We start from the raw sequence: 220,194 nt of genomic DNA on the forward strand, positions 1-220,194 counted from the left end.
AGCCGCTCGGCAGTCTCGATGATCGCCTCTTTTGCAGCGACATTTCCTTTGTCGGCCGTCTCTTTGATCGCCTTCACCACGAACTTTCCGCGCCTCCTTCGGCAATATCTAAGTCAATCGTTTGCATAAATGCGGGACATTTTGCTGCTGAAGGCCGTGACCATGGCTCAAACCATTGCACAAATCCAGCCCAATAAGCGATACGTGGGTGACGCCCCACGACCAGCATCGCCCGATTTATCGGGTGTTACGAAGGTAGGTTAGGACTAACAAGCGTGACCCTTACCGCATCCTACAATCGGACTGCGCCTCACATTTCCAGTTTACAACTGTTTTAAACGCTGCCACCTATTCTGCGTTAGGTAGGCATGGCGGAGTCGCCAAGCCGCCATCAAGAGCACTAACAAGGAGAGCGGCGATGGCCATGCAGACTGGTCTGATATTTCACCCCTATATGCGGCCCGGCCGCACTGCGCGTCAGACGTTCCAATGGGGCGTCCAGAACTCGATCGCCTGCGATAAAGCCGGCTTCGATACGATGATGATTTCGGAACATGCGTCGCAGATCTGGGAGAACATTCCCAATCCCGAGCTCATCATGGCGGCCGCGGCGCTCCATACGGAGAACATCTCCTTCGCGCCGATGGCGCACATCCTGCCGCACCAGCATCCCACGAAGCTCGCCGTGATGGTCGGCTGGCTCTCCCAGATCCTCGAGGGCCGCTATTTCCTGGGTATCGGCGCCGGCGCCTATCCGCAGGCATCCTACATGCACGGCATCAAGGATGCGGAGCCCCAGATGCTGGGTGACATGGTCCGCGAGTCCCTGAGCATCATGGAAAAGATCTGGGCCCGCGAGCCATTCTATTTTGAAGGCAAGTACTGGGACGCGGGCTTCCCGGAGGAGGCCGAAGCCGTTACCGAGGAGGACGAGCAGCACAAGCTCGCCGATTTCTCGCCCTGGAATGGCGCCTTTCCGGAAATCGCCGTCACGGGATTCAGCAAGAATTCTCCATCAATGCGGCTCGCCGGCGAGAAGAATTTCAAGCCGGTTTCGATCTATTCCGGACTCGATGCGCTCAAGCGACACTGGGAAATCTATGCCGAGGCGAACACTGCCGCGGGCTTCACGCCTGACCGCGCGCGCCACGCGGTGTCGCAGACTGTCTTCTGTGCCGATACCGATGCCCAGGCCAAGCGCGAGGTGATGGAAGGCCCGATCGGCTACTGCTTCAATCGCTACCTGATCCCGATATGGAAGCGGTTTGGCATGATGGACGGCTTCGCCAAGGATCATGGCATCGATCCTGAAGACGCCGATCTCGAGTTCCTGACCGACAAGGTCTTCGTCGTCGGCTCGCCCGACACGGTGGTCGACAAGCTGAATGTGCTCTTCGAGCAGTGCGGCGGCTGGGGAACGCTCCAGATCGAGTCCCACGACTATTACGACGACCCGGAGCCCTGGTTCCATTCGCTGGAACTGGTCGCCAAGGAAGTCGCGCCGCGCGTCAAGCTCCCGCAGGGTCACACCGCCGAACTGGCCCGGACAGCCTGAACTAACCCTCCCACTGCCCGGCGTCGCAGAAGCGGCACCGGGCTTTTTTTTCGCTGACTTGAATGGCGGGCGCCAGGGAAGTGTCACCCTCCGGCGAGATAGCCGGACAGAAAGAGATCGGCTGCCTGGTCAGCGATCTGGGCCGGCTTCAACTTCCCCCGACGATACCACATCGGGGCGGAATCGAGCATCGCGACCAGGAACTTGCGCGCAACGCGAGGATCGATGCGACCGCCTTTCGGTAGCGCCGCGACGACCAGGTCCCGCCAACAATTTTCGAACCCCGCGTAGGCAGCCAGCACGCGCTCTTTCATCGCCTCGGGAAGTTCGGGGAAGACCCGCGCGACGGCTGACGAGTAGTCATCGTCCGATAGCAGGAATTCTACATGGGCACGGATCCCGGTCCTGAGCCGCTGCACGGGATCAGTACCTGCGTTTTTGCCTTCCACCGCGGCCAGAATGTAGCGGGTATTGCGGTAGATGCCCTCGAACATCACCCGCTCGACAATCACGTCTTTCGACTTGAAATGGTAGTATAGGCTGGGTGCGAGCATGCCGGCCCCTTCGGCGATCTCGCTCAATTTCGTCGCCATCATGCCCTTGGCGCGCAAGACCTTGGCCGCGGAGTCCATGATGCGATCTTTGCCGGTTACATTTTCCATGGCCGGCCTAATACGCGTTTGACAAAAAATTTGAAGAGCTTGGCTTGTCCCGGCACTAGCCCTGGTACTCGGCGACCGGGAGTCCGGGTGCCGGGAGATCGAGGATCTCGAACAGACCACCAGCTAGAGGCTCCTGGGCAAACCGCTCGGACGAATAGCCTTGCGAGCCGGTGATCAGGAACAGGCGGCTATAGTCCGTTCCGCCGAAAGCCGGGCGCAGGCCGCGCCGCACCGGTAGCGCCCGCTCTTCGAGCATGGTCCCGTCGGGCGCGAAGCGCCGCAATTTCCAGCTCTCGTAGAACGCTATCCAGATGCAACCCTCGGCGTCGACAGCCATTCCATCGGGATAGCCGTCTTCGGGCGCAAAAGACGCGAAGGTGCGCCGATTGCGCAAGGCACCATCGTCGCCCAGATCGTAAGCGTAGCTGACCAGCGGCATGGAATCGTTGATATAGGCGGTACGGCCATCGGGACTGAAGGCAGGCCCGTTCGCGGTCACGAGATTGCGCTCCTGGGTCGAATAACCGCCGTCGGCTCCAATTACATAGACCTCGCCGTTGCTGCGCACGTCAAAATCCTTGAGCGAGCTTTCCTTGTCCTCGGACGTCGTGCTGTCGTCCCACTGCGCGGTGTCGCACGACCCGGTCCAGTACCGCCCTGCCCGATCCGTGACGCCGTCGTTCAGGCGTGCCTTGGCCGGGTCGGGAATCGGGTTGAACAGCGGCTCGTAAAGATCCCGCTCGGGGTCGACGACGGCGATCCCGTCGGCGCAGGAAGCGATATAGCCGCCGCTACGGCGCGGAGCGATCGCGCTGATCCATTGCGGTGCCGCCCAGGTCGTCTTGCGGCCGGTTTCGAGTGCAAAGGAGTTGATCGAAGGGTTCTCGATGTCGACCCAGCATATGCTGCCGCTGCGCGTATCCCAGATCGTGCTTTCTCCCAGGATCGCCTTCGCATCCCACACGCAGCGCCAGCCCTGCCCTTCCATCTCGCGTCCTCTCTTTTTTCTTATCCTCGATCCTCGTGCCAGCGCGAGGAAGTCTACGCCGTCTGGACCTTGGGCGCATGCCGCGGCGCCGTCACGTCGATATCCTTCAGCCTTGGCAGGACCTTGCGTGCGAACAGTTCGTAGTTTGCACGGCCAAGGTCGAAGGGCATATCGCCGAACTGGGTGTAGATGATGAACTGGCCGACGTCGAAGCGCTCCTGCATGAGCGCAAGCTTCTCGTAAACTTCCTCTGGGCGGCCCCAGATCTGCAGATCTGCCAGGAACTCGTTGAACTTTTCGATGCCGTTCTTTTCTACCGACCGCGCCAGCGCACCGTAGTATTCGTAGCCTTCGATCGAAGCGAATTCCTTGTTTCCGAACTGATAGAAGCTCGACGTCGAACGGGCATATTCCACGAGATACTTGTCGCGCATGTCCTTGGCCTTGGCCGGGTCCTCGTCTACTGCGACGAAAGCGACCAGGACAGGGCGCGGCGCTTCGCGTCCGTTCACGCTGCGGAACCGTTCGCGGTAACTCTGAAGGTCTTCGTCGACACGGTCCCAAGGCTTCTGGGCGATGATCATAAGGCCGACGTCGAGACTGGCCATGAGTTGCACCGATTCCGGTGACACAGCCGAGGCGAAAATCCGGCCACGAAAGCTGTCGTAGGGGCGCGGACGAAGCTCGACGCGGGGCTGCTTCAGATAGGCGCCGTCGTACTCCATGACGCCCGTTTCCAGGCCCTGCATCAAGGCCTCCGCATACTCACGGAAGCGCTTGCGCGCCTCCCCCATCGGCACGTCGAAGCCCACGAACTCTTCCTTGCCGAGCCCGCGGCCCATGCCGAGGATTGCGCGACCTTCGGAATAGTAGTCGAGCAGAAGGAAGCTTTCGGCGATCCGCACCGGATTTTGCCAGGGCAGGACCGTCACGGTCGTGCCCAGCTTGATCCGTGAGGTCTTCGCCGCGACCCAAGTAAGGAACTGCGGGACGTTCGGGGTCATCATGTAACCGGTGAAATGGTGCTCCGGCGTCCAGATTGAATCGAAGCCTTGATCCTCTGCCTGGGCAGCAAGCGACAACTCGTGGCGGAACACGTCCTTGTCAGTGACCCGATCATGCAGGTTTTGAAAGGTCAGACCTAACCCAACGTCCATTTTGATTCTCCAGAATCCTCGTCGAGATCACCTAATATGAATTAGGCTATCATTGCAAGGGGGGGATTTTATGGGCTGCTCGCATGGAGGGGGCCTTCTATGCCCCAAATATCTGATTTATAATACTTATTATGTCGAGTGGATGGTGGGCCGAAGTGGCCCCGACTGGAAGGGTGATCGCTACCGCTTGACCGACAATCCTTGCCTAATATATAATAGATTTGATTAGGGAGATGGTGACTTGCATCCTCAGACGGTTTTCGAACGCCGCCGTGCCATCGCTGGCCGTCACCCGGCCTGGACGTGGCCGTCGCTCCAGGCCTATCTCGACTGGAGCCTCGCCGATTTCGGCGGCCGTCCTTTGGTCATCACCGATGGCCAGACATTCAGTTACGACGAAGTGGCCGAGCTTTCGCGGCAGATGGCTGCAGGGATCTCTTCTCGCGGCATAGTCAAGGGGGACCGGGTGGGCATCGTCATGGCCAACGACCCGATGACGGTGCCTCTCCTCTTCGCCATCTGGCGTGCGGGCGCCGTGGCCGTTCCCCTCAACACCCTTTACCGGATCGATGAGCTCGAGTTTGCGCTTCGCGAAGCCGGATGCGCCTTGCTCGTTACGATGTCCGGCTTTGGCTCCCGAAATTTGGAAACCGAAATCGACGCCGCCCTGCCCGGCTGGCGCGATGGTTCTTGCGCGGCGCTCCCGGAACTGCGCGCCGGCGGACTTGTGTTCAACCGCAATGCGCCCGAGCGTTTGCTTGAATATCTTGCAGGTGAGCCCGGCGCCGCGCCGGCGATCGCCGGCGGCGACACGGCCGTCATCATGTTCACCTCTGGAACTACGGGAGCTCCCAAGGGGGTCGAGATCACGCACGACAACCTCCTGCGCGCCTCGTATGCTGGAGCCTACCACCAGGCCTTCCAGGAAGGCCGCAGGGCCGTATTCTCGCTGCCACTCTACCATGGTTTTGGCATGGTCGTCGGCCTTCTGTCGGGCATGGTCGTCGGCGGAGCGATCATCCCGCTGCTGCGCTTCGATCCGCACGCCATCCTCGAGGCGATTGGCCGCCACCGCGCCCAATATCTGATGGGCGTACCGACTATGACGATTGCGCTCATGGAACAGGCCAAACGCGGCGATTACGATTTCTCATCACTGACCGCGATCCATAGCGCGGCCGCGCCCACGCCGAGCTGGGTCTGGGAAGAGATCAGGCGCACCTTCGGCTGCGATGAGATCATCACCAGCTATGGCCAGACTGAAGTGACGGCGACCGTCGTGTGCACTGCGCCGGGAGACCCTATCGAGATCGTCTCCGATACGCAGGGCCGCATCGTCGAGGGAGGAATCGCGGGACTGCCCGAACTGGGCGGCAAGATCGCCGAGTTCAAGACGATCGATCCAGCGAGCGGCGACGATCTGCCCTGGGGCAGCCCGGGCGAACTGTGCTGCCGCAGCCTGATGAACAGCAAGGGCTATTTCCGGCGGCCCGACGCCACGGCCGATCTATTTCTGCCCGGCGGTTGGGTGCGGATGGGCGATCTTGGCCAGTTCAGGCCCGATGGAAACCTGTTCCTGACCGGCCGCACGAAGGAACTCTACAAAAGCCGCGGCGAGCTCGTCTCGCCAAAGGAACTCGAGCAATTGCTGACCCAGCACGACGAGATCGCACAGGCCTTCTTCATCGGGATGCCGGACGATCAGTTCGGCGAATGCGGTTGCGCGTGGGTCGTCAGAAGTGACGGAAGCGCGATCACCGAGACCGATATACGGGAATTCCTGCGCCAGCGCGTCGCTGCCTACAAGCTACCCCGGGATATCTGGTTCACCACCGAAGATCGCCTGCCCAAGACCGGGACCGGCAAGGTGCAGAAGGCCCTTCTGCGCGAAATGGCTTTGGCACTCCTTGCAGAGGCTGGCCCCGCCAACTGAAACATTGATCGGAATCATCCATGTCGACCAACAGCGTCTCACCAATCGAAGAGATCATCCAGGAAGCCGTCAACGGGCGTCCCTACATCCTGGTCGATGCCGACGACCGGGAGAATGAGGGTGACGTGATCATCCCAGCCCAGTTCGCAACGCCGGCGCAGATCAACTTCATGGCAAAGCATGCGCGGGGTCTGATCTGCCTCGCTATGACACGAACGCGCGCCGAGGAGCTCGAGCTCCGCCCCATGACGGATCATAACGAGTCGGGGCACGGCACGGCCTTCACGGTGTCGATCGAGGCTCGCGATGGCGTGAGCACGGGGATTTCCGTGCACGACCGGGCGCACACGATTGCGGTTGCGATCGATCCAACCAAGGGAACGGACGATCTGGTCACGCCTGGTCACGTCTTTCCGCTAACCGCGCGCGATGGCGGCGTCCTCGTGCGGGCCGGACATACCGAAGCGGCCGTCGACATTTCGCGGATCGCAGGTTTGATGCCGGCGGGCGTGATTTGCGAGGTGATGAACGCCGACGGCACGATGGCACGGCTTCCCGAGCTCCTTGAATTCGCCGCGCTCCACGGCCTGAAAGTCGGGACGATCGCGGATCTCATCGCTTATCGTCGCCGCCTCGAAAAGCTGGTGGAACGCGTGGTCAGCGCCCCTTTCGAAAGCCACTACAGCGACGTTGCGCTGACCATCCACGTGTACCGAAATGTGCTCGACGACGGTGAACACGTCGCGATCGCGAAAGGGGTGGTCAAGCCGGACGTCGACACTCTCGTTCGCGTCCATCAGGTCGATCTGACGACCGACCTCCTTGGTTGGTCAGCCGCCCAGTCGGATTATGTGGCGCGCGCACTGTCTGCCATCGGGCGCCATGACGGAGCCGCCATCGCCGTATTCGTGCGCGATCCGAGCCCCACCTCCATCTCGCGCAGGATCAAAGGCGGCCGCAGCGAATACCACCACCAGCATGCGACCCGAGACTATGGGATTGGCGCCCAGATCCTGCTCGATCTCGGCGTCGGCAAGATGACCCTGCTGACCTCGAGCCAAGCCAAGCTCACTGCGCTCGAAGGATTCGGTCTGACCGTCACCGGACGCGTGGCTCTGCGCGAATAGCCGCCGAAATCGTGCTGGACAGCGCCCGTCCGACCCGGGCTCGAAGCGGCGTCAGTACTGCGTTGATCAGATGGTCACGACCCTGGAATAGCCACCCTTGTGGAATACCAGCGGTTCTCCTGCAGCGTGGAGATCGAGGTCGCGCACGCGGCCAAGCACGAAGAAATGATCGCCCGCCTCGTGAACGGCATGAATATCGCAATCGATCCAGGCCAGGGCCCCGTCGATGATCGGCGCTCCCAGCTCCGACCGTCGGTAATCGATCCCGGCGAACTTTGTGTCACCCTTCGCCGCCAGCGCCTTGCAAACCGGTCCCTGCTGGTCACTCAGAACATTGACACAAAAGTGCCCTGCGGCCTCGATCTGCGGCCAGGTAGACGAAGACTTGTCAGGGAAGAAGCCGACGAGCATCGGCTCGAGCGAGACCGAGGTAAACGAGCCGACGATCATCCCGATCGGCTCTCCTGCGGACGTGGACGCGGTCACCGCGCAGACGCCGGTCGGATAGTGGCCGAGGATGCGGCGGAACGCCGCCGCGTCGGTGGCAATCGTCATGAGGGGTCAGACCTTCCAAACGAGCGGGACATTTTCGACGGCCGCGACGATGCCCGAATGATAGATAGGCGCGGCTCCCTCCGCCAAAGCGAAAGTCGGGATCCGCGCCAGCCATTCCTGAAGCGTCACGAGAACTTCCATGCGCGCCAGATGCAAGCCGGCGCAGCGATGCGGCCCCTGCGCGAACGTGGAATGAGCCGCGACGTTGGGGCGCGACAGATCGACTTTCATTGGATCCTCATGCTGGCTGTCGTCGAGACCGTGCAGAGCGGTGGGCAGAAGGATCAGGTCGCCCGCCTTCAACTGTACCCCGTGAAATTCCATGTCTTGGACCACGTAGCGCGCATCGGAGACTACCGCGAACCGACGGAACAGTTCCTCCACGCCGCGCAGCAGCTTTTTGGGATCGGATCGCATTTCCTCGACCGTCTCAGGATGGCGCGCAAGGTAGATCATCATGAAGCTGAGCAGGTTCACCACTGTATCCAGCCCAGCGAGCAGCAGAAGCGAGACGAGGCCCAGCAGCTTGTCCGGCGGCATCGGCGCACCGTTGATCTCGGTGTTGACCATCATGGTGATGAGGTCCGTTCCCGTCCCGCCGCGCCGCTGCTCGACGATCGGCGCCAGATAGTCGAAGAAGCCCTTGTTTGCCGCCTCAAGGGCCCGCCCCTGCTCTTCGGGCGTGCTGCCTGACGGCCGGGTCATCTCCTTGGCCAGTTGATTCAGCATGGGCACATCGTCGAAAGGCAGGTCGGCGAGCGCGAGGAACACCTTGACCGGGAAAATCCCGGCAAAATCGCGCGCGAAATCGCAGCCGCCCTTGTCGGCAAAGCCTTCGATCAATTCGATCGCGACGGATCGTACGTCGCTTTCGATCCTGCGAATCTGGGCAGGATTGAGCCCCCTGTCGATCGCCTTGCGATAAGGGGTATGTTCGGGCGGGTCCATCTTGGTCGGGACCATCTCATAGGCTTCGCCGGCCTCACGCGGCACCCAGATAACCCGGCTCGAGAAGTGTTCGGGATGCCGATAGACCTCGTCGATCACTGTGCCGCGCGTGGCGACCCAGTGGCCTCCGGTCAGCGGCGTCCACACCAGCGATGGGTTGTCTGCCGTCTGCACCCGTTTCCAGGCTTCGTGGAAACCTTCCTCTAACCCGTCCAGCGCATAGATGTCGATGTCGCGCACACGGTCCGACGGTACGTGATCGGGGATCGTCGTTCTGTGCTTTTCGATTTGGGTGGCCATAGTCGGGGAATCCTCGGATCAGGTCAGGAAGGGATCGATGACCGCCTTGGTCGCAACGCCGGTCCGTGTGACTTCCAAGGCATCGGTCGCGGAGTCGAGCGAGAAGCGATGGCTGACCAATTCGGCCAGCGGCACCTTGTCCTGAAGCCGAGCTGCGAGGTGCATCGCGTGGTAGTAGTTGCGCGGAGCCGGGAACGAGGCGCCGCCGATGCTGAGGTTCTTTATCGTAAGATCGCGCGGTGAAATTGCCTGGGTGCCGATCGCGCCCCACAGTCCGAGGATGATGTACCGCCCGTGGGGGCCCGTCAGGTCAACGCCTTCTGGGAAAGCGGCAAGCACACCCGCAGCCTCGATGACGACGTCGGGACCGGTCGGACCAGTAATCTCGTAGACGGCGCGCTTGCGCTCTTCCGGCGAAAGATCGAGCGATACGGTAGCAGTCGCGCCAAGTTTCCGCGCTGCCTCGAGCCTCGCCGGCGCCTTGTCGATCACGACAATGCAGCGCGCGCCCATTTGCGCTGCGACGAGAACTGCCGAGAGACCGACTGGGCCCGCGCCCTGGACCAGGACAGCATCGTTCAATTGCACCGGGCCGCAGCGATCGAATCCTCGCAGCACCGTCGGCAGCGCGCAGCCAAGCGCGGCGATTGCCGTCGGGTCGGCACCATCGGGAAGGCGGTAGAACGCCATGCCCCGGGGTAGCCACGAGTACTGCGCGTAGCTGCCCCAGTTCGGCCGGTTCGCGTGCTCGAAGAACGTGGTGTTCTCGCATGGAGTCTGCTGGAGGACGGTGCAGGAGTAGCACCGACCGCACAGTGCGATAGGCGCCCAGACGACATGGTCGCCCGGCTTGACGGGCACACCTGCGTAGTCGGTCTCTGTGCCCGCACCGAGCGCCTCGATTTGGCCGACGCCCTCATGCCCCAGGATGATCGGGAAAGGCATTTCTCCCGCTTCGCCCGAAACGATGTGGACGTCGCTCCCGCACACCCCGCCCAGCACAGTCCGGACCAGCGCCCCTCCCGGCTCGGGAGGAGCGATATCCACGTCCCATGTTTCGACCCTGCCGGTCTCGACCAGTACCGAGGCTTTACCCTTCATATTCGTCCTCTCCGACCAGCAGGTGATGCTAGAACTTGTACGTGATCTCGGCTCCGAAGGTCCGGGGCTCGCCCCAGATCGCCGTGTTGAAACCGCCGCTGGCACCTTCGACATAGCCCGAGTTGTAGTAGAGCTTGTCGAGCAGATTCTTGGCATAGGCCGCGATGGTGAAGTTGCTGCCTGCCACGTTATCCCAGCTCAGCCGCATGTCGACAGTCACATATCCGGGCAATTGCGTGCGCGGCGTGATCGAGCCCTCGTTGTTCGAGAAGTAGGTCTTTGTCTGTCCGAAGACATCGGTGCGAAGGTTTACCTTCCCCATGTCCTCGGAGATCGGCACGCCGACGACGGCATAGACCGAGCCCGCCCATTTGGGCGCGTCGGTATAGGTGTCAAAGGGAATCCTGAGCCCGGGAACCCCCGTTGCGGCCGAAAGATCGACAATGTTCTGCGTGAACTTGGCGTCGGTATAGGCACCGGAGAAACCGAACTCGAGCCAAGGCGCGAACTGGAAGTTTCCGTCGAATTCCACGCCCTGGATCCGCTTTTTCGGTACGTTGACGGTGAAGGCCGCCGGATTGCCGCCAACCAGAGCATAGATCGAATGCTGGGCATTCTTCACGGTCTGGCGATAGGCCGCAATGTTGAAGCGTGACGCCACGTTGCCGATGTGGCCTGCAAACTTGTAGCCAAGCTCGAAATCGTAGGTGGTCTCGTTGCCGAAGAAGTTGGCGTTATTGAAGGGAACGACTGCACCGTTGAACCCGCCGGCGCGGAAACTTCCCCGCTGCGCGAAATAGATCATGTTCTCGGGATTGATCTGGTACTGAACGTTGAAGGTCCAGCTGGGATCCGAAAGATTGGCGTTTTGCTTGAGCGGGGTCGCGCCGGTCAGGTTGAACAGACTGCCCGGATTTTGAACCAGCCCCGCGTTCTCCCAGGTGTAGCGACCACCTCCGGTCACCTTGAGCTGATCGGTTACCTCGTAAGTCAGCTGGGCGAAGACGGCTTTCGATTGCGAGATCTGATTATAGAAGTAGGCGATGTCGGCAAGCGGAGTCGCGAGTTCTGCCCCGACGATAACCGGAATGTATTCCTTCTTCTTCGTCCAGGAGTAGAAGGCACCCACGATATACTGAAGAGCGCCTGTCTTGCCCTGCAGCTGCAACTCGTTCGAGATCGCCCGGGTCGTGAATTCTTCGCCGCCTGGAGGCCCGTTGCCGAGCCCGGAGCGGTTGTAGAGGTTGAGCGAGTTGAACGGAGAGCCGGACAGGATTCCCGGCGTTCGCGCGAAGGCGTCCGAGTAGTTGAAGATGTTCTTGAGCTTGACGTCTTCGCCGACTTCAATTTCCGAGGTGTTCGTCACGAAGAAGGCGTGCGCCTTGTGCGGCAGATCGTAACTCAGCCAGACCTCATAGGGATGCTGCTGCTGCCACTGAAGATATCCGGCAACGGCGCCCGGCCATGTGCCGTCTGCCATCGGACCGTTCCCGAGCTTGGGTGCGAACGGGCTGTTGAGCCCATAGACGCAGTCGAGAGTCGCGGTCAGCGTGTAGCCATTATTCTTCTCGCCGCAGGCGTGATACGAATAGAGGCCGCCCGCGCCTTCGGATCCGCCGAAATCGCTATACTGCGCGACCGTCGTGTTCTTGAAGCCCGATGACGGCTCGACGACGAGCGTGATCCGCCCGGACTTTGCGTCCGTATCGCCCAGCGTGTTGCCGGTCTTGGCATTGCGGATGTAGCCGTCCTGCTTGTTATAGTCGCCCGCTACGCGGATTTTGAACACGTCCGACAGTGGGATATCGATGGCGCCCTGGACCTGGATGTAATTGCGCTCGCCGCCTTTGACCGTCGCGTATCCGCCAAAGGTATCTCCAGGCTTTGTGGTCTCATAAAGAACCGCGCCGCCTGTCGCGTTGCGGCCGAAAAGCGTGCCCTGCGGACCTTTCAGAACCTGGACGGAGCTGTAGTCGAAGAATGCCGTGGCCGTATTGCCGGCACTGAGCGGCGCCTCGTTGATGTAGGTCAGGACGGCCGGGCTCGACCCGGAAAACGGATCGAGAGTCTGACCGCGAAGCGTAAAGCTGATCTGATTGGAGTTCTGACCGCTCTTGACGATGAGCCCGGGAACCAGCGCGGCCAGGTCCTGCTCGCTGGAAACGTTGCGGTCCTGAAGCGCCTGCGCATTGAAGGCAGCAACCGACACCGGAACTTTCGAAAGCGATTCCGCGCGGCGCTGGGCCGTGACGATGATTTCGCCAGGGATCGGCGCACTGTCGCCCGAAGGTTCAGCGGTTTGCTCGGGGGCATTTTGCGCGAACGCCGGCATACCGGCCGCAAGTGCCATAAGACCAACGCTGACCACCAGCTGCCTGTGCAGGTTCATCGAACTCTCCCCTTCGTTAGCGTCATCACTTGACCATGATTCCTGCAATCAGACTAATCTCAATTAGGTTGCTGTCAACCCCTTGGCCAAGAGCGCTCTGGTCCGGGCACGCCAGGCCACTTCCATCAAATCCCCCGACGATACTATCTATCTGTACGATAGTAATTTTTTTGAACTTCGATCTACTCGGCTACATCAATTCCCACCGGATTATTGACAAACCCCTGCTGCCGGGAGCATCTAGGTGAAAGCCTTTTTTCGAATTTATATTAGGGTGAATCGATATGGGACGGTTGAGAGGTAAGGTCGCGATAATCACGGGTGCCGGGCGCGGGATGGGACAGTCCCATGCGCGCGTTTTCGTTGAGCAGGGATGCAAAGTCGTTCTTACGGATTTAAACGCCGAGACGGGCAACGCGATCGCGGCGGAGCTTGGCGAGAACGCTATTTTCGTCGAACAAGACGTGACCCGACTGGAAAGCTGGGCGAGCGTGGTCAGCGCTGCGCAAGATCGGTTCGGCGGCGTCGATATTCTCGTCAATAATGCCGGTATCCTGGGGCCGCTCGCGACGACGCAGGATCTCTCGGAGGCCGAATATCTGACCGTCTGCGCCGTCAACCAGCATTCCGTTTTTTTCGGCATGAAAGCGGTGTTGCCCGCCATGCTGACGAGGGGCCGCGGATCTATCGTCAACATTTCGTCGATCGCCGGCATGGCCGCGAACTACGGATTTCCAAGCCTGGCATACGTGGCGAGCAAGTTCGCCGTTCGCGGCATGACCAAGGCCACGGCAATGGAGTATGGCAAGCACAACATCCGGGTGAACTCGGTCCATCCGGGTTTCATTCAAACACCGATGATGGTCGAGGCAACCGACGAGGTCGGCGGCGAGGCACTTGCCCAGATACCGCTTGGCCGGATCGCCGATCCTCGCGAGGTGTCGAACCTGGTTCTCTTCCTCGCCTCCGATGAATCGTCCTACATTACCGGCGCCGAGCATCTCGTCGATGCCGGTATGCTTGCGCACTAGCGATCGGGCATTTTGCGGATGTCGTGCGCAGATATCGAATTCAGTCGCGAGGGGCAGATTGCCCAGGTTCGATTAAATCGACCCAGCAAGCTGAATGCGATCACCGACCAAATGGAGCAGGCACTCCAGGAGGCGTGGCTCGAGATAAACCGGGACGACTCCATAGTCTGTGTGATCCTTTCAGGGGCTGGCGACCGCGCCTTTTGCGTGGGCGCCGACATATCTGGCGCGCACGGCGAAACCGGCGTTGGCTTTGGAGGCGGTCTCACCGGCATTGGCGGCCCGCTCCTCGCACTTAACAAGCCTTTGATTGCAGCGGTCCAGGGCTATTGCTTGGGCGGTGGTTTCGAACTTGCCATGTGCGCTGACATCATTGTCGCCGCGGACAGCGCTGTGTTTGGGCTTCCGGAAACCAACATCGGCGTCATCGATCATTGCGGTGTGGTGCACCGAGCCGTCCGGCGGCTGCCTGTCTCGATCGCGATGGGCATGATTCTGGCCGGAGAGCGGCTATCGGCGACTGACGCGGTGCGCCACGGTCTCGTCAACGATCTCGTACCGTGTTCCGAAATGCTCGAGGCGGCTTCGCGCTGGGCGGAGAGGGTCGCTTCCTGCTCGCCGGGCGCAAATAGGGCAGCCAAAGCCGCCACCTATCGCGGACTGGAAATGTCGCTGCCGCTGGCTCTGGCAAGCCGATATCCCGAAATCGACGCCTTCAATAGTGAGCGGATCGCACCGTCATCGAGCGGAGGATGAGCCTCACAATCGAAATAGAGAGGATAATCCTATGCAACTACGAGATAAAAGAATCATTGTCACCGGCGCAGCACAAGGCATCGGGGCATCTACGCTACGAGCGTTCGTCACCGCTGGAGCTACGGTTTGCGCCGTCGACGTCGATGCAGAAACGGCTGAACGGGAAGTCTCGGAGGCCAATCGCACCGGCCCTGGCTCAAGTTTCTTGCTTGAATGTGATGTTCGCAGCCGCGATCAGGTAAATCAAGCTTTCGACATTGCCGCGGAGCGGATGGGCGGCCTCGACGTCCTCGCACACGTTGCCGGAGTCCATCGCCATGCACCCACGCACGAAGTCCCGGAGGAAACCTTAGCCTGGCTGTTCGACGTCAACGTGAGTGGCACGATCTACACCAATGGCGCCGCCTACCGGCACATGCTGGCTGGAGGCGCCATCATTAACTTCGGGTCGGAGTCTGGCCTGACTGCTGAGGTCAACAATGCGGTCTATGGCGCTTCCAAGGCTGCTGTTCATACGTGGACGCGCAGTGTCGCGCGCGAGTGGGGTCCACGCGGCATTCGGGTCAACGCCGTGCTCCCATACATGGTGACGCCGATGTACGAACGGTTCCGAGAGGCTCTTACTCCGGACGATCTGGCAGCACATGACCGCGCCACGGCCGAGCAAATCCCGCTCGGAGGCAAATTTGGAGATGCCGATAGAGATCTGGCGCCAGTGATGATTTTTCTCGCTGGCGACGGTTCCCGTTTCATCACGGGCCAGCTTATTCCGGTCGATGGAGGATTGATCTCGGTACGGTAACCCAGAACCAAACGTCGGCTATGTCCGGATCCGGCTCAATCGCCGCAGATGAACGGATGGCAGGTTATAGGGTTTAGAAATCTCCGCCTGAGCGTCAGCTTTGTTGGCGGTTGCGGCTGATGGCGATCAATCTATCAGGCCCGTGTGGCACTTTACGAAAAAAGCGGCCCACGGCAGGAGCCGAAGGCCGCTAAGGAAAGGAGTCACTGTGTGCAGTGAGCCCTTCGGGTCGCAGAGCCAACCTAGGTTAGCTAATTTTCGAAAACTTGTATGAAGGCGACACGCAAGTTTATTTTGACAAGCAAAATAATTAAAATCAGAGTGTTATGCTCACAAGCGTACGGACTTCGTAAGGCGCCAAGACAATATGAACTACTGGCAGCTGCTGGACCTGCCAGAAGGATGCCCGGCGTCAACATTGTCGGCGGCAGCAGGTGATCATTGAGGGCTCCGTCACTACCAACGTCGGAGGCCTCCCGCCGATGCGGATCGGCGCGAGGAACCCCAAATTCGACGGCTATGGCTACGCAACCCTGGCCCGCGACGGAAAGCGGAAATCGTCCGACACCGGATTTGGCATTCGTCTGCGAGAATGGGCGCCCGTCTGCCTCGCAGGGTTTTCAGCAAGCTCAACCGGGGCCGCAAGCGGCGGGGTCAGCATATCGGCCCAGATTTGCGCAAGCTGCCTACGTCGCGGCATATAGGCGGCGCGATTGTACGCACCCTCGACCTTTCCCTTCGGCACATGCGCAAGCATCAGATCGATTATTGCTCGATCATCCGTTTTGCCCTTGGCGTTGGCCCACTCGTTCATGATCGTCGAAAACGCCGCCCTGAAACCGTGAGGGACGTGGTGGCCATGATACCCGGCGCGATTGAGTAAATAGCCGATCGCATTCTCGCTCATGGGCTTATGGGCGTGGCGGGTACTCGGAAAGAGCAGGTCGTATGTGCCGGTTATCGGCCACAACGCACGCAGTACGTCGACGCTTTGCCGAGCCAAGGGTACCAGGTGATCGCCATCCGCTTCCGCCTTTCGTTCGCAGTCACCCTTCATCCGCAATGCCGGAATTCGCCAGAGTGGCTGGGGACCGTCCAGATCTTCAAATTCGTCCCAGCGCGCGCCCCGTAGCTCGCCGGGACGAACGGCCGTCAACGAAAGGAGACGCAGAGCCAGTCGGGTAATGGGTCTGGCATAGTCCTCGTCGGCCTCCCGAATCATTTTCTGCAGCCGAGTGATGTCGGTGATTGCCGGCTGCCTGCCTTTGCGCGGCGGCTTTAGGGCGGAGCCGAGCTTTTCGGCGGGATCGCTTGTGGCGGTGCCTTGGGCAACAGCATATTCGAATACCGCGGAGATCCTTTGCCGGATACGCTTGGCGGTCTCGATAGACCCACGAGCTTCCACCGATCGCAGCGCCTGGAGCACGAGCGGCGGGGTTAGTTCCGAAATCGGCAGCGCTCCGATAGCGGGAAAAACATCGCGCTCCAGGCTCCTGATCACATCGTCCGCATGGATCGCTGCCCACTGCGATTTGAGGGTCTGATGCCATTCGCGCGCCACGCGCTCGAAAGTCATGGCGGCGGCATCGCGGTTGGCCTGGATCCGCAGCCGCTTGACGATCGCGGGATCTTTCCCCTCGCCCAGAAGCGCCCGGGCCTCGTCGCGCTTGGCCCGCGCCTCAAGAAGGCTGACCATGGGATAGATGCCAAAGTTCATGCTCTTCTGCTTCCCGCCATAGGCGTAATTCCATCGCCACAGCTTTCCGCCGCCGGGCTTGACCAACAGGTAGAGGCGATAACTGTCAGTGAGTTTGTATTCCTTGTCGCGCGGCTTGGCGGCGCGCAATTTCGCATCGTTCAGCATGTGGATTCTCCGAGGCCACGTTTTCCAAGCACCGAGGCCACATCCGAGACCCACGCGACGAGCGGAGGCCTGCGGACGCAGACGGACGAGTCGGAGCCGTAAGCATCGGTTTCAGTGAGAGAATTTCAATCCGAGTGGACTTCTGCGGCCCCTTACGGAGGAGCCACTGGCGGAGAGGGTGGGATTCGAACCCACGTTACGGTTACCCGTAAACCGCATTTCGAGTGCGGCGCATTCGACCACTCTGCCACCTCTCCGCGAAGTGTTTGAGAGCGCCCCATCTGGGGCATCCCGGTCGGCGAAGCGCGCGGTTAGCGGAGAAGGCAGGTCTTGCCAAGCCCCCCCGGGACGAAATCCGGGGAACGTTCCCCAGCCTCGCTTGTTACACAACCGCACAAAACCTATATGGTCGTCGTATGGAACGCGCGAATTTCTTCTCCGCCCAGGCGGGACGCCGCATCGAAGCACCGCTGCAGACGAAGTCCCGCTTCGCCATCGGCGATGTCGTACGGCACAAGCTATACGACTTCCGCGGGGTGATCTTCGATATCGATCCGGTCTTCGCGAACAGCGAGGAATGGTATCAGGCGATCCCCGTGGACGCCCGTCCGGCGCGCGACCAGCCCTATTATCATCTGCTCGCCGAGAACGGCGAATCGAGCTACGTTGCCTATGTCAGCCAGCAGAACCTGCTCGCCGACGGCGCCGGCGGCCCGGTCGATCACCCTTCGCTGCAGCAGCTGTTCGAGGACTTCAACGGCGAGCGCTATCAGCTTCGCCGTGGCCTGACGCACTAAGCCGCGTTCAGCTCTTCAGCTTCCAGCCTGAGCGCAGCACCAGATAGGTGATCGTCGCCAGCACGGCGTTCAGCACGCCAAGGCCTAGCGCACCGTGCAGGACAGCCATGTTCGTATGGCCGATGTCGCTCTGGCCGAGGAAGCCGTAGCGAAAACCCGAGATGACATAGAAGAAGGGATTCGCGCGGCTGATCGCCTGGAACACCGGCGCAAGGTTGCTGATCACATAGAAAGTGCCCGAAAGCATCGTCAGCGGCGTAACGATGAAGCTGGTGAGCGCGGCGTTGTGATCGAACTTCTCCGCCCAGATCGACGACAGCAGGCCAAAGAACGACAGGAACACGGCGCCCATCAGGCCGAACCATATGACGGCCCAGGGGTGCTCGACGTGCAGGCTGATGCCCGGCCAGAAGAACATCGCCAGAGCCACGGCGCAGCCCACGAGGACCGCCCGCGTCACCGCACCCGCGATCATTGCCGCCATCAGTTCCCCTTCGGACAACGGCGGCATCAGGAAATCGATGATCGTGCCCTGCATCTTGCCCGACAAAAACGAGAAGCTCGCGTTCTGGAAGGCGTTCTGCATCATGCCCATGACAATGAGGCCCGGCGCGACGAAAGTGGCGAAGGGCACGCCCAGCACCATACGGCCGCCCTGGCCCAGGGCCAGCGTGAAAATCATCAGCTGCAGCAGTGTCGTGATCGCAGGTGCCCAGATCGTCTGGGTCTGCACCTTGAAGAAACGCCGCACCTCCTTCATATAGAGGGTCTTCAGCCCCAGCCAGTTGACCTGGTGGATGATGGCCTCCCCCTGCGGCGGAAACTTGCGGAGTCCCGACATGGCATCTGGCGTGCCGGCGGCTTCGGTGCTGTAGGGTTGATTGGCCATGGTCCGGCGACTATCGGGTGCCCTTTGCCGTGGCAAGCGGCGAACGGGCTTATACTTTGGCCCTAGACTATGAATCGAGTGGAATTGGCATGAGCTGGACCGACGAACGCATCGAGAAGCTGACCAAGATGTGGGAAGGCGGCGCGACCGCCAGCCAGATCGCCGAGGAACTGGGCGGAGTCAGTCGCAACGCCGTCATCGGCAAGGCGCATCGTCTGGGTCTCAAGGCGCGCCCTTCTCCGGTCAAACCGAACGACAAGCCCGAGGCGCCTTCCGCGCCCACCGCCAAGCCGCCGAAGCCCGCGGCCGACACCCCGCGCGCCGAGGCCGCGGCACCGCGTCCGGCACCGGCCCCCTCGGCTCCGCGTCCGGCCCCCGCCGCGTCGCCCGCACCTGCCGCTTCTGCTGCACCGGGCGCTACACCCGCTCCGGCCGCGCCGAGCCCGCGCATCGTCTCGGTCGGCCCCGGCGGCTTCCTGCGCCAAGGTCCCGGCGACCAGCAGGCGCCGATCCCGCCCGCCCCTCCGCGCCGCCTCGTGCCGGCCAAGCCCAGCCCCGAGATCGCCGACAAAACGAGCCTGCTCGATCTCAACGACCGTATCTGCCGCTGGCCGATGGGCCACCCGGGCGAGCCCGACTTCCATTTCTGCGGCGACAAGGTGAACCCCGGGTTCCCCTATTGCGTCGACCATTGCGGCCGCGCCTATCAGGCGCAGTTGCCCCGCGGCGCACGCCGGCCCCCTCCGCCGTTGCCCTTCGGCGGGCCCAGAGTCCGCTGAAGGCGTTCGCTGACGCAGCCTAGCTCATTCGCCGCGCGCCAGAGCCGCCAGCTCGCGCGCGGCGTCGAGACTGATCTCGGGGCAGGTGATGCAGAACACTTCGGTCGCATGGACCGTGCCCAGGACGATCTTGCCGCGCGCCTTCACTCCGGCACGTAGCAGCAGGCGGTAGAAGTCGACGCCGTCGTCCATCAGCGCGTCGCATTCGTTGACCGCGATGATCGTCGGCGGGAAACCGGCAACGTCCTCCTCCGTGGCATAGGCCGGCCAGGCTAGTGGATTGCGGCCGCGCAATTCCTCGATGCCATAGGCCATCGCGCCGTAGTTGGTCGGCGGTTCCATCAGGATGCCGGCGTTGCGCTGCATAGAGGAACCTTCGCCACCTTCCCATTCGCCCGCGAGATAGGGGCACATCGCATAGAGCCCGCTGATCAGATCAAGGTCGCCGTCGCGCTTCAGCTTGAGCGCAGTCGCTAGCGTCAGGTTGCCGCCGCCGCTCTCGCCATTGATGACGATCCGCGCGGGGTCGATATTCAGCTCCGCAGCGTGGGTATGGACCCAGTGCAGCCCCGAGACGCAATCGTTGAGGGCGGCTGGAAACGGCGCGATTTCCGGCACCGACGAGGGGACGAGGCAATTGCGAAAGTCGACCTGGACCACGGCCACGCCTTGCACCGCCACCAACCTTCCCCAGGCGCTGTGGAACGGGTCGAAGCACGAGCCCATCATCATCCCGCCGCCGTGGATGTAGTAGACGCAGGGCCAGGGGCCGCCCTCTCCCTCCGGAACGATGATCTGGAGATTGATCGCATTGCCCTCGGGCTGCGAGGGGATGGACTGGCGGCGGATGCTTAGCCCGGCGGACGGCACCCCCGCTGCAAACGGCGCATGAGCTTCGGGCATCTCGACCGGCGCGGGCTGCGCAGCGATCATCGCCAGCTGTTCTTCGCGGCTCGTCACTTCGGGCAGGACGGGCGGGTTACTGCTGCCGAACATCGCCTTGATGCGCGGATCGACCCTGGGATCCTCCACCAGCCGGTTGGCCATTGCCGCTCTCTCCGATCGCTTTGTTTTTCCGTTTTCCCAAGGCAGCACATCTGCCAAGTTCGCGCCAGCACCAAAGGGAGATTGCCATGAGCAGCGACAAAGTCGCGATGACCGAAGTCGAGCGGGCGACGCTGGAATTCGTTGCCCAGCACAAGAAGACCTATCTCTCCTCGGGCGGGCGCGATGGGCACATCCTCGATTACCGCCATCTCGGCGGCCACCGCTTTACCACCTGCCTGCTGCTCGAGACCGTGGGCCGCAAATCGGGCGAAAAGCGGATCACCCCGCTGATCTATGGCGACACGGGTGGCGAGGTCGTGATCGTCGCCTCGAAAGGCGGCGCCGACGTCCATCCGGCCTGGTACCTCAATCTCTCCGCCGCGACCGAGGCAACGATCCAGATCGGCGGCCAGGCCTTTCGCGCGACCTGGCGCGAGCCGGCGGGCGAGGAGCGCGCCGCGATCTGGCAGTTCATGGCTGGCGTCTATCCGCCCTATCGCGACTATCAGGCGGCGACGAACCGCGAAATCCCGATCGTCTGCTTCGCGCCGGGCGACGAAGTAGAGACACTTAAGGGTTAGTTTCAACTGCCTCTGGTGAGTTCCCGTCGCCGGCGTTTGTTTCTATCCGAATGTCAGAATTTGGCGCTTTTCCAAGGAATACGCCCTTAAAACCATGGTCAAATTGCCGTTAATTCGGGCATGAGCGAGAACGATGGGAAATCGAAGGGCATTCTTCGCTGGCTCGGCCTTGGCGCCGCGCCGAGCGAGGACGGGGAAATCGAAGGTGTCGAGGTAGCGCAGCCCGCTCCCGAACCCGTCGAGTCCGAGGACCCGCGCGAACGACGCCGCAAGCAGCTGCTGACCGATATCGGCAGCTTCCTGCTGACCCACCGCCTGGAAGTGAATTCCTTCACCCTCGCGATCGCGCACGACGTGCTCACCGGCGCCGATCCGAAACTCGCACGCCTGCTCGAGGAGCGGGTCATTTCGCGCCAGCCGGTGTCGATGCACTGGCTCGAAGACGCCTGCCGCTCGACCGGTCGCAACGACGGCGTCGCCCAGCTCGACGCGCTGATGACCAAGCTCGAGCATTCGATCCAGGATTTCGGCCAGACCACGGTCGCGGCCAAGAGCGCGGCGAGCGACTACAACTCGGCTCTCGAACAGCACGTCAACGAACTCGAGCAGGTCAGCAAGGCCGGCGTCGTCATCACCGAGCTCGCCAACATCGCGCGCCTGATGCTCGATCGTACTCGCGAGATCGAGAAGGAGATGAGCCGGTCCGAAATCCAGACCCGCTCGCTCCAGCGCAGCCTCGAGGAAGCCCGCCGCAGCGCCGAGCTCGACCACCTCACCGGCTTGCCCAACCGCCGCGCCTTCGAAGGCGTGCTCGAGCGCGAGACCGCCGCGGCGATCGAAGCCAGCGAGCCGATGTGCGTCGCCATCTGCGACATCGACCATTTCAAGCGGGTCAACGACACACACGGCCACGAAGCCGGAGACCGCGTCATCCGCGCCGTCGCGCAGACCCTGGCGAAGATCTCCAACGAGCACTGCCACGTCGCCCGTCATGGCGGCGAGGAATTCGTCGTGCTGTTCCGCGGCAAGACCATCGAGGAAGCCTGGCAGGTCCTGGACGAGGCGCGCGAGGCCATGGCCGAGCGCCGTCTGGTCAACCGCGCGACCGACATCCCCTTCGGCCGGATCACCTTTTCGGGCGGCATCGCCGACGTGCTTTCGCATACGAGCCCGCGCGATGCGATGAAGGCGGCCGACGACGCGCTCTACGCCGCCAAGGCCGCGGGCCGGAACCTGATCGTCAAGGCCGGCGAGCAGGCGCGCGCAGCCGCCTGAACGGTTTACAGCCGCCATTGGACAGGCTCTAAACTCTCTCCGAAAAATCGGGGAGAGTTCAGCATGTCCAATCCGCTTCACACTGCCACGGTCGGTGTCTTTCTCCAGATCCTGCCGCAGATGGCGCGCCTGATCGACAAGGCCGAGGCGCATTGCCGCGAGAATGGCCTGCCCGACGAAGCCTTGACCCTTGCCAGCCTCACCCCTGACATGTGGCCCTTCGCCAAGCAGATTTCCTACGTCGTACTGAGCTCCGCCGGTGCGATGGAGGCGCTGCGCACGGGGCTCACCGGGCCCGATCTCAATCCGCCGGCGACGACGTTTGCGCCGCTTCGGCAGGCGGTGGCCGATGCCATCGCCGTGCTCCAGGACGTGCAGCCGGACGAGATCGATGCGGCCGCCGGTCGCGACGTCGTCTTCACGTTCAGCACCAGCCGGATGGAATATGTCGGCGAAGACTTCCTGTTGAGTTTCTGCCTGCCCAACTTCTTCTTCCACGCGTCGACGGCCTATGCGGTGCTGCGCAGCCAAGGGCTCAACATCGGCAAGCGCGATTTCCTGGGGCGCGTGCGCACGAAGGCCTGAGATTCTCCCTTTCGAATTTGTTTAACGCCTACAGGCAAATTTTTAACCCCGCCGCGCTATTCCTATCCGCTGGGACGGAAAACGGGTAGCGCGATGGCTCTGGGAGCACGCCTCGAACAAGTGCAGCGGCAGGGGATCCACGGCTGGACTCTGCCTTTCGTCGGCATGCAGCTCGCAGGCTGCGTGGGCCTCGGTTTTGCTGCCTTCCAGTCCGACGGCTTCGTCCTCCTGGCAACCGCATTCGCTCTCCTGCTGATGCTGACCACGCTCGCGCTGTCGACCACGCTGGCGCGCAAGAGCCTCGATGAGCTCGAACAGCGCACCGCCATGGTCACCGACGCACGCGAGGCGCACGAGCAGGTCGAAGAGCTCTTCGCCATGACCGACATGCTGCAGGCGGCCGAGGATCACGTCGACGCCGGCGCGGTGCTGATGGCGACCGCGATGCGCCTGCTGCCCAATTACGGCGGCGCGCTCTACGTCTTCAACAATTCGCGCGACCGGCTCGATCTGGCCAAGAGCTGGAATTGCCCGGACGGCTTCAATCCCGGCGAGACCCTGCTGCCCGGCAATTGCTGGGCGCTGAAGCGCGGCAAGCCGCATATCAACGATCCCGCCACGGGCACGCTTTGCTGCATGCACCACATCGGCGAGGCGGCGACGATCGAGGTGCCGATGATGGCGCGCGGCCAGGTCCACGGACTGATCACGCTCGCCCTCCAGGCCGACGACGCGATGGAGCAGCTCAAGACCGTGCGCCGTCTGGCGCGCGCCATGGCCGATTCAATGTCGCTGGCACTGTCCAACATCGCGCTGCGCGAGAAGCTGCGTACCCAATCGCTGCGCGACCCGCTAACCGGGCTCTACAACCGCCGCTACATGGAAGACGCGCTCGAGCGCTACGTCAGCCTGGCCGAACGGACCGGAACTTCGACCTCGGTGATCATGATCGATCTCGACAACTTCAAGCGCCTCAACGACGAGCATGGCCATGCCAAGGGCGACGCCGTGCTGCGCGACGTCGCCGCCCAGCTCGTCGGCGGGCTGCGGCCTTCGGACGTCATCTCGCGGTACGGCGGCGAGGAGCTGATGGTCATCCTGCCCGGCTGCAGCCTCGAAGGCGCCGAGATCAAGGCCGAGGGCCTGCGCGCGCGGATCGAGGGGCTCTCGGATGCGCACGGCACGCCGATCAGCGCCTCGTTCGGCATCGCGTCGGTACCCGAGACCTCGACCAGCCCGGCCGATGTCGTGCCGATGGCCGATGCCGCGCTCTACCTGGCCAAGCAGGCCGGCAAGAACTGCATCCGCATGTCCGAGCGCCGCGCCGGACGCGACGATCAGTTGCGGCTGGCGGTCGGCGGCTGAGCCGGCAGCAGGAACACCACGTAGCCTTTGAATTCCGGATCGGCCGCAAGCGTTTTCGGCGCACGCCATTCGCCGCCTTCGACCAGCGCTACGCGATAGGGCAACGGTAGCCGCGCCAGCGAGGTCATGTAGCTCTCATAGCCGGGGATCGTATGCCGTCCCTGGTAGGTCTGGATCACGACCTCGTCGACGGTACCGGCCAGCTTGCCCAGCGCGGCCGGATCGCCCTGCGCGCTCCAGTCCATCAGGCCGGTGACCGAAAGGCGGTAGCGCGCGGGAAGGCGGCGGCGCAGGTCGGCGAGGAAGGCAGCGTAATTTGCCAGGCCGCGGGTGTTGGAATCGAAATCGATCTGCAGCCCGATCAGGCGATTGCCGGCAGCGTCCCAGCGCGCGAGATCGACGAAAATCCGGCGGTAGACGCCTTCCTGCCAGTCGAGCCGCTCGGCGCGCACCGTCAGCCAAAGCGACACCTTGCTGCCGTTTGGTGTCCCCGGACGCAGCGGGACGAGCCGCGCGTTATCGTTCGCACGCACTTCGCCGTCGAGCAGATAGACCGTCTTCGCTTTCGCGAGAGCCTTAGGCGGCTTCACCCCCGCCCAGAGGAAGAAGGCGTCGTAGTCTGTCGGGTCGACCCGTTCCGTCGCCGGCCTGCCACATCCCGCCAATAGGAGAAGCGCCGCGAGCGCCCAGACCCTCACCAATAGTAGCGCAGCTTTTGCGCCCACGGGCTTTTCGCGAACTCGCCCTTCAACCGCTGGAACCAGGCGCGGCGCTGGTTCTGGCCGACATCGGTACCGCCACACTGGTTGTTGCCGGCAGGCGCGTAGCAATTGACCGCGCGGTAAAGCGCATAGGCCTTGTCCTCACCTGCCGCCTTCGGATCGGCGATGACGCCGGCATAGAACTCACTGCGCGGAGTCGGCTTGCGGGGGGAACAGGGTAGGCGTGCTGCCCAGTTCCCCGCGCTTGAGGTCCGTCTCGTCGCCCCGGCCGAAATCGTCGAAGCCATTGAGCCGGTAGAAGTCACCGAGGCAGAGCCGCGCCTTCACGTCGCGCGGATCGCGCGCCAAGGTGGCAGCTGTGGCGGACAGCGCCGGGCAGGCGTAGCCGTCCGACCAGGTGCCCTTGCGGAACAGGCCGACGGGCACCTTCTCCTGCTGGCGCAGGTCCCAGAGCCCGCCTTCGCTGGTCGCACTCGCGCCTACCAGCGCACTGTCGCGCAGGAAGCCGGCATAGTCGCCATAGGTCAGCTGCTTCTGGAGCAGCGTGAACGCCGCCAGGTCCCGCTCGTGCTGCGGCCGCTGCGTGGCGCGGGCCTGAGCGCGCAGCAGGTCGGGGCCGGCGACGTTGAGCAGCAGGATCTCGCGGATTGCAGTCTCGCCGATCGGCGAAGCGGGCGCGAAGACGTCGGCCAGCTTGCCGCTGCGCTCCCAGTTCATCGCCAGCGCGAGTTCGACCACGGGCCGCTGGTAGAGCCCTGTCGCCCCGCCGAGCAGCTCGCGCCAGAAGCCCGCCTCGTTGCGGTCCCCGCGCGCCGCCAGCGCCATGCCGCGCAGCACCTGCCGGCTGAAGGCGAGCGAGGTATAGCTCGGTTTCTTCGCATCGTCGGGGATCAGCTGGAGGACCTTGGCGGGTTCCTTCTCGACGTAGAAGGCATGGCTGGCGAGGACGAAGCCATAAAGATCGTCGCGACCGGCGAAGCGCTTCGCCTGGCCAGCAAGCGCCTCGGCCGAGATCGGCTGCGGGCCGCCCTCGTAGGGCGTGCGCATCATCATCAGGTCGACCGTGGCGAGCAACAGCGGGCCGTCGACAACCTTGGCGGCATTGCCGATCAGCAGCTTGTTGTCGGTCTCCTCGATCAGGTCGAGCGTGGCCGGCGATGTGACCGGCGCTGCGGCAAGCAGTCGCTCGTATTCCTGCGCCAGCCCGACGGCATCGCCCGCGAGCCACAGCGTGCGCCGCACCAGCCCCTGCGCCGATCCGGCATAGCGGCCTCGGGCATAGCGCTTGAGATAGTCCTGAAACCCCGCCCTCGCTCGGCCCAGCGCCGGCTTGTCGACCTTGGCAGCATCGAACGCGCCCCATTCGTCGAAGCTCTTGGCCTGCGCGGCGTTGAGCTCGGTGCGCGCCAGCATGTAAGTGGCGGTTTCGGCCAGCCACGAGTCCTTGGATCCGCGCAGCTTGTCGAAGACGCCGCGCGCGGCGTCCCACTGCTCGGCGTAGAAGGAGTCGGCGCCTTGCAGGTAGCCGAGATACTCCCGCCCCGCCGCAGACTTGATGTCCGTGGGCAAGGCCAGCGCCGGACCGCCGGCGTCGCGGCAGATCTGCCCAATCGTGGTCCGCGCCGTGATCAGGCGCTCGCGCTCGGCAGCGGAGACGCCGCGGTTGGCCGCCATCGCCGCGTTGAAGGCGGCACTGCCCGAAACGAGGCTGATGCAGCGTGAGCCGGAGGCGCCGCTGTCATCTTCGCCGGCTTCGGGCGGCGCGAAGAAGGCCTGCCGGGCGACGTCCCAGCTGAAGAAATTATGGCCAAGCCCGGGGTCGGCATATTTAAGCTCGGGATAGGTCAGGCCCACGGCGGGCGCGGGCTGGCGGTCGCGCATCAGGAACAACAGGTTCACCCGCGTGTCGTTGCTCGGCGAGAGCATGGCGGTGTTGCCGCAGGAGGCGAAGCTGCCGCTGGGCAGCCGCCAGTCGGGCGTGCACATGAAATCGCCGCTGGCGCCCGCAATCTGCGGCCAGGCCAGAGAGGCAAGCGCGGCCCCCAGGATACCGCCAGCAACCCTGATAGTCCGCCGCATCACCCATCTCCCTCAGCCTCCGAAGCCGACGGGGAGAATTCCAGATCGGAGCCTCCGCAGGCAAGCGAATTCCCGCGTCAGTCGTCGCGATCCTCGCCGTCGTCACGCATGAACCAGCTGTGTGCCTCAGCAATGGTCGCGCGCACCGGTCGGCCGAACCGGTCGCGGGCCGGGCGGAAGCGGAAACGCTCCTCGATCAGCCGGCAAGCGAGCCGATCGAGCTGCGGGATGCCGCTCGGCTCGTCGGCACGACATTGGCTGACCGTGCCGTCGGCCTCGACGACATAGCGCACGCCGACGCGCGCCTCGCTGCCCGGCCGTAGCATACCGTCGGGCAGGTCCTTGAACGACAGCTTGCCCTTGATCTGGCGCGGGCCGGCGACCGCGCCGCCATCGCCGTCGCCTCCATCACCACCGCCGCCATTGCCGTAGCCACCCGCGCCCTGCCCCGGCCCCATCCGGTCCGAGGCGCCGGTCTGCGCCGCCTGGCCGATGCCCGCCTGTGTCGCAACGACCACGGGCGGCGGAACGATCAACGGCACGACCTTGGGCGCGACGATCGGCGTGGCCTGATTCTTGAGATTGTGCTGGCCGGGATCACCCTTGGGCGCCCTGGTCTCCGCCGGCCTCGCGCGGGGTTTGGGCTCTGGCGGTGGCGGCGGCTTGGGCTGGTCAAAGATCACCGAGACCAGCGCCCCGGGATTGCGCACGATATCCCCGACCCGAAGGCCGAAGACGAGCGCGAAGGCGAGCAGCACGACGATACAGAATGCTGCCAACGCCGACGCAGTCCTTTCGCGAGGCGATGCGTACAAGGGACCGTTCCGGCTCTGTGGACTGAAGTGGAACGCTCTAGCCGCCATCGGGTGCCCGGAACCTGAACGGAAAAGGGGGCCGCGTCGCCGCAGCCCCCTTTCCCTTTTTTCTCAGCCTTGAAGGATTAGTCGTCCTTCAAGAAAGCCGGCATGTGATCGGGGTCACCCTGCGGCTCGCGGGGCTCGCGCGGACCGCGGTCGCCGCCGCCGTCACGGCGCGGGCCGCGGTCACGATCGCGACCACCGCGATCACCGCCGCCGCCGCGGGGACCACGGCGGTCGCCGCGATCGCCACCGGGACGATCACCGCGCGGCTCGCGGGGCTCGCGGGGCGGACGGGTGTCCTCCAGCTCGGCGCCCGTCTCCTGGTCGACGACACGCATCGACAGGCGAACCTTGCCGCGCGGATCGATCTCGAGGACCTTGACCTTCACGGCCTGGCCTTCGGACACGACGTCGGTCGGCTTCTCGACGCGCTCGTTCTTCATTTCGGAGACGTGGACGAGACCGTCCTTGCCGCCCATGAAGTTCACGAAAGCGCCGAAGTCGACAATGTTGACGACCTTGCCGTCGTAGATCTTGCCGACCTCTGCTTCCTGGACGATACCCAGGATCCAGTTCTTGGCGGCTTCGATCTGCGACAGGTCCGCCGAGCTGATCTTGATCAGGCCCTCGTCGTCGATGTCGACCTTGGCGCCGGTCTCGGCGACGATCTCGCGGATGACCTTGCCGCCGGTGCCGATGACGTCGCGGATCTTCGACTTGTCGATCTGGATCGTCTCGATGCGCGGAGCGTGGGCCGAGAGCTCGGTGCGGGCTGTGCCCAGCGCCTTCTGCATCTCGCCCAGGATGTGCGCGCGGCCTTCCTTGGCCTGGTTCAGCGCGGCCTCGAAGATCTCGCGCGTGATGCCCGCGACCTTGATGTCCATCTGCATCGTGGTGATGCCTTCGGACGTGCCGGCCACCTTGAAGTCCATGTCGCCGAGGTGATCCTCGTCGCCAAGGATGTCGCTGAGCACGGTGAACTCGTCACCTTCCAGCACCAGGCCCATCGCAATGCCCGAAACCGGGCGCTTGAGCGGCACGCCGGCGTCCATCATCGAGAGCGAACCGCCGCAGACCGTCGCCATCGACGAAGAGCCGTTGGACTCGGTGATGTCGGACACCACGCGGATCGTATAGGGGAACTCTTCCTTCGTCGGCAGCACCGCCTGCAGCGCGCGCCAGGCGAGCTTGCCGTGGCCGGTGTCGCGACGCGACGGAGCGCCGAAGCGGCCGACTTCGCCGACCGAATAGGGCGGGAAGTTATAGTGCAGCATGAAGTTCGAGTAGGAGAGACCCTCCAGCCCGTCGATCATCTGCTCGGCGTCCTTGGTGCCCAGCGTGGTGGTGCAGATCGCCTGCGTCTCACCGCGGGTGAACAGCGACGAACCGTGGGTGCGCGGCAGCAGGCCGACGATCGCCTCGATCGGGCGGACCTGCGTGGTCGTGCGGCCGTCGATGCGCTTGCCGTTCTTCAGCAGATCGGTGCGGACGATGTCCGATTCGACCTTCTTGACCGACTTGATCGCGACCATCTGGGTCTGCGCGTCTTCGCTGGCGAAAGCAGCCTTGGCCTTGTCGCGCGCCGCATTGAGAGCGTTCGAGCGGGCGGACTTGTCGGTCAGCTTGTAGGCGGCGGCAATGTCCTTGCCGATCAGGTCCTTGAGCTTGGCCTTGACCGCCGAATTGTCGGTGGTCTTGACTTCCCAAGGCTCCTTGGCGGCCTTCTCGGCGAGATCGATGATCGCGTTGACGACCTTCTTGATCTCGTTGTGGGCGAACAGGACGCCGCCGAGCATGATCTCTTCGGGCAGCTCGCGAGCCTGCGATTCGACCATCATGACGGCGTTGCCGGTGGCGGCGACGACCAGGTCGAGAGCGCCGGCGGCAGCCACGTCCTGCTTCGGGTTCAGCGTGTATTCGCCGTCGACATAGCCGACGCGCGCGGCGCCGATCGGGCCCATGAAGGGCACGCCCGAGATGGTCAGGGCGGCCGAGGCCGCGATCATCGCGACGATATCGGGCTCGACCTCGCCGTCATAGCTCAGCACCTGGGCGATGACGTTGATCTCGTTGTAGAAGCCTTCGGGGAACAGCGGACGGACCGGACGGTCGATCAGGCGGGAGACCAGCGTCTCCTTTTCGGTGGCACCGCGTTCGCGCTTGAAGAAGCCACCCGGGATACGGCCGGCTGCAAAGAACTTTTCCTGGTAGTGGACGGTCAGCGGGAAGAAGTCCTGGCCTTCCTTCACCGACTTCGCGGCCGTCACCGCGCAGAGGACCACGGTTTCACCGTAGGTCGCGAGGACCGCGCCGTCAGCCTGACGGGCAATGCGGCCGGTTTCCAGAGTGAGGGTCTTTCCGCCCCACTCCAGCGATACTGTTTTCGTGTCGAACATGTAGTTTCCTTCAACCCGCGGCCCTATTGCGCGCGGGGTTTTGCTGCCGGGTGTACCGTCCCGGTCCGGTTGGGGCGCTTCATGGCCCCGTTTCGGGCTCGCCGCCGAATTGCGCGCGAAGCCCATACAAGAAGCGGCCCGCATGGGGCCGCTTCGAAACTCTTACTTACGCAGACCGAGCTTCTGGATGAGAGCGTTGTAGCGATCCACATCCTTGCGCTTCAGATAGTCCAGCAGCGAGCGCCGCTTGTTGACCATCATCAGCAGACCGCGGCGCGAGTGGTTGTCCTTGTGGTGCAGCTTGAAATGCTCGGTCAGCGTCTGGATCCGGCTGGTGAGGATCGCGACCTGGACTTCGGGCGAACCCGTGTCGTTGGCCTGACGCGCGTTGGACTCGATGATTTCCTGCTTCTTTTCGGCGGTTACCGACATATCATTCACTCCGCGACATCGGGAAGATTGAAGCCTCTGACGACCCGGGCGTCACCGCCCGAAAGCTCCATCAGCGCCAGGGGAACTCGCCCGCTTCGCGCCCAATAGAGCCCATCGTCATAAGCCAGCCCGGCCAGAACCCGGCCCTGTCGGACCGCCCTTGCCTGTTCCGGGCCGAGGTCTAGAGCCGGGATGTCGACCAGCCCTGCCTCCAGCGGCAAGAGTACGTTCTCAAGGGGCGCGCCCTTGCCGATTTCGTTCAGATTGTCCAGCGAAATCGCGTGCGAGAGATCGAACGGACCAGCGCGCAGCCGTCGCAGCATGGTCACATAGCCCACGGTGCCGAGCGCATGCGCGATATCCCGCGCGAGGCTGCGGATATAAGTGCCTTTCGAAACATGGGCACGAAGGGTGACAAATGGGACGAGGCCGTCCTGCCACCACACCACATAGTCGAGGTTGTGGATCGTCACGCTTCGCTTAGGCAGCGATACTGCCTCACCGGCCCGCGCCAGATCGTAGGCACGTCGACCATCGACCATCAATGCCGAGTAGGCAGGCGGCGCCTGCTCGATTTCGCCGATAAACTCGATCAGGACATCCTCAACCTCGGCTCCCTCGATAAACCTGTCCGATCGAGCGACAATCTTGCCTTCGAGATCCAGCGTATCGGTCTCTGTCCCGAAGCAGATCGTGAAGTCGTAAATCTTGTCGCTGTCGAGCATCCGCCCGCAGAGCTTGGTCGCCTCACCCAGCGCGATCGGCAGGACGCCGCTCGCCAGCGGATCGAGCGTGCCACCATGGCCGACCTTGACCTTGCCGAGCCCGGCCTGGCGCAGGTTGCGCTTGACCGCCGCGACGGCCTGGGTCGAGCCGAGCTCGATCGGCTTGTCGAGGATGATCCAGCCGTTGGGGGAGAGTTGCGTGGACATGGCGGCGCCATAGCGACGCCGCCGGGTCCTGTCAGGCGGTTATGCCCGATCGCTTACGACTTGTGCGCCGGATGCTTCTGAGGCGGGCCGGCGACCTGCTCGAAAGAACGGAAGCCATAGCGCTGGCCGTGGACGTAGATCGCCCCGAACTTGTCGAGCGTGCCGATCGGGCTGGCATCGATGCCGATGTGCTCGACGAAAGGCAGGTCGAAGGCCGGGCCGAGCAGTTCGGCGCGATACCAGTGGCGGTGCAGGTCCTCGAAGTAGATCGTGCTGTCGCCCACGGCACGCCAGTCGTCGACCCCGCCGTGGTTGGCAAAGGGGATCGAGGCCTCGCTGGCGTGGGAGGTCGAATTGCTCGCGGCAGCAAAGGCGGGCGAACCGGCCAGCAGCGCGGCGGCGAGCGACAGGGCAAAGAGGGAAAGCTTCATAGCAGGGCTCCTTTCCGGATGAAGCGCCATCCCGCCTGAATATTTCATGTCGCAGCCCGCGTGCCGCAAGCGGCTGCGACACTCTATTACCAATTGATCAGCCAGCCTCGGACGGCCAGGCGAGCGCCAGCGCGTGGTCGCGGATCGCTTCGGGCCACAGCTTGGCGACAGCTTCGAAAGCGGGACGATAACCGGCGTAGAGTGCACGGGTCGCCGCTTCGTAGCCGGGCCGGTCGCCGGCCATCACGGTGAGGAAACGGCAAGCCGCGTCGAGGCATTCCCGCTCGCTGCGGCCCGCGCGGAGCGCCGCCTCGACCAGCTTGCGCAGCGATACCGAAGCCCCGCCGGGCTGCTTCGCCAGCCATTCCCAATGGCGCGGCAGCAGGGTTACCTCGCGCGCCTCGACGCCGAGCGAAGGGCGGCCGCGGGGCCGCGGCGGCGGAGGAGCCCCGGTCAGGTCGAGATCGACCTGCCTGCCCGTCTCGTCGTCGAAAGCCAGCAGATCCGAACTGCGCGACAAAGGCTCGAGATCGCGCAGCGCCCCGGCGAACTCCTCGGGCGAACCGCGGGCGATCACTTCATCCTTGTAGAACACGGTCACGGACATGGTGCTTCTCCTTGCCATGACCACATATTTAACCCGGGTATTATTGTCAATATTAAACCCGGATAAAATTATATTCCCCCTGCCACCGCATCGGCCAGAGCGAAGTAGTTGCCGAGCATCCAGTTGACCGGCGGCAGCACGAAACGCTGGATGATGCTGAGGCCCGGCACCGCCCAGGGAAGCACGATCAGCAGCGCGATCATCAGCCCCAATCCATAGGGCCGGAGCCGCGCATATCGCTTCGCCGCGGCACGAGGCAGCAGCCCCTCGACGAGGTGCGAGCCGTCGAACGGCGGTATCGGCAACAGATTGAACAGGGCCAGGAACACGTTCACCTGGAGAAAATAGATCAGCGCAGTAGCGACAAAAGCGGCGAGGCTCTGGTCCTGCGGCACGCCGCCATGTTTCGCAGCGAGCAGGCCGAGCAGCACGGCGCCGATCGCAGCCAGGACGAAATTCGTCGCCGGCCCCGCGGCCGCTACCGCCATCATGCCGAAGCGCGGGTTCCGCAGCCGGTACTTGTTGACCGGCACCGGCTTGGCCCAGCCAATCACCGGGCCCTTCACCAATGCCAGGAAACCCGGCAGGATAATCGTGCCCATCGGATCGACATGACGCAGCGGATTGAGGCTCAGCCGGTTCGCCTCGTGTGCGGTCGGATCACCGAGCGCGCGCGCAACCCAGCCATGCGCGACTTCGTGGAAGACGATGGCGAAGATCAGCGGCAGGATCAGCGCCGCCGCCTGGAAAATTGTCTCGCTCATCAATTCCAATCCTCACGGAGCAGGCCGAAAATGCAGGTATTGCGCAGATGGCCCGTCCAGGTGACCCGATCCTGCCGCAGCAGCCCCTCGCGCTTCGCACCAAGCTTGAGTACGGCCGCCTGGCTGCGCGCATTGCGCTCGTCGATCCGGAACTCGATGCGGCGGAAGCCGCAAGCGAAAGCATGGTCGATCAGCAGGCGCTTCATCCGCGCGTTGTAACCAGTGCCGCGCACGCTGGGCGCGATATAGGTGCCGCCAAGCTCAAGCACGCCTTCCTGCGCATCGGGGCGCAGATAGGCCGTGGTGCCGACGACCCGCTCGTCCTGGCAGGCGGCGAAAAGCACGCCGTTGCCCGACCGGCGATTGGTGATCTCGGCGTCGAAATGCTCGCCCAGCAACGATCGCGGCATGATCTGCCAGATATCGGGATCCTCGGCGCAGGCCGCGCGCAGCGGCTCGACGTGGCGATCGGCGAAGAGCTCCATCCGCACTTCGCCATCGGTCAGTTCGGCGCTCAGCGCCTCGATATCAGCCACCATCGAGCGCCTCGGTGAAATGGCGGCGGCAGAGCGCGACGTAGCGGTCGTTGCCGCCCACCTCGATCTGCGCACCCTCGCGCACCGCGCCGCCATTCTCGTCGACACGCAGGTTCATCGTCGCCTTGCGGCCGCAATGGCATACCGCTTTCAATTCGATCAGCGAGTCGGCGATACCCAGCAGCGTCGCCGAACCGGGGAACAGCTCACCGCGGAAATCGGTGCGCAGGCCATAGCAGAGCACCGGAATATTCGCCTCGTCCGCCACACGCGCCAACTGCCAGACCTGCTCGGGCGACAGCCATTGTGCCTCGTCCACCAGCACGCAGGCCAGCGGCTGGACCGCATGGGCCGCGGTCACCCGCGCCCAGAGATCGGTCGCCGCGTCGTAGCGGTGCGCATCGTGCGCCAGGCCGATACGGCTTTCGATCGCGTTCTCCCCGCCGCGATCGTCGAGCGCCGCGGTCCACAGCATCGTCGCCATGCCGCGCTCGCGATAATTGAAGTCGGCCTGCAGCAGCGTGGTCGACTTGCCGGCATTCATACTGGCGTAGTAGAAATAGAGTTTGGCCATCGATCAACTGCGCAATGTTTCAACAGGAAGCGGTGCATCGCCTCCCGTGCGGCGGGCCAACTTACGATCGAAAGTGGCGAAGGCGTCGCTATACCCAACACCTGCTACAATATGCATGACATCGCCCCAGTCCGCGCCTTGCCGATAACGACCGATTGCCCAGATCAAGGCATCGTGGCGCTCGACCAGCACGGTGTCGAGATCGATGACCTGTTGCACCATGTCCGCTACAATCAGACGCGGCAGTCCGCGTGCTTTATGCAATACCCAGCCAAGTTCGATCAGTACGGTATGAGAAATCCAGACCGGCTCTGCCAGCAGCGTCTCCGCCACGCGCGCCTGCGCCGGGTCATCTCCCAAGACCCAGCGGGCTAGAACATTCGTATCGAGAGAACGCATGCCGGATTGTCAGGCGTCGAGTTCGGGATCGTCGATGTCCGGAGACCAGCTGAGCTGCTCGATCGGAATAGGCGGACCTTCGTGCCGATATATCTGGCGCAACCGCGCCGTAGCTTCCTCGACCGTCATTTTCTTCCGCTCGGGCCTTTTACGTAGCAATACGCCGTCGCCGGTCTCGACCAGTTCCAGCTGACTGCCCTGTGGCCAACCCAGCCGATCACGGACATCCTTAGGGATGACGACCTGCCCTTTGGCGGAAAGTTTCGTCTGCGCAGTCATATCGGTAAGATAGGTCTTACCTGCTGGCAAATCAATCGTCGCCTTCGTCATGCTCCAGATCGCGCGCGACGCGCGGATCGGAAAGCAGCTGCTCGATGTGGCCGGCAACATCGAAACTCTCGTCAGGCATGAACTTGAGCTTGGCCGCGAAGCGCAGCTTCAGCCGTTGCGCCACTTCGCGCTGGAAGAAGGCGGTGTTGGTGCGCAGCGCCTTGACCACAGCCTCCTCGTCCGAGCCGAGCAGCGGCTTCACATAGACCGTGGCGTGGCGCAGGTCGGGCGACATGCGCACTTCGGTAACGCTGACCGAATGGGCGATAAGCACTTCGTCGTGGACTTCCTGCCGGGTGAGCAGCTCGGACAGAACGTGCCGCACCTGTTCGCCGACCTTGAGAAGCCGGACGCTGCGGGTTTCGGGAGTGGTGTTGGGGCGGGCCATCGTCTGCAAATATCCGTCTTCAAACTTCGACCATCTTGGCCAGCATCCGCTTCATCGACCGCAAGCTCCGCGCGGTTCCGCGCAGGCCGAGCCGCCGCTCGATGAAAGCGCCGACCTGCTTGGCCTCGGCGGCGCCGGAAACATAGTCGATATGCAGCGCGCGGTCACCCATGGCGATTTGCTCGGCGCCCTGACGGCCCGTCTGCATAAGCGCAAAAGCCTCCGGATCGACCGGGCCGTCGAGGAAGAGCGTGTGAACGGAGCCCTCTTCGCCTTCCGCGGCGAAGGGGTTGTCCGCGATCGCAGCCGCGAGTGTCGGGGACGAGCGAACCAGCACAACGCTGGTCATGCCGAAGCGGGCCCGCATCATCCGCGAAAGCATTTCCTCGAGCCCGTCATCGGGCCGCTCGGGATGATCGAACAGGATGTTGCCGCCGGCGACCACGGTCTCGATATTCAAGCATCCCTCAGCCTCGAACGCCGCCCGCAGTTCCGCCATCGTCAACCGCTTGGCGCCGATGCGGAGACTGTCGAACAAGGCGATATAACGGCTCAAGCCGGAGCGTCGGTATAGAACGTCAGCCGGTTGCCAGCCGGATCGGTAATCGTGATTTCACGCGATCCCCAAGGCGTTTCCTCGGGCACGCCGGGCCGGGCATTGCCGAAATTCCTGCTGCGCAGGACTTCCATGTAAGCAGTCACGTCGTCCACCGGGATGCGGATCGCCGAGCCCGGCGTGGCATCGCCGTAGTGCTCGGAAATGTGCAGCTCGCAGTCACCCCGGCGAACCGCCATATACAACGGCAACCCCGGCTCGAAGCGGTGCTCGAACACCAGCTCGAAGCCGAGGAAGTCGATGTAGAACGCCTTGGCCCGCGCCTCGTCGAAGCTGCGCAGGATGGGCGTGGGCGATCCGAACAAGCCTTACAGCGTCCGTTCGCGCATCTCGACGTCGAAGGTCTCGAGGATATCGCCCGGCTTGATGTCGTTCGTATCCTGGAGGACCACGCCGCATTCGAGGCCGGCGCGGACTTCGGCCACGTCGTCCTTGAAGCGCCGCAGCGAGGCGATCGTCGTCTTGGTGATGATGACGTCGTCGCGCGTGACGCGGGCATGGAGGCCCTTGCGGATATAGCCGTCGGTGACGAGCAGGCCCGCCGCCTTGTCGCGCTTGCCCGCAGGGAAGATCTCCTTGATCTCGGCGCGGCCGACAACGGTTTCGATGCGTTCCGGACCCCAGATGCCAGCCATCTCCTGCGCGACTTCCGCCGTCAGATGATAGATCACGTCGAAGTACTTCATCGGCACCTTGTAACGCTCGATCATCTCGCGCGCCTTGGCGTTGGGACGGACGTTGAAGCCGACCACGGGGGCACCCGCCGCCTGCGCCAGGCTGACGTCGCTTTCGGTAATCGCACCGACGCCCGACTGCAGCACCTTCACCTTGATCTCGTCGTTCGAGATCTTGTTGAGCGCGTTGACGATGGCCTCGGCCGAACCCTGGACGTCGGCCTTGATGACGATCGGGTATTCGAGGACGGTCTGCTTGTCCTTGAGCGCCGAGAACATGTTCTCGAGGCTGACGGGCGCCGCGGTCGTCCGCTGCGTCGTCGCCTGCTCCTGACGATAGGCGGCGACTTCGCGGGCGCGCGACTCGTTCTCGACCACCGTCATCGTGTCGCCGGCCATCGGCACGCCGCCGAGGCCGAGGACCTCGACTGGCAGCGACGGCGGGGCTTCCTTGATCTGCCGGCCCTTGTCGTCGATCATCGCGCGAACGCGGCCCGACTGGGTGCCGACGACGAAGATGTCGCCGACCTTCAGCGTGCCGCGGTTGATCAGCACCGTCGCCAGCGGGCCCTTGCCCTTGTCGAGCTTGGCCTCGACCACGGTGGCCTCGGCTGAGCGGTCCGGATTGGCACGCAGTTCGAGCAGCTCGGCCTGGAGAAGGATCTTCTCGATCAGCTCGTCGAGCCCGGCACCGGTCTTGGCCGAGACTTCGACGTCCTGGACGTCGCCCGACATTTCCTCGACCACGATTTCGTGCTCGAGCAGGCGCTCGCGGATCTTCTGCGGGTTGGCCTCGTGCTTGTCGGCCTTGGTGATCGCGACGATCATCGGCACGCCCGCTGCCTTGGTGTGGTTGATGGCTTCCACGGTCTGCGGCATGATTCCATCATCGGCGGCCACCACCAGGATGACGATGTCGGTGATGTTGGCACCGCGCATACGCATCTCGGTGAAGGCCTCGTGGCCCGGCGTATCGAGGAAGGTGACGAGGTCGCCGCCCTTGGTCTTGATCTGGTAGGCGCCGATATGCTGGGTGATGCCGCCGGCTTCGCCGCGCACCACGTCGGTACCGCGCAGCGCGTCGAGCAGGCTGGTCTTGCCGTGATCGACGTGGCCCATGATCGTGACCACGGGCGGACGCGTCTGCAGCGTCTCCTCGGCATCGACGTCCGCCGCATGGTCGATGTCTACGTCGCTTTCGGACACGCGCTGGATGTTGTGGCCGAATTCCTCGACCAGCAGTTCGGCGGTGTCCTGGTCGATCGTCTCGTTGATGGTGACCGGCACGCCCATCTTGAACAGCGACTTGACGAGGTCGGAGCCCTTCTCGGCCATGCGGTTGGCGAGTTCCTGGACGGTGATCGCCTCGGGCACCACGACATCGCGGACCTGCTTTTCGCGCGGCTGCGACTGCCCGGCGTAATGGGCACGCTTTTCCTTCTCTCGCGCGCGCTTCAGCGCGGCGAGGCTGCGCGCGCGGGCGCCCTCGTCCTCGTTGAGCGCCTTGCTGACGGTCAGCTTGCCCGACTGGCGGCGATCGATCGCGTTCTTGTCGCGCGGATGCGCAACCTTCTTCGCGGCCGGCTCGGGACGCTTGGGTGCGACCACGGGGGTAAACCGGCGCGGCGCCGGAGCAGCGGCAGTGGCGCTGTCGCTCGCGGGCTCGGCAGCGGCTTCCTCGGCGGGTGCGGCGCTAGCCTCGGCCACGACTTCGGGAGTCGCGGGGGCTTCGGCAGCAGGCGCGGCTTCCGCCACGGGCGCGGCTTCAGGTGCAGGCTGCGGCGCAGCTTCGACGGCCGGGGCCTGAGCGGCTTCGGCACGCCGGCGCTCTTCCTCGGCAGCGCGCTGGCGCTCGTCTTCCTCGCGGCGGCTCGCGGCTTCGAGCGAGACCATGCGGGCCTCCTCGGCTTCACGCAGCAGACGGGTCTGGAGTTCCTGGCGAGTCTCGCCCGAAGGCGCGACATTGGCCGGGCGCGGCGCCGGGGCGGGCGCCCTCTGGACCGGGGCGGGTGCCGGAGTCGGCTCGGGAGCAGGCGGCGGCGCCACTTCGGGCGCGCCGGGCTTGCCGATCAGCTTGCGGCGCTTCACCTCGACCACGACCTTGTTCGTGCGGCCGTGGCTGAAGGTCTGCTTGACCTCGCCCGCTTCGACCGAGCGCTTCAGCCCAAGCGGCTTGCGGCCCAGAGTCGGTTTGTTGTCGGTATCGCTCATACTCGTACTTATACCCTTCGGTCCAAATCGGTCGTCATGGCCAGCGGCTCGGCGGAAACCGCCGTTGGCTTGCCTTCATCTGTGTCTGTCGCATCGGGTCCGGTCTTGCCGGATGAACCGAGGAAACGGAGCAAGCGCTGCAGCGGATCAGATAGCCTTTCGGCCGCCGCTTTATCTGCCAGCGCCAGGTGGACGACGTTGTCGCGGCCCAATGCCACAGACAGAGCCGCCCGGTCCAGTGGCAAGGTGACGCCGCGAAGGCCCGAGCCTTCCGCCTCCTCGCCCACGCGCCAGGCCTGATCGAGCTTGCGCGAGCCGTCTTCGGCCGCGTCGGCCGCATGCGCGAGCCAGCGGACCTTACCCATCCGCGCGTTCTCGGCGATGCGGTCGGAGCCGACGAGCAGCTTGCCCGCCCGCATTTCCAGCCCCAGCCGGTCGGTGAAAGCGCGCGTGAGCGCCACTTCGATCCGCTGGGGCAAGTCGTCGGGAATGGTCAGCGGCGAGCCCTTGAAGGCGCGCGCCAGCGCTCCCTTAAGTTTGCCCTTCGTCAACGCGATTTCAAGGTCTGCGCGCGACACGCCGATCCAGGCGCCGCGCCCGGGGGCACGCGCCAACACGTCGGGAAGCACGTCGCCGTCCGGCGAAATCGCCAGACGGATCAGCGCATCGCGCGATGCGTGCTCGCCGGAAAGGATGCATTTCCTTTCCGGGTCAGCCGCAGACCTGTCGGAACCTAGGCGCTCATTGTGAGGAATCCGCATCGGCGGCCTCCTCAGATGCAGGCTCGTCTTCGAACCAATGCGCGCGCGCGGCCATGATGATCTCGTTGCCCTGCTCTTCGCTCAGGCCATATTCGCCGAGCACGCCGCCCTTGTCTTCCTGACGATTCGAGTCGCGGCGCGGCGGCGAATTGTCGCGGCGGCGCTGCTCCTGGCGCTTCTTGGCGATGAGTTCGTCGGTCGCGAGATCGGCGAGGTCGTCGAGCGTCTTGATCCCGGCCTTGCCGAGCGTGACCAGCATCGCTTCGGTGAGGTGCGGCATCTCGGCCAGAGCGTCCTCGACGCCCAGCTCGCGGCGCTGTGCTCGGCTGGCTTCCTCGCGGCGCTCGAGCGCCTCGAGCGCACGGCTCTGCAATTCTTGGCCAAGCTCCTCGTCGAAGCCCTCGATCGTGGCGAGCTCGCTGAGTTCGATGTAAGCGACTTCCTCGAGCTCGCTGAAGCCTTCGGCCACAAGCAGCTGCGACAGCGTCTCGTCGACGTCGAGCTCTTCCTCGAACATCTTCGAACGCTCGGCGAATTCACGCTGGCGCTTCTCGGACGATTCGGCCTCGGTCATGATGTCGATGGCGGAGGCGGTCAGCTGCGAGGCGAGGCGCACGTTCTGGCCGCGACGGCCGATGGCCAGCGACAGCTGGTCGTCGGGAACGACGACTTCGATGCGGCTCTCTTCCTCGTCGATGACGACGCGGCTGACGGTCGCGGGCTGGAGCGCGTTGACCACGAAAGTCGCGGTGTCCTCGCTCCACGGGATGATGTCGATCTTCTCGCCCTGCAGCTCCTGCACGACGGCCTGGACGCGGCTGCCCTTCATGCCGACGCAGGCGCCGACCGGATCGATCGACGGATCGCGGCTGATCACGCCGATCTTGGCGCGGCTGCCCGGGTCGCGGGCGGCAGCCTTGATCTCGATGATATTGTCGTAGATCTCGGGCACTTCCTGCGCGAAGAGCTTCTTCATGAACTCGGGATGCGCGCGGCTGAGGAAGATCTGCGGGCCGCGGTTCTGGCGCTCGACCTTGAGGATCAGCGCGCGGACGCGCTCGCCGACGCGGGCGGCTTCGCGCGGGATCTGCTGATCGCGGCGGATGACGCCCTCGGCGCGGCCGAGGTTGACGATGACGTGGCCGAATTCGACCGACTTGATCACGCCGGTGATGATCTCACCCGCGCGGTCCTTGAATTCCTCGTACTGGCGCTCGCGCTCGGCATCGCGGACCTTCTGGAAGATCACCTGCTTGGCCGACTGCGCGTCGATGCGGCCCAGGTCGACCGCGGGCAGCGGATCGACGATGAAGTCACCGAGCTGGGCGCCCGGCTGCAGCTTCTCGGCGGCCTTCAGATCGACCTGCTTGAAGTAGTCCTCGACCTCTTCCACCACTTCGACGACGCGCCACAGGCGCAGGTCGCCGGTGCGCTGGTCGAGCTTGGCGCGGATGTCGTTCTCCGCGCCGTAGCGGTTGCGCGCCGACTTCTGGATCGCCTCTTCCATCGCCTCGATGACGATCGACTTGTCGATCATCTTCTCGGTCGCGACCGAAGTCGCGATCGCGAGCAGTTCGGCGCGGTTTGCGGACATCGCACTGGCCATTATGAGTCTTCCTGTTCCTCGAAAATCTCTTCAGCGCCCTCAAAGTCCTCGGCGACGTCTTGTTCGTCGGCACCGGAACTGTCCAGCGGGCGCGTGGCGGCAATCAGCTTGTCGGTCAAGACCAGCTTGGCAGAATGAATATCGGCGAGCGAAAACGAGACAGGGCCCGATTTCTTGTCGTCGAGCGTGACGGTCTCGCCTTCGAGGCCGATCAGATTGCCCTGGATCGACTTGCGATTACCCTCGACCGGATTGATCAGCTGGACACGGGCCTCATGCCCGGCCCAATCGGAAAAGTCCTTCGGGCGGGTCAGCGGCCGATCGATGCCGGGCGAACTGACTTCGAGCCGGTAGGCATCTTCGATCAGCGTTTCGCCCGCGGCTTCCAGCTCGTCGATGCGGTCGGAAATGCGGCGCGAGAGCGCAGCGCAGTCTTCCAGCACCAACTGGCCGGTGTCGGGCCGCTCGGCCATGATCTGAAGCGTGTGCTCCTCGTCACCGACCTCGCTCTTGCCGAACAGAATCACGCGCACGAGATCGAAGCCCAAGGCCTTTGCCTCGGGCTCGACGATCTCTGTAATGCGCGCAATATTCGTCATGCCAACTCCACAAACCGACATTCGAGCCCAAAAGCACGAAGTGAACAAAGCCGGTGGGCGCCGGTGCCTTTCGGCGCCGGCCCAGACTTTGCTTCACAATGTCGGGATGAGGCGCAGATAGGTCTAATCGCGCCCGAATGCAAGCCCAATCGGCTATTCGATGGTGATTGATTCCGGGCTATCGACCGGCATTCCGGCGGACCGAGCAGCGGCCTCGTGACCATAGCCGGCGGCGCGGGCCTCGGCATATTTGCGACGGGCCTCGGCCGAACCGCGGCTATCCGCGCGATCGCGCCCGATCTCGCGCATGGCTTCGATTCCTTCGTGCGCTGCGGAGACGCCCTTGGCGAGTTGTCCTGCCTGCTGGAACACACCCGCCTTGGGATCGACGTTCATCGTGCCGAGCGCATAGGCCGCGGCCGCCTCGGGATTGTGCTCGAGATAGGTGCCGCCGACACCGATCGCCAGGATCGCGATGAGCCAGACGGCGCCGATGACCTTGAATATGGTTCGCACAGGATTCATTGCGGATCGCCCCGACAACCGCTGCCTGACGGCCCTTTGCCAGCCTGTCGTTGAAGAATCGCTAAAGCGGGAGGACTTGTGCACCGCTGCGCTTCGATTAGATGACCCGCCATGCGCAGCCTCGAAGACATCCGCGAAGAGTACGAGTTCCTCGACGGCGACGAGCGCTATCGCCTGCTGATCGAACTGGGCCGCGAGCTCGATGCTATGCCCGATGCGCTCAAGACCGACGCCACCAAGGTCCGCGGCTGCTCGGCCAGCGTCTGGGTCTATCCGACAAAGGCCGATGACGGGGGCTTGCACTTCCTGGCAGACAGCAACGCCGCGATTACCAAGGGCATTGTCGCGCTGGTGCTCTCGGCCGTACAGGACAAGCCCGCCGCCGAAGTCGCCGAGACCGACATCGCCGCCGAGCTCGCCCCGTTCGACCTCAAGAACCAGCTCTCGTCGAACCGCACCCAGGGCATTCCCAACATGATCGCGCTGATCCGCGAGACCGCCGCGCGCTACGCGGCAGGCTGAGCCGAGATGGCCAGGCATCTCTACCTGGCCGCCGGACTGATCTGCGTCGCGCTCGGCGCGATCGGCGCTTTCCTGCCCGTGCTGCCGACCGTGCCGTTCCTGCTGCTCGCGGTGTTCTGTTTCGCGCGCAGCCGCCCCGAATGGGCCGAACGGCTCTATGCCCACCCGCGCTACGGCCCGGCGCTGCGGCAATGGCGCGACCGGCGGGCGATCTCGCGCAAGGCCAAGCTGTCCGCGCTCGCGGTCATGGCGCTCAGCGCTGCTGTATCCTGGGCGACGATCGGCTGGCCCTGGGCGGCGGCGGTCACAGGCGTGCTGCTCTGCACCGGAACCTGGATAGCGACGCGTTCGGAGTGATAATCCACTTGGCGGAGTGATGGCCCCATTTGGGGATTGACCGGGCTCCGGCGGCAGTCCGTAATCCTGTCCAATCGTACGAAAAAAGTATCGGGAGATTCGGATGGAAAAGCTGCGCGTCGTGCAATGGAACACCGGCAAGGTCGGCAAGCTCGCGACGCGGGCGATCCTCGACAATCCGACCCTCGAACTGGTCGGCGTCTATGCCCATTCGCCCGAGAAGCACGGAATGGATGCTGGCGCGCTCTCCGGCCGTCCCGATACCGGCATCAAGGCAACCGGTGACATCGACGCGATCGTCGCGCTGAAGCCCGACGTTGTCCTCTACACCCCGTTCACCGGCGACGTCGATGAACTGGTCAAGCTGCTCGAAAACGGCATCAACGTGCTCAGCACCAACCTGCTGTTCCATGTCGGCGGCGTGCGCGGCGAAGTGAAGGACCGGCTGCAGGCGGCGGGCGAGCGCGGCAACGCATCGCTCTACATCACCGGCATCAACCCGGGCTGGATCAACTCGATCGCCACCTCGATCACCGCGATCTGCAACAAGGTCGATTGCGTCTCGATCTACGAATCGGCCGATTGCTCGGGCTACGAATCGCCCGAGACCTGGAATTTCTTCCGCTTCGGCCAGCACGGAGTCACCGACGAAGTGGTCGAGGCCGCGAAGACCTGGCTGGTCATGTTCCAGGACGCCGCCGAGCGCGTCGCCGAAGGCATCGGCCTGAAGGTCGAGGAGTTCGAATTCTACTGCGACTATGCCACCGCCGCCGAGCGCGTCGATCTCGGCTGGTTCCTCATGGAAAAAGGCACCAACGCCGCGGTCCGCGCCGGCTGGAACGGCAAGATCAAGGGCGAGACGCGGGTGCGCGCGCAGGTCACCTGGTACCTGACCAAGAAGATCGCCGAGGACTGGGACATCGACGACAAGGAATACCACCTCGTCGTCGACGGCCAGCCGAGCGTCGACCTGCATATGCATTTCACCAACCCGCCGGACTCGCCGGTCGACGGCCCCTGGGACACCACCGGCACGACCTCCTACGCGACGGTCAACGCCATCCGCCAGATCAAGGAAGCCAAACCCGGCGTGCTGACGCTGCACGACATCGGGCTGCCCTACGCGCCCGCCGGCGACTGGGAAGGAACGCGCGCATGAAGTACTATTCGGTCGAAGAAGCCCGCCAGATGCCGGGGCTGCGCCTGGTCCTTACCGCGCATATGCCCGGCCCCTGGGGCGAGGCCGCCAAGGCCGTGCTCGGCGCGCGCAATGTCGCTTACATCCCGGTCGAGCAGTTGGCGATGGAACCAAACGAAGACCTGTTCCAGTGGACCGGGATAAGAAATGCGCCGATTGCCGTGCTCGACGACGAGCCGCCGGTGCACACCTGGCTCGACATCCTGCTGCTTGCGGAGCGCATCGGCACCGGCCCCTCGCTGATGCCCGAGGACGAGCTCGACCGCGCGCTGATGATGGGCATCTCGACCGAACTCTGCGGTTCGGACGGCTTCGGCTGGTCGCGCCGGCTCGAGCTGATGGGACGTCCCTCGACCAAGAACCCGACTGACGGTGCCACCTACGACATGGCGCGCATGATCCGCATGTACGGCGTCTCGCAGGAAGCGATCGACCGCGCGCCGGGGCGCATGGCCCAGATCATGCGCGGACTCGCCAAGCAGCTTCACAAGCAGGAGGCCGCCGGCAGCGAGTACCTGGTGACCGACCGGCTGACCTATTGCGATCTCCACTGGGCCAGCCTCTCGCTGTTCGTCTCGCCGCTGCCGCCCGAGCAATGCGCGATGCCCGATTTCATGCGCGACAACTACAGCCACCTGACGCCCGAACTGGCCGACGCGCTCGACCCGATCCTGCTGCGCCACCGCGATCGCGTCTACGAGCGCCACATCGCCCTGCCCCTCGATTTCTAAGGCCCCGCAATCCTCATGATCGATCTCTATTACGCGCCCACGCCCAACACGTGGAAAGCGAGCATAATGCTCGAGGAGTGCGGGCTGCCGTACAAGGCGGTCCCGCTCGACATCATGTCGGGCGAGCAGAAGCAGCCCGAATTCCTCGCGATCAATCCCAACGGCCGCATTCCCGCGCTCGTCGATCACGACACGCCCGACGGTCCGCAACCCGTGTTCGAATCGGGCGCGATCCTGGTCTATTTGGCCGAGAAGACCGGGAAGTTCCTCGCCCCGTCGGGCCGAGCGCGGACCGAGGCTTTCTCGTGGCTGATGTGGCAGATGGGCGGGCTTGGCCCCATGGCCGGCCAGGCGCACCACTTCCGCCGCTATGCGCCCGAGGGCAACGAATACTCCGCGGAGCGCTTCACCGCCGAGGCCGCCCGCCTCTACAGTGTGATGGACAGCCACCTGGCCGACCGCGAGTGGCTGGCCGGCGGCGCTTACTCGATCGCCGACATCGCGAGCTGGGGCTGGGTCTGGTTCCACCCGATGCACGGCCAGAACCTCGACGACTTCCCTGCGGTGAAGCGCTGGTTCTACGAGATCTCAGACCGGCCCGCGGTCCAGCGCGCGCGGCTGGTGGGCATGGAGGACCAATCCGAGGAAACCCGCGCCCGGTTCACGGGGCCTTATTACAATATGAACCCTTGACGGGCATGACGCCCCGACAAGCAACCACGCGATGAAGGGCGAATAGGCGGCCGTCGGACGCCCGTGATACGCAATCGGACATGAAATCACTCATTTATATCAGCCGGCGGACCAGCTCGGCCGCCGAACTCGGCGCGGAGGTGGACGACATCGTCACGGTCGCCCGGTCACGGAACAAGCAACTCGACGTGACCGGCGCGCTCATCGCCACACCGTCCCATTTCGCCCAGGTGCTCGAAGGGACCGAGGCGGCGCTGCAGGAGCTGATGTCCAGCATCCTGCGCGACAAGCGTCATTTCATCACCGATATCCTCGATCTCGAGCCCACGCCGGATCGTCAATTCGCCGGCTGGTGGCTCGCCTATCACGGCGATTCCAGCCTCGTCTCGGCCATGCTTACCGAGGCCATCGCCGTGCCGGACTTCGAGCTGCAAGGCCATGTCGAACAGATCCTGGCCCTGATGCACATGTTCGCCGGATCCTAGTCCTCCAGCGCCTGGCGCAGCACCGCGATCCCCGCCTGCCGTTGATCCCTGAGTTCGCGCTTGAGTGCGGCAGGATCGCGCGCGATTACGAAGCCGAAGCTGACGCCGCCTTCCTTGCTGGTGGTCGCGTGGTGCAGCTTGTGGGCCTGGACCAGGCGGCGGGCATAGCCCCGGCGCGGCACCCAGCGGAAATAGCGCTGGTGGACCAGCCCGTCGTGGATCAGCGTATAGATTACGCCGTAGCAAAGAATACCGAGACCGATCCAGGTGGCCGGCTCCCAGGCGGCGGCACCGAGCACCAGCGGGCTGCCCAGCGCGAACATTGAAATGCTCATCGCCGCGCCAACCAGAGCGTAGAGATCGTTCTTCTCGAGCAGCTTGTCATGCGGCTCGTGGTGGTCGCGGTGCCAGCCCCAGCCAAAGCCGTGCATAACGTACTTGTGGCTCGCCCAGGCGACGAGTTCCATCGCGGCGATGGTGGCGAGGACGATGAGGGCGGCGACGGCCGGGGGCATAATTCTCCTTTAATCTGAAGTTCATCGATTGGCCACGCATGCGGCACATCGCGACCATTAGCGACAGTTTGAAACGAGCCTTTTTACACATATCGGCGTTTAACGAGGGTATCCCGACCCCAGGGAGAAATCGGAGAAAGTCCATGAAGACGTTCAAGAAATTCGCTGCAACCCTCGCCATTGCCGCCGCTTCGCTGTCGATCGCCGGCGCCGCCCAGGCGCAGAACTATGGCCCGACCGGCCCGAACCGCGGCCAGCATCAGGCGATCCAGCAGGGCTGGAACCTGAGCCCGGCGCGCAGCGCGCAGATCCGCCAGGACATCGCTTCGCTGAACACCGCGATCGACCGCGCCGCCGCCCGCCGCACCATCTCGCCGCGCGAAGCCGCCGGCCTGCGCCAGCAGGCGCGCGACGTGCAGCGTCTCTATGGGCAGTATGCCCGCGGCGGCCTCGACCGCGGCGAAGTCCGCAACCTGCAGACCCGGGTGAACCAGGTCCGCGTTGCGCTCCGCATGGAGCGTCGTGATTGGGATAACGCCCGCGGCTGACGCAGGCTGATCCCATCTCCGGCAGCGCGGCGGTCGTCCCCCTGACCGCCGCGCTCTTCGTGTTTGCAAGATGCTTGAAATGGCCCAATCTGCTTGAAATGGTGGGGCGACGGGCCTAGCTGGCCTCCATGACCAGCACACCGCGCACCCTCTACGAAAAGATATGGGATGCCCATGTCGTCGATCGCCGCGACGACGGCACCTGCCTCATCTATATCGACCGGCACCTCGTCCACGAAGTGACCAGCCCGCAGGCCTTCGAGGCCCTGCGCGTAGCCGGCCGCCCGGTGCGCCGCCCTGACCTGACGCTGGCCGTGCCCGACCACAACCTGCCAACGACGCCGCGCAAGGATGCCGCGGGCAACCGCATCCCGATCGCCGACCTCGAAAGCGCCAACCAGCTCCAGACGCTGGCCAAGAACGCGCCCGAATTCGGCATCCGCTACATCAGCGAAGTCGATGCCGAGCAGGGCATCGTCCACGTCGTCGGCCCCGAACAGGGTTTCTCGCTGCCCGGCGCGACGATCGTCTGCGGCGACAGCCACACCTCGTGCCACGGCGGTCTGGGCGCGCTGGCTTTCGGCATCGGCACGACCGAGGTCGAGCATGTCCTCGCCACCCAGACGCTGATCCTGTCGCAGTCGAAGACCTTCGAGGTCCGCGTCGACGGCAAGCTCGCCCCCGGCGTCACGCCCAAGGATGTCGTGCTCCACGTCATCGGCGTGATCGGCACGGCGGGCGGCACTGGCCATGTCATCGAGTTCTGCGGCTCGACCTTCGAGGACATGAGCGTCGAGGGCCGGCTGACCGTCTGCAACATGTCGATCGAAGGCGGCGCCCGCGCCGGCCTGGTCGCGCCCGACGAGAAGACCTTCACTTACGTCAAGGGCCGCCCCTATGCGCCCAAGGGCGCCGACTGGGACAAGGCCGTCGCCTGGTGGACCAGCCTCAAGACCGATCCCGGCGCCAGGTTCGACAAGTCGGTGCACATAAACGCTGGCGACATCCAGCCGACCGTGACCTGGGGCACCAGCCCCGAGGACGTCGTGCCGATCGGCGGCGTGGTCCCCGCGCCCGAAAGCTTCGCCGACCCGTCAAAGCAGCAGGCGGCACAGGTCAGCCTCGACTACATGGGGCTCGAGCCCGGCACGAAGATGACCGACATCGAGGTGCAGAACGTCTTCATCGGCAGCTGCACCAACAGCCGCATTGAGGACCTGCGCGCCGCCGCCGAAGTGCTGCGCGGGCGCAAGAAGGCCGACAACGTCAAGTGGGCGATCATCGTACCCGGCTCGGGCCTGGTGAAGGCCCAAGCCGAGGCCGAGGGACTCGACAAGGTGTTCACCGACGCCGGCCTCGAGTGGCGCGAGCCCGGCTGCTCGGCCTGCCTGGCAATGAACCCCGACAAGGTCCCCGCCGGCGAGCGCTGCGCCTCGACCAGCAACCGCAACTTCACCGGCCGCCAGGGCCCCGGTGCCCGCACGCACCTCGTCTCGCCGGCGATGGCCGCGGCAGCAGCGGTTACCGGCAGGCTGACGGATGTGCGGGAACTGGTGGGATAGGCATATCCCATTGACATATCCCATGTCGGGAAGCATATTTCCGACATGAACGCGCCTTCGAAAATTTCGCGCACGGCCGCGCTGTTCAAATCCAACCGCAATCAAGCGGTGCGGATTCCCAAGGACATGGAATTTCCCGAAGACGTGAAGAAGGTCTTGATCCGCAAGGTGGGCAAGACTCTCGTTCTTGCTCCCGCCGATGCCTTTTGGGACGACTTTTTCGCGCGGCCGGGCATCGCTATCCAGGAGCCGAGCGAACTGCCTTACGAGACGCGCGAATCCTTTTGATGCTGATGTCGTTGCTCGACACCAATCTGTGCATCCGCGCTCTGCGCGATCGCCCACCCGAAATTCGTGAGCGTCTGAAGGCGGAATACGATACGGTCTGCATCTCTGCTGTTGTGCGCTATGAACTCTATGTCGGTATCGCACTGGCCCAAGGCACTGCTCGTGAACGGCGTGAGATCGACGAATTCCTCAGTCCGTTCGCATGCCTGCCGTTCGATGACGAGGCTGCCTTTCATGCGGCAGACATCCGGGTGGATCTGACGCGCAAAGGCCAGCTGATCGGGCCCAACGACCTTCTCATCGCCGGACATGCGAGAAGCCTCGGCCTCAAGGTGATCACGGGCAACCTTCGCGAGTTCCAGCGCGTCGAGGGTCTGCGATCCGAGGACTGGCTCTGACGCGCAAGTCCGCCTTCGCGCCCTTCGCTTTCCCGGACACGCGCGTGCTCATCCTCGGTAGCCTGCCGGGCGAGGCTTCGCTCAAGGCGGCGCGCTATTATGCCCATCCGCAGAACCAGTTCTGGCGGCTGGTCGGTGGTATGATCGGGCGTGAGGAACTGGCCTCGCTCGACTATGAAGACCGCCTGTCCGCGCTGATCACTGCCGGCATCGGCGTCTGGGACGTTCTTGCTTCGGCCGTACGTCCCGGCAGTCTCGATGCCGCGATCCGCGAGGCCGAACACGCACCACTCACCGAACTGATCGCCACCCTGCCCCAATTGCGCGCCGTGGCCTTCAACGGCGCGACGGCCGCCCGGATCGGACGCAAGTTGCTGGCCGATGCGCCGGTCGAACTCGTCGATCTTCCCTCGAGCAGTCCGGCCTATGCAGCCATGCCCCTGGCCGAAAAGCGCCGCCGCTGGCTCGAATTGCGGGAATTCCTGTCCTAGTATCCTTATGCGACGCTTGCTTCCGCGGCCGCAGATGCACATAGGAAACCGATGACCGACAAGACCGACAAGATGAGTTGGACGGGCAAGGCCGCGCTTGCGGGCGCCGCCGTGGGCTCGGCCGCGCTCGCTGCCGCCCTGCTCTATGCCTCGCGCCGCAAGGAACGCGCGCAGAAGTCCCTGCCCAAGCCGCCCTCAACGCCATTGGCAGAGGCGCCGGAGACCGACTGATGCAGCCGATCAACCACGTCCACGGCCGCGCGATTCCGTTCGGCCGCAAGAATGTCGATACAGACGTGATCATTCCGGCCCACTGGCTGAAAACGATCACGCGCGAGGGCCTGGGCCGCGGCGCTTTCGAGGCCGTGCGCAAGGAACCGGGCAACGTCTTCGAGGACGCCGAATATGCCGGCGCGCCGATCCTCATCGCGGGTGACAACTTCGGCTGCGGATCGAGCCGTGAGCACGCCGCCTGGGCGCTACTCGACATGGGCGTGACCTGCGTGGTCGCGCCTAGCTTTTCGGACATCTTCTCGGGTAACGCATTCAAGAACGGCATCCTCGCGGTTGTCCTGCCGCAAGAGGCGATCGACCGGCTGATGGAAGTCGCCAAGACCGATCCGATCGACGTCGATCTCGATACGCAGACCGTCACGACACCGTTCCAGGATCGCTTTACCTTCGACGTCGATCCCTTCCGCAAGCACTGCCTGCTGAATGGGCTGGACGAGGTCGGCCTGACGCTGGCCCAGGCCGATGCCATTGCCGCGCACGAAAAGCGGGCGGATGCCGAATTGCCTTTCCTGTCGCACGCCGCGGCTGCTTAAGGGCTTACACAGGGGACGCCGGCGACACGATCGCCCGGCGAACAGGAGCGACAACCGAGATGACCACTTTCGATGACCGCGAGCGCGGCGAAGAAGCCAAGTTCGCCCGCGACGAGGACATGCAGTTCCGCATTCAGGCGCGCCGCAACCGGCTGCTCGGCCAGTGGGCAGCCGAACGCATGGGCCTCTCGGCCGCTGAGACCGACGCCTATGCCAAGAGCGTCGTCCAGGCCGATTTCGAGGAAGCCGGCGACGAGGACGTGATCCGCAAACTGCTCGGCGATCTGGTCTCGGCCGGGATCGACGCCAACGAGGGCGAAGTCCGCACCGCGCTCGCCGAAAAGGCCATCGAAGCGCGCCGTGCGCTAATGGGCGAGGCCTGATCCCGTGGCGATGGCCGCTGCCGATATCGAGGCGCTGATCCGCGCCGCCCTGCCCGACGCCGAGGTCGAGATCACCGATCTCGCCGGCGACGGCGACCACTATTCGGCGCGGGTCGTCTCCGAGGCCTTCCGCGGCAAGACTCAGGTCGCCCGGCACAAGATGGTCTACGAGGCGCTCGGCGGCCGCATGGGCGGCGAGCTTCACGCCTTGCAACTCAAGACAGAGGTTCCCAACTAGGGGCAGTATTTTCAGGGACCGGATTTTTCGGGTCCCGTTTCCAGGGTCCATTCGCTTTATGTCCGACGCTCACAGCCGCATCGCCGAAATCGTCCAGTCCAACCCGGTCGTGCTTTTCATGAAAGGCACGCCGCTGTTTCCGCAGTGCGGCTTTTCCAGCCGCGCCGTGGCGATCCTCGATCACCTGAACGTCACCTACGAAAGCGTCGACGTGCTGCAGGACATGGAAATCCGCCAGGGCATCAAGGAATATTCGGAATGGCCGACCATTCCCCAGCTCTATGTCAAGGGCGAGTTCGTCGGCGGCAGCGACATCATGATGGAGATGTTCGAGGCCGGCGAACTGCAGGGCATCCTCACCGCCAGCTGAGCGGGGCACCTCGCTCCTCACAACGCTGAAGCGTGAAACGCGGTGCTCAGGCGCCGCGTTTTTCGTTGTGGCTGGTTGGGAAACCCAGTCCGGAGGGGGAGGAGGCGGGACCGGGAGACTAGACCGGCCCCGCCTCCGTTTCGAGACTACATTTGGGGTGTCAGCTATCTAGCATGACGCGTGCCAACTTTGCGAAATGTCAGATTTCCGCGGATTCCGGTGCTTGCACGGCTGCTAACCAAGCAGATTGTGTAAGTATTTCCGACAGGCCCGGCCGCTTCTCGACGCCGCTTTTCCCTTGCCAGGTCGGCCGGCTGGCGGAACACTGGATCGATGAGTGAAATGCCCAGCGAAGCCCCCAACGTCATTCCTGCCGCCACAGTGGTCATCTTCCGGCACTGCCCTGAAGGTGGCCCTCCGCAGCTTCTGATGGTCCAGCGCGCCAAGGAGATGCGGTTCGCTGGCGGTGCCGCGGTTTTTCCGGGCGGCAAGATCGATGAGGCCGACCGCGTGCTGGCCGCTCGGCTTTCACCGGATGCCGATCCTGATGTGGCCGCCGCACGCATTGCCGGCATCCGCGAGACTCTGGAAGAAACCGGCCTGGCCATCGCCATCGAGCAGCCCGTCTCGGTGGCCGATGCGATCGCCGCCCGCGCCTTGCTGCTCGAGGAAGGCGAGCTGGCGCCGGTGCTCGAACGCTTTGGCTGGACGCTCGACCTCGATAAGCTGGTGCCATTTGCCCGCTGGTGCCCGATGCGCGAAGGTGCTTTCGACGCGCGCTTCTTCCTGGTCGACCTCGGCACCGGCGCGGTCGAAGTGACCGTCGACGCCACCGAGAACACGCGGCTGTTCTGGGCCAGCGCGGCCGAGGCGCTGCGTCTCGCCGATGCCGGCGAAATCCAAGTCATATTCCCGACACGCCGCAATCTCGACCGGCTGGCGCTCTTCGCCACATTCGCCGAAGCCCGTGCCCAGGCGGAAGCCATACCGGTGCGGATGATCACGCCAAGCCAAGGCGAACGCGACGGCGAGCTCTGCCTGACGATCCCCGAGGACCACGGCTACCCGGTCACGTTTCAGTCGATGTCCACGGTCAGGCGGGGGCTCTAGCCCCCCCTCGCGGCACGCGCGCCGAACAGCGCCAGCGGGATGCCGATGGCGCAGTAGACCGCCATCACCAGGATCGTCACCGTGTAGTTGCCGTTGAGCCGATAGACCGTCCCCGTGCCGATGATGCACAGCACGGTCAGGGGCAGCGTCACCGTCGCGGAGAGGCCATAGGCGCGGCTGAAGCTCGCCGGGCCCAGCGCCTCGGCATAGGCCTTGCTCGCCGCCGGGATACCCGCTGAGCCGTGCATGCCCATGACGCCGATGACCACCAGCAGCAGCGGGAACGGCAGGCCGAGCAGGAACAGCAGCCACAGCACCGTCCCGTCGAAGACCACCAAAGCGACGGTGCGCGCGCCGCCGAGCCGGTCGGCGATCATGCCGAACAGGATTGAGCCGGCCATGCCGCAGAACGCCATCGTCGAAGCCATGAATGCGCCGTCCTTGGCCGAATAGCCCCAGGACTCGGCCATGGCTACGAGATGCACGCCGAGCAGCGTCACGCTGGTGTTCATGGCGCTGACAGCCAGGGCCAGGGCCCAGAAATAGGGGTTCTTCAGGATCTGCGGTACCGAGAGTCCGCCAGCCGGCCCGCCGGTACCGTCGGCGATCTGGACGGCCTCCTTCGCGGTTTGGCCGGGCGGATGGTCGATCACCAGCAGCGAAGCCGGCAGGAGCACCAGGCCCGACAACGCGGCAAGGCCCAGGAACAGCGTCTGGAGGCCGTGGTGCTCGATCACCCAGTTGCCGAAGACCGGCATGATCGTGACGATCACGGGCAAGTGGACGATGCCGATGGCCAGGCCGCGGTTACGATTGAACCAGCGCGTCACGAGCGTCGGCGGAAGCACCATCCCCGCCAACGACATCGCCGGGCCGAGCAGCAGGGCGTAAGCAACAATATAGGCCGCGAAGCTGGTGGAAAAAGCCAGCAGCAGCCAGGCCAGCGCCGAGGCAAGCGCGCTGACTGCCATCAGACTGCGCAACGAGAACCGCGATGCCAGCACGCCGGCACCCGAAGCCAGCACGGCCGAACCCAGGATCACCAGCGGCACGCCCATCGAGGCGAGCTCGGGCGCTACTCCCATGCGCTCCTGCATCGGCCGTAGCAGAATGCCCGGCGTGCCGAAGACAGAACCGATGATGACATTCTGAGACAGCCAGGCGACTACTCCCATCCTGATCGCAAGCGGATGGTTGGGCGCACCTGGCACCGCTTCGGAAGCTGTTGCGATCACTGCCATTCTCTCCCCGCCCCGACGCACTTCTGCGCTTTTCAGAGGTGAAGGTGACAGCAAGGGTTCTGCTTGGCTAGCGCCTTGTTCCGATGAAAGGGGCGCACCGCGTTATCATAGCGATGACACACCAACCGCCGTGCCGGAGGCATGGAGCTGGCTCAGCTGATCGACGACAGGCTCGTAAAGCGGCGTGTCGAACTCGATCCCGGCATGCTGCCCTTCGATCCAGCGGACCACTCCGCCGAGACCTTCGAGGCCCTGCGGCCGGATCACGATCCGCAGGCCGATCCGCACTGCCAGCGTGTTCGTGGCGAGGCGGCAGCCATGTGGCGAGATGTCGGAAATATAGCCGTTGTCGCGCATCCCGCTCTCGGTGCGGCATGTCGCTGCCAGGCTGACGGACCTTCTCTGGGCACGGCGCGGAATCAACGACTGCGACATCTGATCGTCATAATCTCCACATGGTAAATGCCGATTAAACATGTCGCCCAGTGGAAGACCGATCCCGCGGACAGACATGTAACTGTCATGAAGCGTTTCTACCCCCTCTAGGGAAGGGACGACTCGCGCCATGACCACTATCACCGCCAACGACGCCCAGACCGGCGGCCAGGCCGGCCGCCCCGAACTCGATCGCGGCCTGGGCCGCGCCGGATGGATCGGCTTTGGTGCCGCCATTCTCGCCGCGCTGATCTACGTAATGTCCAGCGTCTATGGCGATGCCAGCGCCGCCGGGGTGGACACTACGGTGATCCTGCCGTTCATCCTGCTGTTCCTCGCTCTGGTGATCGCGCTCGGCTTCGAATTCGTGAACGGCTTCCACGACACGGCCAATGCCGTGGCGACCGTGATCTATACTAACAGCATGCCGGCGCACGTAGCGGTCGTCTGGTCGGGTTTCTTCAATTTCCTCGGCGTGCTACTTTCCACCGGCGCCGTGGCCTTCGGCATCATCTCGCTGCTGCCCGTCGAACTGATCCTGCAGGTTGGGTCGGGCGCTGGCTTCGCCATGGTCTTCGCACTGCTGATCGCGGCGATCCTGTGGAACCTTGCGACCTGGGCGCTCGCAATCCCGGCATCGAGTTCGCACACGCTGATCGGCTCGATCATCGGTGTCGGCGTCGCCAACGCCATGATGCACGGGCGCAGCGGCACCGCCGGCGTCGATTGGAGCAAGGCGACCGAGATCGGCCAGTCTCTGCTGATCTCGCCGCTGGTCGGCTTCTTCCTCGCCGCGCTGCTGCTGATCGTGATGAAAGTGGTGATCCGCAACAAGGCGCTCTACGAGGCGCCGAAGGATGGCCTGCCACCGCCGTGGTGGATCCGCCTGCTGTTGATCTCCACCTGCACGGGCGTGAGCTTCGCGCACGGTTCGAACGATGGTCAGAAGGGCATGGGCCTGATCATGCTGATTCTGATCGGCGTGGTGCCCACCGCCTATGCGCTGAACCGCGCGGTCCCGGCCCAGTACGTCGCCGAGTTCCACGTCAATGCCATGGCCGCCGAAGGTGCGCTCAAGTCCCCTGCTTCGACTACCCCCGCCATCGACGCCGCCGCGGCCCGCGCGGCCGTGACCCGCTACATCGCCGAGAAGCGGTACCTGCCCGAAACCAAGCCCGCACTCGCCGCGCTGATCACCGACATCGACGCGCAGGTCCAGGGCTATGGCTCGCTGGCCAAGGTTCCCTCGGCCGCGGTCAACAACATGCGCAACGACATGTATCTCGCTTCCGAGGCGATAAAACGGCTCGGCAAGGACCATAGCGCCGCCGCGGTCGGCGAGCCGCAGGCCAAGGCGCTCGATACCTTCAAGAAGGACCTCGACGAGGCGACGCGCTTCATCCCGCTCTGGGTCAAGATCGCCGTGGCTTTCGCGCTCGGCCTCGGCACGATGGTCGGTTGGAAGCGGATCGTCGTGACGGTGGGCGAGAAGATCGGCAAGACGCACCTGACCTATGCGCAGGGCGGCGCGGCCGAGTTGGTGGCCATGGGCACGATCTTCGCCGCAGACACCATGGGCCTGCCGGTTTCGACCACCCACGTGCTCTCGTCGGGCGTCGCCGGCACCATGGCGGCGAACAATTCGGGCCTGCAGATGAGCACGATACGCAACCTGCTGATGGCCTGGGTGCTGACCCTGCCGATCTCGATCCTGCTGTCGGGAACGCTCTACGTGCTCTTCACCCTGGTGATGTAGGGCAGTTTGGGCGAAGACCGGCCACCCCCAGATCATTCGGCCCCAGATCATTCGGCCCCGGACCATTTGGCCCCTGATCGTCTGGGCCCGAACAATCTGGGGCCTGGCCTGATCTGGGGCATGGCGTTCCAGGACAGCGGCGCCCGCGAACTCGACAGCTGCGATGACGGCGAAGCGGACGGCTTCCGCTGGCTGCACCTGAGCCTGGCCGATCACCGCACGCGCCGCTGGATCGAGAATACCACCGAACTGCCGCCCGAAGTGCGCGAACTGCTGCTCTCCTCGGACCAGCACCAGCGCTCGGTGGCCCAGGCCGAATGCGTCGGCTGCGTCATCCACGATTTCGAGCGCGATTTCGAGCGCACCCAGACCGACCGCATCGGTGCCGTCCGCATCGCGCTCACACCGCGCATGGTGATCACCACCCGGCTCCATCCGGTGCGCTCTGCCGACATCGTCCGCCGCCGGATCGAGGCCGGCGCACGGCCCGAGAACCCCGGCGCCGCGCTCGACCTGATGATCGGCGCAATCTGCCTGAACATCGGCGACATCGCCCGCGTGCTCGAGCGCGAGGTCCAGGCCGCCGAGGACGCCTTCCTCGACGGCCACCACACGCCGACCAGCCGCGAACTGATCACGATCCGCCGCCGGCTCGCCCAGATCCACCGGCTGCTCGACGGCATGCGCAGCGTCTTCCAGCGGCTCGAGCGAGACAGCGACGTCCCGCCCGAACTGCACCCGGTAATGGAGAACCTGTCGCAGCGGCTGCTCGGGATCGACGGTGACATCCTCGGCATCCAGGGTCAGCTACGCGTGCTGCGCGAGGAACTGGACATGCAGCAAGAGCAGCGGACCAACCAGAACCTCTACCTGCTCTCGATCATGACCGCGCTGATGCTGCCGGTGACGCTGGTGACCGGCATCTTCGGCATGAACACCGGCGACCTGCCGCTCGAAGGCCACGGCGGCACTTTCGGCGCGATCGCGATTATGCTCGCCTGCGCGGGCGGGACCTACTGGCTGCTGCGGGTGATGGGGTTCATCCGGCGGTAAAACGCCGCGATGGTGACACATGTGTCACCCTGACAAGGGCCGTATTCGCATAGATTTCTTTTACAATCAACGTTCTGTCAGGATGGCCTGTAGGTGACACTTTTCCTACCCGACCGTAGTCCGACAATTTCAAAGAGCGAAGGCAAGACAGGTCGACGCGCAGGATGGCAACGAGCCGCTCAGTAGGAAAGTGGTTAGTCATTCGATGCGAATTGCCGCCTTTCCGAGACCAGGCTTCATGCTGCACCGTCCCGAATATGTCTCTTGTAAGATTCGATATTTCGATAATAATGGAATTATCGAATCAAAGGGAATCGAGCATGAAGCGCCTGCACCTGCACGTTAGCGTCCCGTCGATCGACGAGGCCGTCGCGTTCTACAGCACGCTGTTCGATGCACCACCGTCGGTCGTGAAGGACGACTATGCGAAATGGATGCTGGACGATCCGTGCGTGAACCTGGCGATCTCATCGCGTGCCCGCGACACCGGCATCGATCATGTCGGCGTTCAAGTGGATAGTGCCGACGAACTGGCCGAACTGGCGACCCGGCTGAAGACCGCTGGCGCCACCACCTTCGACCAGGCAGCGACGACCTGCTGCTATGCGAAGTCTGACAAATCGTGGGTGACGGACACGGCGGGCGTGCGCTGGGAGACCTTCTTCACGCACGGCGAAAGCACCGCATACGGCGAGGACGAAGTGCTGCCGGATCCAGCGGCCAGCGCGTGCGGCGCGCCCGCCGCGGCCCCAAAGACCGCGTGCTGCTGATGCTGCTGCCGGAAGCGGTCGAAGCCCTCTCGGCGCTTGCCCACGGGCACCGGCTGGCGGTCTTTCGCCTGCTAGTGCGTGCGGGCGCTGACGGCGTCCCTGCGGGCGAGATCGCCCGAGAGGTGGGCGTCCTGCCCAATACGCTTTCCACCCATCTCACGATCCTCGGCCATGCCGGGCTGGTCCGCTCACGCCGCGAAGGCCGCTCGGTCATCTATTCGGCCGACTACGACGGCATGGGCGAATTGCTCGGCTTTCTGGTCGCCGACTGCTGCGACGGCCGCCCCGAAATCTGCGCCCCGCTCGCGGCGGTCGCCCTAGGCTGCTGTCCCTCCAAATGATCCGGCGTGCAACAGCTGAACTGGTCGGCACCGCCCTGTTGCTCGCAATCGTCGTCGGCTCCGGCATCATGGGCGAACGCCTGGCCGGCGGGAACGATGCGATTGCCCTGCTCGGCAACACGATCGCGACCGGCGCGGGGCTGGTCGTTCTGATCCATGTGTTCGGGCCGGTGTCCGGCGCGCATTTCAACCCGGCGGTGACGCTGGCCTTCGCCCTGCGCGGCGAAGCCGATCGCCGATCCGTTGCCGCCTATGTCGCCGCCCAACTCGTCGGTGCCGTGCTCGGCGTGTGGATGGCACATGCGATGTTCGCCGAGCCGATCCTGCAGGTATCGACCAAGCTCCGCGACGGCCCCGCGCAAGGCTTCTCCGAAGCGGTCGCCACCTTCGGCCTGATCGGCACGATCTTCGGCACGCAGCGATCGCGCCCCGAATTCACCCCGACGGCAGTCGGCCTCTACATCACCGCCGCCTACTGGTTCACCGCTTCGACCTCGTTCGCCAACCCCGCCGTAACGATCGCGCGAAGCCTGTCCGATACCTTCGCCGGGATCGCCCCCGCATCGGCCCCGCTGTTCATCGCCGGGCAGATCGTGGGCGGGGTGGTGGGCGTCGGCTTCTTCACATGGCTGTTCAGAGAGGATTGCCCGCAATGACCGACCTCTTTCCCATCACGATCTACCACAACCCGGACTGCGGCACCTCGCGCAACGCGCTGGCGATGATCGAAGCCGCCGGATACGCCCCTACCGTAGTCGAATATCGCAAGGTCGGCTGGACGCGCCCGCTGCTGGGTGAACTGCTGACAGCCATGGGTGCCCGCCCCCGCGACATCATGCGCGAGAAAGGCACGCCGGCTGCCGGGCTCGGCCTGATCGACCCCGGCGTGTCGGACGAGACGATCATCGAGGCGATGCTGGCGCAGCCGATCCTGGTGAACCGCCCGATCGTCGTCACGCCGAAGGGCACGAAGCTCTGCCGTCCGTCCGAAGTCGTGCTGGAACTGCTGGAGCGCAAGCCCGAGAGCTTCGTCAAGGAAGACGGCGAAGTCGTACGCCTCTGACGACCGCTAGAACCGCTCCGGCACGTAGAGCTCCGGCGGCACCGGATGGCGGATGTAATCGTCGTGGCGGACACGCTCGGGCAGAGTGACCGGCGCCTTGGGCACGTCGTCGAAATCGAACTGATCGAGCAAGTGGCTGATGCAGTTCAGCCGCGCGCGCTTCTTGTCGTCGGCGTGGACCACCCACCAGGGCGCTTCGGGGATGTGGGTGCGCTCGAGCATGGCTTCCTTGGCACGCGTGTAGTCTTCCCACTTGGCGCGCGATTCGACGTCCATCGGTGACAGCTTCCACTGCTTGAGCGGATCGTGGATGCGCAGCGCGAAACGGAACTGCTGCTCCTCGTCGCTGATCGAGAACCAGTACTTGATCAGGATGATGCCCGAGCGCACCAGCATCCGCTCGAACTCGGGGGCCGAGCGGAAGAACTCCTCGACGTCGTCCTCGCTGCAGAAGCCCATGACGCGCTCGACGCCGGCGCGGTTGTACCAGGAGCGGTCGAACAGCACCATTTCGCCCGCGGCGGGCAAGTGCGCGGCATAGCGCTGGAAATACCACTGCGTCCGCTCGCGCTCGTTGGGCGCGGGCAGCGCGGCGACGCGGCAGACGCGCGGGTTGAGCCGCTGGGTGATACGCTTGATCGCCCCGCCCTTGCCCGCCGAATCGCGGCCTTCGAAGAGCACGACAACGCGCAGCCCCTTGTGGACGATCCAGTCCTGCAGCCGGACCAGTTCGTGCTGCAGGCGAAACAGCTCGCGGAAATAGACCTTGCGGTCGAGGTATTCGGGCCGCTCGCCCTCATCAATCCCCAGCACGTCCTCGAGCCGGGCCTCTTCGAGCTCCAGCTCCAGTTCCTCGTCGAAATCGTCGCTGATTTCCTGCTTGATGCGCTCGAGGTCTGCCGGGCTGGTGGGCGGGGTCATGGGCACACTCCTTCACTGCCCTTGAGACCTGCCCCAGTTTGGTGACACTAATGCGACGATCGCTCAATGTCGTCGCAGCAGGTGTTCGAGCGACCGTGTGGCGGCCTTCTTTTCGCCTTCCTCGCAGTTGGCCTCGTGCTCGATGCCCGCGCGGATTTCCTCGATCTCCTTGTCGGTCAGATGCTCGATGGCGATGAACTGCTCGCGCGCCGTCTCGACGGCGCGCAGCAGTTCGTCGAGCTTGGCCTGCATCGCGCCCGCATCGCGATTCTGGCTGTTCTGGATGAGGAAAACCATCAGGAAGGTTACGATGGTCGTGCCGGTGTTCACCACCAGCTGCCAGGTGTCCGAATAGGCGAAGATCGGCCCGCTTAGGCCCCAGACGACGATGACGCCGAGCGCCAGTACGAAAGCCAGTGGCTGACCCGCCGCCGCGGAAATCATCGTGGCGAGCCGTGTGAAGATACGGTCCATGAAAGCACGCTCCAGATACCGAATTGGCACGATGAGCAACCTTCGGCGCGGCCAGTGGTTTCAGCCCCGATCGAAAACAAGGAGTAACCCTATGGGAAAGGCTGCACTTCTCTGGCTGGTCGGGGTTCCGATCCCCGTCATCATCGTCCTCTGGCTGCTGTTCCACTGACATCGAACTGCCGTCCGTCCCTGGTATATCGGGGGCGGACGGCACCACTGTTGATGCCACAGTCGACGGGGCGCCACCCACCTGCTAGGCGCGCCCGATGCTCAATCTCTCCGGAATCACGGTGCGCCTCGGCGGACGCACGATCATTGACGATGCCACGGCCAAGCTGCCGCCGCGCGGCCGCATTGGCCTGATCGGCCGCAACGGCGCCGGCAAATCCACGCTCGTGCGCGTCATCGCCGGCATGCTCGAACCCGACTCGGGCGTAGTGTCGATGCCGCGCGGTGCCCGGCTCGGCTATATCGCGCAGGAAGCGCCGGGCGGCGACGCCAGCCCGTTCGAGACCGTGCTCGCAGCCGATACCGAACGCGCCGCGCTGATGCACGAGAGCGAGACCTGCGCCGACCCGCACCACCTCGGCGAGATCCACGAGCGGCTGATCGCGATCGATGCCCATTCGGCGCCGTCGCGCGCCGCGCGCATCCTCGTCGGGCTGGGCTTCGACGAAGAAGCGCAGCACCGCCCACTGGAGAGTTTCTCGGGCGGCTGGCGGATGCGCGTCGCGCTCGCCGCGCTGCTGTTTTCGCAACCCGACCTGCTGCTGCTCGACGAACCCTCGAACCACCTCGATCTCGAAGCCGTGCTGTGGCTGGAAGACTTCCTCAAAAGCTACCCGGCGACGATCCTACTGGTCAGCCACGAGCGCGACTTCCTCAACAACGTGGTCAACCACATCCTGCACCTGTCGGGCGGCAAGCTGACGCTCTATCCGGGCGGCTACGACGCTTTCGAGCGCCAGCGCGCCGAACGCCAGGCGCAGCTCGCCTCGGCCAAGGCCAAGCAGCAGGCGCAGCGCGAGCACCTGCAGGAATATATCGCCAAGAACTCGGCCCGCGCCTCGACCGCCAAGCAGGCGCAATCACGCCAGAAGGCGCTGGCCAAACTCCAGCCGATCGCCGAGATCATCGACGATCCCTCGCTGAGCTTCGAGTTCCCCAACCCGGACGAGCTGCGCCCGCCGCTGATCACGCTCGACATGGCGAGCGTCGGCTACAGCGAAACGCCGGTGCTGAGCCGGCTGAATCTGCGGCTCGATCCTGACGACCGCATCGCGCTGCTCGGCCGCAACGGCAACGGCAAGACCACCCTGGCGCGGCTGCTGGCGGCGCAGCTCAAGCCGATGGATGGGGCGATGAACGCCAGCGGCAAGATGCGCGTCGGCTATTTCACCCAGTACCAGGTCGAAGAGCTCGACCGCAGCGAGACGCCGCTGCAGCACATGACAGTGCTGATGAAGGGCGCGACGCCCGGCGCCGTGCGCGGTCAGCTCGGCCGGTTCGGGTTCTCTGGGCCCAAGGCGACCACCGAGGTCGGCAAGCTGTCGGGCGGCGAGCGCGCGCGGCTGGCGCTGGCGCTGATCACGCGCGACGCGCCGCACATGCTGATCCTCGACGAGCCGACCAACCACCTCGACGTCGACGCGCGCGAGGCGCTGATCCAGGCGCTCAACGACTATACCGGCGCCGTGGTCATCGTCAGCCACGACCGCCACATGCTCGAAATGACCGCCGATCGGCTGGTCCTGGTCGACAGCGGCGTGGCCAAGGAATTCGACGGCTCGATCGACGACTACATCGCCTTCGTGCTGGCCAAGGAGCCCGCGTCGTCGGCCGGTGGCGGCGGGCGCGAGAAGGGCGTCAACAAGAAGGACCAGCGCAAGGCCGCGGCCGAGGCGCGCGAGAAGAGCCAGGAACTGCGCAAGCGCGCCAAGGCGCTCGAGGGCGAGCTCGAAAAGCTCGCCGCGCAGCGTAGCGCGGTCGACCAGGCTATGTTCGATCCCGCTTCCGCTAGCGGGGAACTGGCCAAGCTCACCATGACCGAGCTCATGAAGCGCCGCGCGCAGATCGAAGACGATGTAGCGGCAGCCGAAGTGAAATGGATGGAAGCCAACGAGGCCATCGAAGCGTTTGTTGCTTAGGAGATTAAGCGATGAGCGTAGCGTTTCGCCGCGAGGGCGATGAGGAACACCTCGAACCCAAGTTCGAGATCCCGATCCCGTCGGGGCCGAATCTGGTCACCCCGCGCGGGCTGGCCTTGATCGGTGAGCGTGTTGCCGAGATCGAAGCCCAGCTTGCCGGCGAGACCGACGAGGACCGGATCAAGGCGGTGAAGCGCGACCTGCGCTATTGGCAGACACGCCAGATCACCGCCGAAGTGGTGCCGGCACCGACCGGCGAGACGGTAGAAATCGGCACGACCGTCAGCTTCCGGCTGAACGGTAAGCCGCGCGAACTATCCATCGTCGGCGACGACGAGGCGGACCCCGCCCGCGGATCGATCAGCTTCTCCGCCCCGCTCGCCCGCGCGCTGCTCGGCGCGGAGCCGGGCGAACTGCTGCCTTTCGGCGACAAGGAAGAGGCGATCGAGGTTTTGTCGGTAGAGGCATTGAGCTAACCCACTACCCGTCGCCCCTGCGCAGGCAGGGGCCCAGATAAGCTCTCGTCATGACACCGAAGGCGCGATGACGCACCGTCATCTAGGCCCCTGCCTTCGCAGGGGTGACGGCATTGGAGGGCTCACTCTTCTTCCGCGCGCTCCATCATTTCCATGAAGTCGCGCGCGGCGTCGCGGTCGGCCTCGTCCTTGAAGGCAACGTCGAGATCGGGCGCTGCCCCGAACATGTGCAGCAAGGTCCACAGCGCGAAACGCCGCGCGCGGTCCTGCTCCATGCCGAAATCGACGCGCATCTTCTCCACCCCGGCGACCAGCGCCGCAGGCGGGACAGCGGCAAGATCGGTCGTCGCGAAGTAGCGGCGAAGCTGGTCGTCGAAATCCATCCGCGGAATCCTTGGCTTTCCACTCTAGCGAATTTCCCTTAGCGGCGGACCCAAGTTGCGCAAGGAGTCCGCATGCCCGCATTGATGCTGCAAGGCACCGGCTCCGACGTCGGCAAGTCGGTGCTCGTCGCCGGCCTGTGCCGCGCCTTCGCCAACCGCGGGCTCTCGGTGCTCCCGTTCAAGCCGCAGAACATGTCGAACAACGCCGCGGTCACGGTCGACGGCGGCGAGATCGGCCGGGCCCAGGCATTGCAGGCGCTGGCCTGCCGGGTCGAGCCGCATACCGACATGAACCCGGTGCTGCTGAAACCGCAGGCCGACCGCACCTCACAGCTCATCGTCCACGGCAAGGTCCGCGGCACGCTCGGCTCGGGCAATTTCCGCGCGGCGCGCGGCGCGCTGCTGACGGAGGTGATGGAGAGCTATCGCCGGCTGGAAACGCAGTGCGACCTCGTCGTCGTCGAAGGCGCCGGCTCGCCCGCCGAGATCAACCTGCGCGCGGGTGACATCGCCAACATGGGCTTCGCTCGCGCCGCCGAGGTTCCTGTGGTGCTGGTCGGCGACATCGACCGCGGTGGCGTCATCGCGGCAGTGGTCGGCACGCGCACGGTGATCGACCCGGCCGACGCGGCGATGATCCGCGGCTTCATTATCAACAAGTTCCGGGGCGACCCGGCGCTGTTCGAGGACGGCTACCGCCAGATCGAGGAACTGTCCGGCTGGCGCGGCTTCGGCCTGGTCCCCTGGCTGACCGCCGCCGCACGGCTTCCCAGCGAGGATGCGGTCGTACTCGAACGCCGCTCCGCGCGCGGTGACGGCCGCACTGTCATCGCCTGCCCGATCCTGCCGCGCATCTCGAACTTCGACGATCTCGACCCGCTGAAGCTCGAATCCGCCGTGGAGCTCGTCATGGTCCCGCCCGGCCAGCCGATCCCGGCCGAGGCCGCGCTGATCGTGCTGCCCGGCTCCAAGGCGACGATCGCCGATCTCGCGGCGATGCGCCAACAGGGCTGGGACATCGACATCCTCGCCCACCACCGCCGCGGCGGCATGGTGTTGGGGCTCTGCGGCGGCTTCCAGATGCTCGGCAAGCGCGTGTCCGACCCGCACGGCATCGAAGGGGAGGTGCGCGAGATACCGGGCCTCGGCCTGCTCGACATCGAAACCACGCTCTCGGCCGACAAGGTGCTTCGCCAAGTGACCGGCAGGGCGCTAGGCGAGAACTTCGAAGGCTACGAGATGCACCTCGGCGAAACCGCCGGTCCGGACTGCGCCCGGCCTTTCGCGCTACTGGGTGGCGAGCGCCCTGACGGTGCCATGAGCGCGGACGGCCGGGTCCTCGGCAGCTACGTCCACGGCCAGCTCGCCAGCTCCGGCCTGCGCCGCGCGCTTCTCGAACGAATCGGTGCGCGTTCGGAGGAAGCCAACCATGCGGCAACAGTCGACGCGGCGCTCGACGATATCGCCCGCGAGCTCGAACGGCACCTCGACATCGACGCGCTCGCAGGGCTTGCCGGCCTGACCTAGTTTCACGCCCGGTCGCAAAAAAGAAGCCCCCGCCGAAGCGGAGGCCAGGTTGTCGGCTCTCGGGTCGCATTCGATATGAGCCGACACCCGGACTAGGGCCCCGCGCGTCGCGGCGTATGTGGGTTTTATCACACGGTTAACTATATTTTCCCGCCAGCTTCCGACCCTCTGTGCGCAACGGAACACAGCGCGCGCTCCGGCGTTTGCGCGATGGGGGTAAACGTTGCGGCGAAACCGTTTCCGGCTGACCGCTCCGTGCTCGAAGGAGATGGACTGTGAAACCTTCCGTTTTATTGCTTCTCGTGGCGACTTCGATTCCTCTGGCCGCCTGTGCCTCCACCCAGGAAACCGCAATGGCGAGCCCGCCGCCCGCGGCTCCCGAATACCAGACTGCGGCTGCCCCGGCGCCGCGCGATTGTCGCTCGGTCGGCGGCTCGGCGCTGACCGGCGCGGCCGTGGGCGGTGCCGGCGGTGCAGCGCTCGGCGCAGTGGCCAGCGGCGTCAGCGTCCTTGGCGGTGCGCTGGTCGGTGCGGCTGTCGGCGGTCTGGCCGGCGCGATCTGGGCCGATGCCAACAATGACGGATGCGTCGACGGCTACATGCGCGAAGGCCGCTACTACGAAGGCGCGCCGACAGTGCAGCCGGTTCCAGCCGATTATCGCAGCGGCGAACGCGGCTGAGCACGATGGACCGCAGGGGGGACGAACGGCATGGGTACACGCGCCCTGCTGTTCGCTCTGTGCGGAGCGGCACTCATTCCGGTGAGTGCCGCTCCGCTTGGCGCCAAGCCCGTGGCGGCGGCGCCGACGCGGAATCCCGGCGGCGCAGTGCAGGCGGAAATCGCCAAGCGTGCAGGCTCGGACCTGCGCGCCTTCTATGCGGCGCGTGGCTATCGGCCGCTGTGGCTCGACGCCCGCGGTCCTTCGCCCGCCGCAAGCCTGCTGATCGGCCAGTTGCAGTCGGCCGATCGCGACCGGCTGAAACCGGGAAAGCTCAAAGCCGGCAACATCGCGCGCGCTCTGGACCGTGCTGCCAGCGGCACGCCGGAAGATGTCGCCAAGGCCGAACTGGCGCTGTCGAAGGGCTACGCCGACTACGTCAAGGCGCTCCGTTCGGGCCGCCGCGCGCCGATGATCTACGAGACGCAGGCGCTGAGCCCGGTTGTCCCGACGACCACTTCGGCGCTCCAGGCCGCTGCCCGGGCGCCCTCTCTGGAAACCTATGTCAGCACAATGGGCTGGATGCACCCGCTATATGCTCCGCTGCGCGCAGCTCTGGGCGATCCGCGCTATGCCGACGACCAACGCCGCCAGATCGCGCTCAATCTCGACCGGATCCGCGCCATTCCGGCGAATCCGGCACGCCGCTACGTGCTGATCGACGCCGCCAGCGCGCGGCTGTGGATGTACCAGGACGGCCGCCCCACGGACACGATGCGCGTCGTCGTCGGCAAGCCCGAGGAGGCGACGCAGACGCCGATGATGGCGGGCTTCATCCGTTATGCCATCGTCAATCCCTACTGGAACGTACCGGGCGACCTCGTGCGCAGCCGCATCGCCTACAACGTGCTGGCCAAGGGCCAGGGCTACCTTGCGAACGGCGGTTATCAGGTGCTCTCGGACTGGAGCGACAAGCCCGAGGTCGTCGATCCCGGGACTATCGACTGGCACGCGGTCGATGCCGGCACCTTGCAGCCGCGCGTGCGCCAGCTTCCGGGCGGCCCCAATTTCATGGGCACGGTCAAATTCATGTTCCCCAACCCGCAGGGCATCTACCTCCACGACACGCCCGACAAGGACCTGCTGCTCAAGGACGCGCGACAGTTCAGTTCGGGCTGCGTGCGGCTGGAGGATGCCCAGCGCCTCGGCCGCTGGCTGCTCGGCAAGCCGCTGCCCCGCCGCCAGCGTTCGCCCGAGCAGCGCATCGAACTGCCCGAAGTCGTGCCGGTCTACATCACCTACCTGACCGCTATGCCCGACCAGGGCCGCATCGCGTTCCACGGCGATGTCTATGCGCGCGACGCGGTCGGTGACGCTAGGCTGGCGCGCAACGACCGCAGCAGGGCGGACCGGCCATGACCCCGCGCTGGCCCAGCGTGCTCTGGGTGGTTCGCCACGGCCAGAGCGCCGGCAATCTGGCGCGCGACAAGGCGACCGCCGAAGGCCTCGCCCGCATCGCGCTGACCAGCCGCGATGTGGACGTCCCCCTGTCCGATCTCGGCCGCGAGCAGGCGCAGGCGCTCGGCCGCTGGTTCGCTTCTTCGCACGAGGACGGCCGCCCCGAGATCATGCTTTCCAGCCCCTACCTGCGCGCGCTGGAGACAGCCCGCCTGTTCCGCGACGCCGGCGGCTGCCATCCCGAGGAGAAGATCTGCCTCGACGAGCGGCTGCGCGAAAAGGAGTTCGGCATTCTCGATGGCCTGACCGTGGCCGGGATCCACGAATTGCAGCCCGAGCAGGCGCAGTTCCGCAAGCTGCTCGGCAAGTTCTATCACCGGCCGCCCGGCGGAGAGTCCTGGGCCGACGTGATCTTCCGCCTGCGCGCGTTGATGGACACGGTATCGCTCCACTACGGCGGGCGGCGCGTGATGATCGTCGCGCACCAGGTGGTGGTGCTCTGCCTGCGCTACGTCATCGAGAACCTGACCGAGGCCGAGATCCTGGCGATCGACAAGCAGGGCGACGTCGCCAACTGCGCGATCACCGAATACCGCTTCGACCCCGCCCACGGCCGCGACGGCGGGCTCGTGCTGGCACGCTACAACGTCACAGCGCCGATGGAGGAGGGCCACACCCCGATCACCGCCGCGCCCGACGAGATGGTGGCGGCGCGTGGCTGAAACTATCCACGGCGAGACGATCATGCCGCTCGACAGTAACTGGCTGCGCGAGCACCCACTGCCCGAGCCCGGCGTCCATGCCGATAAGAATGCGCGCGGGCGGGTCTTCATCGTCGGCGGCTGCGCGCGGGTCCCCGGCGGGCTGCTGCTGACCGCCGAAGCCGCATTGCGCGCGGGCGCCGGCAAGGTGCAGGTCGCGACCGCAGCCTCGATCGCGCTCGCCCTCGGCATCGCCATGCCCGAGATCGCGGTCTTCCCCTGCGAGGAAGACGCGGACGGCGAGATCGCCGCCCTCCCCGCCGGCATCGAAACCCAGATCGCGCGCTGCGACGCGGTCGTGGCGGGACCGGCGATGAGCCAGGGCGCCGGGGCATGCGGCGCGGTCGACCGCCTGCTCGCCGACGACGGCCAGGGCGGCCTGATCCTCGACGCAGGTGCGCTGATGAACCTTTCGTTCCGCGCGACCGAAGTCGCCCACCGGCCGATCCCCGCGGTACTGACACCGCACATCGGCGAGATGGCGGCGCTGCTCCAGTGCGATCCCGCCGATATCGAGGCCGACCGACCCGCCGCGGTGCGGCAGGCGGCCGAGCGCTATGGCGCGGTGGTCACGCTCAAGGGCTCGACCAGCCTCGTCGCCGACCGCGACGGCGCGCTGTTCGCCTATGCCGGTGGCGGCGTCGGCCTCGCGACGGGCGGCTCGGGCGACGTGCTGGCCGGCATTGTCGCCGGCCTCGTCGCCCGCGGCGCCCCGCCGCTCGACGCCGCGCTCTGGGCGGTCTGGCTGCACGGCGAGGCAGGCCGCCGCTGCGCGGTCGAGATCGGCCCGCTGGGTTTCCTGGCACGCGAGTTGCTCGGCCACGTGCCGGGCCTGATGAAGACGATCTAGGCCCCGATCGGGATCACCACGTCAGCCAACCGCTCCACCTCCGCGCGGTCATGGCTGACGTAGAGTATCGGCAGGCGCAGCTCGTCGCGGATGCGTTCGATCACCTGCATGATTTCCTCGCGCCGCGCCGCGTCGAGCGAGGACAGCGGCTCGTCCATCAGCAGGAAGCCCGGGCCGCGCAGCAGCGCCCGGCCGATGGCGACGCGCTGCGCCTCGCCGCCCGACAAGGTGCGCGGCATGCGCGCCAGCAGGTGGCCGATGCCGAGGAAATCGACCGCTTCCTCGAGCTTCATCCAGCGCCGGTCCTCGGGCGCAAGCCGCCAGCCGTAGAGCAGGTTGTCGCGCACGGACTTGTGCGGGAACAGGCGACCGTCCTGGAAGACGTAGCCGCAGGCGCGCTGTTCGGGCCGCAAGTCGATACGGCTTTCGCTGTCGAACAGGACGGTATCGCCCACCGCGATGCGGCCCCGCGCGGGCTTGAGCAGGCCGGCAACGCTATCGAGAATCGAGGTCTTGCCAGCGCCGGACGGACCAAAGAGTGCCACCAGCTTTTCGGGCGCGCTGAAACTGGCGACAATCCGCGCCGCGCCGCGTTCGATAGCGATGTCGATCTCAAACGACATGAAAGCCGCGCCCCTGCCCGCTGCGCCTCGCGAGCATTTCCGACGCCACCAGCGCTCCGAGTGACAGCAGCACGGAAATTCCCGCGAGCCGCGTCACCGCCGCCTCGCCGCCGGGCATCTGCAGCGCCGCATAGATCGCCAGCGGCAGGGTCTGGGTCTCACCGGGGATGTTTGAGACGAAAGTGATCGTCGCGCCGAACTCGCCGATCGAGCGTGCGAAGCCGAGCACCAAGCCCGCGAGCACGCCGGGCAGGGTCAGCGGCAGGGTCACGGTGAAGAAGGTCCGCCAGGGTCCCGCCCCCAGCGTCCGCGCGGCGCCTTCGAGCCGGCGGTCGACCGCCTCGATCGACAGCCGCATCGCGCGGACCATCAGCGGCAGCGCCATGACCGCGGCGGCGAGCGCCGCGCCGGTCCAGCGGAACATGAAAGTCAGCCCCAGCGTCTCGGCGAAGAAGCGCCCCGCCGGGCCGTTGTTGCCGAAGGCCAGCAACAGCATCCAGCCGGTCACCACCGGCGGCAGAACCAGCGGCAGATGCACCAGCGCGTCGAGCAGGACCTTGCCCGGGAAGCGCCCGCGCGCAAGCAGCCAGGCGAGCCCGAACGCGACCGGCAGCGCGACCGCAATCGCCACTGCACTGACCCGCAGCGACAGCGCGACGATTCCCCATTCCTCGGGCGAGAGCAGCGTCCCGTTCCTCCCTAGCGCGTGCCGAAGCCGAAGCTGCGGAACACCGCCTTGCCCTCGGACGAGATCAGGTAACGGCGGAAGGCATCGGCATCGGGGCTGGTCGCCTTGGCCAGCGTCGCCACCGGATAGGTGATCGGCGCGTGGCTGCTGTCCGGGAATACCCCGACGACCCGCACGCCGCGATCGGCCCGGGCATCGGTGGCATAGACGATGCCGAACGGCGCCTCGCCGCGGCTGACCAGCGCCAGCGCGGCGCGAACGTTCTCGGCCCGCGCGACCTTGCCCGCGACCGAAGGCCAGACTCCGAGCCCGGTCAACGCCTCCTTGCCGTACTTGCCCGCGGGCACGCTATCGGGATCGGCCATGGCGAGCCGACCGTCGCCGAGCGAACGCGCGAGCGGGAAACCACGTACGATAGTGAGCCGCGTCTGGCTCGCCGCGGGGGCGACCAGCACCAGCCGGTTGGTCAGGAAGGAAACCCGCGTGGCGGGGCGCAGCAAGTTCTTCTTCGCGACATAGTCCATCCATTCCTCGTCGGCGGAGATGAACATGTCTGCCGGGGCGCCGGATCGATCTGGCGTGCCAGGGCGGAGGAGCCGGCGAAGGAGATGGTCGGGCGCGGATGGCCATGGCGTGCCCAGGCGTCCGCAGCAGCGTTGAGCGATTCCTGCAGGCTCGCCGCCGCGAGCACGAGCGGTGCGCGCGGCTGCGCTCCCGCCGGGGCGACCGCGGCGACAGTCAGGGCGATCAGGGACAGCAGGCTGGCGAGCAGGCGGCGCATCGGGCTCTCCGGGACGGTTATATCCCCGCGTATATAGATTTGCGGGCGCGGGAAAAGCGCAAACGGGGACGGTGACTCGCTGCGTCCAGCCGTTATGATCCGGGGATCCGGGGGATGGCGATGATCGAAGCGTTCGACGGAAGCGCGGAGCCGCTGGCAGGACTATGGCCGGCCGCAGCCGCGCTCGTGCTGCTGACGGCTTGTCTGGCTTGGCGGCTTAGCGGACGCAGGCTGCTGTGGATCATCCCGCTCGGGATTGCGGTGATCGGCATATTCGGCGGCCTGGTGCCGAGCTGGGACCAGATCCGCATCCGCAAGATGCTCGCAAGCGGCGAAGGCCTGCAGACGACGCGCGGTACGATCGACCAGACCTGGCATCTCGAGAACCGCACCCGCGACACCACCTCGTCGATGAAGAACAGCTACAAGACCGTGGTCAGCGAAGGCTTCGACATGGGCGCGGATCGGTTCTCCTGGGTCGTTGGCAACTGCCTCTCGCCCGCCTCGCTTTGCGAACTCGCACGTAGCAAGGCGAAACTCGAACGCGGCATCGAGGTGGAAGTCACCTGGTTCGCCGATCCCGCTCAGCAGGACGAACGGCGCATCGTCCGCTTGCGCGTCCGATCCTAGAGCAAGCGCTTGTGGCCAGTCGGCCACTAACATAGGTTGCCCGCGAATCCGGCTCGGAAAGCCGGCCAAGCAGGAGAGATCGGGATGGGACTGCGCGAAGCGCACGAGGCCATGAAGGGCAAGATCGCAGTCGTGGTGGGCGGCGCCGCCGGCTATCTGGGCCGGGGCACCACGGTGGGCCTCGCCAACGAAGGCGTGCGCATCATCTGCTGCGACAACGACCGCGAGGGGCTGGCCACGATCGTCCCCGAGGTCGAAGCCATGGGCGGCAAGATCAGCGCGCACTATGCCGACGTGATGGACGAGGCATCGCTCGACGCGTTCTGGGATGCGGTGGAAGCGGAGACCGACCACATCGACATCCTGGTCAACGTCGCCGGCGGTGTCGCCCGGTCGATGTTCGACCAGACGACGCGCGAGACGCACCAGAAGGACATCCGGCTCAACTACGGCTATCATATCGACAGCTGCCAGCGTGCCCTGCCGCTGCTGCGCAAGAGCGGGAACGGCGGCTCGATCGTCAATTTCACGACGATCGAGGCGCACCGTGGCGCTGCGACTTTCGCGGTCTATGCCGGGGCCAAGGCGGCACTCAAGAATTTCAGCCGCACGCTCGCGGTCGAGATCGCACAGGACAAGATCCGGGTGAACTGCCTCGCCAGCGATACGACGCTCGCACGCGCCTCGAACGCCGCGCTCTCGCCCACCGACGTCGCGCGGCTGATCGAACTGGGGCCCGATGCGCTCGACAAGTCGAGCGCGTTCTACGTGCCGATGAAGCGCGCGCCCACTCCCGAAGAAGTGGTCGATGGCGTGATCTTCCTCGCCAGCGATCTCTCGCGCACGGTCACCGGCACGACCTTGCACGTCGACGGCGGCACTTATGCGGCGATGGGCTGGATCGACTGGCCCGAAGGCGACGGCTTCATGCCCGCGCCGCTCGCCGGTTCGCTGAAGAAGCTGCTCGCCTGAACTAGGAGGCGGTCGCCGAGGCCGCGGGCTGCATCAGTTCGGGACTGATCGGCACCGGCTCCTGCGCCATCATCGCCGCGCAGGCCTCGGCGATGATCGCCTTCACCTCGCCCAGGTCGCGCGCGTGGATTGCCGGGCCGAGCGCGCCGTTGAGCGGGATGTGGAAGGCCATCATTCCCGCATCGGCCGGCATGACCAGGAACGTCTCGGTGCCGCTTTCGACGAAGCCCGCAACCATGCCGGCGAAACGATCGGACAAGGCGGCCGCTTCGCCGCCGACGAGGATCAGGTTCGCCCCGGCCAGACCCTGGTCCGAGAATTCGAGGGTGATGAGAACGCCGCTGCGGTCCGGTCGCCAGCTGTCGTCCATATTGTCGAGGCTGCGCCAGCCGCAATCGTACTGGCGGCAGATCGAAAAGCGGGTTTCGTAGATGCCGCAGCCCTGGCCCGGCACGCAGTGCTCGCACAGGATGCCGGGGAGTTTGGTGAACTCCGGCTGCACGATGGCGAGGTCCTTGCAACAGACGGTGCAGGTGCCGCAATCGCGGCCCGGAACGGTGTAGTGAGACGACGATTCTGCGGACATGGGACGGGATTCCTACGCCGCTTGCGCGACGGATTTGTGAAGCCCCGGAAATGCCCGCACCACCTTGGCTGAATATCTTCGAAAGTCCCGGGAACACGGAACCAAATCAGCGCCGCCGCCGTTAAGCGGGCAAAGGAATTTCGCCATGCTTTTCGCGCTTCTTCTGTTCGGCTGTGCCGATGACGGCAGTCAGTGCGAACGCCTTGCCACGACACCGAAGCACTATGAGGCCAAGCTGCTCTGCGAGGCCGATGCCGACATGGCGTTGCAAAGCGACATCGCCCTCAGCGCCGACTACCCGTCGGTGGAAGCGCGCTGCTTGCCGGTGAGCAGCGACGCCAGCGTGGCGCGGAGTTCGGGCGATCCGACCGAGGGCGAGGCCGTCGCCTCGATCCGGCTGGCAGTCGCCCAGCGCGATGGTCAGCCGCGACCGCGGTAGGAGGCGACGCCCTGGTCGGGCACCCAGAGCCCTTCGGGCGGCGCGCCGGACTGCCAGAACACGTCGATCGGGATGCCCCCGCGCGGATACCAGTAGCCGCCGATGCGCAGCCATTGCGGCGCCATTTCGCCGAACAGCCGCTGGCCAATGCCGACGGTGACGTCTTCATGGAAGCCGCAGTGGTTACGGAACGAGCCGAGGAACAGCTTGAGGCTCTTCGATTCGACGATCGTCGCGCCGGGCGCATAGTCGATGACGAGATGGGCGAAATCGGGCTGGCCGGTGACCGGGCAGAGCGAAGTAAATTCGGGCGCGGCGAAGCGCACGAGGTACTGCGAACCGGAGCGCGGATTGGGCACATAGTCGAGCACCGCCGCTTCGGGCGAGGCCGGCAGGGCGCTCTGCTGGCCCAGATGCAACGGGGCGCCGGGCGGAGTCGAAGATGTATCGCTCATCGCCGCCTCTTGCCGTCATCGCGCGCCGCGCACAAGTCGGCGGCAAGACCGGATAGGGTTCACACGGGGTTCACGCGGGCGGACGATGGTTTGGCTCAGGGCATGAAACGCACACCGGACAGATCGACACGGCGGCCTTTGGCGGGGCGATGGGCGCTGATCGCGGCGCTGCTGGCGCTCGCCAGTTCGGCGAAGGCCCAATCGGTGCAGGACTACCGCCTGCCGCCCGCCCCCTTGCCGACCGCCACCGCGGCCGGACCGGTCGATAGCGACCACCCCGTCGCTGCGCCGTCGAAGAACACCCCGGCGCCCGAGCCAACCGTCGCGCCTCCGATCGTCGTCCCGCCTGCTCCCGCAGCGGCTACACCCACGGTCCGGCCGAGCACCGCAGCCGCGCCGCGCGTGGCTCCCTCGCCGCGGGCCGAAGCGCAAGCCGCGCCCAGCTCGACACCGACGGCCGTTCCGCTGCCCAAGGTCGAACCGGCGGCCGTGCCGACTGCTGTCGCGACCGAGCCCGCGGCTGCACCTTCGACGGCCCCTGTGCCCGCCATGGCGGCGCCAGAGGAGAATGAGCACTGGCTATGGATCGCCATCGCTGCCGCGCTGGTCCTGATGCTCGGCGGACTGTTGCGCTGGCGACATCGTGCCCGCGGTAGTGAAGCGGTCGAATACGAGCCCACCGCCGATCTCGAGCCCGCGCCCAGCCCGCCCGCATCGCTCACGCACCCGCCGTCCCGCCGCGAACCGCCGCCGGCGGCGCCCTCCACCGCGCCTCCACCACCACGCGCACAGTTGCGCCCGCTCGAGATGCAACTCGAGGCGCGCCATCTCAGTCGTGCGATGGTCAATGCGACGCTGGCCTACCGGCTGACGCTGACCAACCAGTCGGATGCCTCGAGCGGCCCGTTGCGCATCGCCGGCGACATCGTCTCGGCGCATGCTTCGCTCTCGGCCGCAGAGCAGCTCGCGCCGGGCGAAGCCGCCCTAGCGGCGATCCATGAGGTTCCCGCACTGGCTCCGGGCGAATCGGTGACGCTCAGCGGCGAACTGCGGATGCCGATCGCCAGCATTCTGCCGATCAACAGCGGCGGATCCCGCGTCTTCGTGCCGCTCGCGCGGTTTCGCGCCGAAACGCCCGAAAGCGCCACGACGCGCGTCTTCGTCATCGGGCAGGCGAGCGAGCAACCCGGCGGGGCGCTGCGTCCCTTCCCGCTCGATCGCGGACCCGGCGTCGATCGCGCGCTCGATCAGCGCGAACTCGAGATGCCGGCATGATTGGGCCTCGACCTCTTCCGATCAGCGGGTTAGGCATTATGCCAGGGCGGTGAGGTAGTGATGGACAGTCTGGTTTCGACTGCATGGCTCGCCCATGAGATGGGCGCAAGCGATCTGCGGATCGTCGATGCCAGCTATCACCTGCCCGACGCCCGGCGCGACGCGCGCGGGGAATACGAAGCGGGGCATATCCCGGGCGCCGTCTTCCTCGATCTCGCCGAACTGGTCGATCCCGATTCGCCGATCGACAACACGCTGCCCCCGGCGGACAAATTCGCCAGCCGCATGCAAAGCCTGGGGCTCGGCGACGGCAGCCGGATCGTTCTCTACGACGACAGCGCAATCAAGACTTCAGCGCGTGCCTGGTACATGCTGAGCCGCGTGTTCGGTGCTCACAACGTGGCGATCCTCGACGGCGGCCTGGCCAAGTGGAAGGCCGAGGAGCGCGAAATTTCCACAGGCCAGCCGGCCCTGCGCGAACGCCACTTCACCGCCTGGTCGGACACGGCGAGCCTGCGCAGCAAAGCCGATGTTATCGCTTTGCTGGAAAGTGGCGGCGAGCAGCTGGTCGATGCGCGCGGCGCCCCGCGCTTCACCGGCGAGGAGCGCGAGACCCGCGCCGGCGTCGAATCCGGGCACATACCGGGTTCGCGCAACGTCCCGTACAAGGCGCTCTATGCGCCCGACGGCACGTTCAAGGACAAGGCCGCGCTGCGGGCCGTGTTCGAGGAAGCAGGCGTAGATCTCGACCGGCCGCTGGTCACCACCTGCGGCAGCGGCATGACCGCCTGCGCGCTGGCCTTCGCGCTGCACCTGATCGGCAAGCAGGACGTCGCGCTCTACGACGGCAGCTGGAGCGAATGGGGTTCGGACCCCGAGACGCCCAAGGTCCTTGGGCCGGCCTAGTCCGGGCGCCCTGCCCCCTTTCCTTCCGAATGCCGTGCGGGCATTGTCGCGCCGATGGCCAAGACCCCGACCGACAAGCAGAACCCCGCGACCAAACTCGTCACCGCCGGGCGACGACCCGAGTGGACTGGCGCCGTGGTCAATCCGCCCGTGTGGCGGGCCTCGACGCATCTCTATCCGGACATGGCCGCGCACAAGGACGGACCCAGGCGCAACGAGGACGGCCGCTTCTTCTACGGCCGCCGCGGCGGGCCGACGCAGTGGGCGCTGGCCGATGCGCTGACCGAGATCGAGCCCGGCGCGGCAGGGACGATGCTCTACCCTTCGGGCGTCGCGGCGCTGGCCGGTACGCTGCTCACAGTGCTGCGGCCGGGCGACGTGCTGCTGATGACTGACAATGCCTATGACCCCACCCGGGTCATGGGCATGAACCTGCTCAAGGATTTCGGCGTCGAGACACGCTTCTTCGATCCGCTCGACGTCGCGGCCTTCGAAGCCATGATCTGCGAGCGCAGCCGCGCGGTTCTGCTCGAAGCCCCGGGCAGCCTGACGATGGAAGTTCAGGACGTGCCCGCGCTCACCACGATTGCCCGCAGCCGCGGCATGATCTCGGTGATCGACAACACCTGGGCGAGCCCGCTCGGCTTCCCGGCGCTGGAGCGCGGCGTCGACATCTCGGTCATGTCGCTGACCAAGCATGTCGGCGGCCATTCGGACGTCATGATGGGCAGCGCTTCGGCCGGAACCGAGCTTTACGCCAGGCTGCGCCGCACGGCGCAGGCACTCGGCCAAGTGGTCTCGCCCGACGACGCGGCGCTGGTCCTGCGCGGCCTGCGGACGATGGGAGTCCGGCTGAAACAGGAAACCTCAAGTGCGCTTGAGATTGCCAGTTGGCTCCAGTCGCGGCCCGAAGTGGCGGGGGTTTTGTGCCCCATGCTGCCGGGTTCGCCGGGCCACGAAATATGGCAGCGCGACTTCCTCGGCGGCTGCGGCCTGTTCAGCTTCGTCCTCAAGGGCGGCGACGCGGACGGCCGCGCGCGCTTCATCGACGCCCTGCAATTGTTCGGTATCGGCTACAGCTTCGGCGGCTTCGAAAGCCTGGTCGTGCCGGTCGACCCTGCGCCGCTTCGCGCGGCTACGCCCTGGCCTTCCGCCGGCATGAACCCCGCCGACCGGTTCGGCGTGCGCCTGTCGATCGGGCTCGAGGACCCGGCCGATCTCATCGCCGACCTCGACCAGGCCTTCGCCGAAATGGGCAAGCCGTGAAGCTGGAGCAGAGCCGCCTGCACGATGGGTTTGCCGAAGTGCTGCAGCAGCTCGATTCGATCGGTTTCGACGTCGGCAATTCGCGCATATCGATCCTGCGGGCGCTGATCATCGTCGTCGTCATCGTCGGCCTGTTTGTCGTCGGGCGGATTGCCAGCATAGGCGTGCGCCACACCTTCCGCCGGCTGACCCGCTTCGACGTGGCCGAGCGGCTGATCGGCGAGAAGCTGGTCTCGATCGGCGTCTGGATCATCTGCGTCCTCGTCGGCATCGACATCCTCGGCATCGACCTGACCGCGCTGACCGTGTTCTCGGGCGCCTTCGGCCTCGCCATCGGCTTCGGCCTGCAGAAGACCTTCGGCAACTTCATCGCCGGGATCATCCTGCTGATGGACCGCTCGATCAAGCCGGGCGACGTCATCACGGTCAACGACGGGACCACCAACACCGTTGGCCAGGTCAAGAAGATCGGCATGCGCGCGGTCTCGGTGATCACGCGCGACAAGAAGGAATACCTGATCCCCAACGAGAACCTGATGATCAATCAGGTGGAGAACTGGTCCTATTCCAGCCGTGACGTGCGCGTGCACGTGGCGCTGATGGTCTCGCCGACCACCGATCTCGAACTGGCTGAGCGGCTGATGCTCGAAGCCGCGCGCAGCATCGACCGCGTGCTGGCCAGCCCGCCCCCGGCCGCCTGGATCACTGCGTTCACCGGCAACGGCGTTGCCTACGAAATCCGCATCTGGATCGAAGATCCCGAGGAAGGCCTGACCAACGTCCGCTCCGAAGTGCTCAAGCGGACCTGGAAGCTGTTCCAGGAGAACGGGATCACCCTGCCGAACACGAACCAGCGCGAGGTGGGGTTGCGGGATTTGGAGGCGTTAAGGGAGATGGTGGAGGGATTGCGGCGGTGACCAAATGGCTCGTCGGCATTCTCTGGCTTTGCGCGCATCTTCTGGTGGCGATCGCTTTGGTTTTAGCAATCGTCGATGAATTTGAACTAATTGATCAGATGACAATGCCTGCAATATGCGACGACTATATAAAGGGCCGCATTGTGGAGACTTATCCGGTCATCAGCTTTGCGGCCAACTGCTGGGATTGGCGCAACACACTAGGCTTCTTTTCCTTGGGGCTCCTCTTTTCCATCCTCATCCCGTCGCCATTCACCGCCGCTCTGGCGATTCGTGTTCGGAGCAAGCGCAATATCGGCTAACCGCGCGCTCGCCGAATTGCTCTATCGGAAACCCACCTAAAGCTCTCCTACCCCCCAACAATGCAATCTCGCTGGCATGTTGCAGCGCACATCGCCATGTGGCGCTCATGGAAAATTCCCGCGAGCCCAGAGGGACGGTCCACCTCGTCGGCGCCGGTCCCGGCGATCCCGACTTGCTGACGGTGAAAGCCGCGCGGCTGATCGGCTGCGCCAAGGTGATCGTGCATGACGGGCTGGTCGATCCGGCCATACTGGCGCTGGCCCACCCGGCCGCGCAGCTGATCTCGGTCGCCAAGCAGCGCTCGCGCCACACGATGGCGCAGGAAGAGATCAACGCGCTGCTCGTCCGCACGGCGCTGGCCGGGGACGATGTCGTAAGGCTCAAGGGCGGCGATCCGTTCATTTTCGGCCGCGGTGGCGAAGAGGTCGAGGCCTGCAATGCCGCCGGCGTGCCCGTGGAGGTCGTGCCCGGCATCAGCGCCGCCATCGGGGCCGCTGCCGCCGCGCAGATCCCGCTGACCCACCGCGCCTCGGCCTCGATCGTCTCGTTCGTCGCCGGCCAGTGCAAGGGCCTGACCGAGCAGGACTGGTCGGGCCTCGCCGGCAAGGGCCGCACCCTGGTGATCTACATGGGCGTCGCCACCAGCGAGGCGATCGCCGAGAAGCTGATGGCCGACGGCCTCGCGCCCGACGTCCCCGTCGCGGTGATCGAAAAGGCGACGCGCGCCGATATGCGCGTTCTGCGTGGGCCGCTTGCCGGTTTGCCCTCGCTTGTCGCGCGCGAAGCGGTAAAGAGCCCCGCACTCATCGTCATCGGCGAGGTGACGGGGCAATCGGAACAGGAACTGCGGACATTCGCAGCGGAGGTAGAACGGTGAAGATTCTTACGGGCAACGACCTGAAAACGGGAGCTGTCATCTGGTGGGACGGCCAGGGCTGGTCGCTCCACGTCGAGGATGCGGTCGAGGCGGGCGATCACGCCGCCGAGATTCTCGCGCGCGAAGAAGCCGCGCGCCACGTCAATTCGTCCTATGTGGTCGACGCCGAGCAGACGCCCGAAGGCATCCGCCCGAACCACATCAAGGAGCGCATCCGCGCGCTGGGGCCGACCGTGCGCCTCGACCTGTCCCTCAAGCCCGCCGAGCCCGATGCCGGCAACTGGGTGATCTGACATGTACAAGTACGACAGCTATGACCAGGCCATGGTCGACACCCGCGTCGAGGAATTCCGCGACCAGACCCGCCGCCGCATCGACGGCACGCTGGCCGAGGAGCAGTTCCGGCCCCTGCGCCTGCAGAACGGCCTCTACCTTCAGCTCCACGCCTACATGCTGCGCGTAGCCGTTCCTTACGGAACGCTGAGCTCGGCCCAGATGCGCATGCTCGGCGACATCGCCGACAAGTATGACCGCGGCTATGGCCACTTCACCACGCGCCAGAACATCCAGTACAACTGGATCAAGCTGGAAGAGGCGCCGGACATTCTGGCCGACCTCGCGACGGTGGAGATGCATGCCATCCAGACCAGCGGCAACTGCATCCGCAACATCAGTTCCGACCAGTACGCCGGCGCCGCCAAGGACGAGCTGGTCGATCCGCGTCCCTATGCCGAGCTGCTGCGCCAGTGGTCAAGCTTCCACCCCGAATTCCTCGCACTGCCGCGCAAGTTCAAGATCGCGGTGATCGCCAGCGACACCGACCGTGCGGCCATGCGCCTGCACGACATCGGCATCCAGATGATCAAGAACGACAAGGGCGAGATCGGCTGCGCCTTCTACGTCGGCGGCGGCATGGGCCGCACGCCGATGATCGCGCCGCTGATCAACCCCTTCGTGCCGCTCGACCAGCTGATCACCTATTCAGAGGCCTGCCTGCGCGTCTACAACCGCTACGGCCGGCGCGACAACAAGTACAAGGCGCGGATCAAGATCCTGGTCCACGAGATTGGCAAGGCGGAATACACCCGCCAGGTCGAGGAAGAGTTCGCGCACTTGCTGACCCAGGGCATCGAGCCGCCGCTGGCCGAGCTCGAGCGGATAGTCCCCTATTTCGCCGATCCGGCTTTCGAGGCAGGCGTTTCGGATGACCTCGATCTCAGCGATCCCGACTTCGCGCTCTGGGTGAAGAACAACACGATCGCTCACAAGCAGGCCGGCTATGTCATCGCCGTGGTCAGCCTCAAGCCGGTCGGCGGCATCCCCGGTGACGCCAGCGCAGACCAGATCCGCCTGATGGCCGACCTCGCTCGCGACTACTCGTTCGACGAGCTGCGCGTGACCCACGCCCAGAACATCGTCTTCCCGCATGTGAAGAAGGCCGACCTCTACACGCTGTGGCAGAAGCTCGATGCGGCCGAACTGTCGACCGCGAACCTCGACTCGATCGGCGACATCATCGCCTGCCCGGGCCTCGACTACTGCAGCCTGGCCAATGCCCGCTCGATCCCGGTCGCGCAGAAGATCTCCGAGCGGTTCGCCCCGAAGCAGGAGCAGATCGGCGAGCTCAAGCTCAAGATCTCGGGCTGCATCAACGCCTGCGGTCATCACCACGCCGGCCACATCGGCATCCTCGGCGTCGACCGCAAGGGCGTCGAGAACTACCAGCTGCTGCTCGGCGGCTCGGAAGGTGCGGATACGTCGCTCGGCCAGATCACCGGCCCGGGCTTCAGCGAGGACGGCATCGTCGACGCGGTCGAGAAGGCCACCGACGTCTACCTCGCCAACAAGGAAGGCGATGAGCGCTTCCTCGACACCTACCGCCGGATCGGCATGGCGCCGTTCAAGGAAGCTATCTATGGTTGAAGTGCAGTACCGTTTCCGTGACGACGAGCCCGTGGCTGACCCGGCCGTGACCGTCGACGCTTTCGGCGAACAGACCAACGCCGCCGCCGTCCGCCTCGAGACGGGCGACGATGCGCGTGCGCTGCTGCCAGTGCTCGACCGTATCCGGCTCGTCGAAGTCGAATTCCCCGCTTTCACCGATGGCCGCGGCTATTCGGCGGCGCGTATCCTGCGCGAAGCGGGCTATGATGGCGAACTGCGCGCGATCGGTGCGGTCTTCGTCGACCAGCTCGGCCACCTGCGGCGCTGCGGCTTCGACAGTTTCGCCCCCGAAAAGCCGCTCGACCCGGTCGACGCGGAGAATGCTTTCAATCGCTGGACGGACGTCTACCAGGCGACTGCGGACGGACGACAGCCCATCTGGGCAAAGAGGCATGGCTGACATACAAGTGCGCGCCGTAGACCGTATCGACACGGGACCGCGCTTCACCGAGGCGGATGCGATCCGCCTCAACCGCATGTTCCGTGGGACCGACACGATCGAGATGCTGACGAGCGTGCTCAAGAGCGGGCTCGCCGGCGACGTCGCCGTGGTGTCGAGCTTCGGCGCCGAGAGCGCGGTGCTGCTGCACCTGATCTCGCGCGTCGATCCTAATATCCCCGTGCTGTTCCTCGAGACGGGCAAGCATTTCCCCGAAACGCTGGCCTATCGCGACACGCTGATCGAGAAGCTGGGGCTGACCAACGTCATCAACCTGACGCCTGACGAGGCCGATCTGGCCAAGAAGGACGAGAGCGGCCTGCGCTGGTCCTATGACCCAGACGGCTGCTGCGAGATCCGCAAGGTCAAGCCGCTGGCCAAGGCGCTCGCCGGCTACGACGCGACCCTGACCGGGCGCAAGAGCTTCCAGTCCTCGACCCGCGCCAACCTGCCGCGCTTCGAGATCGACAGTTCTGACGCCCAGGGCCGGCTCAAGATCAACCCGCTGATCGACTGGTCGGCCGAGGATCTTGCCGCCTATGTCGAGGAGCATGACCTGCCGGCGCATCCGCTGGTGGCCGAAGGCTATCCCTCGATCGGCTGCTCGCCCTGCACCAGCATTGTCGCGGCGGGCGAAGACCCGCGCGCGGGCCGCTGGCGCGGCTGGGACAAGGTCGAGTGCGGCATCCACGTCCCCGGCCAGCCGGACGACGGTGATGAGGGCGAGCTGCCTCCGGGCTACGATCCGGTGTTCTAGGGGCCGGTGTCCTGAACGGTAGTCCGGGCCCTATTGGCCCGGACCGCCTGAACCTTCGGAGCCGCCCGGCCCGCCGGAGCCGCCGCCCCAACCGCCACCACCCATTCCGCCGCCACCGGCGCCCATGCGGGCGCGCATCTTTTCGCGGAAGGTATCGCGCTCCGCCTTGGTGAGTTGGCCGTCGTGATCGGCGTCCATCATGTCGAAGCGGCTGGCCGCGGCTTCGAGATATTCGGCCTTGGTGATCTTGCCGTCGGCATTGAGGTCCGACCGGCGCAGCATGCGGCCACCGGGGCCCTGCATCGCCGCGTCCTGCTCGTCGCCCGACAGCGTACCGTCGTGGTTCGTGTCGATCGCGTCGAAGCGCTCGCCGGCGGCCTTCGCAGCGTCGGCCTTGGCGACCGTGGCGTCGCCGTAGGGATCGGGCATGGGGCCGCGCGGGCGGCCCGGGCCGCCCATGGGACCGTCCTGAGCCAGGGCAGGTGCGGACAGCGCGATGATCGCGGCCACCCCAAGAAGTGCAAACTTTTTCATCGAGACCCTTTCATCGGCCAAGCGCCATCACGCCGGCCCTGCCTGCTCCCCTGGCCTTTTCTATCTGTCGCGCGGATTTACCGGCAACCGCGACTTGGTCGCCAATTGTCGCAGGCTACTGCTTGCGCACCGTATAGATCATGTTGTTGAGCCCGAAGAGCGCGGTGCGGGCATCGACGAAGTGGAAGTCGATCCAGCCCGCACAGCCGGTTTCCAGCGTGGTGATCGTCGGCAGGTGGAAGCCCAGCGCCGTGGCCTGCGCCGCCGGATTATCGGTCAGCCCGCCCTGGAACAGATAGTCGGGCGCGGCTTCGAGGAAGCGGTAGTGCGGCTTTTGGCACCCCAGCGGCCGGAGGCCGGTGATCCGCGTCTTGGCGAAGGTCAGATTGCTGCCGATCAGCCGGTGCTGCTCCTCGACGCTGAAGCCCGAGTCCGGCTTGGCCCAGGGCGCGACCTGCGCTTCCGTGATCCGCCAGGCGCCAAAGATGTCGGGCGGTGCGGCCTGCGCCGGCGCGGCAAGGGCCAGCGCCAGGAGTGCTGCTGCCCACCGCATGATCATGCCCCCCAACGGGATCGCTCTACCCAGCCGAGCGTCGATCCAGGCGACGACGTCATCGAACACCGCCTCGCGGCCGAGATCGTTGAGCATGTCGTGATAATAGCCCTCGTAGAGCTTGAGCGTCTTATCGGCCGAGCCCACCTGGTCATGGAACTGCTGGCTGCCGTCAGGGCGCGTCGCCTTGTCGGCCGTGCCGTGGATGATGAAGACTGGCAGGGTGATCCGCGGGAACTCGCGGTCAAACCGCTCGCCGGCACGCGCCAGGGCAGCGACGGTGGCAACGGGCTGGACCTCGTCGAGCGTCAAGGGATCGGCCAGGAGCTGGGCCACCCATTCCGGATCGCGCGAGAAGTCCTCCATCTTGAGCTTCAGAACGTGGGCGTGCGGGAAGAAGTGGCTCGCGCCCTCGAGCACCTTGAGCGCGAAGTTCGGCGCATAGACGCGGAGGGCGAAGCTCTCGCAGATCAAGCCGTCGATCCGGTCCTGATAATCGAGCGCATAGCTGACCGAAGTCACCCCGCCCGCACTGTGGCCGAGCAGATAGGTCGGCAGTTCTGGATGGCGCGACTTGGCGTAGTCGATCGCCAGCGACAGGTCGGACACGTAGTCATCCACCGACTCGGCATAGAAGCGCTCGCCTTCCGAGCGCCCACGCCCGCGCAGGTCGAGCGCGGTTACCGCAAAACCGCGCGCCGAAAATTCCTGGCCCGCGCGGATATACTGGCCGCCGTGCGAGTTGACCCCGTGGCAGAGCACGAGGTTTGCCTTGGCCGCGTCGGCGGGATCCCAGTGGCGCGTGAATATCTTGCCGCCCGTGCCCTGAATCCATTGTTCGTCGGCGATAGCGGCGGTCTCGGTCGACATCGGGGCATCTCCTCGAATCGGGAATGCCGCGGAGCTTATGTCCACCGGTGCCTTTGCCGAAACGCTAAGTTGCAAATGACACACAAGAGCCGCAGCTCCGTCAGAGCCAGCCCTGCTCGCGGTACCATTTGGCCGTGGCCTTCATCCCCTCGCGCGTCTCCACCCGCGGGCGCCAGAGCGCGGCGGGAACACGGCCGCCGAGGCTCACCACCCAATCGGGATGGGTCATGTAGCCGACGCGGTCGAGCGTCAGCTTGGCCTTGGCGCCGCGCAGCATGCCGTCGGCCTTGGCGGCCCATTCCATCGTGCGCTTCGACAGGCCGATCACCTTGGGCCGGCGCCCGACCGCCCAGCCGATCATCCGGGCGAGCTCGTAGTGGCTCCAGCCGCCGCGCTTGCCATCGTCGGGCTCGAAACAGTGGTGCGACACGCCCTCGCCGCCCGGGATCAACGCCAGCAGCAGCCGGGCGAGATCATCGGCATGGATCAGCGAGGCGCGGCCGTCCTTGGGCGTCGGGATTACCCCCACTTGGCGGCGCGGAACAGCTCGAACATGTCCTTGTCGTGCGGGCCGTAGACCGCCGGCGGGCGAACGATCGTCCAGTCGAGCCCGCTGGCCTTGACCAGTCGCTCGGCGCGCGCCTTGGACGCGCCATAGGCCGAAAGGCTCGGCTCGCGCGCGGACAGCGAGGAGACGAAAACCAGCCGCTGGACCCCCGCGGCAAGCGCCGCCTCGATCACCGCCAGCGTCCCCGTGACATTGGGCGCCTCGAATTCGGAGGCATGCCGCGCGCTGGTGAGGCCGGCAACGTGGACCACGGCCTCGACGCCCTTGAGCAGCTCGGCCAGCGCCGGGCGGTCGGCAAGGTCGCCGGCAATCCACTCGACACCGTCGCGGCGCTGCTGCGGCTTTCGCGCGAGCGCCTGGACGACCACGCCCTGCGCCCTCGCCTGGTCGATCAGCGCCTGGCCGACGAAGCCGGTGCCTCCCGTGATCGCAATTGTCATAGCAGGATTAGCTGGTCCCGATGCACCACGGCCGAGCGCGGCGCATAGCCGAGGATATCGGCCTGTTCGCTCGAATGGGTGCCGATCAGCCGCGCGCATTCGACGGCATCGTACTCGGACAGGCCATGCGCCAGAATGCGCCCCTCGCCGTCGCGGATGGCGATCGCGTCGCCGCGCTGGAACAGGCCCTCGACCTCGGTGACGCCTTTGGCAAGCAGGCTCGAGCCCTTGGCGAGCGCACCGGCGGCGCCGGCGTCGACGGTCAGGGCACCGCGCAGCCGCAGCCGCCCGCCGAGCCAGGCCTTGCGCGCGCCGGCCTTGCGGCCACGTACGTCCTTCGGCAGGAACAGCGTGCCGATGCCCTCGTCCGTCGCGCGCGCGATCGGCGCCTCATGGATGCCGTTGGCGATGGCCAGCGCAATCCCGGCCAGCCCGGCGATCTCAGCGGCCTGCAGTTTCGACGTCATGCCGCCCGAGCCGAGGCCCGAGCTGGAATCGCCCGAGGCCATGGCGTGGATCTCGGCGGTCACGCCGTGGACTTCGGGCAGGAGCTTGGCGCCCGCTTCCTTGGGATTGCGGTCGTAAAGCCCGTCGACATCGGACAGCAGCAGTACCGCATCGGCGCGCGCCGCCTGGGCGACACGCGAGGCAAGGCGATCGTTGTCGCCGAAGCGGATTTCTTGGGTGGCGACCGAATCGTTCTCGTTGATCACCGGCACCGCGCCGGCATCGAGCAGCCGGGTCAGCGTGGCCGTGGCATTGAGATAGCGGCGACGGTCCTCGAGATCCTCGAGCGTCAGCAGCAGTTGCGCCGCGGTCAGCCCGTGGCGGCCGAGCAGTTCGGCCCAGAGCCCCGACAGCGCGATCTGGCCAACGGCGGCGGCGGCCTGCGCATCGGCGAGGCTGCCGCGTCCGCCCTTGTCCAGGCCCAGGGTGGTCGCGCCCAGCGCAATTGCGCCCGAGGAGACGACGATGACGTCCTGCCCGCGCGCCTTGGCGGCAGCAATCTCGGCCACCAGCCCTTCGAGCCAAGCGCGCCGCGGCCCCTCGCGCGTGACCAGCAGCGACGAGCCGACCTTCACCACCAGGCGCGGGCAGGCCGTCTTGTCGGCAAGGTCGGAAAGGCGGGCGATGGGCATCGGGGGCGACTAATGAATTGTATGAGTAATTAGAACCAATTTCGTCACCCCTGCGAAGGCAGGGGTCCAGATAACCTCTCGGTCGACCGCAAACGTCGCAATAACAAGGAAAGCTAATCTGGGCCCCTGCCTTCGAGGGGTGACTGAGCTTGAGAGCAAAGGATCAGAGCGGCGACCAGGGCGTTTCGTCGAGCTCTTCCTGCTCGCCGTCGGGACGTTCGGTCACCGTCGCGGCGGGCAGGTGATCGATCACCGCGTCGAGCAGCTTGTCCATCCCCTTGCCGGTCGCGCCCGAGATCGGGAAGACCTTCTTGGCGCCTGCCGCCTTCAATTCCTTGGTGAAGGCGGTGACCAGTTCCTTGTCGACGAGGTCGATCTTGTTGAGCGCGATCAACCGCGGCTTGTCCTCAAGGCCGGCGCCGTAAGCCTCGAGCTCCTCCTCGATAATGGCCAGCGCATCGGCGGGATCGGTGCCGTGGATGTCGATCAGGTGGATCAGCACGCGGCAGCGCTCGATATGGCCGAGGAAACGGTCTCCCACGCCCGCGCCTTCGGCGGCGCCGGCGATCAGCCCCGGGATGTCGGCCAGGACGAATTCGCGGTTGCGGTGCGACACCACACCCAGCTGCGGACGCAAGGTGGTGAAGGCGTAGTCGCCGACCTTGGCCTTGGTGTTCGATATCTGGTTGATGAAGGTCGACTTGCCGGCATTGGGCAGGCCGACGAGGCCCGCGTCAGCGAGCAGCTTCAACCGCAGCCAGACGTACATCTCTTCGGCGGGCATGCCCGGCTGGTGCTGGCGCGGCGCGCGGTTGGTCGAGGTCTTGTAGGAGGCGTTGCCACGCCCGCCCATGCCGCCTTCGAGCAGCGTGACGCGCTGGCCCGGCTCGGTCAGATCGGCGAGCACCGTTTCCTGATCGTCGTCGATGACCTGGGTGCCGATCGGAACCTTGATGACAAGGTCCTTGCCCGCAGCTCCGGTGCGGTTCGTGCCGGCCCCGCCACCGCCGCGCTGCGCCTTGAAGTGCTGGGTGTAGCGGAAGTCGATCAGCGTGTTGAGGCCGGGAACCGCCTCGAAGATGATATCGCCGCCCTTGCCGCCGTTGCCGCCGTTGGGCCCGCCGTACTCGACATACTTCTCGCGCCGGAAGGCGACAGCCCCGGCCCCGCCGGCGCCGGCGCGGATGAATATCTTGGCCTGGTCGAGAAAATGCATGGGACTAAATAGCCTGAACGTGGCGACCTTGTCGAACCACGACGGGAAGCGGACCACTCGGGGTTGAAACAATCTGCACTGGTGGAGCCGAGGGGGATCGAACCCCTGACCTCGTCATTGCGAACGACGCGCTCTCCCAGCTGAGCTACGGCCCCGTTCCAGTGCGATTTGCGAGTAGCGAATTGGCTTCGGCCGCCCGCGGAGCGGCCCCCTTAGCGAAGAGGCACCGCGCTTGAAAGAGCAAAATTGAAGTCGGCGAAACTTACTGCGCCGGCGCCTGCGCCGGCGTGGGCGACAGCTGATAGCTCAGCGGTTGTGGAGCGGGTACCGGCGCGGTCCCGGTCATCATGTATTTCGCCTGCCAGGCGGCCAGGTCGACGCGGTACTGATCGAAGCTCGTGTAGAAGCGCAGGAAAACCTGCTCGATCGACGGCAGGTTGCGCGCGGCGAAGCTGTCGATATCGGCCGACTTCAGCGTTGCCGCCTCGTTGCTCATCGCCAGAGCGGCGTCGCAGAACGACGACTGCGTCGGTGGCAGCGCGAAATAGTTGTAGACCTGGGTCATGTAGAGCTCGCGCGGGGCGATGAACCGCGGGCCGAACTTCGCCTTGAATTCGTTGTCCACGGTCTTGTTGACCTGGGTCAACTTCTTGGCGTGGGTCTTGAGGAACTCGCGGTAGTTGACGAGGATCTGCGCGTGCTTGGGGTCCATGCAGTTGAGCGCGGCGACGTTGTAGGCCGAGCGCAGGTTCCAGGTGGTCTGCGCCGGCGAGATGCCGGTGTTGATCGTCTGGCGCACGCCGTAGGTGTTGATCGGCGGCGTCACGAGATTGGGCGAGGCGCCGCGCGGCGGCATCGGCTGCGGTGGGATGACGACCATCTTCGGCGGCGGCGGTGCGATCACGGGCGGGGCCTTCGGACCGCAGGCAGCCAGCGTGGAAACGAGCGCAAGAGCCGCGCCGGCCAGGATCGATTGCCGTATTTTCAAATGCTTCACTCAGCGTCACCGATGGGAAGCGCTTTCCTAGCCCGTGGCGTGCGCAAAGAAAATGCCCGGCGCGACCAATGGCGCGCCGGGCACAAGCATTTCAGCGGATTTCTTTAGCGCCAGATCTTAGCGCCATATTTCAACGACGGTCGCCGAGGATGCTGAGCAGGAACTGGAACATGTTGACGAAGTCCAGGTAGAGCGACAGCGCGCCCATGACCACAACCTTGCCCGCAAGCTCGGTGCCCTGCACGTACTGGTACTCGTTCTTGAGGCGCTGCGTGTCCCAAGCGGTGAGGCCGGCGAAGATCAGCACGCCGAGGAACGGGATCGCGGCCGCCAGACCCGGCATCGGCCAGATCATGTTGATCACCATTGCGACCAGCAGGCCGATCAGGCCCATGGTCATGAAGGTGCCCAGGCCGCTCAGGCTCTTCTTCGTGGTGTAACCCACGAGGCTGAGGCCGGCGAACGAAGCCGCCGCGGCGAAGAACGCCGTTGCGATCGAGGTGCCGGTATAGCGCACGAAGATGGTCGCCATCGAGAGGCCCATGACCGTGCAGAACGCCCAGTACAGGCCCTGCAACGTCGTGGTCTTCATACGGTTGAGGCCGAAGCTCATCGCGAAGACGAAGCCCAGCGGCGCGATCGCTAAGACCAGCCACAGCGGCGAGCGCATCATCTGTTGGCCGGCTTCAGACGAAGCGACGAGCAGCGCGACCACTCCCGAGAGCAACACGCCCGAAGCCATGTAATTGTAGATCGAAAGCATATGCCGGCGCAGGCCCTGATCGTAGGTCGCCCCGCCGATCGCCGCGCCGTTCAGGCTCGGAGACGCTCCGAAGCCCGATCTATCGAGCTGGGGGTCGTTCCAGTTGGCCATTGCAAACTCCTTTTCCCGGCCCGCACGATGCGGAATGCCGGACCCCCGCAATATCGGACCGAACAGGTAAACATTCAAGAAAAACCGGCGGAACCGATTTGTAACGAAATGTTGCTGGAGTCAGCCCAGAGTCGGCTTTCAACCGCGCGCGGCCCGCGCCATTTCAGCGCCGCGATCGGCCGCCGCGCGCAGAGTTGCTTCGATCAACTGCGCCAATGCCTTATCCGCATCGAGCACATCGAGCCCCGCCCGCGTCGTGCCGCCGGGGCTGGCGACGCGGTCGGCGAGCTGTGCCGGCGAATGCGGCGAAGCCGCGGCGAGCAGCGATGCGCCCTCAACCGTTGCCAGCGCGAGCCGCTGTGCCTGTGCAGGGTCCAGCCCCAGCGCCGAGGCGCTCGCGGCGAGTGCGTCGATGAAGCGATAGACGAAGCCCGGACCGGATCCGGCCAGCGCGGTCACCACGTCGAACAGGCTCTCGCTCGCCAGCCATTCGGGCGTACCCAGTGGCGCGAGCAGCGCGGTGACTTCAGTCCTGCCCGCGTCATCCAGCCCTTCCCCAGCCAGCGCGATCGGCGACTTGCCGATCGCCGCCGCGAGGTTCGGCATCATTCGCACCAGCGCCCCGGCATCTGGGAAACGTGCCGCAAGTGTCGCCAGCTCGACCCCGGCAAGGATCGACAGCACGGTCGTATCGCCGCGCGCAAACGGTGCGATCGACGGCGCCAGTTCGCCCAGCATCTGCGGCTTGATCCCGAGCAGCACCGCGTCGAAGGCGGCGCCCTGCGGCAGTTCGCGCAACAGCGTCACGCCAGCAGGCGCTTCGGTGAGCACGGGATCGACCACGGTGAAACCCGAGGGCGCCAGCCCGCCGGCCAGCCAGCCCGCAAGCATGGCCCCGCCCATGTTGCCGCAGCCGACGATGAGAATGGTTTCGAGCACAGTGAATCCGCTTCAAGACTTCCCAATGAAGGGAGGATAGCGCGGTGCTATCAGAGGGGGCTCTCCTCCGGGCGCCGCAAGTCTTGAGCCCTCTAAATTACTTCTCGCGTAGCCCCAGCCCGTAAGGAAAGTAAACTCAGGCCTCGCCCGCCGCGTCCACCAGCGCCGCGGCGAGCGCCTCGGCCGGCGACTTGTCGCCCCAGAGGATGAATTGGAACACCGGATAGAAGCGGTCGCATTCCTCGATCGCGGTTTCCACTGCGACCTGGGCCTGGCTGGGGCTGAGCAGGCCGTCGTCGCCGAGCATCAGCCCGTGGCGGTAAAGCACGACGCCGCCGTTCGACCAGACGTCGAAATGGCCGAGCCAGAGCTGCTCGTTGATAAGCGAGAGGACTTCGAACACGGGCCCGCGCTTCTCGTCGGTCATGCGTATGTCGGGCAGGCAGAGGATCTGCAGGACGTGGTCCTCGGACCGCCAGATCGCCTGGATCTGGTAGCTAGCCCAGGCGCCCTGGACCTCGCCGGTGATCTCATCCTCGCTTACGAACTCGTAGGTCCAGCCCCGCGCTTCGAACAGCGAGGCCAGCATGTCGACCGGAGCGGCGTCCTCGTCCCTGTTCATGATATCCTGATCTGTTCGCATGGATTGGGTACCGCCTTCGTAGTCCTGATCGTGGTCATGAACATTGCCATGCCGCTGGATGCTTCGGTCGCTGCCCCGCACACAATGGAGCCGGCGATATGGCCTGAGCAAAACTTTATAACTCTGTTAACAAAGTGTGGACAATCGAGTTGCCGCACCCCCCGTTCAGCGGCGGCGACCGCGCTTCTTCCGATCTGCTGCAGGCTCGGAATCCGCCTCTCGCCGCGTCGAGGTCCGTTCGGAAGAAGCTCTACCGCGGCGCGTCCGCGCGGTCTCCGTCGCGGCCCCACGGCGAGGCTTTTCCGTCTCGGTCGCAGCCGCGCCGCGACGCGACTTGGTCGCCGGCTTGGCCACCGGCTCGGCTGGAGCGGAGCCCAGCGAATCGACGACCTGCCCGGCAGGACTTGTCCAGACGAAGGCGCCGTCGATGTCGGCCCGGCGCAGCTGCGCGATGAAGGCATTGGCCGCGGACTCGCTCGGGAACGGGCCGGTCAGCAGGCGATTGGTCTGACCCCAGGCGCTGACGAACGATCCCTTGCCACGCAGTACCTCGGCCTTGTCGCGCGTCATGCGGCGCCAGTCGTAACCGAGCGCCGCCTTGTCGCGGCCGGTGGCGATCTGGACCCAGATGCGGCTGGGATGGCTCGGCGGCGGCGGCTTGACCGGCTCAGCGGCCTTCTTGGCGTCGGCCCGACCAGGCTTGATCCTGCGCAGGTCGACCGCACCCGCGGCCGGGGTCGCATCGGTGGTCGGCTGAGCGAATTCAGCGAAGACGTCGGCCAGGCGGCGCGGCGGGGGCGCAGGCACGGGGACCGGCCTCGCCGCGGGTGGGGGCGGTGACGGCGCGGGCGTCGGTGATGCGGCAAGCGGAGCGACGGGCGGCGCGGTGGCGGGCGCAGTCGGCGCGATGCTGAAGCCGGGCGACACGGCGAGCATACCGGAGCCGGGCCGCGGCGCCGAGGCAGCGGGTGTTGGCGGTGCCGCGGCGGGACGCGCCGGCTCGCTCGGGGTGAAACCGGGCGGCAGAGCAACCGCAGGAGCCGGCGTGGTCGCCGCAGGTCGCGACGGCTGGGTCGGCGCGAAGCCGGGCGGCAGCGTAGAAGCAGGGGTCGGCGCCGGCGTCGGGACCATGGCAACCTGCGCCACCGGAGCGGGAGAACGCGTCGACGAGGGACGCGCGATCGGAGCCGGCGTACCGGCACTGGCAGTCACCTCGCGCGCCGGCGGCGGCGGTTCGGGTGCGAGACGCGTGTTCCGGCTGATGTCGGGCACGCCGGGCATCGCGTCCAAACTCGCGGTTGCGGTCTTGCGGTCGCGGTTCCGATCCCGCCCACGCCCCTTGCGGCCCAGCGGCTCGCCCTGCGGGGTGAGCTTGGCGTCGGCCGCGGCGACGGTGGTCTGTTTGGGCGCATAGAGCGCGACCCGCGGATCATCGCGGCCGATCTCGGAAGCCCGCGGGAACTGGCCGAAATTCGCGGCTGCCGCCTGCTGGGCGTGAGTCAGCCGCGGCATGTAGCGCAGGTAGGGCGCCACGCCGGTCGCGAGTTCGGAAGGCAGGATGGTGTTGGCGATGCTCACCGCCTCCTCGGTCTGGCCCAGGATTGCCAGGACGAAGGCGCGCGTGCGCCAGGCGGCGAGATTGCGATTCTGGAGCAGCGGTGAGAGGATCAGCTCGGCATTGTGCTTGTCGCCGCTGATCGCCAGGCTGAGCGACAGCCGCCGGACCACCTCTTCGCTGGGACCACGCGCCAGTGCCTGGCGATAGAACTTCTGCGCCGCAGCGTTGTCGCCGACGAGATCGTAGGCGAGCCCACGGTCGGCGGCCAGTGCGGTGTCCATCGCACCCGCCTTCTCGGCCTCGTCGAACAGCGGGATCGCCCCGAAGGGATCGCCGTTGCGCACCATCGCCCCGGCGAGCCCCGCCTTGACCCGCGGATTGCCCGGCGAGACCTGGTCGGCGCGGCGGAAGAAGCCTGTGGCTGCGTCGACGTCGCCCATCGCCAGCGCGGCATTGCCGGCATCGATCAGCGCGGAGATATCGCGCGGGTCGCGCGCCAGGCGGCCAAGCGCCGCGTCGAGCGTCATGCCGTCGCTACTGGGAAGAGCCTGCACGACCGGCTGCGAGATCGCCGGCTGTCCGGCGGACGGCCGTGCCGTACCCTGGGTCGAACCCCGGTGCGGCACGCCTTGCGCCACTGCCTGTCCCGCTCCCGCGATGGCCAGCAACGACGCCAATGCGCCAAGCCTGTATGCCTTCAGCATCCGTCCGTTACCCATGGCGCGCGCGACTCCAGGCCGGGCGAGCCGGCCCGAGCTTATCTTATTTTCGATGCATTCGCCGAGATGAACCGCGGACGAACGACCCTACTGGTTGTTCTGACGCCCGAGGAAGCGCGGGATGGAGATCGCGGAACCGTCGTCCTCGTCGTCATCGCTTTCCTCGGCCGCGGCGGGCTTCACCCCGCGCGACAGATTGGCCATGCGCTCGAACAGCGTATTGCCCGCGACGGGACCCTTGCCGCCGCCGGCACCCGGCGCCCCGACCGGCTTGCGCCGCGTCACCAGCGGCGAGACGGGAGCATCTTCCTCTGCCAGGCGGTTGGCGTTCTGCAGCAGATCGTCCTGCGCGCTCTCCGCCTCGTCAACCTGGTCGAGACCGAGATCCAGCGCATCCCCGCGGCCGGCGCGGACACCGGTGAGGCTGGCATAACCGGCCTGGGTCACGTCTTCCTCGGCGCCAGCATCCTCGTCGGTCAGCTCGAAGGCTTCGGCTTCCTCGGCAAAACCGTCGAGATCGAGGTCGTTGGCCACGGGCGTTTCCTCGGCCACTGCCGCGATCGGCTCGGGCTCGGAGGCCAGCGGCACCGCTGCCGGCGCGGGCTGGAACACCGGCTCGGGAGCAGGCGCCGGCGCCACGATTGCCGGGCGGATCGGGCCGCGCGAGGCCGTGAGGTTGAGCGGACGCGCGGCGATCTCGGCCATCTCGGCGCTCTGCTCGATGCCGGTGGCGACGACCGAAACGCGGATCTTGCCCTGGAGGTCGGGATTGAAGGCCGAACCCCAGATGATGTTCGCGTTGGGATCGACCAGCTCGCGGATGTGGTTCGCCGCTTCGTCGACTTCGAGCAGCTTCATGTCGTCGCCGCCGATGATCGAGATGATGACGCCCTTGGCGCCCTGCATCGAAACGCCGTCGAGCAGCGGATTGGCGATCGCACGTTCCGCGGCTTCGAGCGCGCGGTTCTCGCCCTGGCCTTCGCCGGTGCCCATCATCGCCTTGCCCATCTCGCCCATGACCGAGCGAACGTCGGCGAAGTCGAGGTTGATCAGGCCCGGCATGACCATGAGGTCGGTGATCGAGCGGACGCCCTGCTGGAGCACTTCGTCCGCGAGGGTGAAGGCTTCCTTGAACGTGGTCTCTGCCTTGGCGACGAGGAACAGGTTCTGGTTGGGAATGACGATCAGCGTGTCGACGTGGCGCTGCAGTTCCTCGATGCCGGCTTCGGCCGAACGCATGCGGCGGGTGCCTTCGAACAGGAACGGCTTGGTGACGACGCCGACGGTCAGAACGCCCTTGTCGCGCGCGGCCTTGGCGATGACCGGCGCCGCGCCGGTGCCCGTGCCGCCGCCCATGCCCGCGGCGATGAAGCACATGTGCACGCCTTCGAGCGCGCGATCGATCTCGGCGAGGCTTTCTTCGGCCGCGGCCTTGCCCACTTCGGGACGGGCGCCCGCACCGAGCCCCTTGGTGATGTCCGTGCCCAGCTGGATACGATGCTCGGCGATCGAGTTGTTGAGCGACTGCGCGTCGGTGTTGGCCACGACGAAGTCGACGCCTTCGATCTCGGCGTTGATCATGTTGGCGATGGCGTTGCCGCCAGCACCGCCGACACCGATCACGGTGATGCGGGGACGAAGTTCTTCGATGGCGGGCGGGCCAATATTGATGCTCATTGCTCTACTCCCGGCAGGCGAGCGAAAGGGAATTCCGATCCCTGCAAATTGCACGCTTCGACTCGTCGAATCAAAGGCGGTTTAACCATTGTCCACAGCCGGATGTCGCCCACCACGCCAGCCTAAAAATATTCCTTCACCGCGCGATACACACGGTTCACCAATCCGAGCCCGCCATAGCGCAATGTCGGCTGATAACTCGGGCCGATCGCGCGGATGTCGACGGGGTCGGCCGCAGCATAGAGTACCAGCCCCGCGAGCGTTGCGAACCCCGGCTTGAGGTGCGTTTCAGCCAGACCGGTCAGTGCGGGCGCCTTGCCGATGCGCACCGGCTTGCCCAGCGCCGCCTGGGCATAGTCGGCAAGGCCGACGAGCTCCGCGCCGCCGCCCGTGAGCACGACCTGCTGGCCGCGCTGGCTGGTGAAGCCGAGGCCTTTCAAGGCCTTGTTGACCTCCTCCATCAGCCGGCCGAGCTGGCCGGTGATGACCGAGACGAGCTCCGCGCGCGGAATGCGGTTCTTGTCGTCTGCATGGCGCGCGATCGGTCCCGTGCCTTCCTCGCCCGGCGCGTTGACCGGGATCATCTCGCGGTGGTCGGTCGGGCTGGCGATGGCCGAGCCATTGACGCATTTCAACCGCTCGGCCTGGAAGCGGCGGATGCCGAAGCACGATGCGATGGCATCGGTGATGTCGCCCGAGCCGATCGGGATCGAAGCCATGCCGATCAGCATGCCCGAGAAATAGACCGAGACGTTGGTCACTTCCGAACCGATCTCGACGAGGCCGACGCCGAGGTCGCGCTCCTCCGGCGAGAGGCAGGCATGGCCGGCGGCGATCGGCGAACCGACTACCGCCTCGACGTCGAGGTGCGCGTTCTGGACGGCCTCGGTCAGATTGCGGATAGGCGCGCCGTCCGCCAACATGACGTGGATATCGACGCCCAGCCGCTCGGCATGGAGCCCGCGGGGATTGGCGACGCCGTGCGCGCCGTCGAGCGTGTAGTGAGCCGGCTGGGCGTGAAGCACCATGCGCCCTTCGGGCTGGATCACGTCGCGGCCGGCAACCAGCAGGTGGTCGATGTCGTCCTGCTCGATCCGGCGCCCGCCGATGTCGACCTCGACCTGCGCAACCTGGCTGGCGAGCCCGGCACCCGAGCAGCCGATCCAGACCGACGAGACGCTGGTATTGGCCATCCGCTCGGCCCGCTCGATCGCGTCGCGCACTGCGTAAGTGGCTGCGGTCATGTCGGTGACGTAGCCGCGCTTGATCCCCTGGCTGGCGCGGTGGCCCGAGCCGAGGACGATCATCTCGCCTGTTTCGGATATCCCGGCGATCATCGCCGAGATGCGGAAAGAGCCCATGTTGACCGCACCGAAGACGCGGCTGATACGGGGCGTGGCCATTAGTCTATTTCCTCCTTGGCGGAAGCGGTCTTCTTGGCGGCTGACGCGGCCTTCGTCGCGGCCGGCGTCGCATCGGCGGTCTTGGTGGTCGTGGCCTTGCTCGAAGCCGGCTTGGCATCGCCGGACTCACTGGCCTTGGGCTTGGCGCCGAGTTCCTCGTCCTTGCCGCGGTCGGGCACGCGCAGATAGATGCGGTCCGAAGCGCGCATGTCGAAGGCGGCGACCCGGCCGCCGAGCAGACGGTTGGTGCCGTCGAGCCGAGCGAAGGACATCAACGCCTTGGCCGAAGCCTGCTCGCCTTCGGGTAGCGCGAGGACCTGGCCGGTCTTGAAGGTGATGTTCCAGCGGCGGTTGCCGACCCATTCGGCCTCGCGCACCTGTGGATTGAGCGCCGGCGCCGCCTCGAGCAACTGCGACAGCGCCACCACCTGCTTGCCCGCGCCCGGCCCGCCGACCACGAGCATGCCCTTGGCGCGCTCGGCGCTGACCGGCTCGAGCTCGTTGCCCTCGGCATCGATCAGAACCAGGCGGCCGGGCTTCCTGAGCACGGCATGCGGCACGCGCTCGACGATATCGATCACCAGCGTATCGGGCAGCTGGCGCGAAACCCGCGCATCCTGCACCCACGAGAGCTGCAGCAGTTCCTCGCGCAGCGCGGCGATATCTACCAGCGGCATGGCCTGGTTGCGCTCGGCGAGAACGCGCTCGTAGATCTTGAGCTCGTTGAGATGCTTGACTCCGCGCACGTCGACGCGGCGCACCTCGAAGCCCGCATCGCCGGCGACCTGGGCGAGCTGTTGCCCAGCCATGGCCGGCAGGCCGGCGAAGCCCGCGACGAACCAGGCGAGCGCTGCCGCGCCACCGAGGATCACCGCGAGGAAAATGCGGTGGAGCTGCTCCTCGCTGAACGGTATCCAGGCCATGATCCGATCGAACACCGAACCGGTCCGCGCCTTTGCGGTGCGCACCTTGCGCGCCGTGCCCTGCTGCGCGGCGACCTTGCGCGCCGTGGGAGCCTTGCGCTTGAGTGTCTGCGCGCTCATGCGGCCCTCGCTTTGGCGTCTTCGAGCGCTTCGGCGATGATCGCCTCGACGAGATCGGCATAATCCATGCCTAGGTGCCGCGCCTGCTCGGGCACGAGGCTGAGCGGAGTCATCCCGGGCTGCGTGTTCACTTCGAGCAGGAACAGGCCCTCGACGCCCTGGCTGTCGTCCCAGCGGAAGTCCGACCGGCTGGTACCGCGGCAGCCGAGCAGGCGATGCGCCTGGAGCGCGATCGACTTGCAGGCCTCGGTGATCTCGTCGGGAATCTCGGCCGGGCAGATGTGGTCGGTCATGCCGTCGGTGTACTTGGCGTCGAAGTCGTAAAAGCCCGACTTGGGCTTGAGCTCGGTCACCAGCAGCGCCTTGTCGGCGAGCACCGCGGTGGTCAGTTCCTTGCCGCGGATGAACGGCTCGGCAAGCAGGCTATCAAACTCCTGCCAGGGGCCCTTGGCCTCGGCGCTAATCGGATTGCCGTAGTTGCCCTCGGCGGTGACGATGGCCACGCCGACCGACGAGCCCTCGTTGACCGGCTTCAGCACATAGGGTCGCGGCAGGGGATCACGCTCATAGAGCTCAGCGGTCTCGACGATGCGGCCGCCGGGCATCGGCACGCCATGCGGCACCAGCGTCTGCTTGGTCAGTTCCTTGTCGATCGCAATGACCGAGGTGGCGAGCCCCGAATGGGTATAGGTCAGGCCCATCAGGTCCATCATGCCCTGGACCGTGCCGTCTTCGCCCGGCGTACCGTGGAGCGCGTTGAACACGACGTCGGGCTTGGCTTCGGCGAGCTTGAGCGCGACATCACGGCCCATGTCGACACGGGTGACCTTGTGGCCCTTGGACTCGAGCGCCTTCGCCACGCCCTCGCCGCTCATCAGCGAAACCGGGCGCTCGCTGGACCAGCCGCCCATCAGAACCGCGACATGAAGCTTACCGAGGCTCACTTGTTACCTACCCTTTGAATTTCCCATTCGAGTTCAACACCCGAGTTTTCCTTCACTCGGCGCCGCACCTCGTCGCCCAGACCTTCGATGTCGGCGCTGCTGGCATCGCCCATGTTGATCAGGAAGTTGGTGTGCTTCTCGCTCACCTGCGCGCCGCCCAAAGCGAAGCCGCGGCAGCCGGCCGCATCGACCAGTTCCCAGGCCTTGTGACCGGGCGGGTTCTTGAAGGTCGAACCGCCGGTCTTCGAGCGCAGCGGCTGCGAGGCTTCGCGGGATTCGGCGATGCGGTCCATCTCGGCCTGGATCGCCGCGGGTTCGCCGGGCTTCCCGCGGAACCGCGCGGCGACGACGATGGCGCCTTCGGGCAATTCGGAATGGCGGTAGGTATAGTGGAGATCGGCGACGGGCAGCGTCTTGAGTTCGCCCGAGCGCAGGACCACGTCGCAGTCGATCAGGATATCCTTGACCTCGCCGCCATAGGCGCCGCCGTTCATCCGCACGAAGCCGCCGACGGTGCCGGGGATCGAGCGCAGGAATTCGACGCCGGCGATGCCCGCGTCGCGCGCGGTCGAGGATACCAGGATGCCGCTGGCACCGCCGCCGCAGTTGAGCGTGACTTCGTCCACGGCCTCGACCTTGGCGAAGGCCTTGCCGAGCCGCACGACAACGCCGGGCACGCCGCCGTCACGGACGATCAGGTTGGAACCTAGCCCGAGCGCCATGACTGGTGTCGCGGGATCGAGATCGCACAGGAAGCCCTGCAGGTCGGTGAGGTCCTTGGGTTCGAACAGCCACTCGGCCGCACCGCCCGCCTTGAACCAGACCAGCGGCGCGAGCGGAGCGTTCTGCGTCAGCTTGCCCGCAGCGCGGGGAAGCGCATCGGCCATCATGCGGGCCTCCGCTTGCCGACTGCGTCGGCCAGGCCCGCGGCCCACTTGGTGATGTCACCCGCGCCGAGGCAGACGACCATGTCGCCGTCCTGCAGGCTTTCAGCGAGCACATCGGCCAGGGCGTCGGCGCCGGCGATCACCTGGGCGGAACGGTGCCCGCGGTCCTTCATCCCGACGACCATCGCATCCGAGGTGATGCCCTCGATCGGCTGCTCACCCGCGGCATAAACCGGCGCGGCATAGACAATGTCAGCGTCGTTGAAGGCGGCCTGGAAGTCTTCCATGTGGTCGCGCAAACGGGTGAAGCGGTGCGGCTGGACCACGGCAATGACCCTGCCCTTCACGCCCTCGCGCGCGGCGGCGAGCACAGCCCGGATCTCGACCGGATGGTGGCCGTAGTCGTCGATGATCGCGGCGCCGGCTACTTCGCCGACCTTCGTGAACCGCCGCTTGACCCCGGCGAAGTTGCCGAAGCCGGTGCGGATGACCTCGTCGGTACAGCCCATCTCGGCCGCGACGGCGACCGCGGCGAGCGCGTTCTGGACGTTGTGGCGGCCGGGCATCGGCAGTTCGATGCCTTCGATCCGGCGGAAGCTGCCGTCGCGCTGGCGCAGCGCCACGTCGAAGCGGTTGCCGCCCGGCACCGGCGTCACCGCCTCGCCGCGCACATCGGCCTGGGCCGAGAAGCCGTAGGTTATGACCCGGCGGTCGCGGACCTTGGGGATTACCGCCTGGACTTCGGGATGGTCGATGCAGAGCACCGCCGCGCCATAGAACGGCACGTTCTCGATGAATTCGACGAAGCTCTCCTTCACCCGCTCAAACGAGCCGTAGTGGTCGAGATGCTCGGGATCGATGTTGGTGACGACCGCGATCGTCCCGTCGAGCCGCAGGAACGAGCCGTCGCTCTCGTCGGCCTCGACCACCATCCAGTCGCTCGCGCCGAGACGTGCGTTCGAGCCGTAGGAGTTGATGATGCCGCCGTTGATCACGGTCGGGTCGATCCCGCCCGCGTCGAGCAGGCAGGCGACCATCGAGGTCGTCGTGGTCTTGCCGTGGGTGCCGGCCACGGCGACGGTGTTCTTGAGCCGCATCAGCTCGGCCAGCATCTCGGCGCGGCGGACGACGGGAACGCGGTGCTCGAGCGCGGCGACCACTTCGGGATTGTCGCGCTTCACGGCGGTAGAGGTGACGACCACCGCGGCATCGCCGATGTTCTCGGCGGCGTGGCCGATCATCACCTTGATGCCGCGCTTGCGCAGGCCTTCGACGACATAGCCCTCGGCGATATCAGATCCCTGCACGGTATAGCCGAGGTTGTTCATCACCTCGGCAATGCCCGACATGCCGATGCCGCCGATGCCGACGAAATGAATCGTGCCGATTTCAGTGCCGACGCCCTTCACTCGGCGGTCTCCAGCGCCAGCGCTTCCTGGCCCGAGGGCGTAGGCTGGTTGGCCACGCGGATCACGTCCATCAGCGGTGCGCCACCGAAGCTTTCGACGAGGTCGGCGAGGTCCGAAGCAGCGCGGGGATAGCCGCAGTTCCACGCGGCATGTGCGGCATTGGCCAGGGTCTCGGGATGCTGGGCCATCGCCTGGATCTGCTTGGCGAGCTCGGCGCCGGTGAACTTCTCCTGCCGGATCGCGCGCGCGCCACCCGAAGCGGCCATCTCGCGGGCGTTGGCCGTCTGGTGGTCGTCGGTGGCGATCGGCAGCGGCACGAGGATCGCCGGGCGGCCCACTGCGGTCAGTTCGGCGATGGTCGAGGCGCCGGCGCGGCCGATGAACAGGTGCGCGTCGGCGAGGCGCTGGGCCATGTCCTCGAAATAGGTACCGAGCTCTGCAGGGATGTCATGCCCGGCATAGCGCGCGCGAACCGCTTCAATATCCTCGGGCCGGCACTGCTGGATCACCTGCAAGCGCGCGCGCAGCGCGGGCTGCAGCATCGACAGGCCATCGGGCACGACTTCGGACAGCACCCGCGCGCCCTGGCTACCGCCGGTCACGAGAACACGCAGCAGGCCGTCGGCGGTGAAGGCGGGGAACGGACGCTCGCGCAAGGCAAGCACGTCGTCGCGCACCGGATTGCCGACGAGGTGGACCTTCTCGGCGAGCTTGGGCGAAAGCCGGTCGACCTCGCGGTAGGCAGTGGCGACGGCGTCGACCCTGCCGGCGAGAAACCGATTCACTCGGCCGAGCACTGCGTTCTGCTCGTGGATCAGGCTCGGATCTTAGCAGAGGTCGCGGCGAGCAGCGCGGGCAGCGCCGGATAGCCGCCGAAGCCGACCACGGCCGAAGGCTCGAAGCTCTCGAACAGGCGCAGCGCCATGCGTCGGCCTTCGAGGATGCCCTTGATGCCCTTGATCCAGCTCAGCGGGTTCTTTCCCTGCAGGCGCCCGGCCGGCAGCACGTGCGCGGTCAGCGAGGCGGGCTTGCCGGGGATCGCGGCGCCACGCTCGTCGGTGATCAGCGCGACATGATGCCCGCGCCGTTCGAGTTCGGTCGCCAGCGCGAAAGCGGGGATCAGGTGTCCCCCGGTGCCGCCCGCGGCGAGCACATAGTGGCGGCTGACCGCACTCATTTTCTTGCTCCGTGGTCGCGCGCGCCGAGGTCCCTCGGACTCAGGCCCTCACGCGTGATGAAGGGATTGCGCCGCGTGATCGCCAGCAGGAAGCCGACGCCGAGGCAGAGGGCGACCGTCGAGGAGCCGCCGTAGGAGATCAGCGGGAGGGTCATGCCCTTCGACGGGAACAGTTGCAGGTTCACCAGGATATTGATGAAAGCCTGCCCGCCGAGCTGCGCGGTAAGCCCGGTAGCGGCGAGAACGGTGAAGAGGTCTTCCTCTTCCACCAGCCGCAGCAGCACGCGCACGATGATCGCGAGATAGAGCAGCACGATCACAGCGCAGACCCAGAGGCCGAATTCCTCGCCGATCACCGAAAAGATATAGTCGGTATGCGCCTCGGGCAGCGCCAGCTTGCGCGTGCCGAGCCAGAGCCCGCTGCCCGTCCAGCCGCCCGCCAGCAAGGTGCGCTGCGCGAGGTCGACCTGGTCGAAAGCCGTGCCACCGCCGAGGAAGGCGTCGATGCGGTGGCGGGCGTTGTCGTAGAGCAGGTAGGTCGCGACCATCGCGGCGACGCCGGCGCCACCGGCAATGCCGATGCGCCGTACCGAAATGCCCGACAGCAGCACGAGGACGAACCAGACCGAAGCGAACAGGATGGTCGAGCCGAAGTCCGGCTGGAGCATCAGCAGCCCGCCGACCAGCCCCATGATGCCGACGCTGATCGAGATCACCGGGATATTGGGATCGCGCACGCGCCAAGACAGGATCCAGGCAAGCCCGATCGCGAAGGCGGGCTTGAGGAATTCCGATGGCTGCAGCGAAATGCCCAGGTTGAGCCAGCGCCGCGCACCGTTCACTTCGCTGCCGACCACGGGCACGAGTGCAAGGCCGACCAGCATGGCCGCGCCGAGCACGATGCCCGCGCGGCGTGCGGCGTCCTTGGGCAAGCACGAAGCACCCAGCATCACCAGCAGGCCGATCGCCTGCCAGCGCAGGTGGAGAATGAAGAAATGCAGGTCGTCGAGATGCGCTGCCGCGGTCGACAGGCGCCGCGCGCTCGCCGGGGAGGCGGCGGCGACAGCAGCCGTGCCGATCGCCATGACCGAGAGGATCAGCGTCAGCAGCACACGGTCGATCTCGCGCCACCAGATGGTGAATTCGCTGCGGCGGTTGCGGCGATAGCGCTGGCGGGCCTGCGCTCCATTCTGCGCGGGCGCCGGGCCGACGCCAGGAATGAGAGGGGGATGGGTTGCCATCAGCAGGGCGACTCCCCGGTGCTGTCGGGATTGGTCAGGGCCTCGACGATCTGGCGGAAGTTGTCACCGCGCGCCTCGTAGTCGCGAAACTGGTCGAAGCTGGCGCAGGCGGGCGAAAGCATGACGATGTCGCCGGGATGGGCAGCCTCGATCGCCTCGCGAATGGCCTCGCACATCATTTCGCTGCGCCGCACGGGCATGTGCGGGGCGAGCAGATCGGCAAAGAGCGGGCCGGCATCGCCTATCGTATAGGCTGCGGCGACATTGCCGAAATAGGGCGCGCAGTCGTCGAGGTCGTCGCCCTTGGGCAGGCCGCCGACGATCCAGTGAATCCGACGCTCCGGCCTCGGCGGGAAGGCGGCCAGCGCCGGCGCGGCAGAGGCGGGATTGGTCGCCTTGCTGTCGTTGATGAACAGCACGCCGCCCACTTCGGCGACGCGCTCCATGCGGTGCGGCAGCCCGCGAAACGTCGGCACCGCTGCCTGCCATTGCGCACGCGTCACGCCCAGAGCCTCGACGATGGCGACCGCGGCAGCGGCATTCTGGAGATTGTGCGGGCCCTGCAGCGAGGGCCAGTTCGGTTGCAGCTCAAGCAGGTCCTCGCCGGTGACGCGGTGGACGCGATCGGCGCTGCGGCGGCCGGCTTCCCAGCCGGCGATCGCCGCGGTCTCGGCATCACCGACACCGAAGACGGCATCATGATCGACCCGCTGCATGGCAAACAGCCGTGCCTTGGAGGCGGCATAGGCGGCGAAATCGGCATAGCGGTCGAGATGATCGGGCGTGAGGTTGAGCAGCGCGGCGACCTCGCAGTCGAGACTGTGCGTCAGGTCGATCTGATAACTGGACAGTTCGAGCACATAGACGCCGCCGGCCTGGAGCGGCTTCTGGCCGAGGATCGGCAAGCCGATGTTGCCGCCCATTCGCGCCGGGATCGCCGCGCTCTGCAGCAGATGATGGACCAGCGCGGTCGTGGTCGACTTGCCGTTGGTGCCGGTGATGCCGACGACGCGGTGCGCCGGCAGGCTGGGCCGGGCGCGGGCGAACAGCTCGATGTCGCCGATCACCGGGACGCCGTAGAGTGCTGCCGCTTCGGCGATCGGGTGGCGGTTGAGCGGTACGCCGGGCGAGACGACGACCCCGGCATAGCCGGTCAGGTCGATGCCTACGGGGTCGGCCAGATCGACGCCACTGCGGCCCACCAGGACCTGGCGCGGCTCCTCGCGGCTGTCCCAGGCGGTCACGGTTGCGCCGCTCGCCAGCAAGGCTTCGACCGCGGTCAGGCCCGAACGGGCAAGACCGAGGACCGCGAAGCGTTTACCGGCGAAGGCGTCCGAGACGATCATAGCGCCCGGGTCACCTCAGCTTCAGCGTGGCGAGGCCGATCACCGCGAGGATGATCGAGACGATCCAGAAGCGGATGACGACGGTCGATTCCGCCCAGCCCTTCTGCTCGAAATGGTGGTGGATCGGCGCCATGCGGAACACGCGCCGCCCGGTTCGCTTGAACCAGAACACCTGGATGATGACCGAGGCCGCCTCGAGCACGAAGAGCCCACCGACGATGGCGAGGACGATCTCGTGATGCACGGCGACGGCGATCGCGCCCAGCGCGCCGCCGAGGGCCAGGCTACCGGTGTCGCCCATGAACACGGCCGCAGGCGGCGCGTTGAACCAGAGGAAAGCCAGCCCCGCGCCCATGATCGCGGTGCACAGAATGGCCAACTCGCCCGCGCGCGGCACGTGCGGAATGCCGAGGTAGGTCGCATAGTCGACGCGGCCGGCGAGATAGGCGAACACGGCAAAGGCCCCCGCGGCAATGATCACCGGCATGGTGGCCAGGCCATCGAGGCCATCTGTCAGATTAACCGCATTGCCTGCTCCGACCATGACGAACGCCGCAAAGACATAGTAGAAGGGTCCGAGCGGTATATACCTGTCCGACAGGAAAGGTACGTAAAGATTGGTGCTGACCTGGCTGACGATGATCCAGGCGGCCACGCCGGCGACGGCGAATTCCAGCAGCAGCCTGATCCGGCCCGAAACGCCCTTATGGCTGCGCTTCGTGACCTTGTCGTAATCGTCGAGGAAGCCGATCCCGCCGAAGCCGACGGTGACGGCGAGGCAGGCCCAGACGAAGGGGCTGGTCAGGTCCATCCACAGCAGCATCGACACGACGAGCGAGATCAGGATCATCAACCCGCCCATGGTCGGCGTGCCGCGCTTGGCGAGGTGGGTCTTGGGCCCGTCCTCGCGGATCGGCTGGCCCTTGCCTTGGCGCACGCGCAGCATGTTGATGAAGCGCGGGCCGATGATCAGGCCGATCACCAGCGCGGTCATCAGCGCGGCGCCCGCGCGGAAGCTCTGGTAGCGGATGAGGTTCGCCAAGCCCTCGAAGTGAAAATACTCAGCGATGAGATAGAGCATCAGGCTTCCTTGGCAGCGAGAGCCTTGACCAGGGCGCCGAGCCCGACCGAATTCGAGCCCTTGACGAGGATCGCGTCACCGCTCTCCACGCCGAATTCCGCGAGCGCCTGGCGAGCTTCGGCCGGGTTCTGGCAATGGGCGAAGCGGACGGGCTTGCCAAGCTCGGCGACAGGCGATTTCCCCAATTCGTCGGCCAGGGCCTTCATCTCGTCCCCGACGAGCACGGCGAAATCGACGTGGGCATCGGTCAGCGGCTGGGCCAGCGCGGCGTGGAAGGCAGGACCGTGCTCGCCGAGTTCCTTCATCGAACCGAGCACGGCGATCCGGCGGCGCGCCGCGGTCTTGCCAAGCTGCGCCAGGGTCGCGCGCATCGAGGCGGGATTGGCATTGTAGCTCTCGTCGATCAGCAGCGCGTGGCCGCCGTCCTGCGCTTCGATCTCGACGCGGGCGCCGCGGCCGGCGAGCCCGGCCATGTCGGCCAATGCGACACCTGCCGCACCCAGATCGCCACCGGCCGCGCGCACCGCGGCCATGACCGCGAGCGAATTCATCACCCAGTGCTCGCCGGGCTCGGCAATCGTGTAGCAGACGCGGCGGTCGCCCATGTCGGCGGTGACCAGCGAGCCGCCGTTGGCCGCCGCGATCGTGTCGAGCAGACGAACGTCGGCATGGGCGCTGCGGCCGAAGCCGACGACGGTGAGAAAGTATTGCTCGGCCTTGGCCTTGAGCCGCGCGTAATGTGGGCTGTCGGCGGGGATGATGGCGACGCCGCCGGGCTCGACGCCTTCGAATATCTCGCCCTTGGCGTCAGCGATGGCCTCTTCCGATCCGAGCATCTCGATATGCGCGGGGGCGATCGTGGTGACGACGGCGACGTGCGGGCGGACCTGGCGGGTCAGCGCGGCGATCTCGCCCGAGTGGTTCATGCCCATCTCGAAGATGCCGAAGCGGCTGCGCGAGGGCATGCGGGCGAGGCTCAGCGGCACGCCCACGTGGTTGTTGTAGCTCTTGACCGAACGGTGCGCCGCGCCGCGGCTCGAACGGTCGAGCGCGGCGAAAATCGCCTCCTTGACGCCGGTCTTGCCGACCGAACCGGTCACGCCAACAATCTGCGCCGAAGTCCGCGCCCGCGAGGCCTTGGCCAGCGCTTCGAGCGCGGCCGTGGTGTCGGAGACGAGGATGTGCGGGTAATCGACCGGGCGATCGACCACCGCGGCGGCAGCGCCCTTGGCGAAGGCCATTTCGAGGAAGCGGTGGCCGTCCATGTTCTCGCCCTTGAGCGCGAAGAACAGGTCGCCAGGCAGCACGTCGCGGCTGTCGATCTCGACGCCCGAGACCTGGAAGTCGGCATTGGCCACGCCTTTCACGGCGCGGGCGATGGAGATCGCGTCCCACAGCGCCAGCGGCAGGTCGTCCGCCTCATCCACGGGCCAATCGAGAATTCGTGCAACCGCAGCCATCTTAGTCCTCTTCCGGAGTGCCCGCGCACTCTCTTGCAACCGTAACGTCGTCGAACGGCAGCACGCGCGTGGCGTCGCCGCTGCCGATGATCTGGCCCTGTTCGTGCCCCTTGCCGGCAATCAGGACGATGTCGCCCTGCCCGGCCTCGGCCACTGCCGCGGCGATCGCCCCGCGCCGGTCGCCGATCTCGCGCAGCCCGCTGGCCCCAGCGAGCACCTGCGCGCGGATCGTCGCCGGATCCTCGCCGCGCGGATTGTCGTCGGTGACGATGCCCAGGTCGGCATGGGCCGCGGCGACGCGCCCCATCTCGGGCCGCTTGCCCTGGTCGCGGTCCCCGCCCGCGCCGAACACGACGATCAAGCGTCCTGCGACGTGCGGACGCAGAGCTGCGATGGCCGCCTCGAGCGCATCGGGCGTATGCGCGTAATCGACATAGACCGGCGCGCCGGCGCGGTTCAGCGCAGCGCGTTCGAGCCGGCCCCGCACGGGCTGCAGGCGGGAGAGCGCGTCGAAAGTCTGCTTCGCGTCCCCGCCTGTCGCCAGCACCAGTCCCGCCGCGACGAGGGCGTTGGCCGCCTGATAGGCGCCGATCAGCGGCAGCTTGACCGTATAGGCCGCGCCGGCGTGCTCGATCTTGAGCACCTGGCCGAGCAGGCCGGGCTCGCGCGAGACAAGGCGGATCGCATCGCCCGCCGCGCCCACGGTCAACAGCTCCAGCCCCCGCCGGCGCGCGTGGCCCATCGCCTTGACCGACCAGGCGTCGTCCGACCAGACCACCGCCTTGCCGCCATCCTCGACGACTTCGTCGAACAGCCGCATCTTGGCCGCGAAGTAGTCGTCCATGTCGGCGTGGTAGTCGAGGTGGTCGCGGCTGAGGTTGGTGAAGGCGCCGGCGGCGACTTTCAGCCCCTCGTTGCGGAACTGCGAGAGCCCGTGGCTCGACGCTTCGTAGGCGACGTGGGTCACGCCTTCGCGAGCCAGGCCCGTCATGTTGGCGAGGAACGTGACGATGTCTGGCGTGGTCAGCCCGGTGGAGACGGTCTCATCGGGCGTCGTGACGCCGAGCGTGCCGATCGAGGCCGCGCGATGCCCGGCCATGCGCCAGAGCTGGCGCGTTATCTCCGCGGTCGAGGTCTTGCCGTTGGTCCCGGTCACCGCGACCACGGTCTCGGGCACCGGCGTGAAGAACCGAGCCGCGAGGTGCGCGAACGCACGGCGCGGCTCGGAACTGGCGAAATGGACTGCGCCTTCGACCTTGGCCTCGGGCCGGGCAACCACGGCGATGGCGCCGGCGGCGATTGCGGCGGGAATGAAATCCTCGCCGTTGACCTTAGCGCCCTGGAAGGCGCCGAACACGGTGCCCGGCGCGACCTTGCGGTTGTCGATGGCGAAACCGGTTACCGGCGCTTCATTGCCGGCGGCCAGCGGCATTCTGGCCGCTGCAGCGAGCGCGTCGAGCCTCATTCCTCGGCACCGTGCGGGATCAGCGGCGACAGCTCCGAGATGTCGATATCGCGCGTCTCGTCGGGCATGATGCCGAGCAGCGGACCGATGCGGGGGACGACGCGGCCGACGATCGGCGCGGCGTTCCAGGCGGCGGTGCGCTGGAACGAGGTCGCCTGGGTGCCCTGCGGCTCGTCGAGCATGGCGATGACGACGTAGCGCGGGTGATCCATCGGGAAGGCCGAGGCGAAAGTCGCCACCAGCGAGGTCTTGCGATAGCCGCCAGCGCCGGGCTTCTCGGCCGAGCCTGTCTTGCCGCCGACGCGGAAACCGGGGGCGTCGGCCTTGCGGCCGGTACCGTCCTCGACGATCATCCGCAGCAGCTGGCGGATCCGCGCGCTGGTCGAGGCCTTGAATACGCGGCGGCCCGCGGGCACCTGCGCCGGGGTCAGCTTGTTGAGCGTCGCCGGCCGCCAGATGCCGCCGTTGACCAGGGCCGCATAGGCCGAGGCCAGGTGCAGCGGCGTCACTGCGATACCGTGGCCGTAGGACACGGTCATCGTCGTGATCAGCGACCAGCCGCCGTCCTTGGCCTCGCCGCGCGGCCACAGCGGGAAGCCGCGTGCGGGCAGTTCGATATAAGGGCGCTCGTTCATGCCCAGCGCGCGCATCGTAGCGTTGAGCCGCGCCGGGCCCAATTCGTCGGCGACGTGGGCAGTGACGATGTTCGACGAATGGATCAGCGCCTCGGGCACGTTCAGCGACGCGCCCATGTTATGGCTGTCCTTGATCGTGAAGCCGCCGATCTGGAACGGGGTCGCCGGATAGCGGCGCGACATGTCGGTGACCGTGCCGGCATCGAGCGCCGCAGCGACGGTGATCGGCTTGAAGGTTGAGCCGAGCTCGTAGACCTGGTTGGTCACGCGGTTGAAGATGTTGGGGGTCGAGGCCTCGTCGATCAGGTTCGGATTGAACGAGGGCAGCGAGGCCAGCGCAACGACTTCGCCGGTGTCGACGTCGAGGATGATCCCTGCCGCGCCCTTGGCATTGGTCTCGCGGATACCGCGGCCCAGTTCGTCTTCCAGGGCGCCCTGAACGCGCAGGTCGATCGACAGCATCGCCGGGGTGCCGCGCGTGGCGGGATCAGTCAGGCGGTCGTTGAATACCTGCTCCATGCCCACGCGGCCCTTGCCGTCGGCGCCGACGAAACCGAGGATATGCGCCGCCATCGAGCCTTGCGGATAGAACCGCTGGTTCTCGCGCGGGAACTCGAGCGCCGGCTCGCCGATGGCGTGAACCTTGTTGGCATCCTCGGGCAAGATGCGGCGGCGCAGGTAACCGGGCTTGCCGTCGGCCAGCCGCTCGGTCAGTTCGGCTTGGTCCATGTCCGGGAAGATCCGCACCAGCGCGGCGGCGACTTCGGCGGGCGACTTGACCAGCGGCGAGCCCCCCTCGCCCAGCGCCTTTGGGTTGTACCACAGGGCATAGGCATTGAACGCGCGCGCCAGCGGCACGCCGTTGCGGTCGACGATCTCGCCGCGATCGGGCAGCAGCGCGTCGAAAGCGCTGACCGGTCCGCGGCCGGGCTCGAACACGCCGAGCAGGGCAATGCGGATCAGCGCACAGACCGCGATCAGCCCGAACAGCGCCAGCACCCAGAGCATGCGCCACTTGGCTTCCAGCAGCGAGCGCTGGCGTACGTTTACCAGCTGGCGGCGGCCCGTCGTGATCGTGGAGGCGACGGCAACGGCGGTCATTCCTCTTCGATCCTGCCTTTCGCGATCACCTGCTTGCGGGTCGAACGCAGTTCGATGCGCGCGAGGCGGTCCTTGAGGTCGGTTGCTTCGGCCGGTTTGCGCGTGCCGCCGGCGGGCACTTCGGCGGCGACCGCCTTGCCGGTGAGCGGCGAGACCATCGCGGTCAGGGCCGAGGGGGCGGGCGTGTCTTCCTCATCCTGGCGCGCGACGCGGATCGGCGACGGCGCGCCCGGGCCGCGGGCCTTGCCGAAGGCCACGAGCTGGCGCTCGCCCTCGATATACTGATCGGCCTTGGGCGCTTCGTAGCCGAACTCGACATCGTTGACCGCGCGCAGCTGCTGCTGGTTGGCGCGGGTCTCGAACTCGGTCTCGAGCGCGATCTTCTCCTGCTTGAGCGCGACGATCTGGCGCTCGGTCAGGCGAACCTGGCTTTTGACGGCGTTGACCCGGAAGGTCAGCACCAGGGTCAGCGCGACGCAGACCGTGAGGATCACGGCCCAGCCGATAGCGCGCGTACGGTCGCGGGTCAGGTTCATGCCGCTCTCCTCTCGCGCGCCGGAGCATCGGTTCGCATGGCGCTGCGCAGCGTCGCCGAGCGTGCACGCGGGTTGCGGTCGGTCTCGGCGTCGGAAGGGCGGAGCGCCTTGGCGACCTTGGCGAAGGTCGGCGCGGACTGGGCGACCGCCTGCGGCAGATGGCGCGAGCCACCCGCGACGGCACCGCTGGCATCGCGCAGGAACTGCTTGACGATGCGGTCCTCGAGGCTGTGGAAGCTGACCACGGCGAGCCTGCCGCCGCTTTTCAGCAGCGCCTCGGCGGCGAGCAACCCCTGCTCCAGCTCTTCGAGCTCGGCGTTCACGTGAATGCGGATCGCCTGGAAGCTGCGCGTCGCGGGATCCTTGGGCGCACCGGGGCGATGCCCTAGAGCCTTGCGAACCACATGCGCCAGCTCGCCGGTGGTCGAGAGCGGACGAGCAGCAACGATCGCGCGCGCAACGCGGCGCGACTGTCGCTCTTCACCATACTGGAACAGGACGTCGGCTATTTGCCCCTCGGGGGCAGTATTCAAGAAATCGGCGGCGCTCAGGCCTTCTTTCTCCATGCGCATGTCGAGCGGGCCATCGGCGGCGAAAGCGAATCCGCGCGCCGGCTGGTCCAGCTGCATTGAAGAAACGCCCACATCCATGGCAACGCCGTCGACCCGCGATATCCCCGCCTGGGTCAATTCATCCACCATTTCGGAAAAGCGGCGGGCATGCAGGACGAGCCGGGGCGGCACTTCCTGCGTCTCGGGCCAGAGAAGCCCTGCAGCGATCGCGTCGGGATCGCGGTCGAAAGCATGGACGGTCGCGCCGGCGTCGAGGAAACGGCGGGTATAGCCGCCGGCACCGAACGTGGCGTCGACGATGATCGTGCCCGGGGCCGGCTGCAGCGCAACAAGCACTTCGTCGAGCAGGACGGGAATATGCGGGACGCTGTTCGTCATGCGCCCTTCCCCTTGGCCTTGCCGGCCGCTTCGGCGGCGAGCTGGCGGCAGGCGGCCTGCGCACCTTCCCAGCCCCCGCCCATCTTGGCGAGCTCGGAAGGGCTGAAGATCACGAAGAACTGGCCAGCGCCCTGGAAATATAGCTGATCCTCGACCTGGGCGAGCTCGGCCAGGTAGTCGGGCAGGACGAAGCGGCCGCTGTCGTCGAAGGGCATCTGGGCAAAGCCGTTGAGCTGGACCCCGCGCAACTCGCGGTCGAAGTCCTGGCCGCGCTGCGCCGCAAGGCCTTCCTCGCGGTCGAGCTGGGCTTCGAAACCGTCCTGGCGCGAGAGGCCGAAGCCGATCAGGCAGGTCCAGCGATCGTGCTTGTCGAGGCAGAGGACGGATTTGTCGCCGCTGGAATCGCGCACCGTCTTGCGGAACTGCGGGGGCAGCACGAAGCGGCCCTTGTCGCGTAGAAGCGAAAAGCCCGTTCCGTTGTAACTGTATGGCTGCGACGCCATGTGCCCCAAAATCCCGCCAAGGAAGACCCCGTAACCGGCACGACTTCTCCGTGGCCGGCCGCGCATTTCGCGACCAACTCACCACGCCAAGACGACATGGCAGGATCATCCGTTCCGATGTGCATTTCCCTTACTGCCAGAGGGGCAGCGAGAAAAGGGCAAATCGGGGATTAGACGGGAAAAGACGGAATTTTTCGGTGAAATGAGGGTTCGAGGGTCAACCCAGGACTATAGTTCTACTTCTGTTCACCCGTAAATCTACTGAAACAAGGCGAATCCGGGCAGATCACGGCGCGTCCCGTGATTTCCCGGAGTCGGATCGGTAAGGAGTGCGGACGATCCCGTGCCATCCCGGCCGGGAGCGAAAGCGCAGCGCCTATTTCGCCGCGGCGGCAGCGCTGGGATCGGCGGCGGGGACGACGCCGATGTCGGCGAGCGGATCGGACGCCGTCTTGGCGCCGGTCGTGGCCGAAGCGTCGGCCGGAGCGCTGGCATCCTCGGCCAGCCGTGCGCGATCCATGATGATATTGGCCAGTCCGACGAGCAACAGCATCGCGGCCAGCCCGAACAGGCCGATCTGCAAGCGATGGACGGCTTGAGCCCGCAGAACGCGCGCCACCGAAGGGACGTTCTGCGAGGGCGTTGCGACCGGCTGCACCAGGTTAGTCTGGATATTCTGCGCCATTACGCCCTGTTTAGACGATCAGGCGAGCCAAGGGAAGACCGGAAGATTCTTCGACTCGAGCCAGTCACGATTGTAGAGCGAGGACAGGTAGCGGAAGCCCGTATCGGCCAGGATCGTCGCCACGCGCGCATCCTTTTTGCCCTGCGCTACCAATTGCTTGCCCAGCGCCACGGCACCGGCGACGTTGATTCCGGACGACAGCCCGAGGCAGAGCCCTTCCTCCGCTAGGAGCTTGCGAACCCATTCCAGGCCTTCCTCGTCCGAGACGCGGAACTGCGTGTCGATCGGCGCACCTTCGAGGTTCGCGGTGATGCGGCCCTGACCGATTCCCTCGGCGACCGAGCTGCCTTCCGCCTTGAGTTCGCCGTGGGCATAATAGTTGTAGAGCGCCGCACCGTGCGGATCGGTTAGTGCTATGGTGATCGCCTCGTCGAATTCCTTGAGGCCGAGGCCGACACCGGCGATCGTCCCGCCCGTTCCCGCGGCGCAGGTAAAGCCGTCGATGCGGCCGCCGAGCTGTTCCCAGATCTCGGGCGCGGTGCTTTCGATATGCGCCTTGCGGTTGGCGGTGTTGTCGAACTGGTTGGCCCAGATCGCGCCCTCGGTCTCTTCGGCGAGCCGGCGCGAAGTATGAACGAAGTGGCCGGCGTCGGAGAATTTGGTCGGCGGCACGAGCACGAGTTCCGCGCGCAGCGCCCGCAGCGTGTCCATCTTCTCCTTGGACTGGTTCTCGGGCATGACGATGACCGTCTTGTAGCCCAGCGCATTGGCGACCAGCGCCAGGCCGATCCCGGTATTTCCCGCTGTGCCCTCGACGATCGTGCCGCCGGGCTTCAGCGTTCCCCTGGCCTCGGCGTCGCGCACGATCCACAGCGCCGCGCGGTCCTTGACCGAGGCGCCGGGGTTGGCGAATTCGCACTTGCCCCAGATCTCGCAGCCGGCGGCCGCGCTCGGCCCCTTGAGAAGGACGAGCGGGGTCTTGCCGATGAGATCGAGCGTGCTGCGCTGAGGAACGGGTGCGGTCATGCCAGCGGATTAGGGCGCAGAGCGTCCGGGATCAATCGCCGATCAGTTCCGGCACCCGATCGATGCTCAGTCTTCCTGGGCGATGGTGACGCGCAGGCCGTCCAGCGCGTCGGTCACCGGCACCTGACACGACAGGCGCGAGTACTCGTTGCGGTGGTCCGAGCTGTCGAGCAGGTCGTTCTCGTCCTCGCTCATCGCCGGGATCTTGTCCATGAACGACGCGTCGATATGGACGTGGCAGGTGGCGCAGGAGCAGCAACCGCCGCACAGCGCCAGGAGTTCGTCGAAGCCGTTGTCGCGGATGACTTCCATCAGCGTCCGGCCCAGCGGTGCCTCGATGCCGCGCTCCGCACCGGCCTGATCGACGACAGTAATCTGCGGCATGACTCTCTTTCCCCTTTGATACACGCTATATCGGTGACTTCCGGGGGCTGCTAATCGCTGCCACCGGCTTTGGCAAGGTGCCTTGGGCCAAGCTGTTTTTTGGAGTGATGATGGGTTTGCAAGCAGGTGCGCTGCGCGAAGGATTGGACGCCATCGCCGCGCAGGAGCCCGCCATAGCCCGAGCCTTGGAACTCTGCGGTTATCCGGAGCCGCGCATCCGCGCGACCGGTTATGCGACACTGCTTCGCACAATTGTCGGCCAGCAGGTTAGCGTAGCGGCGGCCGCCTCGGTTTGGACCAAGCTCGAGGCGCTGCTGGGCGAGGACATGGCCGCCGACGCCCTACTCGCCGCAGATTTCGATTCGCTGCGCGCCTGCGGCCCTGTCGCGCCAGAAGCAGGGCTATGCCCGCTCGCTCTGCGAACTGGTGACCAGCGGCGCGCTGAATCTCGATTCGCTGCCCGCCGACGACGAGGAAGCGATCGCCGAGCTCGTGCAGATCAAGGGCATCGGCCGCTGGTCGGCCGAGGTCTATCTGCTGTTCGCCGAAGGCCGCGCCGACATCTGGCCGGCGGGCGACCTCGCGGTTCAGGCCGGCCTGCACAAGCTGCTCGGCCTCGAAGAGCGCCCGAGCGAGAAGCTGACCCGCGAACTGGCCGAGAAATGGCGCCCCCACCGCGGCGCGGCGGCGATCTTCACCTGGCATTGCTACAACAACCCGGCGCTGTAGAATGCGAGGAGGATGACCAAGTCGATCTTCATCACGGGCGGTGCCTCGGGCATCGGCCGGGCGGTGGCGCAGCTCTTCGCGGCCAAGGGCTGGCGCGTCGGGCTCGGCGACGTGAACGAGGCGGGCATGGCGGAAACGATCGCCCTGCTCCCGGCCGATGCGGGTTCGGCCCACCAATTCGACGTCCGCGATCCGGCCGCCTGGACCGAAGCGCTGAGCATGTTCGCGCCCGACGGACGGATCGACGTGCTGCTCAACAATGCCGGCATCGCCTCGGGCGGCCCGCTCGTCGAAGTCCCGCAGGACGAGATCGACCGCTTGGTCGACATCAATTTCAAGGGCGTGCTCAACGGCGCCCGCGCGGCCTATCCGTTCCTCAAGGCCGCGGCGCCCGGCTCGTGCCTGCTCAACACCGCCAGCGCCGCCGCGCTCTACGGCACGGCCGGCGTCGCGGTCTATTCGGCGACCAAGTTCGCCGTCCGCGCGCTGACCGAAGCGCTCGACAGCGAATGGGAAGCCGACGGCATCCGCGTCCGCTCCTTGATGCCGAGCTTCATCGACACGCCGTTGCTCGCCTCGCCGTCGCACGCCGGCAGCAACCGCACCAAGCGCGACGTGGTCGTGGCGGCGGGGCTGGAGTTCACGCCCGTCGAGCAAGCCGCCGAAGCCGCCTGGGCTGCGGTGCATGGGGCGCGGTTGCACACGCTGGTCGGCAAGACCGCCCGCAAGCTCGCCTTCGTCGCCAAGTGGGCGCCGGGCATCGCTCGTCAGCGCGGCAAGAAGTTCATGGCCCAGCGGTCAGAGTAAAGCGTCTATCGCTTTCGCCATCTTGACGTCGCGCTGGCTCAGTCCGCCGGCATCGTGCGTCGTCAGCGTGACGTGAACGCGGTTATAGACGTTCGACCATTCGGGGTGGTGGTCGGCCCTCTCGGCATAGAGCGCGACGCGCGCCATGAAGCCGAAGGCCTCGGAGAAGTCAGCGAACTTGAAATCATGCGTGATGGCAAGGCCGTCCTCGCGCAGCGTCCAGCCTGAAAGCTCGGCCAGCGCTGCGGAGCGCTCGTCGTCGGTAAGGCGGGGGATGGCCATTGGCGCTCTCCTTGGCAGCGCCTGACCATTCCCCTATCGCAGCCGCCGATGCAAGCCGCCGCCCTAACCGCGTGGGAACTGTTCTGCCGACGGGGCGACCGACTGCTGTTCGGCCCGCTCGACCTGTCGCTCGAACCCGGCGCGGCGCTGCACCTGACCGGCCCCAACGGCATCGGCAAGACCAGCCTGATCCGCATGCTCGCCGGTCTGCTGCGCCCCTTCGTCGCCTATGACATGGGCTCCAGCGCCATCGGCACGATCAGCTGGCAGGGCACCTTCGCCCTGCTCGACGAGCGCCCGGCGCTCGATCCGCACCTGCCGCTGGGCAAGGCGCTGGCCTTTTGGCAGGGGATCGATGGCGGCACCGCGCCGGTCGAGCGATTGGGCCTCGGCAACCTGCTCGACGTGCCCGTGCGCTACCTGTCGACCGGCCAGAAGAAGCGTGCGGCCCTCGCCCGCGTGATCGGCCAGGGCGCCGACCACTGGCTGCTCGACGAGCCGCTCAACGGCCTCGACAAGGATGGCGTGGCGCTCGTGGAAGAGCTCATCGCCGAACGGCGTGCGCAAGGCGGCGCGGTCGTCATCGCCTCGCACCAGCCCGTCGACCTGCCCGGCGCGCAGGCGATCGACCTGCGCGATCATCCGGCATGAGCGGCGCGCTGCTGTCCATCCTGCGCCGCGACCTCGCGCTGCTGCTCCTCGGCCGCCGCGGCGGGGCGGTGCTGCCTGTGCTGTTCTTCCTCGCCGTCGCCATGCTGTTCCCCTTCGCCGTCGGCCCCGACGCGCAACTGCTGGCGCGCACCGGCGGTGGGGTGATCTGGGTCGCGGCGCTACTCGCGGCGATCCTGCCGCTCGACCGGCTGATCGAACCCGACATCGAGCTGGGTTTCTTCGATCAATGGGCGCTGCGCGGCATTTCCGAGGAATGGATCGTCGCCATGCGCGTGCTGGCGCACTGGTTAAGCTTCGGCCCGCCGCTGATGCTGACGAGCCTCATTGCCGCCGGGCTGCTGGGCCTGGATGGCGCGACGCTGAAGACGGTGGAGATCGGCCTGCTGGTCGGCACGCCGGGGCTGGCGGCGCTGGGGGTGACGGTGGCGGCCATAACCGCCGGCCTGCGTGGCGGAGCCGCGCTGGGCGGGCTGCTGGTGATCCCGCTGGCCGTGCCGCTGCTGATCTTCGGCGCGGGCAGCCTGTCGACGGGCGGCGAAGGCGGGCTGGCGCTGACGGGGGCAGTGAGCCTGGTACTGCTGGCGATCGCGCCATTTGCTGCTGGAGCGGCGATCAGAGCCTCACGCAACTAACCATCCGTCGCCCCTGCGAAGGCAGGGATCCAGATGACGGTGCAAACTGGTGCCCTCCGTTTCAGGACGAGAGCTTATCTGGGCCCCTGCATGCGCAGGGGCGACGGGATAGGGGTTGGCGGGACCTAGATGTAAGGCGGCCTGTGCAGCCCCTTCGGGCTCAGCGTGAATATCTCGCAGCCCGTCTCGGTGATCCCGATCGAATGCTCGAACTGCGCCGACAGCGAGCGGTCGCGCGTCACTGCCGTCCAGCCGTCTTCGAGCAGCTTCACCGGCGGCTTGCCGAGGTTGATCATCGGCTCGATGGTGAAGAACATGCCGGGCCGCAGCTCAGGACCCGTGCCCGCGCGCGCGGCGTGGATCACTTCGGGCGCGTCGTGGAACAAACGGCCGAGGCCGTGGCCGCAGAACTCGCGCACCACGCCGTAGCGGTTGGCTTCGGCATAGCGCTGGATCGCGGCGCCGATGTCACCCAGCCGCTTGCCGGGCTTTGCTTCCGCGATGCCCAGCATCAGGCATTCGTGCGTCACATCGACCAGCCGCTTGGCCTTCAGCGAGACGTCGCCAACGAGGTACATCCGGCTCGAATCGCCGTGCCAACCGTCGAGCAGCGGGGTCACGTCGATGTTGACGATGTCGCCGTCCTTGAGCGTCTTGTCCGAGGGGATGCCGTGGCAGACGACATGATTGATCGAGACGCAGGAGCTGTGCGCATAGCCGCGATAGCCCAAGGTCGCGGGCACGGCGCCGCCGTCTAGCGTCATCTGGCGCACGACATCGTCGATCTCTTCGGTGCTGACGCCCGGCTGCACGATCGGCGCCAGGGCATCGAGGATCTCGGCGGCGAGCCGCCCGGCGCGGCGCATGCCTTCGAAGGCCTCCAGGCCGTGCAGCTTGATCGTGCCATCGCGAAGCCCGGTCTCGTCGTGGGCGACTGTCTGATATTCGGTCATGCCGCCCATCTAGCGACAATCGCCCGAAATTGCGAGAGCCAGAGCCTGCAGCCTATCGCTTCACGGCGAAGGCCCAGCGGAATTCGGGCTTCACCGCAGCGAGTACAGCATCGGTAATCGGCAACGTGACCTCGTAATCGCCCTCGACATAAGGGCCCGCCTCATAGGGGCCGACCAGAATTCCGATACGGTCGAAACTGCTCCGGTTCGACGAGCCGAGGATCACCGTCGAGGCGACCGGATCGATGCACTGGTCGAACTCGTCGGTGCTGCCCGCCTTCACCGGCTCCCCGCGCTTTTCGGCCCGCTGCTTGTTTAGCGCTGCACAGAAGTTCTGGCGGATCGCGCGCGACAGGGCTTCCTTCGAAGTAAACAGGTCGATCGGCTCGCGGCGCCGGTCGGCCTTGCGGTCCCAGACCAGCGAACTGAAACCATGGTTCGGATGCGCCCCGCCCGAATAGTCGCTGAGATCGGCCGAGAGGCTGAGCCAGCCCGGCAGGTCGGTGACGACCTTCCAGGCCGTCCAGTTGCCGAGCGGATTGTAGGGGAAGCCCTGTTTCTTGCTGTCCGCCTGCTGCTCCTTGGCGCTGACAATCAGATCAGCCTTCTGCTTGGCGAGATCGGCGTCGAGCTCTGCCTTGAGCTTGGGGATCGCCCCGACCGCCGCGGGATAGCCGTACTCGAACTCGTACAGTTCGGTCGATTGCTCCTCGTGCCGGGCGACACCGGGCGCCGCTGCACTTGGTTCCGCCGCTGCGGCAACCTTCGGCGCGGGCGTCCCTTCACTGGCCAGCGTGGCGGGCGTTTCCTGCGCCTGTTTCGAGCAGGCCGCGAGGACCAATGCCAGCAGCAGCGAAGATCGCGACATCGCCATCACACTTTCCTCTCGCGCTAGGCGCCCTCGTCCGGCTAGCCTGTCCGCAGAATGACCGACAAGCACGCATTGATCCAGCCCGATCGCGACCAGCAGGCCACGCCGATCCATCTCGTCGACAAGGCGGGGCTCAAGGCTTTCGTCAAGGAGCTCTCCGCCCCGCAGCGCGCCGCTTTGGCCGCGCAGAAGTTCGAAGGCGACGGATATTCCCATGCGATCCTGCCCGATGGGGACGGCTGGTCGGTCGTCGCCGGCGTAGCCGATCCGGCAAGACTGTCGCCGTGGTGCATGGCCAAGCTCGCCGAAGTCCTGCCCGCAGGCACCTATCGCCGTGCCGACGCGGATCCGGGTGCCGCGCTGCTCGGCTGGGTCACTGGCCAGTACCGCTTCGACCGCTACAAGAAGGACGGACCCAAGGAAGGCCCGCGCGTGCTGCTGACCAAGGAGGTCAAGGCGATTGAGCCCGCCCTCGCCGAAGCCGCCGCGACCGCGCTGGTCCGCGACATGGTCAACACGCCTGCCGAGGACATGGGCCCGGCAGACATCGAGTCCGCTGCTGAAGCGCTCGCCAAGGAGCACAAGGCCGATTTCCACGTCACCAAGGGCGACAGGCTCGAACGCGAATACCCGATGATCCACGCCGTCGGCCGCGCCGCCGAACGGTCGCGCAATCCGCGGCTGATCGAGATCGAATGGGGCGATCCCAAGCATCCGCGGATCGCCGTGGTCGGCAAGGGCGTCTGCTTCGACAGCGGCGGTCTCGACATCAAGCCCTCGTCGGGCATGCTGCTGATGAAGAAGGACATGGGCGGCGCGGCGCATGCGCTGGCGCTGGCCAAGCTGATCATGGAGCGCGGGCTCAAGGTGCGGCTGCACCTGCTGCTGCCCACGGTGGAGAACGCCGTCTCGGCCAATGCCTTCCGCCCCGGCGACGTGCTGCGCTCGCGCGCCGGCATCTCGGTCGAGATCGGCAATACCGACGCCGAAGGCCGGCTGATCCTCGGCGACGCGCTGACCCGCGCCGGCGAGGAAAAGCCCGAACTGATCCTCGACTTCGCCACCCTGACCGGCGCCGCGCGTTCGGCCGTCGGCCCGGACCTCCCCGCCCTCTTCACCCGCGAGGACGCGACCGCCGAGGCCTTGCTCAAGGCCGGCGAGGCGGTCGACGACCCCTGCTGGCGCCTGCCGCTGTGGAACGGCTACCGCGACTACCTGAAGTCCGACGTGGCCGACATCAACAACAACTCGGCCAACGCCTTCGCCGGCGCGAGCGTGGCGGCGCTGTTCCTCGACCGCTTCGTGCCCGAGGGCACCGACTGGGCCCACTTCGACACCTTCGCCTGGCGCCCGGCGAGCAAGCCCGGTCGGCCCAAAGGCGGCGATGCGCTGGGGCTCAGGGCGTCATGGCAGATGCTGCAGGAGCGGTACGGCTAGATTGCGGTCGTGCGATCGCGTGGGCTGGACGTGGGGAGTCCAAAAAGGCAGCTTTAGGGTGTCGTCTGATCGCTAGCTGCCCTGATTTTCCCTCCGGATCGTCTATCTGCTATCCAACGACCAACATCGACAACAACTAGCCACCAAACGGTACCTAGCAGCACGTCAAAAATGAACGAAAGCATGTGGGGTTTGTAAATGCCATAGAAGTAGGCGCCCGGCCCGTCATACATCGAAGGGCTCCGGATATAATCGGTCATGACGTCAGTAATAGTGGAAAATGGCCAATACCCGACATAAGATAGAAATCCCCAAATGAATGCATCTATCTTGCCATTTGTCCCGGCAACGAAAACCGCCAATGCATAAATTAAATAGGCTATTGGTATCGCACGTCTCACAGCGGTTTCAGCCCTGATGGTTGTCACAACGATATGCCGACAGGGCGGGACTGATGCAACGTCCGCTTGTGGGAAGGGGTTTGCGAACTGGCGATGGCAGAATTGTCGGCACAAGCCCCCGCCCTCTGATCACCGCTGCTTCTTGGCCGTGGTCGCGGTGAAATCCGGGTCCTTGTTCGCCACCCAGTCGACGAACTTGCGCACTTTGGGGTCGAGCAGGAGGCCTTCCACGTCCATCCCGTGCCGCTGCAGTTCGGAATTGGTGAAATTGGCGATCAGCGTCTGCTGGCAGATGGGGTGCATCGGCACGACATCGCGGCCGCCCCGGCTCTTGGGCACGGGGTGGTGCCAGACGATGGTCTTGCCCGTCGGCCGGCCGCAGAGCCAGCAGGGGACGACCGGCGCGGGAGCCTCGTCCTCCTCGCGGTCCAGGTCGCCATAGGGATCACGTTTGGAATGCTTGCGGGCCATGCGTCTGCCTGGATTGCCTGAACTTGCGCTGCGCCCTACCGCGCCGGCGCCGGCATGGCCACAAGCACCTCAGCTTTTTCCGCTTTCCCGGCGAGCGGTCATATCTCCACGCAGACCTTGCCGAAGTGCTGGCCCGACTGCAGGTGGCGGAAAGCATCGGCCAGGTTCTCCAGCTTGAATGCGCGGTCGAGCACCGGCCTGATGCCGCTCGCCTCGATCCCGCGGACCATGTCGATCTGGTCGCGCCGCGAGCCGACGGTCACCGCCTGCAGGTTGAGCCGCTTGGCCTGGACGATGGCGAAAGGCATCGTGTCGATCTGGAATCCGCCGACTGCGCCGATGATCGCCACATGCGCGCCCGTGCGCGCGGCGACGAAGGACTGGCCGATCGTGTTCGGCCCGCCGACCTCGATGACGTGATCGACACCGAGCCCACCGGTCAGCGCCAGCACGGCCGCGCCCCATTGCTCTTCCTCGCGGTAGTTGATCAGGTGATCGGCGCCGAGCGCCTTGAGCTTCGCCAGCTTCTCGGCGCTGCCCGATGTGGCGATCACCGTCGCTCCCGCCGCCTTGGCGAACTGCAGCGCGAACAGCGAGACGCCGCCGGTGCCTTCGATCAGCACGGTCGCGCCGGGCTTGACCTTGCCGTCGGTCACCACAGCGCGCCAGGCGGTAACGCCAGCGCAGGTCAACGAAGCGCTTTCGGCCGGAGTGAAACCCGCGGGCGCGCGGGTGAAATGGGTCGCGGGCCGCGTCGCTTCTTCGCAGGCGAAGCCGTCGGCCGGACCGCCGGGCGAGTTGTCGAGGTGGATCTTGTCGATATGCCCGTCGAGCCACTTCGGGTGGAAAGTGCTGACGACCTGGTCGCCCTGCTTGAACTCGGTCACGCCCTCGCCCACAGCGATCACCTCGCCCGCGCCGTCGGACAGCGGGATCAGCCCGTCCTTCACCGGAAAGAACCCGCCGACCACCAGCCCGTCGCGAAAGTTGAGGGAGGCCGCGAGCAAGCGCACCTTGATCTCGCCCGGCCCCGGCGCGGGCGCCTCGGCACTCTCGAGCCTCAGATTGTCGAGGCTCGCCGGCTGGTAGAGGCGCATGGCTCCGGTCATCGTCGTCATCCTTGCAGGTGCGCCATCAGCGGCACGAGTTTCTCTTGCGCTATGAGCGCGTTGTAGTGCTCGGCAATCGAAGCGATCCGTCCGTCGCGGATGCGCAGCACGAACACATAGGTCTGGGCATAGGGCTCGCCGTTCACCAGCACGCCGTCGGATCGCGCCTCGGCCACCGCGCAGTCGCCTTCGGCGGTGATCGCATCGATCGTGAAGCGCAGCGGCTCGCGCATGACGCTGCCCAGCCAGCGCACCGCAGCCTGATAGGTCCGCTTGTCGATCGGCCCCTGCGTGGTCAGCCAGGCGGTCATGTCCTCGGTCAGCAAGTCGTCGGGCAGTTCGCCGGCGGTCACAGCGGCAAAATAGGCGTGCACCAGACGATCGGCTTCGCGCATTGTCACCTCTCCTGCTTGTCCGCCGGCTAATAGCAATCGGGTACAGGCCCGACTTGACCGATTCGGTCGCACAGCGCAGCGCTGTTTCTCATGCCGACCCGCCGAATCGCCCTCAACCTTGCGTCAATGCCATGAGCGATATAAGCGCGCCGGTCTTCGACTTCGCGGGAAACCAGCATTTGACAGCATTCGACGGCCATACGAGACCCGAGCTGCCCCAGGGCATGCTCTCGCTCACCGGTCCCGGCGCGACCGCCGAGGCAGGGCATCTGCCCGTGCGCGGCGATCTCGCGCATATCAAGCTCGCCGGCCGATACTTCGTACCCCATTACGCGGTGCCCATGCCGCATACCGTCGCCGCCAAGGGCGCGAGCCTGCGCCGCGCGGGCAAGCCTGACGCCGAACAGATCTGCATGCTGCCCGCCGGCGGCACTTTCGACGTGCTCGACATCGCCGGCGGCTGGGCCTGGGGCCAGTTCGGCGACGATGGCCATGTCGGCTATGTCGTGCTCACCGAACTCGAGGGTGCTGCGTGATGACCGCAAGCGTATTCATCGACGGTGCCGTCGGCACCACGGGCCTCGAGATCGCCGACCGGCTGTCGGGCCGGGATGAGTTCACGCTGATCACCCTGCCCGAGGATCGCCGCAAGGACGACGCGGCGCGGGCCGAGGCGCTGAACGCCGCCGACTTCGTCATCCTCTGCCTGCCCGACGATGCCGCCAAGGCTGCCGTCGCGATGATCGACAACCCGCGCACCCGCGTGATCGACGCCTCCTCGGCGCACCGCGTCGCCGATGGCTGGACCTACGGCTTTCCCGAAGTGGTCGGCCGCGAGACGGTCGCCGCGGCGATGCGCGTCAGCAATCCGGGCTGCTACCCCACGGGCTTCATCGCGCTGGTCGCGCCGCTGGTGAAAGCCGGGCTGCTGCCCGCGAGCTGGCCTTACACGGTCACCGCCGTCTCGGGCTATTCGGGCGGCGGCAAGGCGCTGATCGCTCGGTTCGAGGACGATACGGACATAGCCTTCCGCGACTATGGCCTGAGCCTGGGCCACAAGCACGTGCCCGAGATGACCAAGCTCGCCGGCCTGGTCCACGCGCCAGTCTTCGCGCCCGCGGTGATCCCCGCGCATCGCGGCATGGTGGTCGAGGTTCCCCTCCCGCTTGCCGCGATTCCGGGTGCCGCGGCGCCCGCAGCCCTGCTCGCCTGCCTGAAGCAGGCCTATGCCGGCAGCGAGGTCGTCACCGTGCACGAAGGCACGCCCGACGAACTGCTGCTAAGGCGCTCGACCGCGCCGAGCGACCGGCTCGATCTCCACGTCTTCGGTGCGAAAGACGGCAGCCAGGCGCGGCTCGTTGCCGTGCTTGATAACCTCGGCAAGGGCGCTAGCGGCGCTGCGGTGCAGAACCTCAACCTTATGGCGAGCCTGCCCGAAACCGCAGGCCTGGCGCTCTGATTTTCAAGTATCGCCTAAATTTTAATCAGCGATGCCTGAAATTTAATCACACCAAATGCGGTCTAGTCACCTAAAAATGTCGCACTGCGGCATTATCGGATAGGATTCGTGCGATTCCACTCTTCCCCGCACCCGCAGCATTGCCTAAACCGCATACCAAGCCTCTGGCACGATTCTTGATAGAACGTAAACGAGGCACGGGACATCCGGGCCAGATCTAACGGGGCCGGTTCAAGGCGCGGGGGTTTCTGCAGCGTGAAGAAAATCGAAGCGATCATAAAGCCGTTCAAGCTCGACGAAGTGAAGGAGGCCCTTCACGAAGTCGGGGTGTCCGGCATTACGGTCACCGAAGCCAAGGGCTTCGGCCGGCAGAAGGGCCATACCGAACTGTACCGCGGCGCCGAATATGTCGTCGACTTCCTGCCCAAGGTTAAGCTCGAGGTCGTCGTGCCCGACAGCTTGGCCGACCGCGTGGTCGAGGCGATCGCTTCGGCAGCGCAGACCGGCCGCATCGGCGACGGCAAGATCTTCGTCATCCCGATCGAAAGCGCAGTTCGCATCCGCACCGGGGAGCGGAACGAAGACGCAATCTGATTGCCCATTTCCGGCGGTTCGGGCGAGCCGCTTTACCAGTATTGAAAATCCAACCAGCCCCGGCCCGCGCCGGGGCGTCGAGAAAGGCGAAAAATGGCTAAGGCAAGCGACATCATCAAGCGGATCAAGGAAGAGGAGATCGAGTGGGTCGATCTGCGTTTCACCGATCCCAAGGGTAAGTGGCAGCACCTGACCATGGTCGCCGCGCTGCTCGGTGAAGACGAGCTCGAAGACGGCCTGATGTTCGACGGTTCGTCGATCGACGGCTGGAAGGCGATCAACGAGTCGGACATGATCCTCAAGCCCGACCTCGACGCCGTCTACATCGATCCGTTCTCGGCCACGCCGATGATGATCCTGGTCTGCGACATCGTCGAGCCTTCGTCGGGCGAGCTCTATGCCCGCGACCCGCGTTCGACCGCCAAGCGCGCCGAAGCCTTCGTCAAGTCGAGCGGCGTGGGCGACACCGTCTATGTCGGCCCCGAAGCCGAATTCTTTGTCTTCGACGACGTCCGCTTCTATGACGGCTACGACGGCAACGGCTTCAAGATCGACGACATCGAGCTGCCGACCAACTCGAACCGCGAATACGACGGCGGCAACCTCGCCCACCGTCCGCGCGCCAAGGGCGGCTACTTCCCCGTCGCGCCGGTCGACAGCCTGGTCGATGTCCGCGCCGAGATGGTCTCGACGATGATCGAGATGGGCCTGCCCTGCGACAAGCACCACCACGAAGTCGCCAGCGCCCAGCACGAACTCGGCCTGACCTTCGGCAAGCTCGTCGAAACCGCCGACCGCATGCAGGTCTACAAGTACGTCGTCCACCAGGTCGCCCAGGCCTATGGCAAGACGGCAACGTTCATGCCGAAGCCGATCATGAAGGACAACGGCTCGGGCATGCACACGCACATCTCGATCTGGGATGGCGGCAAGCCGCTGTTCGCCGGTAACGGCTATGCCGGTCTGTCGGACATGTGCCTCTACTTCATCGGCGGCGTCATCAAGCACGCCAAGGCGCTGAACGCCTTCACCAACCCGACGACCAATAGCTACAAGCGTCTGGTCCCGGGCTACGAAGCGCCGGTGCTGCTGGCCTATTCGGCCCGCAACCGTTCGGCCTCGTGCCGTATTCCCTACGGCTCGGGCGCCAAGGCGAAGCGCGTCGAATTCCGCTTCCCCGACGCGATGGCCAACCCCTACCTCTGCTACGCCGCGCTGCTTATGGCCGGCCTGGACGGGATTAAGAACAAGATCCACCCGGGCGAAGCCATGGACAAGAACCTCTACGATCTGCCGCCGGCCGAACTCGCCGAAGTGCCGACCGTCTGCGGTTCGCTGCGCGAAGCGCTGGAATCGCTCGAAGCCGACTACGACTTCCTGATCCAGGGCGGCGTGTTCACCAAGGACCAGATCGAAGCCTATATCGAGCTCAAGTGGCCCGAAGTGATGCGCTGGGAAACCACGCCGTCGCCGGTCGAGTTCGACATGTACTACAGCTGGTAAGCCAGCTTCAGTTCTAACAGCGGGAGGGGCGTCCGGAGCGATCCGGGCGCCCTTTTTGTTTGGCCGCTGGGAGACGCCACGATAGGCTTGGCCAAAATGGGAGAGCGCCGATGGATCTGACCCAATGGACCTAGCGATGCATGCGACCAAGCTGGTGGTCGCCGATGTCGAGGCGGCCGAGCGGTTCTATCTGGCGTTGGGACTCAAGCTCGCCAGCCGCAATCTCGGCGGCGAGGATGAGGTGCGGCAGCAGCAGTCGTGGCTGTCGGTGACGGGCGACATGACCTCGCACATCCTGATCCTCAGCCGCTTCCTCGAAAAGCCTGCGCCGTCGCGGCCAAACTATCCCGGCGAGGTCTGGCTCTGCTTCCAGGTGCCCGACGTCGAAGCCACCGTCGCGGCCGCACTGGCGGCGGGCGGCGCGCTGTTCCGCGCCGGCGAGGACCGCCCGGAACACGGCGTGCGCGCGGCGGTGATCAGCGACAGCGAAGGGCACCATATCGAGCTCGTCGGCCCGATGCGCGGGAACTAGGTTCCGATCAAAAAGGCCCGCCTCGTCATCCGCCGCGGGGCCTGCCTTCCCAATCGCGATTACTGCTCGAACTTGTAGCGCGGACACGGTCGCCAAAACTGTCGCGAAAAAGTTTGTCGGCGGGGCCGCTAACCGCCGTTGCGGCGGACCTGACGGGCCTTGCGTTCGTGCTTGATGGCCGCCTCGCGGAGTCGCCGTGCCAGGTCGGCGTCGGGACTCGCATCCGCTTTCAACCGCGCTATGCGGGCGAGCTGCTCGTAATATATGGCATCGCGGGGCACTTCCACGAAACTGTCATATCACGCGGTCCGAGGCTGAGTCCGCCGCGGGATTGCGCAAGACGGCGCTTTTCCACGTCCCATTTCGGGATTCCCTCGGTTCATTCGTCGAGAAGGGTATTCGGAACCTGCGCCAAGCCCTGGCCGGAGCTGAGGTCAGACGAGCCGGTACTGGTCCTGGCCGCCGGGTACGCCGTCCTTGCAGCTGCCTTCGAGCGCAGGCGCTTCCTCGCGGCGGGTATTGGCCGCGCCGCTGATCAGGCGATCGTGCTCCTCGGCCGAGATCCGTTCCCAGCCGTTCCGGCCGAGGCGTTCCATCGGACGGTAGCGCACCTTGTACTGCATCCGCGCCGAACCCTCGACCCAGTAGCCGAGATAGACGTAGGGCAGTTCCATCTCTCGCGCGCGGCGGATGTGATCGAGGATGATGTAGTTGCCGAGGCCCGTGCGCGTCGTGTGCTCGGGCTCGTAAAACGAGTAGATCATCGACAGCCCGTCGCCCTGCTTGTCGGTCAGGCAGGCGCCGACCAGACGGCCCGGCGTGACGCCGTCGGCCGAAGGCTCACGATATTCGATGACATAGGAGGTGACCGGCGTGTGCTCGACCATGTCGGCATAGTCGACCTCGTCCATCGTCGCCATGCCGCCGCCCGGGTGACGCACGCCGAGGTAGCGCTGCAGCAGTTCGAACTGCTCGGACGTCGACCAGGGCCGGCACAGCGTGGCGACGAGATCGCTGTTGCGTTTCAGGTTGCGCTTCTGCGTCGAGGAAGCGGTGAAATCGTCGGCCACGACGCGGACCGAGACGCAGGCCTGGCAATCGAGACAGGAGGGGCGATAGGCCACCGTCTGGCTGCGGCGGAAGCCAATCCGGCCCAGCGCGTCGTTCAGCGCATCGGAATGCGCGCCCTTGAGTTCGGTGAACACCTTCCGCTCGCTGCGGCCCGGGAGATAGGGGCACGGCGCGGGGCTGGTGACAAAGAACCGGGGAAAGCGAACGGGTGCCGTCACGGGCGGATCAGATCCTCTCCAGGCACACCAAGCGGTGCCTGCCACTGAACTATGCATGGGCTATCGGCCAGTTCAAAGTCTTTTAACCAAGTTTTTGCGGTTAACGGTCCAATATTTTGCACAGCCGTCTCGGCTTGGCGCAGCTCGCGCTCAAGTGTTAACGAACCGCCGGATGCGCGCCCGCCGCAGCATCCGGTCCTCCAGCGAATAGTAAAGGTAGATGGTTTTGCCATCGTCGAGGCACGAGGCGGCGAAAGCGATGTCGGTGCCCGCGCGCTCTTGGGGCGGCGGGGGCACGAGCATCGGCTCGACACAGCGGTCGACTACGCGCGTATAGTTCTCGTCGAAAGCGATCCAGCCGATCCGCCAGCGCGCGTCGGCGGTCGCGCCGTTGTAGAACATTACCGGCGGCTGGCCCTTGCGCGCGACGATCGGCCCGGTCGAGAGATGCCAGTTGTCCCAGCGGTCCTCGCGGACGGTGAAGGGGTCGGCGATCGCCTGCCACGGTCCCTCGGGCGCGTCGCTGAGCGCCAGGCCGATGCGCGAGGCATTGTCCTTGGCATATTCGTAGAACAGCCGGTAGCGCCCGTCGGCAGCCTGCGCGACAGTCGCCTCCTTGATGTTGCCCTCACCCTCGGGTGCCTTGAGCAGGACCTTCTGTGTCTTCAGGCTACCGAGATCGGCCCCTTTGGCAACCAGCAGCGAGCCCTGCCCGTGCTTGGCGTCCACGCCGGTGAAGAACACGAGCAGCCCGCCGCTGTCCGCCACGACCACGGTCGGATCCTCGACGCCGCCGGCATCGACCTCTTCGGGGCCGGGCAGGATCGCGGGCTTGTCGAGCATGGTGAAGGACAGCCCGTCCTTCGAGGTTCCGGCATAGATCACGCCGGTCGGATCGCCGGCTTGCAGCGGATTGTTCAACACCCGCACCAACAGGTGCTTCACGCCGCTGTCTTCCCAGACATAAGGGCTCATCAGGTCATGCCCGGCGAGCAGCCCGCCGTCTCGGGCGATATCGAGGGTGACGGTTTCGTTTTCCTCGACGACGTAGTCGACCTGCAAGGCTTTCATGCTCCCAGGGCCACGGTAAGCGACAGGGCGCCGTCGATAACCACGGTAGTCCCGGTGATGTAGTCGGCGCCCGGCGAGAGCAGGTAGCAGACCAGATCGGCGACTTCCTCGGGCCTGCCGGCGCGGCCCCAGGGTATCGCCGCCGCCTTGCGCTCCAGCTCGGCCGGATCGTCGATCGCGGACTGGTTCATCGGTGTCAGGATCATCCCCGGCGCCACCGCGTTGACCGCGATCCGGCGCGGCGCCAGCTCGAGCGCCAGCGTCGTCGTGAGCTGGGCGAGCCCGCCCTTGGCGCTGTCGTACTCGGTGCCGCCGGGCCGCGGCGCGCGCTCGTGGATCGACGATATGTTGACGATCCGCCCGCCCCCGTCGTGTCCCACGAGCCCGCGCACGAACCGACGACAGGTGAGGAACGGGCCGTAGAGGTCGGCGCGCAACACGCGGTCGAACTGCGCGAGACTCATGTCTTCGACCGGCGTATTGCTCATGTTTAGCCCGGCCGAATTGACCAGCAGTCGAACCGGGCCGAACTCGGCTTCGGCGGCGGTGAACAGCGCTTCCACCTGGTCCTCCGCGCCGACGTCGGTGTGGCGAGCAAAGGCCTTGCCGCCAGCCAACGCGATCTCCGCCACGACGGCCTGAGCAGCATCGCGATCAGCGAAGTATGTCAGCGCGACGCGCGCACCGGCCTTGCCGAGCGCCAGCGCGCAGGCCTTGCCTATGCCCGATTCACCGCCGGTGACCACGGCGCATTGTTGCGCGAAATCCATGCGCGGCAAACGCTTGCCCGCGTTCGCAGGTTGCATGAACATTCGGTCATGCGGCGCGTCACGCCGGTCAGCGCGACTCCATCATGCTGACTTCGAAGCCCTCGGCCCGCAGCGCCGTGATCAGTGCGTCGAGCTGCACGGCATCGCGCGCCTCGCATTCGATCTCGGTCGCCAGGCCCTTGGCGGGCAGGCTGGTGAAGACCCGCTGGTGGACGATCTCGATGATGTTGACGTTGTGGTCGTAGAACACCTTCGAAACGCGGAACAGCGAGCCCGGCCGGTCAGCCAGCACCAGCCGCAGCCGCGCCGCGCGGCCCGAACGCGCGAGGTCGCGCAGCAGGACGTTGGCAAGCAGGCGCGTGTCGATATTGCCGCCCGACAGGACGATGCCGACCTTGCCCCCGGCGAACAGCTCGGGGTTGGCGATCACCGCGGCGAGGCCGGCGGCGCCGGCGCCCTCAACCACGGTCTTCTCGATCTGCAGCAGCAGCGCCAGCGCACGCTCGATCTGGTGCTCGTTCACCAGCACGAAATCGTCGAGCAGGTCGCCCAGCACCTGGCTGGTAAACTTGCCCGGCTCGAACACGGCGATGCCCTCGGCCAGAGTATCGCCGCCGATCGGGCAGTCGGCCTGCTTCAGCAGGTTATACATCGAGGGGTATAGCTCGGCCTCGACGCCGATCAGCTTGATGTCGGGCCGCAACGCGCGCGCGATCGTGCCCATGCCCGATGCCAGCCCGCCGCCGCCGACGGGGATCGCCAGGACTTCGAGATCGGGCACGTCCTCGAGCATCTCGAGCGCGACCGTGCCCTGCCCCGCGGCGACCTGCGGATCGTCGAACGGGTGGACGAAAGTCAGGCCGAGCTCGGTCTCGAGCTTACGCGCATGGGCCGATGCCTCGTCGAAGCTTTCGCCCTCGAGCACGACCTTGCCGCCCACCGCCTCGGTCTGCATGACTTTCACCACCGGCGTGGTCTTGGGCATGACGATCGTCACCGGGATGCCGAGCCGCGTGCCGTGGTACGACAGGCCCTGCGAATGGTTGCCGGCCGAAGCCGCGATCACGCCTTTCGCGCGCTGCTCGTCGCTGAGCTGGAGCATGGCGTTCAGCGCACCGCGTTCCTTGTAGGCGGCGGTGAACTGGTGGTTCTCGAACTTGAGATAGATCTCGGCGCCGGTGATCGCGCTCAAGGTCTGGCTGTGGAAGGTCGGCGTCCGCACCACCGCGCCCGCAATTCGCCGCGCCGCCGCAACGACGTCGTCGGCGGTGAGCAGAGCGGAGGCACCTGCAGCGGGCTTGAGAGCGGCTTCGTTCATCCTGCGCCGCTACCGGAAACGGCGGGAAATGGGAAGCGGGCTCTCCGACGGGTAGGCAATCGCGCAAAAGCCGCTAGACAGCTTCCATGAGCGAGAAACGTAACGTCTCCTTCCTCGGCCTCGGCGTAATGGGCGGCCAGATCGCTCGGCATATCGGCCAGGCCGGCCACGCCCTCACCGTCTACAATCGCTCGCCGGGCAGGCTCGACAAGTGGCAGGCAGCCAACCCGGGCCTTGCCGTCCGCGCCGTGACCAGCCCCGCCGAAGCCGCGGAGGGCGCCGATATGGTGATCACCTGCGTCGGCAACGACGACGATCTCGCCGATGTCGTGCTCGGGCCGCGGGGCGTGTTCTCAACCTTGGGCCGCGGCGGCATCTTCGTCGATCACACCACGGTCTCGGCGCGCATCGCCCGCCAGATAGCGGTCGAGGCGCGAGACCTTCAGGTCCGGTGTGTCGACGCGCCGATGACCGGCTCGCAGATCGGCGCCGAGAAAGGCACGCTGACTCTGATGTGCGGCGGCCGGCCCGATGCGATCGAGGCGGCACGGCCGGTGATGGAAGCCTACTCGGCGCGCATCGTCCATGTCGGCAAGGCCGGCGCCGGGCAGACAACCAAGATGGCCAACCAGATCTGCATCGCCGGCATCGTCAGCTCGCTGGCCGAGGCCGTGCGCTTCGCCCAGGCCTCGCACCTCGACATGGGCAAGGTCTACGAAGCGATCTCGGGCGGCGCCGCGCAATCGTGGCAAATGGACAACCGCTGGGACACGATGAGCCGCGACGAATTCGACTTCGGCCTGGCGATCGACTGGATGCGCAAGGACCTCGGGCTGGTGATGGAGGAAGGCCGCGGCCTGGGCGTCTCGCTGCCCGTCACCGCACTGGTCGACCAGTTCTTCGCTGACGTCCAGGCGCTCGGCGGCGGCCGCGAGGATACCAGCGCGCTGATCAGAAGATTGCCGAGGAAAGGCAAGAAGTGAGATTTTTCGCAGCGGCGTCGTTCCTTTCCCTAGCTCTCGCCACCCTCGCCCCCCCTTCCCGCTCTGGCGGATGTGCTGATCGACAACGTCAACGGCATGTCGCTCGACCGCGACGGCAAGGTCGAGCACTTCACCGGCCTGCTGGTGGGCAACGACGGGCGGATCGAGCAGGTGTTCCAGCGCTCGGACAAACGCCCCGGCAAGGTCGACTTCAAGGTCGACGGCAAGGGCCGCGTGGTCATCCCCGGGCTGATCGATTCGCACGTCCAGCTGATGCCCTTCGGCCTTTCGCTGCTGACCGAGGTCAAGCCGAACGCCCAGCCGCGCCCCGAGGACCGCGACCAGGCGCTCGCCAAGGCGCAGCAGGCGCTGCTCGCGCTCGGGATCACCGCGGTCGCCGACATGGGCACGACGATCGAGGACTGGCAGACCTACCGCCGCGCCGGCGATCTCGGCACGCTCAACCTGCGCATCATGGCCTATGCCGAGGGCGTCGATGCGATGATCCTGATCGGCGGGCCGGGACAGACGCCGTGGCTCTACGATGACCGGCTGCGCCTCAACGGGGTCAGGCTGACGCTCGACGGACCGCTGCTCTCGCGCGGTGCCGCGCTGAAGGTGCCTTACGCCGATGCGCCTACCAGCAAGGTGACGCTGCGGCTGAACGACACGCAGCTGCGAAACCTGATGAGCCGCGCGGCGATGGACCATTTCCAGGTCGCGATCGATGCCAGCGGCGACAGGGCCAGCAATACGGTGCTCGGCGCGCTCGACGAGATGGCCGACACGTACAAGGGTGACCGCCGCTGGCGGATCGAGCAGGCCGAGGCGTTCGATCCCGCAGACCTGCCGCGCTTGAAGGACAGGGGCGTGATCGCCTCGATGCAGCCGCAGCAGGCGATGCTGGGGAGCGCCGTGGCCGATGCCCGGCTTGGTCCGGCACGAGTGGCCAGCGCCTATGCGTGGAAATCGCTGGCGGGTGCCGGCGCGTCGCTGGCCTTCGGCTCCGGCGCGGGCACGCCCGGCGCCACCGTGGAGCCCTTTCCCACCATCGGCTACGCGATCACGCGCCAGTCGGCCGATGGCCAGCCCTTTGGCGGTTGGCAGGCGCAGGAGCGGCTGACGCGCGAAGCGGCACTCGCCGCCTACACCGCGGGTGCAGCCTATGCCGGCTTTGCCGAGGGGCACTTCGGCCGGCTCACCAAGGGCGAGCGCGCCGACTTCCTGCTGATCGACAGCGACCCGCTGTTGGCGACGCCCGCCGAGCTGCGCGCCATGCGCGTGCTGCAGACCTGGGTCGGCGGCAAGCTGGTCTATCAGGCGAAGGAACGCGCCACGGCGGAGTCCACGAACGAAGGGCGCTAGGGAACGATCGGCGCGTTGGCGTCGACCACTTCGAGCGCCGTTGCCTCCGCCGCTTCCTTCGCCGCCTTGCGCTCGCCCAGCCGCATGACCAGCAGCGAGCCTTCGAACAGGAACAGCATCGGGATCAGCAGCATCAGCTGCGAAACCACGTCGGGAGGAGTGATCACCGCCGCGACGATCGTGATCGCGACGATGACATAGCGCCGCGCGCCCGCGAGCTGCTGGCGCGTGACGATTCCCGCGCGGTTGAGCAGCAGCAGCAGCACCGGCAGCAGGAAGCTGATGCCGAAGGCGAGAATGAACTGCATGACCAGCGCGAGATAGTCGCCCGTGCCCGGCAGCGCTTCCAGCTTCAGGCCGCCGCGCACACCCTCGAAGCCGAGGAACCATTTGAACGCGGTCGGCATCACCACGAAATAGGCCAGCGCCGCGCCACTGGTGAACAGCACCGGCGTAGCGATCAGGAACGGCAGGAAGGCCTTCTTTTCCTTGGCGTACAGCCCCGGCGCGATGAAGGCCCAGAGCTGGTTCGCGATATAGGGGAAGCTGATGAAGAAGGCGGCGAACAGCGCGACCTTCAGCTCGACGAAGAAGGCTTCGTAGAGCTTGGTATAGACCAGACGGCCCTGCCCCGGCGGGAAAGCCGCGGTCAGCGGCCGCACGAGGAAGCCGAAGATGTCGTTGGCGAAATAGAGGCAGACGACGAAAGCCGCGCCCAGTGCCAGGATACAGCGCAGCAGCCGCGTACGCAGCTCGAGCAGATGGTCGAGTAGCGGCGCCTGACTCTCGTCGATATCCCTGATCTTCAACACCATGACACGGCTCTCACGGTGGCGGCAGCGGAAGCTGCGGGTCCGCCTGCTCCTGCTTCTTGGGTTCGGCCGGCGGGTCGAATGGATCGTGGACGGCCGCGTCGTGGACCGGAGCGGGCGATGGCAGCGCGGGATCGGCCGCCATTTCCGGCATCTCAGGATGGGCCTGCATGATCGCCTCGTTCTGCTTGCGCCACTTCTCTTCCATTTCCGCAAGCTCCGCCTCGCGGATCATCGTTTCGATCCCCGAGCGGAAGTGGCCCGACACGCGCCGCACCTTGGCGATCCACTGCCCCGCCACGCGCAAGGCGCGCGGCAGGTCCTTGGGACCGATCACGACGATCGCGACGACCGCAATCAGCAGAAACTCGTCCGCGCCGATATCAAACATGGCAGGCGCTTACCGGGCTGTCAGCGCACGGTCTGGCTGGTATCGACCACCGTCTCGCCGTTGAGCGTCGCCTGCGGAGGGGGAGCCGGCTGGGCGGGCGCCTGCGTGACGACTTGCGGCGCGATCTGCGCGGGCGGAGGCGTGGCCGGCTTGTTCTCCTCGTCGGCCATACCCTGCTTGAAGCTTTTGATGCCTTTGCCGAAATCGCCCATCATTTCCGAAATCCGGCCGCGGCCGAACAGCACCAGCACCACCAGCGCCACGATCAGCAGGTGGGGAAGCGACAGACCCATCATCGACTTAACTCCTGAACAAGCGGGGGGCGCTCGCGATTCTCGCGCCGGCCACTCAAGAGGCCTATCTAGGCGCTTTCCTCGTCACTTGCCAGCCCGGGAGCGGATTCGCTTTCCAAATCCGTTTCTTCGGCCGATTCCGTTTCTTCGCCCTCCTGCGAGAAATCCATCTGGGCCATGGCGGCATCGACGGGATCAAGCAATCCCGCCGCGCGCAGTTCATCGATGCCGGGCAGATCGCGCCGCGATTCGAGGCCGAAATGGGTCAGGAAAGCTGGCGTCGTCGCATAGATCACCGGCCGCCCCGGCACTTCGCGCCGCCCGGCAATGCGCACCCAGCCGGATTCGAGCAGCACGTCGAGCGTTCCCTTGGCGGTCTGCACGCCGCGGATCGCTTCGATCTCGGCGCGGCTGACCGGCTCATGATAGGCGACGATCGCCAGGACCTCGGTGGCGGCGCGCGACAGGCGGCGCACTTCCTCCTTCTCGCGGCGCAGCAGGTGCGCGAGATCGGGCGCGGTCTGGAACAGCCAGCGCCCGCCGCGTTCGACCAGGTTCACGCCGCGCCCCTCGTAATGCCCGGCGAGTTCGGCGAGCGCCTCGCGCACCGAGGCGCCGCCGAGATGGGTCGAGATCGCATCGGCAGTCATCGGCTCGCTCGCCGCGAACAGCGTCGCTTCCACCGCGCGGACGAGGTCGTCCATCTCGGTGGAGTCGTCGGTCATCAGTGCTGCGGCCGCCGCAGCCGCAGCGGGCCGAAGGTATGATCCTGCGACAACTCGGCCTTGCCCAGCCGCGCGAGTTCGAGCGCCGCGACGAAGCTCGAAGCGAGTGCCGAACGCGCCAGCCGGGGTTCGGCATGGACGGGCAGGAAATCGCGCAGTTCCATCCAGTCGAGCGTCACGCCGAGCATCGACGACACCCGCGCCAACGCGGAGTCGAGCGTCATCACCATGCGGTCGCGGACCATGTGGACCACCGGCGCGGTGCGCGCCTTGACCTGACCATAGGCCTGGATCAGGTCGAACCATTCGCACTGCCAGGCGTTCTTGCGGTCGACGCGCAGGCCTTCGGGCGCGCCGCGCTGGAACACGTCGCGGCCCAGCCGGTCGCGCGCCATCAGCCGCGCCGCCGCCTCGCGCATCGCGCCGAGCCGCTGGAGGCGCAGTTGCAGGCGCAGCGCCAGTTCCTCGGGACTCGGATCCTCCTGCTCCTCGCGCGGCAGCAGCAGCGCCGACTTGAGGTAGGCGAGCCAGGCCGCCATGACGAGGTAGTCGGCCGCCAGCTCCAGCCGCAGTTCCTCGGCGCGTTCGATATAGAGCAGGTACTGGTCGACGAGACCGAGGATCGATATCCGCCGCAGGTCGACCTTCTGCCGCCGCGCGAGATCGAGCAGCAGGTCGAGCGGCCCTTCCCAGCCATCGAGCTCGAGATAGAGCGCGCTGTCCTCGCTGGGTGCGGTGGCAACGCCGTCCCAATCGTCATCCTTGCTGAACAGGACGGGCTGGAGGTCGGCCTCACTCATGCGGCCAACGCCAGCAGGGCGTCGCGCTTGGCGAGCAATTCACCCTGCGCGGCCAGGTCGGCCTTGGCCGGATCGGTCGCGGCGAGCGCGCGATCGAAGCGCGCCGCGGCCTCGCCCGACAGCACCGGGAGCGCCTCGGCGATGCCCACCATGTCGTCCATCTTGGCCCAGCAGTTGAGCGCAATGTCGCAGCCCGCAGCGATCGCATGCGCGGCGCGGACGGGAACGCTGTCGGACAGCGCCTCCATGTCGAGATCGTCGGTCAGCAACAGACCGGAGAAGCCGATGCGCTTGCGGACGATCTCTTCGATCACGAAGCGCGATTGCGTCGCCGGATTGTCGGCGTCCCAGGCAGTGAAGCGGACATGCGCGCTCATCGCGATCGGCGCCTTGGCAAGCGTGCGGAACGGCGCGATGTCGGTTTCCAGCTCGGCGTCGCTGGCGGTGACCGTCGGCAGTTCCTTGTGACTGTCCGCCCCAGCGCGGCCGTGGCCGGGCATGTGCTTGATCACGCCCGCGACGCCCGCCGCCGCCAGCCCATCGAGCACCGCGCGGCCCAGCGCCGCGACGCGCAATGGCTCGCTACCGAAAGCGCGGTCGCCGATCACGTCGTGCGCGCCGGGCTGGCGGACGTCGATCACCGGATGACAGTCGACCGAGATGCCGACTTCGGCGAGATCGAGCCCGAGCGCATGGGCATTGACCCGCGCCGCCTCGATCGCGCTGGCCGGCGCGAGGTCATAGAGGGAGTCGAACACGCCGCCCGGCGGAAAGGCCAGCCACTCGGGCGGTTTCATCCGCGCGACGCGCCCGCCTTCCTGGTCGATGCAGATGAAGGTCTTCTCGCGCCCATGGATCGAGCGCAGATCGTCGGTCAGCGCGCGCAACTGGTCGCGGCTCGCGACGTTGCGGCCGAAGACGATGTAGCCGGCGGGATCGGCATCGCGGAAAAACACGCGCTCGTCGGCCGAAAGCGCCAGGCCGGCAATGCCGAAGATCGCGGGTGTCATGTCGCCAAAATCGCAGCACCGCGCGGGTTTTGCAAATCTGCGGCTAGGCGGAGGTGTGGATAGGCGCCGAACTCCTCCCCCTTACGGAGAAGGATGACCGATCAGTGCTTCACCTGGCAGGCGAGGCCCGCCGCCTTGAGCTTGCTGCAGAGCGCATTGGCCCCGGCGACGTCGCCGGCGAGGACCTGCAGGCGATAGACCGTGCCGATGTCGGCTCTGCCTTCGACGATGCGGTGCTTGAGGCCCGAAAGAGCTTCGTACTGCCCCGAAAGCCGCGTCCAGCCGGCTTCGGCCTGCGAGCGGTTCGAATAGGCGGCAACCTGTACACCGACGCCCGAAGCCTCCGGCTCCGCAGCGGCCGCGCTCGCACTGGGACTCGGCGACGGCGCGGGCTTAGCTGCCGGGGCGTCGCCCAGCCGTGCCGGCCGGGTCTGGCCTTCGGAGACGGCAAAGGCCGTATCGCCCGTGCCGGCGAAGGTCTTGCCGCCGGCGTCCTTGGGCCGTTCCTTGTAGGGCTGCGAAGGCGCAGCAATGACGCTGCCGTCGGCGACCATTGCCTCGTTCTTGCGATGGCTCAGGGCCCACCAGATGCCGCCGCCAATCACCGCCAGCGCCAGCACGCCGAGGATCAGCAGGGCGACCAGCTGGCCGGCGTTGTAGGTCTGGTATTCTTCCTCGTCGCCGTCGGTTTCGAGCCAGGGCAGGCGCACGTCGTCGCCGAATTCGAGCCGCCCGGTCTCTAGCGGCGCGTCATCCCAGGGTTCCTCGCCGGGTACGTGGGGCTCTCGCCCTGACACATACGGATGCTCGCCGGCCCCATTGCCGTTCGCGCCAGTCGCACCCGCGATCGCCATGGCTACATTTCCTCCACCGCCTCGACGCCGAGAAGCGCGAGGCCATTGCGGACAAGCTGCCCGATTTCCGTGGCAAGGAAAAGCCTTGCGCCAGTGACTTGCGGATTCTGTGCCACGATGAACCGCTTTTCGGGACGGTCATTCCCGACGTTCCAGTAAGCATGAAACGCCGCGGCGAGATCGCCAAGGAAGAATGCGATGCGATGCGGCTCGCGCGCGGCAGCCGCCGCCTCGACCAGCCGGGGGAACTGCGCGGCCAGCTTGACCAGTTCCAGTTCCTCTTCACCAAGCAGCGCGAGGTCGGCATCGGAAGGCGCGAAGCCCTCCGCCGCCGCCTTGCGCAGCGTCGAGTTCACGCGGGCGTTGGCATACTGGACGTAGAAGACGGGATTGTCCTTCGAGGCTTCGACCACCTTGGCGAAGTCGAAGTCCATCTGAGCTTCGGGCTTGCGCGTCAGCATGGTGAAGCGGACGACGTCCTTGCCCACTTCCTGCACCACATCGGCCAGGGTGACGAAGTTGCCCGAGCGCTTGGACATCTTTACCGGCTCGCCGTTGCGCAGGAGCTGGACCATTTGGACAAGCTTGACCTCGAACGGCGTCGCTTTTCCTTCTGCGCCCGTCATCGCCGCAACCGCGGCCTTGATCCGCTTGACCGTGCCCGCGTGATCGGCGCCCCAGATGTCGACGAGGGCGTCGGCGCTCTGGGCCTTCTGGAAGTGATAGGCGAGGTCCGCGCCGAAATAGGTCCAGTTGCCGTCGCTCTTCTTGATCGGCCGGTCCTGGTCGTCGCCAAATTTGGTCGAGCGGAACAGCGGCAGCGCCACTGGCTCCCAGTCCTCGGGAGTCTTACCCTTGGGCGCTTCGAGCACGCCGTCGTAGACGAGGTCCTGCGCGCGCAGCCAGGCTTCGGCCTCCTCGGGCTTGCCCGCCGCCTGAAGCTCGGCCTCGGACGAGAACAGGTCGTGGTGGATGCCGAGCAGCGCGAGATCCTGCTTGATCATCACCAGCATCGCCGCGACCGCACGGGTGCGAAAGGCGATCAGCCACTCGCTCTCAGGGGCCGCCGCATACTTGTCGCCGAACTCGGCGGCGAGCTGCTGGCCGACGGGGATCAGGTATTCGCCCGGATAGAGCCCCTCGGGGATCTCACCAACTTCCTGCCCCAGCGCCTCGCGGTAACGTACATGCGCCGAGCGTGCGAGCACGTCGACCTGAGCGCCGGCATCGTTGACGTAGTATTCGCGGATCACCTTGTGCCCGGAGAACTCGAGCAAGGTCGCCAGCGCATCGCCGACCACGGCGCCGCGGCAATGGCCCATGTGCATCGGCCCGGTTGGATTGGCCGAGACATATTCGATGTTGACCGTCGTTCCGCCGCCAGCGTCCGAACGGCCATAGTCGGCGCCAAGCGCGGCGATGGCGCGCAACTCGGCCAGCCAGGTCTCGGGCGTCAGGCGCAGGTTGATGAAGCCCGGCCCGGCGATCTCGGCGCTGGTGACTTCGGGCAGCTTGGCAAGCTCGGCGACGATCGCCTCGGCCAGGGCGCGCGGATTGGTGCCGGCGGGCTTGGCGAGGACCATCGCGGCATTGGTCGCAAGATCGCCGTGCGCGGTGTCGCGCGGCGGCTCGAGCGTGATTGCGGCGCGGTTCAGCCCTGCAGGCAGCGTGCCAGCGGCTTCGAGGGAGTCCAATGCGGCGCCGATGCGGCGCGCGAAGCTGGTGTAAACGGTGTCGGTCTGGGCCATGGCCGCGCGGTTAGCCGGTTTGGCTGCTCAAGGGAACCTTTGTGCGGTTGCGGGTAATAGTGCCATAAGGCGATGGAGATGAAGCGCGGTGAGGAGAGCGCCTGAATGTCGACGAGGACCATGCTGCTTGCGGCGCTGACCGCGTCGCTCCTGACCGCAACCGCACCGATCACCCCCGCTCTCGCCCAGTCCGCGCCGCGCGCGAGCGCCCGGCCTGCTCCCGTTACGACGATCTCGCTTGCGGAAATGCAGAAGGCGCAGCAGCAGCATCCCGACGTGGTCAAACAGTTCGGCGGCGCGGCAGACCCGAAGCTGACCAACTATGTCGCCGGAGTCGGCCGCCGGGTCGCGGCCAATACCAATGTCGCCAATGCCGCCAGCGTCTACAAGGTCACCGTGCTCAACTCGCCCGTGCGCAACGCCTTCGCCGTGCCGGGCGGCTATGTCTATGTCACGCGCGAGCTGCTGGCGCTGATGAACAGCGAGGACGAGCTGGCTTTCGTGCTGGGGCACGAGATGGGCCACGTCGCCGCGCGGCACGGGCAGAAACGCCAGACGCGCAGCACGATCAGCACGCTGGGCGCGGCGATCGCGCAAGTGCTCACCGGCTCGGAAGCGGTCGGCCAGATCGCCAGCCAGGTCGGCCAGGGCGTGGTGCTCGGCTATTCGCGTGCGCAGGAAAACGAAGCGGACACGCTGGGCGAGCGCTACATGATCGCCACCGGCTATGATCCCTATGCTGCCCCGCGCATCCTCTCGGCGCTGGGCGCGGCGGAGACGATGGATGCAACCGTGGCAGGCCAGGCGCAGGTGCAGCAGGCCTCGTGGACGCGCAGCCATCCGCTCAGCGCCGAGCGCGTGCAGCGGACCACCGCTATCGCCCGCCAGGCCGGCCCCGCCGGCTCACCCAGCCGCGACCGCTACCTCGCGGCGATCGACGGCATGGTCTATGGCGACGATCCGCGCCAGGGCATCGTCGACGGCCGCCTGTTCCGCCACGGCGAGCTGCGCTTCAAGTTCACTGCGCCCGAAGGCTTTACGATCGAAAACGGGGTGAACGCGGTCACGGTCAGCGGCAGCGGCGGCCAGGCGCAGTTCGGCGCCGGACGGCTCGTCTCCGATACCGCGCAGGGCCTCGGCGACTATGTCGGCAAGGTCTTCGGCTCGCTCGGCGGCAGCCAGACCAGCCTGCCCGCCGTGCAAACCACCACGATCAACGGGCTGGCCACGGCCTATGCCACCACCGGCGCCACGGCCAACCGCAACCGGGTCGACGTCACTGTGGTCGCCTATCGCTGGAGCGAGGATCTGGCGTATCATTTCGTCCTGATCACGCCGTCGGGCACCGGCATCGGCCCGTTCCAGGGCATGATCCGTTCCTTCGCGCCGATGCTCGGCGCCGAGGTCGCAGCGCTGCGGCCGCGGGTGATCGACGTGGTCAACGTCACGCGCGGCGACACGCCGCGTTCGCTGTCGGCGCGAATGGCCTTCGGCGACCACCAGCTCGAACGCTTCCTGGTGCTCAACGGGCTGGAGGAGAACAGCGTCCTGGCGCCGGGAACCAAGGTTAAGCTGGTCGTCTATGCGCCCAATTAAACCGGGCCTGTAAAAGCGCCCGGTTTCAGGCTATCGGCCGAGCCCATGCCTCCTGCCACTCCGCCTCCGCAGACCTACCGCGTCAAGAGCTTCGGTTGCCAGATGAACGTCTATGACGGCGATCGCATGGCCGAGCTGCTGGCAGAGCAGGGCCTCTCGCCCGCCGCCGAAGGCGCTGACGCCGATCTCGTCGTGCTCAATACCTGCCACATCCGCGAGAAGGCTGCAGAGAAGGTCTATTCGGACATCGGCCGGCTGAAGCGCGACGACGGGTCGAGCCCGCTGATCGCCGTCGCCGGCTGCGTCGCCCAGGCCGAGGGCGAGGAGATCATGGCCCGCGCGCCAGCGGTACGCATGGTCGTCGGCCCGCAGGCCTATCACCGCCTGCCCGAGATGCTGAGCCAGGCCAGCGCCGGCAAGCGCGTCACCAATACCGACATGCCCGCCGAGACCAAGTTCGACGCGCTGCCCAAGCGCCGCCGTTCCGGCGCCAGCGCCTTCCTCACCGTGCAGGAAGGCTGCGACAAGTTCTGCACCTACTGCGTCGTCCCCTATACCCGCGGCGCTGAAATCTCGCGGCCCTGGCAAGCTCTGATCGATGAGGCCGAAAGGCTGGTCGAAGCTGGTGCGCGCGAAATCACGCTGCTGGGCCAGAACGTCAACGCCTGGAGCGGCAAGGATGCCAAGGGCCGCGCCGCTGGGCTCGACGGCCTGATCAGGGATCTCGCCAAGCTGCCGGACCTGCAGCGTATCCGCTACATGACCAGTCATCCCAACGACATGACCGAAGGCCTGATCGCCGCGCATGGCGAGGTCGAGAAACTGATGCCGTTCCTCCATCTGCCGGTGCAGGCGGGCAGCGACCGCGTGCTCAAGGCGATGAACCGCAGCCACACGGCCGAGAGCTACCTGCGCCTGATGGACAAGGTCCGCGCGGTGCGGCCCGACATCGCGCTGTCGGGCGATTTCATCGTCGGCTTCCCCGGCGAGACAGAGGCCGAATTCGCCGAGACGCTCGCGCTCGTCGATTCCCTGGCCTACGCTCAGGCCTTCAGCTTCAAGTACAGTCCCCGCCCCGGCACCCCCGCCGCGACGATGGATGGTCAAATCGCGGCCGAGGTGATGGACGACCGGCTCCAGCGCTTGCAGGACGCGCTCAACCGCGACCAACTCGCGTTCAACGAGGCCACGGTCGGCAAGAACTGCCGGGTGCTGGTCGAGCGTCGGGGCAAGTTCGCCGGCCAGGTCCTCGGCAAGACGCCCTGGCTGCAATCGGCAATCGTCGAAGCCGACGTGGCGATCGGCACGATGCTCGATGTCGAGATCACCGCGGGCGGCCCGAAGTCGCTGACGGCGGTCGAGCGGATCGGCGTCAGCGCCTGAGCGTTTTCCGCCTCCCAAACCTTTTCCACTTCTCTCCGACGCAACTATCCTTGCGCTGCAACATGGCAGGCCTAATCTCCGACTCGAAGGCCGCTGACGGCCCGACATCGAAAGGAGCGCATGGCCCGCAAACCCTCCCGCGCCGATGACCAGTTGGCGCAGCTTCGTCCGGAATCGCCTCGACGCGCCCGGCTGGAGGTCCAGTTCGACGAACCGACTTTGCTGGGAGCGCTGTTCGGTCAGTTCGACGCCAATCTCGTCCAGATCGAGAACCGCCTGGGCGTTTACATCGCGGCCCGCGGCAATCGCATCCAGATCGAAGGCCCGGAGGAGGCGGTGGCGCGTGCCCGCGACGTGCTCAAGGGCATGTACCAGCGGCTCGAGCAGGGCCACCAGCTCGACTCGGGCGCGGTCGAATCGCTGATCGTCATGTCGAGCGAACCGACGCTCGAAGGCATCATCACCGGCAGCCACGACGCGCCGCCGATCATGATCCGCACCCGCAAGAAGACGATCGTGCCGCGCTCGGCGGTGCAGATCGACTATATGCGCGCGCTGGGATCGAAGGACATGATCTTCGCGCTGGGGCCGGCGGGTACGGGCAAGACCTACCTCGCGGTCGCCCAGGCCGTGCAGCAGCTGATCACCGGCTCGGTCCAGCGGCTGATCCTCTCGCGCCCCGCGGTCGAAGCGGGCGAGCGGCTCGGCTTCCTGCCCGGCGACATGAAGGAGAAGGTCGATCCCTATCTCCGCCCGATCTACGACGCGCTCTACGACTGCATGCCGCCTGAGCAGGTCGAGCGGCGCATCGCCAGCGGCGAGATCGAGATCGCGCCGATCGCCTTCATGCGCGGCCGCACCCTGGCCGATGCCTTCGTCATTCTCGACGAGGCGCAGAACACCACCCAGGCGCAGATGAAGATGTTCCTCACCCGCTTCGGCCAGAACAGCCGCATGGTGATCTGCGGCGATCCGCGGCAGGTCGACATCCCCGGCGGCGACGCCCAGAGCGGCCTGGCCGATGCGGTGCGCCGGCTCGAAGGGGTCGAGGGCATCGGCGTGGTGCGGTTCACCTCGGCCGACGTCGTCCGACACCCGATCGTCGGGCGGATCGTCGAGGCCTACGAGGGCAAGGATGCGTAAACTCAAGCCATCTTTCGTCGCCCCTGCGAAGGCAGGGGTCCAACTGACCTCTCCGTGCCACCGCAACGCTGGTTGAAAACGCGAGCTTATCTAGGCCCCTGCCTCCGCAGGGGCGACGGTGACGGGTATGGAACTCGATATTGAGATAGAAGCGCCTTGGCCGGCGGGATACGACTGGCAGCTCCTTGCTGAGCGCGCCGCCGAAGCGGCGCTCACAGTCGCGCCCGAGCTCGCCAACCCGCGGCTCTCGGCGAGCCTGCTGTTCACCAGCGACGCCGAAGTCCAGACTCTCAACCGCGAATGGCGCGAGAAGGACAAGCCGACCAACGTGCTGTCCTTCCCCATGCTCGACCGCGACGAGCTGCTTGAGCTGCGCAGCGAAGGCGTGCCCGAACTGCTCGGCGACATCAGCCTCGCCTGCGAGACCTGCACGCGCGAGGCGGCGGAGAAAGGCGTACCGCTCGAAGCCCATGCGACGCATCTGGTAGTCCACGGCCTGCTGCACCTTGCCGGGCTCGACCACGAGCTTTCGCCCGAGGACGCCGCCACGATGGAAGCGCTCGAAATCAAAGCACTTGCCCTGCTGGGCATTGCTGACCCATATGGCGATGCGGAATGACGCTTTAGGGGCTTGAGAAGAGAATGGCCGAGACGGGCCGAAACGGAGACGCCGGGTCGGGAGATCCGGACAGTACCTACTCGCTATGGCGCGCGATCAGGCGCTTCTTCGACAAGGGCGACAACGAGCAATCGCTGCGCGCACAGCTCGAGGAAGTCATCGACGAGCATGAGGACGACGCTGGCGACACGGGCAGCGCCAAGAAAGGCGATCTCTCGCCGATCGAGCGCCAGATGCTCCGCAACCTCCTCCATTTCAGCGAACACGATGCCGACGACGTGGCGATTCCGCGCGGCGAGATCATCGCCATCCGCTCGAGCGCGAGCTGGGACGAGGTGATCCAGGCGTTTGCCGAGCATGGCCACAGCCGCCTCCCCGTCTATGGCGACACGCTCGACGAAGTCGTCGGCATGGTCCTGATCAAGGACGTGTTTCCCTTCCTCGCCAAGGGCACCCCGCCCGAGGACTGGACCACGCTGCTGCGCCAGCCGCTGTTCGTGCCCCAGGCACGCGGCGCGCTCGACGTGCTGGCCGACATGCGCACGAGCCGCACGCACCTGGCCATCGTCATCGACGAATATTCGGGCACCGACGGCATCATCACCATCGAGGACCTCGTCGAGGAGATCATCGGCGAGATCGAGGACGAGCACGACGACGCCCCGGAAGCGCTGATCGTGCCGCTGGAAAACGGCATGTGGGAAGCCGACGCCCGCGCCGAACTGGAAGACATCGCCGAAACGATCGATCCGCGGCTTGCCGAAGTCGAGGAATCGGTGGATACTCTCGGCGGCCTCACTTTCGTGCTCGCCGGGCAGGTGCCGCCGGTCGGCACCATCGTCGATCACGAGAGCGGCTGGCGGATCGAAGTCATTGCCGGCAACGAGAAGCATGTCACGCGGCTTCGGCTGCATCCCCCTCGCCCAACCGACGACACCGAAGACTGAGCCCGAAGGACTGAGCCCTTGGCTGTACGCCGCCTTCCTCCCCTGCGCGCCCTTGAAGCGTTCGTCCGCGTGGTCCGGCTTGGCTCGGCCAAGGCCGCCGCGTCGGAGCTCGGCCTGTCGCCCTCGGCGCTGTCGCGGCGCGTGGCGGCGCTCGAGGACTTCACCGGCAAGCGGCTGTTCACCCGCCAGCACCAGGCGATGAAGCTGACCGACGAGGGCCAGGCCTTCTACGCCGCGGTCTCGCCCAAGCTCGAGGAATTGGCCGAGGCCGTCGAGGCCCAGGTCGATCCGGGCCGCGTGCTGCGCCTGCACCTCGGCGTACCCTCGCTGTTCGGCGGCCAGCGGCTGTTCCCGCGCCTGCCCGAGCTGCGCAAGCAGCACCCGCGCCTGCACATCGACATCGACACGAGCCCGCACCTCGACACGCGCGTCGGCGATACGCTCGACGCCGCTATCATCCTGTCGAAGGAACCCGATCCCGGCTTCCACGCGGTCCAGCTCGACCAGAACAACGTCTATGCGATCACCTCGCAGGCGCTGGCAAAGGAGATCGGCAACGTGCCCGATCCCGACAAGCTGGCGCGTCAGACCTTCCTGATCCACCACGACCTGCCCGATAGCTTCGATGCCTGGAAGGCGGCGATGAACCTCACCCGGCTGCAGCCGGCGGCGATCGACCATTTCGATTCGGGCCAGCTGATCCTCGAGGCCGCGGCCCAGGGCCTCGGCATCGCCATCATGCACGACGATCACTTCAACCGCTCGGGCGACACCCGCCTGGCGCGGCTCTACGACGTCGACGTCAAGAGCCCCTATTCCTACTGGTTCATCTGCCGCCCGCGCGACCTCGAATCGCGGCCGGTGAAGATCTTCCACGAGTGGATCGTCAAGGCGGGGGTCTGACGCCCCGCTTTCGGCCGATCACCCCTTGGAGCGTGATCACCTTTGACAAAACCAAGCTCGTCACCCCGGACTTGATCCGGGGTCCCGCTCATTGCGCCAGGACGCAAGGTCGAGAAAGCGGGATCCCGGATCAAGTCCGGGATGACGATGTCAGGGTAAGACGATCAACTCTAGCTATCGAACTCCGCCAGCTGCGGCGCGAGCTGGCCCCAGCTCTTGAACAGACCACCGGCCTGATCGAGCATGCGGTCGATCCACTCGCGGTCGCCCCACGGCGGCTCGGCCAGGCTGGCGTTGGGCAGCAGGGCATGGACCTGCTCACTGGTATAGCGCGGGTGATGCGGGTCGGACTGGCCGCTGCGGAACACCAGCACAGGCATGCCGATCTTCTTGTAGTCGTCCGGACGGAGCCCCGGCACCGGCGAGCCCGGTTCGGGAAGGAAAGTGGCGCCCCAGCGCTGCATGGTATCGCAGAAGGTCTCGACGTCCTGCGACAGGATCCGCTCGCGATTGCCCGGATTGCGCCGGATCAGCTCGGCCATTTCGGGAACTTCGGCCACGGCTTCCATCCCGCCGATCTTGGCCGGGGTCTGCAGGCTGCCGCAATAGACGCCTACCAGGCCGGAAAGGCCGATGGCATCGCCGGTGATCCAGAGCACGGCCAGCTTGCGCACGGCATCGGGATGGCGGAGCGCGGCGAGCAGCGACACGCGCGACCCGGCCGAACCGCCGATGACCAGCGCGGGCGCCATGTCGAGCGCCTTCAGCAGGCCGATCAGGGTATCGGCATTGAGGATCGATTCGCTTTCCGCATCGAAGCTGACGTCGGATTCGCCGCAATTCGGGCGATCCCAGATCACGGTCCTGTAGTCGTGCTTCGCCAGTTCCTCGGCAAGATCGCGCACGCCCGGCGTTTCCTTCGGGAAGCGACCGCCGGGGGTTATGATCGCGGTCTTGCTGCCGCTACCGATCACCTCGTAGCCGATGCTCAATCCGTTGACGTCGATCCTTGCCATGGCGGTTCCTCTCACCGATTCTGTTGTTTGACAGTGAAGGCTATCTTGCCCGGGCGGCATGGGCGAGTGCCAAAAGCGGGTTGCCTTCCCGAACGCCCGCTTTTGCCGATCAGGGTATGACGCTCTCGCCCCCGCAGGCGTAGGATGCCGGAAAAGGCACCCAATCGGAGAGGAGCGGTGCGATGGACGCAATGACCAAGGACACCGCCGTCGAACGCCAGGCGCTGGCCTGGATGGACGATCCCCTGCAGGCCTTCGGCTTGTCGCAGACCCAGGCCCATTCGCTGCCGCGCGCGGAAGCGGAGGCGGTGCAGCTCGCCGCGCTCAACCTGCGGCTCGAGCAGCGGCGCGAGCAGATCGTCACGCTCGACAAGCTTGCCCAGGCGCAAGGGATCACGCGGTTCGCCCGGATCGAGGACGCCGCGCCGCTGCTGTTCACGCATGACGTCTACAAGTCCTACCCGATGTCGCTGCTCGCCAAGCAGCGTTTCGACCAGCTGACCAAATGGCTAAGCCGGCTGACTCCCTACGACCTGTCAGGCCTCGACGTGTCGGGCTGCCAGTCGATCGACCAGTGGCTCGAACGCCTGCGCGACACGACCGAACTCGACGTGGCAACCTCGTCGGGCACGAGCGGGACGATGTCGTTCTTCCCCAAGTCACAGCGCGACTACCGCAATTCGGTGCGGATGCTGCGGATGAATCTGACCCAGACCTTCGGCACCGAGCCCGCCCCGGCAGCTTTCGACGAGCCTTACCACGTGCTCACCCCGTTCTACCGCGACGGGCACAACACCGTTGCACGGCTGCCGCACTATTTCCTCGACGTGTTCTGCAAGGGCGACGTCGGCCGGCTGCATACCGCCCTGCCGTACAAGGCCAGCGCCGACCTGATGTGGATGGCCGCGCGCCTGCGCGCTGCCCAGGCCAAGGGCGACGCCGGTCGCGTCGACGTGCCCGAGAGCCTGCTCGCCCGCCGCACCGAGTGGGAAAAGCTCCAGGCCGAAATGCCCAGGCTGCAGATGGCCTTCATCGCCGAAATGGTGCCGCAGCTAACCGGCAAGCAGGTCATGGCGCTGGGTATCACCTCGATGTTCTTCGAGATTGCCCACAATGGCCTCGAGGCCGGTGCCCGCGCGGCTTTCGCGCCGGGATCGGCGGTGGTCGGCGGCGGCGGGGCCAAGGGCATGATCCTGCCCGACGACGCCGAGGAACAGATCGCCCGCTTCTTCGGGGTCGAGCGGATGCGCGGGTCCTACGGCATGACCGAGCAGAACTTCTTCGTGAACGACTGTGAGCACGACCGCTATCACATGCCGCCCTGGGTCTCGGTTATCCTGCTCGACGGCGAGACCGGCCAGCCGCTGCCGCGCGAGGGAGTGCAGACCGGCCGCGCCTCGTTCTTCGATATCAGCCAGGACGGTGCCTGGGGCGGCATCGTCTCGGGCGACCGCATCACGGTCGACTTCACGCCGTGCCCTTGCGGACGAACCACCCTGCACATGGACAAGACGATCCAGCGCTTCAGCGAACTCCAGGGCGGCGACGACAAGATCACCTGCGCGGCGACGCCCGGCGCCCAGGCCGAAGCTTTGGGGTTCTTGAACTCACTTTAACTTGCCGCCGCCCACCGGACCCGCCATCCAGCGCGCGATCTGCGAAGAGGGGGGTTCGACGATGAAACGTATGCTGATCGCCGCAGCGACGTGCTGTGCGCTGCCGCTAGGGTCCGTCGCTGCTCTTGCTCAGGACACAGCCGCCGCACGCGTGACTACCTCAACTCCGCAAGCCGCGGCTCCCGTCGATCCCGTCCGGCTCGCGGCGGCACGTAGGACGGTCGACTTCGTCTTCCCTGCCGGAACTTATGCCCGACTCATGGACGGCAAGATGAGCGGGCTGATGGACCAGATGATGGACACGGTGGGCAAGATGCCGCTGCGCCAGCTGGCCGCCTTGGGCGGTATTTCGCAGGACAAGGTGAGCAAGCTCGGCGATGGCACGCTCAAGGAAGTGATGGCGATCTACGATCCGCACTATCAGGAACGGTCCCAGCTGACCCTGCGCGCGATGACCGGTGAGTTGGTGCCGCTGATGACCCAGTTCGAACCGGCGGTCCGCGACGGCCTGGCACAGGCCTATGCCCGGCGATTCACCGCCCAGCAGCTCGACGAACTTAACCGCTTCTTCGCGACGCCGACCGGCACCGCCTATGCGGCCGATTCCTTTGCTATCTTTATGGATCGGGAGGTCATGTCGAAGATGTCAGAGATCATGCCGGCTATGATCAAGGAGATGCCCGGAATGATGGCTAGAATGAAGGAGGCTACGGCCAGCCTGCCACCGCCGCGCAATTTCGAAGACCTGACGGCCGCGGAGCGCCAGAAGCTGGCGACCTTGCTCGGCGTCAGCGTGGACGAGCTCAGCCGCGACAAGAGCGCGGGCCGGGGCACGGCAAAATAGCGGCCCCGACCCGCAAAAGCGTCAGCCCTCGCTGATCGTCGCCTTGACGATCTTGCCCGGCTCGCGCGGCGGCTCGCCCTTGGGCAGCGCGTCGACGTTTTCCATGCCTTCGACCACCTGGCCCCAGACCGTGTACTGGTTGTCGAGGAAGCGAGCATCGTCGAACACGATGAAGAACTGGCTGTTGGCCGAGTGCGGCGCGCTGGTGCGGGCCATCGAGCAGATGCCGCGGACGTGCGGCTCGGCGTTGAATTCGGCCTTGAGGTCCGGCTTGTCCGAACCGCCCATGCCGGTGCCGTTGGGGCAGCCGCCTTGCGCCATGAAGCCGGGGATCACGCGGTGGAACTTGATGCCGTCGTAGAAGCCTTCACCGACGAGCTCCTTGATCCGTTCGACGTGGCCGGGGGCCAGGTCGGGGCGCAGCTTGATCTTCACGTCACCGGTATCGAGCGAGAGGTTCAGGTATTCGTCAGCCATGATGGTCTCCTCAGGTTTGCGGCGCATATAGGGACAAGTCTGACAAAGTCACGCGGCGGAATGGACATTTCCCGCCTACCCCGGTTGCTTTTGCCTCCTCCGCGGCTAGACCGTGCCCGATGACTCCAGAGGACTTCGATCATACGCTGATAGAGGACGCCGCCGAAGCGCCCGAAGCGGCGCGTGAGAGCGAGAGCCTCGACAAGGAGAACCGGCTGAAGCCTGACTTCGTCCGCCGCGTCCAGGATGCGCTCGAAGCGGGCGAGACCGACGCGGTCTACGACATGGTCGAGCCGCTGCATCCAGCCGACATCGCCGACCTGTTCGAGCTGATCGAAGAGGACGAGCGCCTGCCGCTGGCCCGCGCGATCAACGACCAGATGGGCGTCGAGGTCTTCGCCGAGCTCAACGACCACGTCCGCGAGCTGCTGCTCGAGGAAATCCCCGCCGGCATCATCGCCGACATCGCCGAGCAGCTCGACACGGACGATGCCGTCGCGATGATCGAGGATCTCGACGAGGAGGACCAGAAGGCCGTCCTCGCCGAGATGGAGCCCGAGGACCGCGCGGCGATCGAGACCGCGCTGGCCTATCCCGAAGAAACCGCCGGCCGCCTGATGAGCCGCGATTTCGTCGCGGTGCCCGAGCACATGACGGTGGGCGACCTGATCGACTTCCTGCGTGACGACAGGGAGCTCTCGACCGAGTTCTGGGAAGTATTCATCGTCGACACGCGCCACCATCCGGTCGGCACCTGCCTGCTCTCATGGATCCTGCGCAGCCCGCGGACCGTGCCGCTGTCCGACGTGATGAAGCGCGACCAGACCTTGATCCCGGTCGGCATGGACCAGGAAGAGGTCGCGCTGCGCTTCCAGAAATATGCGCTGATCTCGGCCGCGGTGGTCGACGAGGACGGCCGGCTGGTCGGCCAGATCACCGTCGATGACGTCGTCCACATCATCCAGGAAGAGGCCAGCGAGGACATCCTGCGCCTGTCGGGCGCGGGCGACGGCGACATCAACGAGCCGATCCGGCTGACCGTGAAGACGCGCCTGACCTGGCTGGTCGTCAACCTCGGCACGGCGATCGTCGCCTCCTCGGTGGTCGGGCTGTTCCAGGGGGCGATCGCGCATTTCGCGCTACTCGCGGTACTCATGCCGATCGTCTCGGGCATGGGCGGCAATGCCGGCACGCAGACGCTGGCCGTCGTCGTGCGCGCGCTGGCGACCAACCAGCTGACCGATTCGAACACCCTGCGCATGATCGGCCGCGAACTGCGCATCGCAATGGCCAACGGCCTGTCGCTGGGCCTGCTGATCGGCGGCGGCACCGCGCTCATGTTCGGCAATCCGCTGCTCGGCGCGGTGATCGGCTCGGCCATGGTGATCAACAATCTGGTTGCCGGGCTCGCCGGCATCCTCGTGCCCGTCGCGCTCGACCGGGCGAACGTGGATCCTGCGGTCTCCTCGGCGGTTTTCGTCACCATGGCGACCGACGTTATGGGCTTCTTCTCGTTCCTCGGCCTGGCAGTGCTGTCGGGGCTCGCCTGATGCCGTTGAGCATGACCAAGATCGCATTCGGTTCCGAAAGCCCTGCGACGCTGCGCGCCTGGCTGGAGAGCCAAGCTAGCGAAGGCGAGGCGCGGACCTCCACGCGCTACCTGCCCAAGCGCCACGAAGAGATGGTCGGCGGCTCGCTCTACTGGATCCACAACCACATCATCGTCGGCCGCTCGCCGCTGATCGGCTTCGAGCAGCGCGAGGACCGCCGCTGGTGGATCCGGATGGAGCCCAGGCTGATTCCGGTCCAGCCCAGGCGCAAACGCGCGCACCAGGGCTGGCGCTATCTTGCCGAAGAAGACGCCCCCGCGGACCTCGACGGCGAGATCGGCGAAGGCGACGTGATGCCGGCGCGACTGCTCAGCGAACTGGCCAAGCTCGGGCTGGCCTAAACCAAAAGGCGGAGAGACCGCGATGAAGGGATGGCTGTTCACCGGCGCGCACGAGCCGCTCGAACTGATCGAGCGCGACATGCCGCGCCCCGGCCCCGGCGAAGTGCTGCTGGCGGTGCGCGGCTCGGGCCTGTGCCATAGCGACGTCGGCCGGATGGACGGCACGCTTACGCCCTACATGCCCAAGAAGCCGCCGATCATCCTGGGCCACGAGATTGCCGGGATTGTGATTGAGGTCGGCGGAGGCGTCGGCGACTATGCTCCGGGCGATCGCGTCGTCGCCTCGGGCACGATCGCCTATTGCCCGGGCCGCAATGCCGACGGTGGCTATGCGACGCATTGCCTGCTGCCGACGCACTGCCTCGTCCCGCTGCCCGGCACGGTCAGCTTCGTGCAGGGCGCCGCCGCGACCGACGCCGGCCAGACCTCGCACAGCGCACTGATGGTCGCGGGCGAGCTCAAGCCGGGCCAGCGCGTGGGGATCGTCGGCCTCGGCGGGCTCGGCATGACCGCCGCGCGCATCGCCTTTCTTAACGGCGCCGAAGTCTATGCCGCCGAGCCCCGCCGCGAGGCCTGGGATATCGCGCGGGCGCAGGGCGTGGTCGCCCTTGGCGAAGACGTGCGCGATCTGGCGCAACATGGCCTCGACCTGATCGTCGACTTCGCCGGTTTCGGCACGACCACCGCGGGCGCGATCGCCGCCGTGCGGCCGGGCGGACTCGTCGTGCAGGTCGGGCTCGGCCGCACCGAGGCGCTGATCTCGACCATGGAGCTTATCGGCAAGGGCGTGACCCTGCGCGGCTCGGGCGGCGGCAGCAAGAGCGACACGGCGGCGGTCATCGCCCACATGGCGCGCGGCGACCTGACTATCGCGGCGACGACGATCGGTTTCGACGACATTCCCGAAGGCCTTGCCCGCCTGGAACGTGGCGGTGTGGTCGGCCGGATCGTCGCCGCGCTCGACTGAACTGTTGCCTACGGGCACTGCCTCCGATAGCCTCCCAAACAAACGCTTGGGTAACAAGCAAGGCCGGGAGACAAGCCAATGGCAACCGTCGTACGGGACGAGCAGACTACACTGACGGTCACGCCGCTGACCGGCTCGATCGGCGCGCGAATCGAAGGTGTCGATCTCAGCCGCGACCTCGATCAGGAAACCGCCGACGCGATCCGCCGCGCCTTTGCCGAACATGCGGTGCTCGTCTTCCGCTCCGGACGCGACGCGACGCCCGAAGAACAGCACCGCCTGGCCGCGCTGTCCGGCGAGCCGCAACCGCTCCAGGTCTTCCAGTTCCTCGGCAGGATGCAGGCGGGGATCACTTTCGATCCCGGCTCGCGCATCGTCGCTTCCGATGCCGCCTCGGCGCCCAAGCAATCGGCGCAGATCAAGCGCCAGGATCTCCAGAGCCTCGGCATCGCCGGCGAATTCGACGGCTGGCACAGCGATTCGAGCTTCTGCCATTTCCTGCCCAAGGCCGCCGTGCTCCGCGCCGAGGTGATCGCGCCGGTCGGCGGCGACACCGGCTTCGCCAGCCTCTGCGCCGCCTACGAGGCGCTCTCGCCGATCATGCAAGGCTGGCTGGAAGACCTGCGCGCGGTCCACATCATTCCCGAGGGCTTCAAGGACGGGATCAACCTGGCAAGCTACGGCGCCGACGCGGAGGAGCGCTTCGACGCTTTCTTCCCGCCCAAGGAATGGCCGCTGGTCGTGCGCCATCCCGAGACCGGACGGAAGGCGCTGTGGATCAACCCCGGCTACACCGCGCACATCGTCGGCCTGAAACGCGCGGAAAGCCACGCGCTGATCCGCTTCCTCGCGCGGCATATCTCGTCGACGAGCTTCACCTATCGCCACCACTGGCAGAAGGGCGATCTCGTCGTCTGGGACGAAGTATTCGCGCTCCACCGCGCGCCCGACGATTTCGCACCGCACGAGCGTAAGGTGGTGCGGGTGACCGCCGGGCGGCAGAAGCCGACCGCCTAGGCCCGCTCGACCGCCTTGCGCAGCACGTTGGCGTAGGTCTCCGGCTCCTGTGCGCCGGGGATCAGGTAGCGGCCGTTGACGATCATCGCCGGCACCGCGTTGATCTCGGCCGCCCGCGCTTCCAGTTCCTCCTCGCGGACCTCATGGCCCAGAGCCTCGTCGTCGAGCGCCGCTTCGGCGCCGGCACGGTCTAGCCCCACGCCCGCCGCCACATCGAGCAGCACGGCACGGTCCGAGACATCGCGGCGCTGCTGGAAATAGGCGTCGAACAGCGTCAGCTTGAGCCGGGTCTGCACCTCCGGCCCGCCAGTGGTCAAAGCCCAGCGCAGCAGCTTGTGGGCGAGGAAAGTGTTTCGCAGCCGCCGCTCGGGCTCGGGCTCCGGACCCAGGTAGCGCATCTCGTAACCGGCGCGCGCCGCCATTTCGGTCATTTGCGCGCTCGAAGCCGCGTCGGGCGCGCGGCCATACTTGCGCAGCATGTGCGCGGCCATGTCCTCGCCTTCGCTCGGCATGTCGGGATTGAGTTCGAACGGTCGCCAACGGACCTCGGCCTCGATCTCGCCGGCCAGGCCGGCCAGCGCCTTCTCGAGCTGCTTGTAGCCGATCACGCACCACGGGCACATGACGTCCGAGAAGATGTCGATCGTGACGCGCGCGCTCATCCGCGTGCGACCCACCAGCGCAGCAGCGCATTGGCTACTGCCGTGCGCGGTGGCGCCCGGAAGGCACTGCCGCCTTCGTTTCGCTCAAGCGCCTGCATCGCATCCTCGACCTCGGCGCGGGTGAACCAGCGCGCGTCGTCGAGTTCGGTCTTGTCGACGACCACGGTGGGATCGTCGGCCCAGGCGTGGCAGCCGATCATCAGCGAAGACGGGAACGGCCAGGGCTGGCTGCCCACGTAAGTCACGTCGCGCACGATCACGCCGGCCTCTTCCTGCACTTCGCGGGCCACGGCTTCCTCGATCGCCTCGCCCGGCTCGACGAAACCCGCGAGCGCCGAATAGTTGCCCGCGGGGAACCGCGGCTGGCGGCCGAGCAACACATTGCCCTCATGCTCGACCAGCATGATCGTCACCGGATCGACGCGCGGGAAATGCTCGGCGCGGCAGGCCTCGTTGGTGCAATTGCGCTGCCAGCCGCCCTTGGCGAGCACGGTCGTGTGGCCGCAGCGCGCGCAGAAGCGGTGGCGAGCGTGCCAGTCGACGATCGTCCGCGCGCCGCCATAGGTCGCCAGTTCCTCACCGCTCAAGGTAGCGATCGCCTGCCAGAGCCCGGGATTGGGCGGCGCGACGCTGCCTGCGGCAGGCACCTGAGCGAAGCATGCGCGATCGTCCTGCCGGCCGAGAAAGACGAGTTCGGCATTGTCTCGGGCTTCGGCGAGACTCCCCCATTCGAGGCGGCTCTCGGCCGAAATCACCGGATCGAGCCCTTCGAGCCGCAACAGTCGCGCACCCGGGGTCATCATCCCGGCGAGCAGTTCGGGATTGCCGCGGATATGGTCGGACCGGTCCATCCGGCTGCCGACGAAGGAAATGCCCAGGGGATTGCCGGTCATGCATGTAACTCCAGCAGGGCCGCGACGTCGGCGTGGATCGCGTCCGAATATTCCTTGAGCAGCGAGTTGCCGTTGGGCGGCATGAACTGGACGTAGATGCCCGTCCGGATGCCGCGCTTCATGTCGACGTTCGCCACCGTGCCGGCCGCGCCCGCCCAGCCGTAGATGCCCGCCTCCATGCCCACACCGACGCGGCCGCCGGCGCCGAAGTCGCTGGCCGGCGCCATCAGCGCAGGTCCCGCAACGCCGGGCGGCAGCAGGTTGCTCGTCCCCTGGCGCACCGCCGCCTCGGCGATGATCCGCTTGCCGCCGATCTGTCCGTAATTCGCCAGCATCAGCAGGAAGCGGTCGTAGTCGCGCGGGCTGCTGACCAGCCCAGCCCCGCCCATCGGGAACGACGGCTTGTCGAGGAAGATCGAGGTCGCCCCTGGGTCGATCGGAATGAGGTTCGCGCCCATGGCTGCGAAATTGGTGGTTAGCCGCTTGGCCTCGCTGGCAGGAACTTGGAACCAGGTGCTGGTCATGCCCGCCGGATCGAAGATGCGCTCCTTGAGGAAGACATCGAACGGCTTGCCCGAGACGACCTCGATCACACGGCCCATCAGGTCAAGCCCATTGCTGTAGCTCCAGTGCGTCGCGGGCTGATAGACCAGCGGCATCTCGGCCAGGCCATCGGCGAACTGCGTCAGGCTCGGTACGGCCTGGCCGCGGTCGAGCCCGGGGATCGACATGTGGCTGATCTGGCCGGCAACCAGCCCAGCCTTGATGAAAGCCTCCTTGATCGGCCCGCGCTGGATGATCGAATAGCCGATGCCCGAGGTGTGCGTGATCAGTTCGCGGATGGTGATCTGGCTCTTGGCCGGCTCGAGATCGGTGAGCGAGCCGTCGTAGGTCTTCTGCACCTGCATATGCGCGAACTTGGGCAGGATGTCCGCAACCGGCTGATCGAGCCGGAGCTTGCCCTCGCCGATCAGCATCATCGTCGCCATGCCGGTGATCGGCTTGGTCATCGAATAGATGCGGTAGAGGCTGTCTGGACCCTGGGCATCGAGATCGGTGAAGCTGTCGCTGCCGCGCGAGACGTACTGCGTCTCCCGGCCCGGCAGGCCGAGCGCGGCGACCATGCCGGGGAACTTGCCGGGGCCGACCCAGCGCTCGATCAGCGCGGTCACCTGCGGCATCAGCGAAGGTTGCTCGGCCGCCCAGGCGAGCCGCGGCATCAGCGCGGCGCTGAGGCCGGCCCAGGCGCCGAGCCGCAGAAGTTCGCGCCGGCCGAGTTCGGCCTTCAGGGAATCCATCGCGCGCATCGTCAGCTCTCTCCCGATTCGGCCAACGCGAGGCGCGCGGCCTTGGCGAAAAGCGTGGGCAGGCCGGCCTCTTCGAGCCGGTCCAGCGGCCACCACTCGCCTGCACCGTGCGGCAAGCTAGCCCAATCGCTTCCCGAATAAAGCGCCAAGTTCAAGGTCAGCGAAAAATGCGTGAAGACGTGGGCAATCGCGCCCCCCGGCTCCCACGGGCCGGCCAGCGGCCCCTCGCCCGTGCCATCGGCGCGAGCGCGCCAGCCATCGTCGGGCAGCGCGCGCATGCCGCCGAGCATGCCCTTGCCCTCGCGCCGCACCAGCCAGACCTTGCCGTTCCGCGCAATCCAGAACGCCCGCCCCTGCCGCTGCGGCTTGACCGCCTTCACCGGCTTGACTGGGAAGAGATCGGGCTCGCCGGTGCGGAAGCCGGTGCAATCGGCGGACAGCGGGCAGAGCATGCAACGCGGGTTCTTGCTCGTGCAGATCGTTGCGCCGAGGTCCATCATCGCCTGGGCGAAATCGCCGGCGCGCGCATCGGGCGTGATCTGGTCCGCTGCCTCTCGGATCGCCGCGCGGCCACCGGGCAGCGGCGTGTCGATCGCGAAGAGCCGCGCGACCACGCGCTCGACATTGGCATCGACCACGACCGCACGCCGCCCGAAGGCGATCGCCGCTACCGCCGCAGCGGTATAGGCGCCCAGGCCCGGAAGCTGACGCAGGCCTTCCTGGTTGTCGGGAAAGACACCACCCGACGCCGCGACGGCGCGGGCGCAAGCGAGCAGATTGCGCGCACGGGCGTAGTATCCGAGGCCCGCCCAGGCAGCCATGACCTCGCCGTCCTCGGCCGCGGCGAGATCGCCTATCGTCGGCCAGCGCTTGGTGAACTTCGCGAAGTACTCTTTCACCGCCGCCACGGTGGTCTGCTGGAGCATCACTTCGGACAGCCAGACGCGGTAGGGGTCCGGCGCCGGAGCACCCGGCGGCGCGCGCCAGGGCAGCACCCTTGCATGCCGGTCGTACCAGCCAAGCAAATCCGCTGCGATGTCCTGCGATCTGGCGTCCATCGCCGCGCTATGGCATTGCCCCCTTCACAATGGAACGGGACAAGCCAGAGAAACCGGAAGCAAAGCCTGCCAAGGCGTCGGCGAAGTCCGGGGCGCGCCCGTACGAGCGGCCGCGCGGCGGGCAGGCGCGCGCCATTTCGGACCTGATGCCCGAGATCGGCCGCACCGCTTTCCGCCGTTTCGGCTTCATCCAGTCGAGCGTCGTCACCCGCTGGCCTGAGATCGTCGGACCGCGCCACGCCCGCGTCTGCGCGCCCGAGGCGATTCGCTTCCCGCCGGGCGAGAAGGCCGACGGCATTCTCCAGCTCGTCGTCGTCCCGGCCCACGCGCCGATTATTCAGCACGTGATCCCCGAGATCATCGAGCGGGTGAACCGCTTCTTCGGCTACAAGGCCGTCGCCAAGGTCAAGATCCGGCAAGGCGAGGTTAAGCCGCCTTCTGCTGAGAAACCGACCGCGCCGCCGTCGCTAAAACCCATTCCGATGGAACTGGGCGACTCGCTGCGCGACATCGGCGACCCCGAACTGCGCACGGTGCTCGAATCGCTTGCGCGCAGCCTCGGAACGCAGGATCCGGAAGAGAAATAGGGAACCCGAACACCGATGCGCCTGATCCAGCTCGTTACCTTAGCCGCCGCTGCACTGCTTTCGATCGGCGCCGGCAAGCCGGCTCCGCGAGCGGCGCAGACGCCTCACGGAAACTGGCTGGGAACGATCGCGGTCACCGCCGCCGGCAGCCACACGCTGGGCAACCCCGCCGCGCCGGTGAAGCTGGTCGAATATGTCAGCTATACCTGCCCGCACTGCGCCCATTTCCAGCAGCAGTCCGACGCACCGCTGCGCATCGCCTATCTCCAGCCCGGCAAGGTACAGGTCGAGGTCCGCCACCTCGTGCGCGATCCGATCGACATGACCGTGGCGATGCTGACCAATTGCGGCGCGCCGAGCCGGTTCTTCGCCAACCACAACCTGTTCCTCCAGGGTCAGGACCGCTGGATCGGCGCAGCGAACACGGCCAGCGAGGCGCAGCGCGCGCGTTGGACTACCGGCGACAAGGCCGCGCGGATGCGCGCGATCGCCGCGGACTTCGGCTTCTACGCGATGATGGAGCAGCGCGGCTACGACCGCGTAACGGTCGACCGCTGCCTCGCCGACGATGCCATGGCCAAGCGACTCGCCGCGCAGACAGCCGGCGCGGAAGCGCTGGGCGTCCAGGGCACGCCTGGATTCTTACTCAACGGCCTGCTGCTCGCCGGCACCTATGACTGGCAGAGCCTCGACGCCCAGCTCCAGGCGCGGTTCTGACGCGGATTGTTGTGGAGATGTCCGGGGGTTTCGCGGCCCCTTCCCTTCTAACGCCCAGACCCTTGGGCTAGCTTTTTCCCTTCATCGACGAGGTTTCCCATGAATCGCATGCCTCTCTCCCGTCTCGCCGTGACTTTCGCCGTGGCTCCGCTGGTGCTCGGCCTTGCCGCCTGCGGCAAGAAGGAAGGCGGCGACACGGCGACCAAGAGCGAGGCCGTGGCCAAGGCCGCCCCACCCGCCGGCAAGGCCTGGACCGACGTCGTCAGCAAGACAGCCGAGGGCGGCTACCTGATGGGCAACCCCAACGCGCCGATCAAGCTCGTCGAATTCGGCGCGCTGAGCTGCTCGCACTGCGCCGAATTCTCCGAAAAGAGCTCGGCCGAATTGCGCGACAAATTCGTCGCCAGCGGCCAGGTCAGCTATGAGCTGCGCTTGTTCATGTTGAACGCGCTCGACATGCCGGCCGCGCTGCTGGTTACCTGCGGCGCGCCCGAGACGGTGCCTGGCCTCGCCGAGCAATTCTGGGCCTGGCAGCCGCACATGTTCGAAGGCCTGCAGAAGGCGGGCGACGCGCAGATGCAGGCGATCCAGGCGCAGAAGCCGCCGCAGAGTTTCGTCAGCCTCGCCCAGGTCGGCGGCATGACCGATTTCATCACCTCGCGCGGGATCGCCGCGCCGCAGGCCGCGGCCTGCCTCGCCGACGGCAAGAAGGCCACCGACTTCGCCCAGCAGACCCAGACCGCCAGCACCAAATACGAGATCACCGGCACGCCGACCTTCATGATCGATGGCGACAAGATCACCGGCAACACCTGGCCCGAGATCAAGACCGCGCTCGAAAACAAGGGCGCGCGTTGATGAACGCGGCGGACTAGGGCCCTCGATGCGCATCAGGCGACTCAAGCTCAGCGGATTCAAGAGCTTCGTCGAGCCTGCCGAACTGCGCATCGAAGCCGGCCTGACCGGCGTCGTCGGCCCCAACGGCTGCGGCAAGTCCAACCTCCTCGAAGCGATCCGCTGGGTCATGGGCGAAAGCTCGGCCAAGTCGCTGCGCGGCGGCGGCATGGAGGACGTGATCTTCGCCGGCACGGCGACGCGCCCGCCGCGAGACTTCGCCGAAGTCGTGCTGTTCGCCGAACAGGCCTCGGGCCAGGACGGCCAGGACATAGAGGTCGTTCGCCGGATCGAGCGCGGCGCGGGCAGCGCCTACCGCCTGAACGGCCGCGACGTGCGCGCCAAGGACGTCTCGCTGATCTTCGCCGACGCCGCCACCGGCGCCCATTCGCCCGCGCTGGTCAGCCAGGGCCGCATCGCCGCGGTGATCGCCGCCAAGCCGGCAGAGCGCCGGCTGATGCTCGAAGAGGCCGCAGGCATCTCGGGCCTGCACGTGCGCCGCAAGGACGCCGAGCAGAAGCTGCGCGCCACCGAAGCCAACCTCGCCCGGCTCGAGGACCTGATGTCGGGCCTCGACGCACAGATCGCCACCTTGCGGCGGCAGGCCCGCGCCGCAGAACGCTACCGCGCAGTGTCGGAAAAGATCCGCCTCGCCGAAGCCCGCCTCGTCTTCGCCCGCTGGCGCGACGCTGCCGAGGCCGCCGATGCCGCGCGGGCCGAGGCGCAGGCCGCCGAAACACGCGTCGCCGAGGCCCAGGGCGCGGTCAAGGCGGCGCAGGACGCGCAGGCGCTCGGCGCTCATGCCCTCGCCGAAGCCCGCGATACATTGGCTGACCGCCGCGACGATTCCAGCGCCCACGGCCACCGCATGGCGACCTTGACCAGCCAGCTCGAAAGCGCCGAGGACCGGCTCGCCGACCTCGACCGCCAGCGCAAGCGGCTCGAGGATGACCGCAGCGACGCCGGCCGGCTGACCCAGGACGCCGCCGACGCGCTCGCCGCGCTCGAACGCGAGCTGATCGCAGGCGAGGCGCGGCTGGCCGAGGACGAAGCCAAGCGCCCCGGTCTTGCCGCTGCGCTCAGCAGCGCCGAGCACGGCGCGCAGCAGGCCGAACTGGCGCTGGCCCAGGCCACCGCGGCGCAGGCAGGGGTCGAGGCCGAATGGCGCGTGGCCGAAGCCGAACTGGCCGCAGCCGGATCGCGCCTTGCGCGGCTCGACCAGGAAATCGCACGCCAGCGGGCGCAGCGCGATGCGCTGGCCCAGCAGGGCGATCCCGAGACCGCGGTGCAGGAAGCAATGGTACGGCGCGACAAGGCCGCCGCCGCGCTCGCCGAGGCGCGCACCGCGCTCGAAGCCCAGCAGGCGCGCAAGGCGGAGCTGCAGGGTGCGCGCGATGCCGCGGCCAGTGCGCTCGCATCGGCCCGCGCCGAACTCGCCGGTATCGAGCGCGAGCACAATGCGCTGCTGCGCGACCGCGAAGCGCGCGAGAAACAGGCCAAGGCCAAGCACGGGCTGCCCCAGGCGATCGACCGTGTCCGTGTCGCTCCCGGCTATGAACGCGCGCTCGCCGCCGTGCTCGGCCGCGACGCCAGGACCGCACTCGGTCCCGCGCCTGCTGGCGAGGAAGGCCGCTACTGGACCGGTGCCGAAGCTCCGGCGGCCGTCGCAGGCAGCCTCGCCGCGCATGTCCGCGATTGCCCGGCCGAACTCGTCGCGCGGCTGGCATTGGTCCACGTCGCCGATACCGACGACGGCCGCGCGCTCGCTCCCGGCGAATGGCTGGTGACCCGCACCGGCCTGCTGCGCCGCTGGGATGGCCTCGTCGCCTCGGGCGAAGGTGCGGCCGAAGCGGCACGGCTCGAGGCGGAGAACCGTTTCTCCGAACTGGCGGCCGAGCTGCCGGCGAGGCGCGCGACGGCCGCGGAAGCGGAAAAATTCAGGGTGAAGTCCAGGCCGAACTGGCCACTTTGCAGACAGCCGTGATTGCCTCCGAACGGACCGTCGCCGGCGCCGCCGATGCCGAACGCAGCGCTTTGCGTGCGCTCGACCAAGCCGAGGACGCCCGCACCCGCCACGCCGCCCGGCTCGCCGAGCTTGCCGCGGCGCAGGCAGATCTATCCGACCAGCAGGGACAGACCGAGAAGGAGCGCGCCGAGGCCGAGCAGCGCCGCGATGCCCTGCCCGATCCCGAAGCTGGCCGCACCGCGCTGACCGCGGCCCAAGCTCGGCACCAGGCCTCGCGCCAGGCGCTGCAGCTCGCGATGGCGCGGCTTTCAGGCCATGACCAGGAACTCGCCGTTGCGCGCGAGCGAGCGACCGCCCAGCGCACCGACATGAAGAACTGGCAGGCGCGGGCGGGCGATGCCGCTGGCCGCCTCGCCGAAATGGCGCGACGGCTCGACGAGATCGAGGAAGAGCGCGCGGTCATGGCGGCCAAGCCCGCCGCGCTGATCCGCGAGATCGAGGCCGGCGACGCTGTGCGCGAGCGGCTGGCCAGCGAACTCGCCAAGGCCGAGGAAGCCGTGGCCGAAGCAACGACCACGGCGCGCGCCGCCGACGAAGCGCTGAGCGCAATCGGCGAGGCGCTCGCCACCGCGCGCGAAGCCCGTGCCGGCGCCGTCGCCCGCGCCGAGAACGAGGAACAGCGGCGCAGCGAGATGGCGCGCATTTCGGGCGAGCGCTTCCAGTGCCCGCCGCCGCTGCTCCCCGGCCGCTTCGAGTTCGACACCGCCGACGTCGCCGCTGCGGGCGAGGAAAACGCGACGATGGACAGCCTGACCGCCGAGCGCGAGCGCATCGGCCCGGTCAACCTCGTCGCCGCCGACGAACTCGCCGAAGCCGAGGGCAAGCAGGCGACGAGCCTCGCCGAGCAGGCCGAACTGACCGAGGCCGTCCACCGCCTGCGCGGCTCGATCGGCAGCCTCAACCGCGAAGGCCGCGAGCGCCTGCGCGCCGCTTTCGAGGCCGTCGACACCCATTTCCGCCGTCTGTTCACCCGCCTGTTCGAAGGCGGCCAGGCCCATCTGGCGCTGGTCGATTCGGACGACCCGCTCGAAGCCGGGCTCGAGATCTACGCCCAGCCGCCGGGCAAGCGGCTGCAATCGCTGACGCTGCTTTCGGGCGGCGAACAGGCGCTGACCGCGGTGGCGCTGATCTTCGCGCTGTTCCTCACCAACCCCGCGCCGATCTGCGTGCTCGACGAAGTCGACGCGCCGCTCGACGACGCCAATATCGAACGCTTCTGCGACCTGCTCGACGCGATGGTGGCGGAGACCGACACGCGCTACCTGATCGTAACCCACAACGCCGTGACGATGAGCCGCATGCACCGCCTGTTCGGCGTGACCATGGTGGAGAAAGGCGTCTCGCGGCTGGTCAGCGTCGACCTCGGCGGGGCCGAGGAACTGCTCGCGGCAGAATAGGGCCTGCATTCTCGGCTGGAGCGTGTACGCTGATTCCCTGCTCGTCGCCCCTGCGAAGGCAGGGGTCCAACTAAGCTCTCATCCGAAACGTAAGCTGCATGTTCGCTCCGTCAGCTGGACCCCTGCCTGCGCAGGGGCGACGAGTCCGAGGTGTCCGTCAGTCCAGCACGAACCGCGGCCCCGCCGCGCCGGACATCCCCGCGCGGTCGTCCCTGTTGTAGAGCCGGCAGCGGTCGAGGCTGAGGCAGCCGCAGCCGATGCATTCGTCGAGCTTGGCGCGCGTGCGGCTGAGCAGGTTCATCCTGGCGTCGAGTTCGCCGCGCAGCGAGCGGCTGATGCGCTGCCAGTCGGTCAGTGTCGGGGTGCGGCCCTGCGGCAGCGTCGCCAGCGCCTGCTCGATCTCGGTCAGGCCGAGGCCGAGACGCTGGGCGATCAGGATGAAGCTGAGCCGGCGGATGTCCGAGCGCAGGAAGCGCCGCTGGTTGCCCGCGGTGCGCAGCGAGGTCAGCAGACCCTTGCTCTCGTAGAAGCGGATCGCCGAGACCGCGAGGCCCGTGCGCTTGGCCAGCGCGCCGATGGGAATGAGGTCGTTGCGGTCCATTTCCGCTCCCAACTTTCATGCTTGACCTGAAGTTAGCTTGAGGTTGCACAATGGGCAAGCGATTTGATTCGCATGACTTTCAACCAGACAATTAAGGATTATCGCTCATGCCCAATGGCAACATCGAACATGCCAACCTGACCGTTTCCGATCCCGAGCGGAGCGCGGCTTTGCTGCAGCAACTGTGCGGCTGGCACGAGCGCTGGCGCGGGCCGTCGCTGCTCGGCGGCTGGACGATCCACGTCGGCAACGCGACGTCCTATGTCGCGCTCCATTCGAACGGCGAGACCGGCGAGCGGCGTTATCGCAAGGGCCAGCCGCTCAACCATGTCGGCTTCGTCGTCGACGATCTCGACGCGGCGCAATCCGTGGTGATCGAGGCCGGCCTGGAGCCGTTCGGCCTCGACGACTACGAGCCGGGGCGGCGGTTCTATTTCTTCGACTGGGACGGGATCGAGTTCGAGCTGATCAGCTACCAGTGATCAGGCGTTCCCGACCACCCAGCAGGCCAGCGCCACGAGCAGGCCGGCGAAGCGGTTGGAGCGGAAGCGCGCGAGCGGGTTGGCGCCATCGTCCGGGTCTAGCGTGAGCACCTGCCAGGCGAGATGCGCCGCGGCCGGAGCCAGCGCGGCGAAGACCAGCAGGTCGGGACGCAGCAGCCAGAAGGCGAGCGCCCAGCAGGCCACCGCGGCGGCGTAGAACAGCGCGACGCCGCCGCGGACGTGCTTGCCCATCGCCCGCGCGCTCGAGCCGATGCCGACCAGCGCATCGTCCTCGCGGTCCTGGAGCGCGTAGATCGTGTCGTAGCCGATCACCCAGGCGATCGACCCGACATAGAGCGCGGCGAGCACCGCCAGCCCATCACCGCGCAACTCGGTCCAGCCGACCAGCGCCCCCCAGGAGAACACCAGGCCGAGCCAGGCCTGCGGCCACCAGGTGATCCGCTTCATGAACGGATAGGCCGCGACCGGGGCGATGCTGCCGAGCGCGACCAGCTGCGCCTGCCAGCGTAGTTGCAGCAAAACCACGAGACCGACCACGCACAGCGCCAGCAGCCAGATCCAGGCCGCGCGCTTGCTGACCGCGCCACTCGCGACGGGCCGCGCGGCCGTGCGCGCCACCTGCCGATCGAGATCGGCATCGACGATGTCATTGTAGACGCAGCCCGCTCCGCGCATCGCGATCGCGCCGGCGAGCAGCCAGAGGATCAGGTCCCACCGCGCCTGTCCGCCGGCCAGCAGCACACCCCAGGCGCAGGGCCAGAACAGCAGCCACCAGCCGATCGGCCGGTCGAACCGCGCGAGCAGCGCATAGTTGCGCAAGGTCCGCGGCAAGGCGGCGACTAGGCCGCGGTGCTCGGTATCGGGAACGATGGCGTCGGTCATCCCGAGCGCCATAGCCCGCGCCTGCGGACAAGGCTATCGCAAGCCATGGCCCATTCGCTCGCCCAAACCGTCCTCGCCCAGCTTCGCGCCGTGGCCGATCCACAACGCGCGCCTGCGATGCAGGCCTATATGAAGTCCGAGATGCCCTATCTCGGCGTATCGGCGGTGCCGCTGCGGCAGGTCTGCAAGGGGGCATTCACGGATCTGACCTGGCCGGACAGCGCCGCCTGGCAGGCCGACGTCCTCGCGATCTGGCGCGAGGCCGAGCATCGCGAGCAGCGCTATGCCGCGATCGAGCTCTCGGGCGTGCGCGCCGCCAGCCAGTTCCAGCAGATCGACGCGTTGGCGATGTACGAGGAGATGATCGTCTCGGGCGCCTGGTGGGACTACATCGACAACATCGCTGGTCAGCGCTTCTGGACACTGCTGCAGAACGACCGCACGGCGATGAAGCGGGCCATGCTCGCCTGGTGCCAAGGCGCCGACATGTGGAAGCGGCGCAGCGCGATCATCTGCCAGCTTCGCGCCAAGGCCGATACCGACCTCGATCTGCTCTATGCCTGCATCGAGCCCTCTCTGGATTCGAAGGAGTTCTTCCTGCGCAAGGCGATCGGCTGGGCGCTGCGGCAATATGCCCGGACCGATCCGGCCGAAGTGCGGCGCTACGTGCGCGAGAATACGACGCGGCTCAACGGGCTCAGCCGGCGCGAGGCGCTCAAGAACATCGAATGATCGTCGCAGCTTGCGCCGGCGGGCACGCCGGGCAAGAACGGCGCCCCATACCGCGAGGATACCCCCGATGCGCCTTGCCTCCCTGCTCGCTTCCGCCGCCCTCGCCCTGGTAGCCCTGCCGGTCGCCGCGCAGGACATGCCGGCGACGCCAGGCGGGCGCGAGGCGCTCGACATCCTCAAGGAAGCGATCGCCGTTCCGACGGTCGCCGGCCGCGGCCAGGTCCCTGCCCTCGCGGTAAAGTTCAGCGCGCGGCTGATGGAGGCGGGCTTCTCGCCGAGCGACATCGTCTTCGTGCGGATGGGCGAGACGGGCTATTTCACCGCGCGCTATCCGGGGCGCGACCGCAAGGCCAAGCCGATCCTGGTCATCGGCCACATGGACGTGGTCGAAGCCAATCCGGCCGAGTGGCGGCGCGATCCGTTCACCCCGGTCGTCGAGAACGGCTATGTCTTCGGACGCGGCGCAAGCGACAACAAGGGCGACATCGCGATGATGCTGGCCGCCATGCTCAAGCTGAAGCGCACCGGCTGGGTGCCGGCGCGCGACCTCATCCTCGCCTTCTCCGGCGACGAGGAGACAGGCATGGTCACAACCCGCGCCATGGCCGAGACGCTGAAGAACGCCGAACTGGTGCTCAACGTCGATGCGGGCGGGGGCGAGCTCGGGGCAGACGGCCTGCCTTTCGTCTACGGCATCCAGGCGGGCGAAAAGACCTATCTCGACCTCGAACTGGCGATCGCCGATGCGGGCGGCCATTCGAGCCGACCGGGCGAGACAAATGCCATCGCTGCCATGAGCAGTGCGCTCGTGAAAGTCTGGGAGCATCGCTTCGCGCCGCAGGTGAGCCCGCTGACCCGGGCCTATTGGCAGGGCACCGCGGCGCGCGCGCCGGCCGATGTCGCCGCAGCCATGCGCGCCTTTGCCGCCAATCCGAACGATGCCGCGGCCGCCGCGCTGCTTTCGGGCAGGCCCGAATATGTCGGCGTGGTGCGCACCACTTGCGTGCCGACCCTGATTTCGGGCGGGCACGCGCCCAACGCGCTGCCGCAGTCGGTCCGCGCCAACGTCAACTGCCGCGTGTTTCCCGGCACGTCGCAGCAAGCGGTGAAGGGGGTCATCACCGGCGTGATCGCCGATCCCGACATCACGATCGCGTTCGGCGACGACAGCGGTGTAGAGGCTCCCAGATCGCCGCTCAGGCCCGATGTGCTCACCGCGGTGGAGAAGGCGGTGCATGCACGCGCGCCAGGGCTCGCGATAGTGCCGCAGATGAGCGCAGGCGCGACCGATTCGATGTATTTTCGCGCGCGCGGCCTTCCCGCCTACGGTATCGCCGCGACCTTCATCAAAGCCGAGGACGACATCGCCCACGGCCTCAACGAGCGCCTGCCCCTGGCGACGATCGACCCCGGCGTGGCGCAGTACGAGACGCTGCTACGCACCATCGCAAAGTAACGGCGCCCAGTAGCGCCTTAGCCGACCAGCGTCCGCGATTCGGCGATGGCGGCGATGCCGCGCTTGCCTTCGATACGGTCGAGCTGGACGACGACGTCGATCACCGAGGCGGCATATTCGAGCGTCTCGGCACGGGTCAGGCCGATGCCCGTCTGCATAGCCATCAGCGCGATCTGTTCGAGCGCGCCGCGGGGCGTATTGGCGTGGACGGTCGAGAACGAGCCCGGGTGGCCGGTGTTGATCGCGCGCAGGAAGCTCACCGTCTCGGTGCCGCGCAGCTCGCCCAGCACGATGCGGTCGGGCCGCAGGCGCAGCGCCGCCTGGAGCAGGTCGTTGGCTGAGACCTTGGCCTCGCCGAGCTCGCCCTTGACCGCGATCAGGCCGACGCCGTTCGCGCCGGGCAGCTTGAGCTCGGCCGTGTCCTCGACCAGCACGACGCGCTCCTCGGACGGGATCTCGGTCAGCATGGCGTTGAGGAAAGTGGTCTTGCCGGTCGAGGTGCCGCCCGAGATCAGCACCGTTCGGCGCCGCCGGATCGCCTCGCGCAAGTAGGCAATCGGGCTATCCTGCGGATCGGGCATCGCTGCCTCGACGGGCGCGGCGATCGGGCCGCGATCATAGGCGTCGAGTGGCAGTTCGAGCAAGCGGTGGCGGCGGATTGCCAGCGCCCAGTGCAGCCGCGTTGCCGGCGGGCCGACGAGCTGGATGCGTGCGCCGTCGGGAAGCGTCGCGGCGAGCAGCGGATGCTCGCGGTTGATCCCCTGGTGGCTGATCCGCGCGACCTGTTCGGCCAGCCGCTTCAGCAGCTCGTCGTCGATCGCGGGGAGTGCGATGCGCTGCATGCCCGGAACCGCCGCATCCTCGATCCACAGCTCGCCGGGGCGGTTCACCAGGATCTCGGTGACGCTCTCGCGCTCCAGCCAGGGACGCAAGGGGGCAAGATAGGCATCGAGATAGACGCTGCGCGGCATCTGCGCCTTGTGCCCGCTCGATTCGCTTTCGTGAAGCGGGACGATGGTGCCAGTCATCGAGCGCCCTTCGCTAGCCCGCGCCCGATGCGGACTGGATGCCCGAGACGATCGCGCCGGCACCGAACAGGATGAAGCAGCCGATGATGACAGTGGCACCGAAACGCCAGTTCATCCGGCCCGTCAGCATCATGAAGCCAACCGCAGCGACGGCCATGACGGCGACCGCGGTCGCGACATTACCGAGCAGGGTGCCTTGCAGCCAGCCGAGTGCGGCGACGATCGGGCCCGAGCCCGCGGGGTCGGAACCCCTAACCGCCTGGGCCGAGGCCGTGCTGGAGGAGCCGAGAAAAAGAAGCATGGAAATGAACGGGATTGGATTGGATCGACTGCTCACAGGGCCCTCCTGCGGGCCCGGTTGCGCCATGAACATGACGGTAATGTGGCGATCCTGCGGACCGCCGCCGCCGGCTCCCATCAAGGCCGGCGGCGGGGTCTCGGCCACCCGCGCTTACTGCGGAGTGGCGAAGCCCAGCGTGGCGACGGCCTTGCCCTGGCTGGCCGCGGCGCGTGCATTGGTCATCTGCGTCGCCGCCTGATCCTCGGTCTTGCGCCAGCATTCGCGCGCGCCGGGATTGTAGAAGCCGCGCATCTGCGGCTGGTCGCCCGACATCTCGCACAGCGCCGCAGTGGCCTTGCGCACGCGCGAATTCATCGCCGACTGGCCGGCAGCACTGGTCAGATCGAGATCGGCGACGTTGATCGAAGCCATATACTGTCCGTCAGCAGCGGAGGTCGTCAGCCAGCCGTTGCGATGGACGCGCGCCGTAGCGGTGATCGAGTGATTGTCAGCCAGCGTGTCCTGTCCGGCCGAAGCGGCGGGCAAGGCGGTCTGGCTCAGCAGGGCACCAGCGATCAGAAGCATGGCGGACATCAGCAACTCCCTTTTTATCGTGTCGATGCACCGGTTAAACCGTATTTTTCGTCGTCAGAAAAGAAAATGACGCAACTGTCATAAAACTGCAATCGACGTGTGCATCGAAATGGGATTGTGATTCGAGCGGCGGTCGGTCGAAGCAGAAAACCGTCGCTTCCCAGCCACATGCTGGCGCTTCCACCTGGGGACCAACCTGGCGGGACCGACACCTCGTCCCGGCCGCCAAGCGCTTCGGCGGAACGCCGATCCAAACTGACACATAATGGCAACATCAAGCCAGTGGGTTGTAATAATTATGTCATCGAAACGTCACCCACCTGCAATCCGACATCCCTAGTGGCGCTGCGGGCGCAACGGCGACGCGGCCTCTGAGGCCAATCGCCGCCCATAGATGCCATAAAACAGGGAAAACTCTCCATGACTCGCGCTGTTTCGAAAACCATGACGTCGCTGGCCGCGATCGCCATCATGTGCTGCGCCGGCAACGCGTTCGCGGCGGAAGCCGCTGAGACCGCCGCCGAAGCGCCCGCCGACACTGCCGGCATCACCGACATCGTGGTGACCGCGACCAAGCGTGAAACCAACCTGCAGCAGACCCCGATCGCGATGAACGTCGTGAACGACCAGCTGCTCAAGGACCGCCACGTCCAGAGCCTCTACGACCTCGCCGACGGCGGCGTCCCCAGCCTGCGTATCGCGACCTTCGAAGCCCGCCAGTCGGCACTGACCATCGGCATCCGCGGCATCGTGCCGCTCGACGCCAACCAGCCCGCGCGCGAGCAGGGCGTCGGCATCTATGTCGACGGCGTCTATCTCGGCCGCCAGCACGGTCTCAACGCCGCGCTGTTCGACGTCGAGCGCATCGAAATCCTGAAGGGTCCGCAGGGTACCCTGTTCGGCCGCAACACCGAAGGCGGCGCGCTGAGCATCGTCTCGCGCGCGCCCTCGGGTGAATTCGGCGGCCGCGTCAGCGCCGGCTACGGCAACTACGGCGCCTATACCGGTTCGCTCCACATGGACCTGCCCGAATACAAGGGCTTCTCGCTCAAGGTCGACGCGGTCAAGCAGTACCAGGGTGCTACGACCAAGAACCCGATGCCCGGCCAGACCGGCTGGAACTACTACGACCGCACCGGCGCGCGCCTCGCGCTCCGCTGGAAGCCGACGAGCGACATCACCAACGACTTCTCGTATGACGTCGCCAAGGACCAGAACTCGCCGTTCTACAGCCAGCTGCTGAACTACAACCCGAACAACTGCGTGAACGGGCCGATCGCCAATTCGCCGGGCTGCGTCCTGCCGAGCATCGCCTACACCTCGCTGACCGGCGGCCCGGTCAAGCCGCTGCTGCCGGGCGTCGTCGTCAACGGCGACAGCCGCATGAAGGTCGCCGACATCGGCGTGCCGCAGCAGCCCAGCGTCGACAAGACGCACGGCTTCACCAACTCCTTCAAGTGGAACTTCGGCAAGGAACTGGAGCTTCGCTCGATCACCGCGTGGCGCGGTGTCGACGTGCAGCAGTGGGACAACAGCGGCGGCGCTCACCGTCCGCCCCTGGTCAACCTGACCGCTTCGTGCACGGCGGCTGCTCCGTGCGGCTTCAGCCGCTACAGCCTGGCCGATCTGCGCCAGCGCCAGTTCAGCCAGGAACTCCAGGCCGTCGGATCGATCGGTTCGATCGACTATGTCGCCGGCCTGTTCTACTTCAACGAGCACGTCAGCGACGACGCCGCCACGCCGAACTCGATCGGCGCTGTGGCGACGCTCACCAACGGCGCGGTGACCGGCGCGAACTACGTTTCGATCCCGTTCTGCACCGCCAACACGCCTCTCTTCGTTGGCAAGGCAGTCAACGGCTGCTCGATCGACCGCGCTTCGGAAGTCTGGTCGAAGAGCTATGCCGCCTACGGCCAGGTGACCTGGAATGCGACCGACGCGCTGCACGTCACCGTCGGTGCCCGTTACACCCACGACAAGAAGAAGGGCGTTCTGCACTTCTTCAACAACCTGAACTACGACACGGCCACCCCGGCCCAGCTCACCGCCAACGGCTATTCGCCGCTGGACAAGACCTGGGACCGCTTCAATCCGATGGCGACGATCGCCTATGACGTGACCAACGACGTTCACGTCTATGCGAAGTATTCGACCGGCTACCGCGCCGGCGGCGCCAGCTCGCGTACGCCCAACTACCTGTCGTTCGATCCGGAAGATCTGAAGTCCTACGAAGTGGGTCTGAAGGCTGACTTCCTCGATCACCGCGTGCGGCTCAACCTGGCCGGTTACATCATGGACCGCAAGAACAGCCAGGAAGACCTCAGCTTCATCACTTTCGCCAACGGCACCAGCGTGAACGTGCTGCGTGCGGTCAATGCGCCCGGCTCGACCAAGATCCGCGGCATCGAGGCGGACCTGACTGTGAAGCCGATCGAAAATCTGACGCTGAACGCATCTTACGCCTATACCTATACGAAGGTGCCGCTGGTTCCGGTCAGCTTCACGGTCGGCGGCGTCACGTCCACGGTGCTGCAGCAGTTCTTCATTCCGTTCACCCCGCGCAATGCGGCGAGCGGTTCGATCGACTACGCGCTGCCGATCGGCGGTGGCGACACGGCGCTGAAGTTCCACGTCGACGGCAACTATTCGCAGGCCACGCAGGCTTTCGACCAGTTCCCGACGAAGGCGCATGCCTCGTTCATCGTCAACGCCCGCCTGTCGCTGGCCGACATCAAGATGTCCGACGCCGGCCAGAAGCTGACCGTCGGCTTCTGGGTGCGCAACCTGTTCGACAAGCAGTACATCTTCCGCGTCGACCCCTCGAACAGCCTGCCCGGCGCGCCGACCACCAGCCTGACCGCTGGCCCGATCGGCAACGTGCTGGGCGACTACGGCAACTTCAACGCGCCGCGCACCTTCGGCGTCGAAGCCACCGTCAACTTCTAAGCTTCGACCCGGCGGGACTGCGGCAACGCGGTTCCGCCGGGCATCAGACTACCCGACGGGCGATCCCTCCCTCCCCGTCATAACTCTGCCCGGCCTCCCCAGGAGGCCGGGTTTTTTATTGGAGAATTGCTAGAGGAAGCGGCCTTTCAGCCCGGCCCCCTCTCAACCCGCTTGCGTCAGCTCGGGCTTCTGCTCGAAGCGGCCGAGGCCGTAGTCGCCCTTGATCGTCGTGCGGTGGACGATGCGTTCCTCGTCGGGATTGCAGCCGCAGGCCTCGTGGAGCACGCGCCAGTTGTCCCAGATAACCATGTCGGTCTCATGCCACTGGTGATAGTAGGGCTTGATCACGCGCATCGCCTCTTCCCAGATCTCGGAGAGCAGCGCGAAGGCGGCGGCACTCTCGTCGCCCTCGATGCCCTGGCAGCCGTAAGGCGTCATGTGGAACACCTTCTCGCCGGTAGCACGGGTCCAGACCGCGGGGTGGATCGAGCGCGGCTTGGAAGCGATCATCGCTTCCATATCGATGTCGTGCGGGCGCAGTTCGCGGAAATTCCGGGGCAGGCCGAACTTCTGATGGGAATAGCGCAGGTCGAGGTTGTAGAGGACGTGCAGGTCCTCGGCCTTCCTGCGGATCGCCGGGTCCATGTCGCGGTAGATCTGGATGCCGTCGGAAAAGCCGGTGAGCCCTCCGTCCTGCGCGATCTTGATCGAGCGCAGCACGCCCGCACGATTGAGCTCGTCGTTATAGGCATGGTCGAAATGCCACGGCTGCCAGGTGATCAGCGGCTTGCCGTCGATCTCGACGATGCACTTCTCCTCGCCCGTCGCGATCTCGATCACGCCAGTGAGCTTGGCATCGTCGCGGTCGGCACGAGCGACAGTATTGACCGGATGGTCCTTGAGCGGGCCGAACACGGTGCTGACATCGACCTGCATCTGCGCCGAAGGCTCGACACCTTCGAACACGATGACGCCGCGATCTTCGAACAACTGGTTGAGCTGGGCGCGAACCTCCGCGTCCTTGAGCGCGCTGGCGGTAAGTCCGGTTACGCGCGCGCCGAAAGACAGGGCGTCGTCAAGCGCATGAATTTGCATGGTCATCATCCTTCTCCACGCCCCGCCGCCGGCGGGCGCCTGTTTTGCGCCGGCATTCTAGATCGTCTCTGACGGATTGCCCAGAGGGCGAAAAGTCAGTCGACCTTGTCGCCGCCGTGCCTTTCCCAGCCAGCCTTGAGGCCCTCGCCCTGATCCTCGGGCTCGGCAGGCGCGTCCTCCGCCGGATGGAGCAAGGCAGCCTCTTCGGGAGACGAATCCTCATGATCGAGCATCAACACGGCCGCCGCGTCGGCCGCCCGCCCCTTCCAGTGCGATCCCGCAGGACTGCGCTGGCGCAGCCGGGATACCGCCGCGTCGAGCTCGGACTGGTGCCGGTCGATCGACGCCAGCGCCGCGTCTCGATCTTGCTGGGCCTGTTTCAGGCGCTCCTCCGCTTCGGCATAGGCCGCTTCCGCCGCAACCATGTCGCTTTCGATCTGGGCGAGACTGCGCGAGGGATCGTTCGCTTTCATGGGCTTTTCCTTTTCGGGCGCCGGCGCCGAGGCAAGATCGCAGACCGCGGCGATCAGGCCGGCAAGCCGCAGGAACTGGCCGGCCTCCATGTTGACCTTGGCCGTGGCTTCTGCGCCGGCAACGGCCGTCCGCATCCGCTCCGCTTCCGCGCGGGCAGCGCCGATCAACTGCGGGCCGAAACCGGCGAGACTCTTCAACGGCGCCCTCCTTGCGGAAGCGGGACTATCGAAGGAAGCCGCCATGGCCGCCTTGGGTTCCCCAAGCCGTGCGGAAACTTAGCCGAAATTAGCTAAAGCGCGTCGAACACATAGCCCAGCGAGCGCACCGTGCGTAGCGGATTGCCCGCCCCCGCGGCGCGCAGCGCGCGGCGCAGGCGGCCGATCCAGACGTCGACCGTGCGTTCGTCCACCGGCGGCTCCTGCTTGCCGAGCGCCGAGATCAGCTGCGAGCGGGTGAAGACGCGGCCCGGATGCTCGACGAAATAGCGCAGCAGGCGGAACTCGTTGGGCATCAGCGGGACGGGCTTGCCGTGCCAGCGCGCCTGGAAGGCGGCGAGGTCGATCGTGAGATGCCCCAGCGTTACCGCACGCAGCGCGCCCGCGTCCTGGTCGCGCAGCTGCAGCGAGAGCACGCGGTCGAGCAGCGCGGCGCGATCGACCGGCCCAACCATATAGTCGTCCGCCCCGGTACGCAGCGCACGGCGGCGCGCTTCGGGATCGTCCTCGTCGAGGATCATCGTGATATGGGCCTGAGCGGTCAGCGGGTCGCAGCGCAGGCGCCGACAGACCTCCAGCCCCGAAATCTCGGGCAGCACCCAGTCGATAAAGGCCCAGAGCGCGCCTTCGAGCAGCGGCAGCTCGCCGACATTGGTCCATTTGTGGAACACCGCTTCGAGCTCGCCATGCCGGAACGGCGCGAGCCCGCCTTCGATGTCGCTGGTAAGAAGAATATCGATGTGACGCATCGCCCCCGACCCTGGCTGAGGCGTGGGTCATGGCGAAGTCATATGACGCACACATGACGGTTCGATGACGTGGTCATGAAAGCTGCTCGACCGCAGAAATCAGCCGTCCCACACCGGGAACGGGTTATCCCCAGGTGTAACTGAAGTGACACCGGGCTGTCATGGCGGCGCAACCTCCCGCGGCTATCCGGCCCGCATGACAAGGCAAAGGATATCCGATGCTGTTTGACGAAAGCGGTCAGCTCGTCGCCAAGGACCCCAGTGCCAAGCTTTCGGGAAATATCCCAAAATGGCTGGACCTTCCCGAACCCCGTTCATTCCGCCCCAAGCGCAAGCACCGCACCGTGTGGATCTCGGACATCCACCTCGGTACCCGCGGCTGCAACGCGACGATGCTGGTCGATTTCCTCCGCTCGATCGAGTGCGAGACGCTCTATCTGGTCGGCGACATCGTCGACGGCTGGCGGTTGCGCAAGGGCTGGTACTGGCCCGACGCGCATAGCGAAGTCGTCCGCCGCGTGCTCAAGATGGCGCACCGCGGTACCCGCGTCGTGTTCATCGCCGGCAACCACGACGAGATGCTGCGCAACTATGCGGGCATGACCTTCGGCGGCGTCGAACTCGCGCTCGAAGCGATCCACGAGACCGCCGACGGCCGCAAGCTGCTGGTCACCCACGGGGACAGCTTCGACGGCGTGGTACTCTACGCCAAGTGGCTCGCCTTCCTCGGCGACAAGGCCTACTCGCTGCTGCTGCGCTCGAACATCTGGGTCAACGCGGTCCGCCGGCGGCTCAAGCTGCCCTACTGGTCGCTGTCCTCCTACATGAAGAAGCGCGTCAAGAACGCGGTCCAGTACATCGGCTCCTACGAAGAAGCGGTCGCCCACGAGGCGATCCACCGCGGGCTCGACGGCATCGTCTGCGGCCACATCCACTGTGCCGAGATCCGCCAGATCGGCGGCATCACCTATTACAACGACGGCGACTGGGTCGAAAGCTGCACCGCCCTCGCCGAGGATTTCGCCGGCCAGATGACGATCATCGACTGGGCCCGCGAAGTTGCCACCGAGAAAACCCATGAAACGGAGGTTTCGGCATGAGACTGGCGATCGCGACTGACGCCTGGTTCCCTCAAGTCAACGGCGTCGTGCGGACGCTCTCGGCCACGGTCGTCGAACTCGACCGGCACGGCCACGAAGTCGAACTGATCACGCCCCAACGCTTCCTGACCGTGCCGATGCCCGGCTATTCCTCGATCCGCCTGGCCATGGCACCACGCTTCGGCGTGCGCCGCATGCTCGACGCCTACCAGCCCGAAGTCGTCCACATCTCGACCGAAGGCCCGATCGGCTGGAGCGCACGCGGCTGGTGCCTGGCGCGCGGCGTGCCGTTCACCACGGCGTTCCACACGCGCTTCCCCGAATATGCGGCCGTGCGCACCGGCATCAGCGCCGAGCGCTTCTGGCCGATCATGCAGCGCTTCCACGCGCCGAGCCGTGCCGTGATGGTCGCAACCGAGCGGCTCGGCGCCGAGCTCGCGACACGCGGGATCACCCAGACGCGGCCCTGGACGCGCGGCATCGACCACTGGCTGTTCCGCCCGAACGGCGAACAGCACCCGGCCTTCGCGAATCTGCCGCGCCCGATCATGCTAAACGTCGGCCGCGTCGCGCCCGAGAAGAACCTCGAGGCCTTCCTCGGCGCCAAGGTGCCGGGCACCAAGGTCGTGGTCGGTGACGGACCGTCCATCGCCGATCTCAAGAACCGCTATCCAGACGTCGTCTTCCTCGGCCCGCTGTCGGGCGAAGAACTCGCCTCTGCCTATCGCAGCGCCGATTGCTTCGTCTTCCCGAGCCACACCGATACCTTCGGCATGGTCATTATCGAGGCTCTGGCTTCGGGCCTGCCTGTGGCGGCTTTCCCGGTCGCCGGCCCGCTCGATATCCTCGGCTACAACGGCCGCGGCGTCGCCGACGACATGCCGTTCACGGTCGCCGCGGTCGAAGAGGACCTGACGCTGGCGATCGAAAAGGCGCTGCGGCTCGATCGCACCTCCGCTGCCGTATTCGGCGCGCGCTTCTCGTGGGAGCGCGCGACCCAGCAGTTCATGACCGCGATCCAGAGCGCCACCCGCCGCTCCGCGCCCGAGCGCGAGCTCGAAACCGCCTGATTTGCTCGAACCTCCCCGGCTTCGTCGGGGAGGTTCACGCATGCTCTCCCACCCGCACGACCGGCCCGCGTAGCAAGCGGTAGGTTGACGGCCCGGTCAGCCCGAGTAGGCTGGCGGCGGGAGAAAAAACCAGCATGAGCAGCGACTCGGATTCCGCCTTCCTCAAACGCCCGGCGGCCCTGGCAATCCGCGTTCTCATCCCAGCGCTACTCGCACTAGGCGCCGTGCTGCTGCCACCGATCCGCGCCGCCGAGATCAACTACGCGGGGCGCAATCCGGAACTCGAAAAATCAGCCGGCGCGCAGGTCTACCGCGAGAACTGCGCCGCCTGCCACGACGCCGGCGTCAACCGCGCGCCGCAACGCCTGCTGCTGCAGGACCTCACTCCCGAAGCGATCCGCTCGGCTCTGGTCGACGGCGCGATGCGGCCGCAAGGCTCCGCCCTGTCCGACGATCAGAAGACCGCCGTCGCCGAATACCTGTCGGGCCGCAAGCTGGGCGCGAGCGCCGTCGCCGACGCTCCGAACATGTGCAAGGGTGCCGCCGCGAAGTTCGACCTGGGCGAGCCGCCCGCCTTCACCGGCTGGGGCCTGGACCTCGCCAGCACCCATTCGATCCCTGCGGCGGTATCGAGGCTCGACAAGGCCGGTGCCGGACGTCTCACGCTCAAATGGGCTTTCGGCTTCCCCAATTCCTCGCGCAGCCGCTCACACCCGATCGTTGCCGGCGGGGCGATCCTCGTCGGCAACCACAACGGCTCGGTCTATGCGCTCGACCGCGAGACCGGCTGCGTCCGCTGGGCCTATGCCGCCCAGGCCGAAGTGCGCACCGGCGTGGTCGTCAGCCCCTGGCGCGCGGGCGACCGCTCGGCGCATCCGCTGGTCTATTTCGGCGACGTGCGCGGCGAGGTCTATGCGGTGAACCTGCTCGACGGCACGCTCGCCTGGAAGATGCGCGCCGATGCCCATCCCGCCGCGGTCATCACCGGCACGCCGACGCTGTTCGAAGACAAGCTCTATGTCCCGGTCTCGTCGGTGGAAGAGGCCTATGCCACCAGCCCCGGCTATGCCTGCTGCAATTTCCGCGGCTCGGTCGTCGCGCTCGACGCGCGCAGCGGCGCGGAGAAATGGCGCACCTGGCTGGTCGATTCCGCGGCGACACAGGGCACCAGCAAGGGCGGGCTCGACAAGCTCGGCCCCTCGGGCGTGGCCGTGTGGAACAGCCCGTCGATCGACGCCGCGCGCGGCCAGCTCTATGTCGCGACGGGCGACAATTATTCGCTGCCCGCAACGGGGCTGAGCGACGCGGTCGTTGCGCTCGATCTCGCGACCGGGCGGATCCGGTGGCACTACCAGGCGCTCGCCGAGGACACCTGGAACGTCGCCTGCGTCACCAAGACCAGCGACAGCTGCCCTGACGAGAACGATCCCGATGCCGATTTCGGCGCCGGCACGGTGCTGGCCAAGGGCAAGGACGGCAAGGAACTCGTGCTGGCCGGGCAGAAGTCAGGCTGGGTCTATGGCCTCGATCCGGCCAATGGCCAGCTCACCTGGAAGACCCGCGTCGGGCGCGGCAGCCCGGGCGGCGGCGTCCATTTCGGCATGGCTTCGGAGGACGGCATCCTCTTCGTGCCGGTGACCGACAACTACTTCTACGGCCCGAAAGATTTCCCGCCCTCGCCCGGCCTCCATGCGCTCGACATCGCCACCGGCCACCCGTTGTGGAACTATGCTTCCACGATCAAGTGCGCCACGATGCAATGCGCCCCGGGCATGGGCGGTTCGATCACCGCGACGGCCGGGATGGTGATCGCCGGCGACGACGACGGCATACTGCGGATCTTCGACGGCGCCAGCGGCAAGGTGCTGTGGTCGATCGACACCAAGCCCGGCGTCACGACGGTGAACGGCGTCACCGCGCACGGCGGCGCGATCAGCGGCGGGGTCGGGCCGATCGCTTACAAGGGCATGGTCATCGTCCCCTCGGGCTACGGCTTCGCCTCGAAGCTGCCGGGCAATATCCTTTTGGTTTACGGAGTGGCTAAATGAGCGAAGTTCTCGCCAGAAGCTTGGAGCGCGATGTGCTCATCGGCGTCGATGTCGGCGGAACCTTCACCGATGCCGTGCTGACGCTGGGCGCCGAGAGCTTCCGCGCCAAGAGCCCGAGCACCTATCCCGACATCGGCCGCGGCGTGCTCGCCTCGTGCCGGCTGGCAGCACAGGCGGCCGGGCTGGAGCTGAGCGAGGTCCTGCCGCGCGTGCGCAAGTTCGGACTGGGCACTACAGCCGTGACCAACGTCATCGCCACGCGTGGCGGCCTGCGGGTAGGCCTGATCACCACCAAAGGCTTCGAGCAGACCCTGCGCCTCGCACGCGGCCGGACGCAGGAGGCCGACGGCTGGCTGAAATCGGTCGATGCCATCGTCGAGAGCGGCGCGGTCATCGGCATCGACGAACGGATCGACCGCAACGGCACGGTGCTGAAGGCGATGGACCCGGACGAGATCGTCACGGCAGCGCGCCGGCTTGCCGAACTCGGGGTCGAATCGATCGCTGTGTCCTTCGTCTGGTCGTTCCTCAACCCGGTGCATGAGCGCCAGGCCGTAGCGCTGCTGCGCGAGGCGCTGCCCGACATCCCGATCACCAGCGGCAGCGAGTTGCGCCCCGTGATCCGCGAATATGAGCGCACTGCGCTGGCCGTACTCAACGCCTACAGCTACGGCGCCTACCGCGGCGTCGACGACCTGGCGAACGAACTTAAGGCCGAAGGCCTCGCCGCGCCGGTCCTGCTCTGCCATTCGGGTGGCGGTGCGATCTCGGTCGACCAGGCGCGCGAGCAGCCCGTCTGGCTCGCCGCTTCGGGCCCCGCTGCCGGCGTCGCCGCGGCGGCGCGGATCGCCGAGAAGGCCGGCGAGACCAAGGTCCTGACCTGCGACCTCGGCGGCACTTCGTTCGACGTCGCCCATATCGCCGGCGGCGCGCCGGCGCGTACCCAGCGTGGCGAACTGATGGGTTTCTGGACCGCCCTGCCGCGCGTCGACGTGGAATCGGTCGGTGCGGGCGGCGGCTCGCTGACCTGGATAGACGAGCGCGGCATGCTGCGCGTCGGCCCGCGCTCGGCCGGCTCCTCGCCCGGCCCCGCCTGCTACGGCCGCGGCGGCGAGCGCGCGGCGCTGACCGACGCGCTGCTCGTCCTCGGCTATATCGACCCCGAGCGTTTCCTCGGCGGCACGATGACGCTCGACCGCGAAGGCGCCGTGGCGGCCTGCGCCCGGCTCGGCGACGGGCTCGATCTCGACGCGGTCGAAGCCGCCTGGGGCGTGCGCGAGATCGCCGTGGCCGAGATGGTCAAGGCGGTGCGAGCACGCCTTTCCTTGCACGCCTTGTCGGCGCCCGAGCATTGCTTGGTGTCCTACGGCGGCTGCGGCGCGCTGTTCGCCGCCGAAGTGGCGCGGCAGGCCGGGCTCAAGCGCATCTATATCCCCGAGCTCGCATCGGTGCTCTCTGCCTACGGCGCGGCGACGATGGACATCCGGCGCGAGCGGCTCTGCACGATGCTGGCCAAGCTGCCCGCAAGCGATCCCGCAGTGATCGAACGCGCCTTCACCGAAGTCCGCGAGGCAGCCTGGGCCGATCTTGCCGCAGATGGCGTACCCGAGGCCGACCGGCTGATCCGCTACGAAGCCGACATGCGCTTCCTCGGCCAGCGCTGGGAGTTGACCGTGGTGCTGCCCTCCGATCCCGCGATCCGTGACGGCGGCCAACAGGCCGAAGCGCTCTTTCGCGAAGAATACCTTCGCCGCTTCGGCGCGGCGGCGACGAGCACCAAGGGCGGCGGCGTAGTCGAATGGGTCGGCATCCGCGCGGTGGGTATCGGCAAGATGGGCGATAGCGGTCCGACTGCGTCAGTCAGGGCAGCCGTCGATAACGGGCCGGCCAGGCCCACCGGCACCCGCCTCGTTCACCTCGACCGGGCCAGCCAGCCGGCCGAAATCACCACCTACGACGCTACCGCACTCGAACCGGGGCAGGAAATTTGCGGGCCCGGCCTGATCGACGGCAGTGACACGACGATCTGGCTCCCCGCCGGCATGAATGCCCGCGTCGATCCCGACCGCACTCTCATCATCGAGGTAAGCCGATGAAACACAACGAGAATCTTGCCACCGACCCCATCGTCCCCGAGCTGCTGCGCACCCGGCTGGAGGCCATCGGCCAGGAAGCCGGCGCCGCGGTCGAGCAGACCGCAATCAGCCCGATCGTCACCGAGTCCAAGGACTATTCGGTGACGATCATGGACCCCGACGGCCGCGTCATCTCGGGCACCGGCCTGATCGACCTGCACTTCGGCGCGGTCCACCACGCGGTCAAATCGACGATCCAGGTCCACGGCGATACGATCGCCGACGGCGACGTCTTCCTCGCCAACGATCCTCATTCAGGCGGCGGGCTGCACCCGCAGGACGTCGTCATCCAGCGACCGATCTTCTTCGAAGGCCAGCGCATCGCCTGGGTCGCCCTGGCCGCGCACATGATGGACATGGGCGGCATGGTGCCCGGCTCCTCGGCGGTCCACGCCACCGAATGCTATCAGGAAGCGCTGCGCCTACCGCCGGTCCGGCTGATCCGCCAGCACGTCGAATGTGAGGACATCTGGAACATCTTCCGGATCAACGTCCGCTCCAGCGACCTCATCGAAATGGACATGCGCAGCCTGGTGATCGGCGCGGGCGTGGCCCAGGCCAAGATCGTCGAACTGGTCCGAGAGATGGGCCTCGATATCTTCCGCTCCGCCGGCGCCGCGCTGATCACCGGCGTGCTGCGCGTGCTGCGCGAGCGCATCGCCCAGCTCGAGGATGGCCAATACTTCTCGGCCGCCTGGATCGAGTGGAACAACGACGTGATGCGCATGCCCTGCAACCTCGAGGTCAAGGGCGACCGGCTGATCTTCGACCTGACCGACGCGCCGGCGCAGGTGCCGCATTTCTTCAATTCGAAGGAATATATCATCCGCGCGCAACTGGGCCCGCGCGTACGCCAACTGCTGGCACCCGGCCTGCCCTACAACCAGGCGGTGCTCGATGTCGTCGAGATCGTCAGCAAGCCGGGGACGATCGTCAACTCGGTCTCGCCCGCCCCGATCGGCGCGGCGCATATGGACGCGGCGATGGCGGTCTATGCCGCAGTCGGCCAGTGCCTCCAGCTCGCGCTGTTCGCCTCGCCGCAGGCGGTGGAGCGCGAGAAGATCCTTGCGCCGACGCTCGCCGCCTATGGCACCGGGCGCTGGACCTACCTCGACCACGCCGGCCAGCGCCGCGTCTATACGCTGATCGACGGCGCCTTCTCGGGCAGCCCGGCGGCCGGCGACCGCGACGGGATCGACATCAAGAACAGCCAGGTTCCGGGCGGCAACCAGCTCGAATTCGCCGACGCCGAGATTCTCGAAAACGCCTATCCGCTGCTCTTCGTCGAGCGCCGCGCCAGCAGCGGCGTCCACGGATACGGCCGCTTCCGCTCGGGCGTCGGGTACCAGGGCAGCTTCCGCGCGCATGAAACCGAGACGCTGGTCGGCAACATGACGGGGACGCGCGCCTGGTTCCCCACGGGCGGCGGGGCCGGCGGCTATCCGGGCGCGACGATGCGCTATTTCATGCACCACGCCGACGGAACGACCGAGCCGGTCGACATCCACCAGGTCGGCCTGCAGCTTGCCGCCGGGGATACCTTCGAGATGATCTGCGCCAGCGGCGGCGGCTATGGCGATCCGCTCGACCGCGACCCGCTGGCGGTCGGGCGGGACCTCGCCGAAAACCGCGTCGAGCGCGAAATCGCCGAAAATGTCTACGGCGTGGCCGTCGCCGCGGACGGCTCCGTCGATCTCGCGGAAACCGAGGCGCGGCGCGTTTCGCTGCGCGCGGACCGCTTGCACGCAGCACAGCCAGCGCGACACCAAACGGCCGTCCAGATCGACCAGAGCACCCCTGCCGTCCCGCTTTACCCCGGCGTCGTCCAGCGCGGCGACCTGGCCGTGGCCGAGCTCTCGGGCGCCGTTCTCGCCCAGGCACCGGGCAACTGGCTCGACGGCTGCCCGGTACTCGACACGCCGATCGACGACCGTGCCGGTGGCACGATCATGCGCGCGCATCTCGATCCGGCAACGGGCCGCGCGCTGTTCGTCGACGTGATCCGCAAGAGCGACGGCCCCAGCATCGCGGTGCTGCCCGAACGCTGGGCGCGTGCCGGCCAACCGCAGCCGCGCGAAAACGTGACGGCCTGACCGATCGAGAGGGGAAGCGCTTGGCCGAATACGACTATGTCATCGTCGGCGCGGGTTCGGCCGGCTGCGTGCTGGCGAACCGGCTGAGCGCCGACCGCGGCGTCACCGTCGCGCTGATCGAGGCCGGCCCCGGCGACGCGCATCCCTATGTCCACATGCCGCGCGGCGTCGGCAAGCTGATGGCGATGCCGAGCCATATGTACCACTACCTGACCCAGCCCGAGCGCGGGAACGCCCAGACCCCCGATATGTGGCTGCGCGGCAAGGTGGTCGGCGGCTCGTCCTCGGTCAACGGCATGGTCTGGGTGCGCGGCCAGCCCGCCGACTGGGACGACCTGGCCGCCAGCGCGGGCGAGGACTGGTCGTGGGAGCACATTTCCCGCGCCTACGAGGCGATCGAGGGGCACCAGCTCGGGCCTGGCCCGACCCGCGGCGGCAGCGGCCCGGTGCGCATTTCGCTTCCGACCTGGCGCACCAGGCTGACCGAGGCGATCAACGCCGCCGGGGCGAAAATGGGCTGGCCGGTCAAGGAAGACGTCAACGCGCCTGATGACGGCGAAGGCGTCGGCTACATGCCGCGGACGATCTGGAAGGGGAAGCGGCAGAGCGCCGCGGTCGCCTTCCTCAATCCGGTGCGTGGGCGAGCCAACCTGACGGTGATCACCGGCGCTATCACCGACCGCGTGCTGTTCGAAGGCACCCGCGCGGTGGGCATCGAGGTGCTCCGTAACGGTCAACGCGAGCAGATCGGCGCACGGCGCGAGGTACTGCTCTGCGCCGGCGCGGTGGCGAGCCCGGGCGTGCTCGAACGATCCGGCATCGGCGATCCCGCGCTGCTCGAACGGCACGGCATCCCGCTGGTCCATGCCAACCCCGCGGTCGGCGAGCACGTCAGCGAGCACCGCGCGCTGCGCATGCAGTGGCGGATCAACCAGCCGCTCTCGTACAACCGCGACTACGAGGGGCTGCGGCTCGTCTGGAACGTGGTCCGCTACTACCTGACCGGCGAAGGCCCCATGTCGGTGGCCGCAATCGACATGCGCGCCGCTTTCCGCAGCCGGCCCGAGCGCAACCGCGCCGACATCCAGGCGCAGATCGGCCTGTTCAGCTGGAATATCTCCGGCCCGCCGACGAAGAGCGGGCTCGAGCGCGAGCATGGCTTCTGCGCGGTGGTCAATCCGGTTACTCCGGCATCGCAGAGCGGTTCGATCCACATCGCCTCGCGCGATCCCGCGCAGTTCCCCGCGATCACCCCGGGTTATGGCACTGCCGAGAAGGACCGCGCCGCCACCCTCGCCGCCGCGCGTATCCTGCGCCGATTCGTGCAGCAGGAACCGCTCGCCAGCCTGATCGAGCGCGAGACACTTCCCGGGCCCGAGGCACAATCCGACGAGGATATACTCGCCTGCATGGACAAGTACGGCAGTGCCGGCATGCATACGGTCGGCTCCTGCCGCATGGGCAAGGACGCAGCCTCGGTCGTCGACCCCGCACTGCGCGTGCGCGGCGTCGAAGGGCTGCGTGTGATCGACGCCTCGGTCATGCCGGCGATCCCATCGGGCAATACCAACGGCCCGGTCATGGCCTTGGCCTGGCGCGCGGCCGACCTGATCGGGCGCGGCTGATGGAGATCGATTTCGCGCGGGCGCCGGGCGACGGCCTGCCGCTCGAGCTCTATGCCCGGCTGCACGAGGCGGGACCGGTGGTGTGGAGCGACAGCCTCGGCGGCTGGGCGGTGTCGGGCTATGCCGAGGTGCGCAGCGTCTTCGGCGACGTCACGCGCTTCACCTCGGCCGGCACGCCGGTGGCCGAAGCGCTCGGCGAACAGGGCATGCTGGTCAACGACACGCCGCTCCACCACACGATCCGCGCGGTCTGGACGAAGCAGGTCGGCATCGCGGCCCTGGCGCTGCGGCGGGCCGAGCTCGAAGCCAATGCCGCCGAGGCGATCGCCGCCGCGCGGGTGCGGATGGAGGCAGGCGAAGCGGTCGACTTCATCCCATTGATCCGCGAATTCGTCATCCGCTTCATCACCGCCAGCTTCGGCGTGCCAGCCGAGCGGGGCGAGATATTCCACCGTTGGAGCGTGATGTCTTCCGACACGCCCGCCGTTGCGATGGACGCAGGCAGCACGGCGGAGCAATCGCACTACGCCGTGCGCGCCGCGGTGTTCGAACTGATCGACGAGCTGGCGGCCGATCGCAAAAGACGCCTTGCCGCCAGCGAAACGCCCGAGGACCTGACCACGCTGATGGTCGCAGCCGAGGGCCGCGACGGCATCACGCCTTCGATCGTGCGCGACAACCTGTTCAACTTCATCCTCGGCGCGCTCGACACGACGGAGAAGTGGCTCGGCAATATCCTGGTCAAGCTGTGCGGCAATACCGCGTTCGCGGAAGAGCTGCGCGCCAGTCCCGACCTGATCGCGCCCTTCGCCGAGGAAGTCATGCGCTGCGATACGGTTGCCCAATCGATCCAGCGCAACGTGCGGCACGACGGCGTCGAGCTTGGCGGGCGCCGGCTCGGCGCCGGCGAGCCGGTATTCCTCCTGCTCGGCGCCGCCAACCGCGATCCCACCATCTTTTCCGATCCCGACAGTTTCGCCCCCCGCCGCAAGGGCGAGCCTCATCTCGGCTTTGGGTTCGGCTTTCACCATTGCCTCGGCATCAACGTCGCGCGGGCAGAAGCACGGGCCTTCATCGGCAAGCTACTGCAACTGCCCGACCTGCGCGTCGTGGCGAGCGACTTCGGCGAGAGCTGGGCGCTCTGGGGTCCGCGCAAGCTGCAACTCGCGATCTAATCGTGAAATTCCGAGCTATAAAAAATATTCCCGATATATCTTGATTTCCGATATATCGCGATATAGATAGCAATCCATGATGAAACACAGACATCGTGGCATGCATCGCCACTTCACCCAGAACGACAACCCAGACTTTTGCGAAATGCGCGGCTTCGGCCGGCACGGCGGTCATCCCGGCCGCAGCGAGCACCGCGGAGAAGGACGCCGCGGCGGGCGCCTGTTCGACTACGGCGAGCTTCGCCTGCTGGTCCTCGCGCTGATCGCCCAGGCTCCGGCCCACGGCTACGAGCTGATCAAGACGATCGAGGACCGCTTCGGCGGCGCCTATACCCCCAGCCCCGGCGTGATCTACCCGACGCTCTCGTGGCTCGAGGACTCGGGCTATGCCTCGGTCGAAGCCGAAGGCGGCCGCAAGTCCTACGCGATCACCGAAGAGGGCAAGGCCTTCCTCGAAGCCAACCAGGAAGCGGCCGACGCGCTGTTCGAGCGTGGCAGCGGCGGCAGCGAAAGCACCGGCCGGCGCGGGCGCAGCCTGCAGGTCATGCGCGCGATGCACAACCTCAAGACCGCGCTGCGGCTGCGGCTGGCGACCGGCGGCATCGACGACGCCACGGTCGACGCGATCGCCGCGGCGATCGACGAGGCGGCCCAGAAGATCGGCAAACTCTAGATCGGAAAGCTCTGATGACCGTAAGCCACGCCGAAATCGCCACGCCGCGGGCGAGCCGCTATCTCCAGCAGCTCTGCAAGCATTTCGCCCACAAGCTGCCCGTCACGTTCGATCCGAATACGGGCAAGATCAGCTTTTCGACCGGCGACTGCGACCTCAGCGCCGACGGCGAGCGGCTCCACCTGAACCTCACCGCGCCCGACGGCTCGCAGATGACCCAGCTCAAGGATGTGGTGGTCCGCCACCTCGTCCGCTTCGCCTTCCGCGAGGAAATGGCGATCGCCTGGCGGGACGCCTGAGCCCTCTTCCCTTCCCGGCTTGACTATCGCGCGGCGGCAATGTTAACAACGAAAACATTGCCGCCGCCTTTTCGCCGGGAGCCCATATGATCCAGCACCTCGTCCGCGCCATCAGCCCGCTCGTCGTCGACGCGCTGGGCATGATCGTCTTCGCGGTGCTGCTGGCTCTGCACGTCGACGTGGTCGTCGCGGCGATCATCGGCGCGGTGCTGGCCTGTTCGGTTGCGGCCTGGGAGTTTGCCCGCCACCGGACGATCGCGCCGCTACAGGCGCTCAGCGTGGTGATCGTGCTGGTTTCGGCCGGCGCGACGGTGTTCACCGGCGACCCGCGCTTCGTCATGGTCAAGCCGACGATCGTCTATGCCGCGATCGGCGCGGCGATGCTGCGCAAGGGCTGGATGAACCGCTATGCCTCGCCCGAGGCGCTGGCCCGGATCGGCGATCTGATGATCCGCTTCGGCTATGTCTGGGCCGGGCTGATGCTCGCCACCGCTCTGGCCAATCTGATCGTGGCGCTCGAATTCACGGCCTGGTGGCCGCTGTTCATCGGCGTCTTCACCACCGTGTCCAAGCTGACGCTTTTCGCGATCCAGTTCACCGCGACTTACTGGATCGCCCAGGTCCGCAAGCGCCGCGGCGTGTTCGCGGCCTGAGTGCCCCCTCCCCGCGGGGAGAGGGTTTCGCCTACCGATCAGAGTTCCAGGCCGTAGAGCTCCACCGCGTTGCGTTCGAGCACCCGCTTGCGCGTCTCGTAGTCGTAGCTGCCGAGCTGCTCGACCAGCCGCTCCTGCACGCCCGGATAGAGCGAGGTCGGGTGCGGGAAGTCGGTCTCGAACATCACCCGGTCGATACCGATCTCGTGGAGCATGTGCTGCGGCGCGAAGGTCTCGAACCACCACGAGACCCAGAAGTTCTTGGCGAAGTATTCCTTCGGCCGCCGCTTCAGCCCGTGGTCCTCCATCGTGCGCATCTCGTCGATCTGGTGCTCGAGCATTTCGAGCACGAAAGGCACCCAGCCGATGCCGCTTTCGATCAGGCCGATCTTGATGTTCTCGTACTTGTCGAGGATGCCCGACATCATGAAATTGCTCATCGTCGCGCAGACGCCAAGCGTGTGGAGCATCGCGTTGATCGGCAGGCGCTGGGTGAAGCGCAGGTTGTCCCAGATCGCCGAGCCGGCATCGAGCGAGGTGTTGATGTGGAAGTTGAGCGGCGTGGCCGTGGCCTCGCACATCTCGAACACGCCTTCCCAGAACGGGTTCACCTTGCCGTCCTCGCCGAGATAGCCGGCGACGAGCCGCTCGGGCCGGTCGGGCAGGACCACGCCCTTGATGCCCATGTCGATGATGCGCCGCATCTCGGCGTTCATCAGGTCCTTGTCCCAATAGGGCAGCGTCGCCATGCAGTGGATGCGGCCGTTCGATTCCGCGACCCGATCCGCGCAGGCGTCGTTGAACCCGCGGATCACCGCCATGGCGAGGTCTTCGTCGTTCAGCGCCAGCAGCGACCCGGCCTGGGTCAGCCCGCCGTTCTGGAAGCAGATCTGGGCCCAGACGCCCATCTCGTCCATTTCCGCGAGACGCGGCTTCACCATGTAGGAACCGGGGTGGATCTCGTCGTAGGTGGTGAAGGCCAGCTTGCCGAGCAGCTTGTCGCGGCCCTTGCTGATGACGTTACCGCCGATCGAGCCGAAGTCCCGGTCGCCGATGAACCAGCGGTCGGCACCGTTCACACGCACCACGCGCGGCAGCTTGTCCTTCATCGAGGCGGGCGCGTTCTTCTGGAACAGGTCGGGCGGCTCGGTGAAATGGGTATCGCAGTCGACGATCTTGATGCCGTTGAACAACGGGTGCGTGCCCTTGTGATAGGTCGAATGGTCGATCTCGCGGACGAAGCCGCCGGCCGAACGGCCCTCGTCGAGCCAGTAGAACTTGGCGTCGTCCTCGCGCGCCTTGACCAGCGAGATGGATTTCGAGTCTGCCATGGTTTTCTCCTCTCGCGGGCAGCATATCACGCGACAGGACCGGAAACGAAGCGCCTGTTGCGCCGCTGGACGCCGTGTGAAGTCAGTTGGAGGCGCGAAAGCGGAGCGCCTCGTTCAGGGACATTAAATTTTTGCGAGAATTAGCGGAGCCGCAACTTTCGTCCCGCGCTGATGTTCACCCTTCGACCGCATATGATCCCCCCGATCGCCCCGAACGTGGTCAACTGATGCGCTCCGGACCTGTCCGGGGCGCATCAGTCACATTCGGGCCCGGCGAATCCTAGGCGATCGCGATCACCATCCCATCTTCGGCGGTTTCGTAGCGGTCCCGATCGGGATGACCGAGCATGTCGTCGCTCATGTGCGTCAGCACCAGCCGCTTGGGGCGCAGCTCGGCAAGGTTCGCCTCGATCGTATTGAGGCTGAGGTGGGTGAGGATCGTCTTGTCGCGGAAATAGGCCTCGGCGATGAACAGGTCGGCGTCCTGCGCCGCAGGGATCAGCGCCGGGGTCCACTCGGTATCTCCGGTATAGGCGATCGACCGTCCCTCCGCCTCGATGCGCACGGCGTAGTAGGGACCATCGGGCGGGCCGTGGACCGCCTGGAACGCGCTGACCCTGATCTCGCCCATATCCAGCGTCTCACCGGCCGCGATCTCGATCAGATGGAGCTCGAACTTCTGCGCGGCCTGCGAGGAACCGGGAAAGGCCGTTTCCATCACCCGCTCGTACCAGCCCGCGAGCCCGGTCGGCCCGACGATCGTCAGCGGCTCGCGGCGTTTGCTGAAGAACTGCGCGTCGAGCATGAAGAAGGGATCCCGCCGAAATGATCGGCATGGAAATGGGTGACGACGATCGTCTGGATCGCGTTGCGGTCGGTTCCCAGTTGCTTCATCGCCACCAGCGACGAGGCGCCGCAATCGATCAGAAGGTTGGTTCGCTCACCCGTCAGATGGAAGCAGGTGTTGAACCGCCCGCCCGACCCGAAGGCATCGCCGCAGCCGATGAATTGAAGCTCGAGCGCCATGTTCCCCCTTCATCCGGAACTCCGCGGGCGCGCAAAAGCCCGACAGGACGGGGGCATTCTCCCTATGCGTTGGCAAAAATCAATTCGACCAATCGCCGCCGACCGGGAATAGAGCCGCCATAACAAAAACGGGGGAGCACATGATGCCTTGGATTCGTCGCCCGCTTCAGGCGTGGCGGGCTCGCAAACTGGTACGCCGCGAGCTCGAACGCCTGAAGCAGCAGGGGAACAGTCGGCCGCGCTCGTCGAAGGAATCCGGGTTCGACGTCCTGAAGCTATCGTAGTCGTCAGCCCAGAGTCCGTGTTCAACCCTAGTCCGCGCGAAGCAGCGTCATAAGCTCGCGCGCGGACATATCGTCCAGCGCCAGCACGGCGTCGCGGATTCGGGTCGCCTTTTCGGCCGCGATCGCCAGGCTGGCGCTGGACAGAAACTTGGCGGAAACCGCCTCGGTCCCCATCGCCCGCTCGCCCGCACCGCTGTTGACGCGAATGTGGCGGGTGAGGACGCGGCCGTCGGCCAGGCTGACTTCGACGCCGCCCGAGAAGAAGGTCGGAAACGCCGTATCGGGGTCCTCGAAGCATTTCACCTTCTTTGCCAGCGCCTGGACCGCCGGATCGGCGAGCGCTTCGGGTAGCAGGTCGGGCAGGCCGAAGAAGCCCTTGAGCAGGCAGGCGGCGATGACGAACTGCGCGCTGAACTTCGCCTCGTATTCGGTCCGCGCGTTCTCCTTGGCCTCGGCCGGCTCGGCGATGATGTGCAAGGTCGGCTGGGCGAGATAGGCTTTCACGCCCACGATCTCGGTGCCGCCGATCTCGGGGAACAGCTCGATCGCCGCATCGGCGCAGCCGTGGATGAAATGGCAGACCGGATAGGGCTTCAGCGCGGTCTCGCCGAAATGCCAGACCTCGCAACCATCTGGGCCGAGGCCATCGGTCATCGCGTCGAGCTTGGCGGGCTCGTGCAGGTGGGTGTCGAACAGGCCGAACTTGCCCTCGTAGGGCCGGGTCGGCCCCTTGAAGCCGTGCTTCACGAGGTTCGCGGCGGTGATGCCGGCAACAGCGCCCCAGCCGGGATGGAAGCGCTTGGTCCAGGCGCCTTCCTCGAGGAACACCTGGATGCCCGAGGCGGTGCTGCCTGTCACGCCCTGCGCCTGGGTGATCTGGTCCTCGTTCAGCCCGAGCAGCCGGCCCGCGGTGACCGCGCTGGCGAAGTGCGAGACCACACCCGTCGCGTGATAGCCGACGTGGTGGAAGCCGCCGTCGACCGCGAGGCCGATGCGGATCGAGGTCTCGGCGCCGGCGAGGAAAGCGGCGAGCAGGTCGCTGCCGCTCGCGTCCAGTGCCTCGCCCAGCGCCAGGGCAGCCGGCAGGCTGGTCGCGGTCGGGTGGATGATGCTGGCGAGGTGGGTGTCGTCGAAGTCGAGCCCGTGGATCAGCACGCCGTTGACCAGCGCCGCATCGCGCACGCCCAAGCGCTCACTGCGGCCGATCAGCGAGCAGCTGCCACCCTCACTCATCGCCGTGATGCCGGCCACGGTCGGCTCGGCATAAGCTTGTGCGTTCGAGGCCAGGCCCAACCCGAGCGCGTCGAGAATATGCAATTTAGCCCGATGCCGCACCGCCTCGGGCACATCGGCCAAGCGGAAGCCCGCGGCAAAACGCGCTATCTGGCGAGCGGCGGATGTTTCGGGCATGAGGCGACCTCCGGAAATAATGCATTATCGAGTCGTCCGCCGGCGCGCGAACGCAATCGCTCCTAGCGGCGGCCCGACAATGGTCAACTGTTGACAGTTTGCTTCCGGCAGGGAAAGAGATTTTTGCAGCCGGCCGCCCCACCCCCGAATTAGGGGCGCCCCTGAAAGGACGAGTAATGGCGACGACGTACCAGCTATTCATCGACGGCAAATGGCGCGCGGCTGCGGACGGCGGCACGATGCCGGCGATCAACCCCTACAACCAGGAGGTCCACGCCGAGATCCCCGTCGCCACCGCCAGCGACGTCGAGGAAGCCATCGCCGCCGCCCGCCGCGCCTTCGCCGCGGTCTGGTCGAAGACCACGCCCGGCGAGCGCGCCAAGCTGCTCAACAAGGCCGCCGACCTGATCGACGCCAATGCCGAACGCATGGCGCTGCTCGAGACCACCGACAACGGCAAGGTGATCCGCGAGACGAGCACCCAGATGGGCTATGCCGCGCGCATCTTCCGCTATTACGCCGGCTGGGCCGACAAGATGCACGGCGACGTGATCCCGCTCGACCAGAAGGACACGCTCGATTTCGCGATCCGCGTGCCCTACGGCGTCGTCGCGTGCGTCACCGCCTGGAACTCGCCCGTCGCGATCCTGACCAACACGCTCCCCGCCGCGCTCGCCGCGGGCAACTGCGTTATCCTGAAGCCCAGCGAGCACGCCTCGACCACCACGCTCGAAGTCGCCAAGCTCTGCGAGCAGGCCGGCTTTCCCGCGGGCGTCGTCCAGGTTGTCACCGGCGCGGGCGATGTCGGCGCGGCGCTGACCGGCTCCACGGGGGTCGACAAGATCAGCTTCACCGGCAGCCCCGGAGTGGGCCGCCTGATCGCCGCCAAGGCAGGCGCGAACCTCAAGCCGGTGACGATGGAACTCGGCGGCAAGAGCCCCAACATCGTGTTCGACGACGCCGATTTCGACCGCGCGCTGGTCGGCGCGCTCGCCGGCATCTTCGGCGCCACCGGGCAGACCTGCATCGCCGGCTCGCGCCTGCTCGTCCAGCGTGGCATCTATGACCGCATGGTCGAAGGCCTGGCCGCGCGCGCCAAACAGATCGTCATGGGCGACCCGCGCCTACCTGAGACCGAGATGGGCACCGCCGCCAACGAGCCGCAGTTCAACAAGATCCTCTCGTTCATCACCGAGGCCAAGGGCGACGGCGCCCGCCTCGTCGCCGGCGGCGGCCGCGCCGAGGGACCGGGGCTTGAAAAGGGCTTCTTCATCGAGCCGACGATCTTCGCCGACGTGAAGAACGAGATGAAGGTCGCCGCCGAGGAGATCTTCGGGCCGGTGCTGTCGATCATCCCCTTCAACGAAGAGGAGGAAGCGATCCAGATCGCCAACGACACGCAGTACGGCCTCGCCTCTGGCGTCTGGTCGGAGAACATCAGCCGCTGCCTGCGCATGATGCGTGCGATCCAGAGCGGCGTCGTCTGGGTTAACACCTACCGCGTCGCCGCGCCGCAGGCCCCGTTCGGCGGCATGAAGGATTCGGGCTTCGGCCGCGTCCGCGGCGAGGCAGGTATCCTCGAATTCACCCAGACCAAGAACGTGTTCATCGACTTTTCGGGCGACAAGCGCGATCCGTTCTCGATGAAATTCTGATCGGAGCGAAAATGACCTATCTCGTCGCCGACGACCTTCCGACCGAGCCCGCCGGCCTGCGCTTCCGCAGGCTGTTGGAAGGCCCCGGCATTGCCCAGCTGCCGGGGGCCTACAACGGGCTTTCGGCGCTCCAGGCCAAGGCGGCGGGGTTCGACGGGCTCTACCTGTCGGGCGCGGCGATGTCGGCGCAGATGGGCTTGCCCGACCTCGGGATCATGACGATCGACGACGTCAGTTTCTTCATCCGCCAGGTCACTCGCGCGAGCGGCCTGCCCGTGCTGGTCGACGGCGACACCGGCTTCGGCGAAGCGCTCAACGTCATGCAGATGGTCCGCGCCTTCGAGGACGCGGGCGCCGGCGCCGTGCAGATCGAGGACCAGCTTCTCCCCAAGAAGTGCGGCCACCTCAACGACAAGAAGCTCGCCCCGGCGGCGGACATGGCGGCCAAGGTGGCGGCGGCGCGCAAGGCGCGCCGGCACCTCTACATCGTCGCCCGCACCGACGGGCTCGAGCGCGAAGGCCTCGACGGCGCGATCGCCCGCGCCAAGCTCTATGTCGAGGCCGGGGCTGATGCGATTTTCCCCGAGGCGCTCAACGATGCCGAGGCCTTCGCGCGCTTCGCTGCCGAAGTGAAGGTCCCGCTGCTCGCCAACATGACCGAGTTCGGCAAGACCCCCTTCATGACCGCACAGCAGTTCGAAGCGCTCGGCTACAAGATGGTCATCTGGCCGGTCAGCGCGCTGCGCTGCGCGGCCAAGGCGCACGAGGAGCTCTATGCCACCTTGCGCAGCGAAGGCTGGACCAAGCCGCTGGTCGACAGGATGCAGACCCGCGCCGAGCTTTACGCGACGATCGGCTATCACGCCTACGAGGAACTCGACGGCACGATCGCGCGGTCGTTGATCCCGAACGGGAATCCGGAGTAGCCGGGCCTCCGCACGCCGCGTCACCCCTGCGCAGGCAGGGGCCTATCTAAGCCCTCGTTTTCAATGCTAGGGCACCGTCCGAACGCAAAGTCATCTGGGCCCCTGCCTGCGCAGGGGCGACGGGGAGTGGAGTGGTGGACTCGGTCATAGGCGACAGCACGGGCGTCTCAATCCCCGCCCATCCCGATGCCCTGCGTGCCGCCGGCGCCGACTTCCTGACGCAGGCGTTCCGTGCCTTCGGTTCGCTGAGCCCTGACAACGCCGTGGCGCGCATCACCGCCATCGAACCCTGCCACGCCGGCAATTCCGGCCAGAAGCTGCTCCTGACGGTCGAATACGCGCGTCCTGACCCCACGCTCCACACCGATCTCTTCATCAAGATGTCGCGCGACTTCGCCGACGCCTTCCGCGACCGGCGCAAGTACGAGCTCGAAGCCGAAGTCCGCCTCGCCGCGCTGTCGCGGCTGCCGGCTTTCCCGGTCCACGTCGCCAAGCCCTATTTCGCCGATTTCGACCACGAGAGCGGCACCGGCATCCTGATCACCCAGCAAATCGCCTTCGGCCAGGACGGGATCGAGCCGCTGCGCGCCAAATGCATGGACCGCCTGCTGCCCAACGCGCTCGAGCACTACCAGGCCACGCAGACGGCGCTGGCCTCGCTGGTCGGCGCCCAGCATGCGGGCTGCCTCTCGCCGGAACTGGAGCGCCTGTTCCCATGGGATGAAGCGACCGCGCTGGCAGACCTGCCTATCCCCTGGAACGAAGCGCAGATAGGTGAAAAAGTCGCCGCCATCGGCGCCCTGATCGCAAGCAGCCCGCAGCTCTTCCCTCCGGCCGTCACCGCACCAGAATTCATCGCCCGCCTGGAACGCGATGCGGTGGCTATCATCCGCCACGAAGCCGCGGTGCGCCGCTTCCTGTGCAGCGATCCGCGTTTCGTCGCGCTGACCCACTGGAACACCCACATCGACAATGCCTGGTTCTGGCGCGACGCGGCGGGCGTGCTCCAGTGCGGCCTGCTCGACTGGGGCATGGTCCGGCAGATGAACTTCGCCTACGGCATCTGGGGCGGCCTGTCCGGCGCCGAAGCGGCGATGCTGGAGGACCATCTCGGCGATCTGCTCGCGCTGTTCGCCCGCGAACTTGCCGCGCGTGGCGGGCCGTCGCTGCCGCTCGATCTGCTCGGTCTGCATTTCGATCTATCGGTGGCCATGATCGGCCTTGCGATGATGATGGACCTGCCCGCGCTGATCGCCGCGCGCCTGCCCGAAGCCGCCCGCGCCAGCGGGCCGCACGACCCGCTGATCGAGCAGGATCCGGTGGTCCGCGGCTTCCTCCACGTCTCGACCAACTTCCTCGACACCTGGGCCCGCCGCGATTTCGGCGCGAGCCTCGATAGGATGCTTGAGATCGGCGGGACCGCGCCCTAGCCTCCCGCCGAAACGGGAGAGCATCATGTTCCTGCAAGGCCATTACCAGAACGCCTATGTCACCCACGACATCGACAAGGCGCGCGACATGCTGTCGGAGCGCTATGGCCTGAAGGACTGGATCAACTTCGAGATGGAGCTGCCGCTCCGCACGCCCGAGGGCGAGCGCCAGCTCGGCGTCAAGGTCGGCTGCGCCTGGGCGGGATCGCTGCAGATCGAGCTGATCGAGCCGGTCTCGGGCGCGGTCGAACCCTACCTGCCCTATCTTCCGGCCGACAAGAGCGACTTCACCCCGCGCTTCCACCACATCTCGCTGCGCCGTGACGACTACGACGCTATGCAGGCCGAGATTGCCCGGCTGGGCCTGCCCTTCGTCTGCGAAGGCGGCATTCCCGACCTGCTCTACACCTATGTCGATGGGCGCAGCACCTTCGGCCACTACGTCGAATTCGTCTGGGCCTCGGAAGCCGGCTGGAAGATGATCGGCTGGCCCGAGGGACGCCCGGTGATCTGACGACGACTTGCTTTTCAAGGTTCTGGGAGAAGAAGAATGCTGTTCCGCACCGCGCTGATGTTCGATCTGCGCTCCGCCGATTTCGGCATCCCGCACGAGGAACTCTATCCCTCGGCGCTCGAGATGATCGAATATGCCGACCGGCAGGGCTTCGACAACATCATCCTGGCCGAACACCACGGCTCGCCCGACGGCTATTGCCCGGTGCCGGCGGTATTCGCCGCGGCGGCGGGCGCGCGGACCAGGGACATCATGATCACGCTCTGCGCGCTGGTCCTGCCGCTGCACGATCCCGTGAAGATCGCCGAGACCATCGCGGTGACCGACCTGATCTGCGGCGGCCGCCTGCACACGGTGCTGGCTGCGGGCTATGCCGACCACGAGTTCGCCATGTTCCGGAAATCGCTCAAGGATCGCGGCCGGGCGATGGACGAGGGGCTGGAGATCATCACCCGCGCGCTGGCCGGCGAACGCTTCATGGACGGCGACCGCGAGGTCTTCGTGCGCCCGCTGCCCAAAAGGATGCCGCAGCTCTACGTCGGCGGCGGCGTCCCCGCTACCGCGCGGCGCGCCGCGAAGTTCGGCCTCGGCTTCAACCCGCTGAGCGCGGACCTCGACCCGCTCTATATCGAGGAATGCCGCAAGCTGGGCCGCGAGCCTGGCCCGATCTTCGGCCGCTCGGTCGGCACGCATTGCACCGAGGACGTCAAGCAGGCGTGGAAGGACATCGGCGAATATGCGCTGTTCATGGCGAAGGCCTATGCCCGGATCAGCGGCACCGATCCCTCGCAGTCCAATTCGCCGCTGTTCGGCCTCGACACGATCGAGAAAGTCCGCGCATCGGGCATGATCCAGATGCTGACGCCCGACCAGTGCGTCGAACTGGCCAAGACGCGCCACCTGTCGCTGATGCCGCTGATTTCCGGCCTGTCGCCCGAGATCGGCTGGAAGAGCCTGGAACTGTTCACCGCCAAGGCGCTGCCACGGATCAAGGAACTCGGCCGCGTGCCGGCATAAGGAGGCAGCCGATGTCCATGCTTCAGGCCCACGCCGGCCTTGCCGGAAAGAACGCGGTGCTCGTGGGCGGAGCGACCGGCATCGGGCGCGCCATCGCGCTCAAGCTCGCCGAAGCCGGCGTCAACATCGCCAGCTGCGATAACGACGCCGAAGGCGTGGCGGCCATCGTTCCCGAAGTGGAAGCCTTCGGCGTCCGCATCGTCTCGGCCGAGGCCGACGTGCGCGACGTCGCCGCGCTCGACGCCTTCTTCGACCGGGTCGAGGCCGCGTTCGATCACGTCGATATCCTGGTCAATGTAGCCGGCGGCACCAACCGCGGCACTTTCGTCGAGGGGACGCGCGACTACGACGCCGAGATGATCCGGCTGAACTACGGCTATGTCCTCGACTCCACGCGGCGCACGGTGCCGCTGATCCGCAAGGGTGGAGCGGGCGGCGCGATCGTCAATTTCACCACGATCGAGGCGCACCGCGGCGCTGCTGGATACGCGGTCTATGCCGGGGCCAAGGCGGCGGTGACCAACTTCACCCGCGCCATGGCGGTCGAACTGGGCAAGGAGCGCATCCGCGTCAACATCGTCGCGCCCGACACCTCGCCGTCGCGCGCCTATGCCAAGCGCAAGGGTGCGGAGGAAGGCCGCCTGGCGCGCTACAACGCCCTGTCCGAAGAGGCCCGCGCCCAGGCCTGGAAGATGTACATCCCGCAGCAGGAGCCGCCCGGTGTCGAGGACCTGGCCAACGCCGTGCTGTTCCTGGCAAGCGACCTGGCGCGGTCGATCACCGGCCAGGTGCTCCATGTTGACGGCGGCACCTCGGCCTCGATGGGCTTCACCGACTGGCCCTTCGGCGACGGCCACGGCCCGGCTGCGGCCCCGGAGACGCTGCACCGGCTGTTCGGCGAGGATTAGCGAGTAGTCGGACTCGCGCCTTTTGCGGAGAATACACGGAAGCGGACATTCACACCCCCTGGCCAGGGTTTACCCCAATTCCGGCGGGATGCTCGCCCTCTAGATTTCTGGCATATTCCCAAGGAGTGTGCCGTGCCTGAGGCCAGCCCCAGCCAACGATCGATCGCCGCCGAGAACTACGCCTTCCACGGCGGTTTCCCCAGTGCCGAGACCATCCAGCATGCCTATGACGATGCCGATCTCTCCCGCGCGATCGAGGCGTACAAGTTCTTCTTCCCGACGGTCTCCTTCGCAGGAACCTTCGCGGGCAACGCGGCCGCCGGCCTCGAGCCCAATCGCGGTTTCCTCCTGTTGAAGGGGAGTCCTGCCCAAACCGTCCTCACGCCCAACTCCGATACGCCCTACACCGGCGCGGTCATCGACCTGAGCGATGGACCGGTGGTTTTCGAGATTCCGGCCGGTCCGCTGATGTCGGTCGTGAACGACGCCCATCAACGCTATGTGATGGATATGGGCGTGCCCGGTCCCGACGCGGGAAAGGGCGGCAAGCATGTGATTCTGCCTCCCGGTTATGAAGGCGCGCTCCCCGAAGGCTGTTTCGCCGGCACTTCCTCGACGAACCGGGTGCTCGCGATGGTGCGCGCCATTCCGCCGGAGGGCGATGTCGATGCCGCAATCGCCCTGCTCAAGACCGTCAAGTTCTACCGGCTCGGTTCGACCGAGAACCTGGCCGCGCTCAACTGGATCGACATCGCCGACACCTACGTCCAGTTGACCGCTTTCGATTGGGAGAACACCCTCGAATACTGGCAGGTGCTGCACGGGATCATAGATGGCGAACCGGTCCATGAGCACTTTCGGATGGAATACGGCCGCCTTGCCACGCTCGGCATCGAGAAAGGCAAGCCATTCGCGCCCGATGCGCGGATGATCGGCATTCTCGAGCGCGCGGCGCGAACTGCCAATGCGCAGATGCGTGTCCAGTCGTTCGCCGATCGCCGCGAGGATCGGCGGGCCTGGCCCGATCGGCAATGGGAATGGGCCGGGAAGCGGCCCGAGCCTCATATCTGGGATCTGCCCGGCTACCGCGACCTCGAAGCGCGCGAGAAATGGTTCTTCCAGGCCGCGGTCGAAACCCCGGCGATGTTCCGCCGCGACGTGCATGCCGGCTCGCTTTACTGGCTGGGCCTGCGCGACAAGGATGGCGCCTATGTAGACGGGAGCAAGACCTATCGGCTGCGCGTTCCGCTACCGGTTCCGGCGCACCTGTTCTGGTCGATCACGCTCTACGATCCGGAAACCCGCAGCGAGATCGTCACGACACAAGGCAAGGCAGCACTGCGGTCACTGTTCGAGCTGAAGGGCATCGGCGGGGACAGCGTCGATATCTATTTCGCGCCCAACACCCCTGCCGGTCACGAGGAGCGCTGGCTCCAGACGCTGCCCGGCAAGGGCTGGTTCGTCTATTTCCGCATCTATGGCCCCGAAGGCCCCGCATTCCAGGGAAGCTGGAAACCCGGCGACTTGGAACTGGTCGCCTGACCTGTGCTTGCCCGGATGTCCGTGGAGAATCGGGCCTTCCGCTCACACCTTCCCAGCATCGAACGCGTTCCGGCAACTCTCTATCTCCGCCAGGTTCGAAACGATCCAGGTTCCCAGCTGCAGAGCCTGACCGCCCAGCGATTCGCCAAGCAAAGTAAGCGCATATTCGACCTGGGGGGGAACGGTGGGGTGGACGGTGCGAGCGACCATGCCATCGCGCTCGAGCGCGCGGAGCGTCCGGGTCAGCATCTGCTGCGAGATGCCACCGACGGCGTCGCAGCTGGTTGAAGCGCAGCGGCCCTTCGCGCAGCCTCACGACCACCGGTAAGGTCCAGCGATCGCCGATGCGCGCGAGGTGCTCGGCGATCACGCCGCCGATCCGCTGTCGCACCTGACGCTAGACCGGCTGGCAACCGAGGAAGCAATTGCCGTGCTCGACGAATTCCTCGCGGCCGACATCGTCGTCATCGGCGCACCGATGTACAATTTCGGCCTACCGAGCCAGCGGTGTCGCAATCGCTCCCGAGCACCGAGAAACGGCCCTGGATGCAGCGCTGGCCTGGATCGACGTCATGGCGCCGACCGCTGGCGACCGTGGCCTGAACCCAGGCGCTCATTGAAAATCCCCCGCCGGTCACCATATCGGTCCGGCTACCAGTGGCACATTGACGGCCTTTCGGCGGTCGAGCGCGCAGGACTTAGCACGCTCAATCGGAACCGGCGCGTGAGCTACGAGCTCGAGACCGCCCGCCGCGGCAAGACCAGCGTGGTCAACCTCCAGGCGCAGGATTGAACATCGTTTGTATGGGCGGCGCGCAATCGCCGCCCATTGCAACGGATCTACGGAAAGGCACGCCGATGACGAACAATGCCGCCTACTACCGTGACCTTGCCGCCCGGGCACAGACCGAGGCCGACGAAGCCACGCTCGACAATGTTCGCGATCGCGCGCTCCGTTCGGCCGCCGCCTTCGAAACCATGGCGCTTCAGCACGAACGCACGGCGAAACGACGGATAGAACGCGAAAACGCGGCCGACAGCAACGCCGCATACCAATCGACCAACGGCTCGATCACCGAGCATCACTAGGAAAAAACTTGAACCTCGAATTCTTCAATACGACCCACGACACCAACTCCATTCCCGCCAGCGGCAAGCGCATACGCCCGCTCGGAACCCCGCCGCCATCGAGCCGGCGGCACCCCTCGCCGGAAATGCGACGCCAGGCCGCGATAGCCTACGCCGCCGCGCTCGAGGTACTCGGCTGACAGACAGAAGTTCTCTCGCCCGGCTGGCCTAGGCTTGAATGACGAACTTGTCCGACAAGCGGGTGGAGCGACCGATGTCGTCCAGACGATCCCTGAGATCTTTGATCGCGGCGCGATGGGCCGCCACGATCTGGGGATGCGATGCTCGGATCAGGCTCGCCGTTTCCAGGTCGAGCGCCTCCAGCGTGATGGCGCGTAGCTCCGATGAGTCCATTTCTGCACCTTGCTTTCCGCGATCCTATAGCCTTTGCCAGCTCGCCACGAAAGCCTCCTATGTGCGGAGGATCTTCTCCATAGCCTTGCCCTTGGCCAGTTCGTCGATCAGTTTGTCCAGATAGCGGATCTCGCGCATCGTGGGCTCTTCGATGTCCTCGACACGCACCCCGCAGACCACGCCGGTGATCGACGAACGCGAGGGGTTCATCCGGGGAGCCTTCGCGAAGAAGTCCTCGAACGAGGTCTTCGCGGCCAATTCTTGCTCGAGCGATGCCTGGCTGTGCCCGGTCAGCCAACGCATGATCTCGTCGACCTCGTCCTGGGTGCGCCCCTTCTTCGCCGCCTTGGCGACGTAGAGCGGATAGACGCTCGCAACGCTGGTCGCATAGATACGATGGCCCGCCATTCTCCCCCTCCAAAACGCGCACCGCCTCGGATCATGGATAGACGACTGCTGACAGCCATCAAGCCAAAGGCGGGAAACGGCCGAAAAGTCGCGACTAACCGACTTCCGGCCAGATCCAGCCTTGCGGGAATCCCTGTTCGCTGAGCCAGTCTGGAACGTGCGCCGCTGGCGCGAAGGCGCGGTTCGGATCGGCAAGCGCCCGGATGTTCTGCAGCTTTTCCAGCCTGCCCTGGATGATCGCGGCCATGGCGACGGTCTGGTACTTGTCGCACGCGATGGCTCCGAAGCCGATGGCGCGCAAACGCAGCGTCTGATCGATGTCGTAGTGCGGCCAGGAGACTTTCATCCGCGAAGGATCCTGGAACCATCGCCGCTCCATGCCGATGAGATCCGCCATGAAATGGAGCTCCTCCAGATCAGGCGAGAACATGTGGCACATCAACCTGCCGCGCAGGGGATGGATGGCCGCGTCGACATATACGCTCATGCTGCCACCGGCATGCTGCGATTGGGAGACTGCCCTTTCATCCTTGCAAAATGGCGTCGGCCCCGCATGTTCGCAAGCCATCGGCGATCCGCGCCCTTTTGCGAGCCTTGATACCGTGAGCGCAGACTTTCCATTCCTGAGCGAGGCCTTCGAGCGACTGGACCTGGCGGATCATGTCCGTGCCCTGATCGCCCAGCGCCACGGCGAACCGCAGCGGCATTATCACACGCTCCGCCATATCGACCTGATGCTCGGCCAGCTTCCGGCAAATCACGCTTTCGCGCGCGAAATGCTGGTCGCGGCGCTGTTCCATGACATCGTCTACAACCCCACGCAGCCCGACAACGAGGAACAGTCGCTGGCAATCTTCCTCTCCGTCGCGGGCACGATCGCGCGCGATGCACCGCTTGATGCGGATCTGATCTCTGCGATGATCCTCGCCACCAAGAGCCACCATTTCCGCAGCGAGCACACGGCCGGTGACCGGGCGATCAACGCGCTCCTGAAAGCCGATCTCAGCATCCTCTGGCACCCCGAGCCGCAGGTTTACGCATGGTACGCCGAAGGCGTCCGCCAGGAATATGCCTTCGTGCCCGACGACCAGTTTCGAGCCGCCCGCACGCGCATCCTGACCGGCCTGCGCAACGACCTTCTCGGCAGCGGCCAGCTCACGATGGACGAGGCAGCGGCATTGACGCGCAACACCGACCGGGAACTGGGCCGGCTCGGTTAAAGCCGTCGATCGACTTCTAGCCGGCCGACTTCTGCGGCCGCCGCGCGGCGATCATCGCCTTGAACTCGGGGCCATGGCCGGGGCTGTGATGCAGCTCCCAGGCGTTGCCGGCGGCAAGATTCAGCCCGTCGGTATCGACGAGCAGCTTCTTGATCTCGCGGTTGGACCGCATGCTGTTGGCCGCGATGTCGGCGCACAGCGCGTCGACATAGGCGTCGAGCTCGTGTTCAGGGACGGCGGTGTTCGCCAGACCCATCGCCGCCGCCTCGACACCCGAATAGGTGCGCGAACTGAACATCATCTCCTTGGCCTTGGCCATGCCGACGCGGCGCGGCAACCGCTGGGTGAGGCCCCAGATCGGCACGAGATCGAATTTGGCGTGGGTATCAGCGAATTTGGTCGTCTCGGCCGCAACGATGATGTCGGCGGCGAGCACGAGTTCCAGGCCGCCAGTGTAGCAGTGCCCGCGAACCTTCGCGACGACGGGAAACGGCAGCGTCGCCAGCCGCTCGACCAGGCCGTTCTCGAACCGCTCGGCTTCCGCAGCGGATTCTTCGCCCGACGCAAGATCGTCGAGGTCGTGACCGGCACAGAAGCTGCGCCCGGCGCCCGAGAGGATCATGCAACTGACCGCCGCGAGGTCGAGCCGGTCGAGGTGACCGACGATCTCCTTGAACAGCTTCAGATTGAGCGCGTTGAGCTTGTCGGGGCGATTGAGCGTCAACCGGCAGATGCGGTCTTCGACGGTGCAGGTGACGGTTTCGGTCATGGTGCTTTCGGTTCCCGGTCTGGCTTGCTGCAACGGTCCGGCGGCAACGGCACCGGACAGCCCGCAGCTTGCGCATCGCCGACGAAGCGCCGGCGCGCAACCCTTTGGCCCCGGCCAAGGCACTGCAGACGGCCATAGGCCTCGCTAGGACAAGCGCAATTTCGCGACGGGACCAAGATCCGCCGCGGCGCCGGATAGGAAGATGTCGACGGGCCGGGAGGTGTGCCCGACTATTAGGCCGCTACTGCTTGGCGCCGTGCGGCGGCATGGCCAGCAGGCGGATTGCGCTCATCACCTGGCCGAGACCTTCTTCGTCGGCCATTGCGACATCGAGCGGACGCCCGCCCAGCGACGCGTTGAAGGTATTGAGGAAGTCGATCGCCGGATCGCGTCCGCCAAGCAGGGAAAAGGCGAGGCTGGTGACTCGGCCCTGGCGCTTCGCCCGGTCCTGCGGCAGCTTGGGCGTGTTCGCCCGGCTCCTGAAGAAAGGACGCTTCGGCTGCGCGTCGTCCTGCTCGTCCGCGCTCAAGAAACGGCACCCAGGGCAATGTCCCGGTGCGCGGCGGCCAGGCAGGCGCCCCACATCGATGCGGCACCGGCCCCGACACGCCGCTGCCATGCGCCGATCCGCTGAGCCAGTTCGTCGGCACGGGTCAGGTGCATGCCGCGCGTCTGTTCATCCGATGAGGAACCGGCGCGCATGACCGACAGCTGATGTCGAAAGTAGAGATCGTTGAGATCCACGAAGCTGCTCCAATCGGTAAGCGGGAGCGCGATGGTCTCTCAGCCGCGAGCGCCTACGATCCAGCCGTGCTCGCGATGGGTTCCATATGGCGCCGAACGAGAAAATTTAAAGGCCATAGACAGTTAATTCGGGGCAGACCGATGGGATCAGGCAGTCAAAGCCTCTCCTTGGGCTTCTTCATCAGCGTGTTGACGGCGAAGCCCGGCTCGCGGGCGATAGCGACCGAAGGCTTGGCCTTCGCTGCCTTCGGCTTGCGGATCTCGCGTGTGCTGCGTTTCTGTGATTTGGCCATCTCGGATCAGCCGATGTGCCGCCAAGCCGCCAGTGCGATCGCGGCCAGTACGATGGCGAGCGCGATCCACAGGCGGATTCCTACCCGTCCCGATCCATCCTGATTGAGTTGCTGGCGGTCACCGTCGAGCTTGGGCATGAAGGGAGTCCCATGGGGACTGTACCCAATATTCGCCAGTTCGCGAGGCGCTGATGCCTAGAACTTGGTGACAGTGGGTATTGAATATACCCAAACAGGATGCGACGCCAGAAAATTACCCGCCGGCACCCGCATCGAAAAGTTTATTTATTTCGTGGCGTATTCGCCGGGCTGTGCGCGGAAATTGTCGCGCGCAAAAGCCTTTGCCGCTGCGGCAGTCTTGAACAATTCTTCCTGCAGAGCGGAGTCGACCAGCGGATATCCTTGCGAATTATAACGCGTGGTCCGCACCGTCAGGCGGAAGTTTCCCTCCTCGTCCTTGTTGATCAGGAAAGGGCGGGTCTTGGCATCGGCCATGTCTGGGCCTCCTACGAACATTGAAATTGAGTGACGGCGAGGCGGCCGGTCGACACGAAAACGGCGCGGACAGCCTTCAAGCCATCCGCGCCGTCGATCGGTTTTAGGCCGACTGAAGGTTCACGGCGGACATCTTGCCGCGCTGGTCCTTCTCGAGCTCGTAGGAGACCTTCTGGTCCTTATCGAGCGTGCGCATGCCGGCACGTTCCACGGCCGAGATGTGAACGAAGGCGTCGTTGCCGCCGCCGTCCGGCGCGATGAAGCCATAGCCCTTGTCGGCATTGAAGAATTTCACGGTTCCGGTGATCATAATGGGTATCCTTTGTCCCATGGGTGACGGGCATGCGCCAACGGCGGCACATCCCGGCTTTGTGAGGCTAGAAAGGGACAAGGGGGGAGCGCGGACGCTGCCCGAATATCCGTCGCACGCGACGTAAGCCTGCACTATGTAGCCCGTTTTCGGGCGAATTACAACAAATAGCGCAGCCGGGGTCTAAATAGGCGCGTTTTCCGCTTTCCTACATGCGGACGAACCGGGAAGTTCTGGCGGCTCTTTGCTGCCGTCGAACAATCTTGATTTCGCGGGATAATCGTCGCGATCGTACGGCCCGTCGCGGAAAACATTGCATAGTCGATATGTGCGAACTTGATGAATTTTCACGCCCCCGGCTTGGCAATCCCCCAGCGCGCGGTTGCCGTGTCTTCAGGCAGCGCATCGCGGGGCGGCATGCCGGGCGGCGGGCCAAAGTCCGGGAAGTCATAGAACGTGCCCGTCAGGTCGGGATCGCCGCGGTAGAGCATCTGGAACAGCCGCCAGTCGAACAGCCAACGGCCTCCCTGCTCGACGAAATGCTCATAGTAGATGCCCATCGAGATGTTGGTATCGCCGTTCTTCCAGGCGCAGCGCTCGTCGATGTAGGTGCGGCCGAAGGCGGTACCGTCTCCCACCTCGATGATCGGCGTGCGGAAGGTGATGAGCACGCGGGTGAACCGGCCGAGAATCGCAGTGATCGTCTCCTTGATCTGCGCGCGGCCCTTCAGCGCCATGCCCGAGATGCGCCACTCGCCGTCCTCGGTGAAGCATTCGGCAAAGGCGCCGAAATCCTGCCGCCAGACGGCATCGGTGTAGCGCTGGTGCAGCTCGCGGATACCCGCTTCGGCCGCGACGAATTGGCTCATCGTCCTCTCCCGTTCTCGCTGCGACTATTCCCGCCCCGGCCCGGGCCTGCAAGGAGAGATTGAACAGGCGTGCAGCACGCGCCAAGGAACGGCGAGCAATAGGAAAGGCGAAAGCAGCATGACCGGCGATTCCCTGAAGCCCGGAGACTCTCTGAAAAATCGCCTCCTCAGGGGCGAGAAGCAGCTCGGCCTCGTCATGTTGCTGCCCTCGCCCGACGTCGCCGAGATCGTCGGCCATTCAGGGCTGGACGTGGTGATGATCGACCACGAGCACGGTCGCGGCTCGCTGTCCGATTTCGTCGCGCAAGATCGGGCGATGGCGGCCAGCCCGATCCGCTCGATGGTGCGCGTACCGCATGGCGAGCTGAGCTATGCCCAGCGCCTGCTCGACAACGGCGCGCAGGCGATCGTCTATCCGGGCGTCGATACGGCCGAGCAAGCCGAGGGTTTCGTCCGCGCCTGCCGCTATCCGCCGCGCGGCATCCGTGGCGCCGGCGCCGGTCTGCGCGCGGCGCGCCATGGGCTGGACGCTAACTACTACGATGCCGCGGTCGAGGATGGCCGACTGCTCGTCGCCCAGATCGGATCGGCGCGCGCGGTCGAGAACGTCGACGCGATCTGCGCGGTCGACGGCATCGACGTGTTGCTGATCGGCCCGCGCGATCTCTCCGCGACGATCGGCAAACTCAATCGCTTCGACGACACCGAAGTGCGCAGCCTGGTCGACCGCGCCGCTGCGCGCATCCGCGCATCGGGCAAACTACTCGCCTGCACGCTCTATCCGGGCAAGACCGTGAACGGGATGTTCGACGAGGGCTACGACCTGATCCTCGCCGGCAAGGACACCGATTTCCTGGTCAACGGCGCCAAGGCGATGGCCGCATTGCGCGACTAGTGCGGCATTTCCCGAGCAGGGCTTAAGCAAATCTATAGAGCGGAGCTTTAGGACACTCGCCGGGAATCTCTTCGCTGGCCGTCGCGCGGTCGGCGCGCAAACTGGTCGCCGGGACATGCCGCAGCAAAGTCAGCAGGAAACGCTCGAGGTCGATCTGATCCGCAGCCTTTTCGAGGCGCTCGGACCTGTGATCATCATGTCCGCGGGGTTCATCGCCGCGGGCGGCCTGATCGTCTGGGAAACGCGCGATCCGATCCTCGCACTGCTGCTCGTCGCCGGCACCATCGTCTCGCTCGTGCGGCTGGTCGTCATGATCGTTTCACGGCCGGAAGCCTTGAGCGCGAACCTGTTGATCGATCGCGCGCGGTTCCTGCAGCGCCGCTTCACCTATTCCTATTTCGGCTTCGCCAGCCTGCTCGGCATGTTCGGCTATCGCGCGTTGCAGCTGCCGTTCCCCAAAATCCATATGCTGACGATCTGCATGCTGGTGGGCTACGCGGCCGGTGTGGCCGCCAACGCCTGCCTGCGGCCACGGATCGCGATCCCGAGCATGCTGGTCGCAGTGGTGCCGGCGTTGACAGCGGCGCTTGCCCAGCCGGACCTCGTCTATTGGACAACCTCAATGCTGGCCAGCGCCTTCCTGAGCGGGGGCGTGAGATCTGTCCGCGCACGCCATGCCCGTGCCGCGCGAAGCATCAGCCGGCGCCTCGCCTTCTCGACACTCGCGCGGCAGGACGGGCTGACGGCGCTACCCAACCGGCTAGCGCTGCGCGAATGGTTCTGCGAACGGGTGACCGACGCGGAAAATCCCGGGACGATCGCAGTCCACTTCCTCGACCTCAACGGCTTCAAGCCGGTCAACGACTGCTTCGGCCATCCCATGGGCGATGCGCTGCTGGTCGCGGTAAGCCGGCGAATCGTCGGCCTGATTCGCCCTACGGACACGGCCGCCCGGCTCGGCGGCGACGAATTCGCCGTCCTGCAATGCGATATCGCGAGCGCCGACGAAGCCGCGCTGATGGCCAAGCGACTGGTCGCCGCCATTGCCCAGCCCTATCGCATCGACCATCAGACCATCGAGATTTCGACCTCACTCGGCTATGTCATCGCCGAGCACGGTGCCGAGGATCTCGAGTGCCTGTTGAGCCTGGCCGACGAAGCGCTCTATGCCAGCAAGCGCGCGGGCAAGGGTGTTACCCGCTGGGATCCGGGCCTCATCGATATGGAACGGGCCGCGGCATAGAATTCGAGCGTCGGCGCGGCCCAGTCGTGCTTGACTTTCGCACCGCGTTGCCTCAAGGGGCCTGCCTTCCGGGCGGCGAGCTTTCGCCGCTCTCATCGTTTTCAGGCGCCGCCTGCCGCGGCCATTGTTGAGAGTTTAGGATAGCGCCATGGCGAAGCCCGCAACCGTCAAGATCCGTCTGGTCTCGACCGCCGACACCGGCTTTTTCTACGTCACGAAGAAGAATCCGCGGAACACGACGGAAAAGATGACCTTTCGCAAGTACGACCCCGTCGTGCGCAAGCACGTCGAGTTCAAGGAAGCCAAGATCAAGTAAGGTTCAGCGCGAGTTCAAGGCGCTGACCATAGGGGGCAGTGCATGAACAGCGTGATCCGAATCTTGAGCAAGACCGCTTGCGCCGCCGCTTTGGCGGCGCTTGTCGTTTCTGTCCCACCCGTAACGCAGCCCGCGGCCGCCCAAGCGCAGGCTGGCACGCTGGACCAGGCCGTCACGGCCTTGCGCGCTATCTCAACGATGCGCGCGGACTTCACCCAGACCGACCGCAACGGCCAGCGCGTCACCGGCGTGATGACGCTGAAGCGCCCGGGCCGCATCCGCTTCCAGTACCAGCAAGGCGTGCCGCTGCTCATCGTCTCCGACGGCAAGGCGCTGACGATGATCGACTACGAAGTACGCCAGGTGCAGCGCTGGCCGATCAGCAACAGCCCGCTCGGCGCACTGCTGGATCCCAACCGCGACGTCGCACGCTATGGCACGCTGCAGCAGACCGCCGATCCCAATGTCATCAGCATCGAAGTGCGCGACCGCTCGCATCCCGAGTACGGGGTCATCACGCTGATCTTCGTGCGCAAGGCTTCGGCCCCCGGCGGCCTCGAGCTCGTGACCTGGGTGGCGCTCGACTCGCAGAACAAGCGGACCACGATCCGGCTCGCAAACCATCAATATGGATTGGCCGTTTCCGACAACGCGTTCAGGTGGAATGACCCGCGCCAACCGTCTCGTCGATGAGGGACAACGCGTCACCGCACGGCGTGCGGGGGATGCGACAAACCGCGACACTTAAGCGGTGGTTGTTCACTTGGCAGAAAGCACAAATGGCCTACATATACATCTGTCAACGCGGCCTGAGGCGGGTTCCCCCCCTGTTGCCCGCGCCTCCTGGTAGGCCGCATTGACAAGCGTGACGAACGCAAAAGGAACCCTCGTCCCTCTTGCCCCCGGGACGAGGGTTTTCTTTGCCCGCCGCCTAGAACGACGGCGGCGCATCTACTTTCAGTCCATGCACTGGAAAAACGGGATCGCGACACCTAAAGGCCACAGATGGTCAAGATCGCTACCTGGAACATCAACTCCGTCCGCCTGCGCGCGCCGCAGGTCGAGCGCTTCCTTGTCGAGCAGGCGCCCGACGTGCTGTGCCTGCAGGAAATCAAGACGATCGAATCGCTGTTCCCGCACGATGTCTTCGAGAAGCTGGGCTACACGCACCGCGCGGTGCACGGGCAGAAGGGCTACCACGGGGTCGCCACGGTCAGCAAAATCCCGCTGCGAGAGTTCAGCCGGCACGACTGGCAGGACAACGGCGAGGCCCGCCACGTCGGGGTCGAACTGCTAGGGCCGGGCCAGGGGATGATCCTGGAGAACGTCTATATCCCCGCGGGCGGCGACATCCCCGACCGCGCGCTCAATCCCAAGTTCGGCCAGAAGCTCGACTTCCTCGAGCGGATGACCCGCTGGGCTGACAAGCTCGACCGCCCGACCTTGCTGGTCGGCGACTTCAACATCGCCCCGCTCGACTGCGACGTCTACGACCACAAGGCGCTGCTAAAGGTCGTCAGCCACACGGCGATCGAGATCGAGACCCTGGGCAAGCTGGGCGACGCGCACGGCTGGGTCGACCTTGGCCGCAAGCATATCCCCGCGCCCGAACGCAACTGGACCTGGTGGTCCTACCGCACCTTCTGGCAGGAGAAGGACCGCGGCCGCCGGCTCGACCACATGTGGGCCTCGCCGGACCTCGCCGCGCAGTCGGTCTCGCACCGCTTCGTCGAGGAGACTCGGCGCTGGGACCAGCCTTCGGACCACGTCCCGCTGATCACGGAGTTTGCGCTTTGACCTCTCCGGCCCGCCGGGTTGCGCTCGCGATCGACGCGCTGCGCCATGGCTGGCCGATCGTCGTGGGAGACTCGTTCACGCTCCTGCCAGCCGAGACGGGTTTCTCGGACGGTACGCAAGCAAGCCGCATGCTGATATCGGCGGCGCGCGCGGTGACGCTCAAGCTCGCCAACCAGCTCGAAGCCGCGGTGCCCGACGCGCCGGTGCTGATTCGCGCGGCCGACCCTTTCGATCTCGCTGGCGCGCGGGCTGTGGCCGACCCGGCGCTCGACCTGCTCTACCCGATGAAAGGGCCCTTCGCGGCCGATCACCTCGATCACCCCGAGGCGGCGCGCGCGGCGATGGAATTGGCCCGGCTGGCCGGCGTGCTGCCTGCCTTCCTCGTCGATCCGGCTCCGGTCGGCGAGGCACAGGCGGTTTCCGCGGCGGACCTCGCCGACTGGAAGGACACAGCGCGCCTTACGATCGCGGCGCGGGCACACCTGCCCGTTGCCGCCGCCGAAGATGCCGAGATCGTCGCCTTCCGTTCGGCCGACGACCTTCGCGAGCATGTCGCGCTGGTCATCGGCAAACAGGACGGCGACCGCGCGCCGCTGGTCCGGCTCCATTCCGAATGCCTAACCGGCGACATCCTCGGCAGCCTGAAATGCGACTGCGGCCCACAGCTCGACGCGGCGCTGGGCGCCATGGCCGCGGAAGCCGCGGCGGGCGGCTGGGGCGTGCTACTCTACCTGCGCCAGGAAGGCCGCGGCATCGGACTGATCAACAAGCTGCGCGCCTATCGCCTGCAAGACCAGGGCTTCGATACGGTCGATGCCAACAACCGCCTCGGCCTGCCGACCGAAGCGCGCGACTTCCCGGTGGCGGCGCGGATGCTCGAACTGCTGGGCGTCCATGCCATCCGGCTGATGACGAACAATCCCGAGAAGGTCCGCGCGCTGGAGGCCGAGGGCGTCAAGGTTGCCCAGCGCGTCGCACACCAGTTGCCGGCGAACCCGCACAACGCCCGCTATCTCGATACCAAACGCGATCGCTCGGGCCATCTGCTGACGTAACAAAGTTCATCGGCGCTCGTCGGGACCGCGACGCTTTGCGCGTCGGGGTGAAGGGTGGCGTTATGGGGCACACGCCAGGGGATCGAGTACCCCTCTCCCTCTCTTGCGGACGGTCCCTCCCCGGCCAGGCCGGGGAACTGAAATCGAGCGAGACTTTGGGAGGGCGGAGCCGGAGGTCCAGGCCGGCTCCGCCCGGGCGGGCGGTGCTAGACCACCCACCAGATGATGAAGCAGACGGCGAGCCCGACTGCGGCCGCGAAGGCCAGTCCCTTCATCACGTCCTGGAGCGTCATCCGATCGATATGATCGGCGCGGAAACGGTTATAGGATTCGGCGATCGCCTCGTTGCTGGCGAGCATTGCGACATCGAGTGCCGAAGCCTCCTTGCGGAACCAGTGAATGAGCCCGCCGAGGCTCTCGTTGCTGACATGCGGATAGTCGGCGAGTGCAGCTTCGATCTGCATGCGCCGGGCGGCCACGGCCGCGCTGTCTTGCGAATTGCTCATGGAAATGTCCTGATCTTGTAATGCTTTGCGTGCGCAAAGCTGCGCACGGGCGACAAAAATCAGGCGAGCGGCGGTGCTCGCGGGGCAGGTTTCCAGGAACGGATTTCGCGGATCGGCGGCCCGGTCGAATCAGGGCACGGCGGCGGCCCATCGGCCAGTACGGCCGTCGCGGCCAGCGGGCTGTCGATCGCTGCGGCAAGCGGCACGAGCGGCTGCGGCGTGACAGCCTGCCGCTGCACCTTCTCGCCGCGCTGGACGTAGAGCGCGACCTCGTAAGTCGCTGCGGAGAAAGCCGAACCGCTGGTCTTCTGCGAAGTCGGCGCGGCCGAAGCCGTCGCCTGCAGGCCGATCGTGGCCAGCAGCAGGACCACCCAGAGGCGGACGAGCTTCAGCGAGGGCAGGCGAGCCAGCATGGGACCCCGATAAGGCGGCCAGCCTGAACGGGCAATGAAAAGCGGCTCAGCGCCGGTCGGTGCGCTTCAGCCCCTGGCCGAGCGCGTTGGGTCCGATCGCCAGCTTGTCGCCCGACCAGTCGGCGACGAAAGTGCTTTCGCGCGAGAGGCCGGGAACGAAGCGCGCGTCGTTGTTCTCGATCGTCAGGCCGTTCGAGCTGTGCGCCTTGCCCTCGGCGGCGACCGCGATGAACGCAGAGTAGTTCTCCTTGTCCTCGCCCTGGACGAACCAGTTGCCCGAGATCGTCCCCGTGGCGCCGCCCGACAGGTCGATCATGTAGTTCGTCGCCTTGCCGTGCGAATCGTCGAAGCTCGAATTGAACACGCCGATGCGCTGCGCGCGGCTCTTGAGATAGTGCCCGCCGCGCCCGGCCTCGAAACGACTGCGCGTGACCGTGAGCGCACCGTATTCGCCGATGTAGAGCGAATGGGCGCAGCCGCCCGCGCCTTCGCAGGTGCCGAGCCGCGTGAAGGTCGATTTGTCGATGGTGATCGTCGCGGCGGGATCGTTGCCGCTGAGGATGCCCTGCTCGCTGTCGCGGAACCAGGTCTGCGACACCGCGAGGTTGCCGTGTTCGAGCCGGATGCCGGCGCCGTTCATGTCGGGCACGTGAATGTTGGCGAAGACCAGGCCCTCGATGTGGGCGGCGCGGCCGCGCAGCACCAGCGCCGCCTTGCCCTCGCAGGCGACGCCTTCGAGGATCGATTGCCCGGGCACAGCCGCCGTGTAGGTGATATCGCCGGCCTCCTGAATCGCGCAGTCGGCGAAGCGCGCCGGGGCGAAGCGGATCGTCGCGGTCCCGCCGCCGATCGCACTCACCGCATCCTGCAGGCGCGTGAAAGTGCGGCCGCTCTCGACGATCGTGTAGGGCGCGGACTGCGGCTCGGCAGTCGCCGGACTGTCTGCGAAGACGAGCACGGCGGCGGCGAGAAGGACACGGAGCGAGGGTTTCATAGGCGCGCTTCTATCGCTGTAACCTTCTGCGAGCACGCGTGATTCCGGGCGCGTCCAACCTCGGCACACAGTGCGGCGAAAGGATTAACCGGTTGACAAGCCGGGCCCGGACCGCTTGCCGCGAGAACATGACTTCGCAGACGCCCGCGGCCCGCCGCTACGACTGGACCTGGCGGCATTTCGCGGCGCTGATCGGCGGCAACATCGCATTGGCGCTCGGCCCCTGGTCGGTCCGGCTGTCCGATGCCGGGCCGGTGGCGACCGGGTTTTGGCGGCTGACTTTGGCCCTGCCCTTTCTCGCGATCCTTGCTCTGAGCAATAGCCAGCGACTGACCGGCTTCAAGCGGCGGACCTGGCTGGCGATGATCGGCGCGGGACTGTTCTTCGCCGCCGACCTCGCCGCCTGGCACCTCGGCATCAAAGGAACGCGGCTCGGCAACGCCTCACTGTTCGGCAATGCCGGCAGCCTGATCATCATGGTCTGGGGCGTCGTCGCGCTGCGCCGGATGCCAACGCTTGGCGAGTGGCTGGCGCTCGTGGCCTCCTGCGCTGGCGCGGCAATCCTGTTCGGGCGCAGCCTGGAGATCAGCACCGCGACGCTGGTGGGCGACCTGCTCTGCCTGCTCGCGGGGTTCTTCTACGCCTTCTACATCCTGCTGCTGCAGAACGAGCGCACGCAGCTCGGCGGCTGGTCGCTGTTGTTCTGGTCGAGCGTCACCGGTTCGCCGCTGCTTCTGGGCTTCGCGCTGTGGCTGGGCGAGCCGATCCTGCCGCACCACTGGTGGCCGGTACTGGCGCTGGCCTTCGGGAGCCAGATCATCGGCCAGGGCTTGCTGGTCTATTCGCTGCGCCATTTCCCGCCGCTGATCATTGGGCTGATGCTGCTGACCCAACCCTCGATCTCGGTCCTCGCCGGCTGGTTCGCCTTCGACGAGACGCTGACCGTCTGGGACGGCCTCGGCATGGTGCTGGTCGCCGCCGCGCTGGTGCTGGCGCGCGCAGGCGAGAAGCCGGCCTAGTTCGCCGCGATGAAGCCCAGAATCTCGGGCGCGAGCTGCGGGTAGAGATCGAAGACCGAGCCCGGCGTCTTGCCCGTGAACCGTTCCATGAAATCGGCATCAGACCAGGGCGACGGCAGGTAGATTGTGCCCGGGATCATCTGCGCGACGATGTCCGAGACCGCCTTGGGATGGATATCGTCGTTGCCCTCGAACAGCAGCGTGGGAAGCGTGATCGACCGCAGTTCCTCGTTGCTGGCTCCGGTCAGGTCGCTGCCCGGCCGGAAATAAAACGCACCCATCCAGCGCTTCATCACGGCGATGAAGGCATCGGGATCCATCGCCAGCATGCGCTCGCAATTGGCCGGGTTCTCGGCGATGCGATCGGCCCAGAACGGCTGCTGGCTGACCGCCGCCATGCCCCCGCCCAGCGCGGCCATGATGTAGGGCGCGTGATAGCTGAAGCCGAGGAAGGTCGAGGCATATTGCCCGCCCGAAGCCGACCACAGGAGCAACCCGCGCGCGATCTCCGGCCGACGCAGCGCCGCGATTACCGAAGTGCGGCAGCCCGCCGATCCGCCCGCCAGCCAGGCCGGCCCGCGGCCGAGGTGCATGATCAGGCCGGCAAGATCCTGCGCCCAAATTTCGGACTCCGATTCCCCGCTGAACCAGACGTCGCTCGCGCCCGCATTGCGCCGGTCCCAGGTAACGACGCAGGTGTGCTCGGCCAGCGCATCAGCCAGTCCAGCGACCGCCTCGCCCCTCTCGCGCCCGCCCGGCGTCAGGACGATCAGCGGACCTTCACCGCGGATCCGGTATTCCAGGTTGCAGCCATCGGGCGTGACGAACCGCGGCACGGTGCTAACGCTTCAGCATCTTGAGCACGGGCAACGGGTTGAAGTACTCGGCGTGCTCGACGACCTTTCCGTCGCGCACCCGCGTCAGCATCACGTAGTCGTTGCCGTAGGGTACATCGCCATCCATCAGCACGTCCGAGCGCGCCGTGGTGACGAAGAGCTCGGGATCCTCGGTCGCGAGAATGACCACGTCGAGCCAGTCGAAGCGCTGCTTGCCCGCCCAGTGGTGCGACAACATCTCGCGCGCCGCCTCGAAGCCTCGCACTTCCTCGGTTACGCCGGGAGGCGCGTAAGGCAGGCGAAAGACGAGATCATCGGAGGCCTTGCCTTCCCAGGCCTCGGCCGGGCCCATCGCGGTGATCTGCATCCATTCGCGGATCAGGGCCTTGGTATCGCTCATGCTGCCGTCTCCCGCTTTTCCGCGCCTTCGATCGCCGCGAGCAATCGCGACGGCGACAGCGGCAGGGCTAGTTCCAGTTCGCCGAACGGCGCCAGAGCATCGCTGATTGCATTGGCCAGGGTCGGCGGTCCGATGATCGCCCCGCCCTCGCCCACGCCGCGCATGCCGCCGATCGTTGCCGAGGGGGTGTTGGCGTGGAGATATTCGAAGTCCGGGATGTCGGTATAGGCCGGCATCAGGTAGTCCTTGAACGTCGCCGCCAGCGGATTGCCGCGCCCGTCGTAGGGCATCTCTTCGAGCAGCACTTGGCCGATCGCCTGAGCGAGCCCGCCGGCGATCTGGCCTTCGACGATGCCAGGATTGATAATCGTCCCGCAGTCCTCGGACGATATCCAGCGGTTGATCTTGACGAAACCGGTATCCGCATCGACCTCGACGAAACAGGCGTGCGCGGCGCTGGTGAAGGTCATCGGCGGCGGCTGATAGCGGTATTGCGCCTCCAGGCCGGTTTCCATGCCTTCGGGCAAGCGGAATGGTTCGCCGTGCGCGATCTCGGCGACTTCGCGCAGCGACCGGCTCATCTCGGGCGCGCCCTCGATATGGATCATCCCGTTCTCGATTTTGATCGTCTCGGCGCTGGCGTTGTAGAGGTGCGCGGCGATGCGCTTGACCTTGTCCGCCAGCAGCTCGGCCGCACGCCAGCTGGCGCCGCCGCCGATCACGCCCTGGCGGCTGCCGCCGGCACCGGGCGAATAGGAGCCGGCCGAGCTGTCGCCCTCGAACACCGTGACGTCCTCGTAGGCGACGCCGAGCCGGTCGGCGATGACCTGCGCCATCGTCGTCGCGGTGCCGTGGCCCTGCGAGTGGGTGGTGAGCACGGCGCTGACCTTGCCGGTCGGCTCGATACGTATCTGCGCGGTCTCGCCGGTCAGCGGCGTCATGATGCCGGCAACGGCGGTCGGCTCGATATAGGTGGTGATGCCGAGGCCCAGGTAGCGGCCTTGCTTGCGCGCCTCCGCCTGTTCCTTGCGGAAGGCCGGCACGTCGATATTCGCCAGCAGCTTCTCCAAGCATTCGTAGGGCGTGATGTCGGTCACCGTGAGATCGAAGCCCGTGGTCATCGGCTGGTCGGCAGCTGTAACGAGGTTGCGGCGGCGGATCTCGATCGGATCGATGCCGATCTGCCGCGCCGCCTTGTCGAGCAGGGTCTCGCGGATCAGCGATTCTAGCGCCCAGGGACCACGATAGCCCCCGAGGCCCATCGTGTTGGTGTACCAGCCGCGCGTGTGGAAGCTGTAGGCCGGCATCTTGTAGGCCGGCCACATGAACATGTGCACGGCGATGTTGCAGTCCTCGCCCATCGGCCAGGCGCCGTTGTTGATGCTGCAATCGCCGTGCGCCGCCAGCAGCCTACCCTCGGCGTCGAAGCCCGCGGTCAGTGTGATCTCCTGCTCGCGCGCGTGGCTCGACGCGGTCAGCGATTCGAAACGATCCTCGATCCACTTGAGCGGGCGCTTGAACAGCTTGGCAGCGACGATCACCGCC

238 protein-coding genes, 2 tRNA genes and 6 pseudogenes (2 of these 246 running past the window's edge) are annotated in these 220,194 nt (G+C 66.3%); 116 read left to right on the top strand and 130 right to left on the bottom strand.

Features of this window, described 5'->3' with window-relative positions; genetic code table 11:
* Positions 1–80, bottom strand: partial view of a TetR family transcriptional regulator gene (locus tag KRR38_RS15375; RefSeq protein ID WP_217402986.1) — the start only. The gene continues 601 nt to the left of window position 1, outside the view; only the first 80 of its 681 coding nucleotides appear in the window; its start codon is at positions 78–80; its stop codon lies off the left edge, out of view.
* A gap of 338 nt (positions 81–418) precedes the next feature.
* Here KRR38_RS15375 and KRR38_RS15380 point away from each other — a divergent pair, with 338 nt between their 5' ends.
* A complete protein-coding gene (locus KRR38_RS15380) occupies positions 419–1,555 on the top strand; it encodes an LLM class flavin-dependent oxidoreductase (RefSeq protein WP_217402987.1) in 1,137 nt (378 codons plus the stop codon).
* 83 nt (positions 1,556–1,638) lie between these two features.
* Here the strand turns inward: KRR38_RS15380 and KRR38_RS15385 are convergent, their stop codons facing one another.
* The 3 genes from KRR38_RS15385 to KRR38_RS15395 are packed head-to-tail and all read right to left on the bottom strand — an operon-like array spanning position 1,639 to position 4,362.
* Entirely contained in the window at positions 1,639–2,217 is a 579-nt protein-coding gene (locus tag KRR38_RS15385; protein ID WP_217402988.1) for a TetR/AcrR family transcriptional regulator, read from the bottom strand.
* Between the two features lie 55 nt (positions 2,218–2,272).
* The gene (locus KRR38_RS15390; protein ID WP_217402989.1) at positions 2,273–3,205 is read right to left on the bottom strand and encodes an SMP-30/gluconolactonase/LRE family protein; all 933 of its coding nucleotides are present in this window, start codon (positions 3,203–3,205) and stop codon (positions 2,273–2,275) included.
* Between the two features lie 53 nt (positions 3,206–3,258).
* On the bottom strand, positions 3,259–4,362 hold the full coding sequence (locus KRR38_RS15395) for an LLM class flavin-dependent oxidoreductase (RefSeq protein WP_217402992.1): 1,104 nt from the start codon (positions 4,360–4,362) through the stop codon (positions 3,259–3,261).
* 241 nt (positions 4,363–4,603) lie between these two features.
* Between KRR38_RS15395 and KRR38_RS15400 the strand changes: the two genes are divergently transcribed.
* Both KRR38_RS15400 and ribB read left to right on the top strand, forming a co-directional pair.
* Entirely contained in the window at positions 4,604–6,295 is a 1,692-nt protein-coding gene (locus KRR38_RS15400) for a class I adenylate-forming enzyme family protein (protein WP_217402993.1), read from the top strand.
* 20 nt (positions 6,296–6,315) lie between these two features.
* Positions 6,316–7,422 carry a 3,4-dihydroxy-2-butanone-4-phosphate synthase gene (ribB, locus tag KRR38_RS15405; RefSeq protein WP_217402996.1) on the top strand — a complete coding sequence of 369 codons (1,107 nt, stop codon included), beginning with the start codon at positions 6,316–6,318 and terminating at the stop codon, positions 7,420–7,422.
* 66 nt (positions 7,423–7,488) lie between these two features.
* Here the strand turns inward: ribB and KRR38_RS15410 are convergent, their stop codons facing one another.
* From KRR38_RS15410 to KRR38_RS15425, 4 genes are read right to left on the bottom strand one after another with little or no spacing between them, the layout of a single operon-like run.
* Complete coding sequence (locus KRR38_RS15410; protein WP_217402999.1) at positions 7,489–7,977, bottom strand: flavin reductase family protein; 489 nt, start codon at positions 7,975–7,977, stop codon at positions 7,489–7,491.
* A gap of 6 nt (positions 7,978–7,983) precedes the next feature.
* Positions 7,984–9,225 carry a cytochrome P450 gene (locus KRR38_RS15415; protein WP_217403001.1) on the bottom strand — a complete coding sequence of 414 codons (1,242 nt, stop codon included), beginning with the start codon at positions 9,223–9,225 and terminating at the stop codon, positions 7,984–7,986.
* A gap of 18 nt (positions 9,226–9,243) precedes the next feature.
* Complete coding sequence (locus KRR38_RS15420) at positions 9,244–10,326, bottom strand: zinc-binding dehydrogenase (RefSeq protein ID WP_217403002.1); 1,083 nt, start codon at positions 10,324–10,326, stop codon at positions 9,244–9,246.
* Positions 10,327–10,354: 28 nt separating this feature from the next.
* On the bottom strand, positions 10,355–12,715 hold the full coding sequence (locus tag KRR38_RS15425; RefSeq protein WP_217403010.1) for a TonB-dependent receptor: 2,361 nt from the start codon (positions 12,713–12,715) through the stop codon (positions 10,355–10,357).
* 284 nt (positions 12,716–12,999) lie between these two features.
* Between KRR38_RS15425 and KRR38_RS15430 the strand changes: the two genes are divergently transcribed.
* Genes KRR38_RS15430 through KRR38_RS15440 form a run of 3 tightly spaced genes read left to right on the top strand, consistent with a single transcriptional unit; the run spans position 13,000 to position 15,304 of the window.
* Complete coding sequence (locus tag KRR38_RS15430; protein ID WP_217403013.1) at positions 13,000–13,746, top strand: SDR family NAD(P)-dependent oxidoreductase; 747 nt, start codon at positions 13,000–13,002, stop codon at positions 13,744–13,746.
* Positions 13,747–13,764: 18 nt separating this feature from the next.
* On the top strand, positions 13,765–14,502 hold the full coding sequence (locus tag KRR38_RS15435; RefSeq protein ID WP_217403014.1) for an enoyl-CoA hydratase-related protein: 738 nt from the start codon (positions 13,765–13,767) through the stop codon (positions 14,500–14,502).
* A 31-nt stretch (positions 14,503–14,533) separates the two neighbouring features.
* A complete protein-coding gene (locus tag KRR38_RS15440; protein ID WP_217403015.1) occupies positions 14,534–15,304 on the top strand; it encodes an SDR family NAD(P)-dependent oxidoreductase in 771 nt (256 codons plus the stop codon).
* 523 nt (positions 15,305–15,827) lie between these two features.
* On the opposite strand, the gene KRR38_RS15445 is transcribed toward KRR38_RS15440, so the two are convergent.
* Together KRR38_RS15445 and KRR38_RS15450 are read right to left on the bottom strand one after the other, a co-directional pair.
* Positions 15,828–17,168, bottom strand: a complete 1,341-nt coding sequence (locus tag KRR38_RS15445; protein ID WP_217403016.1) for an integrase arm-type DNA-binding domain-containing protein — start codon at positions 17,166–17,168, stop codon at positions 15,828–15,830.
* 167 nt (positions 17,169–17,335) lie between these two features.
* Positions 17,336–17,425: transfer RNA gene (locus KRR38_RS15450), tRNA-Ser, on the bottom strand.
* A 159-nt stretch (positions 17,426–17,584) separates the two neighbouring features.
* On the opposite strand from KRR38_RS15450, the gene hspQ reads away from it, so the two are divergent.
* On the top strand, positions 17,585–17,965 hold the full coding sequence (hspQ, locus tag KRR38_RS15455) for a heat shock protein HspQ (RefSeq protein ID WP_217403054.1): 381 nt from the start codon (positions 17,585–17,587) through the stop codon (positions 17,963–17,965).
* Positions 17,966–17,972: 7 nt separating this feature from the next.
* Here hspQ and KRR38_RS15460 read toward each other — a convergent pair whose 3' ends face one another.
* Positions 17,973–18,854, bottom strand: coding sequence for an ABC transporter permease (locus KRR38_RS15460; protein ID WP_217403056.1), 882 nt, complete (start codon positions 18,852–18,854; stop codon positions 17,973–17,975).
* Positions 18,855–18,943: 89 nt separating this feature from the next.
* Between KRR38_RS15460 and KRR38_RS15465 the strand changes: the two genes are divergently transcribed.
* On the top strand, positions 18,944–19,633 hold the full coding sequence (locus KRR38_RS15465) for a GcrA family cell cycle regulator (RefSeq protein ID WP_217403058.1): 690 nt from the start codon (positions 18,944–18,946) through the stop codon (positions 19,631–19,633).
* 24 nt (positions 19,634–19,657) lie between these two features.
* Here KRR38_RS15465 and KRR38_RS15470 read toward each other — a convergent pair whose 3' ends face one another.
* Positions 19,658–20,680, bottom strand: coding sequence for an alpha/beta hydrolase fold domain-containing protein (locus KRR38_RS15470; protein ID WP_217403066.1), 1,023 nt, complete (start codon positions 20,678–20,680; stop codon positions 19,658–19,660).
* An 86-nt stretch (positions 20,681–20,766) separates the two neighbouring features.
* Between KRR38_RS15470 and KRR38_RS15475 the strand changes: the two genes are divergently transcribed.
* From KRR38_RS15475 to KRR38_RS15490, 4 genes are all read left to right on the top strand, one after another.
* A complete protein-coding gene (locus tag KRR38_RS15475) occupies positions 20,767–21,261 on the top strand; it encodes a nitroreductase/quinone reductase family protein (RefSeq protein WP_217403069.1) in 495 nt (164 codons plus the stop codon).
* Positions 21,262–21,381: 120 nt separating this feature from the next.
* Entirely contained in the window at positions 21,382–22,536 is a 1,155-nt protein-coding gene (locus KRR38_RS15480; RefSeq protein ID WP_217403084.1) for a GGDEF domain-containing protein, read from the top strand.
* Between the two features lie 63 nt (positions 22,537–22,599).
* The gene (locus KRR38_RS15485) at positions 22,600–23,121 is read left to right on the top strand and encodes a DUF1993 family protein (RefSeq protein ID WP_217403086.1); all 522 of its coding nucleotides are present in this window, start codon (positions 22,600–22,602) and stop codon (positions 23,119–23,121) included.
* Between the two features lie 93 nt (positions 23,122–23,214).
* Positions 23,215–24,486: a GGDEF domain-containing protein gene (locus tag KRR38_RS15490; protein ID WP_217403093.1), complete on the top strand. Its 1,272-nt coding sequence runs from the start codon at positions 23,215–23,217 to the stop codon at positions 24,484–24,486.
* On the opposite strand, the gene KRR38_RS15495 is transcribed toward KRR38_RS15490, so the two are convergent.
* The 21 genes from KRR38_RS15495 to KRR38_RS15595 all read right to left on the bottom strand — a co-directional run bounded on the left by KRR38_RS15495 (position 24,459) and on the right by KRR38_RS15595 (position 42,928).
* Positions 24,459–25,211: a DUF3142 domain-containing protein gene (locus KRR38_RS15495; protein WP_309141060.1), complete on the bottom strand. Its 753-nt coding sequence runs from the start codon at positions 25,209–25,211 to the stop codon at positions 24,459–24,461. The two genes, KRR38_RS15490 and KRR38_RS15495, sit on opposite strands and share 28 nt — an antisense overlap.
* Before the next feature lie 180 nt (positions 25,212–25,391).
* On the bottom strand, positions 25,392–27,287 hold the full coding sequence (locus tag KRR38_RS15500) for a hypothetical protein (protein ID WP_217403095.1): 1,896 nt from the start codon (positions 27,285–27,287) through the stop codon (positions 25,392–25,394).
* A 77-nt stretch (positions 27,288–27,364) separates the two neighbouring features.
* Positions 27,365–28,066, bottom strand: a complete 702-nt coding sequence (locus KRR38_RS15505) for an energy transducer TonB (RefSeq protein ID WP_254514827.1) — start codon at positions 28,064–28,066, stop codon at positions 27,365–27,367.
* Positions 28,067–28,227: 161 nt separating this feature from the next.
* Entirely contained in the window at positions 28,228–30,543 is a 2,316-nt protein-coding gene (gene pnp / locus KRR38_RS15510) for a polyribonucleotide nucleotidyltransferase (protein WP_217403111.1), read from the bottom strand.
* Positions 30,544–30,705: 162 nt separating this feature from the next.
* Positions 30,706–30,975, bottom strand: coding sequence for a 30S ribosomal protein S15 (rpsO, locus tag KRR38_RS15515; protein ID WP_217403112.1), 270 nt, complete (start codon positions 30,973–30,975; stop codon positions 30,706–30,708).
* A gap of 5 nt (positions 30,976–30,980) precedes the next feature.
* Positions 30,981–31,907: a tRNA pseudouridine(55) synthase TruB gene (gene truB / locus KRR38_RS15520; RefSeq protein WP_217403118.1), complete on the bottom strand. Its 927-nt coding sequence runs from the start codon at positions 31,905–31,907 to the stop codon at positions 30,981–30,983.
* A 53-nt stretch (positions 31,908–31,960) separates the two neighbouring features.
* Entirely contained in the window at positions 31,961–32,338 is a 378-nt protein-coding gene (locus KRR38_RS15525) for a DUF6491 family protein (RefSeq protein WP_217403120.1), read from the bottom strand.
* A gap of 97 nt (positions 32,339–32,435) precedes the next feature.
* A complete protein-coding gene (locus KRR38_RS15530) occupies positions 32,436–32,945 on the bottom strand; it encodes a DUF2239 family protein (RefSeq protein ID WP_217403122.1) in 510 nt (169 codons plus the stop codon).
* Between the two features lie 68 nt (positions 32,946–33,013).
* The gene (locus KRR38_RS15535; protein WP_217403124.1) at positions 33,014–33,709 is read right to left on the bottom strand and encodes a site-2 protease family protein; all 696 of its coding nucleotides are present in this window, start codon (positions 33,707–33,709) and stop codon (positions 33,014–33,016) included.
* Positions 33,709–34,248: a GNAT family N-acetyltransferase gene (locus tag KRR38_RS15540; protein WP_217403126.1), complete on the bottom strand. Its 540-nt coding sequence runs from the start codon at positions 34,246–34,248 to the stop codon at positions 33,709–33,711. The genes KRR38_RS15535 and KRR38_RS15540 overlap by 1 nt, the downstream gene beginning before the upstream one ends.
* Positions 34,238–34,819, bottom strand: a complete 582-nt coding sequence (locus KRR38_RS15545) for a thymidine kinase (RefSeq protein ID WP_217403127.1) — start codon at positions 34,817–34,819, stop codon at positions 34,238–34,240. The genes KRR38_RS15540 and KRR38_RS15545 overlap by 11 nt, the downstream gene beginning before the upstream one ends.
* 3 nt (positions 34,820–34,822) lie before the next feature.
* Positions 34,823–35,218: a type II toxin-antitoxin system VapC family toxin gene (locus tag KRR38_RS15550; protein WP_217403129.1), complete on the bottom strand. Its 396-nt coding sequence runs from the start codon at positions 35,216–35,218 to the stop codon at positions 34,823–34,825.
* A 9-nt stretch (positions 35,219–35,227) separates the two neighbouring features.
* Complete coding sequence (locus KRR38_RS15555) at positions 35,228–35,548, bottom strand: AbrB/MazE/SpoVT family DNA-binding domain-containing protein (protein ID WP_254514828.1); 321 nt, start codon at positions 35,546–35,548, stop codon at positions 35,228–35,230.
* Positions 35,529–35,936 (bottom strand): 30S ribosome-binding factor RbfA, encoded by a 408-nt coding sequence (gene rbfA / locus KRR38_RS15560; protein ID WP_217403137.1) that lies wholly within the window; start codon positions 35,934–35,936, stop codon positions 35,529–35,531. The genes KRR38_RS15555 and rbfA overlap by 20 nt, the downstream gene beginning before the upstream one ends.
* Before the next feature lie 19 nt (positions 35,937–35,955).
* Entirely contained in the window at positions 35,956–36,492 is a 537-nt protein-coding gene (locus KRR38_RS15565; RefSeq protein WP_217403145.1) for a DUF1697 domain-containing protein, read from the bottom strand.
* On the bottom strand, positions 36,489–36,857 hold the full coding sequence (locus tag KRR38_RS15570; RefSeq protein ID WP_217403147.1) for a glyoxalase superfamily protein: 369 nt from the start codon (positions 36,855–36,857) through the stop codon (positions 36,489–36,491). The genes KRR38_RS15565 and KRR38_RS15570 overlap by 4 nt, the downstream gene beginning before the upstream one ends.
* Positions 36,858–36,860: 3 nt before the next feature.
* Entirely contained in the window at positions 36,861–39,437 is a 2,577-nt protein-coding gene (gene infB / locus KRR38_RS15575) for a translation initiation factor IF-2 (protein WP_217403154.1), read from the bottom strand.
* An 8-nt stretch (positions 39,438–39,445) separates the two neighbouring features.
* Entirely contained in the window at positions 39,446–40,198 is a 753-nt protein-coding gene (locus KRR38_RS15580) for a DUF448 domain-containing protein (protein WP_217403160.1), read from the bottom strand.
* Positions 40,179–41,804: a transcription termination factor NusA gene (nusA, locus tag KRR38_RS15585; protein ID WP_217403162.1), complete on the bottom strand. Its 1,626-nt coding sequence runs from the start codon at positions 41,802–41,804 to the stop codon at positions 40,179–40,181. The genes KRR38_RS15580 and nusA overlap by 20 nt, the downstream gene beginning before the upstream one ends.
* The gene (gene rimP / locus KRR38_RS15590; RefSeq protein ID WP_217403164.1) at positions 41,804–42,403 is read right to left on the bottom strand and encodes a ribosome maturation protein RimP; all 600 of its coding nucleotides are present in this window, start codon (positions 42,401–42,403) and stop codon (positions 41,804–41,806) included. The genes nusA and rimP overlap by 1 nt, the downstream gene beginning before the upstream one ends.
* A gap of 153 nt (positions 42,404–42,556) precedes the next feature.
* On the bottom strand, positions 42,557–42,928 hold the full coding sequence (locus KRR38_RS15595; RefSeq protein WP_217403166.1) for a hypothetical protein: 372 nt from the start codon (positions 42,926–42,928) through the stop codon (positions 42,557–42,559).
* 111 nt (positions 42,929–43,039) lie between these two features.
* On the opposite strand from KRR38_RS15595, the gene KRR38_RS15600 reads away from it, so the two are divergent.
* The 6 genes from KRR38_RS15600 (at position 43,040) to KRR38_RS15625 (ending at position 46,914) form a co-directional block, all read left to right on the top strand.
* Positions 43,040–43,450, top strand: a complete 411-nt coding sequence (locus tag KRR38_RS15600; RefSeq protein ID WP_217403168.1) for a SufE family protein — start codon at positions 43,040–43,042, stop codon at positions 43,448–43,450.
* A 6-nt stretch (positions 43,451–43,456) separates the two neighbouring features.
* Complete coding sequence (locus tag KRR38_RS15605) at positions 43,457–43,807, top strand: YbaN family protein (RefSeq protein ID WP_217403170.1); 351 nt, start codon at positions 43,457–43,459, stop codon at positions 43,805–43,807.
* 103 nt (positions 43,808–43,910) lie between these two features.
* A complete protein-coding gene (locus KRR38_RS15610; RefSeq protein ID WP_217403172.1) occupies positions 43,911–44,966 on the top strand; it encodes a hypothetical protein in 1,056 nt (351 codons plus the stop codon).
* Positions 44,963–45,736 (top strand): hypothetical protein, encoded by a 774-nt coding sequence (locus tag KRR38_RS15615; protein WP_217403174.1) that lies wholly within the window; start codon positions 44,963–44,965, stop codon positions 45,734–45,736. The genes KRR38_RS15610 and KRR38_RS15615 overlap by 4 nt, the downstream gene beginning before the upstream one ends.
* 15 nt (positions 45,737–45,751) lie before the next feature.
* A complete protein-coding gene (locus KRR38_RS15620; RefSeq protein ID WP_217403176.1) occupies positions 45,752–46,429 on the top strand; it encodes a glutathione S-transferase family protein in 678 nt (225 codons plus the stop codon).
* Between the two features lie 80 nt (positions 46,430–46,509).
* On the top strand, positions 46,510–46,914 hold the full coding sequence (locus KRR38_RS15625; protein WP_217403183.1) for a BLUF domain-containing protein: 405 nt from the start codon (positions 46,510–46,512) through the stop codon (positions 46,912–46,914).
* Here the strand turns inward: KRR38_RS15625 and KRR38_RS15630 are convergent.
* A complete protein-coding gene (locus tag KRR38_RS15630) occupies positions 46,911–47,429 on the bottom strand; it encodes a sterol desaturase family protein (protein ID WP_217403185.1) in 519 nt (172 codons plus the stop codon). The two genes, KRR38_RS15625 and KRR38_RS15630, sit on opposite strands and share 4 nt — an antisense overlap.
* 143 nt (positions 47,430–47,572) lie before the next feature.
* On the opposite strand from KRR38_RS15630, the gene KRR38_RS15635 reads away from it, so the two are divergent.
* The 11 genes from KRR38_RS15635 to KRR38_RS15685 all read left to right on the top strand — a co-directional run bounded on the left by KRR38_RS15635 (position 47,573) and on the right by KRR38_RS15685 (position 53,644).
* The gene (locus KRR38_RS15635; protein ID WP_217403187.1) at positions 47,573–47,977 is read left to right on the top strand and encodes a hypothetical protein; all 405 of its coding nucleotides are present in this window, start codon (positions 47,573–47,575) and stop codon (positions 47,975–47,977) included.
* Positions 47,978–48,105: 128 nt separating this feature from the next.
* Positions 48,106–49,539 (top strand): 3-isopropylmalate dehydratase large subunit, encoded by a 1,434-nt coding sequence (gene leuC, locus KRR38_RS15640; protein ID WP_217403189.1) that lies wholly within the window; start codon positions 48,106–48,108, stop codon positions 49,537–49,539.
* Between the two features lie 45 nt (positions 49,540–49,584).
* Positions 49,585–49,827 carry a type II toxin-antitoxin system VapB family antitoxin gene (gene vapB, locus KRR38_RS15645; protein ID WP_217403204.1) on the top strand — a complete coding sequence of 81 codons (243 nt, stop codon included), beginning with the start codon at positions 49,585–49,587 and terminating at the stop codon, positions 49,825–49,827.
* Positions 49,827–50,225, top strand: a complete 399-nt coding sequence (locus tag KRR38_RS15650) for a type II toxin-antitoxin system VapC family toxin (RefSeq protein WP_254514829.1) — start codon at positions 49,827–49,829, stop codon at positions 50,223–50,225. The genes vapB and KRR38_RS15650 overlap by 1 nt, the downstream gene beginning before the upstream one ends.
* Positions 50,222–50,716: a DNA-deoxyinosine glycosylase gene (locus KRR38_RS15655; protein WP_309141194.1), complete on the top strand. Its 495-nt coding sequence runs from the start codon at positions 50,222–50,224 to the stop codon at positions 50,714–50,716. The genes KRR38_RS15650 and KRR38_RS15655 overlap by 4 nt, the downstream gene beginning before the upstream one ends.
* A gap of 51 nt (positions 50,717–50,767) precedes the next feature.
* A complete protein-coding gene (locus tag KRR38_RS15660) occupies positions 50,768–50,947 on the top strand; it encodes a hypothetical protein (RefSeq protein WP_217403206.1) in 180 nt (59 codons plus the stop codon).
* Positions 50,947–51,543 carry a 3-isopropylmalate dehydratase small subunit gene (gene leuD, locus KRR38_RS15665; protein ID WP_217403208.1) on the top strand — a complete coding sequence of 199 codons (597 nt, stop codon included), beginning with the start codon at positions 50,947–50,949 and terminating at the stop codon, positions 51,541–51,543. The genes KRR38_RS15660 and leuD overlap by 1 nt, the downstream gene beginning before the upstream one ends.
* A gap of 59 nt (positions 51,544–51,602) precedes the next feature.
* Positions 51,603–51,926, top strand: coding sequence for a DUF1476 domain-containing protein (locus tag KRR38_RS15670; RefSeq protein WP_217403210.1), 324 nt, complete (start codon positions 51,603–51,605; stop codon positions 51,924–51,926).
* 4 nt (positions 51,927–51,930) lie between these two features.
* Positions 51,931–52,164 carry a BolA family protein gene (locus tag KRR38_RS15675; protein WP_217403212.1) on the top strand — a complete coding sequence of 78 codons (234 nt, stop codon included), beginning with the start codon at positions 51,931–51,933 and terminating at the stop codon, positions 52,162–52,164.
* 58 nt (positions 52,165–52,222) lie between these two features.
* The gene (gene grxD / locus KRR38_RS15680) at positions 52,223–52,534 is read left to right on the top strand and encodes a Grx4 family monothiol glutaredoxin (RefSeq protein ID WP_217403214.1); all 312 of its coding nucleotides are present in this window, start codon (positions 52,223–52,225) and stop codon (positions 52,532–52,534) included.
* Between the two features lie 333 nt (positions 52,535–52,867).
* Positions 52,868–53,644, top strand: coding sequence for an NUDIX hydrolase (locus KRR38_RS15685; protein WP_217403216.1), 777 nt, complete (start codon positions 52,868–52,870; stop codon positions 53,642–53,644).
* On the opposite strand, the gene KRR38_RS15690 is transcribed toward KRR38_RS15685, so the two are convergent.
* Positions 53,641–54,885, bottom strand: a complete 1,245-nt coding sequence (locus tag KRR38_RS15690) for an MFS transporter (RefSeq protein WP_217403218.1) — start codon at positions 54,883–54,885, stop codon at positions 53,641–53,643. The genes KRR38_RS15685 and KRR38_RS15690 overlap by 4 nt on opposite strands.
* A gap of 105 nt (positions 54,886–54,990) precedes the next feature.
* Entirely contained in the window at positions 54,991–55,320 is a 330-nt protein-coding gene (locus KRR38_RS15695) for a PilZ domain-containing protein (RefSeq protein WP_217403220.1), read from the bottom strand.
* Between the two features lie 130 nt (positions 55,321–55,450).
* On the opposite strand from KRR38_RS15695, the gene KRR38_RS15700 reads away from it, so the two are divergent.
* The 6 genes from KRR38_RS15700 (at position 55,451) to arsC (ending at position 60,303) form a co-directional block, all read left to right on the top strand.
* Positions 55,451–57,076, top strand: coding sequence for an inorganic phosphate transporter (locus KRR38_RS15700; protein WP_217403222.1), 1,626 nt, complete (start codon positions 55,451–55,453; stop codon positions 57,074–57,076).
* A gap of 66 nt (positions 57,077–57,142) precedes the next feature.
* Positions 57,143–58,129 carry a transporter gene (locus KRR38_RS15705; RefSeq protein ID WP_254514830.1) on the top strand — a complete coding sequence of 329 codons (987 nt, stop codon included), beginning with the start codon at positions 57,143–57,145 and terminating at the stop codon, positions 58,127–58,129.
* A gap of 320 nt (positions 58,130–58,449) precedes the next feature.
* Entirely contained in the window at positions 58,450–58,899 is a 450-nt protein-coding gene (locus KRR38_RS15710) for an ArsI/CadI family heavy metal resistance metalloenzyme (RefSeq protein WP_217403224.1), read from the top strand.
* Complete coding sequence (locus tag KRR38_RS15715; protein ID WP_217403230.1) at positions 58,899–59,240, top strand: helix-turn-helix transcriptional regulator; 342 nt, start codon at positions 58,899–58,901, stop codon at positions 59,238–59,240. The genes KRR38_RS15710 and KRR38_RS15715 overlap by 1 nt, the downstream gene beginning before the upstream one ends.
* A complete protein-coding gene (locus KRR38_RS15720; RefSeq protein WP_217403232.1) occupies positions 59,237–59,896 on the top strand; it encodes an MIP/aquaporin family protein in 660 nt (219 codons plus the stop codon). The genes KRR38_RS15715 and KRR38_RS15720 overlap by 4 nt, the downstream gene beginning before the upstream one ends.
* Positions 59,893–60,303, top strand: coding sequence for an arsenate reductase (glutaredoxin) (gene arsC / locus KRR38_RS15725; protein ID WP_217403234.1), 411 nt, complete (start codon positions 59,893–59,895; stop codon positions 60,301–60,303). Before KRR38_RS15720 ends, arsC begins: the two co-directional genes overlap by 4 nt.
* A gap of 6 nt (positions 60,304–60,309) precedes the next feature.
* Here the strand turns inward: arsC and ppk2 are convergent, their stop codons facing one another.
* Positions 60,310–61,224, bottom strand: a complete 915-nt coding sequence (gene ppk2 / locus KRR38_RS15730) for a polyphosphate kinase 2 (RefSeq protein ID WP_217403236.1) — start codon at positions 61,222–61,224, stop codon at positions 60,310–60,312.
* Between the two features lie 63 nt (positions 61,225–61,287).
* Positions 61,288–61,698, bottom strand: coding sequence for a low affinity iron permease family protein (locus KRR38_RS15735; protein WP_217403238.1), 411 nt, complete (start codon positions 61,696–61,698; stop codon positions 61,288–61,290).
* 266 nt (positions 61,699–61,964) lie between these two features.
* Here KRR38_RS15735 and KRR38_RS15740 point away from each other — a divergent pair, with 266 nt between their 5' ends.
* A complete protein-coding gene (locus KRR38_RS15740; RefSeq protein WP_217403240.1) occupies positions 61,965–63,845 on the top strand; it encodes an ABC-F family ATP-binding cassette domain-containing protein in 1,881 nt (626 codons plus the stop codon).
* A gap of 11 nt (positions 63,846–63,856) precedes the next feature.
* Positions 63,857–64,321, top strand: a complete 465-nt coding sequence (locus KRR38_RS15745) for a GreA/GreB family elongation factor (protein ID WP_217403242.1) — start codon at positions 63,857–63,859, stop codon at positions 64,319–64,321.
* A gap of 122 nt (positions 64,322–64,443) precedes the next feature.
* Here KRR38_RS15745 and KRR38_RS15750 read toward each other — a convergent pair whose 3' ends face one another.
* On the bottom strand, positions 64,444–64,704 hold the full coding sequence (locus tag KRR38_RS15750; RefSeq protein WP_217403244.1) for a hypothetical protein: 261 nt from the start codon (positions 64,702–64,704) through the stop codon (positions 64,444–64,446).
* Positions 64,705–64,776: 72 nt separating this feature from the next.
* Between KRR38_RS15750 and KRR38_RS15755 the strand changes: the two genes are divergently transcribed.
* From KRR38_RS15755 to KRR38_RS15775, 5 genes are all read left to right on the top strand, one after another.
* Positions 64,777–66,231 (top strand): cobyric acid synthase, encoded by a 1,455-nt coding sequence (locus KRR38_RS15755; RefSeq protein WP_217403249.1) that lies wholly within the window; start codon positions 64,777–64,779, stop codon positions 66,229–66,231.
* 353 nt (positions 66,232–66,584) lie between these two features.
* The gene (locus tag KRR38_RS15760; RefSeq protein ID WP_217403251.1) at positions 66,585–66,911 is read left to right on the top strand and encodes a hypothetical protein; all 327 of its coding nucleotides are present in this window, start codon (positions 66,585–66,587) and stop codon (positions 66,909–66,911) included.
* 30 nt (positions 66,912–66,941) lie between these two features.
* Complete coding sequence (locus tag KRR38_RS15765) at positions 66,942–68,309, top strand: L,D-transpeptidase family protein (protein ID WP_217403253.1); 1,368 nt, start codon at positions 66,942–66,944, stop codon at positions 68,307–68,309.
* Positions 68,306–69,070 (top strand): histidine phosphatase family protein, encoded by a 765-nt coding sequence (locus KRR38_RS15770; protein WP_217403255.1) that lies wholly within the window; start codon positions 68,306–68,308, stop codon positions 69,068–69,070. Before KRR38_RS15765 ends, KRR38_RS15770 begins: the two co-directional genes overlap by 4 nt.
* Entirely contained in the window at positions 69,063–69,959 is an 897-nt protein-coding gene (locus KRR38_RS15775; RefSeq protein ID WP_309141062.1) for an NAD(P)H-hydrate dehydratase, read from the top strand. Before KRR38_RS15770 ends, KRR38_RS15775 begins: the two co-directional genes overlap by 8 nt.
* On the opposite strand, the gene KRR38_RS15780 is transcribed toward KRR38_RS15775, so the two are convergent.
* The 3 genes and pseudogenes from KRR38_RS15780 to modA all read right to left on the bottom strand — a co-directional run bounded on the left by KRR38_RS15780 (position 69,956) and on the right by modA (position 72,051).
* Positions 69,956–70,582 (bottom strand): molybdenum ABC transporter ATP-binding protein, encoded by a 627-nt coding sequence (locus KRR38_RS15780; RefSeq protein WP_217403261.1) that lies wholly within the window; start codon positions 70,580–70,582, stop codon positions 69,956–69,958. The two genes, KRR38_RS15775 and KRR38_RS15780, sit on opposite strands and share 4 nt — an antisense overlap.
* Positions 70,572–71,267, bottom strand: coding sequence for a molybdate ABC transporter permease subunit (gene modB / locus KRR38_RS15785; RefSeq protein WP_217407293.1), 696 nt, complete (start codon positions 71,265–71,267; stop codon positions 70,572–70,574). Before modB ends, KRR38_RS15780 begins: the two co-directional genes overlap by 11 nt.
* 14 nt (positions 71,268–71,281) lie before the next feature.
* Positions 71,282–72,051, bottom strand: a pseudogene (modA, locus tag KRR38_RS15790) (molybdate ABC transporter substrate-binding protein).
* Positions 72,052–72,165: 114 nt separating this feature from the next.
* Here modA and KRR38_RS15795 point away from each other — a divergent pair.
* Entirely contained in the window at positions 72,166–72,681 is a 516-nt protein-coding gene (locus KRR38_RS15795) for a hypothetical protein (RefSeq protein WP_217403264.1), read from the top strand.
* An 84-nt stretch (positions 72,682–72,765) separates the two neighbouring features.
* On the top strand, positions 72,766–73,653 hold the full coding sequence (locus tag KRR38_RS15800; protein WP_217403266.1) for an SDR family NAD(P)-dependent oxidoreductase: 888 nt from the start codon (positions 72,766–72,768) through the stop codon (positions 73,651–73,653).
* Between the two features lies 1 nt (position 73,654).
* On the opposite strand, the gene KRR38_RS15805 is transcribed toward KRR38_RS15800, so the two are convergent.
* Positions 73,655–74,239, bottom strand: coding sequence for a hypothetical protein (locus KRR38_RS15805; protein ID WP_217403273.1), 585 nt, complete (start codon positions 74,237–74,239; stop codon positions 73,655–73,657).
* Between the two features lie 145 nt (positions 74,240–74,384).
* Here KRR38_RS15805 and KRR38_RS15810 point away from each other — a divergent pair, with 145 nt between their 5' ends.
* A complete protein-coding gene (locus KRR38_RS15810; RefSeq protein ID WP_217403283.1) occupies positions 74,385–74,678 on the top strand; it encodes a hypothetical protein in 294 nt (97 codons plus the stop codon).
* Here KRR38_RS15810 and queF read toward each other — a convergent pair.
* Positions 74,660–75,133 (bottom strand): preQ(1) synthase, encoded by a 474-nt coding sequence (gene queF / locus KRR38_RS15815; RefSeq protein ID WP_217403285.1) that lies wholly within the window; start codon positions 75,131–75,133, stop codon positions 74,660–74,662. The two genes, KRR38_RS15810 and queF, sit on opposite strands and share 19 nt — an antisense overlap.
* Before the next feature lie 102 nt (positions 75,134–75,235).
* Here queF and KRR38_RS15820 point away from each other — a divergent pair, with 102 nt between their 5' ends.
* From KRR38_RS15820 to KRR38_RS15865, 10 genes are all read left to right on the top strand, one after another.
* On the top strand, positions 75,236–76,408 hold the full coding sequence (locus KRR38_RS15820) for a hypothetical protein (protein WP_217403287.1): 1,173 nt from the start codon (positions 75,236–75,238) through the stop codon (positions 76,406–76,408).
* A gap of 60 nt (positions 76,409–76,468) precedes the next feature.
* Positions 76,469–77,314, top strand: coding sequence for a 3-mercaptopyruvate sulfurtransferase (gene sseA, locus KRR38_RS15825; RefSeq protein WP_217403289.1), 846 nt, complete (start codon positions 76,469–76,471; stop codon positions 77,312–77,314).
* Between the two features lie 54 nt (positions 77,315–77,368).
* A complete protein-coding gene (metC, locus tag KRR38_RS15830; protein ID WP_217403291.1) occupies positions 77,369–78,580 on the top strand; it encodes a cystathionine beta-lyase in 1,212 nt (403 codons plus the stop codon).
* A complete protein-coding gene (locus KRR38_RS15835; RefSeq protein WP_217403306.1) occupies positions 78,577–79,497 on the top strand; it encodes a mechanosensitive ion channel family protein in 921 nt (306 codons plus the stop codon). The genes metC and KRR38_RS15835 overlap by 4 nt, the downstream gene beginning before the upstream one ends.
* Entirely contained in the window at positions 79,494–79,799 is a 306-nt protein-coding gene (locus tag KRR38_RS15840; RefSeq protein WP_217403308.1) for a hypothetical protein, read from the top strand. Before KRR38_RS15835 ends, KRR38_RS15840 begins: the two co-directional genes overlap by 4 nt.
* 107 nt (positions 79,800–79,906) lie before the next feature.
* Complete coding sequence (cobA, locus tag KRR38_RS15845; RefSeq protein ID WP_217403310.1) at positions 79,907–80,677, top strand: uroporphyrinogen-III C-methyltransferase; 771 nt, start codon at positions 79,907–79,909, stop codon at positions 80,675–80,677.
* On the top strand, positions 80,674–80,970 hold the full coding sequence (locus KRR38_RS15850; protein WP_217403317.1) for a DUF2849 domain-containing protein: 297 nt from the start codon (positions 80,674–80,676) through the stop codon (positions 80,968–80,970). The genes cobA and KRR38_RS15850 overlap by 4 nt, the downstream gene beginning before the upstream one ends.
* 1 nt (position 80,971) lies before the next feature.
* The gene (locus KRR38_RS15855) at positions 80,972–82,600 is read left to right on the top strand and encodes a nitrite/sulfite reductase (RefSeq protein ID WP_217403319.1); all 1,629 of its coding nucleotides are present in this window, start codon (positions 80,972–80,974) and stop codon (positions 82,598–82,600) included.
* Positions 82,593–83,021, top strand: coding sequence for a DUF934 domain-containing protein (locus KRR38_RS15860; RefSeq protein WP_217403321.1), 429 nt, complete (start codon positions 82,593–82,595; stop codon positions 83,019–83,021). Before KRR38_RS15855 ends, KRR38_RS15860 begins: the two co-directional genes overlap by 8 nt.
* On the top strand, positions 83,014–83,817 hold the full coding sequence (locus KRR38_RS15865; protein WP_217403323.1) for a phosphoadenylyl-sulfate reductase: 804 nt from the start codon (positions 83,014–83,016) through the stop codon (positions 83,815–83,817). The genes KRR38_RS15860 and KRR38_RS15865 overlap by 8 nt, the downstream gene beginning before the upstream one ends.
* Positions 83,818–83,847: 30 nt before the next feature.
* On the opposite strand, the gene KRR38_RS15870 is transcribed toward KRR38_RS15865, so the two are convergent.
* The 31 genes and pseudogenes from KRR38_RS15870 to KRR38_RS16015 form a co-directional block, all read right to left on the bottom strand.
* The gene (locus KRR38_RS15870; protein WP_217403325.1) at positions 83,848–84,351 is read right to left on the bottom strand and encodes an EF-hand domain-containing protein; all 504 of its coding nucleotides are present in this window, start codon (positions 84,349–84,351) and stop codon (positions 83,848–83,850) included.
* A 115-nt stretch (positions 84,352–84,466) separates the two neighbouring features.
* The gene (locus KRR38_RS15875; protein ID WP_217403327.1) at positions 84,467–85,774 is read right to left on the bottom strand and encodes an alpha/beta hydrolase; all 1,308 of its coding nucleotides are present in this window, start codon (positions 85,772–85,774) and stop codon (positions 84,467–84,469) included.
* Positions 85,775–85,874: 100 nt separating this feature from the next.
* The gene (locus KRR38_RS37385; protein WP_309141063.1) at positions 85,875–86,303 is read right to left on the bottom strand and encodes a hypothetical protein; all 429 of its coding nucleotides are present in this window, start codon (positions 86,301–86,303) and stop codon (positions 85,875–85,877) included.
* Positions 86,294–86,782, bottom strand: coding sequence for an NAD(P)H-binding protein (locus tag KRR38_RS37390; protein ID WP_309141064.1), 489 nt, complete (start codon positions 86,780–86,782; stop codon positions 86,294–86,296). The genes KRR38_RS37385 and KRR38_RS37390 overlap by 10 nt, the downstream gene beginning before the upstream one ends.
* Entirely contained in the window at positions 86,779–87,921 is a 1,143-nt protein-coding gene (gene proB / locus KRR38_RS15885) for a glutamate 5-kinase (protein ID WP_217403335.1), read from the bottom strand. The genes KRR38_RS37390 and proB overlap by 4 nt, the downstream gene beginning before the upstream one ends.
* Before the next feature lie 163 nt (positions 87,922–88,084).
* Positions 88,085–89,137, bottom strand: coding sequence for a GTPase ObgE (gene obgE / locus KRR38_RS15890; RefSeq protein WP_217403343.1), 1,053 nt, complete (start codon positions 89,135–89,137; stop codon positions 88,085–88,087).
* 79 nt (positions 89,138–89,216) lie between these two features.
* A tRNA-Ala gene (locus KRR38_RS15895) sits at positions 89,217–89,292 on the bottom strand.
* Positions 89,293–89,399: 107 nt separating this feature from the next.
* On the bottom strand, positions 89,400–90,134 hold the full coding sequence (locus tag KRR38_RS15900) for a hypothetical protein (RefSeq protein WP_217403345.1): 735 nt from the start codon (positions 90,132–90,134) through the stop codon (positions 89,400–89,402).
* 130 nt (positions 90,135–90,264) lie between these two features.
* The gene (locus KRR38_RS15905) at positions 90,265–91,008 is read right to left on the bottom strand and encodes a Bax inhibitor-1/YccA family protein (protein WP_217403347.1); all 744 of its coding nucleotides are present in this window, start codon (positions 91,006–91,008) and stop codon (positions 90,265–90,267) included.
* A gap of 138 nt (positions 91,009–91,146) precedes the next feature.
* Positions 91,147–91,911 (bottom strand): pyrroline-5-carboxylate reductase, encoded by a 765-nt coding sequence (locus KRR38_RS15910; protein WP_254515433.1) that lies wholly within the window; start codon positions 91,909–91,911, stop codon positions 91,147–91,149.
* 172 nt (positions 91,912–92,083) lie between these two features.
* Positions 92,084–92,569: a YbjN domain-containing protein gene (locus tag KRR38_RS15915; RefSeq protein WP_254514831.1), complete on the bottom strand. Its 486-nt coding sequence runs from the start codon at positions 92,567–92,569 to the stop codon at positions 92,084–92,086.
* 186 nt (positions 92,570–92,755) lie between these two features.
* A complete protein-coding gene (locus KRR38_RS15920; protein WP_217403357.1) occupies positions 92,756–94,852 on the bottom strand; it encodes an SPOR domain-containing protein in 2,097 nt (698 codons plus the stop codon).
* Between the two features lie 102 nt (positions 94,853–94,954).
* Positions 94,955–96,544 (bottom strand): cell division protein FtsZ, encoded by a 1,590-nt coding sequence (gene ftsZ, locus KRR38_RS15925; protein WP_217403358.1) that lies wholly within the window; start codon positions 96,542–96,544, stop codon positions 94,955–94,957.
* A gap of 122 nt (positions 96,545–96,666) precedes the next feature.
* Positions 96,667–97,947: a cell division protein FtsA gene (gene ftsA / locus KRR38_RS15930; RefSeq protein WP_217403360.1), complete on the bottom strand. Its 1,281-nt coding sequence runs from the start codon at positions 97,945–97,947 to the stop codon at positions 96,667–96,669.
* Positions 97,947–98,990, bottom strand: a complete 1,044-nt coding sequence (locus tag KRR38_RS15935) for a cell division protein FtsQ/DivIB (protein ID WP_217403362.1) — start codon at positions 98,988–98,990, stop codon at positions 97,947–97,949. The genes ftsA and KRR38_RS15935 overlap by 1 nt, the downstream gene beginning before the upstream one ends.
* Positions 98,987–99,934, bottom strand: coding sequence for a D-alanine--D-alanine ligase (locus KRR38_RS15940; RefSeq protein WP_217403364.1), 948 nt, complete (start codon positions 99,932–99,934; stop codon positions 98,987–98,989). Before KRR38_RS15940 ends, KRR38_RS15935 begins: the two co-directional genes overlap by 4 nt.
* Positions 99,931–100,824 (bottom strand): UDP-N-acetylmuramate dehydrogenase, encoded by an 894-nt coding sequence (gene murB, locus KRR38_RS15945; RefSeq protein ID WP_375293421.1) that lies wholly within the window; start codon positions 100,822–100,824, stop codon positions 99,931–99,933. Before murB ends, KRR38_RS15940 begins: the two co-directional genes overlap by 4 nt.
* The gene (gene murC / locus KRR38_RS15950; protein WP_217403365.1) at positions 100,821–102,230 is read right to left on the bottom strand and encodes a UDP-N-acetylmuramate--L-alanine ligase; all 1,410 of its coding nucleotides are present in this window, start codon (positions 102,228–102,230) and stop codon (positions 100,821–100,823) included. The genes murB and murC overlap by 4 nt, the downstream gene beginning before the upstream one ends.
* Positions 102,227–103,407: pseudogene (murG, locus tag KRR38_RS15955) on the bottom strand (undecaprenyldiphospho-muramoylpentapeptide beta-N-acetylglucosaminyltransferase). Before murG ends, murC begins: the two are co-directional and overlap by 4 nt.
* The gene (locus tag KRR38_RS15960) at positions 103,404–104,648 is read right to left on the bottom strand and encodes an FtsW/RodA/SpoVE family cell cycle protein (RefSeq protein ID WP_217403367.1); all 1,245 of its coding nucleotides are present in this window, start codon (positions 104,646–104,648) and stop codon (positions 103,404–103,406) included. Before KRR38_RS15960 ends, murG begins: the two are co-directional and overlap by 4 nt.
* The gene (murD, locus tag KRR38_RS15965; protein ID WP_217403376.1) at positions 104,648–105,994 is read right to left on the bottom strand and encodes a UDP-N-acetylmuramoyl-L-alanine--D-glutamate ligase; all 1,347 of its coding nucleotides are present in this window, start codon (positions 105,992–105,994) and stop codon (positions 104,648–104,650) included. The genes KRR38_RS15960 and murD overlap by 1 nt, the downstream gene beginning before the upstream one ends.
* A 10-nt stretch (positions 105,995–106,004) precedes the next feature.
* Entirely contained in the window at positions 106,005–107,075 is a 1,071-nt protein-coding gene (mraY, locus tag KRR38_RS15970; protein ID WP_217403378.1) for a phospho-N-acetylmuramoyl-pentapeptide-transferase, read from the bottom strand.
* Entirely contained in the window at positions 107,075–108,535 is a 1,461-nt protein-coding gene (murF, locus tag KRR38_RS15975) for a UDP-N-acetylmuramoyl-tripeptide--D-alanyl-D-alanine ligase (protein ID WP_217403380.1), read from the bottom strand. The genes mraY and murF overlap by 1 nt, the downstream gene beginning before the upstream one ends.
* A gap of 1 nt (position 108,536) precedes the next feature.
* A complete protein-coding gene (locus KRR38_RS15980; RefSeq protein ID WP_217403382.1) occupies positions 108,537–110,000 on the bottom strand; it encodes a UDP-N-acetylmuramoyl-L-alanyl-D-glutamate--2,6-diaminopimelate ligase in 1,464 nt (487 codons plus the stop codon).
* Positions 109,997–111,736 (bottom strand): penicillin-binding protein 2, encoded by a 1,740-nt coding sequence (locus tag KRR38_RS15985; RefSeq protein ID WP_217403383.1) that lies wholly within the window; start codon positions 111,734–111,736, stop codon positions 109,997–109,999. The genes KRR38_RS15980 and KRR38_RS15985 overlap by 4 nt, the downstream gene beginning before the upstream one ends.
* Positions 111,733–112,272: a hypothetical protein gene (locus KRR38_RS15990; protein WP_217403386.1), complete on the bottom strand. Its 540-nt coding sequence runs from the start codon at positions 112,270–112,272 to the stop codon at positions 111,733–111,735. Before KRR38_RS15990 ends, KRR38_RS15985 begins: the two co-directional genes overlap by 4 nt.
* Positions 112,269–113,222, bottom strand: a complete 954-nt coding sequence (rsmH, locus tag KRR38_RS15995; protein ID WP_217403399.1) for a 16S rRNA (cytosine(1402)-N(4))-methyltransferase RsmH — start codon at positions 113,220–113,222, stop codon at positions 112,269–112,271. Before rsmH ends, KRR38_RS15990 begins: the two co-directional genes overlap by 4 nt.
* The gene (locus KRR38_RS16000) at positions 113,219–113,725 is read right to left on the bottom strand and encodes a division/cell wall cluster transcriptional repressor MraZ (protein ID WP_217403401.1); all 507 of its coding nucleotides are present in this window, start codon (positions 113,723–113,725) and stop codon (positions 113,219–113,221) included. Before KRR38_RS16000 ends, rsmH begins: the two co-directional genes overlap by 4 nt.
* A gap of 376 nt (positions 113,726–114,101) precedes the next feature.
* The gene (locus KRR38_RS16005; protein WP_217403402.1) at positions 114,102–114,410 is read right to left on the bottom strand and encodes a hypothetical protein; all 309 of its coding nucleotides are present in this window, start codon (positions 114,408–114,410) and stop codon (positions 114,102–114,104) included.
* 18 nt (positions 114,411–114,428) lie between these two features.
* A complete protein-coding gene (locus KRR38_RS16010) occupies positions 114,429–115,436 on the bottom strand; it encodes a cysteine synthase A (RefSeq protein ID WP_217403404.1) in 1,008 nt (335 codons plus the stop codon).
* Positions 115,437–115,502: 66 nt separating this feature from the next.
* A complete protein-coding gene (locus KRR38_RS16015; RefSeq protein WP_217403406.1) occupies positions 115,503–115,820 on the bottom strand; it encodes a 2Fe-2S iron-sulfur cluster-binding protein in 318 nt (105 codons plus the stop codon).
* A 110-nt stretch (positions 115,821–115,930) separates the two neighbouring features.
* Here KRR38_RS16015 and KRR38_RS16020 point away from each other — a divergent pair.
* Positions 115,931–116,549: pseudogene (locus KRR38_RS16020) on the top strand (DNA-3-methyladenine glycosylase family protein).
* A gap of 12 nt (positions 116,550–116,561) precedes the next feature.
* Positions 116,562–117,356: an SDR family oxidoreductase gene (locus tag KRR38_RS16025; RefSeq protein WP_217403408.1), complete on the top strand. Its 795-nt coding sequence runs from the start codon at positions 116,562–116,564 to the stop codon at positions 117,354–117,356.
* On the opposite strand, the gene KRR38_RS16030 is transcribed toward KRR38_RS16025, so the two are convergent.
* On the bottom strand, positions 117,348–117,638 hold the full coding sequence (locus KRR38_RS16030) for a 4a-hydroxytetrahydrobiopterin dehydratase (RefSeq protein WP_217403415.1): 291 nt from the start codon (positions 117,636–117,638) through the stop codon (positions 117,348–117,350). The genes KRR38_RS16025 and KRR38_RS16030 overlap by 9 nt on opposite strands.
* 48 nt (positions 117,639–117,686) lie before the next feature.
* On the opposite strand from KRR38_RS16030, the gene ccmA reads away from it, so the two are divergent.
* Together ccmA and ccmB are read left to right on the top strand one after the other, a co-directional pair.
* Positions 117,687–118,289: a heme ABC exporter ATP-binding protein CcmA gene (gene ccmA, locus KRR38_RS16035; protein ID WP_217403417.1), complete on the top strand. Its 603-nt coding sequence runs from the start codon at positions 117,687–117,689 to the stop codon at positions 118,287–118,289.
* Positions 118,286–118,942 (top strand): heme exporter protein CcmB, encoded by a 657-nt coding sequence (gene ccmB / locus KRR38_RS16040; protein WP_217403419.1) that lies wholly within the window; start codon positions 118,286–118,288, stop codon positions 118,940–118,942. Before ccmA ends, ccmB begins: the two co-directional genes overlap by 4 nt.
* 125 nt (positions 118,943–119,067) lie before the next feature.
* Here ccmB and map read toward each other — a convergent pair whose 3' ends face one another.
* Both map and KRR38_RS16050 read right to left on the bottom strand, forming a co-directional pair.
* Complete coding sequence (map, locus tag KRR38_RS16045; RefSeq protein WP_217403421.1) at positions 119,068–119,895, bottom strand: type I methionyl aminopeptidase; 828 nt, start codon at positions 119,893–119,895, stop codon at positions 119,068–119,070.
* 52 nt (positions 119,896–119,947) lie between these two features.
* Entirely contained in the window at positions 119,948–120,769 is an 822-nt protein-coding gene (locus KRR38_RS16050; RefSeq protein ID WP_254514832.1) for a DUF3298 and DUF4163 domain-containing protein, read from the bottom strand.
* A 51-nt stretch (positions 120,770–120,820) separates the two neighbouring features.
* On the opposite strand from KRR38_RS16050, the gene KRR38_RS16055 reads away from it, so the two are divergent.
* Positions 120,821–122,203, top strand: a complete 1,383-nt coding sequence (locus KRR38_RS16055) for a M17 family metallopeptidase (protein ID WP_217403423.1) — start codon at positions 120,821–120,823, stop codon at positions 122,201–122,203.
* Positions 122,204–122,733: 530 nt separating this feature from the next.
* Here the strand turns inward: KRR38_RS16055 and KRR38_RS16060 are convergent.
* From KRR38_RS16060 to KRR38_RS16070, 3 genes are all read right to left on the bottom strand, one after another.
* The gene (locus KRR38_RS16060; RefSeq protein WP_217403425.1) at positions 122,734–123,075 is read right to left on the bottom strand and encodes a hypothetical protein; all 342 of its coding nucleotides are present in this window, start codon (positions 123,073–123,075) and stop codon (positions 122,734–122,736) included.
* 98 nt (positions 123,076–123,173) lie between these two features.
* Positions 123,174–124,184: an NAD(P)-dependent alcohol dehydrogenase gene (locus tag KRR38_RS16065; protein WP_217403427.1), complete on the bottom strand. Its 1,011-nt coding sequence runs from the start codon at positions 124,182–124,184 to the stop codon at positions 123,174–123,176.
* 5 nt (positions 124,185–124,189) lie between these two features.
* Positions 124,190–124,579 (bottom strand): nuclear transport factor 2 family protein, encoded by a 390-nt coding sequence (locus KRR38_RS16070; protein WP_217403429.1) that lies wholly within the window; start codon positions 124,577–124,579, stop codon positions 124,190–124,192.
* Between the two features lie 131 nt (positions 124,580–124,710).
* Here KRR38_RS16070 and KRR38_RS16075 point away from each other — a divergent pair, with 131 nt between their 5' ends.
* From KRR38_RS16075 to KRR38_RS16095, 5 genes are all read left to right on the top strand, one after another.
* Positions 124,711–125,115, top strand: a complete 405-nt coding sequence (locus KRR38_RS16075; RefSeq protein ID WP_254514833.1) for an SH3 domain-containing protein — start codon at positions 124,711–124,713, stop codon at positions 125,113–125,115.
* The gene (argC, locus tag KRR38_RS16080) at positions 125,115–126,038 is read left to right on the top strand and encodes an N-acetyl-gamma-glutamyl-phosphate reductase (protein ID WP_217403436.1); all 924 of its coding nucleotides are present in this window, start codon (positions 125,115–125,117) and stop codon (positions 126,036–126,038) included. Before KRR38_RS16075 ends, argC begins: the two co-directional genes overlap by 1 nt.
* A 255-nt stretch (positions 126,039–126,293) precedes the next feature.
* Entirely contained in the window at positions 126,294–126,632 is a 339-nt protein-coding gene (locus tag KRR38_RS16085; RefSeq protein ID WP_217403439.1) for a P-II family nitrogen regulator, read from the top strand.
* 93 nt (positions 126,633–126,725) lie between these two features.
* On the top strand, positions 126,726–128,135 hold the full coding sequence (glnA, locus tag KRR38_RS16090; RefSeq protein ID WP_217403441.1) for a type I glutamate--ammonia ligase: 1,410 nt from the start codon (positions 126,726–126,728) through the stop codon (positions 128,133–128,135).
* A gap of 124 nt (positions 128,136–128,259) precedes the next feature.
* Positions 128,260–128,667: a VOC family protein gene (locus KRR38_RS16095; protein ID WP_217403443.1), complete on the top strand. Its 408-nt coding sequence runs from the start codon at positions 128,260–128,262 to the stop codon at positions 128,665–128,667.
* Between the two features lie 128 nt (positions 128,668–128,795).
* Here KRR38_RS16095 and KRR38_RS16100 read toward each other — a convergent pair whose 3' ends face one another.
* The 5 genes from KRR38_RS16100 to KRR38_RS16120 all read right to left on the bottom strand — a co-directional run bounded on the left by KRR38_RS16100 (position 128,796) and on the right by KRR38_RS16120 (position 133,115).
* On the bottom strand, positions 128,796–128,954 hold the full coding sequence (locus tag KRR38_RS16100; RefSeq protein ID WP_217403445.1) for a hypothetical protein: 159 nt from the start codon (positions 128,952–128,954) through the stop codon (positions 128,796–128,798).
* A 147-nt stretch (positions 128,955–129,101) separates the two neighbouring features.
* Positions 129,102–129,956: an arginyltransferase gene (locus KRR38_RS16105; protein ID WP_217403447.1), complete on the bottom strand. Its 855-nt coding sequence runs from the start codon at positions 129,954–129,956 to the stop codon at positions 129,102–129,104.
* Between the two features lie 150 nt (positions 129,957–130,106).
* Complete coding sequence (locus KRR38_RS16110; protein WP_217403449.1) at positions 130,107–131,027, bottom strand: glycosidase; 921 nt, start codon at positions 131,025–131,027, stop codon at positions 130,107–130,109.
* On the bottom strand, positions 131,024–131,833 hold the full coding sequence (locus tag KRR38_RS16115) for an SDR family NAD(P)-dependent oxidoreductase (RefSeq protein ID WP_254514835.1): 810 nt from the start codon (positions 131,831–131,833) through the stop codon (positions 131,024–131,026). Before KRR38_RS16115 ends, KRR38_RS16110 begins: the two co-directional genes overlap by 4 nt.
* A 31-nt stretch (positions 131,834–131,864) precedes the next feature.
* Complete coding sequence (locus KRR38_RS16120; protein ID WP_217403451.1) at positions 131,865–133,115, bottom strand: threonine ammonia-lyase; 1,251 nt, start codon at positions 133,113–133,115, stop codon at positions 131,865–131,867.
* Positions 133,116–133,201: 86 nt separating this feature from the next.
* Here KRR38_RS16120 and KRR38_RS16125 point away from each other — a divergent pair, with 86 nt between their 5' ends.
* Positions 133,202–134,098, top strand: a complete 897-nt coding sequence (locus tag KRR38_RS16125) for an NAD(P)-dependent oxidoreductase (protein WP_217403453.1) — start codon at positions 133,202–133,204, stop codon at positions 134,096–134,098.
* 96 nt (positions 134,099–134,194) lie between these two features.
* Entirely contained in the window at positions 134,195–135,463 is a 1,269-nt protein-coding gene (locus KRR38_RS16130) for an amidohydrolase family protein (RefSeq protein WP_217407298.1), read from the top strand.
* On the opposite strand, the gene tatC is transcribed toward KRR38_RS16130, so the two are convergent.
* The 8 genes from tatC to argS all read right to left on the bottom strand — a co-directional run bounded on the left by tatC (position 135,460) and on the right by argS (position 142,096).
* Positions 135,460–136,278 carry a twin-arginine translocase subunit TatC gene (gene tatC / locus KRR38_RS16135; RefSeq protein WP_217403455.1) on the bottom strand — a complete coding sequence of 273 codons (819 nt, stop codon included), beginning with the start codon at positions 136,276–136,278 and terminating at the stop codon, positions 135,460–135,462. The two genes, KRR38_RS16130 and tatC, sit on opposite strands and share 4 nt — an antisense overlap.
* Positions 136,279–136,288: 10 nt before the next feature.
* On the bottom strand, positions 136,289–136,666 hold the full coding sequence (tatB, locus tag KRR38_RS16140) for a Sec-independent protein translocase protein TatB (RefSeq protein WP_217403457.1): 378 nt from the start codon (positions 136,664–136,666) through the stop codon (positions 136,289–136,291).
* 20 nt (positions 136,667–136,686) lie between these two features.
* Positions 136,687–136,962, bottom strand: coding sequence for a twin-arginine translocase TatA/TatE family subunit (locus tag KRR38_RS16145; RefSeq protein WP_217403459.1), 276 nt, complete (start codon positions 136,960–136,962; stop codon positions 136,687–136,689).
* A 65-nt stretch (positions 136,963–137,027) separates the two neighbouring features.
* On the bottom strand, positions 137,028–137,684 hold the full coding sequence (scpB, locus tag KRR38_RS16150) for an SMC-Scp complex subunit ScpB (RefSeq protein ID WP_217403471.1): 657 nt from the start codon (positions 137,682–137,684) through the stop codon (positions 137,028–137,030).
* Complete coding sequence (locus tag KRR38_RS16155; RefSeq protein WP_217403473.1) at positions 137,684–138,484, bottom strand: ScpA family protein; 801 nt, start codon at positions 138,482–138,484, stop codon at positions 137,684–137,686. The genes scpB and KRR38_RS16155 overlap by 1 nt, the downstream gene beginning before the upstream one ends.
* Positions 138,481–139,494 carry a beta-N-acetylhexosaminidase gene (gene nagZ / locus KRR38_RS16160; protein WP_217403476.1) on the bottom strand — a complete coding sequence of 338 codons (1,014 nt, stop codon included), beginning with the start codon at positions 139,492–139,494 and terminating at the stop codon, positions 138,481–138,483. The genes KRR38_RS16155 and nagZ overlap by 4 nt, the downstream gene beginning before the upstream one ends.
* 101 nt (positions 139,495–139,595) lie before the next feature.
* Entirely contained in the window at positions 139,596–140,348 is a 753-nt protein-coding gene (locus KRR38_RS16165) for an SPOR domain-containing protein (protein ID WP_217403484.1), read from the bottom strand.
* A 2-nt stretch (positions 140,349–140,350) separates the two neighbouring features.
* Positions 140,351–142,096 carry an arginine--tRNA ligase gene (gene argS / locus KRR38_RS16170; protein ID WP_217403486.1) on the bottom strand — a complete coding sequence of 582 codons (1,746 nt, stop codon included), beginning with the start codon at positions 142,094–142,096 and terminating at the stop codon, positions 140,351–140,353.
* A gap of 105 nt (positions 142,097–142,201) precedes the next feature.
* Here argS and KRR38_RS16175 point away from each other — a divergent pair, with 105 nt between their 5' ends.
* From KRR38_RS16175 to KRR38_RS16200, 6 genes are all read left to right on the top strand, one after another.
* Positions 142,202–143,692 (top strand): M48 family metalloprotease, encoded by a 1,491-nt coding sequence (locus KRR38_RS16175; RefSeq protein WP_254514836.1) that lies wholly within the window; start codon positions 142,202–142,204, stop codon positions 143,690–143,692.
* Between the two features lie 45 nt (positions 143,693–143,737).
* Positions 143,738–145,075 (top strand): tRNA (N6-isopentenyl adenosine(37)-C2)-methylthiotransferase MiaB, encoded by a 1,338-nt coding sequence (gene miaB, locus KRR38_RS16180; protein ID WP_217403488.1) that lies wholly within the window; start codon positions 143,738–143,740, stop codon positions 145,073–145,075.
* A 120-nt stretch (positions 145,076–145,195) separates the two neighbouring features.
* The gene (locus KRR38_RS16185; RefSeq protein WP_217403490.1) at positions 145,196–146,218 is read left to right on the top strand and encodes a PhoH family protein; all 1,023 of its coding nucleotides are present in this window, start codon (positions 145,196–145,198) and stop codon (positions 146,216–146,218) included.
* A gap of 127 nt (positions 146,219–146,345) precedes the next feature.
* Entirely contained in the window at positions 146,346–146,837 is a 492-nt protein-coding gene (ybeY, locus tag KRR38_RS16190; RefSeq protein WP_217403492.1) for an rRNA maturation RNase YbeY, read from the top strand.
* Between the two features lie 23 nt (positions 146,838–146,860).
* Positions 146,861–147,784: a hemolysin family protein gene (locus KRR38_RS16195; protein WP_217403494.1), complete on the top strand. Its 924-nt coding sequence runs from the start codon at positions 146,861–146,863 to the stop codon at positions 147,782–147,784.
* 18 nt (positions 147,785–147,802) lie between these two features.
* Positions 147,803–148,687, top strand: coding sequence for a LysR substrate-binding domain-containing protein (locus KRR38_RS16200; protein ID WP_217403496.1), 885 nt, complete (start codon positions 147,803–147,805; stop codon positions 148,685–148,687).
* A 170-nt stretch (positions 148,688–148,857) separates the two neighbouring features.
* Here KRR38_RS16200 and KRR38_RS16205 read toward each other — a convergent pair whose 3' ends face one another.
* A complete protein-coding gene (locus tag KRR38_RS16205; protein WP_217403498.1) occupies positions 148,858–149,703 on the bottom strand; it encodes an alpha/beta fold hydrolase in 846 nt (281 codons plus the stop codon).
* Positions 149,704–149,885: 182 nt separating this feature from the next.
* On the opposite strand from KRR38_RS16205, the gene KRR38_RS16210 reads away from it, so the two are divergent.
* The gene (locus KRR38_RS16210) at positions 149,886–151,319 is read left to right on the top strand and encodes a hypothetical protein (protein ID WP_217403500.1); all 1,434 of its coding nucleotides are present in this window, start codon (positions 149,886–149,888) and stop codon (positions 151,317–151,319) included.
* A 61-nt stretch (positions 151,320–151,380) separates the two neighbouring features.
* The gene (locus tag KRR38_RS16215; protein WP_217403502.1) at positions 151,381–152,163 is read left to right on the top strand and encodes a DUF2059 domain-containing protein; all 783 of its coding nucleotides are present in this window, start codon (positions 151,381–151,383) and stop codon (positions 152,161–152,163) included.
* Positions 152,164–152,184: 21 nt separating this feature from the next.
* On the opposite strand, the gene KRR38_RS16220 is transcribed toward KRR38_RS16215, so the two are convergent.
* The gene (locus tag KRR38_RS16220; protein ID WP_217403504.1) at positions 152,185–152,640 is read right to left on the bottom strand and encodes a peptidylprolyl isomerase; all 456 of its coding nucleotides are present in this window, start codon (positions 152,638–152,640) and stop codon (positions 152,185–152,187) included.
* Positions 152,641–152,759: 119 nt separating this feature from the next.
* Here KRR38_RS16220 and mgtE point away from each other — a divergent pair, with 119 nt between their 5' ends.
* From mgtE to KRR38_RS16240, 4 genes are all read left to right on the top strand, one after another.
* Complete coding sequence (gene mgtE, locus KRR38_RS16225; protein ID WP_217403506.1) at positions 152,760–154,190, top strand: magnesium transporter; 1,431 nt, start codon at positions 152,760–152,762, stop codon at positions 154,188–154,190.
* Positions 154,190–154,591 carry a DUF1489 family protein gene (locus KRR38_RS16230; protein ID WP_217403508.1) on the top strand — a complete coding sequence of 134 codons (402 nt, stop codon included), beginning with the start codon at positions 154,190–154,192 and terminating at the stop codon, positions 154,589–154,591. Before mgtE ends, KRR38_RS16230 begins: the two co-directional genes overlap by 1 nt.
* 22 nt (positions 154,592–154,613) lie before the next feature.
* Positions 154,614–155,558 carry a zinc-binding dehydrogenase gene (locus tag KRR38_RS16235; protein ID WP_217403510.1) on the top strand — a complete coding sequence of 315 codons (945 nt, stop codon included), beginning with the start codon at positions 154,614–154,616 and terminating at the stop codon, positions 155,556–155,558.
* A gap of 78 nt (positions 155,559–155,636) precedes the next feature.
* Positions 155,637–156,575 carry a TauD/TfdA family dioxygenase gene (locus KRR38_RS16240; protein ID WP_217403512.1) on the top strand — a complete coding sequence of 313 codons (939 nt, stop codon included), beginning with the start codon at positions 155,637–155,639 and terminating at the stop codon, positions 156,573–156,575.
* Here the strand turns inward: KRR38_RS16240 and KRR38_RS16245 are convergent.
* The 4 genes from KRR38_RS16245 to KRR38_RS16260 are packed head-to-tail and all read right to left on the bottom strand — an operon-like array spanning position 156,572 to position 160,495.
* Positions 156,572–157,237 carry a DsbA family oxidoreductase gene (locus KRR38_RS16245; protein ID WP_217403514.1) on the bottom strand — a complete coding sequence of 222 codons (666 nt, stop codon included), beginning with the start codon at positions 157,235–157,237 and terminating at the stop codon, positions 156,572–156,574. The two genes, KRR38_RS16240 and KRR38_RS16245, sit on opposite strands and share 4 nt — an antisense overlap.
* On the bottom strand, positions 157,234–158,130 hold the full coding sequence (gene nudC, locus KRR38_RS16250; RefSeq protein ID WP_217403516.1) for an NAD(+) diphosphatase: 897 nt from the start codon (positions 158,128–158,130) through the stop codon (positions 157,234–157,236). Before nudC ends, KRR38_RS16245 begins: the two co-directional genes overlap by 4 nt.
* On the bottom strand, positions 158,127–159,437 hold the full coding sequence (locus tag KRR38_RS16255) for a serine hydrolase (RefSeq protein ID WP_217403518.1): 1,311 nt from the start codon (positions 159,435–159,437) through the stop codon (positions 158,127–158,129). The genes nudC and KRR38_RS16255 overlap by 4 nt, the downstream gene beginning before the upstream one ends.
* A 2-nt stretch (positions 159,438–159,439) precedes the next feature.
* Positions 159,440–160,495, bottom strand: a complete 1,056-nt coding sequence (locus KRR38_RS16260; RefSeq protein WP_217403520.1) for an A/G-specific adenine glycosylase — start codon at positions 160,493–160,495, stop codon at positions 159,440–159,442.
* 29 nt (positions 160,496–160,524) lie between these two features.
* Between KRR38_RS16260 and KRR38_RS16265 the strand changes: the two genes are divergently transcribed.
* From KRR38_RS16265 to KRR38_RS16280, 4 genes and pseudogenes are all read left to right on the top strand, one after another.
* Entirely contained in the window at positions 160,525–161,082 is a 558-nt protein-coding gene (locus tag KRR38_RS16265) for a DUF721 domain-containing protein (RefSeq protein WP_217403522.1), read from the top strand.
* Between the two features lie 15 nt (positions 161,083–161,097).
* The gene (locus KRR38_RS16270) at positions 161,098–161,799 is read left to right on the top strand and encodes a thioredoxin domain-containing protein (RefSeq protein ID WP_217403524.1); all 702 of its coding nucleotides are present in this window, start codon (positions 161,098–161,100) and stop codon (positions 161,797–161,799) included.
* Positions 161,800–161,898: 99 nt separating this feature from the next.
* Positions 161,899–162,657 carry a thioredoxin domain-containing protein gene (locus KRR38_RS16275; RefSeq protein WP_254514837.1) on the top strand — a complete coding sequence of 253 codons (759 nt, stop codon included), beginning with the start codon at positions 161,899–161,901 and terminating at the stop codon, positions 162,655–162,657.
* Positions 162,658–162,682: 25 nt separating this feature from the next.
* Positions 162,683–166,116 (top strand): annotated as a pseudogene (locus tag KRR38_RS16280) (chromosome segregation SMC family protein).
* A 157-nt stretch (positions 166,117–166,273) separates the two neighbouring features.
* On the opposite strand, the gene soxR reads toward KRR38_RS16280, so the two are convergent.
* The gene (gene soxR, locus KRR38_RS16285; protein WP_217403527.1) at positions 166,274–166,717 is read right to left on the bottom strand and encodes a redox-sensitive transcriptional activator SoxR; all 444 of its coding nucleotides are present in this window, start codon (positions 166,715–166,717) and stop codon (positions 166,274–166,276) included.
* 107 nt (positions 166,718–166,824) lie between these two features.
* Here soxR and KRR38_RS16290 point away from each other — a divergent pair, with 107 nt between their 5' ends.
* A complete protein-coding gene (locus tag KRR38_RS16290; RefSeq protein WP_217403529.1) occupies positions 166,825–167,199 on the top strand; it encodes a VOC family protein in 375 nt (124 codons plus the stop codon).
* Here the strand turns inward: KRR38_RS16290 and ubiA are convergent, their stop codons facing one another.
* Positions 167,200–168,102 carry a 4-hydroxybenzoate octaprenyltransferase gene (gene ubiA / locus KRR38_RS16295; protein WP_217403531.1) on the bottom strand — a complete coding sequence of 301 codons (903 nt, stop codon included), beginning with the start codon at positions 168,100–168,102 and terminating at the stop codon, positions 167,200–167,202.
* A gap of 45 nt (positions 168,103–168,147) precedes the next feature.
* On the opposite strand from ubiA, the gene KRR38_RS16300 reads away from it, so the two are divergent.
* Entirely contained in the window at positions 168,148–168,834 is a 687-nt protein-coding gene (locus KRR38_RS16300) for a DNA alkylation repair protein (protein ID WP_217403533.1), read from the top strand.
* 67 nt (positions 168,835–168,901) lie between these two features.
* Positions 168,902–170,290 (top strand): M20/M25/M40 family metallo-hydrolase, encoded by a 1,389-nt coding sequence (locus tag KRR38_RS16305; protein WP_217403535.1) that lies wholly within the window; start codon positions 168,902–168,904, stop codon positions 170,288–170,290.
* 17 nt (positions 170,291–170,307) lie between these two features.
* Here the strand turns inward: KRR38_RS16305 and virB11 are convergent, their stop codons facing one another.
* The 3 genes from virB11 to KRR38_RS16320 all read right to left on the bottom strand — a co-directional run bounded on the left by virB11 (position 170,308) and on the right by KRR38_RS16320 (position 172,192).
* Positions 170,308–171,261 carry a P-type DNA transfer ATPase VirB11 gene (virB11, locus tag KRR38_RS16310; RefSeq protein WP_254515438.1) on the bottom strand — a complete coding sequence of 318 codons (954 nt, stop codon included), beginning with the start codon at positions 171,259–171,261 and terminating at the stop codon, positions 170,308–170,310.
* Between the two features lie 70 nt (positions 171,262–171,331).
* A complete protein-coding gene (locus tag KRR38_RS16315) occupies positions 171,332–171,619 on the bottom strand; it encodes a TrbC/VirB2 family protein (RefSeq protein WP_217407301.1) in 288 nt (95 codons plus the stop codon).
* A 150-nt stretch (positions 171,620–171,769) separates the two neighbouring features.
* Positions 171,770–172,192, bottom strand: coding sequence for a UrcA family protein (locus KRR38_RS16320; protein ID WP_217403540.1), 423 nt, complete (start codon positions 172,190–172,192; stop codon positions 171,770–171,772).
* Between the two features lie 420 nt (positions 172,193–172,612).
* Here KRR38_RS16320 and KRR38_RS16325 point away from each other — a divergent pair, with 420 nt between their 5' ends.
* Positions 172,613–175,138, top strand: a complete 2,526-nt coding sequence (locus KRR38_RS16325) for a TonB-dependent receptor (RefSeq protein WP_217403542.1) — start codon at positions 172,613–172,615, stop codon at positions 175,136–175,138.
* Between the two features lie 162 nt (positions 175,139–175,300).
* Here KRR38_RS16325 and KRR38_RS16330 read toward each other — a convergent pair whose 3' ends face one another.
* The 3 genes from KRR38_RS16330 to KRR38_RS16340 form a co-directional block, all read right to left on the bottom strand.
* Entirely contained in the window at positions 175,301–176,239 is a 939-nt protein-coding gene (locus tag KRR38_RS16330) for a TauD/TfdA family dioxygenase (protein WP_254514838.1), read from the bottom strand.
* Positions 176,240–176,328: 89 nt separating this feature from the next.
* The gene (locus KRR38_RS16335; RefSeq protein ID WP_217403546.1) at positions 176,329–176,904 is read right to left on the bottom strand and encodes a hypothetical protein; all 576 of its coding nucleotides are present in this window, start codon (positions 176,902–176,904) and stop codon (positions 176,329–176,331) included.
* A gap of 92 nt (positions 176,905–176,996) precedes the next feature.
* Positions 176,997–177,671, bottom strand: coding sequence for a response regulator transcription factor (locus KRR38_RS16340; protein ID WP_217403548.1), 675 nt, complete (start codon positions 177,669–177,671; stop codon positions 176,997–176,999).
* 218 nt (positions 177,672–177,889) lie between these two features.
* Between KRR38_RS16340 and KRR38_RS16345 the strand changes: the two genes are divergently transcribed.
* The 10 genes from KRR38_RS16345 to KRR38_RS16390 all read left to right on the top strand — a co-directional run bounded on the left by KRR38_RS16345 (position 177,890) and on the right by KRR38_RS16390 (position 190,542).
* On the top strand, positions 177,890–178,771 hold the full coding sequence (locus KRR38_RS16345) for a UDP-2,3-diacylglucosamine diphosphatase (RefSeq protein WP_217403550.1): 882 nt from the start codon (positions 177,890–177,892) through the stop codon (positions 178,769–178,771).
* Complete coding sequence (locus KRR38_RS16350) at positions 178,768–179,841, top strand: glycosyltransferase family 1 protein (RefSeq protein WP_217403552.1); 1,074 nt, start codon at positions 178,768–178,770, stop codon at positions 179,839–179,841. The genes KRR38_RS16345 and KRR38_RS16350 overlap by 4 nt, the downstream gene beginning before the upstream one ends.
* Before the next feature lie 134 nt (positions 179,842–179,975).
* A complete protein-coding gene (locus KRR38_RS16355) occupies positions 179,976–181,889 on the top strand; it encodes a PQQ-binding-like beta-propeller repeat protein (protein ID WP_217403554.1) in 1,914 nt (637 codons plus the stop codon).
* The gene (locus KRR38_RS16360; protein ID WP_217403556.1) at positions 181,886–183,985 is read left to right on the top strand and encodes a hydantoinase/oxoprolinase family protein; all 2,100 of its coding nucleotides are present in this window, start codon (positions 181,886–181,888) and stop codon (positions 183,983–183,985) included. The genes KRR38_RS16355 and KRR38_RS16360 overlap by 4 nt, the downstream gene beginning before the upstream one ends.
* Complete coding sequence (locus tag KRR38_RS16365) at positions 183,982–186,117, top strand: hydantoinase B/oxoprolinase family protein (protein ID WP_217403558.1); 2,136 nt, start codon at positions 183,982–183,984, stop codon at positions 186,115–186,117. Before KRR38_RS16360 ends, KRR38_RS16365 begins: the two co-directional genes overlap by 4 nt.
* Before the next feature lie 20 nt (positions 186,118–186,137).
* Positions 186,138–187,742 carry a GMC family oxidoreductase gene (locus tag KRR38_RS16370; protein WP_217403560.1) on the top strand — a complete coding sequence of 535 codons (1,605 nt, stop codon included), beginning with the start codon at positions 186,138–186,140 and terminating at the stop codon, positions 187,740–187,742.
* Positions 187,742–188,917, top strand: a complete 1,176-nt coding sequence (locus KRR38_RS16375; protein WP_217403562.1) for a cytochrome P450 — start codon at positions 187,742–187,744, stop codon at positions 188,915–188,917. Before KRR38_RS16370 ends, KRR38_RS16375 begins: the two co-directional genes overlap by 1 nt.
* Before the next feature lie 79 nt (positions 188,918–188,996).
* Positions 188,997–189,590 (top strand): PadR family transcriptional regulator, encoded by a 594-nt coding sequence (locus KRR38_RS16380; protein WP_217403564.1) that lies wholly within the window; start codon positions 188,997–188,999, stop codon positions 189,588–189,590.
* A 14-nt stretch (positions 189,591–189,604) separates the two neighbouring features.
* On the top strand, positions 189,605–189,889 hold the full coding sequence (locus tag KRR38_RS16385) for a DUF2218 domain-containing protein (RefSeq protein ID WP_217403566.1): 285 nt from the start codon (positions 189,605–189,607) through the stop codon (positions 189,887–189,889).
* An 86-nt stretch (positions 189,890–189,975) separates the two neighbouring features.
* Positions 189,976–190,542: an inner membrane-spanning protein YciB gene (locus KRR38_RS16390; protein WP_217403568.1), complete on the top strand. Its 567-nt coding sequence runs from the start codon at positions 189,976–189,978 to the stop codon at positions 190,540–190,542.
* A gap of 38 nt (positions 190,543–190,580) precedes the next feature.
* On the opposite strand, the gene KRR38_RS16395 is transcribed toward KRR38_RS16390, so the two are convergent.
* From KRR38_RS16395 to KRR38_RS16410, 4 genes are all read right to left on the bottom strand, one after another.
* A complete protein-coding gene (locus tag KRR38_RS16395; RefSeq protein WP_217403570.1) occupies positions 190,581–191,873 on the bottom strand; it encodes an amidohydrolase family protein in 1,293 nt (430 codons plus the stop codon).
* 280 nt (positions 191,874–192,153) lie between these two features.
* The gene (locus tag KRR38_RS16400; RefSeq protein WP_217403572.1) at positions 192,154–192,678 is read right to left on the bottom strand and encodes an MBL fold metallo-hydrolase; all 525 of its coding nucleotides are present in this window, start codon (positions 192,676–192,678) and stop codon (positions 192,154–192,156) included.
* The gene (locus KRR38_RS16405; protein WP_217403574.1) at positions 192,636–192,899 is read right to left on the bottom strand and encodes an MBL fold metallo-hydrolase; all 264 of its coding nucleotides are present in this window, start codon (positions 192,897–192,899) and stop codon (positions 192,636–192,638) included. Before KRR38_RS16405 ends, KRR38_RS16400 begins: the two co-directional genes overlap by 43 nt.
* A 311-nt stretch (positions 192,900–193,210) precedes the next feature.
* Entirely contained in the window at positions 193,211–194,593 is a 1,383-nt protein-coding gene (locus KRR38_RS16410) for an MmgE/PrpD family protein (RefSeq protein ID WP_217403576.1), read from the bottom strand.
* 176 nt (positions 194,594–194,769) lie between these two features.
* On the opposite strand from KRR38_RS16410, the gene KRR38_RS16415 reads away from it, so the two are divergent.
* The 7 genes from KRR38_RS16415 (at position 194,770) to KRR38_RS16445 (ending at position 202,585) form a co-directional block, all read left to right on the top strand.
* Positions 194,770–196,248, top strand: coding sequence for an aldehyde dehydrogenase (locus KRR38_RS16415; protein WP_217403578.1), 1,479 nt, complete (start codon positions 194,770–194,772; stop codon positions 196,246–196,248).
* An 11-nt stretch (positions 196,249–196,259) separates the two neighbouring features.
* The gene (prpB, locus tag KRR38_RS16420) at positions 196,260–197,174 is read left to right on the top strand and encodes a methylisocitrate lyase (RefSeq protein WP_217403581.1); all 915 of its coding nucleotides are present in this window, start codon (positions 196,260–196,262) and stop codon (positions 197,172–197,174) included.
* A 134-nt stretch (positions 197,175–197,308) separates the two neighbouring features.
* Positions 197,309–198,604 (top strand): hypothetical protein, encoded by a 1,296-nt coding sequence (locus tag KRR38_RS16425; protein ID WP_217403583.1) that lies wholly within the window; start codon positions 197,309–197,311, stop codon positions 198,602–198,604.
* A 25-nt stretch (positions 198,605–198,629) separates the two neighbouring features.
* On the top strand, positions 198,630–199,118 hold the full coding sequence (locus KRR38_RS16430) for a VOC family protein (protein ID WP_217403585.1): 489 nt from the start codon (positions 198,630–198,632) through the stop codon (positions 199,116–199,118).
* A gap of 36 nt (positions 199,119–199,154) precedes the next feature.
* Positions 199,155–200,135 carry an LLM class flavin-dependent oxidoreductase gene (locus tag KRR38_RS16435; protein ID WP_217403587.1) on the top strand — a complete coding sequence of 327 codons (981 nt, stop codon included), beginning with the start codon at positions 199,155–199,157 and terminating at the stop codon, positions 200,133–200,135.
* A gap of 11 nt (positions 200,136–200,146) precedes the next feature.
* Positions 200,147–201,043, top strand: coding sequence for an SDR family NAD(P)-dependent oxidoreductase (locus KRR38_RS16440; protein WP_217403589.1), 897 nt, complete (start codon positions 200,147–200,149; stop codon positions 201,041–201,043).
* 132 nt (positions 201,044–201,175) lie between these two features.
* Positions 201,176–202,585, top strand: coding sequence for a DUF1254 domain-containing protein (locus tag KRR38_RS16445; protein WP_217403591.1), 1,410 nt, complete (start codon positions 201,176–201,178; stop codon positions 202,583–202,585).
* Between the two features lie 42 nt (positions 202,586–202,627).
* On the opposite strand, the gene KRR38_RS37395 is transcribed toward KRR38_RS16445, so the two are convergent.
* Positions 202,628–202,834: a helix-turn-helix domain-containing protein gene (locus KRR38_RS37395; protein WP_309141066.1), complete on the bottom strand. Its 207-nt coding sequence runs from the start codon at positions 202,832–202,834 to the stop codon at positions 202,628–202,630.
* 106 nt (positions 202,835–202,940) lie between these two features.
* Here KRR38_RS37395 and KRR38_RS37775 point away from each other — a divergent pair.
* The 4 genes and pseudogenes from KRR38_RS37775 to KRR38_RS16470 all read left to right on the top strand — a co-directional run.
* Positions 202,941–203,078 (top strand): annotated as a pseudogene (locus tag KRR38_RS37775) (FMN-dependent NADH-azoreductase); the annotation flags it as partial.
* A 180-nt stretch (positions 203,079–203,258) separates the two neighbouring features.
* A pseudogene (locus KRR38_RS16460) lies at positions 203,259–203,378 on the top strand (cold-shock protein); the annotation flags it as partial.
* 11 nt (positions 203,379–203,389) lie between these two features.
* Positions 203,390–203,674: a hypothetical protein gene (locus KRR38_RS16465; protein WP_254514839.1), complete on the top strand. Its 285-nt coding sequence runs from the start codon at positions 203,390–203,392 to the stop codon at positions 203,672–203,674.
* Positions 203,675–203,682: 8 nt separating this feature from the next.
* Positions 203,683–203,853: a hypothetical protein gene (locus KRR38_RS16470; RefSeq protein ID WP_217403593.1), complete on the top strand. Its 171-nt coding sequence runs from the start codon at positions 203,683–203,685 to the stop codon at positions 203,851–203,853.
* Between the two features lie 28 nt (positions 203,854–203,881).
* Here KRR38_RS16470 and KRR38_RS16475 read toward each other — a convergent pair whose 3' ends face one another.
* The 3 genes from KRR38_RS16475 to KRR38_RS16485 form a co-directional block, all read right to left on the bottom strand.
* Positions 203,882–204,067 carry a hypothetical protein gene (locus tag KRR38_RS16475; protein WP_217403595.1) on the bottom strand — a complete coding sequence of 62 codons (186 nt, stop codon included), beginning with the start codon at positions 204,065–204,067 and terminating at the stop codon, positions 203,882–203,884.
* A 57-nt stretch (positions 204,068–204,124) separates the two neighbouring features.
* Positions 204,125–204,475 (bottom strand): DUF2200 domain-containing protein, encoded by a 351-nt coding sequence (locus KRR38_RS16480; RefSeq protein ID WP_217403597.1) that lies wholly within the window; start codon positions 204,473–204,475, stop codon positions 204,125–204,127.
* Between the two features lie 94 nt (positions 204,476–204,569).
* Positions 204,570–204,962 (bottom strand): DUF4031 domain-containing protein, encoded by a 393-nt coding sequence (locus tag KRR38_RS16485; RefSeq protein ID WP_217403599.1) that lies wholly within the window; start codon positions 204,960–204,962, stop codon positions 204,570–204,572.
* Between the two features lie 115 nt (positions 204,963–205,077).
* Between KRR38_RS16485 and KRR38_RS16490 the strand changes: the two genes are divergently transcribed.
* A complete protein-coding gene (locus tag KRR38_RS16490) occupies positions 205,078–205,695 on the top strand; it encodes a hypothetical protein (RefSeq protein ID WP_217403601.1) in 618 nt (205 codons plus the stop codon).
* Positions 205,696–205,711: 16 nt separating this feature from the next.
* Here the strand turns inward: KRR38_RS16490 and KRR38_RS16495 are convergent, their stop codons facing one another.
* From KRR38_RS16495 to KRR38_RS16525, 8 genes are all read right to left on the bottom strand, one after another.
* Positions 205,712–206,464: an enoyl-CoA hydratase/isomerase family protein gene (locus KRR38_RS16495; RefSeq protein WP_217403603.1), complete on the bottom strand. Its 753-nt coding sequence runs from the start codon at positions 206,462–206,464 to the stop codon at positions 205,712–205,714.
* A 241-nt stretch (positions 206,465–206,705) separates the two neighbouring features.
* Complete coding sequence (locus KRR38_RS16500; RefSeq protein WP_217403605.1) at positions 206,706–206,993, bottom strand: antitoxin Xre/MbcA/ParS toxin-binding domain-containing protein; 288 nt, start codon at positions 206,991–206,993, stop codon at positions 206,706–206,708.
* Complete coding sequence (locus KRR38_RS16505; RefSeq protein WP_217403608.1) at positions 206,990–207,208, bottom strand: hypothetical protein; 219 nt, start codon at positions 207,206–207,208, stop codon at positions 206,990–206,992. The genes KRR38_RS16500 and KRR38_RS16505 overlap by 4 nt, the downstream gene beginning before the upstream one ends.
* Before the next feature lie 155 nt (positions 207,209–207,363).
* A complete protein-coding gene (locus KRR38_RS16510; RefSeq protein WP_217407534.1) occupies positions 207,364–207,501 on the bottom strand; it encodes a hypothetical protein in 138 nt (45 codons plus the stop codon).
* Between the two features lie 6 nt (positions 207,502–207,507).
* Positions 207,508–207,639 carry a hypothetical protein gene (locus tag KRR38_RS37070; RefSeq protein ID WP_256449471.1) on the bottom strand — a complete coding sequence of 44 codons (132 nt, stop codon included), beginning with the start codon at positions 207,637–207,639 and terminating at the stop codon, positions 207,508–207,510.
* 147 nt (positions 207,640–207,786) lie between these two features.
* A complete protein-coding gene (locus KRR38_RS16515) occupies positions 207,787–207,996 on the bottom strand; it encodes a hypothetical protein (protein WP_217403610.1) in 210 nt (69 codons plus the stop codon).
* Between the two features lie 103 nt (positions 207,997–208,099).
* Complete coding sequence (locus tag KRR38_RS16520) at positions 208,100–208,306, bottom strand: cold-shock protein (RefSeq protein ID WP_217403612.1); 207 nt, start codon at positions 208,304–208,306, stop codon at positions 208,100–208,102.
* A 347-nt stretch (positions 208,307–208,653) separates the two neighbouring features.
* Positions 208,654–209,175, bottom strand: a complete 522-nt coding sequence (locus KRR38_RS16525) for an SgcJ/EcaC family oxidoreductase (RefSeq protein ID WP_217403614.1) — start codon at positions 209,173–209,175, stop codon at positions 208,654–208,656.
* A 118-nt stretch (positions 209,176–209,293) separates the two neighbouring features.
* Between KRR38_RS16525 and KRR38_RS16530 the strand changes: the two genes are divergently transcribed.
* The 6 genes from KRR38_RS16530 to ribA all read left to right on the top strand — a co-directional run bounded on the left by KRR38_RS16530 (position 209,294) and on the right by ribA (position 214,481).
* On the top strand, positions 209,294–210,070 hold the full coding sequence (locus KRR38_RS16530; protein WP_217403616.1) for an HpcH/HpaI aldolase/citrate lyase family protein: 777 nt from the start codon (positions 209,294–209,296) through the stop codon (positions 210,068–210,070).
* Between the two features lie 115 nt (positions 210,071–210,185).
* Positions 210,186–211,313 carry a GGDEF domain-containing protein gene (locus tag KRR38_RS37205; protein WP_217403618.1) on the top strand — a complete coding sequence of 376 codons (1,128 nt, stop codon included), beginning with the start codon at positions 210,186–210,188 and terminating at the stop codon, positions 211,311–211,313.
* A 148-nt stretch (positions 211,314–211,461) separates the two neighbouring features.
* Entirely contained in the window at positions 211,462–211,629 is a 168-nt protein-coding gene (rpmG, locus tag KRR38_RS16540) for a 50S ribosomal protein L33 (protein WP_086490179.1), read from the top strand.
* 42 nt (positions 211,630–211,671) lie between these two features.
* Positions 211,672–212,322, top strand: coding sequence for an outer membrane lipoprotein carrier protein LolA (locus KRR38_RS16545; RefSeq protein WP_217403620.1), 651 nt, complete (start codon positions 211,672–211,674; stop codon positions 212,320–212,322).
* Between the two features lie 312 nt (positions 212,323–212,634).
* Positions 212,635–213,426 (top strand): exodeoxyribonuclease III, encoded by a 792-nt coding sequence (locus KRR38_RS16550; protein ID WP_217403622.1) that lies wholly within the window; start codon positions 212,635–212,637, stop codon positions 213,424–213,426.
* A complete protein-coding gene (ribA, locus tag KRR38_RS16555) occupies positions 213,423–214,481 on the top strand; it encodes a GTP cyclohydrolase II (protein WP_254514841.1) in 1,059 nt (352 codons plus the stop codon). The genes KRR38_RS16550 and ribA overlap by 4 nt, the downstream gene beginning before the upstream one ends.
* A 206-nt stretch (positions 214,482–214,687) precedes the next feature.
* On the opposite strand, the gene KRR38_RS16560 is transcribed toward ribA, so the two are convergent.
* Genes KRR38_RS16560 through KRR38_RS16570 form a run of 3 tightly spaced genes read right to left on the bottom strand, consistent with a single transcriptional unit; the run spans position 214,688 to position 216,394 of the window.
* Positions 214,688–214,987: a hypothetical protein gene (locus KRR38_RS16560; protein ID WP_217403624.1), complete on the bottom strand. Its 300-nt coding sequence runs from the start codon at positions 214,985–214,987 to the stop codon at positions 214,688–214,690.
* A 59-nt stretch (positions 214,988–215,046) separates the two neighbouring features.
* A complete protein-coding gene (locus tag KRR38_RS16565; RefSeq protein WP_217403626.1) occupies positions 215,047–215,400 on the bottom strand; it encodes a hypothetical protein in 354 nt (117 codons plus the stop codon).
* Positions 215,401–215,446: 46 nt separating this feature from the next.
* Positions 215,447–216,394 (bottom strand): right-handed parallel beta-helix repeat-containing protein, encoded by a 948-nt coding sequence (locus KRR38_RS16570; RefSeq protein WP_217403628.1) that lies wholly within the window; start codon positions 216,392–216,394, stop codon positions 215,447–215,449.
* Positions 216,395–216,522: 128 nt separating this feature from the next.
* On the opposite strand from KRR38_RS16570, the gene KRR38_RS16575 reads away from it, so the two are divergent.
* The gene (locus KRR38_RS16575; protein WP_217403630.1) at positions 216,523–217,413 is read left to right on the top strand and encodes a DMT family transporter; all 891 of its coding nucleotides are present in this window, start codon (positions 216,523–216,525) and stop codon (positions 217,411–217,413) included.
* Here KRR38_RS16575 and KRR38_RS16580 read toward each other — a convergent pair.
* The 3 genes in view from KRR38_RS16580 to KRR38_RS16590 are tightly spaced (at most 4 nt apart) and all read right to left on the bottom strand, a layout consistent with a single transcriptional unit that may run on beyond the window.
* On the bottom strand, positions 217,410–218,249 hold the full coding sequence (locus KRR38_RS16580; protein ID WP_217403632.1) for an alpha/beta fold hydrolase: 840 nt from the start codon (positions 218,247–218,249) through the stop codon (positions 217,410–217,412). The two genes, KRR38_RS16575 and KRR38_RS16580, sit on opposite strands and share 4 nt — an antisense overlap.
* 4 nt (positions 218,250–218,253) lie before the next feature.
* A complete protein-coding gene (locus KRR38_RS16585; RefSeq protein ID WP_217403634.1) occupies positions 218,254–218,649 on the bottom strand; it encodes a nuclear transport factor 2 family protein in 396 nt (131 codons plus the stop codon).
* Positions 218,646–220,194 carry the 3' portion of a xanthine dehydrogenase family protein molybdopterin-binding subunit gene (locus tag KRR38_RS16590; RefSeq protein ID WP_217403636.1) on the bottom strand. The gene runs 782 nt beyond the window's last position, so 1,549 of the gene's 2,331 nt are visible here — the last part of the coding sequence; the start codon falls outside the window, past its right edge; the stop codon is at positions 218,646–218,648. Before KRR38_RS16590 ends, KRR38_RS16585 begins: the two co-directional genes overlap by 4 nt.

Origin of the sequence: Novosphingobium sp. G106, assembly GCF_019075875.1 — a bacterium.
GTDB lineage: Bacteria > Pseudomonadota > Alphaproteobacteria > Sphingomonadales > Sphingomonadaceae > Novosphingobium.

Coding starts and splice junctions, on each gene's coding strand:
- KRR38_RS15380 (WP_217402987.1), top strand. CDS start 419: ATGGCCATGCAGACTGGTCTGATATTTCACCCCTATATGCGGCCCGGC.
- KRR38_RS15385 (WP_217402988.1), bottom strand. CDS start 2,217: ATGGAAAATGTAACCGGCAAAGATCGCATCATGGACTCCGCGGCCAAG.
- KRR38_RS15390 (WP_217402989.1), bottom strand. CDS start 3,205: ATGGAAGGGCAGGGCTGGCGCTGCGTGTGGGATGCGAAGGCGATCCTG.
- KRR38_RS15395 (WP_217402992.1), bottom strand. CDS start 4,362: ATGGACGTTGGGTTAGGTCTGACCTTTCAAAACCTGCATGATCGGGTC.
- ribB (WP_217402996.1), top strand. CDS start 6,316: ATGTCGACCAACAGCGTCTCACCAATCGAAGAGATCATCCAGGAAGCC.
- KRR38_RS15410 (WP_217402999.1), bottom strand. CDS start 7,977: ATGACGATTGCCACCGACGCGGCGGCGTTCCGCCGCATCCTCGGCCAC.
- KRR38_RS15415 (WP_217403001.1), bottom strand. CDS start 9,225: ATGGCCACCCAAATCGAAAAGCACAGAACGACGATCCCCGATCACGTA.
- KRR38_RS15420 (WP_217403002.1), bottom strand. CDS start 10,326: ATGAAGGGTAAAGCCTCGGTACTGGTCGAGACCGGCAGGGTCGAAACA.
- KRR38_RS15425 (WP_217403010.1), bottom strand. CDS start 12,715: ATGAACCTGCACAGGCAGCTGGTGGTCAGCGTTGGTCTTATGGCACTT.
- KRR38_RS15430 (WP_217403013.1), top strand. CDS start 13,000: ATGGGACGGTTGAGAGGTAAGGTCGCGATAATCACGGGTGCCGGGCGC.
- KRR38_RS15435 (WP_217403014.1), top strand. CDS start 13,765: ATGTCGTGCGCAGATATCGAATTCAGTCGCGAGGGGCAGATTGCCCAG.
- KRR38_RS15440 (WP_217403015.1), top strand. CDS start 14,534: ATGCAACTACGAGATAAAAGAATCATTGTCACCGGCGCAGCACAAGGC.
- KRR38_RS15445 (WP_217403016.1), bottom strand. CDS start 17,168: ATGCTGAACGATGCGAAATTGCGCGCCGCCAAGCCGCGCGACAAGGAA.
- hspQ (WP_217403054.1), top strand. CDS start 17,585: ATGGAACGCGCGAATTTCTTCTCCGCCCAGGCGGGACGCCGCATCGAA.
- KRR38_RS15460 (WP_217403056.1), bottom strand. CDS start 18,854: ATGGCCAATCAACCCTACAGCACCGAAGCCGCCGGCACGCCAGATGCC.
- KRR38_RS15465 (WP_217403058.1), top strand. CDS start 18,944: ATGAGCTGGACCGACGAACGCATCGAGAAGCTGACCAAGATGTGGGAA.
- KRR38_RS15470 (WP_217403066.1), bottom strand. CDS start 20,680: ATGGCCAACCGGCTGGTGGAGGATCCCAGGGTCGATCCGCGCATCAAG.
- KRR38_RS15475 (WP_217403069.1), top strand. CDS start 20,767: ATGAGCAGCGACAAAGTCGCGATGACCGAAGTCGAGCGGGCGACGCTG.
- KRR38_RS15480 (WP_217403084.1), top strand. CDS start 21,382: ATGAGCGAGAACGATGGGAAATCGAAGGGCATTCTTCGCTGGCTCGGC.
- KRR38_RS15485 (WP_217403086.1), top strand. CDS start 22,600: ATGTCCAATCCGCTTCACACTGCCACGGTCGGTGTCTTTCTCCAGATC.
- KRR38_RS15490 (WP_217403093.1), top strand. CDS start 23,215: ATGGCTCTGGGAGCACGCCTCGAACAAGTGCAGCGGCAGGGGATCCAC.
- KRR38_RS15500 (WP_217403095.1), bottom strand. CDS start 27,287: ATGCGGCGGACTATCAGGGTTGCTGGCGGTATCCTGGGGGCCGCGCTT.
- pnp (WP_217403111.1), bottom strand. CDS start 30,543: ATGTTCGACACGAAAACAGTATCGCTGGAGTGGGGCGGAAAGACCCTC.
- rpsO (WP_217403112.1), bottom strand. CDS start 30,975: ATGTCGGTAACCGCCGAAAAGAAGCAGGAAATCATCGAGTCCAACGCG.
- truB (WP_217403118.1), bottom strand. CDS start 31,907: ATGTCCACGCAACTCTCCCCCAACGGCTGGATCATCCTCGACAAGCCG.
- KRR38_RS15525 (WP_217403120.1), bottom strand. CDS start 32,338: ATGAAGCTTTCCCTCTTTGCCCTGTCGCTCGCCGCCGCGCTGCTGGCC.
- KRR38_RS15530 (WP_217403122.1), bottom strand. CDS start 32,945: ATGTCCGTGACCGTGTTCTACAAGGATGAAGTGATCGCCCGCGGTTCG.
- KRR38_RS15535 (WP_217403124.1), bottom strand. CDS start 33,709: ATGAGCGAGACAATTTTCCAGGCGGCGGCGCTGATCCTGCCGCTGATC.
- KRR38_RS15540 (WP_217403126.1), bottom strand. CDS start 34,248: ATGGTGGCTGATATCGAGGCGCTGAGCGCCGAACTGACCGATGGCGAA.
- KRR38_RS15545 (WP_217403127.1), bottom strand. CDS start 34,819: ATGGCCAAACTCTATTTCTACTACGCCAGTATGAATGCCGGCAAGTCG.
- KRR38_RS15550 (WP_217403129.1), bottom strand. CDS start 35,218: ATGCGTTCTCTCGATACGAATGTTCTAGCCCGCTGGGTCTTGGGAGAT.
- KRR38_RS15555 (WP_254514828.1), bottom strand. CDS start 35,548: ATGACGAAGGCGACGATTGATTTGCCAGCAGGTAAGACCTATCTTACC.
- rbfA (WP_217403137.1), bottom strand. CDS start 35,936: ATGGCCCGCCCCAACACCACTCCCGAAACCCGCAGCGTCCGGCTTCTC.
- infB (WP_217403154.1), bottom strand. CDS start 39,437: ATGAGCGATACCGACAACAAACCGACTCTGGGCCGCAAGCCGCTTGGG.
- KRR38_RS15580 (WP_217403160.1), bottom strand. CDS start 40,198: ATGCGGATTCCTCACAATGAGCGCCTAGGTTCCGACAGGTCTGCGGCT.
- nusA (WP_217403162.1), bottom strand. CDS start 41,804: ATGGCCAGTGCGATGTCCGCAAACCGCGCCGAACTGCTCGCGATCGCG.
- rimP (WP_217403164.1), bottom strand. CDS start 42,403: ATGACGAATATTGCGCGCATTACAGAGATCGTCGAGCCCGAGGCAAAG.
- KRR38_RS15595 (WP_217403166.1), bottom strand. CDS start 42,928: ATGAATCCTGTGCGAACCATATTCAAGGTCATCGGCGCCGTCTGGCTC.
- KRR38_RS15600 (WP_217403168.1), top strand. CDS start 43,040: ATGCGCAGCCTCGAAGACATCCGCGAAGAGTACGAGTTCCTCGACGGC.
- KRR38_RS15605 (WP_217403170.1), top strand. CDS start 43,457: ATGGCCAGGCATCTCTACCTGGCCGCCGGACTGATCTGCGTCGCGCTC.
- KRR38_RS15610 (WP_217403172.1), top strand. CDS start 43,911: ATGGAAAAGCTGCGCGTCGTGCAATGGAACACCGGCAAGGTCGGCAAG.
- KRR38_RS15615 (WP_217403174.1), top strand. CDS start 44,963: ATGAAGTACTATTCGGTCGAAGAAGCCCGCCAGATGCCGGGGCTGCGC.
- KRR38_RS15620 (WP_217403176.1), top strand. CDS start 45,752: ATGATCGATCTCTATTACGCGCCCACGCCCAACACGTGGAAAGCGAGC.
- KRR38_RS15625 (WP_217403183.1), top strand. CDS start 46,510: ATGAAATCACTCATTTATATCAGCCGGCGGACCAGCTCGGCCGCCGAA.
- KRR38_RS15630 (WP_217403185.1), bottom strand. CDS start 47,429: ATGCCCCCGGCCGTCGCCGCCCTCATCGTCCTCGCCACCATCGCCGCG.
- KRR38_RS15635 (WP_217403187.1), top strand. CDS start 47,573: ATGAAGACGTTCAAGAAATTCGCTGCAACCCTCGCCATTGCCGCCGCT.
- leuC (WP_217403189.1), top strand. CDS start 48,106: ATGACCAGCACACCGCGCACCCTCTACGAAAAGATATGGGATGCCCAT.
- vapB (WP_217403204.1), top strand. CDS start 49,585: ATGAACGCGCCTTCGAAAATTTCGCGCACGGCCGCGCTGTTCAAATCC.
- KRR38_RS15650 (WP_254514829.1), top strand. CDS start 49,827: ATGCTGATGTCGTTGCTCGACACCAATCTGTGCATCCGCGCTCTGCGC.
- KRR38_RS15660 (WP_217403206.1), top strand. CDS start 50,768: ATGACCGACAAGACCGACAAGATGAGTTGGACGGGCAAGGCCGCGCTT.
- leuD (WP_217403208.1), top strand. CDS start 50,947: ATGCAGCCGATCAACCACGTCCACGGCCGCGCGATTCCGTTCGGCCGC.
- KRR38_RS15670 (WP_217403210.1), top strand. CDS start 51,603: ATGACCACTTTCGATGACCGCGAGCGCGGCGAAGAAGCCAAGTTCGCC.
- grxD (WP_217403214.1), top strand. CDS start 52,223: ATGTCCGACGCTCACAGCCGCATCGCCGAAATCGTCCAGTCCAACCCG.
- KRR38_RS15685 (WP_217403216.1), top strand. CDS start 52,868: ATGAGTGAAATGCCCAGCGAAGCCCCCAACGTCATTCCTGCCGCCACA.
- KRR38_RS15690 (WP_217403218.1), bottom strand. CDS start 54,885: ATGGCAGTGATCGCAACAGCTTCCGAAGCGGTGCCAGGTGCGCCCAAC.
- KRR38_RS15695 (WP_217403220.1), bottom strand. CDS start 55,320: ATGTCGCAGTCGTTGATTCCGCGCCGTGCCCAGAGAAGGTCCGTCAGC.
- KRR38_RS15700 (WP_217403222.1), top strand. CDS start 55,451: ATGACCACTATCACCGCCAACGACGCCCAGACCGGCGGCCAGGCCGGC.
- KRR38_RS15710 (WP_217403224.1), top strand. CDS start 58,450: ATGAAGCGCCTGCACCTGCACGTTAGCGTCCCGTCGATCGACGAGGCC.
- KRR38_RS15715 (WP_217403230.1), top strand. CDS start 58,899: ATGCTGCTGCCGGAAGCGGTCGAAGCCCTCTCGGCGCTTGCCCACGGG.
- KRR38_RS15720 (WP_217403232.1), top strand. CDS start 59,237: ATGATCCGGCGTGCAACAGCTGAACTGGTCGGCACCGCCCTGTTGCTC.
- arsC (WP_217403234.1), top strand. CDS start 59,893: ATGACCGACCTCTTTCCCATCACGATCTACCACAACCCGGACTGCGGC.
- ppk2 (WP_217403236.1), bottom strand. CDS start 61,224: ATGACCCCGCCCACCAGCCCGGCAGACCTCGAGCGCATCAAGCAGGAA.
- KRR38_RS15735 (WP_217403238.1), bottom strand. CDS start 61,698: ATGGACCGTATCTTCACACGGCTCGCCACGATGATTTCCGCGGCGGCG.
- KRR38_RS15740 (WP_217403240.1), top strand. CDS start 61,965: ATGCTCAATCTCTCCGGAATCACGGTGCGCCTCGGCGGACGCACGATC.
- KRR38_RS15745 (WP_217403242.1), top strand. CDS start 63,857: ATGAGCGTAGCGTTTCGCCGCGAGGGCGATGAGGAACACCTCGAACCC.
- KRR38_RS15750 (WP_217403244.1), bottom strand. CDS start 64,704: ATGGATTTCGACGACCAGCTTCGCCGCTACTTCGCGACGACCGATCTT.
- KRR38_RS15755 (WP_217403249.1), top strand. CDS start 64,777: ATGCCCGCATTGATGCTGCAAGGCACCGGCTCCGACGTCGGCAAGTCG.
- KRR38_RS15760 (WP_217403251.1), top strand. CDS start 66,585: ATGGCGAGCCCGCCGCCCGCGGCTCCCGAATACCAGACTGCGGCTGCC.
- KRR38_RS15765 (WP_217403253.1), top strand. CDS start 66,942: ATGGGTACACGCGCCCTGCTGTTCGCTCTGTGCGGAGCGGCACTCATT.
- KRR38_RS15770 (WP_217403255.1), top strand. CDS start 68,306: ATGACCCCGCGCTGGCCCAGCGTGCTCTGGGTGGTTCGCCACGGCCAG.
- KRR38_RS15780 (WP_217403261.1), bottom strand. CDS start 70,582: ATGTCGTTTGAGATCGACATCGCTATCGAACGCGGCGCGGCGCGGATT.
- KRR38_RS15795 (WP_217403264.1), top strand. CDS start 72,166: ATGGCGATGATCGAAGCGTTCGACGGAAGCGCGGAGCCGCTGGCAGGA.
- KRR38_RS15800 (WP_217403266.1), top strand. CDS start 72,766: ATGGGACTGCGCGAAGCGCACGAGGCCATGAAGGGCAAGATCGCAGTC.
- KRR38_RS15805 (WP_217403273.1), bottom strand. CDS start 74,239: ATGTCCGCAGAATCGTCGTCTCACTACACCGTTCCGGGCCGCGATTGC.
- KRR38_RS15810 (WP_217403283.1), top strand. CDS start 74,385: ATGCTTTTCGCGCTTCTTCTGTTCGGCTGTGCCGATGACGGCAGTCAG.
- queF (WP_217403285.1), bottom strand. CDS start 75,133: ATGAGCGATACATCTTCGACTCCGCCCGGCGCCCCGTTGCATCTGGGC.
- KRR38_RS15820 (WP_217403287.1), top strand. CDS start 75,236: ATGAAACGCACACCGGACAGATCGACACGGCGGCCTTTGGCGGGGCGA.
- sseA (WP_217403289.1), top strand. CDS start 76,469: ATGGACAGTCTGGTTTCGACTGCATGGCTCGCCCATGAGATGGGCGCA.
- metC (WP_217403291.1), top strand. CDS start 77,369: ATGGCCAAGACCCCGACCGACAAGCAGAACCCCGCGACCAAACTCGTC.
- cobA (WP_217403310.1), top strand. CDS start 79,907: ATGGAAAATTCCCGCGAGCCCAGAGGGACGGTCCACCTCGTCGGCGCC.
- KRR38_RS15855 (WP_217403319.1), top strand. CDS start 80,972: ATGTACAAGTACGACAGCTATGACCAGGCCATGGTCGACACCCGCGTC.
- KRR38_RS15860 (WP_217403321.1), top strand. CDS start 82,593: ATGGTTGAAGTGCAGTACCGTTTCCGTGACGACGAGCCCGTGGCTGAC.
- KRR38_RS15865 (WP_217403323.1), top strand. CDS start 83,014: ATGGCTGACATACAAGTGCGCGCCGTAGACCGTATCGACACGGGACCG.
- KRR38_RS15870 (WP_217403325.1), bottom strand. CDS start 84,351: ATGAAAAAGTTTGCACTTCTTGGGGTGGCCGCGATCATCGCGCTGTCC.
- KRR38_RS15875 (WP_217403327.1), bottom strand. CDS start 85,774: ATGTCGACCGAGACCGCCGCTATCGCCGACGAACAATGGATTCAGGGC.
- KRR38_RS37390 (WP_309141064.1), bottom strand. CDS start 86,782: ATGACAATTGCGATCACGGGAGGCACCGGCTTCGTCGGCCAGGCGCTG.
- proB (WP_217403335.1), bottom strand. CDS start 87,921: ATGCCCATCGCCCGCCTTTCCGACCTTGCCGACAAGACGGCCTGCCCG.
- obgE (WP_217403343.1), bottom strand. CDS start 89,137: ATGCATTTTCTCGACCAGGCCAAGATATTCATCCGCGCCGGCGCCGGC.
- KRR38_RS15905 (WP_217403347.1), bottom strand. CDS start 91,008: ATGGCCAACTGGAACGACCCCCAGCTCGATAGATCGGGCTTCGGAGCG.
- KRR38_RS15910 (WP_254515433.1), bottom strand. CDS start 91,911: ATGGGCGGGGCCATGCTTGCGGGCTGGCTGGCCGGCGGGCTGGCGCCC.
- KRR38_RS15915 (WP_254514831.1), bottom strand. CDS start 92,569: ATGAACAGGGACGAGGACGCCGCTCCGGTCGACATGCTGGCCTCGCTG.
- KRR38_RS15920 (WP_217403357.1), bottom strand. CDS start 94,852: ATGCTGAAGGCATACAGGCTTGGCGCATTGGCGTCGTTGCTGGCCATC.
- ftsZ (WP_217403358.1), bottom strand. CDS start 96,544: ATGAGCATCAATATTGGCCCGCCCGCCATCGAAGAACTTCGTCCCCGC.
- ftsA (WP_217403360.1), bottom strand. CDS start 97,947: ATGGCCACGCCCCGTATCAGCCGCGTCTTCGGTGCGGTCAACATGGGC.
- KRR38_RS15935 (WP_217403362.1), bottom strand. CDS start 98,990: ATGAGCGCGCAGACACTCAAGCGCAAGGCTCCCACGGCGCGCAAGGTC.
- murB (WP_375293421.1), bottom strand. CDS start 100,824: ATGATGGCCGATGCGCTTCCCCGCGCTGCGGGCAAGCTGACGCAGAAC.
- KRR38_RS15960 (WP_217403367.1), bottom strand. CDS start 104,648: ATGGCAACCCATCCCCCTCTCATTCCTGGCGTCGGCCCGGCGCCCGCG.
- murD (WP_217403376.1), bottom strand. CDS start 105,994: ATGATCGTCTCGGACGCCTTCGCCGGTAAACGCTTCGCGGTCCTCGGT.
- mraY (WP_217403378.1), bottom strand. CDS start 107,075: ATGCTCTATCTCATCGCTGAGTATTTTCACTTCGAGGGCTTGGCGAAC.
- murF (WP_217403380.1), bottom strand. CDS start 108,535: ATGGCTGCGGTTGCACGAATTCTCGATTGGCCCGTGGATGAGGCGGAC.
- KRR38_RS15980 (WP_217403382.1), bottom strand. CDS start 110,000: ATGAGGCTCGACGCGCTCGCTGCAGCGGCCAGAATGCCGCTGGCCGCC.
- KRR38_RS15985 (WP_217403383.1), bottom strand. CDS start 111,736: ATGACCGCCGTTGCCGTCGCCTCCACGATCACGACGGGCCGCCGCCAG.
- KRR38_RS15990 (WP_217403386.1), bottom strand. CDS start 112,272: ATGAACCTGACCCGCGACCGTACGCGCGCTATCGGCTGGGCCGTGATC.
- rsmH (WP_217403399.1), bottom strand. CDS start 113,222: ATGACGAACAGCGTCCCGCATATTCCCGTCCTGCTCGACGAAGTGCTT.
- KRR38_RS16000 (WP_217403401.1), bottom strand. CDS start 113,725: ATGGCGTCGCAGCCATACAGTTACAACGGAACGGGCTTTTCGCTTCTA.
- KRR38_RS16005 (WP_217403402.1), bottom strand. CDS start 114,410: ATGGCGCAGAATATCCAGACTAACCTGGTGCAGCCGGTCGCAACGCCC.
- KRR38_RS16010 (WP_217403404.1), bottom strand. CDS start 115,436: ATGACCGCACCCGTTCCTCAGCGCAGCACGCTCGATCTCATCGGCAAG.
- KRR38_RS16015 (WP_217403406.1), bottom strand. CDS start 115,820: ATGCCGCAGATTACTGTCGTCGATCAGGCCGGTGCGGAGCGCGGCATC.
- KRR38_RS16025 (WP_217403408.1), top strand. CDS start 116,562: ATGACCAAGTCGATCTTCATCACGGGCGGTGCCTCGGGCATCGGCCGG.
- KRR38_RS16030 (WP_217403415.1), bottom strand. CDS start 117,638: ATGGCCATCCCCCGCCTTACCGACGACGAGCGCTCCGCAGCGCTGGCC.
- ccmA (WP_217403417.1), top strand. CDS start 117,687: ATGCAAGCCGCCGCCCTAACCGCGTGGGAACTGTTCTGCCGACGGGGC.
- ccmB (WP_217403419.1), top strand. CDS start 118,286: ATGAGCGGCGCGCTGCTGTCCATCCTGCGCCGCGACCTCGCGCTGCTG.
- map (WP_217403421.1), bottom strand. CDS start 119,895: ATGACCGAATATCAGACAGTCGCCCACGACGAGACCGGGCTTCGCGAT.
- KRR38_RS16050 (WP_254514832.1), bottom strand. CDS start 120,769: ATGGCGATGTCGCGATCTTCGCTGCTGCTGGCATTGGTCCTCGCGGCC.
- KRR38_RS16055 (WP_217403423.1), top strand. CDS start 120,821: ATGACCGACAAGCACGCATTGATCCAGCCCGATCGCGACCAGCAGGCC.
- KRR38_RS16060 (WP_217403425.1), bottom strand. CDS start 123,075: ATGGCCCGCAAGCATTCCAAACGTGATCCCTATGGCGACCTGGACCGC.
- KRR38_RS16065 (WP_217403427.1), bottom strand. CDS start 124,184: ATGACCGGAGCCATGCGCCTCTACCAGCCGGCGAGCCTCGACAATCTG.
- KRR38_RS16070 (WP_217403429.1), bottom strand. CDS start 124,579: ATGCGCGAAGCCGATCGTCTGGTGCACGCCTATTTTGCCGCTGTGACC.
- KRR38_RS16075 (WP_254514833.1), top strand. CDS start 124,711: ATGAGCGATATAAGCGCGCCGGTCTTCGACTTCGCGGGAAACCAGCAT.
- argC (WP_217403436.1), top strand. CDS start 125,115: ATGACCGCAAGCGTATTCATCGACGGTGCCGTCGGCACCACGGGCCTC.
- glnA (WP_217403441.1), top strand. CDS start 126,726: ATGGCTAAGGCAAGCGACATCATCAAGCGGATCAAGGAAGAGGAGATC.
- KRR38_RS16095 (WP_217403443.1), top strand. CDS start 128,260: ATGGACCTAGCGATGCATGCGACCAAGCTGGTGGTCGCCGATGTCGAG.
- KRR38_RS16110 (WP_217403449.1), bottom strand. CDS start 131,027: ATGAAAGCCTTGCAGGTCGACTACGTCGTCGAGGAAAACGAAACCGTC.
- KRR38_RS16115 (WP_254514835.1), bottom strand. CDS start 131,833: ATGCAACCTGCGAACGCGGGCAAGCGTTTGCCGCGCATGGATTTCGCG.
- KRR38_RS16120 (WP_217403451.1), bottom strand. CDS start 133,115: ATGAACGAAGCCGCTCTCAAGCCCGCTGCAGGTGCCTCCGCTCTGCTC.
- KRR38_RS16125 (WP_217403453.1), top strand. CDS start 133,202: ATGAGCGAGAAACGTAACGTCTCCTTCCTCGGCCTCGGCGTAATGGGC.
- KRR38_RS16130 (WP_217407298.1), top strand. CDS start 134,195: ATGTCGCTCGACCGCGACGGCAAGGTCGAGCACTTCACCGGCCTGCTG.
- tatC (WP_217403455.1), bottom strand. CDS start 136,278: ATGGTGTTGAAGATCAGGGATATCGACGAGAGTCAGGCGCCGCTACTC.
- tatB (WP_217403457.1), bottom strand. CDS start 136,666: ATGTTTGATATCGGCGCGGACGAGTTTCTGCTGATTGCGGTCGTCGCG.
- KRR38_RS16145 (WP_217403459.1), bottom strand. CDS start 136,962: ATGATGGGTCTGTCGCTTCCCCACCTGCTGATCGTGGCGCTGGTGGTG.
- scpB (WP_217403471.1), bottom strand. CDS start 137,684: ATGACCGACGACTCCACCGAGATGGACGACCTCGTCCGCGCGGTGGAA.
- KRR38_RS16155 (WP_217403473.1), bottom strand. CDS start 138,484: ATGAGTGAGGCCGACCTCCAGCCCGTCCTGTTCAGCAAGGATGACGAT.
- nagZ (WP_217403476.1), bottom strand. CDS start 139,494: ATGACACCCGCGATCTTCGGCATTGCCGGCCTGGCGCTTTCGGCCGAC.
- KRR38_RS16165 (WP_217403484.1), bottom strand. CDS start 140,348: ATGGCGATCGCGGGTGCGACTGGCGCGAACGGCAATGGGGCCGGCGAG.
- argS (WP_217403486.1), bottom strand. CDS start 142,096: ATGGCCCAGACCGACACCGTTTACACCAGCTTCGCGCGCCGCATCGGC.
- KRR38_RS16175 (WP_254514836.1), top strand. CDS start 142,202: ATGTCGACGAGGACCATGCTGCTTGCGGCGCTGACCGCGTCGCTCCTG.
- miaB (WP_217403488.1), top strand. CDS start 143,738: ATGCCTCCTGCCACTCCGCCTCCGCAGACCTACCGCGTCAAGAGCTTC.
- KRR38_RS16185 (WP_217403490.1), top strand. CDS start 145,196: ATGGCCCGCAAACCCTCCCGCGCCGATGACCAGTTGGCGCAGCTTCGT.
- ybeY (WP_217403492.1), top strand. CDS start 146,346: ATGGAACTCGATATTGAGATAGAAGCGCCTTGGCCGGCGGGATACGAC.
- KRR38_RS16195 (WP_217403494.1), top strand. CDS start 146,861: ATGGCCGAGACGGGCCGAAACGGAGACGCCGGGTCGGGAGATCCGGAC.
- KRR38_RS16205 (WP_217403498.1), bottom strand. CDS start 149,703: ATGGCAAGGATCGACGTCAACGGATTGAGCATCGGCTACGAGGTGATC.
- KRR38_RS16210 (WP_217403500.1), top strand. CDS start 149,886: ATGGACGCAATGACCAAGGACACCGCCGTCGAACGCCAGGCGCTGGCC.
- KRR38_RS16215 (WP_217403502.1), top strand. CDS start 151,381: ATGAAACGTATGCTGATCGCCGCAGCGACGTGCTGTGCGCTGCCGCTA.
- KRR38_RS16220 (WP_217403504.1), bottom strand. CDS start 152,640: ATGGCTGACGAATACCTGAACCTCTCGCTCGATACCGGTGACGTGAAG.
- mgtE (WP_217403506.1), top strand. CDS start 152,760: ATGACTCCAGAGGACTTCGATCATACGCTGATAGAGGACGCCGCCGAA.
- KRR38_RS16230 (WP_217403508.1), top strand. CDS start 154,190: ATGCCGTTGAGCATGACCAAGATCGCATTCGGTTCCGAAAGCCCTGCG.
- KRR38_RS16235 (WP_217403510.1), top strand. CDS start 154,614: ATGAAGGGATGGCTGTTCACCGGCGCGCACGAGCCGCTCGAACTGATC.
- KRR38_RS16240 (WP_217403512.1), top strand. CDS start 155,637: ATGGCAACCGTCGTACGGGACGAGCAGACTACACTGACGGTCACGCCG.
- KRR38_RS16245 (WP_217403514.1), bottom strand. CDS start 157,237: ATGAGCGCGCGCGTCACGATCGACATCTTCTCGGACGTCATGTGCCCG.
- nudC (WP_217403516.1), bottom strand. CDS start 158,130: ATGACCGGCAATCCCCTGGGCATTTCCTTCGTCGGCAGCCGGATGGAC.
- KRR38_RS16255 (WP_217403518.1), bottom strand. CDS start 159,437: ATGCGCGCGATGGATTCCCTGAAGGCCGAACTCGGCCGGCGCGAACTT.
- KRR38_RS16260 (WP_217403520.1), bottom strand. CDS start 160,495: ATGGACGCCAGATCGCAGGACATCGCAGCGGATTTGCTTGGCTGGTAC.
- KRR38_RS16265 (WP_217403522.1), top strand. CDS start 160,525: ATGGAACGGGACAAGCCAGAGAAACCGGAAGCAAAGCCTGCCAAGGCG.
- KRR38_RS16270 (WP_217403524.1), top strand. CDS start 161,098: ATGCGCCTGATCCAGCTCGTTACCTTAGCCGCCGCTGCACTGCTTTCG.
- KRR38_RS16275 (WP_254514837.1), top strand. CDS start 161,899: ATGAATCGCATGCCTCTCTCCCGTCTCGCCGTGACTTTCGCCGTGGCT.
- soxR (WP_217403527.1), bottom strand. CDS start 166,717: ATGGACCGCAACGACCTCATTCCCATCGGCGCGCTGGCCAAGCGCACG.
- KRR38_RS16290 (WP_217403529.1), top strand. CDS start 166,825: ATGCCCAATGGCAACATCGAACATGCCAACCTGACCGTTTCCGATCCC.
- ubiA (WP_217403531.1), bottom strand. CDS start 168,102: ATGACCGACGCCATCGTTCCCGATACCGAGCACCGCGGCCTAGTCGCC.
- KRR38_RS16300 (WP_217403533.1), top strand. CDS start 168,148: ATGGCCCATTCGCTCGCCCAAACCGTCCTCGCCCAGCTTCGCGCCGTG.
- KRR38_RS16305 (WP_217403535.1), top strand. CDS start 168,902: ATGCGCCTTGCCTCCCTGCTCGCTTCCGCCGCCCTCGCCCTGGTAGCC.
- virB11 (WP_254515438.1), bottom strand. CDS start 171,261: ATGCCGCGCAGCGTCTATCTCGATGCCTATCTTGCCCCCTTGCGTCCC.
- KRR38_RS16315 (WP_217407301.1), bottom strand. CDS start 171,619: ATGCTTCTTTTTCTCGGCTCCTCCAGCACGGCCTCGGCCCAGGCGGTT.
- KRR38_RS16320 (WP_217403540.1), bottom strand. CDS start 172,192: ATGTCCGCCATGCTTCTGATCGCTGGTGCCCTGCTGAGCCAGACCGCC.
- KRR38_RS16325 (WP_217403542.1), top strand. CDS start 172,613: ATGACTCGCGCTGTTTCGAAAACCATGACGTCGCTGGCCGCGATCGCC.
- KRR38_RS16330 (WP_254514838.1), bottom strand. CDS start 176,239: ATGACCATGCAAATTCATGCGCTTGACGACGCCCTGTCTTTCGGCGCG.
- KRR38_RS16340 (WP_217403548.1), bottom strand. CDS start 177,671: ATGCGTCACATCGATATTCTTCTTACCAGCGACATCGAAGGCGGGCTC.
- KRR38_RS16345 (WP_217403550.1), top strand. CDS start 177,890: ATGCTGTTTGACGAAAGCGGTCAGCTCGTCGCCAAGGACCCCAGTGCC.
- KRR38_RS16350 (WP_217403552.1), top strand. CDS start 178,768: ATGAGACTGGCGATCGCGACTGACGCCTGGTTCCCTCAAGTCAACGGC.
- KRR38_RS16355 (WP_217403554.1), top strand. CDS start 179,976: ATGAGCAGCGACTCGGATTCCGCCTTCCTCAAACGCCCGGCGGCCCTG.
- KRR38_RS16360 (WP_217403556.1), top strand. CDS start 181,886: ATGAGCGAAGTTCTCGCCAGAAGCTTGGAGCGCGATGTGCTCATCGGC.
- KRR38_RS16365 (WP_217403558.1), top strand. CDS start 183,982: ATGAAACACAACGAGAATCTTGCCACCGACCCCATCGTCCCCGAGCTG.
- KRR38_RS16375 (WP_217403562.1), top strand. CDS start 187,742: ATGGAGATCGATTTCGCGCGGGCGCCGGGCGACGGCCTGCCGCTCGAG.
- KRR38_RS16380 (WP_217403564.1), top strand. CDS start 188,997: ATGAAACACAGACATCGTGGCATGCATCGCCACTTCACCCAGAACGAC.
- KRR38_RS16385 (WP_217403566.1), top strand. CDS start 189,605: ATGACCGTAAGCCACGCCGAAATCGCCACGCCGCGGGCGAGCCGCTAT.
- KRR38_RS16390 (WP_217403568.1), top strand. CDS start 189,976: ATGATCCAGCACCTCGTCCGCGCCATCAGCCCGCTCGTCGTCGACGCG.
- KRR38_RS16395 (WP_217403570.1), bottom strand. CDS start 191,873: ATGGCAGACTCGAAATCCATCTCGCTGGTCAAGGCGCGCGAGGACGAC.
- KRR38_RS16400 (WP_217403572.1), bottom strand. CDS start 192,678: ATGCTCGACGCGCAGTTCTTCAGCAAACGCCGCGAGCCGCTGACGATC.
- KRR38_RS16405 (WP_217403574.1), bottom strand. CDS start 192,899: ATGGCGCTCGAGCTTCAATTCATCGGCTGCGGCGATGCCTTCGGGTCG.
- KRR38_RS16410 (WP_217403576.1), bottom strand. CDS start 194,593: ATGCCCGAAACATCCGCCGCTCGCCAGATAGCGCGTTTTGCCGCGGGC.
- KRR38_RS16415 (WP_217403578.1), top strand. CDS start 194,770: ATGGCGACGACGTACCAGCTATTCATCGACGGCAAATGGCGCGCGGCT.
- prpB (WP_217403581.1), top strand. CDS start 196,260: ATGACCTATCTCGTCGCCGACGACCTTCCGACCGAGCCCGCCGGCCTG.
- KRR38_RS16430 (WP_217403585.1), top strand. CDS start 198,630: ATGTTCCTGCAAGGCCATTACCAGAACGCCTATGTCACCCACGACATC.
- KRR38_RS16435 (WP_217403587.1), top strand. CDS start 199,155: ATGCTGTTCCGCACCGCGCTGATGTTCGATCTGCGCTCCGCCGATTTC.
- KRR38_RS16440 (WP_217403589.1), top strand. CDS start 200,147: ATGTCCATGCTTCAGGCCCACGCCGGCCTTGCCGGAAAGAACGCGGTG.
- KRR38_RS37395 (WP_309141066.1), bottom strand. CDS start 202,834: ATGCTGACCCGGACGCTCCGCGCGCTCGAGCGCGATGGCATGGTCGCT.
- KRR38_RS16465 (WP_254514839.1), top strand. CDS start 203,390: ATGGGCGGCGCGCAATCGCCGCCCATTGCAACGGATCTACGGAAAGGC.
- KRR38_RS16475 (WP_217403595.1), bottom strand. CDS start 204,067: ATGGACTCATCGGAGCTACGCGCCATCACGCTGGAGGCGCTCGACCTG.
- KRR38_RS16480 (WP_217403597.1), bottom strand. CDS start 204,475: ATGGCGGGCCATCGTATCTATGCGACCAGCGTTGCGAGCGTCTATCCG.
- KRR38_RS16485 (WP_217403599.1), bottom strand. CDS start 204,962: ATGAGCGTATATGTCGACGCGGCCATCCATCCCCTGCGCGGCAGGTTG.
- KRR38_RS16495 (WP_217403603.1), bottom strand. CDS start 206,464: ATGACCGAAACCGTCACCTGCACCGTCGAAGACCGCATCTGCCGGTTG.
- KRR38_RS16510 (WP_217407534.1), bottom strand. CDS start 207,501: ATGGCCAAATCACAGAAACGCAGCACACGCGAGATCCGCAAGCCGAAG.
- KRR38_RS37070 (WP_256449471.1), bottom strand. CDS start 207,639: ATGCCCAAGCTCGACGGTGACCGCCAGCAACTCAATCAGGATGGATCG.
- KRR38_RS16515 (WP_217403610.1), bottom strand. CDS start 207,996: ATGGCCGATGCCAAGACCCGCCCTTTCCTGATCAACAAGGACGAGGAG.
- KRR38_RS16520 (WP_217403612.1), bottom strand. CDS start 208,306: ATGATCACCGGAACCGTGAAATTCTTCAATGCCGACAAGGGCTATGGC.
- KRR38_RS16525 (WP_217403614.1), bottom strand. CDS start 209,175: ATGAGCCAATTCGTCGCGGCCGAAGCGGGTATCCGCGAGCTGCACCAG.
- KRR38_RS16530 (WP_217403616.1), top strand. CDS start 209,294: ATGACCGGCGATTCCCTGAAGCCCGGAGACTCTCTGAAAAATCGCCTC.
- KRR38_RS37205 (WP_217403618.1), top strand. CDS start 210,186: ATGCCGCAGCAAAGTCAGCAGGAAACGCTCGAGGTCGATCTGATCCGC.
- rpmG (WP_086490179.1), top strand. CDS start 211,462: ATGGCGAAGCCCGCAACCGTCAAGATCCGTCTGGTCTCGACCGCCGAC.
- KRR38_RS16545 (WP_217403620.1), top strand. CDS start 211,672: ATGAACAGCGTGATCCGAATCTTGAGCAAGACCGCTTGCGCCGCCGCT.
- KRR38_RS16550 (WP_217403622.1), top strand. CDS start 212,635: ATGGTCAAGATCGCTACCTGGAACATCAACTCCGTCCGCCTGCGCGCG.
- KRR38_RS16560 (WP_217403624.1), bottom strand. CDS start 214,987: ATGAGCAATTCGCAAGACAGCGCGGCCGTGGCCGCCCGGCGCATGCAG.
- KRR38_RS16565 (WP_217403626.1), bottom strand. CDS start 215,400: ATGCTGGCTCGCCTGCCCTCGCTGAAGCTCGTCCGCCTCTGGGTGGTC.
- KRR38_RS16570 (WP_217403628.1), bottom strand. CDS start 216,394: ATGAAACCCTCGCTCCGTGTCCTTCTCGCCGCCGCCGTGCTCGTCTTC.
- KRR38_RS16575 (WP_217403630.1), top strand. CDS start 216,523: ATGACTTCGCAGACGCCCGCGGCCCGCCGCTACGACTGGACCTGGCGG.
- KRR38_RS16585 (WP_217403634.1), bottom strand. CDS start 218,649: ATGAGCGATACCAAGGCCCTGATCCGCGAATGGATGCAGATCACCGCG.